This window comes from Duganella sp. HH101 (assembly GCF_001758795.1).
Classification (GTDB): domain Bacteria; phylum Pseudomonadota; class Gammaproteobacteria; order Burkholderiales; family Burkholderiaceae_D; genus Rugamonas; species Rugamonas rivuli.
The window spans coordinates 1-164,899 of sequence record NZ_LRON01000016.1 but is presented as its reverse complement, the minus strand read 5'-3'; the positions used below and the strand labels follow the sequence as shown (position 1 = coordinate 164,899).

The following is a 164,899-nucleotide window of genomic DNA, read 5'->3' as shown; positions in this document are numbered from 1 at the left end:
GCACGATGTCGGCGGTCGAAGCGAGGTCTGTGAATTCCAGCACGTCGGTGGAGTTGTCGGTATAGGCATCGACGATGCGGTCCAGTCCATCGCCGACCGCCAGGCGATAGGTATCCGACCCACGTTCACCGATGAGTACATCATTACCTTTGCCGCCAACGAGAATGTCATTGCCGACCCCGCCATTTAAGGTATCGTTACCGGCGCCGCCAAGCAAAACGTCATTACCGCCAAAACCCGCGAGGGTGTCGTTGCCGTCGCCGCCGTCAAGCATATCGGCTGGATCGCCACCATTTAAGGTATCGTTACCGGCAAGACCGTAGACCTTATAACCGACATCGCCCGGAGAGGTCAGCGTATCGTCCCCCGCAGTACCGGTAATCGACGTAACCACGTGGGCTGCGATTGTCGTCCGGTCCCAGCTGACACCGTCACTGAACATGATCTTTTCAATGCCACCTTCATCCGACCCGCCCAACTGGTAGGCGACAGTCACCTGATCGCCGCTTCCATAATCGATCACCAAATCGCCGCCCTGTCGATGCAACACGATGTCGGCGGTCGAAGCGAGGTCCGTGAATTCCAGCACGTCGGTGGAGTGGTCGGTATAGGCATCGACGATGCGGTCCAGTCCGTCTCCAACCGCCAGACGATAGGTATCCGAGCCGCCTTCGCCCGTGAGCACATCGTTTCCCTTGCCACCAACCAGAATGTCACTGCCGACCCCGCCATTCAAGGTATCGTTGCCGGCGCCGCCGATCAATACGTCGTTGCCGGCCCCGCCCGTCAGAGCATCGTCACCGTCACCGCCATCGAGTGTATCGGTCATATTGCCGCCGGTTAGGCTGTCATTCCCGGCGAAACCATAGATCGTGGTCACACTATTTAGTGCCGCCGTCAACGTATCATCGCCAGCGGTGCCGGCCACGAATGTAACTACATGATCAGCAATTGTTGTCCGATCCCAAATAACACCATCGCTAAAGACCATGCTTTCCAAGCTGTTCTCGGCGCTGCCATACCAATTAACGACAGTTACTTGATCTACCTCCGAACTAATGTCAGATTTAATTTTGACAACAAGGTCTGCACCAACTCGTAACAATTCCACATCGCTGGCGCTGGAGATTCCCGGACCGAAAATAATTTTATCGAACCCGCCGGTATCATGAATACGATCCTGTCCATCGCCCTTATTGAACAAGAATATATTGTCCTCTTTTCCACTGTATATCTCGTCGTTTCCGCGACCTCCCTCCAATATCGATGCGAACCCAACCGATACTAACGTGTCATTGCCACCGTAGCCATGCACTTCCGTTTGTGCATTGGATATCGCCACCAGGAAATCATCGCCGGCCTCGCCTTGGGCAAGCGCTTGCGCAATCAGCTGTCCCGCTTCGGCATGGGCGTCAAGTGTTCGGCCATAATTTTCTAAAGTGACCGACATAGATGCTGGATCGGAGAGAAAACCTGCACTTAAAAAAGATTTAACAGCATCAACGTTCACCTTAACTTTGAGCGTATCGCTATCCAGATCGAAACGGACCAGTTTATTTATAGATTGAATTTCGGGCAAAATATCTATAAATTTAAGTTCGACAGCCTTCCTGAGGCTAACATAAGTATCCAGTATTTTATCGTGTTGATTTGGTCCGATCTGCCCCAACCCAAAAGCCTCTCCAAGCAATTGCTCGACAGCATATTTTTGAATAAACGTTTCTGTCGGCTGCTTGAGTGCTCCCGTCCAATTTAAAAGCAAGGAATCAACCAGGGCACTTAGCTGTGAGCTCGATGCCTTCGTTATCTCCTTCACAATTTTCTTAATTTCCCCGGAATCATCCATGGCCATAGCCTGATGCAGGGTCGGCACGTTGCCGGATCCAGCAAAGTCCGGCAACGCCGCGATTTCATCGCTAACCGCTATCTGGGCCGCCTGCACAGTGATGGCTAAATCCGTTTTGAACCAGACATCAGCTAAAACATGGGTTTGCCCGCCAACCAACGAGTAAGTCCCCTGTTGGCGAATTTCATTTCCGGAATCGTCGATGCCTGAGGTATTAGCATAAGATGTACTCAAGGACTGAATGTGTAACTCATTCAGGGTGTGAAGCTCATCCACTGTCGAACGACCATCGTAGTTCTTGTCAATCCACACGCGCAGGGCATTAAAACCTTTGTCAGCGGCGTCAATTCGATGATCTTGATTGTCATCGAGCGCCTCTAACGCTTCAAATCCGTTCGAAGATTGATTTCCGCCAGCGTCCCTTGTTTGATTTCCAAACAGTTCCCGTCCGCTGTCGATGGTGCCATTGCCGTTTCGATCAAGAACTAGCAGGCCATCTCCGCCACTGACCCATCCGGTCAACTCCGAAAAGTTATTTCCGTCGTGATCGAAATGCACGCCAGCTGCGGCAGAGACGGTCGAGATGCCATTGCCATCCAAGTCAAGCACGAGGGGGGAAACTGTCTTCCGCGCCTTATCAAATATATCCCGGGCGTGCTCGATCTCTCCAGGCCAAAGTCCACGCCCTGGTTGATACGGCGTGCTGGTCAGGTTGTTCGCGTCCGGCGCCATTAACTTAGCCAAGTCGAGGACATTCTTGACCGAGCGTAGCATTTGCCCCCCGTCATAGATCCCCGGAACCTGACCAAGCCATTCCGTTGCCATTTTGCGCATCGCTGGATCAGGCGAGTCTTTCATAACCTCCATGAGGTAAAGTACCTCAGAATTTCGGATGAGCGCGTCAGGCCCAGATCCGCCCGTTTCTCTCAGACCATCCCACATTGCCTCCACGCCGGCATCCCCCCTCAGTTTGCGCATCGCTTGGAAAGGTGCATCCAACGTCCAGTTTTCAATTCCGAGACCGTTATTTTCAAAGACAGTCTTGTGAAAATCCCACGTTTCGCTGGCGTTGACGTCGCGAGACACCGACCCACCGCCTTCAGTTGCGATATTAGTCAATGTATCCAGATAGACTTGCGCCATCTCTTTTTTAATCGCGTTTATTTGATCACTGGAAAGATTTTGAGAAGCTCTACCGCCGGCGCCCATCAACGCGGTGCCTTTCAAGAAATCAGTGGCAGCAATACCCGCAATAGAATTTCCGGATGCGACACCATCTGCCCAACCTGCATATTCATATCCGCTATTTTCCATGCGCTTATAAAAGCCATGTAAATCTCCATTGGAAATGAATTGCTGCAAATTATTTAACTGTGTAAGGGAAAGCGGTTCTGGTTTGTTAGACATATGAAATAAAAAATAAAGAGTTAAACTTAGTTTACGCAAAAATTGGTGAGCGACGCGGCGACACGTTGCTTTATTTCCATCCAAGCTGGCAAAAGTTTTCTGTTGAGGCTAACAGAGACCACAGCAGGCAGCTTCGGTTCCAATGTGAATTGCATTTGACATGATGCCGTTGCAAAAATTGAGTTACTACACGAAATAAACGTGGCAGATTGATCTGATGAAGCGCGATACGTGTAAATATTTTTATTTGCCTGATTATTTGGAGGGCGGACGATATTTCCACCGTCAGCGGCAATCGCCGGTCGATACAAATCCAGACCGAAGACGCGCTCCTTTTCACGTACATAGGTGAACGGAAGGTTTACGACATAATTGTTTACCAAGTTGGTAACGCTTTGCGGTCCATAGTAATTTGAGTTGGCGTTGATTCTCACCCGGAGCTTGGTGCTGACGGAATCAGTCCCATGAAACGCCTCCGACTCGCGATTGTTGAGTCGGGGAAGCATCTGCAAATCAGTGTCGAGGCCAAAGTCTCTGATCGGGCGACGGTAGGACGGCGACGCGGCAACCTTGAGGTTGTCATCGAACTCCATCACAGCCAACGCAGCGCTGCGAAGTGCCATCGGCACTCCACCTATGTGCCCGATAATGGCCCCAGTTGCGCCAACATGCGGCAATCGGCCTAACTCCGAAGCACTGAGGCGAATGCAATGTGTCGGCTCAGCATGGATGGGCCGAAAAGCTAGCATCATGCAAGTAAAAAACAGGAATCGGCGAACGATATTATTCGCACGCCGATGGATGCACCATCCATTACAATCAACATCGATATCTAAATGATCATACATTTTCTTCTCATTTCAAAAAATTACCTCAAGTAACTTATGTTGCATTTTGACACAATTTCACCCATCGGAATCTATCCATTTGTCTCACGTTGACTAAAATGGCTCGTCTCAACGCGGTCGCGCGTCCCCATTCCCCAAGCGTCAGAGCAGCAGGCCAGCCCTACCCCGTTAGGTGCGGCTAGCTACGGACTCAGTGGCTACGGCAGCAGTATTCGGCCCAAGCTTGCATCAGTGCAATACGCTTGTCCAGCAGGTCCCCGCGCCGATAGGCGGCCTCCACCCGGTCAGGTAGGCTGTGAGCCAGCGCATGCTCGCACACCTCACGCGAGAAGGAATTGCCGGCCGCCTCCGCACACCAGTCGCGGAAGGTGGAACGAAAACCATGGACCGTGATATCGGTGCGCTGCATGCGCCGCAGCACGGCCGTCAGGCTCATATCGGACAACGGCTGGTCTTTCGTCCCCGGGAACAGCAGCTCGCACATGCACGGCAAGGCGCCCAAGAGGTCCAAGGCGGCGTCCGAGAGCGGCACCCGGTGCTCCTTTCCCGCCTTCATCCGCTCGGCCGGCACGGTCCATAGGCGCGCTTTCAGATCCACCTCCGCCCAAGTGGCGCCACGCACCTCGCCCGACCGCGCTGCGGTCAGGATGGCGAACTCCATGGCGCGGGCGGACACACCCTCGCGGCGGCGCAATTCCATCATGAAGGCGGCGGTCTCGCGCCACGGCAACGCGGGGTGGTTTTTGACCGGAGCCACCTTGCTCGGGTTGGCCAGCAGGTTGTCGAGGTGCCCGCGCCAGCGCGCCGGGTTTTCGCCCTCCCGGAAACTGCTCACCGTCGCCCAGTCGAGGATGCTCTCGATGCGCCCGCGCAGGCGGGTTGCCGTTTCGTTCTTGGTGTTCCAGATCGGCGCGAGCACCTTGACCACGAGGGCGGTGTCGACATCGGCCACCGGCAGCGCGCCGATCACCGGCGACGCGTAGGTCGCCAGCGTGTTTTTCCATTGCGCCACATGCTTGGGGTTGCGCCACCCGCCCTGGTGGGCCTGGATGTAGCCGGCGGCGCACTGGTCGAAAGTCATGCGCCGGGATTGCTGGGCAGCCTGCATGGCACGCGCCTGCTTGCGCTCGGTGAGCGGATCGCGCCCTTCCAGCAATAACAGGCGGCAGGCCCGCGCCAGTTCCCGCGCACGCGCCAAGCCGACGACCTGGGCCGATCCAAGCCCCATCTCGTGGCGTTTCCCGGCGCGCCGGTAGCGGAATACCCAACTCTGCGTGCCCGTGGCGGACACTTGCAACTGCAGGCCACCGCCGTCGGCATAGTAGCCCGGACGCCTGGCCTGGCGCATGCCGAGCACTGTGAGCCGATTGATCTGGGCCATCCCCTCCTCCAAACGCCGCTACACGCCGATTCTAACGCTGCTACGGCATGCGGCATTGATGCAGGAAGGTACGGTGCCGGTAGCTCTTAGGGGAAGATGCCAGCGAAATAGGCCTTGTCAGGCCTAGCGGCGTTTTAGTCCGTCGAACTATTCCAACCCGCCCGCCTACCCCTCCAGCGAGGCTGGATTAGGGCGGACAACGGCGGACGTCACTGGATAGCAAAAAGGCCGTTTCTCCTATGAGAGCGTACAAATAAAAAAACCCGCCGAAGCGGGTTTTTAAAAATACTGGCGGAGACGGTGAGAATCGAAGTCCAGGTACGTCCACAAACGTCCAAAGTCCGCATAAGCACTGCCTGCACAGCAACTTCAGAGTTGAATTGCGGACAGAAATGAAGTCAACTATGGCGGAGACTTCGGCTTCGAACTTAGCTAATAGGCGCATGAAGTCATCAGAGAAAATCGTGGCGCCAAGGGAGGAGCTCGGCACCTCCAGCGTCAATGCAGGTGTCCACACAAGTCCAACCACATCCGCCGACGTTTTCCGTACTTTTTCCGTACTTTTCAGTAGGGCATGAAAAAAGGGCTTTACGATTTCTCGTAAGCCCTTGATATCAAACGTATTCTTGGTGGGAAGTGCAAGTTTCGAACTTGCGACCCCTGCAGTGTGAATGCAGTGCTCTACCCCTGAGCTAACCTCCCGAAGCGGGGCGAATTATCGCACACATCCTCCCGACTAGGGAAGACCCGCAATGAAAATTATCAGCCGGCGGCCGGCGGCGCCATGGTCGCGGTCCAGATGCACTGCCCCTTGACCGCCTTGTCCAGCCCGGCCAGCGTGGCGGCATGCGCAGCCAGCTCGTCTTCCGAGGCCGGCATGAAGATGATGTCGGCTAGCGGCACCGGCTCCAACAGCTCGGCGCCGGCCACCACTTCTTCTTCCGCATCCATGCCCAGGCTGTTCTGCCCGCGCGTCATCGCCAGGTAGACGTCGGCCAGCAGCTCGGCATCGAGCAACGCGCCGTGCAGCTTGCGGTGCGAGTTCGACACGCCGTAGCGGTCGCACAGCGCATCGAGCGAGTTGCGTTTGCCGGGATGGAGTTCCTTGGCCTGCACCAGCGTGTCGATGACACCGCCGATGTGGCTGCTGAAGTCCGGCAGGTTCAACAGCTTGAACTCGTGATTCAGGAAACCCAGATCGAACGGCGCATTGTGGATGATGACTTCGGCGCCCCGTACGTACTCGCGCAACTGCTCGACGATCTCGCGGAACTTCGGCTTGTCGCTCAAGAACTCGGTGGTCAGGCCGTGGACGTTCAGCGCACCCTCTTCCGATTCGCGCTCCGGATTGATGTAGAAGTGGAGATTATTCCCCGTCAGCATGCGGTTGTGCAGCTCGACGCAGCCGATCTCCAGGATGCGGTTGCCCAGCTTGGGGTTGATACCGGTGGTTTCAGTATCGAGTACGATTTGGCGCATAGTGTTCCGTGATGAATCTGGTCGTCAAGTATAACAGGCCGCGGACGGTCAACGGCTGCGGGCCAGCTCGACGCCGCGGTTGGCCAGCATGTCGGCCCGCTCGTTGCCCGGGTGGCCGTTGTGGCCGCGCACCCAGCGCCATTCGACGGTGTGCATGGCCTGGGCGGCGTCCAGCGCGCGCCATAGGTCTTCGTTCTTGACCGGCTCCTTGGCGGCGGTCTTCCAGCCGCGCGCCTTCCAGCCGTGTATCCACTCGCTGATACCTTTTTGCACATACTGGCTGTCGGTGTGCAGCGTCACCATGCAGGGACGCTTGAGCGCGTTCAACGCTTCGATCACCGCCTGCAATTCCATGCGGTTGTTGGTGGTGTCGCGCGTGCCGCCGCAAATTTCCTTTTCGGCGCCTTCGGCCACCAGGAATGCGCCCCAGCCGCCGAGGCCGGGATTGCCCTTGCATGCGCCATCCGTAAAAATCTCTACCTTATCCATCCTGCTGTTCCCGCCTTTTATTTGTTGCCGGGACGACCGCGGGGGCCGACGCCGTTTTTTTGGTCCAAGCCGGACCGATCAAATGCATGCCTTTCACGCGCTTGATCGCTTGCACGATGTAGACGCCGCCGAAATACGGCCACCAGCGCGAGCCGGCATTATCCATGAATGCGTAGCGATGCAGCCATTTTTCCGTGCGGCAGGCTGGCGCGTAGCAGCCGAAATGACTCTGGCTGGCGCCCATATTCAATAATTTTAACCAGTCTTTCATGCGCGGCATAGAGATCAACTCCTCCGTGCGCGGCAGGAAGGAGGTGCCGCCGACGCGCCGCAGCACATGGCGCGCGCCCCACAGGCTGGCCGGGTTGAAGCCGCAGATGATCAGCTGTCCTTCCGGGATCAGCACCCGCTCGACTTCCCGCAACACCTGGTGCGGATCGGTGGAAAATTCCAGCACGTGCGGCAGCACCACCAGGTCTATCGATTGCGAAGCGAACGGCAGCTCGGTGTAATCGAGCGTCAGCGAGACCGGTCGCAGCCCGGCACCCGGACGCACCTTGCGGTCGGCCAGCAGCTTGTACGGCATGCGGCTGGCCGCCAGTGCATCAATTTGAGGCATGCCGATCTGCACTGCGTTGTATCCGAAGATATCGGCTGTTAAATTATCGAGACAGGTTTGTTCCCACTCACGCAAGTACACACCGGCGGGCGTTTGCAGCCAGCCTTCCAGCGCTATAATGGATTTCTCCGATCCTGCCTTGTCCATGCCCAGCCTTTTGCGATCCAATGACCAATTCTTCTACTCAAGCTCTTAGTGTTCTGACGGTTCCCGCGTTCCACGACAACTATCTGTGGCTGATTCATGACGGCAGCCACGCCGTCGCAGTCGACCCCGGTGACGCCAAACCCATCCTGGCGGCACTCAAGGCGAACGGGCTCAAGCTCACCGCCATTCTACTCACCCATCACCATGCTGACCATATTGGCGGCGTTCCTGAATTATTACAGCATTATCAGGTTCCCGTTTTCGGCCCGCGCAACGAGAGCATCGCCGCCATCACCCTGCCCGTCGGCGAAGGCAAGCAGATCGACGTGCCCGGCCTGCCGTTGCGGCTGTCGGTGCTGGACGTTCCCGGCCACACCATGGGCCACATCGCCTACGTGCGCGAGCCGTCCGGCGACGAGCCGACCTGGCTGTTCTGCGGCGACACGCTGTTCGCCGGCGGTTGCGGACGCCTGTTCGAAGGCACGCCGGCGCAGATGATCAGCTCCCTGGGCAAACTGGCCGCGCTTCCCGATGATACCAAGATCTACTGCGCCCACGAATATACGCTATCCAATCTGCGCTTCGCGCGCGTGGTGGATCCGGATAATCTGGCGCTGCAGGAAAGAGTGAAGACGGAGACCGACAAGCGCGAGCACAATGTGCCGACGGTGCCGAGCACGATAGGCGTGGAAAAGGCGACCAATCCCTTCCTGCGCTACCGGGAGACGGCCATCGCCGAACAATTGGTCAGCGCCGGACGGCTGGACCGCGTCGATACGCCGCTGGCCACCTTCACCGCGCTGCGCTTGTGGAAAAATGACTTCTAATGAAAAACGGCCCTTGCGGGCCGTTGGTTTTTAGATCTCTTCGTACAGCGGCAGGGTCAGGAACTCTGCGAACTCGGTCGAGGTCGACATCTCTTCAAAGATGTGGCCGGCGCGAACGTAGGTCGGACCGTCGCCGCCAGGCGCATCGCGCTGCACCTTGACCAGTTCTTCCTTGATCATTGCGCGCACCATGTCGGCAGTGACTTTGCGGCCGTCTTCCAGCACGCCCTTGTCCGAGCGGATCCACTGCCACACTTGCGAGCGGCTGATTTCCGCCGTCGCCGCATCTTCCATCAGGTTGTGGATAGGCACGCAACCATTACCGGCCAGCCAGCTGCCCAGGTAGTGGATACCGACGTTGATGTTGTAACGCAGGCCGGCTTCGGTGATCGGCGCTTCCGGCTTGAAGTCCAGCAGTTGCGCGGCGCTCACGTCGATGTCCGGACGCTGTTTGTCGATCTGGTTGGGCTTGTCGCCCAACACCTTGGTGAACTCGGTCATCGCCAGTTCCACCAGGCCCGGGTGGGCAACCCAGCCGCCGTCGTAGCCGTCGGTGGCGTCGCGCGCCTTGTCGTTGCGCACGCCGCCCATGGCGACTTCGTTTTTCTCCGGATCGTTCTTGATCGGGATCAGCGCAGCCATGCCGCCGATCGCCGGCGCGTTGCGCTTGTGGCAGGTCTTCAGCAGCAGCAAGGCGTAGGCGCGCATGAACGGCGCGGTCATCGTCACCTTGGCGCGGTCGGCCAGGCAGAAATCCTTGTCCAGCTTGAACTTCTTGATGCACGAGAAGATGTAGTCCCAGCGGCCGGCGTTCAGGCCCGAGCTGTGCTCGCGCAGTTCGTACAGGATTTCATCCATTTCGAAGGCGGCCAGGATGGTCTCGATCAGCACGGTGGCCTTGATCGTGCCTTGTGGCAGGCCCAGTTCGTTTTGCGTCATCACGAAGATGTCGTTCCACAGGCGGGCTTCCAGGTGCGACTCCATCTTCGGCAGGTAGAAGTAAGGGCCGGCGCCGCGCGCCAGTTGCTCTTTGGCGTTGTGGAACATGAACAGCGCGAAGTCGAAGATGCCGCCGGAGATGCGCTTGCCGTCGACCAGCACGTGCTTCTCGTCCAGGTGCCAGCCGCGTGGGCGCACCACCAGCGTCGCGATCTTGTCGTTCAGCTTGTAGGACTTGCCGTTCTGCTCCAGCGAAATGGTGCGGCGCACAGCGTCGAACATATTGATCTGGCCGGTGATCTGGTTGTCCCAGTTCGGCGTGTTCGAATCCTCGAAGTCGGTCATGTAGCTGTCGGCGCCCGAGTTGAAGGCGTTGATGACCATCTTGCGCTCGACCGGGCCGGTGATTTCCACGCGGCGGCATTCCAGCGCCTTCGGAATCGGTGCGATCTTCCAGTCGCCGGCGCGGATGTGCGCGGTTTCAGGCAGGAAGTCGGGACGCTCGCCGGCGTCCAGGCGCTTGGCGCGCTCGACGCGCACAGCCAGCAATTGTTGGCGGCGCGATTCGAATTCGCGCGTCAGCTTGACCACCAGCGACAGTGCCTCGGTGGTCAGGATGTTTGCGTAACCAGGCTTGATCTCGCCCGTGATTTCCATGCCTGCCGGCAGAGTGATGGTGGACTGCGTCATGTGCTATCTCCGAAAGAAAATATTAACTACAAGATCAAATTATAAGCACTGGCCTTCTTGTTGCACGCCGATTCTTTTAGTGTGCAGGCTCAGTTACGCCCCGATATGTTTTACAGTATATTCACTAATAAGTTATGCAAACAAGACTAAAAATCACATCATCTATGCGTTTTTATCACAAGTGACGGGGACAGCAAGCTCATGGGTCAATTCAGGCAGATTTCCACCTTCGTGGAGGTGGTTTCCAAGGGCAGCCTGTCGGCCGCCGCGCGCGCCGAGGGCATCGCCCCGGCCATGATAGGCCGTCGCCTGGATGCGCTGGAAAGCCGTTTGGGTGTCAAACTTTTGCAACGCACAACGCGCAAACTGGCGCTGACCAACGAGGGCGCAGCGTTTCTTGAGGATTGCCAGCGCATCCTGGCCGAGCTGGAGGAAGCCGAAACCGCCGTCGCCGAACGCAGCGCGCACGCCACCGGCCACCTGATGATCTCTGCGCCGGCCGGTTTCGGGCGCCAGCACGTGGCGCCGCTGATCCCGTCCTTCCTGGCCGAGCACCGCGACGTCAGCGTCACCCTGAACATGAGCGACCGCGTGGTCGACATCGTCGGCGAAGGCATCGATGTGGCGATCCGCATCGCCAGCCTGTCCGACTCCAACCTGGTCAGCGTCAAACTGGCCGACAACGAGCGCGTGGTGGTGGCCGCGCCCTCCTACGTCAAGCGCCACGGCGAACCCAAGACGCTGGCCGACCTGGCCAAGCACAACTGCCTGGCGATCAGCAGCGAAGGCAGCCAGCGCGGCTGGACCTTCCGCGACAACGGCAAGAATGTGGTGATGAAAGTCAGCGGCAACATGGGCAGCAACGACGGCCAGGTGCTGCACGACTGGGCGCTGGCCGGCAAAGGCCTGGCGTGGCGTTCGATGTGGGAAGTGGGCAACGAGATCGAAGCGGGCAAGCTGCAGACCGTGCTCAACGAGCATTCGGCGCCAGGCAACGATATCTACGCGGTGTTCGCGCAGCGCCGCCACCTGCCGCTGCGGATACGGGCGTTCGTGGACTTCCTGCGGCACACCTACGCGCAGCCGGACTACTGGCGCAAATCCTGGAAATAGCGGCGGGAAATCATGCAGTTTTAACAGCCCGCACGAAAACGCGGGCGAAAAAAAATCCTCGGGTACCGAGGATTTCTTTATTTCGTTTGATTCAGCGTATTACAGTGGCTGAATGTTCGAAGCTTGCTTGCCCTTAGGACCAGCGGTCACTTCAAAAGAAACGCGTTGGTTCTCTTGCAGCGACTTGAAGCCTGCGGACTGAATCGCCGAGAAGTGAGCGAACAGATCTTCGCCGCCTTCGTCCGGGGTGATAAAGCCGAAGCCCTTCGAATCATTGAACCATTTTACGATACCAGTTGCCATTACAATTCCTATTTCAGTTAAGTTGGGCTTGCGCCCGTGATATCGTTTGAGGCAAGAAAGAAATGACAGACAAACTGCACTACTCTTGAATCTAAACGATCCCGCATTATACCCATTTACGAGAGAAAAGCACGTTTTCGCGAAAATAAATGCAAAGCCAAATATTTTTTGGTAGAAAACACCGTAAACAAAGGCTTTCCGTCGCTCAACTTCCTCGTCCACCAGGGCGTGTGTGTCACTATAGACAATTTAATAGTACCGGACTTGAGCTGGATCAAGCGCACACTTAATCATAAGTTGTTGCTTGCGCGTCACGTTCGGCCCATTTCAGCAGCTGTTCGACCTCTGGAATCACCGCCGGCCAGCCCGTATGCTCGGTCAGAACGCCGCGCACCATGTGTTCGATGCGCCGCGCCTGCTGCCCCAGCATGCCGAAACCGAAGGTGCCGGCCGAGCCGGCAACGCCGTGCAGCAGCTCATGCAACTGGTGCAGATCGGCCTCCGGCGGCAAATCGCCCGGCGCAGCCTTGCACGCGGCGAGCGCCTGGGCGATCTTTTCCATCGTCACCGGCACGGTGACGGCGAATTTTGCATTCAGCACCGCCAGGCGGGCGCGGAAATCGGGATCGACTGGGGTTGCCATCGCGCGGGTCCGTTGAATTACTTGGTGCCGAAGATACGGTCGCCGGCATCGCCCAGGCCAGGCACGATGTAGGCGTGGTCGTTCAGGTGCGAATCAAGCGAGGCGCAGTAGATCTTCACGCCCGGATGCGCTTTCTGGAACACTGCGATGCCTTCCGGTGCGGCGACCAGCGCCAGGAAGATGATCTGGTCGTCGGTGACGCCGCGCTTTTTCAGCACGTCGACCGCGTGCACGGCCGAATTACCCGTCGCCACCATCGGGTCGCACAGGATGAAGGTACGTTCCACGGTGTCCGGCAGGCGCACCAGGTATTCCACCGGCTGGTGGGTTTCCGGGTCGCGGAACACGCCGATGTGGCCGACGCGTGCCGACGGCACCAGGTCCAGCAGCCCGTCGCTCATGCCGATGCCGGCGCGCAGGATGGGAACGATGGCCAGTTTGCGGCCGGCGATGACCGGAGCGTCTATGGTCATCAGAGGGGTTTCGATGGTGCGGGTGGTCAGCGGCAGATCGCGGGTGATTTCGTAACCCATCAACAGCGTGATTTCCTTGAGCAGGTCGCGGAAGGTACGGGTCGACGTATCCTTGGCGCGCATGTGGCTCAGTTTATGTTGAATCAGCGGGTGGTCGGTGATGAACAGGTTGGGAAAGCGCGGATCTTGTTTCATTGTGTGCTCTTTTGTAATCGGTATGTGCTGCTCATTATACTAGGCCTCAGGGCCCAGAAACATCGCAACCGCCTCTTCCGCGATCTGGTCCAGGTCCGATCCCTGCCCCGGTTTGTACCACAGCACGCTGTAGTTGATCGCCCCCATCAGCAGCAAACGGGCGACCGCGCTGTCGCTGCGCAGCAGGCCGGCGGCCGACAATTCGCTCACCACATCCTGCCACAGCTGGTCGTAGCGGTCGCGCAGCACCTGCACACGCTCGCGCAGCTCGGGCGTCAGGCGGCGCCAGTCGTACAGCAACACGGGGATGAAGTCGTGGCCTTCGCCCAGCACGATCTCCAGGTGGGCGCGCACCAGCGCCTGGAACTTGGCGCGCGGCGGCAGCTTGCCTGCGGCGATGTCCTCGGCGGCCGGCAGGCCCGCCACCAGCCCCTCCTCCATCACTGCCGCGAGAATCTCCTGCTTGCTCTTGAAGTGATAGAACGGACTGCCGGAGCGCATGCCGACGGCGTCGGCGATGTCGCGCGTGGTGGTGCCGTCGAAGCCGCGCTCGCGGAACAGCCGCGCGGCCACCCGCACCAGATCGGCGCGGCGATTATCGACAGGAGCTGTATTCGTCATAACTGTTTATCCAATTTACTCAATAAGTGCCCGCGCCAGGATCGCGGCGCAATCGACGCCCGCCGGCAGGCGTCCAAACGCACCGCCCGGCTCGCGCGCCAGCCTTGACGCGACAAACGCCGACGATACATAAGCCGGGGCATGCCGCAGCAACAGGCCCGCCTGCACCGCCAGCACGACGCGCTCGGCCAGCACGCGGGCGCCGAATTCGTCGGACTGCGGCTGCTCAAGATCGCCCAGCAGCGCCTGCGTGTAGCGGACGTAGTCGGCATCGGCCTCGCCGGCAAGCGCCAGCTCCGCCGCCAACGCTGCGCGCGCGGCAGGAGTTTTGCCGAAGGCGCGCAGCAAGTCAAGGCACATCACGTTGCCCGAGCCTTCCCAGATCGAATTGACGGGCAGTTCGCGGTAGAGCCGCGCCAGCGGGCCGTCTTCCACATAGCCGCTGCCGCCGATGACTTCCATCGCCTCGGCGCCGAAGGCCGGGCCGCGCTTGCAGATCCAGTATTTACCGGCCGGCGTGAGGATGCGCGCCAGCAGCGCCTGCGCCGGGTCGTCGCCCTGGTCGAAGCAGCGCGCCAGGCGCATGGCGAAGGCCGTCGCCGCCTCCGATTCCAGCGCCAGGTCGGCCAGCACGTTCTGCATCAGCGGCTGTTCGGACAGTGGACGGCCGAACGCGGCGCGGCCGCGCGCGTGGTGCAACGCGTGCGTCAGCGCCGCGCGCATGGTCCCGGCGCTGCCAAGCACGCAATCGAGGCGCGTGTGGCTGCCCATCTCCAGTATCGTCGGAATGCCGCGCCCCGGCTTGCCGATCAACCAGCCGTAAGCACCGGTGAACTCGACTTCCGACGAGGCGTTGGAGCGGTTGCCCAGCTTGTCCTTCAAGCGCTGCACGCGGATCTGGTTGCGGCTGCCATCAGGCAGATAGCGCGGCAGGAAGAAGCACGACAGCCCTGCGCTGCCCGCGTCGTCGGTCTGCGCCAGGATCAGGTGGGCGTCGCTTTGCGGCGCCGAGAAGAACCACTTGTGGCCGACGATGCGGTACACGTCCTCGCCCTCATCGCCGAACATCGCCCGCGCATCGGCCGGCGGCACCGGCTCCGCGCGGGTGGTGTTGGAGCGCACGTCGGAACCGCCCTGCTTCTCCGTCATGCCCATGCCGATGATGGCGCCGCGCTTCTGCTCCACGGGCAGCGAGCGAGAATCGTACTCCGTCGAGAGGATTTTAGGCAGCCATTTGGCGGCGATCTTCGGCGCCTGCTTCAGCGCGGGCACGGACGCGTAAGTCATCGTCACCGGGCACTGCGAGCCGTTCTCCAATTGGCCGAACAGCATGTAGCGCGCCGCGCGCGCCACCTGTGCACCGGCGCCGCCCAGCCATGGCGACGCGTGCGCGCCGTTCTCGATCAACAGCGCCATCAAGCCATGCCAGGCCGGATGAAACTCCACCTCGTCAATGCGCTTGCCGACGCGGTCGAAGTTGTGCAGCTTGGGCGTGTGCAGATTGGCCAGCCGCGCCAGGTCGAGCACCTCGGCCCGGCCCAGTTGCGCGCCCAGCGCATGCAGCGATTCCGCAGCGGCCGCGCCGCCTTCGCGCAGCAGGGCTTCCTGCAAGGCCGGATCTGCCGCGTACAGGTTGACGTTCTCGAACGGCGCAACCGTGTTGTTTACTTCATGCGTATCGAATGGATTCATTTCCTCTCCTTTTTAGGCAGGATGCCCATCTGCTTGGCGATGATGCCCAACATGACTTCATCCGCGCCGCCCGCGATGGACGTCAGGCGGCCGTCGCGGAACAGGCGCGCCACCCGGTTATCCCAACTGTAGCCCATGCCGCCCCAGAACTGCATGCAGGCGTCCGGCACCATGCGCAGCAGGCGCCCGGCCTTCAGCTTGCACATCGACGCCAGCTCCGTCACATCCTTCCCGCTGATATACAGCTGCCCTGCGCGATAGGTCAGCGCGCGCAGGCTCTCCACTTCCGTCTTCAATTCCGCCAGCTTGAAATAGACATGCTGATTATCCAGCAAGCGGCCGCCGAACATGGCGCGCTCTCGTGCCCACTCCACCGTCAGATCGATACAGTTCTCCAGGCCCTGCACCGCGTTCGCGGCCGCCCACAGGCGCTCCTCCTGGAACTGCAGCATCTGGTAGACGAAACCCTGCCCCTCCTCGCCGATCGCGTGGCGCTGCGGCACGCGCACCTCGTCGAAGTAAATCAGGCCGGTGTCGGAAGCGTTCATGCCGATCTTGCGTATCTTCTTGCCGACCGAGACGCCTGGCGTATCCATCGGCACCATCACCAGCGTCTTGTTCTTGTGCGCCGGGCCGTCGGAGGTGTTGACCAGCACGCACATCCAGTCCGCCTGCAGGCTGTTGGTGATCCACATCTTGCTGCCGTTGATGATGTAGTCGCCGCCGTCCTTGCGGGCGCTGGTGCGGATGGCCGCCACGTCCGAGCCGGCGTGCGCCTCCGACACGCCGACGCAGCCCACCATCTCGCCGCTGATGGCCGGCGCCAGGAACTCGCGGCGCAAGGCGTCCGAGCCGAAGCGCGCCAGCGCCGGCGTGCACATATCGGTCTGCACGCCGATCGCCATCGGGATCGCGCCGCAGTCGACATGGCCCAGCGTCTCGGCCATCGCCATCGAATACGAATAGTCCAGGCCCAGCCCGCCGTATTCGACCGGCTTGGTCAGGCCGAGCAAGCCGAGCTCGCCCATTTTCCTGAACAGGGCGTGCGCGGGGAAGATGCCCGCCTCTTCCCACTCATCGACATGCGGATTGATTTCGCTCTCGATGAAGCGCTTCAGTGTGCGTTGTAATTCCTGATGCTCGTGGCTGTCAAACATGGCCTCTCCCCCGGTGATCAGGCCAGACTAGCGCAAATACCCTCACGAAGCAAGCAGTTGCTTTGTTGTCGTTTGCACTCTATGATAATCGTCCAGACAAGGAGATTCCATGACCGAAGCCTATGTGTACGAGGCCATCCGCACCCCGCGCGGCAAGGGCAAGAAGGACGGCAGCCTGCATAGCGTCAAGCCGATCACGTTGCTGTCGGGCCTGATGCGCGAGCTGCAATCGCGCCACAAGCTCGACACCGCGCTGATCGACGACGTCGTGCTCGGCTGCGTCACGCCGGTGGGCGACCAGGGCGCCGACATCGCCAAGATCGCCGCGCTGGCGGCCGGCTGGGACTGGAAGGTCGCGGGCGTGCAGCTGAACCGCTTCTGCGCCTCGGGCCTGGAGGCGGTCAACCTGGCGGCGCAGAAAGTGCGCTCCGGCTGGGAAGACCTGGTGGTGGCCGGCGGCGTCGAATCGATGTCGCGCGTGGCCATGGGCTCGGACGGCGGCGCCTGGGCGCTGGATCCCGAGACCAGCTTGAACACCGACTTCCTGCCGCAAGGCATAGGCGCCGACCTGATCGCCATGCTGGACGGCTACACCCGCGAACAGGTCGACGCCTACGCCATGCGCTCGCAGCAGAAGGCCGCCGCCGCGCGCGCCGGCGGCCGCTTCCGCTCGGTGGTGCCGGTGTGCGACCAGAACGGCGTGCTGATCCTGGCCGAGGACGAGTTCATCAAACCCAACACCACCATCGCCACGCTGAGCGGGCTCAAGCCCTCGTTCGAGGCGGCCGGCAAGCTGGGCTTCGACAGCGTGGCGCTGCGCAAATACCCGCAGCTGGAGCGCATCGACCACATCCACACGGCCGGCAATTCGTCCGGCATCGTCGACGGCGCCGCGCTCGCGCTGATCGGCAGCAAGGCCGCCGGCAACCGCCTCGGCCTGAAGCCGCGCGCGCGCGTGCTGGCCACCGCCGTCACCGGCACCGATCCGACCATCATGCTGACCGGCCCGGCCCCGGCCGCCCGCAAGGCGCTGGCGAAAGCCGGCCTGGACATCGCCGACATCGACCTGTTCGAAGTGAACGAAGCCTTCGCCTCCGTGGTCATGCGCTTCATGACGGAGCTGGGCGTGCCGGAAGAAAAGGTCAACGTCAACGGCGGAGCCATCGCGCTCGGCCATCCGCTGGGCGCGACCGGCTGCATGCTGCTCGGCACCCTGCTGGACGAACTGGAAGCCCGCGAACTCAAGCGCGGCCTGATTACCCTGTGCGTGGGCGGCGGCATGGGCATTGCCACCATCATCGAACGCGTATGAACGGAGCGAGCATGATCACCACACATCAAAACGGCGGCGCCATCACCGTCATGCTGGCCGCGCGGGCCATCAATCCCCTCAGCCGCCTGTTCCAGCGCGAGCTGGCGGCGCTGATCGACATCCTGGAAGCCAAGCGCACCACACTGCACGGCGTGATCATCGGCTTCCATGCCGAGCCGTCCGACTTCGACCACGAGCTGGAACACCTGATGGCGCTGACCGCCGCCCAGGCCGGCGACTGCATGCACATGCTGGGCGCGTACAACGCCCTGCTGCGCCGGCTGGAAAGCCTGGGCATCCCGGTCATCGCCACGCTGGGCGGCGCCGTCAGCGGCCACGCGCTGGGCCTGGCGCTGGCCTGCCATCGCCGCATCAGCCTGGACGACGCGACCTTCAGCCTGCCGCAAGTGCAACTGGGCGTGGCGCCGGTGGCCGGCGAAATCGCCCGCACCGTGCGCCTGGCCGGCTTGCAGGCCGCCATGCCGCTGCTGCTGGAAGGCGTGACGCTGAGCGCCGAGCAGGCGCTGCACGCAGGCCTGCTGCACGGGATGGCCGACAACGTCGAAGATGCCGCCGAGCTGGTGCGCGACGCCATGGACACCGACGCCATCGCGGCGCAGCCATGGGATATCAAAGGCTATCGCCTGCCCGGCGGCGCGCTCAATTCGGCGCCGCTGCAAACCTTGCTGCAGGTGGCGCCGGCCATGCTGCGCCAGCGTACCGGCGGCCACCTCCCCGCGCCCGAGGCGATATTGTGCGCGATGGTCGAAGGTCTGCAAGTCGATTTCGACAGCGCGCTGCTGATCGAAAGCCGCTATTTCTGCCAGACGGCGATCAACCCGGTGGCGTACAACCTGATGCGCTTGAGCCAGCTGCGCGCCAACCTCGCGGCGCCGGCCGCGCTGGAACTGGCCGCCGCACTGCATACGCGCTACGCCGAAGAGGTGCGCGCCTTGCGCGCGGCGGCGGTGCCGGAAGCCTTGCTGCGCAACGCCGCCCGCGCCGCCGGGCTGCCCGCGCCGCCGAATACCGCCGAGGGCGCCGTCGCCGCAATCGAAAACCAGGACACCCCTCCACTTGCGTTTGCCGGCATCCGCGACCGTCTGCTGTATGCCTTGTCCACCACTGCTCAAGATCAAGTTGAAAGCGGCGCGATCAGCGGCGACGAAGCGGACCTGATTTCCGTGCGTTTGTTCGGTTTTCCAGCGCATACCGGCGGCGCCATCCGCTTTGTCCAGCACATCGGCGCGCAGCGTTATGCCGAGCTTGCTTCCGGGGATCTCGCACACGCTCTCCAACGCAGCTGAGTCCGCCAGCACGGCTGCCCAAAACAGCCGTGCTTTCCCTCTGTAGCCAACGTTTTTTTGGTCTAACTCAATAGAAAACTGTAAAAGTAGCCCGGATGTTGTCATTTTTCATGTAATTTCACTCTCATCAGTGATACATTGCGATTTGGTTTTGCAAGTTTCGCGCAGCCACGTTACATGCATAAAATGAAAGATTAAATCCTCGCGATGTTTTCCAGTATCCCTGCCCCATCCCCGCGTCATGAATTGGATAACCTCATGGAAGAGGCGGGCGATGTTGTCTTCCGCCTCAATCAACTGGGGCAGATACTGTTTGCCAGCAAACGCGCGGTGGCGTTGATTAACAATCAAACGCCGCTGGCCGGCGACACGCTGGCCAGGCTGATGTCGCTCGACGACCAGGCGCCGCTGAACGCCCTGCTCGCCGAAGTCGGCGCATCGACCACCTCCCGCCTGCTGGAAGCGCGCATCAAGACCCCGGACGCCGAGATCTGGCACGAACTGCGCATCTCCTGCTACGCCAACCAGCACGGCCTGAGCGAGCTGCTGGTGGTCGGCCGCGACATGACGGTGCAGCACGCCACCGAAGAACGGCTGCGCCACATGGCCACCCACGACGCGCTGACCGAGCTGCCGAACCGCCTGCTGCTGTCGGACCGCATGCGCATGGTGATCGCCAACGCGCGCCGTTCCGGCCAGGGCTTTTCGGTCGCCACCATCGGCCTGGATGGTTTCAAGAAAGTCAACGATGGCCTCGGCCACCCGATCGGCGACGCCGTGCTGCGCACCGCTGCCGTCCGCCTGCGCAAGACCCTGCGCGACAGCGATACGCTGGCCCGCGTCGGCGGCGACGAATTTGTCGCCGTGCTGCCCGGCACCGCCACCGAGGCCCAGATCAAGCTGGTCACAGGCCGCCTGATCGCCACGCTGCAGTCGCCGTTTGAAATCGACAACCACACGATCTACGTCGGCGCATCGGTCGGCGTGGCGGTCTACCCGCAGCACGCCGAGGACGAAGTGCGGCTGGTCGCGCTGGCCGACGCCGCCATGTCGCGCGCCAAGGAAACCGGCAAGGCCCGCTGCGTGGTCTACAGCCCATCGCAGTCCGGCCCGCCGGAGCACGACATCTCGCTGGAAGCGGCGATGTTCCAGGCGGTGCGCGAGGGCGAGTTCCTGCTGTACTACCAGCCCATCGTCGACGCCCGCACGCGCGAGATCCAGGGCTTCGAAACGCTGATGCGCTGGAAGCACCCGACGCTGGGCATGGTGCCGCCGGCCCGCTTCATCCCCATCGCCGAGACCAACGGCCTCATCAATTTGCTGGGCGCCTGGGCGCTGAAGGCCGCCTGCGTGCAGCTGAAACAGTTCGAGGAGGTCGCCAAGCGCAGCCTGTACATCTCTGTTAATATCAGCCCGCGGCAATTCCGCAACGATAAATTTTTAGATGTGCTGGACGATGCGATCGCCTTCTCCGGCCTACTTGGTGAGCAATTGGTATTAGAAATCACAGAAGGCACGCTGATGATAGACCCGGTGCATGCCGAGTCCATCCTGTCCAAAATGGCCGAGCGCAATGCCCGCATCGCCATTGACGATTTCGGCACCGGCTATTCCTCGCTCGCCTACCTGAAGCGCTTCCCCATCTCCGTGCTGAAGATAGACCGCACCTTCATCCGCGACCTGCCCGGTTCGCAGAAGGACGGCGCCATCTGCAACGCCGTGCTCGACCTGGCCAAGCACCTGGACCTGTCCGTGGTGGCCGAGGGCGTCGAAACCGAAGGCCAGCTGGAATACCTGGAGCAGCGCGGCTGCCAGTACATCCAGGGCTACCTGACCGGCAAGCCGATGGCCGCCAACGTCGCCATGGCCGCGCTCAAGGAAAGCATCCACGTCAAGGTGGTGCCGGCCGAATTCCGCCAGGTGCTGCAATGACCGTGCGCTTCACAGCCGGCACGCCGCTGGGCGAGAGCACGCTGGCGACGCTGTGGGAATGCACGCGCCGCCGCGGCGACATGCCCGGCTTCGCCAAGGCCATCACCGCCATCCTGGGCGCGATGCGCGGCGAGGACGAGCAGGAATTCAATATGACACGCACCGTGCTGTCCGATCCGGTGCTGACGCAAAAGGTGCTGCGGCTGGCCAACAGCGGCATGTACTCGGCCTTCGGCCAGCACGTCAACACCGTCTCCAAGGCGGTGCTGGTGCTGGGCACGGAAGCCATCGGCCACCTGGCGCTGGGCCTGAAGCTGATCGAGGAACTGGCCGCCGGCTCGCCCGACGCCACCGTCGCCCACGTCGAAATGGAAAAGGCCGTGCTGGCCGGGATCGTCGCCCAGCAGATCGCCTACACGGCCGAAAGCCGCCATGGCGAGGAAGCCGTGGTGTGCTCGATGCTGCACACGCTGGGCCGCATGATGATGACCTTCTACATGCCGGAGCGCTGGCACGACCTGCAGCGCGCCGCCGACCAGGCTGGCCGCGACATCGACGATGTCGCGCCGGAGATGCTGGGCCTGAGCATGGAAGCCATCGGCCACGCCGCCGCCCTGCACTGGGGCCTGCCGGCCACGCTGGTCAACGGCATGCGCAAGGTCACGCCGCCGGAGCCCGGTGCGGAAGTCAGCTCCTCGGACTGGATCGCCGGCCTGTCGACCATGTCGGCCATGTGCGCCGAATCGCTGTGGCACGACGATCCCGCCGGCGCCGCCGTGGTCAAGGAATTGACCGAGGCCTACTCCGCCATGCTGGGCGTGGAACCCGCCAACCTGATGCACGCCATCGAGCAGGCCAAGGTGGTGGCCGCCAACGACCTGACCATCGCGCCCTTGTCGCGCCCCGCGGAACGCCGCGCCAAGGCGCTGGCGAAGACGCGCCAGCGCGCGGCCGGCAACAAGATCCTGCTCAGCGGCCTGGCCGACATGCGCGACATGCTGGAGACGGCCAACCCGGGCCAGATGGTGCAGATCGCGCTGGAAACCGTCTACAAGGGACTGGACTTCTCGCGCGCGGTGGCCTTCGTCCGCAACCGCAAGGACAACCAGTACGCCGCCAAGATCAGCTTCGGCGAAGGCAGCAAGGAGCTGCTGCCGGCGCTGACCTTCGACGACGCCTACGAGCCGAATGTATTCCACGCCGCGCTCAATAGCGACCGCGTGATCTTCATCGAAAACGCCCGCGACGCCAAGTTCGCCGCCAAGCTGCCGTTGTGGTGGAAGAGTTCATTGGCCGAAGCGCGCAGCTTCGTGATCCTGCCGCTGTCGGCCAACGGCCAGCCGGCCGGCTTCCTGTACGGCGACTGGGACGATTCCTTCCCGCCGATACAATTGAGCCAGACCGAGTTCTCGCTGCTGAACGACATGCGCGCGCTGGTGGTGCGGGCGGTCGAGCGCCGCCACAAGCTGGAAGCCGTCACCAGCCGCAGCTAGCAAGCTGGCTAGTGGCCGTCGCGCTCCTGCCAGCGGTAGGACAGCACGGCGGCCAGCGAAGAGCACAGCACCAGCCCTGCCGCCACGTAGTACACCGACTGCGGCCCCGCCCTCTCCCACCACTGCGCCAGGAACAGCCCGCCCAGCGAGCCGCCCACGCCATACGAAATGCTCATGTACAGCGCCTGCCCGCGCGCCTGCAACGGCCCGGAGAACCAGCGCTGCAAGGTCATCACGCACGACGAGTGATGCAGCGCGAACGTGGCCGCGTGCATGATCTGCGCCACGACCAGCAGCCACACCACCTGCGGGCCGAAGCCTATCATCAGGAAGCGCACCAGCGCCACGGCCAGCGTCACATACATCATGACCTTGGCGCCCCAGCGCCGGAACAGCGGCGCCTGGTAATAGAACAGCAGCACCTCGGCCAGCACGCCCAGCGACCACATGCCGCCGATCACGGTCTTGCTATAGCCGTTGCGTTCGAGGTAGAGCGAATAGAAGGTGTACAGCGAAGTGTGGGCCGAGACCATCAGCGCGGTCGACGCGAAGAAGGCGATCACCTCGCGCCGGCGCAGCAGCGACATCAACGGCGGCGGCGCCGTCTTGTGCTGGCGGCGCGGCACGTCCTTCAGGCGGAAGGCGGCGGCGATGGTCAGCACCAGCAGCGCGGCGGCCACCCACGGCAGCGAGACGATGCCGTAGTGCTCCAGCGCGTACGCGGCCAGCGTGACGGAAACGATGAAGCCGATCGACCCCCACATGCGGATGCGGCCATAGAAGGTCAGGTCGCCGCGCATCTCGGACAGCATCAGCGCCTCGCAGATCGGCGCCTGGCCGCTGGTGAACAGGTTCAGCACGATCATCGCCAGCATGAAGTGGGTGAAGGTGCTGCCGAACAGGAAGCCTGAGAAGCCAAGCAGCGCGGCAAAGCCGGCCATGCGCAGCACCAGCACGCGGCGGTCGTAGTGGTCGGCGACGTAGCCCCAGACGTTGGGGCCGACGATGCGCAGCACCTGGATCATCGACATCAGCACGCCGATCTGCGCCACCGTCATGCCGTGGTCGGCGAAGAACAGCGTGGCGTAGGTGCTCCAGGTTCCAGCGTGTGCGTAGTAGCAGAAGAGGAATAAAGCGAAGCTGAAGGCTTGTACCGGCACCGCTTAGCGGGCGGCCGGCGGCATGGCCGGCGCGATGTTCGGAGTTGCCACCTGCACGTCGCCGCACTGCGCGCGGTGCATCAGCGCGTGGTCGATCAGCACCAGCGCCAGCATGGCCTCGGCGATCGGCGTGGCGCGGATGCCGACGCAGGGATCGTGGCGGCCGAAGGTTTCGACCATCACCGGCTTGCCGTCCTTGTCGATCGACTGGCGCGGCGTGCGGATCGAAGAAGTCGGCTTGATGGCGATCGACACCGTGATGTCCTGGCCGGTCGAGATGCCGCCCAGCACGCCGCCGGCGTTGTTGCCGATGAAGCCGGTCGGCGTCAGCGAGTCGCCGTGCACGGAACCCTTCTGCTCCACCGACTTGAAGCCGGCGCCGATCTCCACGCCCTTGACGGCGTTGATGCCCATCATCGCGTAGGCGATGTCGGCGTCGAGCTTGTCGTAGATGGGCTGGCCGAGGCCGACCGGAATGTTCTGGGCGATGACGTCGATGCGCGCGCCGATCGAATCGCCGGCCTTGCGCAGCTCGTCCATCGCCTCTTCCATGCGGGCGATCAGGGCGGCGTCGCCGCTGGCGGCGAAGAACGGGTTGTCGTGCACATGCGACCAGTCCTGGAACGGCACGACGATGTCGCCGAGCTGGCTCATGCAGCCCTTGAACACGGTGCCGTACTGCTGGTTCAGCCATTTCTTGGCGATGGCCGCGGCGCCCACCACCGGCGCCGTCAGGCGGGCCGAGGAGCGGCCGCCGCCACGCGGGTCGCGTACGCCATACTTGTGCCAATAGGTATAGTCTGCATGACCTGGACGGAAACTTTCGGTGATGTTGCCGTAGTCCTTGCTGCGCTGGTCCTCATTGCGGATCAGCAGCGCGATCGGCGTGCCTGTCGTCACGCCCTGGTACACGCCGGACAGGATCTCCACCGTATCCGGCTCCTTGCGCTGGGTCACGTGGCGCGAGGTGCCCGGCTTGCGGCGGTCCAGTTCCGGCTGGATATCCGCTTCCGACAAAGGCAATCCCGGTGGGCAGCCATCGATCACACAACCAATCGCGGGACCGTGCGACTCACCGAAGGTAGTAACTGAGAACAACTTGCCAAATGTATTGCCGGACATAGGAAGAGAATCTTTGGAAAAAGGTGGAAAGTCCCTAATTCTACCAGCCAGCCGCGCTTGGCGTCCGGCCGGCATAATAATTTCCACAAAGCAAGTTTCTATTGGTAAAATATCATTCTTCCGTTGTAAGCATGGCAAACTTGCGCGCCGGTATGCAACGTTCTGTGCAAAGCGCTGGAAATCCGCGTTCTTTTTAACAATTCGCTATATACTTGATCTCAAGAACACCGAGAAATCCTGGAGAAGCTACACATGCCCCCACCGATCACACCCCTTGTGCAACCCAAGGATGATCACGACGATCTGGTATTCTTAGAAGAGCATCCAGCGGCGCCTGCGGTACCGGGCGCCCGCAATGTATGGCGGGTCATGATTATCGACGACGACGAAGACGTCCACTCGACCACCACCTTTGCGCTCGGCAACCTCGACATGCAGCAGCGCCCGCTGGAATTCGTGCATGCGTATTCGGCCGGCCAGGCGCGCGAACTGTTAAAGCATGAAACCGAAATCGCCGTCATCCTGCTGGACGTGGTGATGGAGCAGGACGACGCCGGCCTCCATCTGGTGCGCTACATCCGCGAGACGCTGAACCTGGCCGACGTGCGCATCATCCTGCGCACCGGCCAGCCCGGCTATGCGCCGGAGATCGACGCCATCCGCGATTTCGACATCAACGATTACAAGACCAAATCCGAGCTGACCCGCATCAAGCTGTTCACCACGGTGACGGCGGCGATACGCTCCTACGAACAAATCCGCAAGATCAACGACAGCCGCCGCGGCCTGAACCAGATCGTCCACGCCAGCACCCAGCTGATGGCGCTGCACGGCGTTCAGAACTTCGCCTCCGGCGTGCTGACCCAGATCACCGACTTGCTCGGCCAGGACGGCAACGGCGTGCTGTGCGTGCAGGAATGCCCGGACGACGGCTGCCACGAGCTGATGGTGATGGCCACCGCCGGCAGCTACCGCCACCTCGACAACACCACGCTGTGCAATGTCGAGCACAAGCACATCTACGACGCCATGGAGCTGACGCTGGGCCAGCGCCGCAATGTCTACGGGCCGGACTTCATCACGCTGTACTTCGCCGGCAAGGCCAGCCGCGACTTCGTCGCCTACCTGGAGGTGGGCCGCGCGCCGACCGAGATCGACGAACGCCTGCTGGAGGTATTCTGCGCCAACGTGGCCGTCGGCCTGGACAACGTCGAGCTGGTGACGCACCTGCACAACGCCGCCTTCTACGATCAGTTATCCAAGCTGCCCAACCGCACCCGCCTGGTCGAGATCCTCGACGCCACGCTGTCCGGCCCCGCGCGCGACGAAGCCACGCTGTCGCTGGTCGACCTGGACCACTTCGCCGAGACCAACGACGCGCTGGGCCACCAGTTCGGCGACACGCTGCTGGTCGCCGTCGCTGGCCGCCTGCAAACGCAGCTGGGCGGCCAGCTGACGGTGGCGCGCATCGGCGGCGACATCTTCTGCGTGCTGGGCGATTCGTCGCAGGTCAACCCGGCCAACATCCTGGCGCTGTTCCAGCATCCGTTCAGCATCGACGGCCAGGACGTGCAATTGTCCGCCACGCTGGGACTGGTGCGCCTGGGCGAACACGAAGGCAGCGGCGCCGACGCGCTGAAGGATGCCGACATCGCCCTCAAGCGCGCCAAGTCGCAGCAGCGCGCCGGCCACTTCTACTTCTCGCGCTCGATGGGCGTGGAGATCCGCGAACGCGTGCGCATGATGCACGCGCTGCGCACCGCCTTCGGCCAGAACCAGCTGTTCGTGGTGTACCAGCCGCAGATCGACCTGGCCACGCGCCGCCCTGTGGGCGCGGAAGCGCTGCTGCGCTGGCAGACGCCGGACGGCAAGTTCATCTCGCCGGACCGCTTCATCCCCATCGCCGAGTATTCGGGCCTGATCATCGACCTGGGCGAATGGGTCATGCGCACCGCCTGCCGCGAGCTGGTGGACCTGCGCAAGGCCGGCCACCAGAACTTCATGATGTCGATTAACGTCTCGCAGGTGCAGTTCCGCCATCCGCATTTCCTGGAGATGCTGCGCAAGGCGCTTGAAGATACGGGCGCTCCGCCGGAATTCGTCGAACTGGAAATCACCGAATCGATGGCGATGGAAGAGCCGGACCTGCTGATCAAGATGCTGGCGCAGATCAAGCAGACCGGCGTCAGCATCGCGATAGACGATTTCGGCACCGGCTTCTCGTCGCTGTCCTACCTGCAGCGCCTGCAGATCGACCGCCTGAAAATAGACCGTGCTTTCGTCACCGAGATCACCGGCTCCGCACGTGGCAGCAGCATCGCCGAGATGGTGATCCAGCTGGGCCGCAACCTCGGCCTGGCCGTGATCGCGGAAGGCGTGGAAGACGAACGCCAGGCGCAGATACTGCAAGCGCTGGGCTGCCCGCTGGCGCAAGGCTTCCTGTTTGCGCGGCCGATGACGGCGACGGCGCTCAACGGCTGGTTGAGCAACGACGCGCTGGAAGGCGCGGCATAATAAAAAACGCCATCCTCGGATGGCGTTTTATTTTATGGGCGCTGCCCGCAGAGCCTAGTCGGATTGGTCCGCCGTTTCGGCCGGCCAGTCGCGGATGTAAGCCTTGAGCATGCGGTTCTCGAAGCTCTGCGCCTCCAGCACCGCACGCGCCACGTCGTAGAACGAGATCACGCCGAGGATGGTTTTGGCGTTCATCACCGGCAGATAGCGCGCGTGCTTTTCCAGCATGATGCGGCGCACTTCATTGACTTCGGTATCCGGCGTGACGGTGATCGGATGATCGTCCATGTGCTTGCGCACCGTGCCGGCGCCGACGGTGCCGCCGTTTTCGTGCAAGGCACGCAGCACTTCGCGGAAGGTCAGCATGCCGGCCAGGTCGCCGAATTCCATGACCACCAGTGAGCCGATGTCTTTTTCCGCCATCGTGTTGGCGGCGTCCGCCAACGGCTGGTCAGGAGAAATCGTATAAAGAATGCTGCCTTTAACCTGAAGAATTTCGGAGACTTTCATTTTGGGCCGTCCTGTCCGCTGATATGGGCTATGTGAATGGGGTTTCTAGTTATTGTAGCCTTATAGCGAATGTAGCCTATGCCCGGCAAAAAATCCAGCGATCCGGATAAGCAAATCGCAACATTTTTACAGTGCTGTTGCCCAGCCGCGATTCAGGGTAGGATGCCGGGCATTCCTATAACTCCAACGAGACCATATGAGCGGACCCAAATACCCCGGATTTGATACTCTCGCCCTGCACGCCGGCGCCACGCCCGACCCAGCCACCGGCGCACGCGCCACGCCCGTCTACTTCACCTCATCCTTTGCGTTCAAGGACTCCGACCACGCCGCTTCGCTGTTCAACATGGAGCGCGCCGGCCACGTCTACTCGCGCATTTCGAACCCGACCAATGCGGTGCTGGAGGAGCGCATCGCCGCGCTGGAAGGCGGCGTGGCCGGCATCGCCACCGCCAGCGGCCAGGCCGCGATGCATCTGGGCCTGGCCACCATCGCCGGCGCCGGTTCGCACATCGTCGCCTCGCGCGCGCTGTACGGCGGTTCGCACAATATGCTGGCCTACACGCTCAAGCGCTTCGGCATCGAGACCACTTTCGTCGACCCGCGCGACCTCGACGCCTGGCGCGCGGCGATCCGGCCCAACACCAAGGTGCTGTTTGCCGAGACGCTGGGCAATCCAGGCCTGGACGTGCTGGACATCGAAGCCGTCGCCGCCATCGCGCACGAACAGCACCTGCCGCTGATGATGGATTCCACCTTCACCACGCCCTATCTGCTCAAGCCCTTCGAACATGGCGCCGACCTGGTGTTCCACTCCGCGACCAAGTTCCTGTGCGGGCACGGCACCGCCATCGGCGGCCTGCTGGTGGACGGCGGCACCTTCGACTGGCAGGCCGCCTACGACAAGACCGGCCGCTACGCCGAACTGTGCGAGCCGTACGACGGCTTCCACGGCATGGTGTTCGCGGAAGAATCGACCGTGGGCGCCTTCGCGCTGCGCGCGCGGCGCGAAGGCCTGCGCGACTTCGGCGCCGTCATGAGTCCCCACAACGCCTTCGCCGTGCTGCAGGGCGTGGAGACCCTGGGCCTGCGCATGGACCGGCACGTGGCCAACACCCGCAAGGTGGTCGAGTTCCTGCTGTCGAATCCCGCCGTGGAATCGGTGTCCTATCCCGAGCTGGAGTCGCACCCGGACTACGAACTGGCCAAGCGCCTGCTGCCGAAAGGCTGCGGCGCCGTGTTCTCCTTCAACCTGAAGGGCGACCGCGCCGCCGGCCGCCGCTTCGTCGACAGCCTGAAAGTGTTCTCGCACCTGGCCAACGTCGGCGACGCCAAGTCGCTGGCGATCCATCCCGCCTCCACCACGCACTTCCGCGTCCCGGCCGACCAGCTGGCGGCATCGGGCATCACCGAAGGCACGATGCGGCTGTCGGTGGGACTGGAGGATGTGGACGACCTGATCGAAGACCTTGCGCGCGGCCTGAAGCTGTCGCAGAAAGGAGCATGACATGCTGCTGACCGTACAAGGCGTGGACGCCTACTGCTACACCGGCGGCAAGCCGTTCGACGCCGCCCTGCCGACCGTGGTGTTCATCCACGGTGCGCAGAACGACCATTCGGTGTGGGCCTTGCAGACCCGCTACTTCGCCCATCACGGCTACAGCGTGCTGGCTGTGGACCTGCCGGGCCACGGCCGCAGCAAGGGCGCGGCCAAGACCGGCGTGCCGGAACTGGCGGACTGGCTGCTGCAAGTGCTGGACGCGGCCGGCGTGCAAAAGGCCGCGCTGTTCGGCCACAGCATGGGATCGTTGATCGCGCTGGAGGCGTCGCACAAGGCGCCGCAGCGCGTCACGCACCTGGGCATGGTGGGTTCGACCTATCCGATGAAGGTGTCGGACGCGCTGCTGGAAACCTCGCGCACCGATGAGCAGAGCGCCATCGACATGGTCAACATCTGGTCGCATTCGACGATCGCGCAGAAGCCGTCATGCCCCGGGCCGGGCTTCAATACGATGGGTGGCGCGCGCCGGCTGATGCAGCGCATCTCGCAGATCAATCCGCAGCAGGTGTTCTACACCGACTTCACGGCCTGTAACGCCTACGCCAACGGCGAGGCGGCCGCGCAGGCGGTGCGCTGCCCTACCCTGTTCCTGTTCGGCGCGCGCGACATGATGACGCCGCCCAAGTCCACCAAACTGCTGACCTCCACCATCAGCCACGGCAAGGTGGTGACGGTGGACAGCGGCCACTCGCTGATGAGCGAGCAGCCGGATGCGGTGCTGGACGCGCTGTTCAGTTTTGCGGGAACTTGAAGCGGATAATCCGGTTCGCGCCCTGCATCACGATGCCGCGATAGCGGCGGCGGTAGATCACAATGCCGGCGGTGCCGGCCAACACCACCAGGATCAGCGACACCAGGTCGGTGCCGCCGTGGGTGACGACCGGGCGTTGGGCCGAGTGCATGGTCGATGCCTGGAACTTCTTGCCGACGTACCGCGCGCCGATCACCAGTTCCTCGGCGTTGATGTTATTGACGAGGTACAGCCCGAAACCGCCCGGATGCACGCTCATCTTGCCATCGCGGTAGACGAAGGAACGGCGCTCGTCGCCGATGCGAATGCTGCCGACCACGTGGCCGGCGGCGTTGATGGACGTGGCGAAGCTGTCGCCGTAGCCGATCAGCGCACCCAGGTCCACCATTTTTTTGCCGTCATGGACGAAGGCATGCCAGCGGCGCTCCGGCGTTTCCGAGGTACCCACCACCACGCCGGAATCGTTGACAGCGGTGGCTCCGCTTGAGCGGCCACCCAGCGTGCCCAGGTCCTTCATGCCCTCGCCGGGCTTGTAGATAAAGGCGCGGCGATAGCCGTCCGACAGCGCCGCCGTGCCGACGATCACGCCGTCGGTGTTGACGCCGGCCGCGTAGCTGATGTTGCCGCCCAAGGTGCCCAGGTCGACCAGGGGACCGTCGCCATTGCGGCCGGTGGAGAAGGCATGGAAGTAGCCGTCGCTGGTGTCGGCGTATCCGACCGCCTGGCCGGAGCGGCTGATGCCCATGCCGTAGCTGCTGTTGCCGCCCAGCGTGCCCAGGTCGCGCATCGCCAGGCCGGCGCGGAAGACGAAAGCGCGCCAGTGGTTGTCGCTGTCCTGGGCCGAGCCGACGACATCGCCGCCGATGTTGATGCCGCGGGTGAAGCTGTCGCTGCCGCCCAGGGTGCCCAGTTCGACCAGGCGCTTATCCCACAGCACCGCGCGCTGGCGACCATTGTCTTCCTCGATGATGCCGGCCACCTGGCCCGCCGCGTTGATGTCGACCGCGATGCTGGCCTCGTTGCCGCGCTCGCCCAAACCCGGCGGATGCGGCTGCTGGGCTGACGACGCCACACCTGCAACTCCCAACAAGACCACCGCAATCGGCATTCTCAGCATGACGTCTCCTAGTTGATTTTAATGAATGCCGATTCTATAACGACATCCGAACGATGGGCAACTGTAGCGGTAGATCGACTGATACAGCATGGGCCTGTACCCTGGCTCTTGTGCCTTGTGCCCGCCGCGCCGCGCTCCTAGACTGGCAGCACTCCCAAACTGTGAAGGCATCGCATGACCGAACTCCTGCCCTTGATAATCTATTGCTTCGTGATGTCGGCCACGCCCGGGCCGAACAACGTCATGCTCGCCACCACCGGCGCCAATTTCGGCGGCCGTGGCGCGCTGCCGGTCGTGCTGGGCATCCAGGCCGGCATGTTCGTGCAGACCATGCTGATGTGCGTCGGGCTGGGCACCGTCTTCGTCACCTACCCATTGGCGCATCAGGTGCTGCGTATCGCGGGATCGCTATACCTCGTATTCCTGGCCTGGAAGCTCAGCGGCGCATCGATGGGGGCGGCGCAGGCGCCCAAGGCGGTGTCGTTTTTCCAGGCCACGGTATTCCAGGCGCTCAACCCCAAGAGTTGGGTCAAGGCCGTCACCGTGGCCTCGGTGTTCATGCCCGCCGGGCACAATACGGTCGCCGATGCGCTGCTGGTATCGGCGATAGGCACCGCTGTCGGCGCGCCGTGCAATGCCATGTGGGCGCTGTTTGGCGTCTCGATCCGCCACTTGCTGAAAGACCCGCGCAAGCAGCGCATCTTCAATTTGACGATGGGCGCCATCCTGCTCGTACTGGCCGTGATGTTTTTACGCTAGACTCTCGCCATGTTCGCCATCGACCGCACCTCTCCCATCCCCCTGTCCAAGCAGATTGAGGCCCAACTGCGCCACATGGTCGAGAGCCGCGCGCTGCCCGGCGGCGCCAAGCTGATGTCGATACGCCAGTTGGCCACCCAGCTGGCCGTCAGCACGAATACCGTGGTGGTGGCCTATGACCGGCTGGTCGCCGCCGGCGTCATCGATTCGCACGGCACGGCGGGTTTTTTTGTGAGCGCGCCCAACGATGCCGGCAAGTCTATTCCCGATGAAGTCGCGCTGGAAGCGGGTGTGGAACAGGAGCCTGTCTGGCTGGCGCAGCAGGCCAACGATCAGCGCCCCGGCATCCTGCTGGCCAGCAGCGGCGCCCTGCCGCCGACCTGGCTGGAGGACGCCGTGCCGGCCAGCGCCGTGCAAAAGGCCTTGACGCGCAGCGCCGCAGGCATGGCCTCGCGCTGCCCGCCGCAAGGCCTGCCGGAACTGCGCGAGCATATCGCCTTGCTGTTGCGCGGCATCGGCATCGCCGCCGACGCCAGCCACATACTGACGAACCTGGGCGGCACCCACGCGATCGACCTGATTTGCCGTAGTTTTCTGCAACCCGGCGACACCGTGCTGGTGGAAGATCCCGGCTACTTCCTGATGTTCGGCCGCTTGCGCCAGGATGGCATACGCCTGGTGCCCGTCAAGCGCGGCCCCGACGGCCTCGACCTCGATGCATTGGAGGCGGCCTGCCGCGAGCACCGCCCGCGCCTGCTGTTCGTGCAAACGGCCTTGCACAACCCGACCGGCTGGAGCAGCAGCGCCGCCAATTTGCACAAGGTCTTGATACTGGCGCAGCAGCACGGCTTCCTGATCGCCGAGGATGACGTGCACGGCCATTTCCAGCACAGCCACAGCACGCGGCTGGCGTCCCTGGCCGGGCTGGACGGCGTGATCTACTATTCCAGTTTTTGCAAGGCGCTCAGTCCTGCCTTGCGGATGGGCTATCTCGCCGCCGCCCCGGCCCTGCTCAAAGTGCTGATGCGGACCAAGATCCACGCCATCATGACGATGCCGGCGCTGAACGAGTACGTGCTGCTGGAGGTACTCAAAGCCGGCAACCTGCGCAAGCACCTGGACCGCATGCAACGCAAGATCATGGCGGCGCGTAACACCAGCACGCAGCAACTGAGCGCGGCGGGCGTGCTGTTCGAGCAGCCCGGCGATGCGGGCATCTTCTTGTGGGGCACCATGCCGGAAGGCCTGGACGTGGACTTGCTGGTGCAGGACGCCTATCGCAACAACATCCTGCTGATGCGGGGCGCCGCCTTCTCGGCCAACGACACGCCCGACCAGCACATTCGCTTTAACGTCGCGTTCAGCCAGCATCCTCGGCTGAGCACCTACCTGCAAGAGCGGCTGCAAGCCGTGGCGGGAGCCCGCTCAAGCCTGGCGCGCGCCAGCAGCGCGGCCTGACCTAGAGCTTAACGGCAGTCGATCGGCCCGAAATGCTCGGCCAGGGTCTTGCCCAGGCCCGCCTCGACAGCCGCTTCCACCTCGCGCGCCAGCGACGCGGCGGCGCGCGCGGCTTGCAGGTCGCGCTCGTCGTCGCTGTCCGATACCACACCGGCGTTGATCGGCATGCCGGAGAACACGAAGAGGCGATAGACCTCGGCCAGCGTCAACTTCTCGACATTGGCCAGGATGACCCAATGATCGCCGCCGTCGCTGATACGCTTGCCCCACTGGACGCGCTGCGGCGCATCGACCTTGACACGCCCCACCCAGCCTTCGGCCATCATCCTTTCCAGCAGCGCGTCCATCTCGTCGAAGCCCAGCCGCGTGCGCGCGCGGATCGCGCCCGCGCTGACCAGCGCCGTATCGCCGCATTTGCAGGCCACATGCAGCACCCGCAGGATCGCCATCGCATCGACGAATTCGCCGCCCGGCTGCGCCTCATGCCACCAGCGCTCGTACTTCACCACCGGCAGCGCGGCCACCAGCAGCGCGCCGAACAGCGTAATCATCCACGACACATACACCCACAGCAGGAACAGCGGCAGCGCCGCCAGCGCGCCGTAGATCTTCGAATACGTCGGGAACTGTGTGATGAACACCGCGAAACCGCGCTTGGCCACCTCGAACGCCAGGCCGGCCACCAGGCCGCCCCAGGCCGCGTCGTACCAGTCCACGTCGCGGTTCGGCACCGCCACGTACAGCAGCGTGAAGGTTGCCGTGGTCAGCGCCAGCGACAACACCGTGTAGATCAAGGCGCCGATCACCGGCACGTCGCCTATCAGGTCGCTGGTGGCCATGAATACCTGGCCCGACAAGGTCAGCGACACGCCGATCAGCAAAGGTCCGAGCGTGATGATGGCCCAGTAGACCAGGATGCGCTTGGTCCAGCGCCGCTCGGCGCGCACGCGCCAGATGCGGTTGAAAACGCGCTCGATCAAATTCATCATCGCGATCGACGTGAAAATCAGCGCCACCGCGCCCACCGCCGACAGCCGCGTGGCCTTGGAGGCGAACATGGTCAGGTAGTTCAAGATCGTGCTGGAGATCGACTTCGGCATCACGCTTTGCACGAAGTAGGCTTCCAGCGACGTGCGGAAGGTGTTAAACAGCGGGAAGGTGGTGAAGATCGCCAGCGCGATGGTCAGCAACGGCACCAGCGCGAACACCGTGGTGAAAGTGAGACTGCCGGCCACTTGCGGCAGGCTCTCCTCGCGCAGGCGGCGGTGGGCAAACAGGAACAGGTCGCGCACTTCGGGCCAGGACAACGAACGTACTGTGTCTATCCCGCTACGGCAACTGCGGGAAACATACTGTAAAACCGGGTGTATATATTTTTCGTACATGAGCGATAATCGAAATACAAGGTGGCGACGCTGCCACCCTCTAAAGCGCCCTATAATACCGCCGATGAACCAAGCCAATCTGATTATTCTCGTATTGTTTTACTCACGCCATGGCGCCACGCGCAAATTGGCCGAACTGATCGCCCAGGGCGTGGAGAGCGTACCGGGCTGCGACGCGCGCCTGCGCACGGTTCCAGCCGTATCGACCGTGGCCGAAGCCACCGAACCGGACGTGCCGGCCGATGGCGCTCCCTACGTCGAGCTGGAAGACCTGGCCGAATGCGCGGGCCTTGCGGTCGGCTCGCCCACGCGCTTCGGCAACATGGCCTCGGCGATGAAGTATTTTTGGGACGGCACGGCGGCCCAGTGGCTGTCCGGCGCGCTGGCCGGCAAGCCGGCATGCGTGTTCACGTCCACCGGCAGCCTGCACGGCGGCCAGGAATCGACGCTGCTGTCGATGATGATACCGCTGTTCCACCACGGCCTGATGGTGCTCGGCCTGCCCTACACCAACCCGGAACTGATGACTACCTCCAGCGGCGGCACGCCCTACGGCGCCAGCCACTGGTCCGGCCTTGACGGCAAGAAGACCATCACCGAAGATGAAAAACGCCTGGCCATCGCGCTGGGCCGGCGCCTGGCCGAAACGGCCGTCAAACTGCGCGCCGCCGCTTGAACAGGGACGCATGATGGAAAACACGATGCAAAAGTATTGTCACTGGGGCGCCATCGGCAGCCTGGTGACGCTGATTATCTGGTGCGTGTTGTGGGAAATGGTGCTGGCGCCGCTGCATCCGGGCGGCTCGTGGCTGGTGCTGAAGGCCGCGCCGCTGCTGCTGCCGCTGTACGGCGTGTGGAAGCGCGACATCTACACCCTGCAGTGGACCTCGATGATGATACTGCTGTACTTCACCGAAGGCGTGGTGCGCGGCTGGAGCGACAAGGGCACCCTGTCCGCATGGCTGGGCTGGGGCGAGGCGCTGATCGTCTGCGTCTACTTCGTGTGCGCCGTCATGTATCTGCGCCCTTACAAGAAGGCGGCCAAGAAGCTGGCCAAGGAATTGCTGGACAAGGTCAAGGTCAACACCGTCAAATGACAGACTTCCTCACCCACTGCCGCTCCGTGGTGGGCGATGCTTTTGTGCTCGACACGCCAGCGGACATGGCGCCCTTCCTCACCGATTGGCGCGGCCGTTTCACCGGCAAGGCCCTGGCGGTGCTGCGCCCTGCGACGGTGGAACAGGTGGCGGCGCTGGTGCGGGCTTGCGCGCAGTGGCGCGTGGCGCTGGTGCCACAGGGCGGCAACACCGGCCTGGTGTTGGGCAGCGTGCCCGATGCCGGCGGCGGCGCCGTGGTGCTGTCGCTGGCGCGGCTGAACGCCATCCGCCAGGTCGATGCTATCAACCGCACCATGACCGTGGACGCGGGCTGCATCCTCCAGCAAGTGCAGGAAGCCGCCGCCGCCGAGGGCTGCCTGTTCCCGCTGTCGCTGGCGGCCGAAGGCAGCTGCACCATCGGCGGCAACCTGTCCACCAATGCCGGCGGCACGGCGGTTCTCCGCTACGGCAACACGCGCGAACTGTGCCTCGGGCTGGAGGTGGTCACGCCGCAAGGCGAGATCTGGAGCGGCTTGCGCGGCCTGCGCAAGGACAATACCGGCTACGACCTGCGTGATCTGTTCATCGGCGCCGAAGGCACGCTGGGCGTCATCACCGGCGCGGTGCTCAAGCTTTACCCACAGCCCAAGGCCAGCATCACCGCATTGGCCGCGCTGCCGTCGCCCACGCACGCGCTCCAACTCCTGAACCTGATGCAGGACCATTGCGGCTCAAGCCTGACCGGCTTCGAACTGATGTCGCAGTACTGCCTGAACCTGGTGGCGCAGCAGTTCCCGTCGCTACCCAAGCCTTTCGCCGCACCGCATCCGCAGTATGTGCTGATGGAGCTGTCGAGCAGCGAATCGGAGCAGCATGCCGTCGGCCTGCTGGAAAACGCCATCGGCGCGGCGCTGGACCGGGATATCGTCAGCGATGCCGTGGTGGCGGCTTCGGTGGCGCAATCGGCCGGGCTGTGGCAGCTGCGCGAACACATCCCGCTGGCGCAGGCCAAGGCCGGCAAGAACATCAAGCACGATATCTCGCTGCCGGTGTCGCGCATCGCCGACTTCATCGCCGCCACCGGCCCCTTGCTGGAAGCGGCATTCCCGGGCTGCCAGCTGGTGTGCTTCGGCCACCTGGGCGACGGCAACCTGCACTACAACGTCGCGCCGCCGGACGGCATCTCCAATGAGGACTTCCTGCGCAACCAGGAAAAGATCAACCGCGTGGTGCACGACAGCGTGGTGGGCTTCGGCGGCTCGATTTCGGCGGAGCACGGCATCGGCGCGCTGAAGCGGGACGAACTGGCCCACTACAAATCGGCGGTAGAGCTGAACATGATGCGCGCCATCAAAGCGGCGCTGGACCCGCTGGGCATCATGAATCCGGGGAAGGTACTATGAAGGCTATGATGTGCGGGGTCTTGCTCTGCCTTGCCGCGTTGAGCGCGCAGGCGCAAGGCGTCTACAAATGCACGGTGGACGGCAAGGTCAGTTATAGCGACACGCCCTGCCCGTCCGCCGCCGCGTCCGCGACGACGCTGGTGGTCCCAGCCGCGCCGCCGGCCGATCCGGCAGCTGCGGCCGATCTGGCGCGGCAAAAGAAGCAAGCGGCGGCGCTGGAGAAAGCCCGCCACCGGCGCGAAGACCAGGACGACCGCGCCGCCGAAAAGGCCGCGCAAGCCGCAGCCGCACAACGCAAGAAGTGCGGCAAGCTCAAACTGAACAAGCAATGGGCCGACGAAGACGTGCGCAGCGCATCCGTCGCCAAGCTCGATACCGCCAAGCTTCGCGCCAAGCGCGCCGGTGAAACCTTGGCGCTGGAGTGTCCACAGTAATGCCTGAACCGATACAGGAATTCACTCGCAGCGCCGCAATGGGCCGCCTTTCCCGCTGGCTGCTGCTGGGCGAATGGCGCGCGCACCCGCTGCGGGCGCTGGTGGCGATTGCCGCCATCGCCGTCGGCATCTCGCTGGGCTTCGCCATCCACCTGATCAACGCCGCCGCGTTCAACGAATTCTCGTCCGCCATCAAGGGGCTGTCCGGCGTGGCCGATATCCAGGTGCGCGGCACCGAGCCGTTCTTCGACGAAGCCGTCTACCCGATGCTGGCGCAGCGCCAGGGCGTGGCCGTGGCCTCGCCGGTGCTGGAGTTCGACGCCTCCGTACCCGGCGAATCCACAGCGCTGAAAATCCTCGGCATCGACGCCTTCCGCGCCAGCTTCATCTCGTCCGACCTGGTCGGCGCTCCATCCGAAGACCACGTGACCGATACGCTGGCCGACGACGCCCTGTTCCTCTCGCCCGCCGCCCAGCAGTGGCTCAAGCTGGCCGACGGCGGGCAACTGAAGCTGCAAGTGGGCGTCGGCGAACTGAAACTGCGCGTGGCCGGTTCGCTGCAACGCGCCCGTGCCGGGCAGCGCATCGGCGTGATGGACCTCGGCGCCGCACAGTGGCGCTTCGAGAAGCTCGGCCAGTTGTCCCGCATCGATCTCAAGCTGCGCGACGGCGTCAACCGCGATACCTTCAAGGCGGAGCTGGAACAGCAGCTGCAGCACGATTACCCGGGCCGCTTCCGCGTCAACCAGCCCAACGACGAAGAACAGAACAGCCGCAACGAAGGCATGAGCCGCGCCTACCGCGTCAACCTGACCGTACTGGCGCTGGTCGCGCTGTTCACCGGCGCCTTCCTCGTGTTCTCCACGCAGGCGCTGTCGGTGATACGACGGCGCAGCCAGTTCGCGCTGCTGCGCGTGCTGGGCATGGACCGCAAGCACCTGCTGCGCCAGATCATGATCGAAGGCCTGAGCCTGGGCATCGCCGGCTCCGCCATCGGCATCGCCGCCGGCTACGGCATGGCGGCGGCCGCGTTGCACTTCATGGGCGCAGACCTGGGCGCTGGCTTCTTCTCCGGCGTGCGGCCGCAGGTGCAGTTCACACCGGTCGCCGCCATCGTCTACTTTACGCTGGGCGTGGTCGTTGCCCTGCTGGGATGCGCCGCGCCGGCGCTGGATGCGGCGCGCGCCAAGCCTGCGGTCGCGCTCAAATCCGGCACGGAGGAAGCGGCGATGTCGCGGCTGTCCAGGGCCTGGCCGGCGCTGGCCTGCATCGCGCTGGCCGCGTTGCTGTCGCAGGCGCCGCCGGTGTTCGAACTGCCGCTGTTCGGCTACCTGTCGATTGCCCTGCTGCTGGTCGGCGCCATCGCCTTGATGCCGCGCCTGGCCGCCATCGTGTTCCGCCTCGCGCACCAGCGCTGGAGCGCCGCCACCGCCCACAAACCGGGCGCCTCGCCGGTGGTGACGCTGACGCTGTCGCGGCTTGCCAACGCCTCCAGCCAGGCCGGCATCGCACTGGGCGGCGTGCTGTCGAGCTTTAGTTTGATGGTGGCGATGGCGATCATGGTGTCCAGCTTCCGCGTGTCGCTCGACGACTGGCTGCAGCACATCCTGCCCGCAGACATCTACGTCAGCGTCGCCAGCGCCGGCACTACCGCCGGCCTGCGGCCGCAGGAGCAGGCGGCCATCGCCGCCCTTCCCGGCGTCGCCAAGGCCGACTTCCTGCGGGTGCGCGCCGTTTCGCTGACCTCGGCCCGGCCGCCAGTCGCCCTGATGGCGCGCGATCTCGATGTCGCCGATCCCGGCGCAGCGCTGGCCATCGTCGGCGCCACGCAGGCGCCGGGGCCCGGAGCGCCGCCGCCGGTGTGGGTGTCCGAAGCCATGGTCGACTTGTACGGAACGCATGTAGGTCAGCGCATCGAACTGCCGCTCAACGGCAAGCTGCACGCGTTCCAGGTGGCAGGCGTGTGGCGCGACTATGCGCGCCCTACCGGCTCGGTCCAGATACGGCTGGACGACTACCGCGCCATCACCGGCGACATGGAAGCCAGCAACGTCGCGCTGTGGCTCAAGCCCGGCGCCAAGGCCGCCGATACGGACAAGGCCCTGAAGCAGCTGCCATTCGGCGCCGCGCTGACAACCACCGCGCCTACCGAAATCCGCGAGATCAGCATGAAGGTCTTCGACCGCAGCTTCGCCATCACCTATCTGCTGGAGGCGATCGCCATCGTCATCGGCCTGTTCGGCGTGGCCGCGACCTTCTCGGCGCAGACACTGGCGCGGGCCAAGGAGTTCGGCATGCTGCGCCACGTCGGCGTCACGCGCCGCCAGGTGCTGTCGATACTGGCTATCGAAGGCGGCGCGCTGACGGGCCTCGGCATCGTCACCGGCTTCGTGCTGGGCTGGATCATCAGCCTGATACTGGTATTTGTCGTCAATCCGCAGTCCTTCCACTGGTCCATGCAACTGCACCTGCCATGGCCCCTGCTGGCCACCGTGGCGGGACTGCTGCTGGCCGCCGCCGCGCTCACCGCGCTGCTGGCCGGCCGCCAATCGCTGTCGGGCGGGCCGATACGCGCAGTCAGGGAGGACTGGTGATGAAGTTGATACGACGATGTGCAGCGGCGCTGGCGCTGCTGATGACCATGTCCGCGCAGGCGGCCGAGCCGGTGTTCCAGACGGTGACGCCGCTGGCGCCCGGCGCCGCGCTGCGCTTCCCGGCGGACTTCGGCGCCCATCCCGGCTACAAGACCGAATGGTGGTACGTCACCGGCTGGCTGAACACCCCGGACGGAAAGCCGCTGGGCTTCCAGGTGACGTTCTTCCGCACCGCCACGCCGCACGATCCCGCCAATCCCAGCAAGTTCGCGCCCAAGCAGCTGATCATCGGCCATGCGGCCGTCTCCGACCCCGCCAACGGCAAGCTGCTGCACGACCAGCGCAGCGCGCGCGAAGGCTTCGGCCTGTCCTACGCCAAAGTCGGCGACACCGACGTCAAGCTCGAAGACTGGCACATGACACGTGCCGCCGACGGCAGCTACCAGGTGCATCTCGACGCCGCCAGCTTCAAGCTGGAGTTGACACTAAAGCCTACGCAGCCCGTGCTGCCGCAGGGCGACCGTGGCTTTTCGCGCAAAGGTCCGCGGCCTATCGACAGCAGCTACTACTACAGCGAGCCGCAGTTGGCCACCACCGGTACAGTCACCCGCTCCGGCAAGGCGGTCGCCGTCACGGGCGCCAGCTGGCTCGATCACGAATGGTCCACCCAATATGTGGCCGCCGAAGCAGCCGGCTGGGATTGGCTCGGCGCCAACCTGGCCGGCGGCGGCGCGCTGATGGCTTTCCAGATGCGCGGCAAGACAGGTGCTAAACTATGGGCGCACGCGACATGGCGCGATGCATCCGGTAAGATCACGCAGTTCTCGCCGGACCAGGTCAGCTTTACCCCGCAACGACGTTGGCGTTCGCCCCGCACCAATGCCGAGTATCCCGTTGCGACCCAGCTCACCACCGGCAGCACCGTGTGGCAGATCGTCCCTTTGCAGGACGATCAGGAACTGGACTCGCGGCGTTCCACCGGCGCGGTGTACTGGGAAGGCGCGGTAACACTGGAGCGGGATGGAAAACCGGCCGGCCGCGCCTATATGGAGCTGACCGGCTATGTCCAGCCGATCAAGTTTTAGCAGCACCGAACAATTTAGCATCGCCCGAATCGTCAACAAAGAATACTTACAAACCGCAGCCACACGATGACCAACAGCACCACCGCAAGCACCATGTCCGCCGCCGCTCCAAGTACAGCAAGGGAAGCCAAGAAAGGCAGTCTAGCCACCCTGCGCGGACTGACGCCTTTCCTGCTGCCGTATAAACGTCAATTCGCCATGGCCGGCATCGCGCTGGTGGTGGCAGCCTGCGCCACGCTGGCCATCCCCGCCGCCTTCAAGCAGATGATAGACCTGGGCTTCGGCGGCGCCGGCGACAAGAGCATCAAGCACGTCGACCTGGTGTTCCTGGCCCTGTTCGGCGTGGCGACGGTGCTGGCGCTGGCGACGGCGGCGCGCTTCTACACGGTGTCCTGGCTGGGCGAACGCGTCACCGCCGACATCCGCAGCGCGGTCTACAAACACGTGGTCACGCAGAGCCCCGAGTTTTTCGAGACCACGCAGACCGGCGAAGTCCTGTCCCGCATCACCACCGACACCACCTTGATCCAGGCGGTGGTCGGCACCAGCATCTCGATGGCGCTGCGTAATGTGCTGTTGTTCGTCGGCGGCCTGGTCATGCTGTTCGTCACCAGCGCCAAGCTGTCGGCCATCATCATCGGCCTGCTGATCCTGACCGTGCTGCCGATCGTGATGTTCGGCCGCCGCGTGCGCAAGCTCTCGCGCGATTCGCAGGACCGCATCGCCGATGCTTCCGCCATGGCCGGCGAAATCCTCAACGCCATGCCGACGGTGCAGGCCTTCACGCATGAGAAGATCGAATCGAACCGCTTCGGCGCCTCGGTCGAAGGCGCTTTCGCCACCGCGATGCGCCGCATCCGCGCCCGCGCGCTGCTGACCATGATCGCCATCGTGCTGGTGTTCGGCACCATCGTGTTCGTGCTGTGGCTGGGCGCGCACGCGGTGCTCAACGGCGACATGACCGGCGGCGACCTTGGCCAGTTCATCCTGTATGCATCCATCGTGGCCGGCGCCATCGGCGCGCTGTCCGAAGTGATGGGCGAGGCGCAGCGCGCCGCCGGCGCCACCGAGCGCCTGCTGGAACTGATGTCGGTCAAGTCGGCCATCCAGTCGCCGGCGCAGCCGCTGGCGCTGCCGCCGCGCGCCGCCAACGGCGCCGCACTGAGCCTGCAGGATGTGAGCTTCTCCTATCCTTCGCGTCCCGATACGGCGGCGCTGGGCCATGTGACGCTGGATATCAAGCCCGGCGAAACGGTGGCCGTGGTCGGCCCTTCCGGCGCCGGCAAGACCACGCTGTTCCAGCTGTTCCTGCGGTTCTACGATCCGCAGAGCGGCAGCATCAAGCTCGATGGCGTCGACATCACGCGCCTCGACCTGCATACGCTGCGCGGCGCCATCGGCATCGTGCCGCAGGATACGGTGATCTTCTCGGCCGACGCGATGGAGAACATCCGCTACGGCCGCGCCGACGCCACCGACGCGGAAGTGATCCAGGCCGCCAAACTGGCCGCCGCCCACGAATTCATCGAACGCCTGCCGCAGGGCTACCAGTCCTTCCTGGGCGAACGCGGCGTGCGCCTGTCCGGGGGCCAGCGCCAGCGCATCGCGATTGCGCGCGCCTTGCTGAAAAACCCGCCGCTGCTGCTGCTGGACGAAGCCACCAGCGCGCTGGACGCGGAATCCGAACGCCTGGTGCAGAAGGCGCTGGAAGCCGCGATGGTCGGCCGCACCACCGTCATCATCGCGCACCGCCTGGCGACCGTGCAGCGCGCCGACCGCATCATCGTGATGGAGGATGGCCGGATCGTCGAAACCGGCACCCACGCGTCCCTGGTGGCGCTGGGCGGCATTTACGCCAACCTGGCGGCGCTGCAATTCCATAACGTCCACGTCGAACAGCACGCGGGTTAACTAAAAAATAATTTAGCAAATAAGCACAACGGTTCCGGACCGCGCTAATATGGCGTTATTTTAAAATCAAGGAACCGTCATGCCGGAACGTCTGCTGCGCAGCATATGGCACAACATTCTCGGAGGCGCCTGGTCTTACGTGCTGGTGGCCGGTATCTTTACGCTGCTTTGGCTGTGGTGGCACTTCCGGCCGGGCGGCAGGCAACGGCTGCAGGCCAAACGCGTCGGCCTGCCCCAGCTCCGGCGCGAAGTGCTCACCACCGTTGTCAGCCTGACGGTGATCGGCGCCGTGCTGCCTCTGGCCTTTGCGCTGGGCCTGCGCCGCTATTCGCCGATCTACACCGGGCTGGATGACTATAGTCACGGATGGGCATCCACCGCCTGCATCGTGGTGTTGATGATGGTGATACAGGACACCTGGTTCTACTGGACCCACCGGCTGATGCACCACCGCCGGCTGTTCCGCTGGACGCATGTCACCCATCATCGCTCCACCAACACCAACCCCTGGTCCACCTACGCGATCAGCCCTGTGGAGGCCGTGGTCGACAGTGGCGCCATCATCCTCATACTGCTTCTATTGCCAAGAAACTACATGGCGCTATTCATTTTCTCCTGGCTCAACACGGCATACGCCGTCTACACGCACCTGGGCTACGAGATCTTCCCGCAAGCCATGTCGCAGCATTGGCTGGGCCGCTGGATCAACACCTCCACCGCCCACAACACCCACCACGCGCGGGGACGATACAACTACGGCTGGTACTTCCTGTTCTGGGACCGCATGATGGGCACCCTGTCGCCGGAGTACGAAACGCACTACAGCAAAGCGGGCTTTTTGGCCGCCGCCGCAAAAAGCCGGTAACATTCTCCCTTTCAGGAGAACGCCTTGACCGACGCCGAACTGCGGCTCAGCTGCACAACCCACCTTCCCGGCCACCGCCAGCCCTCGCCCGCCCAGCTGTTCGCGGCGATGTCCGCGTGGTGCGAGGCCAACGGCGTCGCACACGACACCTACGGCAGCGGCGCGCTGATACAGGACTTCGAACAAAAAGTCGCGGAGCTGCTGGGCTTCGAATCGGCGCTGTTCTGCATCAGCGGCACCATGGCGCAGGCAACGGCGCTGCGCATCGCCTGCATGGAACGCGGCAGCCGGCTGGTCGCGCTGCATCCGACGTCGCACATCCTGCGCCACGAGCGGGGCAACCATCAGCTGTTCGAGCACTTCCAGGCCCTGCAGATCGGCGACCCGCACCGCCCGTGGACGCTGGAAGAGCTGCGAGGCATACCGGACAAGCTGGGCGCCGCCACGCTGGAGCTGCCGATGCGCGAGATCGGCGGCCAATGCCCTGGCTGGGAAGAGCTGCAAGCCATCAAAGACTACTGCCGCGAACAATCCATCCACCTGCACCTGGATGGCGCCCGCCTGCTGGAGACGGCGGCAGCATACGGCCGCCCCGCCGCCGAGATTGCGGCCGGCTTCGATTCCGTCTACCTGTCGATGTACAAAGGTATAGGCGGCATGGGCGGCGCCATGCTGCTCGGTAGCGCAGCCTTTGTCGCCAAGGCCCAGGAGTGGTTCCGCCGCCAGGGCGGCAATGTCTACCAGCGCACGCCATACGTGGTGGCCGCCGCGATGCAGTTCGACGCCAGGCTGGCTGCCATGCCGACATACTTCCAGCGCACGCTGTGGCTCTATGACGTGCTGCGCGACTACCCGCTGCTGACACCCAACCCCGCCCGTCCGCAGGCCAGCATGCTGCACCTGCACCTGCCGGTGAGCCGCGAGCGCGCCAACGAGATCCGCAACCGCATCGCCGAACAGCACGGCATCTGGCTGTTCAACGCCGCCAGCCACGCCGCGCTGCCCGGCCGCAGCTCGGTGGAGTTGTACATCGGCGACAACCTGGTCAGGCTGCCGGACCAGCGCGTGCGCGAAATCCTCACGCTGTGGTCGGACGCGATGTCCAACTAAATTCTGCACAAGCCGGTACAACCGGCTACACTGCGCCCCTTTTCGCGCATTTTTGACATTACTGAGTACATCATGACCTTCCAAGCCCTCGGCCTGATCGCCCCCATACAGAGCACGCTGGACACGCTGGGCTACAAGCAGCCCACGCCCGTCCAGAAGCAAGCCATTCCCGCCGTGCTGGCGGGCCGCGACCTGATGGCGGCGGCGCAGACCGGCACCGGCAAGACGGCTGGCTTCGCCCTGCCCATCCTGCAGCGCCTGACCATGGACGGCGTGACCGGCCCGAAAGCGGTGCGCTGCCTGGTGCTGGTGCCGACCCGCGAACTGGCCGAGCAGGTCTACGAGAGCTTCCGCAGCTACGGCGGCAACCTGCCGCTGAAATCGGCCGTGGCTTACGGCGGCGTGCCGATCGAGCCGCAGATCACCAAGCTGCGCAAGGGCCTGGACGTGCTGGTGGCGACGCCGGGCCGCCTGATCGACTTGCTCGACCAGGGCGCGATCAGCTTCGCCATGCTGCAAACGCTGGTGCTGGACGAGGCCGACCGCATGCTGGACCTGGGCTTCGAGCGCGATCTGGACATCCTGCTGGCGGCCCTGCCCAAGCAGCGCCAGACCTTGCTGTTCTCAGCCACGTTCTCGGACGAGATCCGCAAGCTGGCCGGCGGCATGCTGCGCGATCCGGTGTCGATCCAGGTCAGCGCCAGCAATACCGCCACCAAAACCGTCAAGCAATGGCTGATCCCAACCGACAAGCGCCGCAAGCCCGAGCTGCTGCTGCATCTGCTGAAGAAGCTGAAGTGGGGCCAGGTGCTGGTGTTCGTCAAGACCCGCAAGGGTGTTGAAACCTTGGTCAAAACGCTACAAGAACAGGGTGTTTCGGCCGACTCCATCCACGGCGACAAGACCCAGCCGGCCCGCCTGCGCGCGCTGGCCCGCTTCAAGAATGCCGAGGTCCAGCTGCTGGTGGCCACCGACGTCGCCGCGCGCGGGCTGGATATCGAGGCGCTGCCGCAAGTGGTCAACTTCGACATGCCGAGCGTCGCCGAAGACTACATCCACCGCATCGGCCGCACCGGCCGCGCCGGCATGGAGGGCGAAGCCGTGTCGCTGGTCTGCGCCGATGAAGTCGAGATCCTGAAAGCCATCGAAACGCTGACCCGACAGGTCATCCTCCGCATCGAGGAGCCGGGCTTCGAAGCCGACCACCGCGTGCCGGAGACCGGCCCGAAAGGCGTGGCCGCCGCGTTGGCCAAGAAGGCCGCAGCCGAAGCGCCGGCCAAGAAGAAACGCCCGTTCACCGGCCCGGCCGGCGGCAAGGCTGCTGCGGCAGCGGGCAAACCAGCTGTTACCGCGCGCCCGGCGGGCGGCGACGCCTCGCTGGGTACGTGGGCGCCGCCTCCGCCGTCGGGCAAGCCGGCGGGCGGCGCGCGCTCCGCAGGCGGCAAGGCCGCGGCGGGCCGCGTCTACGGCGGCGCCAAGCCGGTGGCAGCGGCGCCCAAGGGAGCGGTGGTCGTTACCGGCGGCCGTGGCGCCAAGTCGCTTGCGCGGACTGCTGGCAAGGCCACCGCGAAGCCGGGCGGCCGTAAGACCGGCCCACGCTGAGCGCTTGGGGCGGTCATGTGCGCCGCCTGATAAAATAGCTACCTTTCCGGGCCGTCGCGGCCCGCGCACCACGTTGGAGAATTGAATGCAGCAATACCAGGAACTGATCCAGACCGTCCTCGATACGGGCAGCTGGCAAGACAACCGCACCGGCATCCGCACGCTGAGCGTGCCGGGCGCGATGATGCGTTTCGACCTGCTGAACGGCGGCTTCCCCGCCGTGACGACCAAAAAACTGGCATTCAAATCCGTGGTCGGCGAACTGTGCGCCTTCCTGCGCGCCTCCAGCAGTGCCGCCGACTTCCGCGCGCTGGGCTGCAAAGTCTGGGACCAGAACGCCAATGAGAACAAACAGTGGCTGGACAATCCCTACCGGCTCGGCGAGGACGACCTGGGTCCGGTCTACGGCGTGCAGTGGCGCCAGTGGCCGGGCTTCAAGCTGATCGCCGTCGACCAGCCGGCGCAGATCGCCGACGCGCAGAAGAACGGCTTCCGCCTGATCTCGCAGATCGAAGACGAAGGCGTCACCAAAGTCCTGCTGCACAAGGCCATCGACCAGCTGCGCGAGTGCCTGGACACCATCGTCAACAATCCGGGCAGCCGCCGCATCCTGTTCCACGGCTGGAATCCGGCCGTGCTGGACTCGGTCGCCCTGCCGGCCTGCCACCTGCTGTACCAGTTCATCCCCAACCCGAACACCCGCGAGCTGTCGATGTGCCTCTATGTGCGCTCGAATGACCTGGGCCTGGGTACGCCGTTCAACCTGGCCGAAGGCGCGGCGCTGATGCACCTGGTCGGCCGCCTGACCGGCTACACGCCGCGCTGGTTCACCTACTTCATCGGCGATGCACACATCTACGAGAACCACATGGACATGGTCAAGGAACAGCTGACCCGCGAGCCCTTCCCGGCGCCGCAGTTCCGCATCTCCGACCGCGTGCCGGACTTCGCCAAGACCGGCAAGTACGAGCCGGAATGGCTGGAGAAGGTCGAACCTTCGGACTTCTCGCTGGAAGGCTACCAGCACCACGCGCCGATCACGGCGCCGATGGCGGTATGACGCAACTGGACTTCATCCCGGGCACGCTGTGCGACGAAAGGATGTGGTCCCGCTTGACGCCGCTGCTGGGCGACGGTTTCGAATTCAAACACGTCCCGCTGCACGAGGCCCGCACGCGCGAGCAGATGCACGAGCTGATCGCGGCGCACAGCGCGCCGTCGGCGCATCTGGTGGCGTTCTCGCTGGGCTCCTACCTCGCCATCGAATATGCGCTGCTGCATCCGGAGCGCGTGCAGTCGCTGGTGCTGATCGCGAATTCGGCGCGCGGCCTGAGCGAGACCGAAAAGGAAACCCGCCGCCGCATCATCCCCATGTTGAAGAACAATGCCTACACCGGCATGACGCGCATGCGCCTGCGCGAGCTGCTGCATGAGGCGCACCTCGGCGACCAGTCCATCATCGACACCATCCAGCAGATGGCGGTGGATCTGGGCAAGGAGGTATTGCTGGCCCAATTCACCGCGTCGATGGAGCGCCCGGACCTGATGGAGCGCCTGGCCGAGATCAGCTGCCCGGTGCTGATCGTCGGCGCCGAGGGCGATCAACTGGTCGATCCCGCCGACCTGCGCGAGATGGCTCGCCACCTGCCCGATGCACGCCTGAGCATCCATGAAGGCACCGGCCACATGATCCCGCTGGAAGTCCCCCAGACATTGGCGGACGACATACTGGCCTTTCACGCGGCGGTATGAAGCGCATCGCCCTCGCCGCCATCGCGTTTTATCGACGCCACCTGTCGCGGCTGAAGGGTTTTGCCTGCGCCTTCCGCATCCACACCGGACGTGATAGCTGCTCCGCCTACGGCCAGCGCGTCATCGCCCGACATGGCCTGATCCGTGGCCTGATACTGCTGAACCGCCGCATGAACGCCTGCGGCGAGATCCATCGCCGGCATCGCCCGCCGGCGCCGGCAATGCGCGCCATGAGCGCCCGCCACCGCGCGCAGGCCGGCTTCTGCGACCTGCCCTGCGACCTTCCCGGCCTGCCCTGCGACGTCGGCGAAGCCTGCGACCTCGCCAGCTGCGGCTGCGATCTGGCCAACTGCAGCCCATCCAATTGCAAGAACTGGTGGCGCAAGCGCAGGGGCAAAGACGAGGACCAGTACGTCCGCGTCAATCCCACGCAAGGCATGGAGTAGCTCAAGCCTTGACGATCAGCGTGCCGGACATCTCCTCATGGCCGCTGCCGCAGAAGTTATCGCACAAAAAGCCGAACTGCCCCGCCTCCTCCGGCTTGAGCTTCACCCGCACCGGCTTGCCGACCACCAGATCGGCGCGGATCTTGAAGTCCGGCAGGCTGAAACCGTGCGGGAAGTCCAGCGCCGTCAGCTCCAGCACCACCGCCTCGCCCTTCTTCAACTCGATCACGTTCGGCGCATAACGGAACTTGCGCGCCTCGATCTTGATGACGCGCTCCTTCGCCCCAGCCTGCACGGCGCCAAAGACGGCCAGCGCCAGCGGTGTACACATCAGCATTCTACGTTTGCTCAACATGACGAGTCATCCTTTCATCGCGGGGAATTCGGTGATCTGGTAGGCCACCGGCTTCATCTCCGCCTCCACCTCGCGGAAGCCCAGGCCCTTGCCCGGCGCCGCCGGATCCCACGGCAGCGGCGTGCGCTTGTCCTGCGAGCCCGGCGCCGGCAGCGGAAAAATCAGCGACTTGGCCGCGTGGTGCGCAATGTGCCCGCTCATGTGGTGGTTCTCCTGATGGATGTGGCCATAGAACACCGTCACGTTCGAATACGGCATCAGCAGCGCCATGGCCTGCTCGCCGTCGCGCGTGGCCCAGTCCCACTTGGGCGCGAGGTCGAACAGCGGCCGGTGCGTCAGCACGACAATGCGGGCATCCTGCGCCTGCCTGGCCAGGTCGGCCTTCAGCCACGCCAGCTGCGCCTCGCCGATGCGCGCACCGGGGTCGGACACGTTGTCGACGGCGATGAAATGCACGCCCTTGTGGTCAAAGCTGTAATGCGCGGGCCCAAAGAACTCCTGGAACGCCGCGCCGTTGTCGAGCGAGGCGTCATGCTCGCCAGCCAGGTAGCGCACGTCCTTGACTTTCAGCGCGGCCGTGATCTGCTTGAATTCGGCCATGCGCCTACGGCGTTCGGCCGGGTCGTCGGTGGTGTGGGTCAGGTCGCCGGTGAAGACGATGAAGTCCGGCTGCACCGCCAGCGCGTTGACGCTGTCCACCGCCTGCCGCAACGTGTTCTGCGCTTCCGGATTGGCCGGCCCCTTGTAGCCCCAGTGCGTATCGGACAGCTGCACAAAGTAGAAATCCTCGTAGCCGCCGGCGGCCATGGCCTTGCCGTACAAGCCGGACATGAAGACGGCGCCGCCGCCCACCGCGCCCAGCCTTAAGAATCCTCTGCGATCGATCATGATGTACTCCGTGATGTGGTTGAAAAGACGACGCCGCGGCATGGCATAATCGACGGGCGCCGGTCGTACCGGCTAAAACCCGGATCGCGGCGCTGATATTCCCGATTATTTTTTTATTTCTCAATCGGGAATAAAACCGCACCGAACGGAGTCTTCATCCACTGGACCACTGCAATGGATAAGTACTTGGGCGACGACGACAAAACCGCGCAGTTCGAAGCGATGGCCATGCCGCACCTGGACGCGGCCTACAACCTGGCGCGCTGGCTGACCCGCGACGAGCATGACGCCGACGATCTGGTGCAGAACGCCTATCTGCGCGCCTTCCGCTTTGCCGACGGCTTTCGCGGCGGCGACGTGCGCGCCTGGCTGTTGACCATCGTGCGCCACACCTACTACAGCGCGCTGCGCGACGGCCAGGCGCAACGCGGCGACATCAGCTTCGACGAGGCGCTGCATGGCGACGACCAGAGCACCGACCCGGCCGCCATCGCCGCCACCCGCGACACGGGCCGCACCGTCAATGCCGCGCTGGCCCAGCTGCCGCAGGCGTTTCGCGAGGTGCTGTTGCTGAAGGAGATGGACGATCTGTCGTACAAGCAGATCGCGCAAGTGACTGAAACGCCGATCGGCACGGTGATGTCGCGGCTGGCCCGCGCACGCAAGCTGCTGCTGGCCTACCTGAAGCATGGAGAGCAGGATGGAATCTAAGCATAGCCAGGACAAGTTGTCGGCCTACCTGGATGGAGAACTGAGTGCGGCCGACCGGCGGCAGCTGGAAGCGCATTTGTCCGGCTGCGCCGATTGCACCGCCGCGCTGGCCGAGCTGCAAGCGTTGCGCGGCCGCGTCTCTACCGAGGCTGAGCGCCACACCGCGCCGGAATACCTGAAGCACCGCATCCACGCGGCGCTTCTGGCGGAACCCAAGCCGCAACGCCGCACACCGGCGCGCGCGTGGCCGTGGGCGTGGATCAACCTCGGCCTGGCGGGCGCCGCCACGGCCGCCTTTGCCGTGACGCTGACGCTGTACCTGGAGCAGCCCACAGCCAACGAACGCCTCGAACAGGAACTGGTGTCCAGCCATTTCCGTTCGCTGATGCCCAACCATCTGGCAGACGTGGCCTCGACCGACCAGCATACCGTCAAGCCCTGGTTCGCCGGCAAGCTGGATTTTTCGCCGCCGGTGTACGATCTGGCGCCGCAAGGCTATGCGCTGATCGGCGGCCGGCTCGACTACCTGCAACGGCGCGCCGTAGCGGCCTTGGCCTACCAGCACCGGCAGCACGTCCTGAACCTGTACATCTGGCCGGACGCCAGCGGCCGCAACGACGCGCCGCATGCGGCGATGCGACAAGGCTTCCACCTGCTGCGCTGGTCGCAGGACGGCATGCAGTACTTCGCGGTGTCGGACATCAACCCGCAGGACCTGGCGCGGTTCGCCGGCATGCTGCGCCAGAAAGTGGCACAGGCCGACGCGCAGTAGAGGACGCAGCTTTTTGCCATGCCATGGTATTGTGGATTGTTTATTCGACCACATTACAACATGAACAAAAAATTGATCGTTCCCGCCGCGATGCTGGGCATGCTGGTCTGCCTGGCCGGCTGCCGCGACAAACCTGCGCCGGCGGCGCCCACGCCGCGCGTGACGGCCGCCTCGCAGGAGCCCGTCGGTGTGCACGCGCCGCAGCCTGAAGGCGGCTCCGACGGCGAGGAAGTGGAAGTTACCCATACGCTGAAAGGCAACGACTTCCTGCTGGAAGTGATCTCCAGCGGCAGCAATGGCTATCCGCCGCAAACGCTGCGCGCAACCGTTGAGGAGACCACGCGCGACGCGCAGCCACTCATCGTCTACCGCGTCAAGGCCGGCAAGCTGGCCGAGCGCACCATCGAATTCCGCTGGAACGGCAAGCTGTTCGAAGACACCAGCGGCGAGTACGCCAAGATAACCGCCGCATACAATCCCTGAGCAGGAACGCCATGAAACGTCCAGTCCTGGCCGCAATCACTGCCTATCAACGCTACGTGTCGCCGCTGAAGGGCTACAGCTGCGCCTTCCGCGTCCACACCGGCAGGGACAGCTGCTCCGCCTACGGCAAGCGCGCCATCGCCCGCCATGGGCTGGCAGCCGGCCTGCAGCTGCTGAAGCGCCGCATGGAAGATTGCGGCGCCCTGCAGCGCCACCACATGGCGCGGCCGGTCCTGAGCGCACGCCACCGCCGGCAGGCCGGCTTTTGCAGCATGGCGGATATCTTCGAGTTCGGCTGCGACTTCCTGTCCAGCTGGGCGCGGGACGCGCGCTGCTGCAGTTGGCGCTACAGCACCCTGCCAACAGAACTCGACGACAACTACAACCAAAACCGCCGACGGCGCCGCAAAAGATCCCCGCTGCCGAAAAAGGATAAATTGAACGATAATGTCGGCTCTGCATCTGATAGCATCAAAAAATGAGCACATTGACCATCATCGTCGCCATGGACGCCCAGCGCGGCATCGGCATCAACAACACCCTGCCGTGGAAGCTGCCGGAGGACCTCGCGCATTTCAAGCGCCTGACCACCGGCCACCCTATCGTCATGGGCCGCAAGACCTTCGACTCGATCGGCCGGCCGCTGCCCAACCGCCGCAACATCGTCATCACCCGCAACGCCGAATGGCGCCATGAGGGCGTGGAAGCGGTCGGCTCGGTCGACGCGGCCCTGGCGCTGCTGGACGGCGCGCCCGGCTTCGTCATCGGCGGCGCCGAGATCTACCGGCAGGCGATGCCGCTGGCGGACCAGTTGATCATTACCGAGATCGCCCGCACCTTCCAGTGCGACGCCTTCTTCCCCGAGCTCGACGCCAGCGTATGGCAGGAAACCGCCCGCGAGAAACATGCGTCGGAAACGGCGGATTTGCAGTACGCTTTTGTTACACTGCGCCGCAAGGCCCAGGCTTAATCTTCAACCTCATCAAGGAATCAACAACAAATGTCAGGCGACGGTTTTCACGTACACGGACCTCATGACCACGCGGTCGAACACGCGGCTCACGGCAATGATGGCTTTTCGAACAATATTGCCGTCATGACGGCGATCCTGGCCACCGTCGGCGCCACCTTCGGCTACCTGGGCGGCGCCACGCAGAACGACGCGGCCCTGTTCAAGAACAACGCGGCCATCGACAAGACCCAGGCCGCCAACAGCTGGAACTACTACCAGGCCAAGTCCAGCAAGCAAAACCTGGCCGAACTGGCCATGGTGCTGCCCGGCGTCGATCCGAAGAAGTACGAGGCCGACGTGGCCCGCTACAAATCGGAGAAGGAAGACATCAAGAAGGAAGCCGAAAAGTGGGAGGATTCCTCTAAAGAGTGGAACCACAAATCGGACGAGTCCATGCACGCGCACCACCAGTGGGCGCTGGCCACCACGGCCGAGCAGATCGCCATCTCGCTGGCCGCCATCACCCTGCTGACCCGCAAGAAGTGGATGATGGGCCTGGCCTACGGCGTGGCCGGCGTCGGCATCGCCCTGGGCGTGTTTGCCTGGTTCCACGTCGATCCTGTCGGCCAGATGCTGGCCAAGCTGGGCGGCGGCGCAGTCGGCCACTGAGGCGATGTAATGCCGTGGTAACACTGTTGCTGCAACCTTAACGGGTTTATTGCAATATTTTTTTCCCGCAGCGACCGCATTTCTGCGAGAATCCCGTTCTTATTTTTTTTATGCGACTGCCCAACCAGTAGTCGCGCCCTAGTCCGCCCCTCCACACAAGTCAGGGGCGGCTTGCTTTTTTGGAGACATGCATGAAATTTCGTTTCCCCATCGTCATCATCGACGAGGATTTCCGTTCCGAGAACACGTCCGGCCTGGGCATTCGCGCCCTGGCTGACGCCATGGAAAAAGAAGGCATGGAAGTGGTGGGCGTGACCAGCTACGGCGACCTGTCCCAGTTCGCCCAGCAGCAGTCGCGCGCATCGGCCTTCGTGCTGTCGATCGATGATGAGGAATTCGGCGCCGGTTCGGCCGAGGAAACCGACGTGGCGCTGAAGTCGCTGCGCGCCTTCGTCGAAGAGATCCGCTACAAGAACGCCGACATCCCGATCTACCTGTACGGCGAAACCCGCACCTCGCGCCATATCCCCAACGATATCCTGCGCGAGCTGCACGGCTTCATCCACATGTTCGAAGACACGCCGGAATTCGTCGCGCGCCACATCATCCGCGAAGCCAAGTCCTACCTGGACGGCCTGTCGCCGCCGTTCTTCCGCGCGCTGGTGCACTACGCCAACGACGGTTCGTACTCGTGGCACTGCCCCGGCCACTCGGGCGGCGTGGCCTTCCTGAAGTCGCCGATCGGCCAGATGTTCCACCAGTTCTTCGGCGAGAACATGCTGCGCGCCGACGTCTGCAACGCCGTCGAAGAGCTGGGCCAGCTGCTGGACCACACCGGCCCGGTCGCCGCCTCCGAGCGCAACGCCGCCCGCATCTTCAACGCCGACCATTGCTACTTCGTGACCAACGGCACCTCGACCTCGAACAAGATGGTCTGGCACTCGACCGTGGCGCCGGGCGACATCGTCGTGGTCGACCGCAACTGCCACAAGTCCATCCTGCACTCGATCATCATGTGCGGCGCGATTCCGGTGTTCCTGATGCCGACCCGTAACCACCTGGGCATCATCGGTCCGATTCCCCTGGAAGAGTTCACGATGGAGAGCATCATGCGCAAGATCGAGGCGAATCCGTTCGCCCGCGAAGCCGTGAACAAGAAGCCGCGCATCCTGACCATCACCCAGTCGACCTACGACGGCGTGGTGTACAACGTGGAAACGCTGCGCGAAATGCTGGACGGCCAGATCGACACCCTGCACTTCGACGAAGCCTGGCTGCCGCACGCCACCTTCCACGATTTCTACAAGAACATGCACGCCATCGGCAAGGACCGTCCGCGCGCCAAGGAATCGATGATCTTCTCGACCCAGTCGACCCACAAGCTGCTGGCCGGCCTGTCGCAGGCTTCGCAGGTGCTGGTGCGCGAATCGGAGTCGGTCAAGCTGGACCGCGACGCCTTCAACGAGGCTTACCTGATGCACACCTCGACCTCGCCGCAGTACTCGATCATCGCCTCGTGCGACGTCGCCGCGGCGATGATGGAAGCGCCGGGCGGCACCGCGCTGGTGGAAGAATCGATCCTCGAAGCGCTGGACTTCCGCCGCGCGATGAAGAAGATCGACCAGGAATGGGGCAAGGACTGGTGGTTCCAGGTGTGGGGCCCGCAGGAATTCGCCGAAGAAGGCATCGGCTCGCAGGAAGACTGGATCATCAAGGCGGAAGACGACTGGCACGGCTTCGGCAAGCTGGCGCCGAACTTCAACATGCTGGACCCGATCAAGGCCACCATCGTCAATCCGGGCCTGTCGCTGGACGGCCAGTTTGCCGAATCCGGCATCCCTGCGTCCATCGTCACCAAGTACCTGGCCGAGCACGGCGTGATCATCGAGAAGTGCGGCCTGTACTCGTTCTTCATCATGTTCACCATCGGCATCACCAAGGGCCGCTGGAACACGCTGCTGACCGCTTTGCAGCAGTTCAAGGACGATTACGACAAGAACCAGCCGATGTGGCGCATCCTGCCGGAATTCGCGGCCGCCAACCCGACCTACGAAGGCATGGGCCTGCGCGACCTGTGCCAGCAGATCCACGACTTCTACAAGGCCTACGACGTCGCCCGCCTGACCACCGAGATGTACCTGTCGGACATGATCCCGGCCATGAAGCCGTCGGACGCGTTCGCCAAGATGGCGCACCGCGAAATCGAGCGCGTCGCCATCGACGAGCTGGAAGGCCGCATCACGTCCATCCTGCTGACGCCGTATCCACCGGGCATTCCGCTGCTGATCCCGGGCGAACGCTTCAACAAGACCATCGTCGACTACCTGCGCTTCGCACGCGACTTCAACGAGCGCTTCCCCGGCTTCGAGACCGACGTGCACGGCCTGGTCAAGCGCGAAGTGGACGGTAAGCGCGGCTATTTCGTCGACTGCGTCAAGCAATAAGCACCGGCCGCATGGCCGCCAGCCCGCCGGCATGGAGCGTGAAAACGCTCGGCCGGCGGGTTTTTTTCTCGAAAAAATTAATGCTGCGTTGCGCAAAATTGACGTTTCCTGAAGGATATTGTTATTTGCAACGTAATAAGTTCGCCTAACTTTTGCCGTATATCTGTTAATTTCGGTTAAATTTTTCAGTATTTCCGCACGGAATTGAAATTAGTTTTCTTTTGAAAGTCGGGCTCTTTTACAATCTGCGCTCTTGGAATTCCAAAAGGCAAGAGAATGAAGTTCGCGACCCTGAAAACGATATCTGGGCTAACTTTAGCCCTGGCAATCAGCGCATGTGGCGGTGGCGGCGGCGGCCCCGGCGCCGAAGTCTCCGCCAACCGCACGGCGGCCGGCATCACCACCTCGGGCGCCAGCTCCGGCGTCAGTTCCGGCGGCAATCGCCTGACTGCAGGTCCCAACGCCCCACTAACTCCCTCACAACCGGACACCGCGCCGACACCCAGCGCGCCCCTTCCGGCGACGCTGACTGCGGCGGCCGCCTCGCACTTCCTGGCCCAGGCCACGTTCGGCCCCACCCCGGCAGGCATCACGGCGCTGACCACCAGCAGCAAGGCGGCCTGGATAGCCGACCAATTCCGCAAGCCGCAGACCTCGCACCGCAACACGGTGCAAAGTGTCGCCGCCCAGCTGCCTCCCGGAATATTGTCCGAAAACCAGGTCTTCGAATCGTTCTGGCGCCAGGCCGCCATCGGCGACGACCAGCTGCGCCAGCGCGTGACATTCGCCCTGTCGCAGATCTTCGTGATTTCCATGGCCGACCCCAACCTGGTGTCGCGGCCGGCCGGCGTCGCCAGCTATTACGACACCTTGGGGCAACACGCCTTCGGCAACTTCCGCAACCTGCTGCAAGCGGTGGCGCTGCATCCCATGATGGGCATCTATCTGAGCCATATGCGCAACCAGAAGGAAAACGGCAACCGCGTACCGGACGAAAACTTCGCCCGCGAAGTGATGCAACTGATGAGCATCGGCTTGTACGAGTTGAATCCGGACGGCAGCCTGAAGCAGCAAAACGGCAGGCCGGTCGAGACCTACACCCACGACGACGTGGCCGGCATGGCCAAGGTCTTCACCGGCTGGAGCTGGGCCGGCCCGGACAAGGCGCCGAACCGCTTCAACGGCAACCTCGCCGATCCGAACCGCGACTGGACGCCGATGCAGAACTATCCGGCCTACCATTCGACCTCGGCCAAGAGCTTCCTCGGCACCACCATCGGCGTCGGCGGCACCGGCGAGTCGGACATGGCGGCCGCGCTCGACACCCTGTTCCAGCATCCCAACGTCGGCCCCTTCATCGGCCGCCAGCTGATCCAGCGCCTGGTCAGCAGCAACCCCAGTCCCGCCTATGTGTCGCGGGTGGCGGCGGCCTTTGCCAACAACGGCAGCGGCGTGCGCGGCGACATGCAGGCAGTGATACGCGCGGTGCTGCTCGACCCGGAAGCCGCCGACACCGGCAGCGCGAAAAAGCTGCGCGAACCGGTGCTGCGGATGGCCAACTGGATGCGCGCCTTCAACGTCAAATCGGCTTCCGGCCGCTTCCAGATCCATATCACGGACGATCCGCTGTACGCGCTGGCGCAGTCGCCGCTGCGGGCGCCGTCGGTGTTCAACTTCTTCCGCCCCTCCTACACGCCGCCCAACACCAGCCTGTCGATGCGCGGCCTGGTGGCGCCGGAGATGCAGATCACCGGCGAGCCCTCCGTCACCGGCTACCTGAACTTCATCCAGTACCTGATTCCCTACGGCGCGGGCTCGGCGCGCGACGTGCAACCCGACTACAGCGCCGAGCTGGCGCTGACCGGGCAGCCGGCGCTGCTGGTGGACCGCATCAACCTGCTGTTGCTGAACGGCGGCATGTCGAGCACGCTGCGCAACCAGATCATCAGCGCGGTCAACTCCGTCAACATCCCGCCGCCGAGCGCCGCCTTCCCCAACCGGGTCGACGACGCCCGCCGCAACCGCGTCTACCTGGCCATCGTCCTGGCGATGGCATCGCCCGAATACCTGGCGCAACGATAAGGACTAGCCCATGCATTTCGAATCCCCCTCCCGCCGCCGCTTCGTCGGCAAGATGCTGGCCCTGGCCGGCGGCAGCGCCGTCCCCTTCACGCTGAACCTGGCCGCGATGGGCAATGCCGCGGCCGAAGGCGCCAGCGACTACAAGGCCATCGTCTGCCTTTTCCTCACCGGCGGCAACGACCATTTCAACACCGTGCTGGCCACCGACAGCGCGTCGTGGAACGAATACAAGCGCCTGCGCACCACGCCCGACAGCGGCTCCATCGCCCTGCCCGGCGTCGGCGCGGCCGGCGGCGTACTGCCCATCGTGCCGAACAACCCGCAGGCCGGCCGCACCTTCGCCCTGCATCCCTCCTTGCGGCCGCTGAAAGAGTTGTTCGACGCCGGCCGTGTCGCCGTGCTGGCCAACGTCGGCACGCTGGTCCAGCCGCTGACGCTGGCCCAGTACAAGGCGGGCGGCGCGGCCCTGCCGCCACGGCTGTTCTCCCACAACGACCAGCAGGCGATGTGGCAATCGTCGCAGACCGAATTGACCGGCGGCGCCGGCTGGGGCGGACGCCTGGGCGACCTCATGGCCAGCGCCAACGGCAACGCCACCTTCACCTGCATTTCCAACGCCGGCAACGCGCTGTACCTGAGCGGCCGCACGGTGCGCCAGTACCAGCTGGGCGGCACCAGCGCGATGCCGATCAACCACCTCAGCGATACCCTGTTCGGCGCACCGGCGGCCGCCAACCCGCTACGCCAGATCATTTCAGCCGACCAAAGCGACCTGTTCCAGAAAGAACATGCGGCCGTCACCGCCCGCGCCATCAGCTCCCAGGCGGCGCTGGCCGGCGCCATGCTGGCCGCCGGCGCGGCCGGCGTGCCCGCTCCGCCGCCGTTTATCAGTCCGCGCACCGGCGCGGCGACGGTCAACCCGCTGGCTGTACAGTTGCAGACCATCGCCCGCATCATTGGCGGCCGCAACGCGCTCGGCGTCAAACGCCAGGTGTTCTACGTCAGCCTGGGCGGCTTCGACAGCCACGACTTTCAGGCACTCAACCAGCCAGAGCTGCTGGCCAAGGTAGCCCACGCCATGGCCTATTTCGACAGCGCGCTGGCCAACCTGCAAGGCAATGACATGCGCAAGCAGGTGACGCTGTTCACCGCCTCCGACTTCGGCCGCACCTTCGCCAGCAACGGCGACGGCACCGACCACGGCTGGGGTTCGCACCACTTCATCATGGGCGGCGCGGTCAAGGGCAAGAACATCTACGGCAGCATGCCCGTCACCGGCGTCGGCCACGATCTCGATGTCGGCTCGGGCTCGCTGCTGCCGACCACCTCGGTCGACCAGTACGGCGCCACGCTGGCCAGCTGGTTCGGCCTGTCCGCCACGCAGATTGCCGATGTGTTCCCGAATATCGGCAACTTCAGTATCCGCAACCTGGGCTTTATGGGATGATGCTGATCTTTCAACCTGCGCCCGGCCCATGGACAAGCAACTGGTTTTCATCTGCTTTCTAACCTTCGTTATCCATCTCATCGGCACCCTCGCCTACTCGGTGAGGATAGCCGGTGTGCGCACCCGGCGCATCGCCGTCTCGCTGGCCCTGTTCAGCATCCTGGTGCTGGTGTCGCGCACCTCGAATTCCTTCCTGGGCCCCTTCCTCGCCAAGCGCATCGAGTCCTGCCTCGGCCAGCCGCTGGCCGCCGGCCTGGTGCTGGCCGACCTGCGCTGGCTGCTGCTGTCGGCCGCGCTGGCGACGATCGCCGGCGCCATCCTGATCCCGACCTTCCAGCGCGTGTTCTGCCGCGCGGTCGAACACTTCCAGGTGCACCGCTCGGTGCCCAAGCTGCTGCTGCACGGATTCTTCAAGGGCGGGCTGTCCTATGTGCGCGACGTGGCCGCCATGCCGTCGTCCGGCAATGTGCGCGGCCTGCGCGACAGCGGCAGCGTGTCGGCGTCGGTCACGCTGCTCAATGTCGGCGCGGTGGCCTTGTGGACCGTCGGCGTGTTCGCCTCGCTGTACGCGGGCGTGCTCGATCCCGAGGTGCGGGTCACGTCCAGCACGCTGTCGTCCATCATCAACGGCGGCGCGACGGTGATGATGGCGGTGTTCATCGATCCCCACATGTCGGGCATGACCGACGACGTCGTCGAGGGCCGCGTCAGCGATACGCAGTTCCGCCGCGCCGTGGTGTGGCTGGTCGGCAGCCGCCTGGCCGGCACGCTGCTGGCGCAAGTGCTGCTGGTGCCTTCGGCGACGCTGATCGTCTGGGTCGCCAAGGTGCTGTAAGCAGCCTCCCTTCAGGCGGCCACGCCGACCGTCAGCGTCACCACGTAACCGTCACTGGCGTTGCCGGTGACGGCGGCCATTTGCAGCGAGTAACCGTCGCTGAAGATGTTATCGCTGGCGTAGCTGATCTGCGCCAGGTTGCGCACGCTGGTGCCGTAGCCGCTGGTGGCATAGACCTCGTTGAGCGTCGCCATCGGGAAGGTGAACTGCGAAGTCTTGATGCGGTTGGCCGCGCTGGCGCTCTTGGCCAGCGTTGGATACACCTCGAAATGCACATGCGGCATGCGGCCCGCATAACATCCCGGGAAGATGGTCTGGAACGCCAGGTTGCCGCTGCTGTCGCTGACCTGCACGCCGCGCAGATAGTTCTGCGCCGTGACGCCGCTTGAATACAGCGAGTAGTTGCCGTCGCGGTCGCAGTGCCAGAGATAGACGGCGTAGGCGGACAGCGCCGCGCAACTGCCGTTGGCGTTGACGATCTGCAGCTTGATGGTCAGCGGCACGCCGGCCGCCACGCCGGTCGGGCCGTTGAAGCTGCTGCGGATGTCGCTGCGCACCACGCCCGACTGCGTCAGTACGTTGACCACGCCACTGCTGTTGCTGTTGGTGCCGTCGCCCGGATATGGGCCGCCGGTCTCCTCGGGGATCACGGCGCAGCTGCCGGCGGCGGGCGTGGTGGTGCTGGTGCCAGGCGTGGTCGTGGACGGGGCGGTGGTGGTGGCCGAACTGGTGCTGTCTCCAGCCGATGAGCCGCCTCCGCCGCAGCCAAGCACCGGCAGCGTCGAAGCGCCGGCCAGCAGCCAGCGCAAGCTCTGGCGACGGTCGCTGGCCAGGTTCAGCATCGCGCCCAGGTCGGCCGCCAGGCTGTGTTCGTGGGTGTCATCATGTGTCTGCATCATCGCTCCTTGCTTAGACCGTTGTGTTGACCAGGTTGCCGCTGGCGCCGCTGTCGCCTGCCTTGGTCGACAGCGCCTGCAGGGAGGCGGCCAGCTTGGTGTTGGCGTCGCTCGCGCCGCTGCTGTCCGTGGTATCGGCTCCATCCGTGCCGGAGACCGCACCGACCGCGCTGGTGCCACCAGTGTTGCTGGTGCTGCTATCGCCTATGCTGGTGATGCCGATGGCTTTCAGCGCGTCGGCGATGGCCGAGGCGAAGCCGCCGCCTTCGGGCGGGCGTGGCGGCGGTGCGCCGCGTGTCGCCTCGGCGCTGCTGCTGGCGTTGGTGCTGCTTAAACGGCTCAGGAAGCTGAGCTGGCTGGCATTGCTGGAACTCAGGGCGCTAATCGACATAAGGTTCTCCGTTCAGGGTGAGTGTCAAATCAGGGACGCGGCGCGTGGCGGGCAATGCCCTCGGCCTGCTTGGTGCGCTGCTCCGGGGTCAGTACGGCCAGCAGCTTCTGCTCTGTGCGCACGTGCTGCAGCGCGATGTTCGCCATCGCCGTCGCTGCCTCTTTCGCCAGCGCTGCGGCCTTGGCGTCGTCGTATTTGTCGGCGCGGCCCAGCGCGCGCAAGGCTTCGTGCGCCTTGGCGGCGGCCTTGCCCTGCTCGCGCAAATACGGCTGCTCCGCATGCAGGATGGCGAACACCTGGTCTTGTTGCGCCTCGCTCAGCTCGACGCCGTGCAGGAAAGGCGGACGTCCGCCCATGCCCGGGCCGCCGCGAAAGCCCGGGCCGGCATCGCCATGTTCCGGGCCTTGGCGGCCGGGGCCGTGTTGACCGTCACGATCAGGCGCCGCGTGCGTCATCGCTGGATGTCCGGCGTCGCCGCCCATGTCATCGGCGCCGGCCGAGGCGATCAGCGGCCAGGCCATGGCGGCCGCCAGCAAGATATTGTGTACGCGGGTTCTTGGATTTTTCATGCAAACCATCCTTGGTTGGTAGGGAGTCGCCATTTTCTTGCCGCCCCGTGTAAAGCGCCGTTAGCGGCCGGTAAATCGAGGTAAAGATGGCTGTTTTGGCATGCAATTGGCGTCGGGCAATGCGTTGTAAAACGGGGTAAAAGGCCGCCGGATGCGGCTTGGAGGCTGTTATGATCGCCACATCCACATAGAAAGAACCACGCGGCATGAAGAGCAAAGTACTGCTGATAGACGACGACATCGAACTGGTAGGCATGTTCAAGGAGTACCTGGAGCAGGAAGGCTTCGACGTCAAAATGGTGCACGACGGCGAGGCCGGCACCGCCGAAGCCTTCACCGGCCTGTATTCGATCGCCATCCTGGACGTGATGATGCCGCGCATGAACGGACTGGAAACGCTGCGCCGCATCCGCACCAACAGCCAGCTGCCCATCCTGATGCTCACCGGCCGCGGCGACGACACCGACCGCATCGTCGGCCTGGAGCTGGGCGCGGACGACTACGTGGCCAAGCCCTGCACGCCGCGCGAGCTGACGGCCCGCATTCGCGCCATCCTGCGCCGCGCGCAAAGCGTGCCGGCCGACAGCGGCGCGGCGGCCGCGATCACCGTCGGCCAGCTGACCATGTGGCCGGAGCAGCGCCGCGCCGCCTGGGCCGGCAACAAGCTGGAACTGACCAGCACCGAATTCAACCTGCTCGAAGTCCTGGCCCGCAACGCCGGCCGCCCGGTCAGCAAGAACGCCTTGTCCGAACAGGGCCTGGGACGTCCGCTGGCGCGCTTCGACCGCAACATCGACGTCCACCTGAGCAGCCTGCGCCACAAGCTCGGCACCATAGCCGACGGGCGCTCCTGCCTGCAGACCGTGTACCGCCTGGGCTATCAGCTGATCAAGGAGTAGCCTGTGGGCCGTCTGTTCTGGAAGTTTTTCGTGTGCATACTGCTGGCACAGCTGACGGCCACCGTCGGCATCGGCGGCGCCGTGCTGCTCAAGAACAGCCAGCAGGCCGGGCTGACCACTGATCTCGATACCAGCCCGCCGGCCGAGTTTGCGATCAATTCAGCCGCCGCCACGCTGGAATTCGGCGGCGTCCAAGCACTGCGCCGCTTGCTGGAAGGTATGGAGCGGCACCGCGTGTTCGCCGTCGACGAGCAAGGCCATGAGCTGCTGGGCCGCCCGGTCAGCGCCGCCATGCTGCGCGAATCGCACGCGCTGCTCAAGCAGGAAGGCAAGCGCCGCGTGGTGCGCCAGGTCGGCGATCAGCAAGGAAAACGATATATATTGTTTCTGCCATCGCGCGGACTCAATCTCGACCGGCCGCTGATGGCGGGACTGGGCGGTGCGCAGATGGCACTGCAAGGCGCACCGGCGATGCCGCGTGGCGCGCAACCGGGCCCACCGGCCGAGGCAGGCGCTACACGTGGATCAGGACCGGGTCTCGGCGCCGGCCCCGGCGCAACGGGTGCTCCGGGCGGGCCGGGCGGTCCCAATGGTGGCAGCGGCCCGGGCGGCCCAGGTGGCCCGGGCGGTCCCGGCGACATGCGCGGCCCGCGCTTCCAGCCCCTCACGCCCTGGGTGCCGATCGTCGCAGCCGTGCTGGCCAGCCTGCTGTTCTCGGTACTGCTGGCGTGGTACTTCTCCCGTCCGATCCGCGCGCTGCGGCAGGCTTTCGACGCCGCCGCCGGCGGCGACCTGTCGCCGCGCTTCGGCGCCGGCAAAGGCAGCTCCGAACTGAACGACCTGGGCCGCGACTTCGACCGCATGACCGCCCGCCTGCGCAGCCTGATCGACGGCCAAACCCGCCTGCTGCACGACGTCTCGCACGAACTGCGCTCGCCATTGGCGCGCTTGCAGGCGGCGATCGGCCTCGCCCATCAGCAGCCGGAGAAACTGGCGGCGTCGCTGGAACGTATCGAACGCGAAAGCGTGCGCATGGACAAACTGGTGGGGGAACTGCTGACACTGGCGCGCCTGGAAGCCGGCGCCATCAAGGCCAATCAGGAAGAGATCAACATGGCCGAGCTGCTGGACCAGATCGCCGACGACGCCAGCTACGAAGCATCCAGCCAGCAGCGCAGCGTGGTGCAGGAAGGCGAAGCGGACGTGCTGGTGGCCGGCCAGGCCGACCTGCTGGGGCGCGCCATCGAGAACGTGGTGCGCAACGCCATCAAGCACAGCCCCGAAGGCGGCGTGGTGCAGCTGCAAACCCTGGTGCTGCCGGACGCCCGCCAGTTGCGCATCCGCGTGCTCGACCGCGGGCCCGGCGTCGCGCCGGTCGACCTGGCAACCATCTTCCAGCCCTTCTTCCGCTCCAGCAGCGCCAGCGTGGAAGGCCACGGGCTCGGGCTGGCGATCGCCCAGCATGTGATCGAAGCGTATGGCGGAAATATCAAAGCCACCAACCGTGCGGATGGTGGCTTGTGCGTGGAGATGCTACTGCCGGTAAAACGCTGAGCGCTACTTACGCTTTCGGCAAGGTGACGCCGCGCTGGCCCTGGTACTTGCCGTTGCGGTCCTTGTACGACACGTCGCACACTTCGTCGCTCTCGAAGAACAGCACTTGCGCGCAGCCTTCGCCGGCGTAGATCTTGGCCGGCAGCGGCGTGGTGTTGGAGAACTCCAGCGTCACATAGCCTTCCCATTCAGGCTCGAACGGCGTCACGTTGACGATGATGCCGCAACGCGCATAGGTCGACTTGCCCAGGCATACCGTCAGCACGCTGCGCGGAATGCGGAAGTATTCCATGGTGCGCGCCAGCGCGAAGGAGTTCGGCGGGATGATGCAGACATCGCTCTTGATGTCGACGAAGGAGTTCGAATCGAAATTCTTCGGGTCGACGATGGTGCTGTTGATGTTGGTGAACACCTTGAACTCGTCGGCGCAACGGATGTCGTAGCCGTACGACGAGGTGCCGTAGGAGATCACCTTGCGGCCCTCTTCCTGGCGCACCTGATCCGGGAAGAACGGTTCGATCATTCCGTGTTGCTCCGCCATCCGGCGTATCCATTTGTCGCTTTTAATCGTCATCGAAGGCATTCCTAAAGTTCAGGGGGGCGGCGCATGGCACCGAATGCCCGAGATTTTACGCGATCATCCGGTTTTTAAGAACATTTTTACACCGGTAATAGCCGTTGCACCGGCTAACACGGTGATAGCGATTCAGAAAATTAATTTGCATAATGACAAAAGAATTGTAAGATGGACTAGCAGTCGAATACCTGAAATCCATAAAACCTTTCTGTCAAATAAACTCAAAATGGATAGCCAAATGAAAAAGTTTCTAATAACGGCAGTAATTGCGATGGGGATCGCATCAGGGGCTCAAGCACAGATCATCAGCTCGGCAACGGCCATACCGGACGCTAATGTCTTGATTAATCTAAACAATTCGGGGCTGGATTGGGTCTACGCAGGCCCGATCGGACCGGACGAATGGGGGCCGGGCAACATCCAGCCCGCCACCTACCGCGCGGCAGAAGGCTGGCGCGTGGCGACCGCGAACGAATGGGCCATGCGCCCACTATGGACCGATTTCATCGTCGCCGGCAATCCTGGCGGCATCGGCAGCCCTCCCGCCGGTTACAGCAACCACGCCGGCTACATCTTCGCTTCCGAGTACTGGGGCAACTTCTACCACGTCGACATCAATGACTACGCCAATGGCTACGTCACCGATGGCGTCAACGGCGGCCCTATCGGCGGTGTGCCGGAGACCATCTACGTGCGCAACACACTGGTGGTACCGGAACCTGAAACCTATGGCATGCTGATTGCAGGCCTGGGCATAATGGCATTCCTGGCACGTCGTCGCAAAGCCTGACCCGGCTGGTTTAGCTAGGCAACAGCCCGCTCCACGCGGGCTTTTACCGTTAACAAGCCGGCGATCATTTCGCGTGTCGCCTGCGCCGCCAGCGCCGGCGACTCCATCGGGAACAAGTGCCCGCCCGGCACGATGCGGAAATGCTTGCCGACCAGCGCTTGCGTGTGCTCCAGGCCGGATTGGCTGGTCTCCCACGAGTCGGTGCCGCCGATGAAGCCGATCGGCGCCGGGAAGCGGCCCCGCACCAGCTTGGGCAGATGATGCGGCAGGCTGGCGTAGATGCTGGTCTCCACTTCGCGGGTAAAGCGCAGCTGCACGCCTTCCGGGTGCGGCTTCAGGCCGCTCTCCATGTAGTCGGCCAGCACGCCCGGCGCCGCCGCGAACAAGTCCATTGTCTGGCGAAATGACTGGTGGGCCGTCTGCACATCCGGCCACACATTGCGGCGACGGATGGAGAATTTTGCCGGCGGCACGCGGTTGGCGCTGCCGCTCAATTTGATCAGGCGCCAGGCCAGCGCGCGCCACCCCGCCACCACCGGCGCGTCGAGCATGACGACACAGCGCACCAGATCCGGCCGCGCATGCGCCACCATCAGGCTGAGCATGCCACCCAGCGAGTGGCCGACCAGGATGACCGGTTCCTTGTAGCGGGTGGTGAGCTCGTTGATGTACTCGTCGACCAGGTGCGGCCAGCCGTCGCTGACCGGGTAGCGCGGACTGTGGCCGTGCATGTCCAGCGCCTGGATGTCGAAATCGTCGGCCAGCAGCTCGAAGTACTGGCGGTACACGCCCGCCGGGTAGCTGTTGGCGTGGGCAAAATGCAGCTTGGGCTTGCTCACAAGCGGTCTCCGTATGATGGTTCGTATGATTGTTCTCGGGCCATTGTAATGGCACTTACCCTGCCCGGCTTGGATGAAAGGCTCTAATTTAGCGGCCGTACCAATAGCGCGCATGGGCCTGGCGCCAGGCGCTGATGGCAATGCTGTCGCCGAATTCCAGCGTCAGCGCGCCCGTCTGGTCGGTGCGCAGGCGCTCGATGTGCAGCTGGCCGTAGCGCTCATAGACGTCCTGCCGGGGATGGTGGTAGCGATTGCGGTAGCCCAGCTGGAAGACGGCGGTCTGCGGGCGCACCGCAGACAGGAATGCCGGTGTGGACGAGGTGCCGCTGCCGTGGTGCGGAACCAGCAGCACGTCCGCCTGCAGGCTGGCGCGGGCGCGTTGCAGCAGCGCGGCTTCCTGCGGGGCTTCGATGTCGGCGGCCAGCAGCATCGACTTGCCGCCCGCCGTGACTTTCAATGTGCAGCCGCGCGCGTTGGGCTTGAGCGCGTCGTCGGCGTAGCTGTTTGCCAGCGGGTGCAGCAGCTCGAAGTGGACGCCGTCCCAGTCCCAGTGCTGGCCGGCCGCGCAATGCAGGTGACGGTGCGCGGCCCTGGCGATCGGATGCAGCGGCGGCAGCGAGGACAGTACCCAGTCCACACGCACGCCGTCGAGCACAGACAAGGCGCCGCCCGAGTGGTCGGCGTCGCTGTGGGTGACGATCACGCCGTCCAATGCGGCGATGCCGCGTGCCTTCAGATACGGCAGGATGACGCGGTTGCCCGCGTTGGATGTGGCCGCGTAGACCGGGCCGGTGTCGTACAGCAGCCGGTGCCGGCTGGTTTCGATCAGCAGCGCCGTGCCCTGTCCTACATCGAAGGCGGTGACGGTCATACGGCCCGGCGCCGGATGCAACGGTGCTGCAGCCAGCAGCGGGATCCAGGTCGCAAGGCCCAGCCAGCGCACAGGCCACCCACGTGGCGCCAGCAGCCAGATGGCGCCCAGCATGGCCCAGCAGAACAGCCAGGCCGGCGGCGTCGGCGCGCTCCAGACGGCGTAGCGCATGCCGCTGAACCATTGCAGGCAGACGGCCAGCCATTCCACCAGAAGATGCGCGAGGCCGAGCACCGGCGCGGCCAACGCTGCTGGCAGCATGCTGCCCGCCAGCGCGAACGGCGTCACGACAAGGCTGACCAGGGGGATCGCCACGGCGTTCGCCAGTGGGCTGATCACCGATACCTGCGCAAACAGCAGCATCGTCAACGGCACCAGGCCAAACGTCACCGCGTACTGCGTGTGGGCGCCGACGCTCAGCGCCAGCCAAAGCCGCTCGCGGCGCGATGTTGGGGGCGCATCGTGCGCGGGCCGCTGCGCGGTGCGGCCTACCGTGGCATACAAGATCGTCGCGACCGCGCCGAACGACAGCCAGAAGCCCGGCCACAGCACGGCCCACGGGTCGATCGCCACCACCACGCCCAGCGCGCAGCACAGCACCTGCGTCACGCTGGCGATGCGGTTCAGCCACAGCGCGGCGGCCACCACCATCAGCATGTACAGGGTGCGTTGCGTTATACGGAAGCAAAATTATCACTAGATCTGTAAATGTTGGACTACTATGGAGCCATTCGATATGGAGCCACCATGAACTATGGTTTTCGAGTCGTCTATTCAACCCCTGGCGTTCTGGAATCAAAGGGATTCGGCAGAGTCGCCCACCTTCCTTTCATCATGGACGACCGTCCCGGATATCATCGTCTCGCAAACCAGTTCCTGATTGATCGCGGGCTTGGCATATGGGAACCGAAGCAACGTGGCAAAGAGGAATCTGCTCTCCCGCCCAGCTCGGTAACGATGAAAGATTACGCCCATTGGCTGGCGAACTTTCTTGAGTGGTGCCATGTGCGCGCGAAGGATCCTCTAAAAGCGAATTATAAGATTGACCTGATTCAGCACTATCAGGTCGAAATGCAAACCGGCATCTGGTCGCGCGACAACGTTGGACTGAAACCTAGAACCATTAACGTCCGCGTGTCAATAGCTGCCGAATTTCTGACTTGGGCTGCAGATAAAGGACTGCGAGAGCCATTCCACATTCCTAAAATAATTAAGACCTACTCCTCTTACAGTCCCTCGAGTTTTAGTGGGCGTGAAACAAAATCAGTCGAAACTCGAAAGGGGAAAGTTCGAGAAGAGAAACGACGGTTAGGCTTCCCTCAGGAAGTAGAGATTTTTGATTGGCTTCAACGACTAAATTTACGATGTACAACTGAAGCTCTTATAGCTGAGACTATTCTCGAGATGGCAATTCGACGAGCCGAGGCGGCTGCCTGGCGCGTTGATACGTTGCCAATAGATCCGAGGGAATGGCGAATCGTGAATCCTGAAAAGCCTATTGAGCATCAGGCAGTGCTTATTGACCTACGATTTAATACAAAAGGTCCTGAATATGGCCGAGATCACGGAGACAAGATCGGGCCTCACGGAATCATTCGCATTCCAATGCCTCTAGCCCAGAAACTCCATGTATACCGAGAGCGAGTACGCCCGAAGGCGCTAGTGCTCGCTACACGCAAAGCAAAGTCACGCAGCGAAGCCGAGAGGATAAGACACAATGCTGTGCACTTATTTCTCAATCCAAGGAACGGGAATCGGTACACCGGGGATAATATTTATGATTTTTGGCGAAGCGTGGACCGGCCAAGAGGATGGTCGCCGCATCTCGCTCGAGACTTCTGGGCTTGTTCCGTTTTGTGGAAGCATATCCAACAATACTGGAGTATCGTCGATCGCGCGTTGAACATGAAGGTCGATGAGTCAGTGTTTAAGATCTTACAACTACAGGCAGAGACTTGCATCCAATTGACAATTCAACCTCAACTAAGGCACGTGAGCCAGGAAACGACGATAGTTTACCTACAATGGCTTTCTGACCGCCTCGGGATTAACATGAATTTCCACCAGAACTGGGTTGAGCAGCTGAGTCAAGACGATTTGGAAGATGGAATATGAGTATTCGTCACTACAAGAAGGACCACCTTAAGCAACACACAGGGCTTACGCCAGCCCCAGTGCAATTGCCCGGTGCGCCAGAATCGAATGACCCGTTGATCTTCTGGACGCGCCACGAATTGGAGCCTAAGGAGGTTAACCTTCACACACTTGCTACTGGGCAGACAGAAGTGGAAGGAGGAAGAAATAGCGCAAAGTTTGTTCCTTTTACTGGTCGTCATAAATTAATCCATCAACTGGCTCCCTCAATTAAAGACAGCCTGCTCCCCGCTCGTCCTGGGACGGTAGACGCTTACATTCAGTCGCTGCGCGCTTGGTGGCGCCTCTTTGACGCAGTAGAGGCTGCATCAGAACAGACAGGAGAAAGTACTGCCCGGATCGAGGATGTACGAATGCTTGAGATGATTCATTGTTACTTCGCGTACAAAATCCAAATGGACCGATCATCCTTTACTATCTTCAGGTCCATTGCTGATGCTACCCGTATGGCTCTCGGCGCACGCCCGCTATACTGGCAAACGCCAAAGAGCGGAGACCCAACACGTCACCAACCGCCAGAGGAGCAGATCAAGGTGCTACGTTTGGCGCTTAAGCGAGAATGTCGGACTGTTCTAGAGAAGTGGGAGCTAGCAGATCGGCTCAACGAATCCGACACCGCACCTGAAGGACAGCAGGATGCCGACTTATATCATCATATTCAACACATGCGCGCAGTGCAGAAAAAATATGATAAAGAAGTCCCGACATCTGCCGAACTGAGGGACGGCATCGATCAATCACATTTTAAAAAAAAGTCTGGCTTCAGTATAAGTCGCTTACATGAAACCATATTCCCTACCAAATGGGACGCCGATGCTATTTTCCATCTATGCCTTTGCAACAGTGGCTGGAATCCTTCGACGCTTCAAGCCCTTGACGTAACTCAGAATTTTTTATTTTCACACCCGAAAGATAATTTTAGCGGCCTCCATAAGCGATTTGTGCTCACTCCTGAAACTTACCTATTGAATGGGAATAAGGCAAGAGCCAAGAATAAAGAGCAAACGATAATTGGACTTTGGAAAACGGTATCTGGCCCTGGCCATTTGATAAAAACGTATATGGAACGCGTTTCATCGCTTCGCACCGTTCTTCAGGTTCGTCTTGAAGATGAAAAGCGCCGCTATATTGATTTTATTCGCGACGGCGCGGAATATAAAGAGCAGTCTAGGCAGTATGGTCTTTTGCAACGGCTTGAGCAAGGTTGCCGTAGCGTTTGGCTTTACGTGGACAAACGCGGAAACATTGGCTGGCTTGGTACGAGATACCTGGAAGGAAAGACAAGCAAAGAGGGTAGAAAAATTTCGTATCTCGAAATAATATTGGAACGAATAAACGCCCAACGAACAGAACGGAATGAGTCTAGGATTCCGCATGTTACTCCAAGCGATTTTCGTGACTTCTTTGCCACATTTGTCTTCAGAAGCAGCGGCGGTAACATTCTCGCGGTGAAACGGGCTTTGGGGCATGCTCATCTTCGCACCAGCTCCGATTACATTAATAATAATGTTTTGAACAAAGAAGCCGATGACTCAGTTCGTCGCTTCCTCGAAATCCTGATGAGCGAGCTAGGAAAGGGCCGTGTGGATCTTACGATCCTTGCGCATCTACACCGCCATGGAGTAGTGACGCAGGAGATGGAACAGCGCCTGACAGAACATCGAGCACTTTCGCGCAGTCGCCTCAACATAGGTTGTAAAGATCCATACAATCCTTCGCTCCAAATCCGAAGCTCCGGCCAAGGTCCATGCAATGATAATCGTTGCCTGCTGTGCCCACAAAACGCGGTGCTTTTACCCGAGAGTTACGATGGCATTTCTATGCGTGTCGAGGAGTTACTTGCGCTGCAAGTGAACCTGCCGATTGAAGCATGGATTTCTGCGAGTTATTCAATGGAACTCACAAACAACCTCGCGGCACTGCGACTCTTTGAGCTCAATTTGGTGATAGATTCACGAAGGAAATGGGCTGATGCGATTAAAAATGGAAAACATTATGTTCCTGGAGTGCCACTATCCTTCGATGAATAGGCCGCCTTATGAGTACATCAGCCCCGACGCCCCCTCGCTCGTTAGAAAATCCCGTTGATCAATGCAACAGCCACGTCAACTTGATTGGAACATTTCCTTTGGTTGGTCTTCAACAACTGCCCTCCGAAGGCGCAAGACAGTGCCAGGCTATCCTCGGACATGGCGAAACTCTTGGTTTCTGGGAAACGCCTCAATCTATGATTGAACATTTTGGCTCACAATTACGCTGCATCAATCTTCGCCAGAGGCTCTTAAGCGCGCTCCCTGCCAAGCTTACCGCGTCGTCGCAACTCGATGCTTTGTTGGACGAGGGAGTGATTTGGCTCACCCGGCTAGGTTTGTTAATGCGGATGGGGCCGTCGAGCCTTGGCAAAAACCGTCACAAATCACTTGATGCTAGCACGATCGCTTCGGCTTTATATACGAAGTTTAATACGATTGTTGCACGAGGCATCCTAAACAGATTATCCACACCGACTTACACGAGCTTTGAGTTCGCTATCACTCTAACGGCTGAAGATTTGCGCGAACTGCGCTCCTCTCGTCATACCCGGGACCACTTAAGGCGACTTACAGAGCTCCGGAATCGCGGGCTTTGGGGCGATGCGCCACCGGCCATCGAGTTCGCTGGAAATACCACCTCACCCCGAGGCGAAGTCGCCGCGCGGAGTCCTGAGAAAGAATCCACACCATATCAACCAATCCCTGACGAATTCTTAGCCCAAATGGGGCCACGGGTACTATGGATAGTGCAGGTTTTGGGCCCCAATCTCATTCATCTATTAGATTCCCTCCCTGAGCTAATTGCCAACATAAATTTTGCTTCGAAGACTGAAAGCAATTCGATGAAGATGACGCGATCTATCGCGAGCTACTTTGATGCAAACCCTTGGCGAGATAGCGCTGGAGATACAATACTAGCGCCGCCGTTTCCAATTTGCCATGGCTCTTATCGAGGCGCTCGCCGAGCAATTGAAGAGATCGACCCTTTCGAGTGGCCGATCCGTAAATGGGCGAGTGTCGCAACCTTGGCATTGACCCTACAAAGCGCCCACCTGTGGATCACCCTACTGGTAATGGCTGGACGAATCGGTGAGATCATGACACTGCCACGAGAATCCATTGAATGGGCCCGGGACGGTCAACCGTATGCAAACGGAAAAACTTACAAACTGGCCTTCGCGATCAATGGTGAAGAACGCCAATGGCCAGCGCCGGAAATTCTAGTCGACGTTCTTGCACAACAGGTAAAGCTCATAGAAGCCTGTGAGAAGCTCGCCAAAATAAGAAAGGGAATAAAAGATGAAGAATACCCTGTCGGCGTGCCAGAGCACCTTTGGGCATCGTTGGGCTCCTCACCGAGGGCAGATGCGGAAGAACGATTGGCCGTTGCCAATGCATCCTTAACGCGATTGGCAATGCGAATAGGTATGACAGCTACCCCGGGAGGGAGAAATTTACATACGCACCGTTTCCGCAAGACTCTTTCACGCCTGGCAGGCTTGGCTATTGATGGTAGTCCAAAAGTGCTGATGCGGCTCCTAGGTCACAAGGATATCACGATGACCCTGGGTTATATGCTCACCGATAACTCCTTTGCTAAGGAGATTGATGACATCACCCGCGAACTTCGGGTCATGCGGGCGCAGCATCTAATTGAAGACATGTATGAAGCTGTGCACAAGCCAACTGTCCTGCCATACGCAGGGCATGGCGGTCTGGGCGCTCCTGTTCTTAGTTCGACTGTAAGCAGCTATGAAAGCGAACTCCACCGAACGGGTAAAATTTGGGAAGTAGAAACTTCACATGAACTCGCAGTACTGCTCACCAATAATGGACAATGCATGCGTCTTGTGAATGCACACGTCGTATGTACGAAGACAGATGGCGAGATTGGGTTGTGCAGTACAAAGAAAGGTATTCCGAATATCGCAAACTGTCAAAGCGAATGTATCAATCGCATTGAGGAGAGGACTGGGCGCCGCGATACACAGAGAATTATCCCAATCATTCTGATGAATGCGCAACAGGCAATTAAGGACAACGATCTCTTAACTGTAGCAAGTTATGCCCGGCAATTATCCATCGAGCTGAATCGCTTTGATGACATAAAAGAGAACTGGCGTGACAATCCAGAAGTCATTACCATTATGAAGGCTGGAGCATGAACGACCGAAAAAAAGATGCGGCAAAGCGTCGTGGAGAGGCGCGCACAGCTCAAGTAGAAATCAGGGTGCGTGAGGCGATGAGGGAAATAGAAAAGGAAATGGGGGAAAACGGTAGTATATATCCCCAAAATGGCGGGGCAATTTCTATGAACGAAGTGGCTCGACGCGCAAAGATCAGCTTAACCACTCTATTCTCACCGAAGCAGCAGGCACTTGGCCGGCAAGTGAAGACCTGGATTGATCAGCTCAAAGAAAATAAAATCACTGGGCGGACCAGAGTGCGGCGCTCATTTCACGAGCGTGCCGATGATTGGCGCAAGAAATTTCTCGATTTGCAGGACGTGCACCGAGCTACGGAGCTAGAACTCCAGGACTCATTGGCAGAATTGGAGAAGTGTAAAAGAGACGCCGACGATCTTCGAACAAAGAATCAGCTTCTCTTAGAACAATGTCGGCTCTTAGGCACGTCGATGATAACCCGCATTCCAAAGAAGCACTAGCCTATTGCATGTCCCGCACGGACATCGGCGGTCGCAACTACTTGTTTGCCGGTGCCGACCGCGGCGGTGAGCGCGCTGCGGGCATAACGATGCAGTGATGCTGGTCACCGTAGTGATAAACCCGGCACGCTATGGGGCAACGAACCAGACAAGCTTGCCCGTCGCGCCAACTGCCTAGACATTGGAGTCCTGAATAATCACTAAGATCGTTACACCTTTGGTTTCTTGCAGTATTGCCTTTTGAAAAAACTGCAGAGCAGAGTCCGGCATACGTTTTGACTGACACACCGTACGTCCGCCCCGCAGGCCGATGTCATGCTAATTTTTATATCTTGAAATCATCAAACGCAACCTTGCGCACGCCGAAGTCTGCCAACATTTTGCGTGTAGCGGCAAGCATCTGCGGCGGCCCGCAGACGTAAAAGTCACAATCCCGCAGATGCGGATGCTTTGCAAGCAGCTCACGCTGCACCACCTCGTGCACCATGCCGTGTCCCGCTTCGCCGCTTTCTGACAGCACCACACGCCAATCGAAATTCGAGTATTGCGCCGCCAGCGTCCGCATCTCCTCTTCATAAGGAACGTCACGGCCGCTACGAGCCCCATACCAGAAATGAATCGTCTCCGATGCCGCGCCATCAAGCAAGGAAAGGATCATGGCACGCAGCGGCGCCATGCCTGCCCCCCCACCGATAAAGATTTTCTCGGTCTTGCCGGGGCGTAGAGCGAACTCGCCGAACGGGCCATTGAACGAAACGGTGTCGCCGGACTTCAGCGAGTAGATGTACGAAGAGCCTCGCCCGGGCGCATGGCCGGCATCTGTGCTACCTGGTGAAAAGCGTACCAACAAATGAAGTCTCCCATCTGCGCGTACCACAGGCATAGATAGCGAATAAGAACGGCGAACCGGCTGCGAGGAGCGCAAAACGGAAGGCAGGCGCAGGCCATGCCATTCAGCGCGGTGATGCTCTGGAAGGTGCAAGTGCTCGCGCGCAAGCTTATAGCGCGGAATGCGCAGCTGGATGTACGATCCTGGCCGGAACTCTGCGCCTGCCCTAGACTCAGGCACAAGGACGATTTCGCGCAAGTACGGCGTCACGGCGGTCACGCTCTCCACCGTGGCGCAGGAAGCGCCAACAATCGCCGCACCATTAGCAACCGCCACCCGTAGATTGCCGTTCACTTCGAGGCTGCAGGCAAGGCGGTGGCCATCTCGTAGGCGCGCTGGAGCAATGTGCTCGCGATCTGCGCTGGTCGGCGCTGGCGGATTACGACCGATCCTTACCTCGCACAGCCCACAGCTCTCACCACCACCGCAGTTCGATGGCAAATTCATCCCGGCGCGAGCAAGGGCTAGGTAGACTGTGTCACCTTCGAAAGAAGGCGCGGTGGCCAGGGCTCTGCCCGCGCCGTCGACGACTTCCACGTCCCGCACCGGCAGCCATCGGCGCGGAATGAATTCGCGCAGGCGGAAACTCGTTGCAAGCAGCCAGATGCCGGACAGTGCCATCCAGACACCTCCAACTGCGGCCATTACCACCAGCGAATTATTGAAGTCCTCGCGCCCGCTGTAATCCATGATGTGCAGCATCCACGCCAGGTCGAACCAACGCCACAGATCGTTGCGCCGTTCAAGCACTTTGGCATCCACGCTGGACAGATACAAGGTGGTGCCTTCGGCATCGGCGAAATCAACGCGCCAGACCGGGCCTGCGTGCCGGCGAGCTTCCAGGCCGGGTGAGTCGAGCAATTTTGGAGTGCCTGGAGGGGCTGTTCCTCGGTAGTCTGCCTTGGCGGCGGCAAGCACGTCCGCGACGGCTACTTGCACTGGCTTACCGGTCGCCGCGTCCACCAGCCAACCATTCCCTTCGTGGCTTAACTTGTAGACCGGCCGCGCGCCCAACCAGCCGGTTTCAAGCAAGGCGGCCGGGCGACCCGCAGCGGCGAGCACGCCAGAAGGTGCCTGCAGGCCATTTAACGGCCAAAGGCGTTCCGCAGGCGCCGGTGCCCGGCGTGCCTCGCCCATCACGGCGTGATGGTCGAACAGGCTCATCACAAGGCCGCTGGCCAGCCACAGCAGAAACTGGACTCCGACCACCAAGCCTACCCATTTGTGTAACTTGCGGAGCATCGGTGTCATGCGGTGGCCCTCCGACGGAAGCTGAACCACAATAGCCAGATGCCGCTGAAGGCGAACAGCGTGCCCGCAGTGGCGGCTACCCGCAGCAGGTTGTTGTTGATATTGTCTCTGGTGTCGTAATCCATGATATGCAGCATCCACAGAAAATCAAAAATGCGCCACAGCGTGTGCCGCTTGGCGACCAGTTCTCCGGTCGAGGGGGAGATATACAGCGTGGTTCCGTTGCCATCGCTGAACTCCGCGCGCCACAGCGGCCCTTTGCGCTTGGCGACCTCACCCGGTAGTTCGGTCAGCAACTGGAGCCGCTCCAGTTCACCTTCCCCCTGGTAATACGACAAGGCGAGCGCGCGTACAGCTTTCTCGTCCAAAGGCTCCAAGCGCTGGCCGGTCCGAGCGTTCACCAGTGCCACGCCGTCCGCATGGCGAACTTGGTAAAGCTCGCTGCCTTGCGACTGCTTTAGACGAAAGCCGGTTACCCCGGCATACTGGCTTGTGACTTGGGCCGGCGAAGCGACCAACTGGGCAGAGCGCAGTTCGCCCTCTTCCAGGTGCGCCAAATGGTCACCATGGATAATCTCAATCGAGATGGCTGTCATATACAGACCGCTCGCCATCCAAAACAGCGCCTGTATCCCAACCAGCAAGCCAAGCCACTTATGCAGGCGACGCGACCAAAATGCAGGTTTCATAGTTATCCTCTTGTTGCGTTAATATGCGGACCGCACTGCTGCGTGCGGCCCGCATTGGCTTACATGCGATATATCAGCTTGGCGTACCAGCGTCTGCCCAGCAGGTCGTAAGTCATCGTATCGGTGTTCGCGTCTGTCCAGCTCTGGATAAACGGCGGCTTCTTGTCCCACAGATTGTCGATGCCGAAGGACACGCTGGTGTTCTTGCTCAGCGCGTATTTAAGCTGAGCGTTGTGATACGTGACCGCAGGTGCGTGGTCTCCGATGTCGCCTGGCGAAGCGTTGATGTCACGCGCCTTGCCGGTGTACTGCAAGCTGTACGAACCCGACCAGACTCCGTTGACGACTGTCAGCGTGTCGAACGAGCGCCACTTCGTAAAGCTTCCGCGCCCGCCAGTGATTTTGCCAGCGTACGAGAGCACTTCACCGCCTGGGAATGGCGTGACGTCGAAGTTGCGCAAGTATGTTGCCTCGCCATTGAACGTGACGCGCGTGGAACCCACCCGCATCGTGTACAGCGCTCCCAGATCAATGCCCGACATGCTTTCACTGGCTGCGTTGGAAGGCTGTGCCGACAGGAAGTCTACCTCGCCGGTCAGCCGATTTCGGGTTTGATGGGCACTACTGCAAAACGGGTGGCTAAGGCCAACGGACTCGTAGCAGGCACGCAGTTTGGTCGAACCATCCACCGTGGAGATGGAGTTCTCGATGCGGAAGCGGAAGTAGTCCAGCGTGAGCACCAGGTCGCGCGCAAACTGCGGCGTCCAGACCACCCCCGCCGTGAGCGTTTTCGCTTTCTCGGGCTGCAAGCGGCTGTTCCCGCCGGTGGTGGTCAGGATGGTGTTGCCCAGCTGAGTGTAGCCGGCCGGCACGCCAGCGGCACGGCAGTTCTGGCTCAGTACCGACGACGCGGGCAAGGCGCTCCAGCCGCTGCAAGGATCTGTCGTGGTCAAGTTGCCCTCGGCGTTGCCGCCATATAGTTCCGGGATATTCGGAATGCGGAACGCCGTGGAGTAGTTGGTGCGCAGCTTGAACGAGGGCGCTACCTGCCAGTCCAGACCGACTTTGTAGCTCGTGTTCGAACCGAACATTTGGTACTTGGAGTAGCGCACCGCCGTGTTGAAGTCCAACGACTGTGCCAGCCAGTGGTTTGCCAGCAGGGGAATGCCCGCCTCCGCGAACACTTCCTTGGCGTCGTACTCACCGGCAATCGGCGTTTGCTGGTTGGTGTTGCTGATGCCCAGCACAGTCAACTGATCGGGGTCCAGCCAGCCCTTGTCCTTGCGGATCTCGACGCCGGTGGCGAAGCCGACGGTCCCGGCCGGCATTTGCCACAGCTTGCCGTGCAGGTTGGCGCTCGCGCTCTTTTGTTCATTGCCACCATGGTCGCGGATCGGCCCCATGATATAGCTCAGCACCTGTGGCGTGAGATCGCCGTAGCCGAGGTAGTCGCCGCAGGGAATGGCGGCACCGGCCGCCTTGCTGCAAACGGCGGTGTTCAGGGTCTGGTCGACACGGTCTAGGTTAGCGACGTTGGAGGTAGCCCCCACTCCTGTATTGCGCCCATAGTTGACGGCGGCATTCCAGTCCCAATGCTCGCCCAGGCGCCCTTCCAACCCGAGTACCAGACGTGCCGTGTTGACTTCTTGGCTGAAAACGCGCGGTCCAGCCTCCAGCAACCGGCGACGCTGCAGCAGCAGGCTTTGTCCGGTCGGGTTGGTGGGATGGTTCGCCGCAATGTTTATTGGACGGTACACACCCAGCGCGCCGGGCGTGGCCAACTGCTCCGACTGGCGGTTGGTGTACAGGACTTCGGTAAACAAACGCAATTCGTCATTGATCGCCAGATTGCCGAAAGTGCTGAAGCTGATGCGCTTGATCGGGTTGACCGCGTTCAGGTAAGGGTTGCTGTTGAAGTTGTGTTTGGCGCCGTTGTAGCGTTCGTAGAAATTGCCATTGCCGCCGGGTGTCTGGTTGAAGTTCACGCGGGTCCCGTCGGCCAGCACTGCGCGGCCACCGATAGTCGATGAGCTCCCGACGCATTCGAGCTTGCCGTTGGCTTCGCCCAACCCGCACGGGGCGCGGCTGGCCATGTTGACGGTACCGCTTTGCGAGTAGTCCAGCGCCGTCATCAAATAGCCGCGCTCGCCGCTGATGCCCCAGGCGACATTGGCCGCCTTCTCGCGGCTGTCGCTCCGGCTGGTCTGGCCATAACGTGTCTGCAATTCGAGCCCGTTGAAGTCCTTGCGTGTAATCAGGTTGACGACACCGGCCACGGCGTCGGCGCCGTAGATGGCCGACGCGCCGTCCTTGAGCACTTCCATGCGCTGGATCATGGCGACCGGGATCATGTTCAGATCCACAGAGCTGTTTGCGCCCGTGCCGCCGCTGACGACGCGACGGCCATTAATCAGCACAAGAGTACGGTTCGCTCCAAGCCCCCGCAGGTTTACTTGCGTCGTACCATAACCGTTCTCGGCCCAATAGGCATTGGTCTGGTTGCCGGCGAAGCCCGCCGATGACGACATGCGTTGCAACAGCGTCTCCACTGAAGTGGCGCCGGAGCGCTCGATTGCGTCCTTATCAATTACTGTGACCGCACCGATGCCGGTCATCATTGATCGGTTGGTGCTGATGTGGCTACCGGTCACGACCACGGTGGTCGTCTGCTTGCTATCCGGGTTGGCAGGGGTGCCGTCAGCACTCTGCGCCAAGGCATGCAGGCTGGTGGTGGCGGACAAAATTGCACTGATTGCCAGTGCCATAGGCTTGCGTTTCAAATACATCGGAAATCCTTTCAGGTGCTGGGACCGTAGCGAAATACGCCGCCCGAATTGGTGGACCAAGACGAAGCGGACGTCGCAGGCACGACAGCATCGCCAACAAATTGGCGCTGCGCTGACGTACGTGCGGACTTAACCGAAGATATTGCGAGGGGGGCGCTCTATGCCGTCAGGTATGAAACCAGAGACAAGGGAGAGATTAGCGGACAGGTGAACTTCAGTGCGATCGTGCGGAGTGCCCGACACAAGAACCGGCGGTACGATGGCACCGCCAAGGCAGCAGTCTACGCAGGTGCCGCAAGCCGAGTCTCCTTGCTGCGCAGCCTTTTCGGCCGCCACGGCATTGCCGATGCCGGCATGTTTCTTCGCCACGCGCACCTTCACGCGGTGCTGAGATGTCTTGCCATGGCGCGTTTCCCCTGCTGCCTGTCGCGCATGGCCGGGTGGACATGTCTTTTGCACGACGGACGCCAGCGCTTGCACAGGCAAGGCGGCGATCATCAGATACAGCAACAGTAGCTTTAGTAATCGAACCATGGGCCGAGTCTAGCATGAGCTATCCGGCAATTAGGGCCAGCAAGCGGTGATGGCAGTCTGACGAAGTGGTTGAAACGCGCAAATTGTCGTTTATTTCCCACACATCAGTCCAAGCGCAGCCCCTCGCAGACCTGCGCTGGAGGATCGGGTGAACGGGGGGCTGGCGGTCTCGGCAAGAACACTCAGGTGGTACACCCAAACGCAATGCGCGCCGCAAATATGAGCGTTAGGGTAACTTACATCAGCAACCATTTCGTTGCATCACATGTAAGAAAGGGATGAATCGTGAAAAATCACATACTGGCAATCTCATTGGGATGTTTAGTTTGTTCGACGGCCGTTTGGGCGCAGGACAAAGCAGAGATGAAGCCCAACGCGCCTATAGCTATGAGTTCGGCCAGTACGCACATGGACGACTCGAGCATGATGAGTTCAAAAGACGCATCAAAGGCACCGTACGACCTGCAGTTTTTGGACACCATGGAGATGCATCACCAGCGTGCGGTGGAGATGGCTAAGCTAGCCGAAGACCGTTCTGAACACGCTGAACTGAAGGCCATGTCGAAGAAGATAATTTCTGACCAGCAGGGTGAGATATCGCAAATGAAGTCGTGGCGGGAACAGTGGTATCCGGGTAAGAGCCAGGCAATGAACATGGACATGCCCGGCATGATGGATTCCATGAAGGGAATGTCGATGCCCAAGCTAGCCGCCAGCAAGGGCAAAGAATTTGACTCGATGTTCTTAGATATGATGATTAAGCACCATTCCGGCGCGGTCAAAATGGCAAAATCAGCGGAAGCGAAAGCACAGCACCCGGAAATAAAGGACTTATCCAAAAAAATGGTTTCGGCCCAGCAGGATGAAATCGCGCAGATGAAAAAATGGAAGGTGCAGTGGAAGCTTGCTGGTAGCTGACCGTCCATTTCTGACACGAATGTAATCTTGGCGTTAGGCTGGCGTCATTTTTCCAATGTAGACTGACCCCAGGGCGCTGGTGGCATTTTGCCATCTGGGTGGAATGGGCCCGGTCTCTTGCAGCGGGAAAGTGATATGAGATTATTGGTAGTGGAAGACGAGCAGAAGGCCGGTGAGTACATTCAGAAGGGGCTCACGGAGTCAGGCTTCGTCGTTGACTGGGCAAAGACTGGCCCCGAAGGACTTCATGCGGCCACCACAGCTCACTATGACCTCATAGTGCTTGATGTCATGCTCCCAGGCTTGGACGGTTGGCAAATCGTGACCGAGCTCCGCAAGACAGTAGAAACACCGGTTCTTTTTTTAACTGCGCGAGACGCGCTCGACGACCGAATCAAGGGTCTCGAACTGGGGGCCGATGACTACTTGGTCAAGCCTTTCGCGTTCGCAGAACTCCTTATACGCATTCGAACGCTCTTACGTCGGGGCCCTATCAAGGAAGCTGAAGTACTTCAAATCGGCGACTTGGAGATTGATGTCCCCAAACGTAGAGTGACGCGTGCCGGCATTCGAATTGATTTGACGGCTAAGGAGTTTACACTTCTTCACCTCATGTCGAAACGAGTTGGACAGGTTCTGTCACGACCGCTCATTGCATCTCAAGTGTGGGACATGAACTTCGATAGTGACACCAATGTCGTCGACGTTGCAGTTCGAAGACTGCGCGCAAAGATTGATGACCCATTTCCGGCAAAGCTGATTCACACAATCCGGAGCATGGGCTATGTTCTGGAAGACAGAGGATGAGTAGGTCCGGCCGTTCTCTTACCATGCAGCTTGGCGCTCTGTTCGCATGTGTGGCTGTCATGGTATTTTCAGCAGTCGGATTTTACTTGTACCAAGCACTTGCCACACAGCTGCAAGAACGCGACGACACAGACTTGGTTGGAAGGGTCCTACAAATCAGGCACCTATTGGAGGAGACTTCAAGCCTAGAGTCCATTCGCAACGAGCCTCACCGTTTTCTCGATGCTGTGGACACTCGCCGAGGGCTGCTCATCGTGATGCAAACCCAAGATGGGCGTCTGCTGATGCAAAACACCGAAGAGCGGTCTTTTGTTCCAAACGGTAGTCAACTGCCGGCTGACGCAGAGCCATCACCGGCTGATACGAAGCCTGTAGAACTAGCCAATGGTATCCGGCTTCGCGTCATTGTCGCGCAAGGTATGGTTGGTTCCACCGGTAAGATAGTTAGTATCGCAATCGCTCGGACCGCAGACGACCGCGCCACCCTACTTTCTGCCTATCGTAAAAAAGTAATGACTGCAATTTTTGCTGGGGCCGCCTTGACAGCGTTATTGGGATTCTTGCTAGTCCGTCAGAGCCTGCATAAAGTGAGGGCTTTGGCTGCGCAAGCTCAACAAGTGACGGCTCACAATTTGGAAATGCGCTTGAATGTAAATTCGGCGCCACTGGAGCTCAGAGTACTGGCTAATTCGTTTAACGAGGTACTCGACCGATTGCAGAGCAGCTTCAACAACCTGTCTCAATTTGCTGACGACCTTGCACATGATTTACGCACCCCGTTGAACAACCTGATGGTACAAACTGAAGTGGCCTTCTCGCAGCCTCGGGAGTCAGAGGAATACCAAAACCTTCTGTCATCCAATTATGAGGAGTTTGGCAGACTCGCGAGAATGGTGGAGAGCATGTTGTTCTTGGCTCGCGCTGACCATGACCAAATTGCGCTGACGACTGAACGGTTAGATGCGGCGACTGAGTTGGCGCGGATTGCGGAGTATTTTGAAGGACCAGCATCGGAGGCGGGTATTTCTTTCGATATCGTTGCGACGGGGGCGGTGCTCGCCGATGCTCACCTTTTGAGACGGGCCGTGAGCAATTTGGTTGCTAACGCAGTTCGATACACACCTCGCGGCGGAGTCATCTCGATGATGGCCATTCAGAGGGACGATGGAGCAATGATATCCGTGTCCAATCCCGGGCCGGGTATTGAGGCGGAGCATTTGCCCCGATTGTTTGACAGGTTCTACCGCTCTGACAGGTCCAGGTCTTCGCAGTCATCGTCTGCCGGATTAGGGCTTGCTATCGTGAAGTCCATTATGAGCCTGCATGGAGGGCGCGCAAATGTTGCGAGCGAGCGCGGCGGACTGACACAGTTCTCGTTGTTGTTCCCTGGGCCGGGAGGCGGGCTTCACTAGCGGCGAGATCCGTTCAGCTGTTCAGGGATTTTGAGATGGCGAGGATTGCTTTTTCTCCATTTCCAAATCGCGCAATGGCGTCCCGATTCTTCGATAGCTCACCATATCCGATATACCGCACATTCAGCTCTTTGACGCGTGAGAACGCGGGTCGCGCAAACTGCGCTCGTACGTCAGCTTCACGCGCATCAGGTGCCACCAGGAAGAACGTTGAGCCTTCATGTTCAGGAACACCGAGCGCCAAGTCGAGCATGCGCACGATTCCAGAGTAGATACTGGTGCTGTGCTCGACTTCGAAGGCCATTGTTATTTTCCCAGTGGCCGGGTCTAGCCAAAGCACGTCAATGAGAGCGATGGTGTCGTGAGCGCTGCTGGCACGTATAGCCGCCGGCAGCTCGGTCAAACACCCGTGGCCAAGGCGCCCTTCTCCATACGATCGACCCTTATCGTTGCTTGCAATCCAAACCTGAAAGCCCAAGGACGTTCCCAAATCTCTCAGCCACCCTTGAATCTGTGTATGGCTTTGGTCATTCTCGGAAGCGGCCACGCGGGCTTTATGAGCAGCCGCACTCTCTTCATGAACTTTGGCGAGGTCGGCCTCCCAATCAACTGAAACTGCATTGGTGGCACCAATCGAGTACCGCCCAGAGCCGATATCGAAGAGGAATCCTGCTACAGCGCCCAAGTCGTTCGACAACCACTTTCTGTGCATCGTATTAAATTCAATGACGCGCTCTCGCATTGCCAGGTATTCATTCCAACGCCCCAGTTTCACATTGGCGCCAAAAAATGCATTGAAACCTTTCACGATAGCGGTATTGTTGGGCGGGACCACGGTGGGGTGCAAGAAATAAAGCAGGTTGGCGCAAGCGGGGCCCAGACCCTTTATTTGGTGCGAGTCGAGTTTTCGAACCGCCTCCACAACCTCGACGTCGGTACTGCAGCACAAGCAGGTATCGAGAAACTGTGCGAACGCCATCTGATTGCTGCGGTCCTCGTATATGTCGGGAATACGAAGTTTCGGCTTCCATAGAAAAGCGTGGTCGGCACCCTTGAAAATTTGGCGTTGCTCTGCGATGGAGTGTACGACCGTCTCTAATGAGGAACCCCGATAGGCACTGCCAAACGTGTCGTCACGAATCTCTTTCACGACGGCGTGAAGTCCACGCCGAATTGAGCGGAAATTTTTCAGACGCTCCTCCCAAAGGAACCAGCTGCGGTAGGTGGCGGCGGAATCAGCTTTCCATTGTTCGATGAGGAGCTGCTGTTCTTTTAGCGTAGGCGCTGAGACGTCGAGGTTCAAATGGACTCCAGAAAAAACTAAAAAAGAAGAGGTGCTTGCCTGGCATTCTAGCCCAGTACACGGCGCCAATGGCTGAGTGCTTTGCCGCTGGAGGTCAGCGAATATTTGGCAAGAAAGGCTGTAATGTAAATGTAATGTTCGGGTCATTCGGGTGTGCGGGTTGGCTCCGTAGAATAGCTTCATCGATTCCACAAACGCAGCAACCCGCCCCCAAGAAAAGGACCGAATCATGCAATCCATCAAAAACAAAATCGCAGCAATTTTCGTCGTAGCTTCGCTGGCCCCGTTCGCTGCAATGGCTCACCAAGGCGAGATGCACACCAACCCGGCATTCGGTAGTGCTGCCCCAGCCCCAGCTGCTACGCGCACCATGGTGATTTCGGCGGCGACCAAAGCCGTCAATGTAGACAAGGGGGATGTCGTGACGTTCGAGCTGGAGGGGAAGACCTTCACTTGGCAGTTCGACACGCTGCGTGACAGCGACCGCTTCGAGCTCTCCGCCATTGCACCCGAAGGTGTGAACACCCACGGTGTACGCGTGTACGTAGCACCGAATCCTCTCTACCGTAACTAAGTTTCGCTCCGCTGGCGGTATGCCGCCAGCGTTGCAAATCACTTCGACTTGCGGGACGACCAATGGATGTGAACGATGACCCATTTTTCGCCCTGCTTTTCAAGAAGTGCGGTCTCTGTGCCGAATAGATGAACACTGTTGCCCTTGTATTTCCCGGTCGTTTCTGTCTCTTGCATGACTACCGCGAGTTTGCCATCGATGCGTTCGCTTTGCTTAAGCACTTTATTTTTTGTCGCCTTCGCGAACTCGATATCGGCCTTGAGATGGTGGCCTGTATATTCTTCGCGGGAGCGTTCGACGTAGCCGGATTCGTAAATTTGAATCTCGGGACTGAGTAGTGCCCCCATTTGCTCAGATTTTCCAGTCGAAAGCGCCTCATGGAATTCTGCTACGGTTTCCGTAGGAGTGGCCGCGAAAAGAGGTGCGCTGATGGCGGATAAAATGAACAGGGAAATTGGCAGGCGCATGATGTCTCCAGAAATAGTTATTGAATTGTTGAAACTGTGCAATTTAATCAGTAGCAACCCATTGTTGCAAGGCTGATGCAAAGAATGTTGTGGCCTAGTGGAATTCGCTTGACCTTCCTCTAGTAGGAAGGTGTAGCCTATCAAACTTGGCATTCTACGAACGTCTGAGGTACCATTTCAAGTCTTATGCGCATATTCGTCCGTTACCTGCTCTGGCTTCTGATAGCAGCCCTCCCGTTGCAAGGGGGAGCCGTTGCTTTGATGTCGTGCAATCCAGGTTCCGAACAAACTCACTCGTCGTCGCATCAAGGAGACGAGAGCGCCATTGAGGCTCACGCCGACTCGCATCACGGACATTGTGACGAGGGTGGATCCGACCACGCAGGAGCCCAACATGGCAAATGTAGCCATTGCGCAAGCTGCTGCGTGGGTGCAGCAGCTCCCCCGGCCATCCCGTCTGAGGTATTGCCGGCCACGTTCTCCACTTTCGCCACTGTCGCAGTCGAGCCTGCGATGACTGCTTACATCCCCGCCACTCTCGAGCGCCCGCCTCGTCGTCACTCCTAAAAATCGCTGAAGTTGCGGACTAACATCCGCCTCGCCAGGGGGCAATGTCTCCAGGTGCCAGTACATTTTTGAGGACAATCATGAAACGCTTTCGCCTACTGCTTCTTGCAGTGGTCAGCGCGCCTATGGCTATCTACGCGGAGCCCGTTCGAGTATCGACGGCTGTGACAGATGCCAACGCCGCAGTATCACCGCCGCAATATCAATCTGCCTTCACCAATTACAAACCAGCTGTGGAACCTACGGCGTCACCGGACAAGTTGTGGATTAAGGCTAATAAGGACGTGTCCGACCAGGCTGAACATGGTTCGCACGATGGCTCGTCAATGCAGATGGCGCCAACACCAAAGGATTCCGCCAAGCCTGCCGAGGCTCCCGTTCCAGACCCGCACAAGGGTCACCACATGAATAAGAAGGGGTAACGACATGTTGCGACTACATACGCCACTGCTCAGCCGCACCGCTGTAGGACTGGGCGCGGTTTTCCTTGCAGGGTGCGCAAGCCTGTCGTCCGACGGCGGACTAAACGACGTTTCCTCGCTTACCAAAAACAGGGTTGGCCAGACCGTGCAATTTAAAAAGGACGCCAGCAGCAATGATCCGAAGGTGCAAGAGCTTTTAAGTCAACCATTGACCGTTAAATCAGCTGTTCAGATTGCGCTGCTTAATAGCTCGGCTTTGAAGGCTTCTTTTGCAGAGCTGGGGGTGGCGGAAGCCGACTTCGTTCAGGCTGGTCGCATGCGTAATCCTGGCTTCAGCTTTAGCCGAGTGCGCGGTGGCGGCGACGCGGAAATCAATCGTAGTGTCACGTTTGACATCGCGGGATTGTTGACGCTGCCAATGCGGACAAGAATTGAAAAAGGCCGCTTTGAGCAAGCGAAATTGCTTGCCGCTGCGCAGGCTGTGCAACTGGCAGCAGACACGCGTCGTGCATACTTCACAGCAGTGGCCGCCGCACAATCTGCAGCGTTTGCGGAGCAAGTTCGTGGCGCTGCAGAGGCCTCGTCAGACCTGGCTGAAAGCATGAGCAAGGTAGGCAATTGGAGCAAGCTTGACCAGGCCCGTGAGCATGCTTTCTATCAGGATGCCGTGACTCAGCTTGCAAGAACTCGCCATGAAGCCATTGCCAGCAGGGAGCAGCTCATTCGCCTGTTGGGCCTCTGGGGAAAACAACAAGAATTCGTTTTACCCGACCGCTTGCCCGAACTGCCAGCTCAACCGCAGGAAATAAACAATGCTGAAGCTCAGGCATTGTCGCAACGTTTGGACGTTCTCGCCGCTCGACGGGAAACTGAGGCTACGGCGTCAGCGCTTGGACTGACCAAAGCGACCGCCTTTGTCAATGTCTTCGACGCTGGCTATACAAACAAAAGCTCGACTGGTCTCCCGCGCGAGAACGGTTACGAGGTCTCGTTGGAACTTCCGATTTTCGATTGGGGTGGCGCAAAAGTGGCCCGCGCTGAATCGCTCTACATGCAGTCTGTACACCGAACCACTGACACGGCAGTTCGAGCACGGTCGGAAGTACGGGAAGCCTATTCGGCGTACCGCACCACCTACGACATCGCGCGTCACTACCGAGACGATGTCGTGCCTCTTCGAAAGAAAATTTCGGACGAAGTTCTGCTGCGCTACAACGGCATGCTGGCCAGTGTATTTGAACTGCTTGCCGACTCACGCGAGCAATTGAACAGTGTGAACACGGCTATCGAAACCCAGCGCGATTTTTGGATAGCTGAGACCAAGCTGCAATCCGCCATCAACGGCGGGAGCAATACCGACACAAGGAATATTCCATGATTTCACGTAGAGACTTCTTCAGGGGCGCTGGCGCGGTAGCAGTGAGTACCGCAGCAGTAAGCAAAGTTGGCGCGGCATCACTTCCCGAAGCGATGTCAATGAACAACGCGAATACCCAAGTTCCTCCGCCACCACCGAACGGTCGCCCATTTAATCCTGTCGTGACGCTGAATGGCTGGTCTCTGCCTTGGCGCATGAATAGCGGGGTAAAAGAGTTCCACTTGGTTGCGGAGCCGGTGGTGCGCGAACTCGCGCCCGGGATGAAAGCGAACCTGTGGGGCTACAACGGACAATCTCCAGGGCCGACCATCGAAGTGGTGGAAGGCGACCGTGTACGCATATTCGTGACCAACAAACTGCCAGAGCACACAAGCGTGCATTGGCATGGTCAGCGACTGCCGAACGGCATGGATGGGGTCACGGGGCTTACTCAGCCAGGTATCGCGCCAGGTAAAACCTTTGTCTACGAGTTCGTTGCGAAGCGTCCGGGTACGTTTATGTATCACCCGCATGCCGACGAAATGGCGCAGATGGCGATGGGTATGATGGGCTTTTGGGTCACTCACCCGAAAGACCCGTCGCTGCACGCAGTGGACCGCGACTTCGTCTTCCTGCTGAACGCCTATGACGTAGAGCCGGGAAGCTATACGCCGAAAATCAACACGATGCTGGACTTCAATCTGTGGACTTTCAATAGCCGGGTCTTCCCAGGTATCGACTCGATGCCTGTGCGTCAAGGCGACAAGGTGCGCATCCGAGTTGGCAACCTAACGATGACGAATCACCCAATCCATTTGCATGGGCACGAGTTCTTCGTCACCGGCACCGATGGGGGGTGGACACCGCCAGCATCGCGCTGGCCCGAGGTCACTACCGACGTCGCGGTGGGGCAGATGCGCGCAGTTGAATTTGTCGCCACCGATTTGGGCGACTGGGCCTTCCACTGTCACAAGTCCCATCACACCATGAACGCAATGGGGCACAACGTCCCGACGATGATTGGTGTCGACCATCGCGGTGTGGCCGAGAAGATTAACAAGATTGTGCCCGACTACATGGTCATGGGCGACAAAGGGGGATCGATGGGCGGAATGGAGATGCCGATTCCGGAGAACACCCTGCCGATGATGATGGGCGAAGGGCCATTCGGCGGCGTTGAGATGGGCGGCATGTTTACCGTGTTGAAGGTTCGCAAGGACCAGAAACGCGGCGATTACACGGACCCCGCGTGGTACAAGCATCCCGCTGGGACCGTGGCGTACGAGTGGACCGGCGCGCTGCCGGAGCCTGAGCGGAGCACGAACGCAGGTGGCCAGTCTATGCCGGCAATGAATAAACCGAATGTCGAGATGACGGTTCGAAAACCGTCGGGACATGGCGGACACTAATTTTTTATTAAACCTGAAAGGAAACATCATGAATCATCTGAATAAAGTAGTCCTCGCAGCCGTTATTGGCTTCTCGTTTGCATCGGTAGGTTCGGTCGCCTATGCACAGCAGGCAGCCGCGTCGGCCACCCAGGCGGCAATGAGCGATGGCGAAATCAAGAAAGTAGACAGGGAAGCCGGAAAACTCACCATCAAACACGGCGAACTGAAAAACCTGGGTATGCCGGGAATGACGATGGTGTTCAAGGTACAAGACCCGGCAATGCTCGATAAGGTGAAGCAGGGAGATAAAGTCCGTTTCGTCGCGGACAAAGTTGGTGGCGCCCTCACGGTCACTGCAATCGAAGCAGCAAAGTAATTTCAACAAGGAGAACTGAAGATGAAAGCATTGCGCACATTGATAGTTGCCGCCGCCATGGCAGCGGCAACTTTGGCTAGTCCGTTTGCCTCGGCACACGCCACCCTAAAGGTCTCCAATCCGGAAGCTGGCGCCACGCTGGCGGCAGCGCCAAAGGACATCACGCTGACCTTCAATGAGAAAATTGAAGAGTCCTTTAGTACCATAACCATAGCCGATGGCCAGGGTAAAGAAGTCACTGCTGGAAAAGCAAAGGTTGACACGACCAATCCTGCAATCCTGCGCTTGGACGTCCCTGCGCTCGCCGCCGGATCCTATACCGTGACCTGGGCCGTTGCCGGTCACGACGGTCACCGCCGTAAAGGTGATTTTAAATTTACGGTGAAATAAATGGATGCGGTCTCGTTGCTACAGATAGGTTCGGCATTTGCGCTTAACGTCGGCTTTGCCTGGCTTGTTGGGTCGTGGTTTGCGCGCTATTGGATACAGTCCAACGGCACTAGCCGTGACGATTCTGAGGCGGCGCTTCGCAAGCTTGACTTACTAGCTTCGGGACTAAGTGCGGTCGGTAGCGCGGTTGCGCTGCTGGCCGCAACTGCGGTGATGGGCGGTGTTGGCCTACGCGAGGCCTGCCCCATGTTTTGGATGATGGTCTCCAGCACCGACTATGGGCATGCGGGCTCCATCTCGACCTTGGCCATGATTGTCCTGTTTAGTATTCGGTGGGCTGGCAGTGCTAGTCTGGCCAGCGACATTGTCGTGGCACTGACCTTAACTATATTCGCGGTGACTCGTGCATCGATGGGACATGCCGGTGAAGAAGGTTTTTGGACCGCGGCTCTAGCAGCGGAGGCCATACACTTTTCCTCGATCGGATTGTGGACCGGCGCAGTTCTGGTCTCTGCCTGGTTCGCACTCAGTGAAACGCGAATTGTCGCTTTTGAAATTGGCGCCGCTGACCGATACCTGGACCTGATGTCTCAAGCGGCGATGGTCGCCGTGATTGGAATCGTCATCACTGGCACTTTTAGTGCATGGCACAGAGTAGGAACTTCGGAGCATCTATTGCATACCTTCTACGGCATGACGCTGTTGGTAAAGATAGCTCTAGTATTGGCGGCGATCGCGCTGGGAGGCTATAACAAATTTATTGGTCTGCCTGCCGCAAGTCGGTCACATAGCGGCGTCCGATTGGTTCAAGTGACACTTCAGATAGAAAGCATTCTGTTGATTGGTGCACTGTTTTCTGCCGCAGTTCTTACGTCGCAACCACCACCAACTGCAATGTAGAGATGCTGCAGTTTCAAATATCGGAGACTCAAATGAAAAATTTTAAGACAACCACCATCACCGCATTTTTGCTTGTTGCAGTGTCCTCTCTGGCGGGAGCCGCTATGCAAGACGGCAAGACGCCTGTTCACGGTGAGCATCAACACGGCGGCCATGAGGCAGAAAGTTCGCTGATTGGCAAAGCCGGCGACACAGCCAAAGTGACGCGCACGGTGACAGTAGATATGAACGACACCATGCGTTTTACTCCCGCGTCAATATCGGTAAAAGAAGGCGATGTTATTCGCTTCGCAGTCAAAAATTCAGGCAAGCTCAAGCACGAAATGGTAATTGGTTCAGCCAGTGAACTTAAAGAGCATGCGCAGCTGATGGCGAAGTTCCCGGATATGGAGCATGCGGAACCTAACCAAGTAACGTTATTGCCAGGGAAAACCGGAAATATCGTCTGGCAGTTCGGAAAGACGGGGAAAGTAGATTTCGCCTGCCTGCAGCCCGGACACTTTGAGGCAGGTATGAAAGGGCAAGTTGTGGTTTCCGCGAAGTAAGTGGTGTTCTCCGGCAGGTTGTGCAATTCCTGCCGCTCCTTGGTGGCACTCACAAAGGGAAATATCATGGAACTTTCAACACTTCCTGTTGGGCCGTTGAACAAGGAAGGCGGCTCTTTACAACAACCGCTAAGCACTCTCAACACCGCAAAATTTTCCGAGATGCTATCCCAGGTGCAATTCAAAAATTCGATGAGTAGTCAGCTGCCGCTACGCGTGAGCGAAGCACCGTCGTCAACCTCAACTGCTTCGTCAGCGACAAATGGCCTATTGGCGCAGCTTGGTTCGCCTCGCGCTCATTTTCAACTACGGGATGCTCAAGCCCCCGATGCAGACGACAAAATTAACGAACGTGCGCTCGCCTTGCGCGAGTATCGCCTGGTGCTGCTCGCATCAAATATCGCCAATGCAGATACCCCTGGATATCGGGCCCGAGACATTGACGTTCAAGACGCTCTTCGAACGGGAAAAACTGTGAAGACGGTGGAGGTGAAATATTCCATCCCAAGTCAGGGAGCAATTGATGGCAATACAGTGGAGATGGACACTGAACGAGCAAAGTTCGCAGAGAACGCCATACTGTACGAATTTCACGTGAATCAGGTGCGAGGACACTACAAAGATATGGAAGATCTACTTAAAAATACGCCGTACTAGTGTTTGCTGGCGATAGAAAACAGCCAGTCCGTGGGCTTATATATTTCGCCTTATCAGCCATTCGAGATGTTGAAAATAGTCAATCTTATAGGAGCCTGAATCATGTCGAAAATTGCGATTTTGGTGCTGTTTTCCACGATATTTATCACGGGCTGCGCATCGGATTCGGAACGAGCTGCCGCCGCCGAGCGGGATGTTCGGCGGCGTGTTGACGTGTATGGACCTGCATGCGAACAAATGGGTTTTAAGAAGGACACAGATGCTTGGCGCTTCTGCGTTGTTACTTACAGTCCGACTGGGCATCATCATTGAGGCCTATCGTCTGACAATTCAACAACGAAAAATGGGGAGTCAATTTGGCACGCCTCCAGCAGGGATACTTCGAATCAGAAATAAAAAGGGATCCCGTGGGTTTGCAAAATAGACAAATGGGCTCTGCCAATAGATATTGACGAAGGGGAGATTCATGAACAGAAACGAAGTTGAAAACCACGAACACGCGCCAGACCATGCGCATCGCCATTCGCCAATCCGAGGTGAGCCCGGCTCAGTTAAACCGTTCATTGACCCGGTCTGTGGGATGAAGGTAGGTCCGGATAGGGAACGAGAGATTTCGTACAAACAGGTGGTCTATCATTTTTGCAGTGCGAAGTGCATGGCAAGGTTCAACACCACTCCTGAGGCGTTTCTTAACAAAAAAAAGGCCGAAGTGCTGCCTGCGGCACCAGCTCAAGAGGGATCCATATACACGTGTCCGATGCATCCCGATATTCAGCAGGCCACACCGGGTAGCTGTCCGATTTGCGGTATGGCGCTCGAACCTGTCATGCCGACTCTAGATGATGAAGAGAACCCAGAGTTGGTCGATTTTCGCCATCGGTTTTGGTGGACCCTTCCGTTCACGGCCGTAGTGTTCGCGCTGGCGATGTTTGGCCATATGATTTTTCAAGGAGCATTGCCCGGGCAAAATTGGATTGAGTTGGCGCTGAGTACTCCCGTTGTGATTTGGGCGGGCTGGCCCTTCTTCGAGCGCTGGGCGCAGTCACTTGCCCGCATGAGCCCCAATATGTGGACGCTAATTGGTACCGGCGTTATCGCCGCTTATGGCTACAGTGTACTCGCGACGCTTACGCCGCAGCTGTTCCCACCGACGTTCGCTGCTCACGGCAGCATCGCAGTCTACTTTGAGGCCGCAGCGGTCATCGTATCGCTCACCCTCTTGGGCCAGATACTGGAGTTGCGGGCACGTTCCCAAACATCGGCCGCCATCAAGTCGTTGCTGGGTTTAGCACCCAAGACCGCGCGCCGGATTCGCGAGGATGGCACTGAGGAAGATATTCCGCTCACGCACGTGCATGTTGGCGATGCTCTACGTGTCCGTCCTGGTGAAAAGGTTCCAGTCGACGGTGTTGTTGCCGAAGGCGAGAGTTCGCTGGACGAATCGATGCTGACGGGTGAGCCTCTACCTGCTACCAAGCGCGCCGGCGACCGCTTGATTGGCGCGACCATCAACACGAGCGGCAGTCTTATTATGCGTGCCGAGAAAATCGGTAGCGACACGATGCTGTCCCAAATCGTGCAAATGGTCGCCCAGGCACAGCGCTCGCGTGCTCCGATGCAGCGCCTGGCTGACAGCGTCGCCGGCTACTTTGTGGTTGTGGTAGTGGCTATAGCGATGCTTACGTTTGTTGTTTGGGGAATGTATGGTCCCGAGCCGAGCTGGGTGTTTGGTTTCGTGAATGCTGTTGCTGTCCTCATCATTGCTTGCCCATGTGCGCTGGGCTTGGCCACCCCAATGTCGATCATGGCCGCTACTGGACGGGCGGCCACCATGGGCGTCTTGTTCCGCGATGCTGCGGCCATCGAAGAGCTCAAAAAAGTCGATACGCTTATTGTCGATAAGACGGGAACGCTCACCGAAGGCAAGCCATCCTTTAACAGCGTGGTGGCCTCCGCCGGGTTCAAGGAAGAAGACGTCTTGCAGATTGCCGCCAGCATTGACCAAGGCAGTGAGCACCCGTTGGCACATGCCATCGTCAGCGAAGCGAACAAGAGGAAGTTGGTATTGACCAAACCCGATGCCTTTGAGTCAGCCAGCGGGATCGGTGTTCGCGGAGTTTTGGGTAGGGATAAAATCGCTCTTGGAAATACCGCTCTTATGGACGCTGAAGGCGTTGATTGGAAGCCGCTTGCGGATGCGGCCGAGCGCCTGCGGGTCGAGGGGGCGAGTGTCATGTACCTCGCCTCTCAGAACCGTTTGGTGGGTCTGATAGCGGTGTCTGACCCCATCAAGGCAAGCACCCAAGAAGCCTTGCAGGGTCTGCGAGTTGACGGCCTGAATGTCATTATGGCTACTGGCGATGGCGTGACGACCGCGAAGGCCATTGCCGCCAGGTTGGGTATCGAGGAGTACTATGGAGAGGTCAAGCCTCAGGATAAGCTTGCCTTGGTCGAGAAGCTGCAGAAGCAGGGTAAGATTGTCGCAATGGCCGGAGACGGTATCAACGACGCCCCTGCTCTGGCAAAGGCCAACGTGGGCATTGCAATGGGCACTGGAACGGACGTTGCAATCAATAGTGCGCATCTGACCTTGGTCAAGGGTGACCTTCGTGGGATAGCACAAGCGCGTTTGATTTCGGTTGATACGGTGCGCAATATGTGGCAAAACCTAGGCTTTGCGTTTGTTTATAACGCGCTTGGGATTCCCCTGGCCGCCGGTGTGCTGTATCCGTTCACCGGCCAGCTCCTGTCGCCGATGATAGCTGCATTGGCCATGAGCTTAAGCTCTGTATCCGTGATTACAAACGCGCTTCGTCTACGAAAGCCTAATACCAATAGGGAACTAAGGAGCGCCATCCCCCCCTTATGACCAGGCATTCATCATCACCTTCCGTTTTCCGTTCAGTGTCACCAAGATGCTGGTCGCAGTTGCTTATTCATACTCAACTGTAAGTACCATGTGGCTGGAGGGGTCATGTCATCACAAAATCATCTGCTGTATCAGGGTTTTTTGCTGAACTGCGAACCGTTACAGCTTCCAAGTGGACGCTTTGCAGCCCATCTCGTTATTTCCTTGAAAGATCAAAAATGTATTTTTGCCGGGCGTCTTTCGCCGGTCAGGGACTTTAGCAATATGGAAGATGCGGTCACATATTCCGCGAGCTGGGGAAAAGCTTGGATTGACGATAATGAGTAGCAGCCTCCCGCGCATCGATTTTCTCTATATGATCGGTCTGCAATGAATCAGGAAATTCGCGGCCACTACGCAGGATATACGAAGCTGCATACCGACGATACCCCGATTCCAGTGGTGGCGCCGGGCAATGGCAAAACCAAGACGGCGCGCTTGTGGACAAATGTGCGCGACGACAGGCCTTCCGGCGATACCTCGCCGCCAGCGCTCTGGTTTGCCTATACGCCCGACCGCAAGGGCATCCATCCGCAAACACACCTGGCCAAGTTAAAAGGCGTGCTGCAAGCCGATGCCTACGCCAGCCTCAACGCCTTGTTCGAAGACGGCACGATTCGAGAAGCGGCTTGCAGGGCGCACGCGCGGCGAAAATTCCACGATCTGCATGCGGCGCGGGCGACGCCGCTGACCACCGAGGCGCTGCGCCGGATCGCCGAGCTCTATGTGATCGAGATCGAGATCCAGGGCAAGCCGCCGGATGAACCAAGGCAGCTTCGGCAAGCCCGCTCGCGCCCACTGCTCGTTGACCTGGAGCTGGTTGCGGACTACGCTTGACACGCTCTCGCGCAAGTCTGAGACGGCGGTGGCGATCTTGTATGCGCTCAAACTACGGCCGGCGCTGCTGTGCTACTGCGAAGACGGCGCGGTCGAGATTGATAACTCAGCGGCCGAGCGCGCTTTGCGTGGCGTGGCCATTGGGCTCCGCGACTATCTGTTTGCCGTCGCCGACTGCGGCGGTGAACGCGCCACCGCGATCTACTCGCTGATCGGCACAGCGAAGTTGAACGGTGTCGCCCCCGAAGTCTGGTTGCACCACGTGCTGATGCATATCGCCGATCAGCCCGTCAACCGGGTTGATGAATTCTTGCCTTGGAAGTAAGCGTCTTCCCAGCGCCGTCTGGACTGCCTGAGCAGCGTCATCCATGATCGAATTTTGGCACAGCATTTGTGCCCACAATTTTCGATTATGGACACAAATTTTCAACCGATCATTTCCACGAATGAACGTGGCCACTATCGCCAGCATCCATTGGAGTTCAAGCGCGCCCTGGTGGCGTTGTCTCTGGAGCCTGGCGCCTCGGTCGCGCGCATAGCGCGTGAGCACGGCGTCAATGCCAACCAGGTCTTCAGCTGGCGCCGGCTGTATCAACAAGGCCGCCTTGGCGTACCTGCACTGATGCGTGACGATGGCCTGTTGCCGGTGATGCTAGCGCCAACGGCGCCTGCACCGAACAATACCAGCTCCGATGCTGGCGGCATTATCGTGCTTGAGTTGGGCGAGGTTCGCGTTCGGATCGACGGGCAGCCCAATGCGGCCATATTGGCGCAGGTGTTGGACCGGGTGCTGCGATGATCGGCCTGCCCACCGGCACCAAGGTCTGGCTCGCCGCTGGCATCACCGACATGCGCTCCGGCTTCAATGGCCTGGCTGCAAAAGTGCAGACGGCGCTGGAGGAAGATCCGTTCAGCGGCCACGTGTTTGTGTTCCGAGGGCGACGCGGCGACCTCATCAAGTTACTGTGGTGGACCGGCGATGGCCTGTGTCTGTTGGCCAAGCGGCTTGAGCGCGGGCGCTTCATCTGGCCGCAAGCGACCAACGGCTCGGTGGCGCTGACGCAGGCGCAGCTGTCGATGCTGCTCGAAGGCATAGACTGGCGACGGCCAGAACGCACCTGGAAGCCGACGTCGGCCTTGTAAACGTTACAAGGCTCGCGTAAACTTGACGCATGCTCAGCCCAGCCGACCTGCCCAACGATATCGACGCCTTGAAGGCATTGCTGTTAGCCAGCGAGCGCCTGCTGCAAGAGCGTGACGAGCAATTGGCCGGCATGGCCGAACAACTGAACACGCGCGCCGTCGAGATCGAGCACCTCAAGCTGCAGATCGCCAAATTGCGGCGCATGCAGTTCGGCCGCAAGTCGGAAAAGCTGGACCATCAAATCGAGCAGCTCGAGCTGCAACTGGAAGACCTGCAGGCCGACGAGGCCGAGGCGGCGCGCGAGATGCCGGCCGCTGACCAGGCGCCACGCAAGAAATCGGTGCGCAGGCCATTGCCCGAGCATCTGCCGCGTGACGAGAAGGTGTATGCGCCGACCGCCGATACTTGTCCGGCCTGTGGTGGCGGCCTGCGGCCGCTGGGCGAGGACGTGGCGGAGCAACTGGAGTTCGTGCCGGCCAGCTTCCGCGTGATCCGCCATGTCCGCCCCAAGCTGGCATGCTCTTGCTGCGACGCCATCGTCCAGGCGCCGGCGCCGAGCCGGCCAATCGAGCGCGGTATCGCCGGCCCCGGTCTGCTGGCGCACATTCTGGTGGCGAAGTTCGCCGATCATCTGCCGCTGTACCGCCAGGCCGTCATCTACGCCCGCGAAGGCGTCGACCTGGATCGTGCCCTGCTGGCGAGCTGGGTCGGTGCCGCCAGCGCGTTGCTGCGCCCACTGGTTGACGCCATTCGGCGCCATGTACTGGCGGCGTCGAAGCTGCACGCCGACGATACCCCGATTCCGGTGCTGGCGCCCGGCAACGGCAAGACCAAGACTGCGCGCCTGTGGACCTATGTGCGCGACGACCGGCCAGCCGGCGACGCGACACCACCAGCGGTATGGTTTGCCTACACGCCCGACCGCAAGGGCATCCATCCGCAAACGCACTTGGCCGAATTCGAGGGCGTGCTGCAAGCCGATGCTTACGCCGGCTTCAACGCCTTGTTCGAGGATGGCACGATCCGTGAAGCGGCCTGCTGGGCGCATGCACGCCGCAAGTTCTATGACTTGCACGCGGCGCGACCGACGGCGCTGACCACCGAGGCGCTGCGCCGCATCGCCGAACTTTATGTGATCGAGGCCGAGATCCGGGGCAAACCTCCCGACGAACGAAGAGAAGTTCGACGAGCCCGCTCGCGCCCGCTGCTCGATGACTTGGAGCGCTGGTTGCGGACCGCGCTCGATACGTTGTCTCGCAAGTCCGACACGGCGGCGGCGATCCTGTACGCGCTCAAACTCTGGCCGGCACTGCTGCGCTACTGCGACGACGGCGCCATCGAGATCGATAACTCGGCTGCCGAGCGCGCCTTGCGTGGCGTCGCCATCGGCCGCCGCAACTACCTCTTCGCCGGCGCCGACAGTGGTGGTGAACGCGCCGCCGCGATCTATTCGTTGATCGGCACGGCCAAGCTGAACGGTGTCGACCCCGAAGCCTGGTTGCGTCACGTGCTGACGCATATCGCCGATCATCCCGTGAACCGGGTTGATGATTTCTTGCCTTGGAACTGCAACCTACCAGCAGCCCTTTGAGATGACGCCGCTTCCCAGCGGGGTGATGCCATCATCGATTAATTTTCTACAGCACTCAAGACGGCGCTCAGCGGACGCTTACCCTTGGAACTGCAACTTACCAACAGCTCGTTGAGATTACGCCGCTTCCCAGCGGTGTGACGCCATCATCGATCAAATACCCAACCACTCAAGACGTCACTGGGCAGACGCTTACGAGCGAAAGTATGACGGTAGCAATACAGCTAGGCGTTGCGGTATTCGCTAGGAAGGTCAATGAAAGCAGGGAGATCGATTAGCACGTCAACGCTTTTTAGAGTGATTCGACGCCAGCCGGTACCATGCGTTGCGTCGAACAGGCTCAAAGCGCTGCGTTTACTTGATACTATATTCCCGGTGGCGGCGCACAAGGTTGTGGTGGCTTTCATCGTGACGTTCGTGCTGCGGATGTGCTTTGGTAGGAGTGCCTATAGCGCGATGAGGCAAGTGGCTATGTTAAGATAAAGTCGTTTTCTACCGGTCCAGCGAAACGATTCAGGAATCGGAACTATGGCATGACGGGGCGCGAAATTGCGTAGATATCGAACATAACCATAGTAAGCCACAGCCCCTGATTGCTGCGACGTGATGTTGCGGCAATCCAGACTGGCTTCAGGAAAGTCAGCTGTCGAACTACCAACATAGAGTATTTCCGCAATTCGCCAGCCTTCGTCATAGTCGTACTTACCGTCATAGATTGTAGCGCAGCCACTAAAAGTAGCAGAGAGTAATACTAGGATACTTGTTTTCATCGTACTTCCTTTCGATGCCAATTAGTACATTCCATGATGAGTCTACTAGTTAAAAAAGATACCCTGGGATGCCTCGGTAGCCACCGCCATCTGCGCTCGCGGTAGCAAGTATCGTCGGCATCGCGAGTAAGCAATATGCATTTCTCTTACGCAACTTTGACGCGACATTCCGCTAGCGCTTCAGGTTCGACATCAACTGAATAGACGCAGGTAATCGTGCCCGTCTTTACGCCCAAGTCATAGGAATGGCTTGTACTGCAGCCGGCGGCAGTGATCAACACGAACGCAGAGACCAACGTGACGTTAAGTTTCATAAAAGACCCCTGCGGCCGAAATTTATCCGACCATGTTCTTAAATAAGGCCCCGATCTCTTTGTATTCATCCGAGGCCTTCTGCAATAAAAATTCATGCCGAATAGCCTGATCAGAAAATGCAGCCCGCTCGGTATCCATTTCGACGGTATTGCCATCGATGGCGCCCTGCGTCGGAATTCGGTACATCAGCGTGGCAACGAACGGACGATCCTTCGATAGCGAGCTGGTGACCTCAGCCTTGGGATGCGCTGCAGAGCTTGCCGCGATCGCCTGTTGCAAAGATGCGCGAAAGTCGATATCGCGGGCCTTGTAGTTCGGCGTATCGGCGTTGGCAATATTTGATGCGAGGACCGACAACCGCTGCTCTGAAATCCTCAGGGCGTTCTCCCAGAATTCGTCCTTGGTCAAACCCGCAATGGCTACCGCCCTGCCTTTTGCACTGTCCATTTCACTCTCCCGCAAAGGGTTGGAAGTAATCGAAACCTCAGTCCCTCAATAGGTAGCCAAGGCGCGGCTTAAATGGCGTGTTTAGCCGCTGTTTTCGGCGTAGCCACCATGGATAAGCCCACCACAAACTCACGATCAATGCTGTAACCAACGCGGCGACCGCGCCGCCAACTGGATGCCCAAGTACTTCGGCAGTTACCAGGTAGGCGCACAGAGCTGACGCCAATGAAAGGAACACAGCACCGGCAAGCATCTGCCTACTCGCTACGTTCTTGAATCCGATCCGGTCCTCCAGCGGGCGTAATACCCTGTGCTGTACTGCCGGCGCGGTAAACAGAATCAGGCTGGAGAGCGAGCAAAAGAATGTCGCCATGAAGATCCATTTTTCTACCTCGACGATCTTCTGAAAACCGGAGTTGAATGGCAACGTGATCAGAAACCCATTTAGCAACTGAGCACCAGGCAGCAGGATGCGCAGCTCATTGAGCATCTCGGTCATGTCCGTTTCGTCGTGGCCTGTCTTATCGGAAGGCTGGTCCGTCATGGGAGACTCCTTACGCTTAAGACCGCAGCGGGGCCGATGGATTTGAAACGCAGTAGCTGCGAAAATGCAGAGTGCAAATGGAAGGGCAGAAGCTGGGGTTTCCGAAATGGAATTCGGGACTTGGAGACCACCTTTCGCACGTGATCTTGAACCGGAATGTTGGCGCTGGGCTTTATCATTTAGCCCCCCCCAGTGTCGGAGATCGCGCGCCGTAGCCATGTACGCCGGCGTCCTCACAAGGTTCGATTTCAAGCTGCATGGTGCAGTGATGGATATCGAATTTTTCGGCAATAGTTTCGCGTATCTTCTTGAGTAGAACTTGCTGGCCTGGTAAAGCTAACTCGGTGACCACGTGGGCTGTGAGGCTCGCTTTACCGCTGCTGATTGCCCACACATGCAGATCGTGGACACTCACCACGCAAGCAATTTCCTTTATGGTTGCTTCGACTTCGAGGATGTTGAGCCCTTCCGGTACGCCCTCAAGCAAAACATTCAGGCTTTCCTTGAGCAGAGTCCAGGTCCGTGGAAGTACCCACAAGCCAATGAGAACCGCGATTGCTGAGTCCACCCAAGTCCAGGCCGTGAAACGAATAATGATTGCGCCGGCGATGACGCCAATTGACCCTAGCATGTCGCTCCAGACCTCTAGATACGCGCCCTTAACGTTCAGGCTCTTGTCCTTGTCGTCCGCAAGCAAACGCATGCTGATGAGGTTGATAACAAGTCCAAGTGTGGCCACCACCAGCATGGCGCCAGACTGGATTTGCGGAGGATTATTGATACGTTGATAGGCCTCGTACAAAATGTACATGGCGACTAGGAACAGCAGCACCGCGTTAAAGGCCGCGGCCAGGATCTCGAATCGGTAATACCCAAAAGTGCGCAGATTATCGGCTGCTCGTCTACCAATTCGGATAGCGACCAGAGATACCGCCAACGCTGCAGCATCGGTAAACATGTGAGCGGCGTCGGAAATCAGTGCCAAACTATTGGTCAGAATACCCCCAGTGACTTCCGCAATCAGGAATGCCGTTGTCAGTACTAACGCGATCCAAAGAGGTTTTTCACTCTTGCTTTCGTTGACTGAATGTATGTGATTCGAGCTCACAATTTCTCCTTATTTTTTGTGCCGTTTGTGGCGACGATGGCCATGCTGTTTGGGTGACGGACTGACGAGTTCCAAATGGTTTTTTTGATTTTTCTTGTTACGTTTTTTATAACTGTAGTTCAGCCACCAGATGAAACCGCCCATGACCAGCACCATCACAATGGAACCATAGACGAGGTAAGTTGTAAGTTCAGCGTGTGCGGCAGATTCGCTTGAATTCATGGTTATCACCTTTTTTAATGCCATTCTTAGGCGTAAACGGCCTCTTCCGGCTCACTTCTCTGTGAGTCGGAAGAGGCGGCCGGCATTGCCGGCCGCAATTTACAAAGGATTATTTTGAATTAGTGAACGGGTTTGGGGTCATCAGGGACAATCTCCTTTTCCTCAGGATCGTTACGATGCACTAAGCGGTACAGCAAAGGCAGTACTAACAACGTCAGCGCCGTCGACGACAGGATGCCGCCGATGACTACGGTTGCCAGCGGACGTTGCACTTCGGCGCCCGTACCGGTTGCCAGCGCCATAGGTACGAAACCCAGCGAAGCGACCAGTGCGGTCATCAGCACGGGACGCAGACGGGTCAAGGCACCAATAACAACCGCCGTGTCCAGGCTCATGCCTTCCTCACGCAAGGACCGGATATAGGAGATCATCACCAGTCCATTGAGAACCGCCACGCCTGACAGCGCGATGAAGCCCACCGCTGCGGAGATCGACATTGGAATGCCGCGCATCGACAGTGCGATAATACCGCCGGTCAGCGCAAACGGAATGCCGGTAAACACCAGCAGGCCATCCTTGACGTTGTTGAACATAACGAACAACAGCGTAAAGACCAGAAACAGCGCCAACGGAACGACAATTTGCAGGCGATGGGTGGCCGACTGAAGCTGTTCAAACGTGCCGCCCCAAGTCGTCCAATAGCCGGATGGAATCTTGACATTCTTTGCGATCGCTTGTTCAGCCTCCGGTACGAAGCTGCCGATGTCGCGTCCGGTCACATTGGCGCTGACCACGATACGGCGCTTACCATTCTCACGGCTGATCTGGTTCGGACCAGGCGCAAATTCCAGTGCAGCCACTTCGCCCAGAGGGATGAACGAGGTCGCAGCGCCTGCTTGAGAAGGCAGTGAAATAGGCAGTCGGCGTAGCGCATCCAGGTCGCTACGCAGCGTTTCCGGTAGACGTACCATTATGTCGAAACGACGGTCGCCTTCAAACATGATGCCCGCCTCACGGCCTCCGGTCGCAATCGCCAGCGCATCTTGCACGTCGCCGATATTTAGACCGTAGCGCGAAGTCTTCTCGCGATCAATCTGCACGGTCAGCATAGGCAAGCCGCCGGTTTGCTCCACCTTCACTTCGGTTGCCCCAGGAATGCGCTGTAGCACATCGGCAATCTTCTTGCCGGTATCGGCCAGAACCTCCATATCGTCGCCGTAGACTTTGACAGCAACATCACTACGCACGCCGGAAATCAGTTCGTTGAAACGCAGTTGAATCGGCTGGGAGAACTCATAGGCGTTGCCGACATATTTTTCGGCTTCCTCTTTGATTTCTGCGATCAATTCATCACGGGTCTTTTTCGGCCTAGGCCATTCCGACTCCGGTTTGAACATGATGTAGCCATCCGAGATATTCGGTGGCATGGGGTCCGATGCAATTTCCGCAGTACCGGTACGGGCAAAGATGCGGTCAATTTCCGGAAACTTGGCTTTCAAGCCTGCTTCCAGCTTCTTCTGCATCTCCAGCGACTGGCTCAGGCTGGTTCCCGGAATGCGCAGCGCCTGGATCGAGATATCGCCTTCGTTCAGGTTCGGCACGAATTCGCTCCCCATACGCGTGGCCAACAGGCCGCACAGCACAATCAACACCACGGCGCCCGTGATCACCGGCGTCCCGTTGTTCATCACCTTTTCCAGGAGCGGCTCGTAGGCATTCTTGGCCATTGTCATCAGGCGGTTTTCCTTCTCCGCGACACGCTTACCGATGAACAGGGCTACGGCCGCAGGGATGAAGGTCATGGACAAGATCATGGCGCCCAGCAAAGCTGTGACCACGGCAAAGGCCATCGGATGGAACATCTTGCCCTCAACGCCCGCGAGAGCAAAGATAGGCAGGTACACGACCATGATGATCAACTGACCGAAGAGCAACGGGCGACGCGCTTCCTTGGCAGCGGCGAACACCTCATGGAACCGTTCTCGCAAAGTCAGCTCTCGCTTATGGTGCTCTTGCGCATGCGACAGGCGGCGAACACAGTTCTCAACAATCACCACGGCGCCATCGATAATGATGCCGAAGTCCAGCGCCCCCAAACTCATCAGGTTGGCGCTGACCTTGTACGTCACCATGCCAGTGAAAGTGAACAGCATCGCCAGTGGAATGACCATCGCTGTGATAAGCGCCGCGCGGATGTTACCCAGGAAAATGAACAGGATCACGATGACCAGAATTGCCCCTTCGAGCAAGTTCTTCTTCACGGTAGCGATGGCCTTGTCGACCAGTATCGTGCGGTCATACACCGGTACAGCTTTTACACCAGCTGGCAGCGAACGGTTCACGGCCTCCATGCGCTTGGCAACCGCCTGCGATACCACGCGGCTATTTTCGCCGATCAACATGAAGACTGTGCCCAACACCACCTCACGGCCGTTTTCGGTCGCGGCACCGGTGCGCAGCTCGCGGCCGATAGCTACTTCGGCTACATCACGCACGCGAATCGGCACACCCTGGACGTTGTTCAGGATGGTATTGCGGACGTCCTCCAGCGTGCGTACCTGGCCAGGCGCGCGGATCAGGAACTGCTCACCGTTGCGCTCGATATAGCCGGCGCCCACGTTATTGTTGTTGCGATCAATGGCACTCACAACATCTTTGAGAGTGAGTCCATAGGAGCTCAACTTCACAGGGTCTGGTGTGATGTGATATTCCTTCGCGTAACCGCCAATCGAGTTGATCTCGGTGACGCCTTCCACCTGGCGCAGCTGCGGTTTGATAATCCAGTCCTGTATCTCGCGCAGGTCGGTCGGCGTGTATGGCGTGCCGTCAGGTTTCTTGGCGTTGGGTTCACTTTCGACCGTCCACAGGTAGATCTCACCCAGCCCGGTCGAAATTGGTCCCATCATCGGTACGACTCCGCGCGGCAGGTTTTCCTTCGCCTCCTGGATGCGCTGGTTAACCAGCTGGCGCGCGAAGTAGACATCGGTGCCATCCTTGAAGATCACTGTCACCTGTGACAGGCCATAGCGGGACAACGAGCGCGTCTGCTCCAGATTGGGCAAACCGGCCATCACTGTCTCGATTGGGAAGGTGACACGCTGCTCCACTTCCAGCGGCGAATAGCCATTGGCGCTGGTATTGATCTGTACCTGCACGTTAGTAATGTCAGGCACTGCGTCAATCGGCAGCTTCTGATAGTTGTAGACGCCAATGGCGGCCATGGCGATCACGGCGAGCATGACAAGCCATCGGTGGCCGATGGCAGATTGAATTATTCGTTCAAACATGGTGGATTCCTTAATCAGTCTTCGTGTCCGGCACTGCCTTTGCCTTGCTCGGCCTTCACTACAAAGCTACCGGCTGCGGCGTACTGAGTACCCACAGACAGACCTTCAACGATTTCAACGCGTTTGCCGTCATTGCTGCCGGTCTTGACTGGCTGGACCTTAAAACCCTTTTCGACTTTGACGAACACCACGGTTTTGCCATCGATCGTCTGCACTGCATCGGCAACGACTGTGACAGGAACGTTCTTTTCACCGCGCGTCATGGCTGCATTGACGAACAGGCCAGGACGCCATGCCATATTAGGATTAGAGATCACGACGCGCGCCTTTGCCGTACGAGTTTGCTCACCGAGCAGATTACCTACGTAGCTGACCTTGCCGGTGGCGGAGGTGTCGTTGGCAGCAGAAGTGATCTTGACGGTTTCACCGACGCGGACTAATTCCAGATCCTTCGGCGTCACAACAACTTCTACCCAGACGCTAGCCAGATCCGAGAGCAGGAACACGTTGGCATCTTCCTTGACTGCTTCGCCCTGGGCTATATGCTTTTCCACAATCACGCCATTGAAGGGTGCACGCAGGACGTAGCGGTTGAGCGCTCCCTCCGCCTCGCCGGCACCCAGCGCAGACAATTTGGAGCGAGCGGTCTGCGATTCAATTTCGGCTTCGCGCAACGCGCTCTGGGCTTGCAGATAGTCTTGCTCGGCCGATATTTTGTCTTCCCATAACTTCTTCTCGCGCTGGAAAGTGACCTGTGCAAGACTCAGGCGCTTTTGTGCTGCCAATGAGGCACTACGCAGATCTGCTAACGCGGGGCTGGAGATCACAGCTAAATCTTGACCTTTCTTCACATTTTGGCCGAGGTCGGCGGAGACCGAGTCGGCCACTCCCGGCGTGCGGGGAACAATGTGCGCGGTCAGGTCTTCATTAAAACGAACCTCACCTGGCAACTGAATCACGTTCCCCATGATCGCTGGTTCAGCTTTGGCGGTAATGATGCCCGCAGTCTGAATTTGCTTGGCGTTCATCAAGATGACACCTTCCTCGCCGACATGGGCGCCGCCTTTGCCGCCTTCCTTGGCACCCTGTTCCGCGTGCGCAGCTTCACTTGCAGGACCTGCGCCATCTTTTTTCCAGAACAGGATAGCGGAGCCCAGTACGGCGCCGATCAGCACAATAATCAGTGCGGATTTTTGAGATTTTTTGTCAATATTCAACATCATTTTGTATTCCTGTCAGTCGGTAAATTGCCAACGTTGTTTTCTACGGCGATAAAGCGCTCCAGATCAGCAAGGGAGCGAAAGCGTGCAGACAGTGCGCTCAGGTATTGAGCGCGGCTTTGAAACAGTGTGCGTTGCGCATCGAGCACATCGATGAAACCGAATTTTCCCAGTTCGAAGCCAGTGACCGCCGCATCGAAGGCGCTTTGGGCCGCCGGCAGAATTTCCTTGCGCATGCTTTCGATCTGTTCCTGCGAGACAGTAGCGCGTTGGTGGGCATCAGCCAGGGCTTGTATCGCATTGAGGTACTCGATCTCGGCATCTGTTCGAGCCTTGTCGACACGGCGCAGTGCGGAAAGGAGGTTACCTTGGTTGCGATTAAACAGCGGCAGCGGGATAGCCACACCAACAATGGTCTGGGAAACGTTGGTCAGGCTGTCTTTTTTTCTCCCCAGCGTAACGGTCAGGTCTGGCACGCGGTCGGCTTTGGCCAGATTGAGCCGGGCCTCCTCACGTGCGATCTGTATGCGCGCACGTTGCATTTGTGGCGAAGCCTCCAGACGTGTTTGCAACTCGGGTAGAGCGGGAATGGCAGCGAGGTTGATTTCAGGTGCCACCAGCGGTCGCGCCTCCGGCTGAGTACTCCCCCAGAAGGCCGCCAGGCGGCGTTTGGCCAGTGCCGCATCGGCCAGCGCTTGCGACAGCTCCAGACGGGCGCCGGCTTCGGCAACGCTTGAGCGCGTCTGCTCCAATGGAGATATCTTGCCCGCAGCAACGCGGCGGCCGGCAGCGTTGGTGGCTTTACTTGCTAGGGTTAGGGACTCCTTGGCTAGCGCAACGTGCTCTCGGGCCGTCAGCGCCTCAAAATAGGCCGCAATGACGTTGGCGCGAAGTTCGGCTGCAGCGACGTTGGTGTCGCCACGCGCAAAGGCTTGATCTTGCTCGGCGAATTTTATGCGTGCGCCACGCTTATCGCCTAGTTCAAGCAGCTGGCTGAGTTGATAGGTGTCGGTACGGCCGGTGGTCGAAGACATGCCTTCGCGTAGCAGCGACAGCTCTGGATTTGGCCGCATACCGGCTTGAACACGCGCGCCTTCTGCGATGGCCACGCTCTGCGCGGCGGAACGTAATTGAGGACTGGTCGACAGGGCCTGCGTGATGGCCTGCTCCAGCGTCAAAGGGGCAGTGCTTGGGTCTATTGAACGTGCCGACTCGCCAATGGTAAAGGACGCGCCTTGCTGCTCAGCAGCTTGGGTACTAAAGGAGATAAGCTGCGCCAATAGGACAGCCGCTCCCATAACAAAATATCGGGATTGCATGGATAACTCCGTAAATGAGTGACGAAGAAATCCGGCGGCGTGCAGCAACCTCCATCATTTTCAGACGTAGGTCACGTTCCTATAAAGACGAACAAATACAACCGCCGGAGTTAAATGGCGGCTACCCACTGAGGGCGCTCAGGAGGGGCGGTGGGGTAAGAAGAAAGAGTGATTTCAGTGGACACAGGAGCAGCTTCAGCGAACTGCGGATGAGAGATGCTTTCGAAACTATAAATCGACAACGCGCCGTGCGCGCATGACGCACAGTGCGAGTGCGCCGAAGTCTTTTTGGCGTCAGAAGGTTTTTCCTTCAACAACGACACGACCTCATCCGAAGCTTTGGCGTCCGGATGATGGCCCCAGTGATTTGCTGCGCGCCCCGTCTCGTGCGTGCAATAGGCAGCCACCACGCTCCAGCTAAACTGTAGCGCGAGTAGTGCAATCAGCAGGTAGAGAGTTCGACGGGGCATAATGAGCGCTAGTATATCACGATGAACGTGTACGAATAGCACCGCGAGAATGGCTAAGTACCTGAGACGATATGAACAGGTCATGCGCTGCGGACTTGGTCGCCGCGCGCCGCGGCCTTCTGTATAATCTGTCGATATGAAACGCCTGCTTATTATGCTCTTAGTGTTGCTGTTGCCACTCCAGACGACTTGGGCGGCGATGTCGGGCGTACGAGACGTCATCTCGCGAACGTCAGGACAGAGCGCCACTGAGAGCGGCGTTCAAGCCCCAAGCGCACATAGCCAGGCTGCCGAAACCGACAAAAAAAGTGTGATCGGATGTTGCGCCGGCTGTCATGTCTTTTGCAATTTCTCTGTGCCTGTCTCCCCCTCCATTCAACTTTCTCTCCCAGTCGTTATGTCCGTCTCGGCGGAGATTGCAAGTTACCCCACGTATCAATCGCCCATTCCGGAGGAACCCCTTCGGCCCAAATGGACCTTCCTCGGGAACATCGCCATCTAGGCAGACGTCTGCTCTTCATCAACTGTATTTTGGTGCCTCAGCCATTCCTCGGGGGTTGTTGTCGAGCCATCTATTGAGCGGCGCGCTCCGATCATTTCGGTTCAGCATCCTCACTGATAGCCTTCATGGCCGCAAACTCGCTGGCAATCAAAACTTGCAGCGTTCCGTTCTAATCAGCATCCGGGCAGCTGCCAGCAGCAACTTATTCCGTTCCTTCGCAGAGCGAAAAAAGTGATGTCGGATGAACTTCATCGCTTGCGCGTTGCGCTGGTATCGTGCGCACTTAATCGAAAAGAGAAATTATGAAACAGCCTTTAAGATACATTGGGTTTGTCGTTGGATTGGCAATTGTCGGATGCAGCACTCCTGAACCTAGACTGGGAGAGAACAGCAGGAGCGGCTACGTCAGCAAGATATATACAGCAGAGGCTCTTATGAGGAAGCCCCCAACTTGCTTAACTTCCCTAACGCCTCAGCAGTTAGCAACAAACCGATTCGTAGAAGTAAAGATTCCTCATGGCCGGCTGCACGAATACATAACGGTATCGGCGCCACGATCGATTTCGCTGGAAATCCACGACAAAGTAGAATTCTCGCCGCGAGATTGCCATGAGGGCATAGTCCCCGAGATACTACAGAATCTGACGCGTCCCGCACGACCGGAGCAATAGTCGCGGTCATGGCCTAGAAGCATGCTGGGAGCCGCTTGACGCGGCTCCCAACTATGTGATCCCGAACGCGGCCGGACATTGTATTGCCGTCACGCTAAATGAGCATGTCCAAAGTGAACAAACCGATGAAGCCGAGGAAAAACATCGCCGTCTGGATCGGTGTCTCCGATTCCTCATGTGCTTCAACGAGCAGTTCTTCGGTCACTAGATATAACAATGCCGCTACGCCGAAGGCCAGCAATCCATCAACATAGACTGGCCAGACGCGGCTGAGTAAGACCGCACCGGCACCCGCACCGGCGAGTAGCGCCACAGCGAGCCCAATGCACGCCAGTCCGATCGCCCGCTTGGTTTTCCCTCTGTTGCCAAGCGACGTGGCGCAAGAGACACCGAGAAAAAAAAGCTCCAAGACAAGCGCGATGGTGAGCAACAAGCCTTGTCTTTCGCCTGCGGCGAACGAAAGGCCAATGAGCATGCCATCCAGAGCAACATCGACACCCATTGCTGACAGTAGTCCGCGACTGCTTCGTGCTGATTCGCCTTTCTCGCCTTGATCTCCGGCCCATTTGACGGCAAGCATTACCGCGACCCCAATCGAAAACCCCATGAGGGTAACCCATGGCATATGACGATGGACTAAGTCGGGTAGTAACTCGGTGGCCAGGACGCAGAAGATGACCCCGGCGGCCAAGTGCTGCACCGCGCTGCGTAGCTTCGCGCTGGGAGTACGCACGAGCGTCACTAAGGCGCCCAGAACGACGGAGATAGCCGGGAAAGCCGCAAACATCAGAACACTACTTAAAGACGTATTCACGTTGTAGGCGCCTTCATGACATCGACTTTCGCGGTCTCTACAGATGCCGGAGGCTGGGTCGTATTCGCTATGCTGCCCCTGTCATCATCCTGAAACGCCAGTAGCCGTAGCGCATTGATCACGACCAGCACGGTCGATCCTTCGTGAAAGAGCACGGCCGTTCCGATGTTCAAGCCAAATATTGTCGCTGGAATGAGGACAGCGACGACGCCCAGGCTGACCCATAAATTCTGTTTGATGATGCGGCTAGTTTGCCGCGACAAGCCAACCACGAAGGGGAGCTGCCCCAAGTCGTCGCCCATGAGGGCAACATCCGCCGCTTCAAGCGCGACGTCCGAGCCCGCTGCCCCCATCGCAATACCGACCGTTGCGTTGGCCATCGCCGGCGCATCGTTGACGCCATCACCAACCATGGCGACCTTTCCGTGCTGCTCGCGCAATTGCTTGATAGCGTCAACTTTCTGCTCGGGCATCAGGTCTCCCCTGGCTTCGGTCAAGCCGACCGATTTAGCCACAGAATCGGCCACTTGCTGGTTGTCCCCCGAAATCATAATCAGGCGTTCGATGCCTAGCGCGCGCAGTCGGGTCATCACCGAAGCCGCAACTTCGCGCGGAGTGTCCATCACGCCGATGGTACCCAGATACCGTTCGCCCTTGCGAACAATCATCGTGGTGCGGCCATCCTTGATCAACTGATCGTTGGTCTTGATGAGTGCATCGGGCAAGCCGGTACCACCCAGCTCGGAAAACAGTATTGGCTTAGCGATGTACACGGTCTCGCCACCGACACTCGCCTGGATGCCGCGTCCTGTGATGCTTTTGACGTTGTCTGCAGTCGACACCGCCTTTCCATTCGAAAGACTCGCTTTCGCCCCTTCGACCAATGCGGAAGCCAGCGGATGATCGCTGTGTGACTCGACTGCAAGGACAATTGTCAGCAGTTCTTCCTCGCTCACGCCGTCCGCTGGTACGACATCGGTCAGTTTCGGGCGCCCCTCGGTCAGGGTGCCGGTCTTGTCAAAAGCGATGGACGTCAAACTGCCAAGATTCTCCAGTGGCCCACCGCCCTTAACCAGGACGCCCCCCCGGCCGGCGCGCGCGACCCCGGACAGCACGGCGCTCGGAACGGAAATGGCCAGAGCGCATGGACTGGCTGCAACCAGAACGGCCATCGCGCGATAGAAGCTGTCCGCGAACGATTCGTCGATGACCAGGAACGCGAGCATCAATAAGCCCACCAGCGCAAGCACCACGGGAACGAACATGCGTTCGAATTTGTCAGTGAATTGCTGCGTCGGTGAACGTTGGGCTTCCGCGTCTGCCACCATCTGAACCACGCGCGCCATCGTCGATTGGGCGGCCAGTCGCGCGACCATGACTTCGATCGCGCCTGAACCGTTGATGGTACCGGCAAAAACCCGACTATTGGCGCTAACCCGTTCGAACGTGGTGATCGCGGCGGTACCGTCCTCGACTGGCTCCTTGTCAACGGGAACACTTTCACCTGTGACCGGCGCCTGGTTCACGCTGGTGTTGCCCTTAACGACAACACCGTCCGCCGGCAGTCGCTCATTCGGCTTTACCAGCACGATATCGCCAGGCTTGAGGGTTTCCACAGGCACTTCAGCGGTCGACTCACCACGTTTGATGAGTGCGGTTTCTGGTGCCAGCTTTGCCAATGCCTCGATCGCCCGCCGTGCGCGGCCCATGGCGAAGTGCTCAAGTGAATGGCCAAGGCTGAACAAGAACAACAGCAAGCCGCCTTCGGCCCATTTGCCCAGGGCGGCGGCGCCGGCGGCCGCTACCAGCATCAGTGTGTCGATCTCGAAGCGACGCGCCAAGATGTTCTCGATCGCCTCTTTGGTCGTAAAGTAACCGCCGAAGAGGTAGGCGCCGCAATAGAGCAAGACCGGCAGCCATTCGCCCCCCCATCCGGCACGTTCGACGAGCCATCCTGCCAGCACGCATACACCCGCAAGAACGGCGGAAATTAGCTCGGACCTCTCGCCGAATATACCGCCATGGGCGTGGTCGTGACCTGCATGCGCTTCGGCCTTGTCGTCGTGGGCGTGAGCGTGCTGCGCTTCTGTCTCGTGCTCATGCTCATGCTCATGCTCACGCACATGCCCAGCATCATGACCATGTGCAGTGGCATCGACCGCTGCCGTTGTTGCAGACGCGTGTTTGCGCTCATGTGGGGACGTGGTCCCCGACTTGGCTATCCGGGCGCCCATAATAGCAACAATGTTCTGATCTGCAAGTTGGCCGGTACCTGGCGCATCGTCATGCCCGCGCCCGCTCGCGCCTTCCATTGTTCCCCCAATTGCGGCGATGCGTTGCGCCAGCTCGGCTTGCGACAGCAGGTCGCGTTCGTATTCGACGCGAACCGCGCCCGATGCCGATACCTCCGCCTCCAGCACGCCAGGCATACCGCGTAGCCTGTTCGATAATAACCGGGCACTGCGCGCATGCAGTGGAAGGTTGATTCGGGTAGTGTAATGCCCGTATTTTTCCGTCAAGTCCGCACCCACCGAATGGACTAACTCTCGCAGCCGCGCCACTGTGATCAGCGCGGGATCGTAATGCAGACACAAGAGCGGTTCGTTAGATTCGCCCTGTTTCAGATGGACTCGCTCCAGGCCGGGACGGCCCGATAGCGACTGGATCAACCTGTCAATGCACTGGTCCAGCGGATGCGTTACATCGGGCAGGACCAGTGGTAGTACGAGTCTAATTTTCTCGGCATGTTTCATATACCACCCTGTTGAAATTGTTGTTGGATTGTTAGCCAGGCTGACGCCCGCGTCTGTGCAGTAGCAAACTGAGCACGGCCAGGAACAAGAACGCTCCCGCCAGTATCCAATCACCCGCGCTCATAATCATGTGCTCGACGGACCAAAACCAAATCGACGTTTCTAGCAAAACAAGCGTGGCGTACGCAATGAAGAAGCGATGCTCGTCCATCCGATGGTGCGCCAGTAGCGTCGTTGCCAGACAAAGTGCCATCACATAGGCGAGCCACCATAGTCTGCTATGCTCGGTCGAGATGCACAGCAGACCACAAGCAACCGTAAGCAGTATCGCCAACGCGGTTCCGGCCACAAGCGCGAAGCGGACGTTGTGTCCCTTCCTTTCAGAGGACATGCCTTCGCCCGCATGAACTCTGAGGCGTCGAGGGCGTAGTCTCATACCCGCGACTCTAAGCGCCCGCTATTTCGGCAACCGCATCGATGGTTGTCGTAAATACCCAGCCCTTGCTGGGCTTGCCGGCCTGGACGATCAATGACACCAGTTGCGGTGCCAAGTCATCCTCGCAAATCAATTCCAACTTCGCTTCCGCGACCACCGGCTCGGCCAAGTCGAGCGAATAGTGCTGTTGCCCCTGATCATTGCCCGAATAAAGGCGTTGAACGGTGGAAACGGTGAGGTTGTAGCAACCGACCCCGTTGCTGATGTCGCACAATCCTGAGTTGCGCAGCGCTTCCGTGACGAAGCGCACGCGGTGCGGGTGGATGAATGCTTTGAGCTGTTTCATATAGACCTCCTGGTCTGGAAAGGTAGAGCCGCCGATGTCGTCGGCGCCGAACGTCACACTGTCGCCGTCGTTGTCTGTGGCATGGACGCCGCGAGCGCCTTACGTTCTCGACGGTTCTCGACCCATTCGTACAGCAGCGGTAGCAACAGCAAGGTCAAGGCGGTGGAAGTGAAGAGGCCGCCCACGACGACCGTGGCCAACGGTCGTTGAGTTTCCGCCCCAACACCGGAAGACAGCAGCATTGGCACCAAGCCAAAGATGGCGATCGACGCGGTCATCAATACTGGGCGCAGGCGTAGCGCCGCTCCTTGGCGCACGGCTTCGCGCACACTCAGTCCTTGCTCCAGTTGCTCATTGAGGAAGGTCACGAGCACGATCCCGTTGAGCATGGCAACGCCGAATACGGCAATGAAGCCAATTGCAGAGGGTACCGACAGATACTGACCAGTAACGAACAGCCCGACAACACCGCCAATGGTCGCGAAAGGCACATTGGCGATGATAAGTGTGGCGTACGTGAGCGAATTGAAGGCGGTGTACAAGAGGATGAAGATCAATCCTATCGTCAGAGGAACGATGATGGCCAGCTTGGTCATTGCACGCTTCTGGTTTTCAAACGCGCCGCCCCATTCCATCACATACCCAGTCGGGATCTTCACTTGTGCGGCGATTCTTTGCTGTGCCTCCTGCACAAAGCTGTTCACGTCACGCCCTTGCACGTCCATCTGGATGACGGCATATCGCTGTAACTGCTCGCGCCGCACGAATGAATAGCCCTCGTCCACTTCAAGCGCGGCGACGCGCCCCAGCGGCACGAGCGCGCCATTTTCGCTACGAATCGGAATCGAGGATATCGCCTCCACGCTGTTCCGGAATTCACCACCCAGCCATACCTGGATGTCAAAGCGCTTCGATCCATCGATAAGCGTAGAGACAGCCTTTCCGCCAATGCCCGCCTGTACGACATTGAGAATGTCATCGGCATTGATACCGTAACGGGACGCCGCTTCACGGTCGACCTTGATGATGAGCTGGGGTTTGCCCTTGTTGGCCTCCAACGATAGGTCGGCGGCACCAGGCACTTTTTCCAATACTTCCTTCATCTGACTTGTCAGGCGATCGAGCGTATTTAAGTCCTCACCATAGATTTTTAAGGCTAGCGTCGCCCGCACACCCGAAATCAGTTCTTCGATACGCATCTGGATCGGCTGCGTTGCGGCGATTACTGCAGTCGGCGCTTTTCGTTCAAGCGCAACTTGCATCTCCTTGGCCAAGTCCGGGACAGCCTTCTTCTTGGGCCAGTCACTCTGCGGCTTGAGGTTGACAAGCAGTTCCATGTAGTTCACATCCGCTGTTTCTCCCTTCTCGGCCCGGCCAATCATCGCCAACGAGGATGCCGTCTCGGGAAACTCCTTCAGACTCGCTTCGAGTTGTTTGGATATACGGATCGATTCGTCCAGAGATGTGGACGGGATGCTAGTGACTCGGAACATAATGCCGCCCTCCTGCAAGGAGGGCATGAATTCTTTGCCTAGGAAGGGGATAAGCGCGAGCGAGGCCACTAGCAAGCCAACCGCACCGCTGACCACGATCTTCTTGTTGTCGAGAGCGCGGTCGAGCAACGGCAGGTAAAGGCGCTTGGCCGCAGCGACGACGAAGGTATCCTTCTCTTTTTTTGCTTTAAGAATCAACGCGGAAAGCACTGGAACGAGTGTCATTGTCAGGATCAACGACCCGACCATGGCGAATGTGATGGTCAGCGCCATCGGCTTGAACATCTTGCCCTCCAGGCCGGTGAGGGAAAATAGCGGCAGGAAGACCACGATGATAATGAGGATCGCGAACGCAACCGGATTGATCACCTCGCGGGCGGCCTGCAAGATGATATGCGTCTTGTTAATCGGACGGCCCGATTCAGCATGATGAGATAGCAGCCGGAATCCATTTTCGACCATCACCACGGCGCCGTCGACCATCATCCCGATACCTACCGCAAGGCCCGCCAGTGACATCAGATTGGCTGACAAGCCCCATTGCTGCATCATGATAAAACTAATCAGCATGGCCAGTGGTAGCGCGACGATCACAACCACCGCCGAGCGAATCTCGCCAAGGAACAGATATAGGATTACAGCCACCAGGATGGATCCTTCCACCAGCGCGCTTTCCGCCGTTTTGACCGCCTTGTCCACCAGGTCGGTACGATCGTAGACCGGATTGATGGTTACGCCTTTCGGCAACGCCTGCTGCGTCGACTTCAACTTCTGCTTGACCTCGGCGACAACATTTTTGGCGTTCTCACCGAGCCGCTGTAGCGCCATGCCGAGGACCACCTCTTTCCCGTCTTTCGTCACGGCTCCCGAGCGCAAAGATGCACCTTCCTTCACCTGAGCGACATCGCGCACATAAATGGGCGTGCCTTGATGTGTCGCCAGTACCACGTTCCCGATATCGCTTGCGTTTGCTACCAGGCCCAGACCGCGCACCAGATATTGTTCCTGTCCTACGTTCAGATACTGGCCGCCCACTTGGCGATTGTTCGCCGTCAGCGTTTCCATGACACTTTTCAAACTCAAGCCATACTTAATCAGCTTGTTCGGGTCGATCAGCACTTGGTACTGCTTCTCGTCGCCGCCCCAAGAACTCACGTCATCCACACCAGGAGCGGTGCGAAGCTTCAGGCGGATATCCCAGTCGTGCAGCGTGCGCAGATCCATCGTCGTCATGTTCTGGTCGACCGACTCCACCGTGTACCAGAACACCTGGCCCAGCCCAGAACTGTTCGGCCCCATAGTTGGCTCGCCGTAGCCGTCCGGTATGCGCTGCTTGGCTTCCAGGAGCTTTTCGCCCACCAGCCGGCGCGCAAAATAGATATCGACGTTGTCTTTAAAATTGACGCTGACGTACGACAGGCCGAACAGCGACACTGAGCGAATCGCTTCCACCCCGGCCAATCCCGCCATCGATGTCTCCACCGGCGTTGTCAGCAACTTCTCGACATCTTCGGCCGCAAGGCCCGGCGACTCCGTATAAATGTTCACCTGGATGGGTGTCACGTCCGGAAACGCATCGACCGGCAAGTCGCGCCAGGCCAGCGCGCCCATCATAACGACAATCAGAAAGCCGACGATGACGAGCACCTTATAGCGCAGTGAGAGGTCAACAATAGAATTGAGCATGTCGTCCCCTTAATCCGCGCTGATCTGCGACTTGAGCAGCTTGGCCTTAAGCGCATAGGCGCCCTGGGTCACCACCGTTTCACCGGTCTTGACGCCGCCCTTGATTTCAACCAGGCCCTGGCGCTTGTCGCCAAGCTCCACTGCTCGCGTGTCGAAACCTTCGCCGCGCTTGACGAACACCGTTGGTTGCCCTTGGACGAGCACCACCGCTTCATTCGGCAACATCAGGGCTTTTTGGCTCCCCTCCGTCGAAATGGCCGCGCTGGCGAACATGCCGAGCTTAAGCTTACCTTCTGGATTGGGTACTTCAACGCGGGCCTTCACCGTTCGGGTCTCCTTGTCCATCACACTGCTGATGTAGGTGACTTTCCCACGGAACGCTTCGCTGCCATACGCAGCGACAGTGACGACCGCTTGTGCGCCTGGCTTGACTCTTGCCAAATCTTTTTCGAACAGATTGGTTTCAATCCAGACGTGTGACATGTCCGCGATCGCAAAGAGTGGCTTGTCGGGCTGCGCCAGCTCGCCGAGTACGGCCTTCTTGTCGACGACGGTACCTGCGAACGGCGCCGTTACCGGAAAAATCGATGGTGTCTTGCTCGTTTCACCGTCGCGGCCGTTCAGGCCTAGCGCGTGGCGACGATCACCAGCCGCGCGGGCGATCGCTTTCGCTTTTTCGAGGTCGGCCTGGGCGCGCAGAACATCCTTCTGCGGGATGATCTGATCAGCTTGCAGTCGTTCCGCGCGCTCGGCGGCCGACCTTGCCACGGATAATTCCGTCACGGCTTGGGCATACGCCGATTGCGCCTCGCCCGCCTCGATGCTGTCGACCAGGGCGAGCGATTGCCCCGCGCGGACTTGCTCCCCAAGGCCGACCATCACCCTGTTCACTTTTCCGGATATGCGCGGCGCGATGCTCGCGTAGCGGTCCTGCGCAGGCTCGATGGTCGCCGTCACCGTAAGCTGATCGGCAAAAATTTGCTGTTCCAGCACGGCTGTGTGCACCCCGGAAGTAGCGCCTTCGTCGGCGCTAAGCGTGACGACCTTGTCGCCGCCAGCCTCCGCCTTCTCCGCAATTGGCGCTTTGTCAGGAGGGGCCGACGGTTTATCTTTGCTGCAGCCTGCGAAAATGGCCGAGATTAGAACAAGCTGCAGAGAGAGCCGATATTTGTGTTTGTTTGGCATGGTGATGGGGTTTCCATTTTTGTTCTGAGCGTTGGACAAGAAGTTCATGGTCGTGATAGCAGGCCTGCGGCGGTTCGCAGCGCGATGTCGGTCACGCGCAATTCCCGTTCGGCGTCGATCAGGTCCTTTCGGCCGTCGAGCAGCTGGCGGTTAACCAACAGAAGCTGCACAATGCTGATTTCTCCAGCCTGCAGCGATTTTTTTGACAACTCCTGGTTTTGTTCCAGTGTGGGCAAGATCGATGAGCGCAACGCCCTGACGCGTTCCGTGAGGCTTTGCATCCGTTGCCATAGCGCCGCGACAGCGGCTTGGCTGTCGCGTACTGCGGTCTCACGCTCAATCGTGATTTGCTTCAGTTCCGTCGATGCCCGGCCAATTGCGCCAGCGTTCTGATGGAACAATGGGAGTGGGATCGACATGCTCACGCCCGTCAGACGCTCCTGCGCGCCGACCGGTCCCTCGCGCGAGGTAGATACAGCGACCGTCACGTCCGGATAACGTGTGGCCCGTTCCAGCGATAACCTGTTGCGAGCAGCGTCCTGCTTGTTGTCCAGCGCGCGCAGCAGCGGACGCTGACTAGCGCGCGACAGCAGATCGGCCAACGTGTACTGTTTGGCCTGGCCGACATCGAGTGTGCCATCCGCGATGGGTAGTGCTCCCGCCGGCAATTGTAATAATTCGGCAAGGCGCTGGCGCGCTTCGATCAATTGCTCTTGAAGTACACCAATCTGGTTACGGGCGCGCACCGCCTCGACTTGGGCGAGATTGCCATCGAGGCGGCTATCTTCACCCGCCACCACGCGCTTCTCCACCGACTGTGCCGTGTTTTGAATCAGGCCCAACGAGGCGTTCTCGGTCTGGACCCGCTCCTGCAGGGCGAGTACTTCGACGAAAGAAGTCTCCACTTCGGCCAACACAGCACGACGCGTTTCGTCCAGCGTTGCGCCATGCGCCGCCAGTTGCGCTTGCGCAGCGCGGCGGCGATACCCTTGCTGGCCCGCGATTTCGAACGTCTGCTCGAATGAGGCGCTCCATTCACGTTGGCGCGTGGTAGACAGACCTTGCGCGGGCACCTCGCGGCGGACTCTTTCCGCGTTCAGCTTTGGATTGTTCCATAGCAGATGTGAGGCGTCCGACAAGTCACCCGATAAAGCATCGCGATTGGAGGCCGTCTGACGAATATCAACGCTGACGCGATCGGCTAGTTCGAGCGCTTGGTCAAGGTTCAGCACCGTAGGTTGCACAGAGGTGACAGGCGATTGCGCCCCATCGTGGACGAGCGGCAACGCTAGAACTTGCGCCAATACGATCACCGGCTGGCCAGCGACAGCCGCCGCTAAGCCAAGCGGCAGTAATAGTTTGTACATCGAATTCTCCAAGGACCATGGGAAAAGAATTCGACGAGACACCAGCTCGCAGGTAGCGAACTAATAAAGCAATAAGGAATGTCCCGTCGGCTTAAGCGACGGGAGAGCGGTCAGGCCTACGCGGGCCGTCCGGGATATGGGAGGTGTACAGCAGAACACGCGGTTCGGCTGCGGTTTTATCGAGCGGGACGGTGACGGGTTCGACGTGCGTTAAGAACAATGCACAGCCAACACCGTGGCACGAGGGGCAGTCGAGATCGATCTTGCCCAGCTTGGCTTTGGCGTTCGATGTATCGGCTTTGCCCTGATGTTGGTGGGCATGATGACCAAAATGCACGCTGGTCGCCCCCGTTTCGTGTTGGCAATACAATCCCGCCGTTGCCCAGGCAAACTGGAACGGTACAAGTACCAACAACAGAATAAGGAGAAATCGTTTCACGGGAAAATCATAACATATCAAGGAAAGGCCGAAGTGGCGTTAGCGTCTCTGTGCTGTGTGTTAAATCGATCCAGGCTACGCAACATACGCAAAGCGTTGAACACAACCAGCAAGCTGGCCCCCATATCCGCAAATACCGCCATCCACAACGTCGCTTGACCCGCTAAGGCCAACACTAGGAAAACGGCCTTGATCAACAGTGCGAAACCGATGTTTTGCCGCAGTACTTTACGTGTGCGTGAGCTTAGATGCAAAAACGCGACCAGCTTGCTGAGATCATCGTCCATCAATGCAACGTCGGCAGTTTCAAGTGCCGTGTCAGACCCCGCCGCGCCCATGGCGAAGCCGATGTCAGCACTGGCCAGCGCAGGGGCGTCGTTGATGCCGTCGCCCACCATGCCTATGTAACCGTACTGTGTACGCAGTTCGTGGATGGCGGCGAGTTTATCATCAGGAAGCAGATTCCCACGCACGTCACCGATTCCGGCCTGACTCCCCATCGCTGCAGCAGCGTAAGCGTTGTCACCGCTCAGCATTACCACATGCAGGCCCAAGCCACGCATTGCCGCAATCGCGGCCTCACTGGTATCGCGCATGGTGTCGGCCACCGCCAGAACGAGCAACGGTGTAGTGGTCGAGCTCAGCACGACGACACTCTTTCCGCCCCGCTCGTATTCTCCAAGCACCGTGTCCAGCATGCCGCCGCCGATGCCTTGCTCCTGCATCAGCCGCTGATTGCCGAAGTAATAGAATTCGCCGTTGATCGCCCCATTGACTCCGCGCCCGGGCAGCGCCATGAAGTCGACCACATCGAGCAAGGTGTCGCCTGGATTGGCGGCGGTCCAATCATCAACCACTGCCGCCGATACCGGATGATTAGAACGCATGGCAAGGCTTGCGGCAAGGCGGAGTAAAGCAGCCTTGTCGCCAGAATCCAGCACACGCGTATCGGTCACAGAGGGCCGTCCAAGAGTGATGGTGCCGGTCTTATCGAGCGCGATAGCCTTGAGCTTATGTCCTTGCTCTAGATATGCACCACCCTTGATTAATATTCCGTGCCGGGCCGCTGCCGCAAGTGCGCTGACAACCGTCACCGGCGTGGAGATGACCAAGGCGCATGGACAGGCGATCACCAACAGGACGAGCGCCTTATAGAGCCACGGCTGAAAGGGAGCGCTCAGCAAGAGCGGCACAATGAGTGCCACCACAACAGCGAGCGCCACCACTGCCGGAATATAGTACCGGGCAAATTCATCGACGAACCGCTGCGTCGGTGCGCGATCGCCTTGAGCCTGTTCAACGCTGCGCACGATACGGGCCAGTGTTGAATCACTCTGGACAGCGCTAACTCGATACTCGATCTCGCCGTGCTCATTAACCGTCCCTGCGAATACCGGGTCACCAGCGTGTTTCGTTACCGGCATACTTTCGCCCGTAATGGGAGCCTGGTTGATCGTTGTTTGGCCGCGCGTGACGACACCATCAAGCGCGAGACGTTGACCGGGCTGGACGCGTACCTGCGCCGCGACCTTGACTTGTGAGGCTGGCGTCTCGATCCATGTTCCGTCCTGCCCCTGGACCGTGGCGGTGTCGGGTGTCATCGCCATCAATTGCTTAATCGCATTGCGCGCACGGTCAAGCGATAATGCCTCAATCATCTCGGCCACCGCGAACAGGAAGATGACTGTGGCCGCCTCGGGCCATTGGCCAATGACGGCCGCGCCGATGACGGCCAGCGACATCAGAAAATTCATGTTGAGTGAAAAGTGGCGTAGCGCGATCCACCCCTTGCGCAGCGTATCGGCGCCACCGGCGGCGATGGCGAGCAACGCCAGCGTGATGACCGGCCAAGAACCGTCGGTCCCACTGGTCCATGCCAGTACTTCGGATCCAATCGCGGCCGCGCCAGAAAGGCCCATCAGAATCCATTGCAACAAAGGGACCCGGGGACCGGCGACCGCACGGTCCGATTGAAGCGCCACAGCGTCTACGTCTAACGAATCCGACTTGAGCACCGGGTCAAGGCCGAGTCCAGTCAACCCTTCGAGCAGCGTCTGCGTCGATTGCAACCGGTGCCGAACCGTCAATTCACGCTGCATGAGATTGAACTGCATGCTGTCGACGCCGGCCATCGTTTTGAACCTGTCACGAATGAGCTTCTCCTCCGTCGGGCAATCCATCTTTTGAATCAAGAAAACAGCTTCCTCGGCTCCCGCCGTATCCGTTCCTTCCTCGACCGCCTCCAACGTCGGGCCGCACGTGTTTTTGCTATCACAACAATGCATATGATCCATTCCATTCGTGTCAGCCAATTCAATTGGCGATATACTGAGATTAGAAACCCTATAGTAACTATAAGGTCAAGCAAACTTAGCATCCAGTTCAATCAAGGTGAATCCGATGTCCCACCCCGCAAGTCTTAAAATCAGCCAGCTCGCCACCGCGACCGGCGCATCGGCAGAGACAATACGCTACTACGAGCAGGAGGGTTTACTGCCCCAGCCCGCTCGCTCTGCGGGAAATTATCGACTGTATGGCGACGAGCACATCAAGCGCCTGCAATTCATCCGGCATTGCCGCTCTCTGGACATCGCGCTGGATGAGATCCGGATACTGCTGTCATTGCGCGATGCACCTGAGGCCAATTGCGATGAGGTCAATATGCTGCTCGACAGGCATATTGGTCAGGTCGCGACCCGCATCCGGGAACTGAAAAGTTTGCAATCGCAGCTCGAACAGCTACGAGCGCAATGCGGAGACGCGCGTCCGGCCCGCCAGTGTGGCATCCTCCTGGAGCTGGACAAGTCCGAGTAACGGACCTGGCGTGCCGGCGCGCAACTACGCCGTGCGTTTCTGCGACCGAACGTTATACGCAACGCTCGCCACAATGACTGCCACGATTAGCAATTGCGCCAGCAAGGTTTGAACCGACGGATAGAGTCCCAGCAGGTCAATGCGTGGAATACCAATCGGAGTGCTGGCGAATACGCCCACTTTTTGCAGAGCGGCGACGCCTTTACCCATCAAGACGGTGGCAAGGATGGCCACCAGCGCCGAGCTGAAGGCAAAGAATTGGCTGATCGGCAAGCGAGCCGACGAGCGCAGCAGCACGATGGCCACTACAGCCAGAATTGCGATGCCTGAACCCAACCCTGCAAGCATATAGGTGCCATTTCCCTCGGTCCACAGCGCCGCGTAAAACAGCACCGTTTCAAACACTTCGCGATACACCGTGACGAAAGCCAGGGTAAACAACATGAGCGCTGAGCTCTTGTTGAGCGCCGACGATAGTTTGTCGCGCACATACGCCTGCCAACGGCCAGCCATGCTCTTCTGGTGCATCCAGATACCCACGCTTAGCAGCACAACGGCTGCAAATATGGCTGAAAATCCTTCGGTCATTTCGCGACTGGCACCCGATAAATCAACAAGATAGGTAGCTACTCCCCAAGTGGCGCCACCGGCGACTAACGCCGTGATCCATCCCGCATGCACGTAGGGAAGTACATCGCGACGGTCGGCTTTCTTGAGGAAAGCGATCATTGCAACGACGACAAGCAGCGCTTCTAGTCCTTCCCGCAACAAGATGGTGAGCGCCCCCATGAAAGCCGAGAGCGGATCGTTGGCGCCGGCGAGCGCCGCCTGTGCGTCGGTCAACAAATTTTGCAATCGCGCTTCGATTTTTTTTGCCTTTGGAATGTCGCCGGCCACAACTGCATTGCGGAAACTGCCCATCGTAATCTCGGTCTCTTCGAAGAGCGTCTTATTCTTGGCCGCCAGCGCCGGCTCCACCGGCTCAAAGCCATCGAGATAAGCCGACAATGCTAGCCGTGATGCCGTCGCCGCTTCGCCGCGAGTCAAAGCGGCCAGGCTCTCCTTCAGTTTTTCCTTGGCTAATGGCAGCGTATCCGTCGACAATCCGGCGGCCTTAGCTGGCGCGCTGCGCAAGTACGCCAGTAAGGCGGCCGCATTCGGTTCTCCGACTTCGGCAGCAAGCTGTGTTTCAGTCAGCTCGCTGAGCTTGGCCAAGCTTGGCACACTCGCCCGCAATTCCGGGGACGAAGACCACAGGCTGGCGCCGGCCTGGCGTTCCTTGTCGGTGTACGACAGGGAAGACGCGAAATAGGCGATCGCCCATCGGTCCTCCTCGCTCAACTGCGCAAAGCTCGGCATCGCTGTTCCGTCCACGCCATGCGAAATGATCTGCTGAAGGGCGAAAACGCTGCGTTCGCGCGCGCGGCCATGGTCGGCCAGGACGATTGGCGGCGGATTGAGCTTTGCTGCCAACGGGCCATCGGAGTGTCCGGTGGTACCATGGCATGCAGCGCATTGCGCCAAGAATAGCGTTTCGCCGCGCTTGATATCAGGGACGCGTTTCGGTGCCATCGGCACAGGATATGCTGCCACCAGCCCGGAAGCCAAGGCGCGGGCGCGAACTGCGACAGCTGCAGCAGCGGCCTTTTGATCGATTGTTACGCGAAGATCATCGGCCTGCTTCATGAGCATCGGCGTTGAGGCGTTCGATGGCAGTTCTTTTAACTGCACTTGCGCAGCCCTGGCGAACTCCTGCATTTCAGCGTATTCGCTGGCGCTCCTGACGCTGCCGTCTTGCACCGCTTTACCATAATCCACGGCCAAGTAGTCGAGGAGTTGCCAGATCTGCTTTGCCTTGTTTTCCGCCTCTGCACCCTCGGCATGCGCGGCCATAGGCGAAAAAAGGATGAGGAAGCTCAATACAATGAAATAACGGAAAATGGACATAAAACCCTTGTTAAATGGCAAAGAGGAAGCGAACCTTAAGTATCAGGCAGCACCGCAAATAATTCTCATTACGCATTTAACACCTTCTAGCCACTAGAAGGTCAAGTAAATTCTGTCCTACCAATTCGCCGCTGCATCTGGAATGCAATGGCCAAAGAATCGATCCTGAACGCTAGTACGGCGGCGGCCCCTTCATCGTAAAACACCCGCCTGAACGGATACGATCAGAAAAATTCCCAGTGCTGCCCGATAAATGACAAACGGCCAAGCGGAAAATCGTTCCAGGAATCGCATAAGACCCCAGATCGCAACGAATGCCGAGATACTCGCCACGAGCAGGCCGAACCCGAGCAAGGCCCACGCTTCCACAGGAATGTGGGCGTGGTAGAGTACCCACAGTTCCTTCAGCCCAGCCAATGCGATCGCGGGCAGTCCAAGAAGAAACGACAGGCGGGCCGCCTCTTCACGCCGGAAGTTGAGAAACAGCGCTGCGGTTAGGGTCGATCCCGAGCGCGAGATGCCGGGAATCAGCGCACCAATCTGGGCAACACCGACAATAAGCGCATCACGTAAGCGCAGCTGGTCAAAATTGCGCCGATGGCGGCAAACAACTTCTGCAATGGCGAGCAAGACTGCCATCGCCACCGACGAGACACCAATGACCATTAAACTTCGCAAAGGCGACTCGCATGAATTCAACACGGAAGACAGTGCCAACCCCGCCAGCCCGATCGGGATTGTCGCCAGGCAGATCGCTACCGCAAGGCGAAACCATGGGCTGTTGAAGTCCCGGCGGCGAATAGCAGAGGCGCTGCCGGTGCTCACAGCCGCAACATCGCGCCAAAAGTAACTCACAACGGCGGCCAATGCGGCCAATTGCATCGCGGCCGAAAACGCGGAACCCGGATCACGCCAGCCGAGTAGCGCCGGCACTATGCGCATGTGGGCGGTTGAGGAAATGGGTAACAATTCAGTGATTCCCTGAATGACACCCAAAATACCGACTTGAATATAGCTGAGCGAGGCGAAGCCGATATCCAGAGCACCGCCGCAAGCATTGGCCAAATTGTTCTCCCGAAATTGCATCAACGCCAGTGGAAATACGCACTGGACGCGAAATGGTTAATTAATAGACCATATTATCTAAGGACAAAAGTATAGCCTAGGACGCAGCATCTCCGCGACCGCTGTCCTCGATGGACGGTGCTTTTGCGCGTGGTACACCCTTCCTGCGCCTCCTTACTTTCGCCGAGCCTTAATCTTCTTGCGGCACACCCCAGCGGTATTCTTGTCTTGGTTCGAGCGCGGCGAGCGCATCTGACGTCGCAGCCAGAGAAGCAGGACAATGACCAGTATTACCTCAATCGCCCAGAGCAGTACGAGGTGATTGGCGACCTCGATGGGGATCCAACGTCCGCCCATATTCATACATGCCTCGCCCGTTGTCGCAAAAGGTGAATTCCGCGCTCGCCGCTGCTATCACTTACTTCACGGCAGTGACGACGTAGTTCTCACCGTCCTTCATGAACTCAACATGCACCTTTTTGCCAACCGCAAGCTGGTCGTACAACGACTTGTTTTTGACGCCGAACTTCATCGTCATGGCGGGCCAGTTCAACGTCTTGACGGCTTCGTGGGCGAGCATAACTCGCCCATTGGATGGATCGACCGCTCTCACGACGGCCTCGGCTTCGTAGGTCACTGCCTTGGCATCCTTGTCGTACCGCATGCCGCCTTTATCATCCATCATTGCTTTACATTTCTGCATGTCCATATCCTTCATGTTCATGCCCTTCATGTCGCTGTCTTTCATGCCCTTCATATCCATACATTTCTGCATGTCCATGTCCTTCTCCGCGCCCTTCATATTGCCGGGCTGCTGTGCATTAGCGAAGCCGGATGTGGCCAACGCCAAGATCAGGGAAAACGTTGCTGTGCGATTCATAGCGCTTCCTTTCAGTGGTGAAAAAATTGAATTCCGTTGATTGAGTGGGAATCAGTTGTGCACATTCGATCAAAAAATCAACGTGGCTCCTATACCGTACGTAAGTTGTGATCGTCCGCTGCGAAACCGATTCCCATTGGTGAAGAAATCTGCATTTGAACGGTCGTAACGCACTTCGGGCCTCAGCATGATCAATGTCGTTGGCGCGACCGCCACCTTGGTATTCCATGTGAGTGTGTATCCCCGTATGGTCTGAGCGAGCCCCGTTGTGAAGCCATCGGGGTCTCGATAGTCTTCGATCCGTACGGTCGGTTCGAAGGTGTCGTTGATCTTGTACTTGGCATATAGCGTCGTTCCGGACCAGCGCGCGTCGCTGCTGTTGGTCGGCGGAACACGTGCCTCCTTCGCCCGGTCATAGTTCAGCATGAAGGTGAGCCGGTCAAAAAATGGGCCGACGGTCAGCTGTGTGTCGAACAACTTCCTTCGGTTGGAGGTGTTGTCGTTCTGCTCCGGTCCCTCCAAATAGTTGGCAACGATGGACAACCAGGGCGCCGGAGTCCAACCGACGCTCGGGCCCCAGGTTTTTCCCGAGTTGTTGTCGCGCGTAACGTTCCAGCCTTGCACCACATAGAGTTCCGTATATAGCGTGTCACTCCACGCATAATTCAGACGCACGCCAGTGTCCTGAAACGGAATCGCGTAGGTATAGAAAAACGCGTGAGAATAATTCCAGTTCTTCGCCGTCTCGATCGTTTCAGCGCCGATATGCGTCACTAGCTTGCCGGCATCAATACGCAAACCGCTACCGATCGGCGCAAGATAACTGATGGAAGCGTGCTGGATGTTTTTCCCAGGGCCGACGATGGTGCTTTGCGAGGCAGTTGGACCAATCGCTCCACGTATCGCGTTCGCGATCGTGCTCTGAGCCTCTCCAGTAGCCAGATCGAGCTTGAAACCGAATCCGCCAAGGGCGGGAATCTTCTCGATCTCGATTTCCGCAAGCGATAACGAGGGGCGGTTGCGTTGAATGTCGAACGTCCGTCCTTCAATGCTGACGTTCGATCCCTTCACCGCCGACGCACCCTGATTCATATCCACGGTGGCGCGGTCAGGGCGGTTGCGGTTGTTGACGTAATACCCATCAACCCAGCCGCGTACCTTCACTCCCGACAGCCAGCTTTCTCCCGTCAGCGCACCGGCGTCCTTCGCATCGGGGGGCATCCAGATGCCCGATACGGGCCAGGCTGGCGCCGCCGGGGCGGATTCAGGTTTAGCCGAATCGGCACTAGGCGTTTGCGCTGACGCCGCGCCCATGGATATCATCAACAAGGGAATGGACGTCAGTTTCGTCGTTTTGTTCATAGCCGTTCTCCAGGATTGAATGGGATGGATCTTGCATGCGACTCTGTTCGCGACTTGCACACAAAAATTCCCAAGGGAGGGCCCCTTGGGAAAATCCAGCTGCAATTATTTATTCGGGTCTTGCGACGATTTCCCGGCATTCTCCTTGGCTTTCGCTTCCTGTTCGGCACGCAGAATGCGTTGCTTGTTTTCCCATGGCGTTGTTTGCGCGCGCGGGCCGTGATCGAGTGGCAGCACAAGACGTTTCGGGCCTGCCGTACTGGCGCAAGCTGTCAGGATCATGGCGGCGCCAATCGTGGTCAATGTGGTGAAGAGCTTGTTCATGATGAACTCCTATCTAGGTTGGTTAGTGCTCAGGGCCTTTGTTGGGCACTGGCGGCAATAAGTGGTGATACGTTTAGCCATCTGTCGGCGGCCCGCGCCGCCGGCAAATGGCAATCTTCATTTCTCCGCCTGCGTGGATGGGCATGGCGTCTCCGATTTCGCTACCTGTGGCGTAGCAATGGGAGCCATCGTCGCCCCCTTGTACTGCTGATGGCGCAAGTGGTGTGGATTGCTCAAAGGTGAAACATCGGTCGCGCATGCGGAGAGCGCAAACGCGACAGTGAGCATCGATAAAGCTGGTCTTAGCATGTTCATGGCGACACCTCATATCAAATTGGATCGGTGCAGTGCGATTGCTATCTAGTTTCGCCAACAGCAATACATCACACGCAGCGCCACCGTAGGCGAAGACTCCATTCGCAGCGCCACGGCAAAGGTATCTCTGTCGGCATCAAGCAGATACTCTGCTATGACTTTCTCGGGCTCCAATCGCTCTGAACTACCGGATACCCGTACCGGGACCGGCGGCGCCAGGCAGCAGAAGGCGAACGACCGGCAACCCATTCCCGGCATATTCCGCGACACCGCGTCTGCCGGGCGTATGCTCCGCAATTCCATCTGGCCTGGCACACCCTGCGCGGCGCTGGTCAACGGCGCTCCGGCCAATAGGAACAGGCACTGCAGACAAAACACGATGTATCTTGCGGTGCGCGACGCGACGATTCGCTTCATGGCTGATCGCTCCTTGTCGTCGCTGCGACCGCAGCGCGAATAGTCCTGCGTCGGATCAGCAAATAGACGGCCGGCACCACGAACATCGACAGCAAGGGCGCGGTGATCATGCCGCCCACCATCGGCGCCGCGATACGCTGCATGACTTCGGACCCGGTGCCCGTTCCGATCATCACCGGAACCAGGCCGGCGATGATCACGGCGACCGTCATTGCTTTCGGTCGAACACGCAGCACGGCGCCTTCGCGTATAGCGTCCAGCAGATCAGCCTCGTCTGGTGAGCCTTTCGTCAGCCGGGCCTCCCACGCATGCTTTAGATAAAGCAGCATGATTACGCCGAATTCTGCGGATACGCCCGCCAGGGCGATGAAGCCAACGCCGCTTGCGACCGACAAATTGTGTCCAAGCGCCCATAGCAGCCAGATGCCGCCGGCCAGCGCGAACGGTAAGGTCGCCATGATCAACGCCGCTTCGTCGACGCGCTTAAAGGTCAAGTACAACAGAACGAAGATGATGAGCAAAGTCATGGGGACGACAACTTTGAGCTTCGCTGTAGCGCGCTCAAGATATTCGAACTGACCAGACCAGGACACAGAATAGCCGGCCGGAAGTTTCACCTGTTTGGCAACGACCTCCTGCATTTCGTGAACGGCAGAGCTGAGGTCCCGCCCCCGGATGTCCACGTAGACCCAGCCCGACAGGCGCGCATTCTCGCTCTTAAGCATCGGAGGACCGTCATTGATGCGTATCGTGGCCACATCGCCCAGTCGTATTTGCGCGCCGCGCTCGGTCAGTACCGGCAGTTCGCGCAACTTCTCGACCGAGTCGCGCACCTCGCGCGGGTAGCGTACATTGATCGGAAAGCGTTGCAGGCCTTCGACCGTCTCGCCGATGTTATCGCCGCCGATGGCGCTCGACACGATGCTCTGCACGTCGGCGATATTCAGGCCATAGCGTGCCGCCGCGTCGCGGTCGATATGGATATCGACGTATCGTCCGCCGTTGAGCCGTTCGGCGAGCGCCGAGGACACGCCTGGCACGCCTTTGACGACCCGTTCAATCTCCCCGGTGATGCGGTCGATCTCCTGCAGGTTCACGCCGGCCACCTTCACGCCCACCGGGCTCTTGATGCCAGTGGCCAGCATGTCAATGCGATTGCGGATCGGCGGTACCCAGATGTTGGACAGGCCCGGTACTTTGACGATGCGGTCAAGTTCTTCGACCAGTTTGTCAGTGGTCATGCCGGGCCGCCATTGGTCACGCGGCTTGAACTGGATCGTCGTCTCGAACATCTCCAGCGGCGCCGGATCGGTGGCAGACTCGGCCCGGCCGGCCTTGCCGAACACGGTTTGGACTTCCGGCACGGTCTTGATCAGCCGGTCGGTCTGCTGCAGCAGCTGCGCCACCTTGCCAGCGCCGATGCCCGGCAAGGCGGATGGCATGTACAACAGGTCGCCCTCATCCAACGGCGGCATGAATTCACCGCCCAGGCGCGACATCGGCCAGATCGTCAGGAGCGCAATCGTACCGGCCGCCACCAGCGTGGCTTTGGGACGTCGCAGCACGATTTCCAGCAAGGGACGGTAAAGCGCGATCAACCACCGGTTCAGCGGGTTTTTCTGTTCGTCCGGGATGCGCCCACGAATCAGGTAGCCCATCAACACCGGGATCAGCGTCACCGCCAAGCCGGCCGCCGCCGCCATCGCATAGGTTTTCGTGAAGGCCAGCGGAGCGAACAGACGACCCTCCTGCGCCTCCAGCGTAAACACCGGAATGAAGGACAGCACAATGATCAGCAGCGAGAAGAACAGCGCCGGGCCGACTTCGGCCGCCGCATCGCCAATCACCGTCCATTGGGCATCCCCGGCCAGCTTCTGGCCTGGATGGGCGTGATTCCACGCCTCGATATGCTTGTGGGCGTTCTCGATCATCACGACTGCCGCATCGACCATGGCGCCGATGGCAATCGCAATGCCGCCCAACGACATGATGTTGGCATTCACCCCTTGGTAGGACATCACGATGTAGGCGATCAGTATCCCCAGCGGCAGCGATACGATAGCCACCAGCGCCGAGCGGATATGGAACAGGAAGATGGCGCAGACCACCGCGACGACGATGAATTCCTCGATCAGTTTGTGCTCCAGATTGTCGACCGCGCGTTTGATCAGGTTGGAGCGGTCATACACAGGTACGATCTCCACGCCGGCCGGTAGGCTCGATTTAAGCTTAGCCAGTTTGGCCTTGACAGCCTCGATGGTTTCTAATGCGTTCTTCCCGGAGCGCATGACAATCACGCCACCAGCGACTTCGCCTTCGCCGTTGAAGTCAGCGATACCACGGCGCATTTCCGGTCCCAGCTGGACGCGTGCCACGTCACCCAAGCGCACCGACACTCCTGCTTCCGTGGTCATCAGCGGAATCTTCCGGAAGTCGTCGAGCGACTGCAAATAGCCGGACGCGCGCACCATGTACTCAGCCTCGCCGAGCTCCATTACGGAGCCACCGGTTTCCTGATTGGCGCGCTGCACTGCCTCAATCACCTTGCCGTGCGGGATGGAATAGGCGCGCAGTTTGTCGGGATCGAGCACAATCTGATACTGGCGTACCATGCCGCCTACGCTGGCCACCTCGGAGACATTCGGGACCGCCTTGAGCTCGAACTTCAGGAACCAGTCCTGGAAGGCGCGCAGCTGCGACAGGTCGAGTTTGCCGCTGCGGTCGACCAACGCATATTCGTAAATCCAGCCCACGCCGGTAGCATCAGGACCGAGCGCGGTCTTCGCCTGCGCCGGCAGACGGGATTGCACCTGGTTCAGGTATTCAAGCACGCGCGACCTGGCCCAATAAGGATCGGTGCCGTCCTCGAACAGGATATAGACGAAGGAATCGCCGAAGAAGGAATAACCGCGCACAGTTTTCGCCCCTGGCACCGACAGCATGGTGGTGGTCAGCGGATAGGTCACCTGGTTCTCGACGATCTGCGGCGCCTGTCCCGGATAGGTCGTACGGATAATGACCTGCACATCGGACAGGTCTGGGATAGCGTCGAGCGGTGTGCGCGCCAGCGACCATACTCCCCAAGCGGCGATAAACACGGTCGCAAGCAAGACCAGAAAGCGGTTTGTGATCGACCAGCGAATCAGTTTCGCGATCATTTCTTCGCTCCCTCTGGCGCCTTGGGCTTTGTCATACTGCCCAAGCCTTTGTCGTTGGCGGCAGGAGCGTCCGCGATTGGCGAAATGGCGACGATCTCAAAAACACCGTCCTGGCGCGACTTGATGTCGAACGCGACCCGGTCGCCCAATCCGACATTGCGCGGCAGGCCTGCCGCCGACACCTTGAACCCCATCGTCATCGCGCCCCATTGCAGCGTGGCTATCGGGCCATGGGAAATGGTGATCTCGTCCTTGTCGATACGCTCCACTTTGCCTTCGCCGTGATGGAGTGGCACCTCTGGGTTTGAACCGGGAGGCTGGGCATCCCCCATCCGGGTCGTCGTTCCCTTCAGGCTGGCCTCTGAATCGAGAAGGAACTGGCCTGACAAAACGACTTTTTGCCCGGCGGTCAGACCCTTGCGAACCTCGTAAAAGCCGCTACTTTCACCACCAAGTTCTACGTCTACCGACTGGAATTTCCCACCCTCCTTGGCCAGGACCACAACGCTGCGCGTGCCGGTCTGGATCACCGCCTCCGATGGCACCAGCGAGACGTCGGCGCCTCGGTTGGACGCGAAGATGATCGTAGCGAACATGCCGGGAATCAGTTGCCCACCGGGGTTCGTCAGTTCGATACGTGCTTTAAGCGTGCGCGTTGCGGTGCTCACTTCTGGCAATATCGCGCCGACCTTGCCCTTGAAGATACTTCCCGGCAGCGCCGCCGCGCGCGCCTCGACTGTGTCACCAGGCCGCACTTGGGCCGCTAGGCTCTCGGGCACGTCCGCATTCACCCAGACGGTGGAAAGGCCGTTGATGCGGAACAGCTGCGCCCCAGACGCCACGGTCATGCCTTCGCGGGCGCCGAGCTCCGCGATGACGCCGCTGACGGGCGCTGAAATAGTGGTGCGGGGATGTACCTTGCCGCTCGATTCAACCAAGCGGATCTGTGCGTCGGTCATACCGGCCAGCCGCATGCGCTGGCGGGCGCCGTCGACCAGAGATGCGGTGTCGCCGCCTTGCATACGCCTGGCCGCCAGGTACTCCTCCTGCGCTGCAATCCAGTCGGGTACGTACAATTCCGCCAGCGGCTGTCCCTGCTTGACTGGATCAAGCTGAGCGCGCACGTACAAGCGCTCGATAAACCCGTTGCTGCGAGCCTGGACCAGCGCCACGTCGCGCTCGTTGTACGCGACGCTGCCGACCGCCACCACACCTGATGACAGCCTACCGGTAGTGACAATCGCCGTCCGCACGCCCAGATTCTGCTGGACCCGAGGGCTGATGGTGACACTGCCGTCGTCACCATCGGTACCGCCATAGACTGGCACCAGTTGCATATCCATGAAAGGCGATTTCCCGGGCTTGTCGAACTTCTGGCCAGGGACCATCGGATCATGCCAGTAGAGTGGCTTCTTGCCGATCCCGCCAGGAGCGGCTGCTGTCGCTGCGTCATTGGCCGGCATGGCTTTCATCCCCTGTTGTACGCCGAATCGGTAGGAGGCGTATCCGCCGGTGGCGACGGCTATAGCGATCAACAACACGAGTATTTTTTTGTTGTTCTTCATTTGGATTCCTGTCGATTGTTCATGGCGGCATGCTGTGCGGTTCCGCCTTCTGGAAAGAGGAAGTTCAGTTGTGCCCACAGCCGCGCAGTATCGAGCTCGAGCTGTAGCACCTGCATACGTGCCTCCGTCTCGCTGCGTCTTGCTGCCAGCACCTCGGCCAACGTCGCCTTTCCGCCCCGGTAGGCGGCTAACACCACTTGGCTGCGTTCGCCTGCCAGCGGCAACACTTCACGTTTGTATCGGGAAACCCGCTCCTTGCCGCTCTGCCACTCAGCGACCAGGGCGCGGGTCCCCGCAACATGGTCGCGCAGCATCTCATCGCGCTCGGCCTTGGTTTGTTCGACCATCGCGAGCTTGGCGGCCAGTTCGCGGTCCTGCCGATTCTTCCTGTCCCACTGCAGTGGCACCGAAATGCCGATCGATACCATGTTCGAATAGGCCGAGCCACGTTGTTGGAACGCGACCTCCACGCTCCAGTCTGTTCGCCGATTCGCCTGGGCCAGATTGACTTCCGCTTGCGCGATGTCTTCCTGCCTGTTCAACACCGCGATCTGCGGGTGGTGGGACAGGTCGCTGTCGAGCGAAGCCAGATCCAGACGGATGCTGTCGATGTCGGGCGCTCCAACCACGGTAACCGCGCCGCCGGTCCACCGGGCTAGCATGGTTTGAGCAACGCGAAGCCGCCGTCCAATTTCGCTTCCTCGGTCATCAAGCGTGAGCAAGGCGGAGCGGGCCGCTAGGATGTCAGCCTGGCTGCCGCGCCCGCCCCGGTAGATGGCCTCGGCAGCCTCGATTTCCTGACGCGACAGGGCTGCTTGCTTGGCGACAGCGTCAGCCATCTGTTCGGTGTAGTACACATCTAACCAAGAGATCGCGGTATCGCGTTGGATCGCCGCCAAGGCGACGTCCTTTTGTGCCTGCGCCTTGTCTGCTTCACGTTCAAGACGCGTGGAGCGCCAATGCAGTTTGTCGGCACGCGTCAATTCCTGCGAAATGCCGACACGGCGCATGGTCATGAAATCACTACCTAGACTGAGACGGTCGGAGCCGCTGACGGGCAGATTGTCGATGCCAACCTTGAGGACGGGGTCGGGTAGTTGGCCCGCCGCGACCGCCATTTCGTGTGCGGCGGTGGTTGCTTGATCTTGCGCACTTAGCTGGAGCGAACGGGCGACAGCTTGCCGCTGTGCCTCACCCAGCGTGAGTGGTAGCGGCGCCGCCAGCGCAAGATGGACGGCGGTGAGTAACGAGAGCGCGAGCGCGGTCGTCGACAACATGTGAAGACGGGGCGCGCGCGCATTGAAATGCACGAATAACGGGGATGACATGGTACCTCCAGAATGCGACGGACAGCATCGCGCTCGCCAGTTTTGGCGATGCGATGACGAACTAGGCAGTCTGAGGAATTAAATGCGGAAACAGCAATTTCGGATTGCGATAGGCGGGGCGGTCGTTCGCGTCAAAGCGACCTGTAGGTAAGGTTTGGCATCAGAAACTGATGCTACGTCGAAGAACTGCAAGTCCAATACCAGCGCGACCGGCACGAACGGTGGCACGTCAGACACTGGGGGTTTATCGAGCGACTGCTTAGAGGGCTCGCCATGTCCGTATAGATGGCAGAGCGCCGGCTGCGCCGCATCCATGCCTTGGCAATTCGACATGTCGGCCACCTTAGCGTGAGCCGATGTCGCGGTAATTTGACCTCCTCCTGGCATCCCTGGGCACGCATACGCCGCCACGGCAAGCTGCATATACAGCATGCTGAGGATAGCGACGATGGCCGTCAGAAAGCGCCCGAGGCGAGAAGTCTTCATAAAGGAAATGCTATTTATCGTTCAATTAGCGTATATCGGATCAAATGGACTGTCGGATTTTGCAGGAGCGAATTAGTCCCATTGTATCGCATCGGTCGGACCAGAGCACCAATCCTTACACGCAATATAATGCTTCCAACAGTGGGAAGGTCAACCCTCGCTAACATCTTGTTCTAGTGATCCGCTTGGATTTGCTGGAGACTTTAGGGGCGCTAATCTAGTCGGCTAATGGCCTGTTTTGAGCGGTTTCAGGGCCTTATAATACAGTTTGTCATCAATAGTGAGAGTAATTCTCATGCCACTCTCGACCTCACTGAGGTCATCATTACGATTGCCTCGACTCCTGCGCTACATAGTCGCGCGCGGGAATACGATGTAGTGTTTTCCAATACGTAAGCAGTCACGACAACACATGAAAAATCCATCTATAAGTGCGCGTCAGCTAGCGGATCAATTGCTGTTTCCAGGAGCAGTCGATGGCGGATTGGCTTCCGGCGTGTTCGTTCAGGTGAGTTCCAACGAAGAGTCCGCTCAATTTTTTTGGGACCTAGCTTCAATGTTGGAGGCCGGCGGGATGCTCGTGGCAGTGATCGATGCGGCGAATATCATGGTTGAAAATGGGCTACCGCACCTCGCTCAGCTGCTTCGCGCACGATGCGGGGGCGAATGTGATCCGGCCAGCGGGATGGGCGAATTGACGGTGGCAGACACCCTAGCGGACGTCATGTACAACCAATCTCATACCCTAGTCTTGCTCCTTGGCGGTGCACAACGACTGCCTAGCGAGCCCGGCGAGCGCGCTATGAAAGCCATCAAGGCGGCGAGAGATCGCATAAATCTCGCGCCAGCTTCAACAGGAAGATTGTTGGTGGTGGCAACTTGGGTTCTTCCGTCAAACCCGAGCAATTACGTTGAGAATTCCAGCAGCGCATTTTATGGCGCAACAGCCGTAACTTTAGCGCAAAGTAGGTGAGCAGCTGGGCGCATAGGCGTCCTTGCGTATTCACTCGCATTCCAACCTGCCTGGTCGTTTCGGAAGACGTATATTGCCGGCCCAAAAACAAAACCTCAACCTCGCCCTCCTTGCCCCCTAGAGCCCTTTGGCAATCGCATACGGAGGTGTACTCACGAGTACGTGATAGCTTTCTCAGTTCGCGGGCAAGTCTACTGCTGGAAAAGAATCGAACAGCTTGGGCAAAACGTTGTTGATCTGCCACAGCAAACTTTCATCTAGCGACAGCACACTAGATGGATAAGTATCCCAACAATATCTTCGGCTTCCTTTATAAATCAAGTGTTGCGCAACGTATAAGTCCCGCCGGCACGCCAAAGCCGGCCAGCAGCACGTACAACAACGCCACCGACGCCCCCACCAGCGCCGCCACCTTCTGCGCTGGCAGCAGCAAGGGCAATTGCGCGCGCGTGAAGAACGAGTGCCGCCACAGATTGAACGCGGCCAGCGCGAACAGGCCCGCCACCATCGTGATATGCAACCCGGAGATGGAGATGAGGTGCCCCACGCCTGTGCGGTTGAAGACATTCCAGTCCGATTGATCGATGCTGCGCTGGTCGCCCACCACCAGCGCGACGATCACGCCGGCATATGGCTTGTCCGGCAGCGCCGCCAGGATGCGCGCACGCAGCAGCGCGCGGGTGTGCTCGATCACATTGCCCGTGCTGAAAACGAAACTGTCCAGCCGCCGGTTGTGCGGCGCGGGCCGCACATAGCCGGTCGCGCGCAGGCCTTGTTCCAGCAGCCACGCTTCGTAATCGAAACCGTAGGGATTCGCGTTGCCATGTGGGCGTTGCAAGCGCACGGTGAGCTGCCAGCGCTCGCCCGGCTGCACGTCACCGACCTCCGTCAGCTGGTTGCGCAAGCCCGCATACCAGGCCAGCGAAATATGCGGCGGCACGGTCCCCGGGGCCGCGCCTGGAACACGTTCGACTGCGAAATTGAAACGTACGCCTTGGTCGAAACGGTATGGCAGGTTGTCGATGGTGCCGATCAATGTGAAGTCGCGGCCTTCGTCGGCGGCCAACAGTTGCGGCGCCAGCACGCGGTGGGCCAGCCACGCGGCCCAGAAAAATCCGATCACAGCGCCCGTCAACAGCGATGTCGCACACCGCAGCGCCATGCCGGAACGGGCGCCGAGGCGGAACGTCTGCCGCCGCCACCGCCGCCATGCCAAGCGCGCCAACAGCCAAGCCGCCAGCACAAGGCCCGCTGCCAAGCCGGCCGACGCGGACGGCAACGCCGCCTGCGTTTGCAGCCACGCCGCCCCAGCGACAAAGCCTGTCGTCACCGCCCTCATCGCGCTGTCCGGCCGAGCGGCCGCTCCTCAAGTATCGCAACAGTCCGATACTACGCAGCCGACCTTATCGCCGCTTGATGCGGATCATGCGGAGAACTGCAACTGGCTCTTCATCAGATGGAAATACACGCCGTCGCGCTGCTCGATCAGCTGCGCATGCGGGCCGCTCTGCACGACCGCCCCGTGCTCCAGCACCAGCACACGGTCGGCCTTGACGATGGTCGAGTAGCGGTGGGCGATGACGATGGTGGTGCGCCCCGCCATCAGCGTGTCCAGCGCCTGCTGCACCTGTTGTTCGCTGGCCGCATCGAGCGCGCTGGTGGCTTCGTCCAGGATCAGGATTTTCGGATCGCGCAGCACGGCCCGCGCGATGGCGATGCGCTGTTTCTGTCCGCCGGACAGCTGCACGCCACGTTCGCCGACCACGGTGTCGTAGCCATGCGGGAAGCCTTCGATAAAGTCGTGGGCATTGGCCAGCCGTGCGGCATCGGCCACCTCCGCGCGCGCGACCTCGCGGTCCGGCAACGCGAAGGCGATGTTCTCGAAGATACTGCCCGAGAACAGCGACGGCTCCTGCTCGACGATGGCGATGTGGGCGCGCACGCCGGCAAGGTCGAGCTGTTCGGCCGGCACGCCGTCGAAGGCGATGCTGCCGCTGTCCGGCCGGTAGAAGCCGAGGATCATGCTGGCGATGGTGGACTTGCCCGCACCCGATGCGCCCACCAGCGCGACGTTCTCGCCCGCCGCAATGGAGAAGCTGACATGGTCGAGCGCCAGTTTTTCCGGCCGCTCCGGATAGACAAAGCCGACATCGCGGAATGCCAGTTCGCCGCGCAGCACAACCGCGTCGGCGGGCTGCTGCGATGCCTGCGGCTGCGGCTCGCTGCCGATGATCTCGAACACCCGCTCGGTGGCGCCGATGGTGCGCATCCAGTCGCTCCAGAAATCGCTGACCGCGCCGGACGAACTTGTCACCATGCCCGCATAGATGACAAAGCTGGTCAGCTCACCGACCGTCAGGCTGCCCTGCCCGATCAGCCTCGCGCCCAGCCACAGCGTCGCCAGCAGCGCCACGTACATGAGGAACGACGACACGCCGCGAAACGACGCCAGCAAGCGCGTATTGGCGATGGCGGCGGCCAGCGCATGGGCGGTGGCGGCGCCATACCTGGCGCCGGCGCCGCGCTGCTGGTTGAAGGCGTGCACCAGCCGGATATTCGAAAAATATTCATGCGCCACGCTGCCGCAATCGGCCTGGCGCTGCCGGATCTCGCGCGACTGGCGGCGCACATGCTTGCCCAGCCAGTCGCCCATGAACAGCGTCAGCGGCACATACACCAGCAGTATCAGGCTCAGTACCGGAGAAATCAGCAGCAGCATGACCACGCAGCCGGCCAGCACGCACAGGGAGCGCAGCGAAATCGCCAACCCCATGGTCAGCGTGTCGTGCAGGATTTCGACGTCGCCCGACAAACGGCTGGTCAGCTCGCCGACGTTGTGTTTGTCGTAGAAGCCGACCGGCTGCTGTATCAATGCGCCGTACAGCAGGCGCCGGATACGCGCGACGATCAGGTGGCCGGTCGATTCGAACAGGTAGTAGCGCATCGTGGTCGCCACCGCCTGCAGCGCCAGCACCGCCGTCACCGTCGCGGCGAAGGGGCCGAACCAGCTGCCGTCGCTTTTCAGGCCGATGTGATCGATGAAGTAGGCCAGCGCCCTCGGATAGCTCAATTCGACCAGCACCGTCAGCGCCATGAACATCAGGCCCAGCGCCAGGCGCGGCGCGAAGGCACGCAGCAGCGCCAGCCTTTGCAGATGCGGATTCGTCATGCGAGCTCCACTTCTTCCAGTTGGGCGCGCAGGCTGAGCCAGTCGTCGTCGCCGATCAAGCCGGCCGCCTGCAGATCGCCGGAGGGGCCGATAAACATGTAGTACGGCGCCTGCATCGCCGGATTCAGGCGCGCATATCGGCGTCCGCCGACCCGCACGGTGATGGCGCGCAGCGCATCGCCAACCAGGAAGCGCCGCAGCCGCCACGCGGGTTCGGCGCTGACCAGGCGGATTTTCAGTCCGGCTTCCTCTGCGGGCGCCAGCAGGCCGGCAATCTCCGGCAGCTTGCTGCGGCAACTTGGGCAGCGGCTGGACAGGAACAGCAGCGCCACGGCCTGCTCGACGCCGGGCAGCATCTCCGGCAGGCCGTTGTCCAGCATGCGCCCCATCACGGCCGCGACATGCTCGCCCAGCGCCGGCGTCCGCGGCGCGCGCGCGATGCGGAATCGGACAATCGTTTCGTGCAGCCGGCTCAGGCCCACGGCCAGCGCCAGCGCGGCGGCCGAGGCCAGCGCCAGCTGCGCCGGTGTCGATTGCGCCGGCGCCGGCCCGGCTGGCCAATACAGCCAGCAGGCAATGGCGCCGATCAGCAATCCGTTGCGCAGCAGGTCGTAGACCGACAGCGGCCGGTCGGCCTCGCCGAAACAGCTGCAACGCACGCTGTCGGCGGTCACATATTTGTAGCCGACAAAGCAGCTGAAACCTATGAGCAGCAGCAGCGCGGCAGGCATGGCGAAGGTCCTGGCCTGCATATCGCCAAGCAGCATGAGGGCCAGCGCTGCCTCGGCCAGGATCACGGCGGGCGTCAGTACCGCTCCCAGCGCAGGCGGCACACCCATCGACCCGGTCAGATTGGCGCGAAAGCGCGCCGGCGCCCGCAGCTTGCCCGCCACGGCGAGCAGGAAGACCATGCCGACCAGAAGGCGCACAACCAGCGCCGCTGCGGGCCAGGCGTTCATGCGGCGCCGGACGTGCCGCTCATGCCGGCAGCGCCGGACCAGCGCGGCAGCAGGCCGTCCTGCCGGCGGTAGCGCACCGACAGCCCGTCGCGCGTGGCCAGCAAGGCATCCTGCACCGGCGCCTCGACCGACGGCCGGGCGCCGCCGCCGATATGCGCTTGCAGCATCAGCGAGATATCCCAGGCCAGGTCCTCGACCCTGGGTTCGCGCCCCACGCGCAGGCCCAGCGCCGCCATCTCTTCGCCGGTGATGGCATAGTCGTGCGAGTGGTAGCCGGACATCAGCTGTTCGACGATGTTCGCGCGCGCCCCGGCGGCGAGCTGCGGCAGCTGGTAGCGCAGCAGCTCCTCGCCGATCTGGCGCAGCTCCAGCGTGGTGCGGTAGAAGGCCGTCAACGTCGGCGGGAATACGCTGGCGCTCAACAGCGACAAGGCCTCCGTCCGCGCCTGCTCCGCCTCCGCGCCGAACCAGGCGGCGCACATCTCGCCGAACAGCTTGATGTCCTGCGACGACACGGCGGTCGAAGCGCCGCCCTCGGCATCGCCTTGCAGATGCGGATCGATGGGCGAAAACATCGCCAGCTCGCCGGCGATGATGTCGTCCGCCGCCAGCGTCAGCAACGTGGCCGACGACTGGCAGTAATGCGGCACGATGAAGCACAGCTGCCGGCTGTACTGCCGCAGCAGCAGCGCGATGCGGCGCGCGGCGTTGACCATGCCGCCACGGCACTGCAGCACCACGTCCAGTCGCTCGCTGCGGCCGATGGCGCGCAGCTGCTGGTACAGCGCGGGCAGCATCTCCATATCAAGCCGCGAGGCCGCCAGCACCAGCACGCGGTTGCCGCGCAGCGCTTCGACCTGCTTGATTTTTTCCGGCAGATGCTCGTTCAACGGGTGCTGCATGCGGCCTCCTGCAACAGCTGGTCGGCCAGCGTTTCAAGCAGATTGAATTCGGGGATCAGCTGTTCGATGAACAGGAACTGCCCGGCGGGGTTATTTTCAAGGAAGACGTATTCGTTGTCCGGCGTGACGATCAGGTCCAGCGCGCTGTAGTTCAGGCCATAGCTGGCCACCAGCTCCAGGCAGCGCCGCTCGATCTGCGGCGGCAGCAGCGTTGGCGTGTAGCGGATCGGGGCCGACATGTCGCGGCAATCGACCGCGGTGCGGCTGTCGTCCTGGCTGTGTATCCTGGCGGCGAACACGCGGCGGCCGATGACCGTCACGCGCAGCTCGTACTGCTTGGCGACGTATTGCTGGAACTGGCAAGGCAACTCGGCCACGGCGTCGATGGACTCCATCATGTCGTCGTCGATCAGGGTGGTGGTCAGGCCTTCGGCCACGCAATCGGCGGCGGCCACCTCTTCCGCGGCCAGCGTCGGCGTCGACATCGCTTTGAAGATCATCTGCTCCGGCAGCTGCGCGCGGAACTGCCGCACCTGCGCGGCCGAATTGGTGATGAGTGTGGTGGGAATGCGAAAACCCAGCCGCTGCGCCCGTTGCAGCTGTTCGCCCTTCCACATGGCGCTGCGCATCGCCAGCGGATGGCTGACCCAGTGGCAGTCCAAGCCGTACAACAGGCCGAACAGCGCCTGTTCGCTTTCCATTTTGGCGTAGGCCAGTTCCTGCGGGCCGAGGTCTGCGCTGCGGTAGGCAAACTCGCCCGGCTTGCGGGCCCAGACCGCGCCGATCCCGGCCACATCGATGCTGGCGCCCGATGGCAGGTGGCGGATCTCGCCCCGGCAGCCGTCGGGCTGGAAGGATTGGATCAGTTCGTAATCGCGGGGAAAGGTATCGAGGTCGATGCGGAACCAGGCGCCGCCTTTGGCTGCCAGGATGGGGGTAAGTAAATCCGCGTGGAGGTCGCCGCTGTGGGTGACGATCAGGATTTTTTGGGTCATGGAGAAGACTGTCGGCCGGGCGGATGGCTACATCCGGCGGATGCCGGACGCAGCCATCGCCGCGCTCAAGTGCTTAGCACCAGATGCCGTTGTCTCGTCCGCCGTTGCGGCCGGCACGGGCGTCAGGGCCGGAGCAGCCGGCCAGTGCCACGCCTTCGCGGGCTTTCCATTGTGGATCGGCTTTGACTACGACTTTTTTCTCGGCCAGCTTGAATGCGAACAGCTTTGTCTCATTTTGCTTTTTCATTATTAGAACCTTTTTAGATAGTTTAAAGTTCAAACGATTACCACGGGTAGTGGTGCAACAACGATATCATTGCCAATAATTGATGTCAATAAAGCTATCATATCAATAGCTTCACATTGCCAATCGCTTATTTATTTCACCGAAACGTCGGTGGCCTTGACCGCCACGTGTTCGGTGATGTTCTTCGACGCGATGGTCTCGGCCAGGAAGGAAGTCGACTTGACCAGCAGGTCGCGCGCCACCTCTTCCAGCGGCGAGCCGCTGATGCTGGCGTGGCTGCCGCCCAGGCCGACGCCGCCGCCCCAGCCCAGCGCCGAGACGCCGAAACCGTTTTTCTCGTTATTCGCCTGGAAGGTTTTGGAAGCGATGATCTTGGCGCGCTTGACGTCCACCACGCGGATGTCCATGTTCATGTGCACTTTGGATTTCTTGAAGTCGACCGAGCCGGCCAGCAAGCCCAGCGGGCCTTTGAGGAAGCCCAGGCCGCCCAGGCCGGTGGAGCTTTGTTCGAAGCCCAGCGAGGTGATCGATCCGGTGATCATGTAGTCGGCCGCTTCGGCTTCGACCTTCTTGCCGATCAGGGCCAGCTCCTTGTTGATCTCTTCCATCTCGGCGCGTTCCTGCACGTCGAAGCAGCCGGTCTGGGTCAGCGCGGTGGCCAGCATCTCGGTCATGCCGGTGCCGACGCCGGTGTAGCTCGGCTGCGACACATTGCCCTGGCGCTCCCACCAGCGGTACTGGCGCGGATCCTGCTGGCCGGAGCCCGAAGAACAATCCGCCGACTTGCACTTGAACTCGGTGAACACGACCTTGGCGGCCGGCCGGGCGCACTTCGGTACGTCGATTTCGCGCTCGGACACCTGGCTGGTCTCTGCGAAACCGGCAACAGGAATGGACACCAGCGCTGCAAGGCAAGTACTGCGGACTATGTTTTTCATACGGGCTTTCGATGGATAGTGTGAATTGTGCAAAAATTAAAGTGTTAAATTATGCACTATTGACCACAGGTCAAATCTATCGAAATCTAACCGTGCGCCCCCATGCGCGGGAGCGCGGCGCGCGCATTGGCGCTGGTGGCGGCCGCCACCTCCTGCTGCGGCATGCCGCGCAATTCGGCCAGCACCGCGCCGATGCGGGGGATCTGGTCGGGGCTGTTGCGGCCCGGGTGTATCCAGCTGGGGGAGATATCCGGCGCATCGGTTTCCAGCACGATGCCGTCGAGCGGCAGCTCGGCCGCCAGGCGGCGGATTTGCAGTGCGCGCGTGAACGTCATGGCGCCGCCGAAGCCCAGCTTGAAGCCCAGGTCCAGATAGCCCTGCGCCTGCTGGAAGCTGCCGTTGAACGCATGCGCGATGCCACCGGCCGGCCGGATCTGGCGCACGTGCTTGAGCACCACGTCCTGCGAGCGGCGCACATGCATCAGCACCGGCAGCGCGAAATCGCGGGCGATCCTGAGCTGCTCGCGGAAAAAGAAGATCTGCTTCTCGCGCATGGCCGGTTCGGTCAACATGGGTATAAAAAAGTCCAGGCCGATCTCGCCCAGCGCGACGAAGCGGCGGTCGGCCATGGCGGCGGCGACCTGCTCGCGCAGCACGCGCAAGTCGTCCTCCTCCGCATGCGGCACGTAGATGGGATGGATGCCCAGCGCGTAGCAGCCGTTGTCCACGCTGGCGGCCAGCTGCGCCACCACCGGGAAGTTGGCCGTCTCCACCGCCGGGATCACGATCATCGATACGCCCTGCTGCCGCGCCAGCGCCGCCTGCGCGGCGGACTCGCCGCCGAATTCGTGGGCGTCGAGATGGCAGTGGGTGTCGATCCACATGGCGTCAGTCCTGGTAGGGCTGCAAGCCTTCGTCGGTCAGGCGCAGCACGCGGTCGCAGCGGCGGGCCAGTTCGATATCGTGGGTGACGATGACGAAGGCCGTGCCCAGGGTGCGCGACAGCTCCAGCATCAGTTCGAAGATCTGCTGCGCGGTGGCGTGATCGAGGTTGCCGGTCGGCTCGTCGGCCAGCACGCAGGCCGGCTGCGTGACCAGCGCGCGCGCCAATGCCACGCGTTGACGCTCGCCGCCGGACAGCTCGCCCGGCACGTGCGTGACGCGCTTGGCCAGGTTGACGCGGGCCAGGATCTGCTGCGCCGCGCTGCTGGCGTCGGCGCGCTTGACGCGGCGTATCATCAGCGGCATCGCCACGTTGTCCAGCGCGCTGAATTCCGGCAGCAGGTGGTGGAACTGGTAGACAAAGCCCAGCGACGCGTTGCGCAGGTCGCCGCGCGCGGTTTCGCTCAGGCTGGCGAAGTCCTTGCCCAGCAGGGTGACGCTGCCACGGCTCGGCGTATCGAGGCCGCCCAGCAGGTGCAGCAAGGTCGATTTGCCGGAGCCGGAAGCGCCGACGATGGCCACGCGTTCGCCGCGCCGCACGTCGATGTCGATGCCGTTCAACACCTGCACCGAGTAGGAGCCTTGGGTGAAGGTTTTGCCGAGGCCGCGGCAGGACAGGACCACAGGTTCCAGATTACTCATAGCGCAGCGCCTCCGCAGGTTTCACGCGGGCGGCCCACCAGCTTGGATACAGGGTCGCCACGAAGGCCAGCACCACGGCCACGCCGCCGATCTTGAACACATCCGGCCAGCGCAGGTCGGACGGCACGCTGCTGATGTAGTAGATATCCTTCGACAAGAACTGCACTCCCAATAAATGTTCGATAAACGGCACGATGACGTCGATGTTGAGCGCCACCAGCACGCCGCCGGCCACGCCCAGCGCGGTGCCGAGGATGCCGACCAGCGCGCCCTGGATCATGAAGATCTTCATGATGGAGCGCGGCGAGGCGCCCAGCGTGCGCAGGATGGCGATGTCGGCCTGCTTGTCGGTCACGGTCATCACCAGCGTCGACACCAGGTTGAAGGCGGCCACCGCGATGATCAGCGTCAGGATGATGAACATCATGCGCTTTTCGGTCTGGACGGCGGCGAACCAGTTGGCGTTGAGCTTGGACCAGTCGCGCATGATCAGGTCGCCCGACATCGAATTCTTCAAGTCCTGCGCCACTTGCGGCGCGCGGTGCATGTCGGACAGGCGCAGGCGCAGGCCGGCCGGCGCATCCATGCGCAGCAGTTTTTCAGCGTCGGTCAGGTGGACGAAGGCCAGCGCCGAGTCGAACTCGTTGTGGCCCGCCTCGAAGATGCCGACCACGGTGAACGAGCGCAGGCGCGGCAGCACGCCGGCCGGCGTCGGCTGGCCCTGGGCCAGCGCCAGCGTCACCTTCTCGCCGAGGTTGACGCGCAGCGCGCGCGCCAGCTCGATGCCCAGCACGATGTTGTAGCTGCCCGGCTGCAGCGCGTTGAAGCTGCCGCGGCGGGTCTGTTTGGCGACGTCGGAGACGTTGGGCTCCTGCTCCGGCAGCACGCCGCGGATGATGGCCGGACGCAGCACGTCGTCGCGCACCAGCATGCCCTGGGTTTCGGCGAACGGCGCGGCGCCGATCACTTCGGGGTTCTTGCGCGCTTCGGCGGCGGCGGCGCGCCAGTCGGGCATGGAGCCACGGGCGTCGAACACTTCGACGTGGGCCAGCACCGACAGCATGCGGTCCGTCACTTCCTTCTGGAAGCCGTTCATTACGGACAGCACGACGATCAGCGCCGCCACGCCCAGGCCGATGCCGGCCATGGAAATCAGCGAGATAAACGATATAAAACTATTGCGCCCGCTGCGCTTGCCGGCCCGCGTGTAACGCAGGCCGACCAGCCACTCAAAGGGCAGGTTCTGGATAATGCTCATGGGCTCCGGAGGGATTCAACATTGTGAGCCCGCAGTGTGCCATACAAATAGGATTTCATGGGTGAAACACCGCACCCTGCCCCGTTGAAGTCGGGCGGATGCGAAAAATAATGAAAAAAATGAAATATAAATATCTTTCCACTAAACTTTTCGCGAAAAGCGTGGATACCTTGTCTGAACGGCGCCGGAAACCGGCCCAACAGACTAACTTCATGCGGGAAAAGAAAAATGGTTGCGATTGTCAGCGGTAATGGTTTCGGCCTGTCGACGGGTTCAGCATCCACCTTGGGCCAGGCGGGCGTATTCGGCAACCCCAACCTGGGCAACAGCAAGGAAGGCGCGTATGTCAACGTCGCCAACGGCAATCTGGTGCTTCAACACCAGGACGATTTCCTGGCAACCCCCGGTATCGACCTGTCGCTGACACGCACCTACAATTCGCAAGGCAATGTCAACAACAGCAACGGCCTCAACTGGCGTATGGGCATGCTCAAGCAGATCGTCGACCTGACCGGCACTGTCAATACTGCAGGCAGCACCGTCACCCGCATCAACAGCGATGGCAGTCGCGAGCTGTACCGCTACGATACTGCGCGCGGGCACTATATTAGCGGCGACGGCGGTGGCGCCTACAATCATCTGGTTTGGAGCAACCTCATAGAATGGCAATGGACCAGCGACCATTACGAGAGTGCAGGACTGAACGAATCGTACGGCAGCATCGCAAGCGGTGGAAAAATTAAAAGCCTCACTGATGCAAACAACAACACAATGTTTTATCAGTACGATGTCAATAATCGCTTGTCAAGCACAACAAACTTTGCCGACATGACGAATTTTTACTATGACGGCGTCGGCAACCTGACCCAAATTGGCGTCATCGATCTGAACGACGTCACCAGCATGCGCGTGCACTACACCTACGATGCACTGAATCGCCTGTCCCAGGTAATCACCGACCTTTCGCCGAACGACAGCAGCATCACCGACGGCAATGTCTACACCACCACCTACACATACATCGACGCCACCAGCCAGGTGGCCAGCGTAACCCAGAGCGACGGCACCAATCTGAAATTCGGCTATGTGCAGGTAGGCGGCGCATGGAAAATCGAGACCGTCACCGATGGCCTGGGCCAGGTAACCCGCTTTGCCTACGGCCCCCAGCAAACAACCGTCACCGACCCGCTTGGCAACAATACGGTTTACACATATGACGCCGCTGGTCAATTGCTGTCCGCCTCAGCCCCGCCTACGCTGCTCAACGGCGCTACCGTGCCTGCTCAGGTGACGACCTTCGCCTACGACGCCAACGGTAATGTGCTCAGTATCACCGATCCGCGCGGCAAGAAGACCGCCTACGACTACGACGCAAACGGCAATCGCATCCGCGAAACCAACGCTGCCGGCGACATCACGACACGCACCTACGATCCGGCCACCAACAACCTGCTGCAGGAATCAACCTATCCCTACGGTTCCACGAAACCTGCGCTTTCCACGCTGTATGTCTACGATATCAAAAACCACTTGCGGTTTATCGTCAGTCCGGAACGTCGGGTAACCGAGTACAAGTATGACTATGATGGGACCAGCGATTTTCGTCTTTGCTCAAGCATGATCGAATACAGCGGCGCGGTGCTGCCATCAACGACATCCCTCACCGAACTCGGGCTGCTGGACTGGAGTCTCTCCTTACCGCCGGAAAATTCATTCGTCAGACGTACAGACTACAGCCATGACGTGCGCGGCCTGGTCAACAAAACCAGTACCTACGCCACCACCCGTTACGCCATGGCGCCGGTGGTGATGCCCGCAGCCCTTCCCGCCGGCATTGCCCTCAACGGCAGCACGGGCGGCTATACGTTCACGTCCACAAAACAGGCCACCACCAACGTTTCGACGGCGACCAGCACGGTGGACTCGCCACTCGGCAACGGCTTCCATTTCGACTTCACGACCCCGGCACAATTGGCAGGAAGCGCGTTGACGATTGGACTGACCAACCAGGCCGTGCCCGCATGGAAATTTGCACTCAACCTCTCCGGCACCACATTTAAAATGCTACGGCAGAATGGCGCTAATCCGATTCTCCAACTACCTGCACAGCTAAGGAATCTGAAGGCGAACACGACTTATATCGTTGACTTCACAACGGATACAAGAGGCAATGCCACTGTAACAATGTATGAGAAGAGCGCGCCAAACTCTCCCGTATTGAATGAAAGCTTCTTTTTCACTTTTGCGCCAGGCAGCAACCTGCGTCTGTTTGCCGAGACCACCAGTGGACCCAACCTAGGCGGCAGCACAACCGGCTCCAGCAATTCGATCGCGGTCGGCAATTTGATGACAACGCCAGTGCTCCAAGCCGCCTCCGAGGTCACAACCCTGCAGTATGTCTACGACCAGCATGGCCAGCTGCTGCAAACCATCGATGCCAAGGCCAAGACCCGCGCCCTGTTCGCCTACGACGGCCTGGGCCGCTTGATCTCGGCCGCCGACGCCGACAACAATTCCACGACCACGGTCTACGACGATGCCGGCGGCAGCCGCAGCGTCACGCTGTCCAACGGCCTGGTCACCAAGACCACCTTTGACCGCAACGGCCGCGCCACCAGCGTCGCGCAGCTGGACAAGGACGGCCATGTGCTCAGCATCGCCACCAACAGCTACGACAGCACCGGCCAGCTGCGCCGCACATCCGCGCAAAATGGCGCCGCCAGCTACTTCCTGTACGACGAAGCCGGCCGCCAGACAGCAAAGATCGACGCCAACGGCGACCTGACCGCCTACTTCTACAACGCCGACAACCAGGTCACGCGCACCATCGCCTACGCCAAGCCGCTGACGCCGGCCCAGTTGAGCTTGTTTGTCCCAGCTAACGGCGTCTGGCCGCGCATGGGCTTGGCCGACCTGCGCCTGGTCGACTCCGATGCGGACAACCGCAACAGCTGGAACCTGTACGACGATGCCGGCCGCCTGTCGAAAGCAGTGGACGCCGGTGGCGCGCTGACCGTCTATGTCTACGACCAGGCCTCGCGCGTGACCCAGGTGATACGCCGCGCCTACGATATCAGCAAGCTGGCCAATGTATATGCCGCCACCGCGCTCGACGACACGGCCACCGCGGACGACCAGATCAGCCGCAACTACTACACCGCCGACGGCAAGCTGCAGCTGGAAATCGACCCCGCCGGTTATGTCACCGAGCACCGCTACAACAATTTGGGCCAGCGGATCGAAACACTGAATTACAGCATCCAGCAGACCGCCACCTACCTGAACCAGGCGCCGGCAGCCAACGCCGTCATCACCAGCGCCGGCGCCGTCGGTTCCCACGAGCGCTACTTCTACAACACCAAGGGGCAGTTGACCGGCACGCTGGACAACGGCAACTTCCTGACCGAGCTGAAGTACGACCTCAACGGCAACGTCCTCAGCCGCCGCCACTACGCGGTCGCCGTCACTGCGCCAGGCGCCGCCCGGATGTCCGACCTCGGCTATGCCGTCAACGACGCCGACCTGTTCTCCAGCTACACCTACACCGTTCGCAATCAAGTTGAGACCGAAACCGCGCCCGGCGGCATCGTCACCCGCTATACCTACGACAAGCTGGGCAAACTGATCGAGACCCGCGTCGGCACCGGCGCCACCCGCGCGCAAGCCGAACGCTACGACCTGCAGGGCCGCCTCATCGCCGATCTGAACGCCGAAGGCGTTGCCGCGCTGGCCACCGCCAAGCCGGAAGACGTCGACGGCATCTGGCTGCGTTACGGCAGCCGCTATACCTACAACGAAAACGGCCTGCGCCTGACCGCCACCGATCAGCTGGGTAACCAGAGCCGCTACTACTACGACGGCCAGGGCAACCTGACTTACACGATCAACGCCGCCGGCGAAGTGACCGGCCTGGCCTACAACGGTTTTAATCAGCTCAAGAGCAAGACCAACTACGGCACCCGCCTCGACGCCGCCACGCTGGCGACGCTGGGCGGCGGACAGAACGACGCCAACATCGGCACCGTCGTCGGCAAGCTGACGGCGGCCGCGGTCGACAGCGTGACCCGCTACGAATACGACACCAGCGGCCACCAGACCGCCGTCACCGATGCGCTGGGCAACCGCAGCACCGTGCACTACGACGCCTTCGGCCGCGTCGACGCCACCGAGCAGCGGAACAATCCGAGCATCTCGGCCCCGGCCGCCAACCCAGGCGGCCGCAATTTCTACGACATCAACGGCCGCCTGAAAGCTTCGCTGACTTCCGGCGGCAAGCTGACCGGCTATACCTACAACGCGCTGGACCAGCTGACCGACCGCATCACCTACGCCAAGCCGGTCGACTTCGCGATCACCGCCGCCAACCTCGACAAGCTGCTGGCCGCCCCCGCCGCGCAACTGGACAATCTGCACGACAGCCACCAGCGCTACTACTACGACGCGCGCGGCCTCACGGTCGCCATCATGACAGCGGAAGACGGCGCCGCCTCACCGATCAAATGGGCTGTCGTGAAGAATGCCTACGACGGCAACGGCAACTTGATTTCGCGAACCGCCTACGCCAGCCCGCTGGCCGATGCGGGAACCTCGCTCACGCCGACATATCCAGCCAACAGTGGAACCGACAGCATCGCCGTCTACGCCTATGACAGCGCCAATCGCCTGACCGCCACGGCGACCGCGCAATCCATGGTGCCGGGCAGATTGCCGCTCCAATACAACTGGTCCGTCGTGCGCAATACCTACGACGCGCTCGGCAACCTGTCCGCCAGGACTGTCTATGCCACGTCGCTGGTCGGCCAGGCACCGAGCAGCGCACAGTTGCTGGCATACGCGCCCGCCTCCGCCGCCGATGCCGCCACCTACTACACCTACGACAGCGCCAACCGCATCAAAACGGTAGCGACCGCGCAAAATGCCATCAGCGGCCAGGCGCAATGGGCCGTCACCAGCCGCAGCTATGACGCCGCCGGCAACCTGACCTCGACCACGCAGTACGCCACGCCGCAAGTCACCGCGTCGCCCGCAGCCTTCCCGACGATGGCGCCGGTGGCCGATCCGAAGAACGACCGCACCACCAGCTACCGCTACGACGCGCTCCATCGCGTGCAGGTGTCGATCGACGCCGCCGGCACAGTCACCCGCCTCGACTACGACGCACGCGGCAATGCCACCCAGCGCACCGTCTATGACCAGCTCGTCGCCACGCCGAACGCCGTCACCGCCGCCTACAATCCCGCGCCGCAAGCGGCCGACCGCATCACCCGCACCGTCTACGACCTGGACAATCGCCCGGTCTACAGCATCGACGCGCTGGGCCAGGTCACCGAGCAGCGCTACGACGCCTACGGCAATGTCTCCGCCACCGTGCAATACGCCGCCGCGCTGAAAGCGTCGCAACTCGCCACGCTGACGCCGCTCACCGCCGACATCAAGACGCTGCTGACGGCAACGCCGGGCGTGGACCGCCTGACCCGCTACAGCTACGACCAGCAAGGCCGCCCGCGCTACACGGTCGATGCCGCCGGCTACCTGAAGGAAACCGTCTACAACACGCTGGGCCAGGTCAGCGCCACCAGGGAATACCTGGCGCCCCCGGCAACCGCGTTCGCGGACCCGCTGCTACTATCCGCTCTGGCCACGGAAGCCGACCGGCAAACCGCGGCCAAATCCGTCGTCGTCAACATCTACGACTACGATGCGATGGGCAATCTGGTGAGTTCGACCGACACGCTGTCGAATACCGAGCGATACACCTACGACGGCCAAGGCCGCAAGATCAGTTTCACCAACAAAGCCGGCAGCACCTGGACCTACGAATACGACGCGGCCGGTCACATGATCAAAGAGACCAGCCCGCAGGTCGCCAGCTATGTCGCCGACTTCAATGCCGCCATGGGCGCCTGGGGCGCCGGGCAGCAACAGGCACTGGTCACCGCGCTGGAATACGACATGCTGGGCAACCTCAAGTCGCGTACCGAAGCATCCAGCACCAGCCTGGCGCGCACGACCACCTACCGTTACGACCTGGTCGGCCGGCAGACGCAAACCATTCTGGCCCCGGCCAACATCTACGACGACGCCGCCGATCCCAAGAGCATCACCGGGGCGGCGGCAAGCTTTGAAAAGAGTTCCGGTGACCGCATCACCACGGTGCGCTACAACGCATTCGGCAACGCGGTGTACAACCAGGACGCGGCCGGCAACATCAGCTACAAGGTCTACGACCTGCAGGGCCAGGTCCGCTACGACGTCGACGCCATGGGCTACGTCACCGGCTACGCCCGCAACGCCTTCGGCGAAGTCACCCAGCTGACCCGCTACAACAAGCCCGCGCTGGGCGGTTCGCCAACGCCAGACCTGCTGGGCGCAAAAGACTACGCCGGCCGCATCCAGGCCGACGCCGACAATGACCGCACACTGCGCACCGCCTACGACCTGCTGGGCCGCGTCGTCAAGTCGAGCGAACCGCTCACCGATGTCTACGATCAGCTCGGCAAGACCGGGCCGTACATCCGCGCCGCCAAGACCACCGATACCGCCTACGACCGCTTCGGCCAGGTGCGCGCGCAATCGGTCTACGGCGCCGATGCCCTCGGCAACCGCACCACGCTCGGCAGCGAGACCCGCAGCTTCTACGACCTGCGCGGCAACCTGAAGGCGCAAGTGTCGGCGCTGTCGGCCAGCGCCGACGGCCACACCGGCAAAGGCTACTTCACCACCTACGCCTACGAATGGAATGGCAGCAACCGCACCGTCACCCAGACCGAATACAGCCAGGCCGCCGACTGGAACGACACCCTCGTCAACGGCGGCACGCCGCCCGGCGCGCCGGTCGACACCAACCGCACCACCAAATCGGTCTACGACCTGGCCAACCGCCTGCTGAGCCAAGCCAAGGTCGGCGCGAAGTTCTTCCGCGACGGCGCCGAGGTCACTGGCGACATCGCCACCACCTATGCCTATGACAAGCTGGGCAACCAGGTGCTCGCGGCCGACGCGCTGGGCGGCCAGGTCTACACTTACTACGACAAGCTGGGCCGCGTGACCGCCATCGCCAGGGCACAGGCGCCGGGCGTGGCGGAGGTTACGGCGGCAGCGCCGTCGCTGACCGAGTTCAAACTCGACCTGCTCGGCAACACCGCCGTGCGCATCGACTACGCGAATATCTACGGCGGTGCCCCGACGATCGACAACCGGCCCACGGGCGACGCCGCCAATTTCGACAACCGCGTCACGATGACCCACTACAACCTCGATGGCCGCGCCATCGAGGTGCTCGATCCCGAACAGTTCAATCCGACCAATCCGCGCCCGGCCGGCGTGCCGGCCTCGATTGCCCGCACCTCCTACGACGTGCTGGGCCGTGCGGCCAAGCAGTGGCGCACCGTCAGCGTCCGCGATACCGCCAGCAACACCTACACGGTCCAGACCACGTTCCAGATCGCCCACTACGATGCATTGGGCCGTCTCAAGGATACCGTCACGCCCGCCATCGTCGACCTGATCGATAACGCCGCCCGTCCGAACGTGGTCAAGAGCAATGACTACAATGCCTTCGGCGAAGTCATCGCGACCTATATCACCGAGGCCGGCGGCGCGCTCAAGCAACTGAGCACCACCAAGTACGATCAGGCCGGCCGCGCCTGGTTCAGCAATGCCGCCGATGGCATCGACACCGTCACGCTGTTCAGCGCCCAGGGCCAGGCCACCGCGCAGATCCGCAGCACCAATACCGATCCATCCAAGCTGCACGAATTATCGGCGCTGGGCAACGCCATGGCCGCGCGCGACCTGGCGCAGCAACTGCGCACCGACACCCAGTACGATTTACGGGGCAATGTGATCGATTCCAGCCGGGTCAGCGAATTGAACACCGTGCTGGTATGGTTCAACGGCGCCTGGACCCAGGTGCCGAGCACCTACGGCCGCGCCGCGATCGACAGCCTGATCGTCATCGGCCAACGCGAAGACGCCGGCAAGACCATCGAAGTGCAGTATCGCCTCAAACCGGACGGCGCCTGGCTCGCGGCCGGAGCCGACCGCGTGCAATGGCTGGACGGCACGCCGGTCTTCAGTACCGGCGGCCTGGCCAGCGGCGACTACGAGTATCAGGTCAAGCTGACGCCGGCCGGCGGCAGCAGCTATCAAAGCCGCATGGGCGGCATGCACATCGCCGAGGTCGATACCACCGCCAAGAATACCCAGCTGGTCGCCCTGTACCTGATGCTGATGGGCCGCGCGCCCGATCCAGCCACGCTGAACCTGTGGGTAGGCAAATACAATCTCGGCGCCACGCTGACCCAGCTGGCCGGCGAGCTGTACGCCACCGCAGAAGCAGTCACCCTCCGCGGCAACGACAACGGTACCGCCGTCAAGCAAATGCTGGCCGCCATTGGCCGGCCGTTGCCGTCCGATCCCGGCTACCAGGCCAAACTGGACCTGTGGACCGGCAAGCTCAATCAGGCCGTCACCCCGGCCGCGCGCGGCCAGGTGGTACGCGCCCTGTTCGACGACGCCGGCACCGCGCTCGACCTGCGCGCCAAGGCGGTCACCAACTATCTGGTGCAGGGCGGCAGCGACCCCGACGCCGCCGCGCGCCTGCTGACGCTGGCCGGCAGCGCGCCGGATGGCTCCATCGCCGAAGGCAGCCGCCTGGCCAAGGCGGAAACCCAGCGCGTGCAACTGACGCGCCTGTACCTGGCCTTGCTCGGCCGCGCGCCGGACAAAGGCGGCTTCGACTACTGGATCAACGACCTCAGCAACGGTAAGACGCTGGAATCGATCGCGCTGAGCATGTTGCAAGACAAGGAGTCGCTGACGCTCGGCCTGCTGCCGACGCTGACGCCGGCAACATATAATGAAAGATTGGTCCAGCTCGTCTACCTGAATCTGCTGGGGCGCATGCCCAGCCCGGCGGAACTTTCCATCGAGACCGCCGCGCTGGGGCAGGCCGCGCCGCCGACCGCCGCGCACAGCAGCTTCATCGTCAGTCTGTGCAATCGCGTGGCCAGCGACAGCAGCAGCGATCCCGCCACGCAGGCGGCCCGTACCATGCTGTTCAACAAGGTCACGGTCGGCCTGGCTTACGCGGCCACGCCATCGCCGGGGCTGACCACCGAGCAAATCGTTGCCGCCAACAAGGCCGCGATCGACGCCATGTACAGCGCCGGCACGGCGGCCGACGCTGCGCACAAGGCCATGCTGAAACTGCAGGCGCTGGCACTGTCCGCGCAAGCGAGTGCGGACGCCACCAGGTCGGCGGCCGCCGCCACCCCGCTGGAAATGCTGCGCCTGCAACTGGCGCGCGTCTATGCCGTGGTGGCAGGCCGGGCGCCGGACGCCGGCGGCTATGCTTACTGGGTCAATGTGCTCAAGAGTGGCCGTCCAGGTATCCTGCTCGACATCGTGAACGACCTGCTCAAGAAAGAAGGCAACACCAACCCCGCGCTCTACCCCGCCGACCTGAGCGACCAGCAGTTCGTCACGCGCGTGTTCACCGTGGGTATGGGACTGCAGCCCGGCAGCGCCGCGCTGGCCAGCGCGGTGGCCACCTGGGTGCCTGCGGCGGCAAACACCACACGCGGTCAGTTGATGCTGAACATCATCAACGCGGTGGCCTCCAGCACCAGGCCCGACGAACAAGCCATGCGCGGCTTGCTCAACAACAAGGCAGCGGTGGGCATCACCTACGCGCTCAATTTCGGCGCCAACGACCTGGCCCAGGGCGGCGCCATCCTGTCCAGGGTCACCGCCACCGACATCTCCGCCGCCATCGACTTCGGCAACTCGATCAGCGTGCAGGCGCTAATCGACGCGGCGCTGGCGGCATCGACCGCCGCCGGCACGGCGGCCGCGCAAGCGGCCGCCGCCGCCGATAGCCTGGCCAAGGTCAACGCCGCGCAAACAGGCCTGAACACGCTGCAGGCCGCCGCCAACGGCAACTCCCTGGCCGCGCCGCTGGTGCGCGCCACGCAGTTGTACGTCGTCGTGCTCTCGCGCGGCGCGCCCGGGCAGCCTGGACTCGATCTGGGCGGCATCACCGCCATGTCGTTGCAGATGCGGGACGGCATGACCGACGTCCAGGCGGTACAGTCGCTGATGGACAAGACTCCGCCCACCGGCTATGACGCCGGCAAGTTTGTCAAACAGCTGTATGCCCAGGCGTTGGGCCTGGACCCGGCCAAAGACCCGGACGGCGTGGCCAAGTGGACCGCGGCAGCCGCGCTGCCGGAGAACCGCGCGCAGGTCATTGCCGGCCTGCTCAAATCCTTCCTGGAAGATCCGATTGCCGATACCTACGCCGGCAAGCGCGACATCCAGCTGGCCCAGGCAAAATTCCACAACAACATCAGCACGGTGCTGGAAGGACTGAGCACGCAAATTGCGCAGGCCGAATCCGCCTACGCCATCGCCCAGGATGCCGGCGTCAAGGCCAGCGCCGCCGCCGCCGCCGTCAAGGCATTGAACGATGCCACCGCCAGCAACACCGACCCCAAAGCCCAGGCGGCGCTGGAGCTGTCGCGCTTCTACGTCGGCATCCAAAACCGTGGGGCGCCGGGCGTCGATATCGACATCGGCGGGCTCAATTTCTGGACCCGCGCCTACATCCAGGGCACCGACCCGGTCGATATCGCCCGGCAAATGCTGGAGGCCACTACGCTCCCGAACGACAAGGTGGCGTTCGTGCGGCAAATGTACCTGCAGGTCTGGGGGCGCGAACCGGGCGCCGACAGCAACCGCTGGGTTTCCAAACTGATCAGCAATAGCTCCCCGATGGGCTACGCCAGCGTCGCCGTCGGCATCATCCGGGAACTGGCCACCAAGCCAGTCAGCACGGAAGCCGATTATCGCGCCAAAGCCTGGTTCGACACCCGTGTTCAAAAAACCATGCAGGCGGCCGCACTGAACGCCGCCAGCGAGGCCGCCGTCGCCGCGACGGACCTCAGCAAAAAAGGGGGGCTGCTGAAGACGGCCAATAGCACGCTTGAAAGCGCCGGCATACAACTCAATAATCTGAACGCGGTGAACATCGATGAAGACTCGCGGGTCATTGCCGCCGCGTCGTTGGCCGCGACCGGTTACCGGCTCAAGAATGCAAGCGAGCTGCAGCCAGTGGTGGAATTGATGGTCATCCTGGGCATGCCGACTGATTTCAACTCGGTCTACCCGGCGTTCCTGGGTACCCATACCGGAGACGCCATCCAAAAGGACGTACTCGCGTATGCCGGACTGTTGTCGGTCAAAACTGATGCGGATCGCGCCGCCTTCTTCAGGGACCTGTATAAGAGAATGCTGTTGCGGGAACCGGACGTCTCCCCAGGAAAAAAGTGGCCTGATGACAACTATTGGTATGTTATCACATCGGTTGGTCCCAACAATTCCTTCGATTCTGTTGACAAGGCCTGGCAATTCCTGGCGGGGGCGCGGATCGAACTCTACAATCCGACCGATGCGACCCATCGCGGGATTGCCCAGCGAGTGAACTTTCCGGCGGAGTTTACTGCCGCCTACACCCCGTTGATGACCGAAATCAATCGACGGATAGATAACTATGCTGTGGTCCGCAAGAACGTTGCGGATAGCACCGCGTTGCAACTGGAATGGGCCAAGACAGCCTACGCCAAAGCCCAAGAAGCGGCAAGAGAGGCAACTGACAACTATAACTATGCCTGGTCCTACAACGAAGTGGCCAAGGTTGCCGATACCACGCTCAGCCGCGCCATCGTGGTGCAGAAGGCCGCTGCGACGGCCGACGTCACTGCCGCCGATTCCATCGCGGCCCAGGCCAGCATGCGAGAGGCTGCGCTGTCGGTCGGCCTGTCCGGCGGCGCCACGCTGATCGACTTCAAAACAGTGGCGGACGCCGCGACCACACTGAGAGGCGCCATCGGCCTGGTCAAGTCGCTGGAGACCGGTCGCGCAGCACTGGCCGACGCCAACGTCGTCCGTACCGATGCAATCCAGGCCGCAGCCGGCGCCAGCGCCTGGTCCAAGCAGGTCCGCGCCATCGCCGAGATCTACACCGCGCTGTTCAACGAAAATCCAAGCTTCCTGGAACTCAACCTGGCGCTGGGCATGCTCAGCACCGGGAAGAGCCTGAGCGAGATCGCCGACACCGCCGTCGCCAATCGCCGGAATGTCAATTCGCCCGCCCCCGGAACCAACGATGCATTCGTCAGCACCATCTACAAGAATGCCACGGGACACGCACCGGACAATGCCACGCTGCGGGCGTTGAGCGACCCCCTGGCCACCCGCTCGCGCGGTACGGCCGTGATGGCGATGATCAACAACCTGACGACGGCCAGCGCCGGCGCCGACACCCAGGAATTCACCACCAGGCTGGCCAGCAATCTCAGGCTGCTGGCCGCTCAAGCGCAGAAAACCACCAACCGGGATGAAGCCGTGGCCAGCCTGGCGCAATTCATCCAGGCCAACAACAAGGCCGCACGCGACGACGCCGTCGGCTACGATGCCGCCGCCCAGGCGGCGCAGACGGCGTCGGCCGTGTATGCGAAGCAAATCACCCAGCTCTACCTGGTGCTGCTAGGTCGCTCACCGGAACCGGCCGCCCTGGCCGCCAGGATCGGCCAGCGTGCCGGCGGCACGACGCTGCAGACGATCGCCAAGGACATTCTCGAATCCGCCGAAAGTCGTTTCCCGTCCAGCCTGAGCAACTACGCCTTTGCCGAAAAGCTGTACGCGCTCGGCTTCGGCCGGCCCGGCGTGCAAAGCGAGATCAACCTGAGCTTCGCCAAGCTCAACACCATGATGCCCCGCGAACAGCTGGTGGTCGAACTGATCAACGAGCTCAGCACTTACAGCGACAACGATGTCGCCAAAATTGCCGCCAGCACCGCCCTCAATCTCAACGTCGCCGCCAGCCTGGAGCGCTCTGTCGGCGAGACGGCGTCCTTCGTCAGCGTCTCGCAACTGGCTGCGCAACGCAGCGTCGGCATCGAAAGCTCGGCTCTGCTCGCCCGCATGACGGACGGCGTGGTGCTGGGCCGCGACAGCGTCGGCGACAGCCTGGCCATGCGCAACACGGCGTCGATCACGCGCGACCGCTGGGGCAATGTGCTCAGCGTCAGCGACGCGCGCGACCGCAACTACAAGGTCAACTACCGCTACAACATCGACAACCAGCAGATCAGCCAGTCCCTGAACGCGCGCGACACCGACGCCAATGTCGCGGTGCGCTCCACCGGCTACGACGCGCTGGGCCGCCAGGTGCGCTCAAGCGACTTCGTCGGCACTGCCAGCGGCAGCTACAACCGCCTCAGCTACGACAGCAACGGCAACGTGGTGCGGGAAACCCACGCCGACGGCGGCGTCGTCGGCTACACCTACGACCTGTTCGGCAACCGCAAGTCCGTCACCACCGAACGCGGCGCCGACCAGCTCGGCATCAACCTCGGCAGCGTGCGCACCAACTACGCCTACGACCACCTGGGCCATCTGGTGCGCAGCTGGAGCGAGGCGGCCGTGGTCAGCTACCTGCCCGCCTACCAGGGCCAGCCCATCCAGACCTCCACCGCCCAGGCCGCGGCACAGCTGGTGGAAACCTATCTGTATGACGAACTGGGACGCAACATCCTGCACGTCGACGCCGCCGGCGCCGGCGCCAGCCTGCGCTACGACTTCGACGGCAACATCATCCAGACCGTCGATGGCAACGGCAACGCCACGCGCAGCACCTACGACGCCTTCCACCACAAGACCGCCACGCTGGACGCCGAGAACTTCCGCCTGAACTGGGTGGTCGACAACTACGGCCGCGTGACGCAGCAGTCCAACGCCAGCGTGGACAGCCCCGGCAACATGGCCGGCACCACGCTGCAGGCGCTCGCCACCACCTACCAGTTCGACGCCGCCGGACGCAAGCTGCACCAGGGTTCCAGCGGCGGCCAGAGCATCGACTTCAGCTACACCAACGGCCTGCTGACCCGCATCACCGACAACGTCACCGGCCTGATCACCAATTACCGCTACGACCAGGTCGGCAACCGGCTGAGCGAGGTGCAGAGCTACGGCGGCGGCACGGCCGGCACGCCGGCCAACATGCAGCGCAACGCACTGGTCTACGACATGCAGAACCGCGTGACCGAGATCGCCGACACCGCCTACAAACTCAACTACGAGTACGACGACAACGGCAACCGCACCCGCGTCACCACCGACTACGGCCAGGGCAAGCTCGACAGCTACAACAGCTACGACGCCATGAACCGCCAGCAGATCGTCAACGGCGACAAGGTCGGCGGCAAGGTGAGCTACGGCGCCAACGGCCACCTGATCCGCTACGACTGGGCCGGCAACCGGGTGCAGGACACCTTCCTCGGCAAGGGCATCATCCTGGCCGGCGGCAGCTACCAGATCGCCACCAGCGTCGTCACCAGCGAAACCTACCGCTACGACGCCGTGGGCCGCCTGACCACCGTGTTGCGCGACAACGTCAGCGTCAACACCCGCCGCTACGACCGCGCCGGCCGCGTCGCCGAATCGGGCTTGATCGCCGGCGAGGAAAGCCGCAACATCGGCAACCTCGACACCGTCGCCAACGCCGTCGGTGCCTCGTCCGAGAAGCACATCTACGCCTACGACGCGGCCGGCCACCTGATGGCGCAACGCGACGAAAAGTACGTGCAGAACAGCGCCACCGGCGAACTGCTGCGCACCGTGCTGTTCGGCGTCGGCTACGACAAAGCCGGCAACCTGCACAGCTACACCGTGGCCCCGGCCGGCGGCGAGGCCTATACCTACGTCATCACCTACAGCTACACCGACGGCTACCGCGAAGCGAACAACACCCAGACCACGTCCAACACCAGCAACACCAGTCGGTACGACGTCAACGGCAACCGCACCAGCGTGACCGACCGCGACGGCAAGGAAACCACGCGCCTGTGGTACGACGCCGAGGGCCATGTGCAGTTCAAGCACGACGCCGGCGGCGACCACTTCTCGCTGATCGTCAACGGCAGCGTGCTGGGCGAGGAAGACAAGGTGGCCACCAACGTGCTGGGTTCGACCTATGTGGGCGTGACCTCGCCGGTGGTGACGGCGGCGCCGAGCTCGTACAGCGTGCAGGGCACGGGCGAAACGCTGCAAACCATCGCCCAGGCGGTGTGGGGCGACAGCAAGCTGTGGTACCTGATCGCCGAGGCCAACGGCATCGACGGCACCACCAAGCTCGACTCCGGCAGAATCCTGCGCATCCCGACGCGGGTGAACACGCTGCACAACGACTACGCCACCTTCAAGCCGTATGACGCGGCCGAGGCCATGGGCAGCACCACGCCGGCCCCTCCTCCGCCGAGTCATGGCGGCGGTTGCGGCGGCATGGGCACGCTGATCATGGTGGTGGTGGCCGTCGCAGTCACCTACATCACCGCTGGTGCCGCAGCCAACGCCATCTTCGCCGCCTATAGTGGCGCGGCGGCGGCTGGCGGTGCGGCCGCTGCGGCGGCGGCAGGTTCGCTCAGTGCGTCGTTGTCGTTGGTTGCCGGTGGCGCAATCGGAGCCGCCGCTGGTTCGATCGCCAGCCAAGCGGTGGGTATTGGCATCGGCGCCCAAGATGGCTTTAACTGGAAAGGCGTGGCGCAGGCGGCAATCGCCGGCGGCATTACCGCCGGGATCGGCGCATACGGCCAGGCAGCGGGCACCGACTCCATCTTGAACGGCAACGGCTGGCAAGCGGCCGCGGCGCGCGCCACCTTGTCCAACGCGATCTCGCAAGGCGTGGGCGTCGTGACGGGCCTGCAGCCGAGCTTTAGTTGGAGCAACGTCGCCGCTTCCGCAGTCGGCTCCATGGCAGGATCGGCGGCGGGCTATGGTGCGGCATCGGTCTTCGGCGCTGGCCTTGCAACGGCGACGACCAGTGGCTTCGCCGCCGGCGTGGTAGCATCGGCTCTGCGCGGTGGTAAAATCAATGCGGCGCAGATTGCTACAGACGCGTTTGGCAATGCGCTGGGTAGCAGCTTGGCGGCCGAGTTCTCGCGTCCTTCGCTGCCCGACTCCATGGGCAACCTGCCGTCCGATCAGCGTCGTCACATTCAAGACTTGGCGATGCGGACTGGTGCCGATCTCAGCGATCCAAACATGGCTGATCGCATTCAGAAAATCTCTGAACTGAAGTTCGCAGCCGGCCAAGACCTTTCGCGTGATGACGTACTGGACCGGACTAGCGACTTCCTGCGTCTACGCAACGCCACGGATGACCAGATTAGCCAAGTCCGTGACATCTACGCAAACAACAAGGTTCTTCCTCTGGTTGGGAACGTGGAGGCGCTCTGGAATGTCGGTAAAACCGCTAACGACGCCACAACCAGACAAAGAACGTTCGTAGGCAAATACATCGATAACGCCATGGTCGGGACGGGGAATGTTCTATCGACGTTCGGCGAATATGTCGAGAGTAACCCGGTAGCCAAATACGCCTTGGAAGGGCTGGATATTGTGACCGGCCCTGCTGCTTACGCGCTTCGCAATTTCACACCGGTAGGCGACCTCATTAATGCCGCCCAATCCAAGGTGACAGGCTACATCTCAGGTGGTCTGCAAGATGTTGGCAGGACAGATATCGATGCGCAAAACGGTGGCATTGGTGGGACGGCGATGCTATCGGTGGGTGCAGGTGGTTTCGCAGGAATGATGAAAGGTGTTGGAAGCACGCT

The 164,899-nt window shown here is 60.8% G+C and carries 127 protein-coding genes, 1 tRNA gene and 2 pseudogenes; 63 read left to right on the top strand and 67 right to left on the bottom strand.

What is annotated here, in order from left to right; translation table 11 throughout:
• From DUGA2_RS23180 to DUGA2_RS23155, 7 genes are all read right to left on the bottom strand, one after another.
• The coding region (locus DUGA2_RS23180; RefSeq protein WP_286162318.1) for a calcium-binding protein at positions 1-3,337 on the bottom strand (3,337 nt) is incomplete at its 3' end.
• A complete protein-coding gene (locus DUGA2_RS33725) occupies positions 3,280-4,101 on the bottom strand; it encodes a hypothetical protein (RefSeq protein ID WP_141753356.1) in 822 nt (273 codons plus the stop codon). The genes DUGA2_RS23180 and DUGA2_RS33725, both read right to left, overlap by 58 nt.
• A 190-nt stretch (positions 4,102-4,291) precedes the next feature.
• Positions 4,292-5,482: a site-specific integrase gene (locus DUGA2_RS23175; RefSeq protein WP_070271773.1), complete on the bottom strand. Its 1,191-nt coding sequence runs from the start codon at positions 5,480-5,482 to the stop codon at positions 4,292-4,294.
• Between the two features lie 627 nt (positions 5,483-6,109).
• Positions 6,110-6,184 (bottom strand) — tRNA-Val (locus DUGA2_RS23170).
• Between the two features lie 60 nt (positions 6,185-6,244).
• Entirely contained in the window at positions 6,245-6,961 is a 717-nt protein-coding gene (gene dnaQ / locus DUGA2_RS23165; RefSeq protein WP_070271772.1) for a DNA polymerase III subunit epsilon, read from the bottom strand.
• Positions 6,962-7,009: 48 nt separating this feature from the next.
• A complete protein-coding gene (rnhA, locus tag DUGA2_RS23160; protein WP_008448176.1) occupies positions 7,010-7,450 on the bottom strand; it encodes a ribonuclease HI in 441 nt (146 codons plus the stop codon).
• Positions 7,443-8,216: a class I SAM-dependent methyltransferase gene (locus DUGA2_RS23155; RefSeq protein WP_070271771.1), complete on the bottom strand. Its 774-nt coding sequence runs from the start codon at positions 8,214-8,216 to the stop codon at positions 7,443-7,445. Before DUGA2_RS23155 ends, rnhA begins: the two co-directional genes overlap by 8 nt.
• Positions 8,217-8,236: 20 nt before the next feature.
• Here DUGA2_RS23155 and gloB point away from each other — a divergent pair, with 20 nt between their 5' ends.
• Entirely contained in the window at positions 8,237-9,043 is an 807-nt protein-coding gene (gloB, locus tag DUGA2_RS23150; protein ID WP_070271770.1) for a hydroxyacylglutathione hydrolase, read from the top strand.
• Positions 9,044-9,073: 30 nt separating this feature from the next.
• Here gloB and aceB read toward each other — a convergent pair whose 3' ends face one another.
• A complete protein-coding gene (gene aceB, locus DUGA2_RS23145) occupies positions 9,074-10,672 on the bottom strand; it encodes a malate synthase A (protein WP_070271769.1) in 1,599 nt (532 codons plus the stop codon).
• 201 nt (positions 10,673-10,873) lie between these two features.
• On the opposite strand from aceB, the gene DUGA2_RS23140 reads away from it, so the two are divergent.
• Positions 10,874-11,785, top strand: a complete 912-nt coding sequence (locus tag DUGA2_RS23140) for a LysR family transcriptional regulator (RefSeq protein WP_070271768.1) — start codon at positions 10,874-10,876, stop codon at positions 11,783-11,785.
• 99 nt (positions 11,786-11,884) lie between these two features.
• On the opposite strand, the gene DUGA2_RS23135 is transcribed toward DUGA2_RS23140, so the two are convergent.
• The 6 genes from DUGA2_RS23135 to DUGA2_RS23110 form a co-directional block, all read right to left on the bottom strand.
• Positions 11,885-12,088, bottom strand: a complete 204-nt coding sequence (locus DUGA2_RS23135; RefSeq protein WP_008448165.1) for a cold-shock protein — start codon at positions 12,086-12,088, stop codon at positions 11,885-11,887.
• 286 nt (positions 12,089-12,374) lie between these two features.
• Positions 12,375-12,731 carry an Hpt domain-containing protein gene (locus DUGA2_RS23130; protein WP_070271767.1) on the bottom strand — a complete coding sequence of 119 codons (357 nt, stop codon included), beginning with the start codon at positions 12,729-12,731 and terminating at the stop codon, positions 12,375-12,377.
• A 17-nt stretch (positions 12,732-12,748) separates the two neighbouring features.
• Positions 12,749-13,399, bottom strand: coding sequence for a uracil phosphoribosyltransferase (gene upp / locus DUGA2_RS23125; RefSeq protein ID WP_008448161.1), 651 nt, complete (start codon positions 13,397-13,399; stop codon positions 12,749-12,751).
• Positions 13,400-13,438: 39 nt separating this feature from the next.
• On the bottom strand, positions 13,439-14,020 hold the full coding sequence (locus DUGA2_RS23120) for a TetR/AcrR family transcriptional regulator (RefSeq protein WP_008448159.1): 582 nt from the start codon (positions 14,018-14,020) through the stop codon (positions 13,439-13,441).
• Between the two features lie 15 nt (positions 14,021-14,035).
• Complete coding sequence (locus DUGA2_RS23115) at positions 14,036-15,712, bottom strand: isovaleryl-CoA dehydrogenase (protein ID WP_070271766.1); 1,677 nt, start codon at positions 15,710-15,712, stop codon at positions 14,036-14,038.
• Positions 15,709-16,869: an acyl-CoA dehydrogenase family protein gene (locus tag DUGA2_RS23110; protein ID WP_070271765.1), complete on the bottom strand. Its 1,161-nt coding sequence runs from the start codon at positions 16,867-16,869 to the stop codon at positions 15,709-15,711. Before DUGA2_RS23110 ends, DUGA2_RS23115 begins: the two co-directional genes overlap by 4 nt.
• A 109-nt stretch (positions 16,870-16,978) precedes the next feature.
• On the opposite strand from DUGA2_RS23110, the gene DUGA2_RS23105 reads away from it, so the two are divergent.
• From DUGA2_RS23105 to DUGA2_RS23090, 4 genes are all read left to right on the top strand, one after another.
• Entirely contained in the window at positions 16,979-18,181 is a 1,203-nt protein-coding gene (locus DUGA2_RS23105; protein ID WP_070271764.1) for an acetyl-CoA C-acetyltransferase, read from the top strand.
• An 11-nt stretch (positions 18,182-18,192) separates the two neighbouring features.
• Entirely contained in the window at positions 18,193-19,488 is a 1,296-nt protein-coding gene (locus tag DUGA2_RS23100; RefSeq protein ID WP_070271763.1) for an enoyl-CoA hydratase-related protein, read from the top strand.
• 258 nt (positions 19,489-19,746) lie between these two features.
• On the top strand, positions 19,747-21,420 hold the full coding sequence (locus DUGA2_RS23095) for a bifunctional diguanylate cyclase/phosphodiesterase (protein WP_070271762.1): 1,674 nt from the start codon (positions 19,747-19,749) through the stop codon (positions 21,418-21,420).
• Positions 21,417-22,913, top strand: a complete 1,497-nt coding sequence (locus DUGA2_RS23090; protein ID WP_070271761.1) for an HDOD domain-containing protein — start codon at positions 21,417-21,419, stop codon at positions 22,911-22,913. Before DUGA2_RS23095 ends, DUGA2_RS23090 begins: the two co-directional genes overlap by 4 nt.
• An 8-nt stretch (positions 22,914-22,921) precedes the next feature.
• Here the strand turns inward: DUGA2_RS23090 and DUGA2_RS23085 are convergent, their stop codons facing one another.
• Both DUGA2_RS23085 and aroC read right to left on the bottom strand, forming a co-directional pair.
• Positions 22,922-24,073 (bottom strand): MFS transporter, encoded by a 1,152-nt coding sequence (locus DUGA2_RS23085; RefSeq protein WP_070271760.1) that lies wholly within the window; start codon positions 24,071-24,073, stop codon positions 22,922-22,924.
• A gap of 3 nt (positions 24,074-24,076) precedes the next feature.
• Positions 24,077-25,195, bottom strand: a complete 1,119-nt coding sequence (aroC, locus tag DUGA2_RS23080; RefSeq protein ID WP_070271759.1) for a chorismate synthase — start codon at positions 25,193-25,195, stop codon at positions 24,077-24,079.
• 252 nt (positions 25,196-25,447) lie between these two features.
• On the opposite strand from aroC, the gene DUGA2_RS23075 reads away from it, so the two are divergent.
• On the top strand, positions 25,448-27,709 hold the full coding sequence (locus DUGA2_RS23075; protein WP_070271758.1) for a bifunctional diguanylate cyclase/phosphodiesterase: 2,262 nt from the start codon (positions 25,448-25,450) through the stop codon (positions 27,707-27,709).
• A gap of 54 nt (positions 27,710-27,763) precedes the next feature.
• Here DUGA2_RS23075 and DUGA2_RS23070 read toward each other — a convergent pair whose 3' ends face one another.
• Positions 27,764-28,219: a CBS domain-containing protein gene (locus DUGA2_RS23070; RefSeq protein WP_008448140.1), complete on the bottom strand. Its 456-nt coding sequence runs from the start codon at positions 28,217-28,219 to the stop codon at positions 27,764-27,766.
• Positions 28,220-28,415: 196 nt separating this feature from the next.
• On the opposite strand from DUGA2_RS23070, the gene DUGA2_RS23065 reads away from it, so the two are divergent.
• Both DUGA2_RS23065 and DUGA2_RS23060 read left to right on the top strand, forming a co-directional pair.
• Complete coding sequence (locus DUGA2_RS23065; RefSeq protein WP_070271757.1) at positions 28,416-29,726, top strand: O-acetylhomoserine aminocarboxypropyltransferase; 1,311 nt, start codon at positions 28,416-28,418, stop codon at positions 29,724-29,726.
• Position 29,727: 1 nt separating this feature from the next.
• Complete coding sequence (locus DUGA2_RS23060) at positions 29,728-30,531, top strand: alpha/beta fold hydrolase (RefSeq protein WP_070271756.1); 804 nt, start codon at positions 29,728-29,730, stop codon at positions 30,529-30,531.
• On the opposite strand, the gene DUGA2_RS23055 is transcribed toward DUGA2_RS23060, so the two are convergent.
• Positions 30,512-31,648 carry an HAF repeat-containing protein gene (locus tag DUGA2_RS23055; protein WP_070271755.1) on the bottom strand — a complete coding sequence of 379 codons (1,137 nt, stop codon included), beginning with the start codon at positions 31,646-31,648 and terminating at the stop codon, positions 30,512-30,514. The two genes, DUGA2_RS23060 and DUGA2_RS23055, sit on opposite strands and share 20 nt — an antisense overlap.
• Before the next feature lie 174 nt (positions 31,649-31,822).
• Between DUGA2_RS23055 and DUGA2_RS23050 the strand changes: the two genes are divergently transcribed.
• Positions 31,823-32,407 carry a LysE family translocator gene (locus DUGA2_RS23050; RefSeq protein ID WP_070271754.1) on the top strand — a complete coding sequence of 195 codons (585 nt, stop codon included), beginning with the start codon at positions 31,823-31,825 and terminating at the stop codon, positions 32,405-32,407.
• A 9-nt stretch (positions 32,408-32,416) separates the two neighbouring features.
• Positions 32,417-33,865, top strand: coding sequence for a PLP-dependent aminotransferase family protein (locus DUGA2_RS23045; protein ID WP_070271753.1), 1,449 nt, complete (start codon positions 32,417-32,419; stop codon positions 33,863-33,865).
• Positions 33,866-33,873: 8 nt separating this feature from the next.
• Here the strand turns inward: DUGA2_RS23045 and DUGA2_RS23040 are convergent, their stop codons facing one another.
• Positions 33,874-35,250, bottom strand: coding sequence for a YihY family inner membrane protein (locus DUGA2_RS23040; protein ID WP_070271752.1), 1,377 nt, complete (start codon positions 35,248-35,250; stop codon positions 33,874-33,876).
• A 64-nt stretch (positions 35,251-35,314) separates the two neighbouring features.
• Here DUGA2_RS23040 and wrbA point away from each other — a divergent pair, with 64 nt between their 5' ends.
• The 13 genes from wrbA to yidD (DUGA2_RS22975) all read left to right on the top strand — a co-directional run bounded on the left by wrbA (position 35,315) and on the right by yidD (DUGA2_RS22975) (position 49,549).
• Complete coding sequence (gene wrbA / locus DUGA2_RS23035) at positions 35,315-35,926, top strand: NAD(P)H:quinone oxidoreductase (protein ID WP_008448125.1); 612 nt, start codon at positions 35,315-35,317, stop codon at positions 35,924-35,926.
• Positions 35,927-35,939: 13 nt separating this feature from the next.
• The gene (locus DUGA2_RS23030) at positions 35,940-36,347 is read left to right on the top strand and encodes a DUF2069 domain-containing protein (protein ID WP_008448122.1); all 408 of its coding nucleotides are present in this window, start codon (positions 35,940-35,942) and stop codon (positions 36,345-36,347) included.
• The gene (locus DUGA2_RS23025; RefSeq protein ID WP_070271751.1) at positions 36,344-37,750 is read left to right on the top strand and encodes an FAD-binding oxidoreductase; all 1,407 of its coding nucleotides are present in this window, start codon (positions 36,344-36,346) and stop codon (positions 37,748-37,750) included. Before DUGA2_RS23030 ends, DUGA2_RS23025 begins: the two co-directional genes overlap by 4 nt.
• Positions 37,747-38,184, top strand: a complete 438-nt coding sequence (locus tag DUGA2_RS23020) for a DUF4124 domain-containing protein (RefSeq protein ID WP_070271750.1) — start codon at positions 37,747-37,749, stop codon at positions 38,182-38,184. The genes DUGA2_RS23025 and DUGA2_RS23020 overlap by 4 nt, the downstream gene beginning before the upstream one ends.
• Positions 38,185-38,222: 38 nt before the next feature.
• Entirely contained in the window at positions 38,223-40,778 is a 2,556-nt protein-coding gene (locus DUGA2_RS23015) for an FtsX-like permease family protein (RefSeq protein ID WP_229214756.1), read from the top strand.
• Positions 40,778-41,863 (top strand): lipocalin-like domain-containing protein, encoded by a 1,086-nt coding sequence (locus DUGA2_RS23010; RefSeq protein WP_070271748.1) that lies wholly within the window; start codon positions 40,778-40,780, stop codon positions 41,861-41,863. Before DUGA2_RS23015 ends, DUGA2_RS23010 begins: the two co-directional genes overlap by 1 nt.
• Positions 41,864-41,929: 66 nt before the next feature.
• The gene (locus DUGA2_RS23005) at positions 41,930-43,774 is read left to right on the top strand and encodes an ABC transporter transmembrane domain-containing protein (RefSeq protein ID WP_070271747.1); all 1,845 of its coding nucleotides are present in this window, start codon (positions 41,930-41,932) and stop codon (positions 43,772-43,774) included.
• 79 nt (positions 43,775-43,853) lie between these two features.
• Entirely contained in the window at positions 43,854-44,639 is a 786-nt protein-coding gene (locus DUGA2_RS23000) for a sterol desaturase family protein (protein WP_070271746.1), read from the top strand.
• Between the two features lie 24 nt (positions 44,640-44,663).
• Positions 44,664-45,749 (top strand): low specificity L-threonine aldolase, encoded by a 1,086-nt coding sequence (locus tag DUGA2_RS22995; protein ID WP_070271745.1) that lies wholly within the window; start codon positions 44,664-44,666, stop codon positions 45,747-45,749.
• Between the two features lie 72 nt (positions 45,750-45,821).
• Positions 45,822-47,351, top strand: a complete 1,530-nt coding sequence (locus DUGA2_RS22990) for a DEAD/DEAH box helicase (protein ID WP_070271744.1) — start codon at positions 45,822-45,824, stop codon at positions 47,349-47,351.
• An 85-nt stretch (positions 47,352-47,436) separates the two neighbouring features.
• Positions 47,437-48,411, top strand: a complete 975-nt coding sequence (locus DUGA2_RS22985) for a thymidylate synthase (RefSeq protein ID WP_070271743.1) — start codon at positions 47,437-47,439, stop codon at positions 48,409-48,411.
• Complete coding sequence (locus DUGA2_RS22980; protein WP_070271742.1) at positions 48,408-49,103, top strand: alpha/beta fold hydrolase; 696 nt, start codon at positions 48,408-48,410, stop codon at positions 49,101-49,103. Before DUGA2_RS22985 ends, DUGA2_RS22980 begins: the two co-directional genes overlap by 4 nt.
• Entirely contained in the window at positions 49,100-49,549 is a 450-nt protein-coding gene (yidD, locus tag DUGA2_RS22975) for a membrane protein insertion efficiency factor YidD (RefSeq protein WP_070271741.1), read from the top strand. Before DUGA2_RS22980 ends, yidD (DUGA2_RS22975) begins: the two co-directional genes overlap by 4 nt.
• Before the next feature lies 1 nt (position 49,550).
• Here the strand turns inward: yidD (DUGA2_RS22975) and DUGA2_RS22970 are convergent, their stop codons facing one another.
• Together DUGA2_RS22970 and DUGA2_RS22965 are read right to left on the bottom strand one after the other, a co-directional pair.
• The gene (locus DUGA2_RS22970) at positions 49,551-49,886 is read right to left on the bottom strand and encodes a cupredoxin domain-containing protein (RefSeq protein WP_229214755.1); all 336 of its coding nucleotides are present in this window, start codon (positions 49,884-49,886) and stop codon (positions 49,551-49,553) included.
• 24 nt (positions 49,887-49,910) lie between these two features.
• The gene (locus tag DUGA2_RS22965; RefSeq protein ID WP_071658966.1) at positions 49,911-50,792 is read right to left on the bottom strand and encodes a metallophosphoesterase; all 882 of its coding nucleotides are present in this window, start codon (positions 50,790-50,792) and stop codon (positions 49,911-49,913) included.
• 174 nt (positions 50,793-50,966) lie between these two features.
• On the opposite strand from DUGA2_RS22965, the gene DUGA2_RS22960 reads away from it, so the two are divergent.
• From DUGA2_RS22960 to DUGA2_RS22915, 10 genes are all read left to right on the top strand, one after another.
• Positions 50,967-51,503 (top strand): sigma-70 family RNA polymerase sigma factor, encoded by a 537-nt coding sequence (locus DUGA2_RS22960; protein ID WP_070271738.1) that lies wholly within the window; start codon positions 50,967-50,969, stop codon positions 51,501-51,503.
• The gene (locus tag DUGA2_RS34840) at positions 51,493-52,275 is read left to right on the top strand and encodes an anti-sigma factor (RefSeq protein ID WP_070271737.1); all 783 of its coding nucleotides are present in this window, start codon (positions 51,493-51,495) and stop codon (positions 52,273-52,275) included. The genes DUGA2_RS22960 and DUGA2_RS34840 overlap by 11 nt, the downstream gene beginning before the upstream one ends.
• A 60-nt stretch (positions 52,276-52,335) precedes the next feature.
• Positions 52,336-52,758, top strand: a complete 423-nt coding sequence (locus DUGA2_RS22950) for a hypothetical protein (RefSeq protein ID WP_070271736.1) — start codon at positions 52,336-52,338, stop codon at positions 52,756-52,758.
• 11 nt (positions 52,759-52,769) lie between these two features.
• On the top strand, positions 52,770-53,240 hold the full coding sequence (gene yidD, locus DUGA2_RS22945) for a membrane protein insertion efficiency factor YidD (protein WP_070271735.1): 471 nt from the start codon (positions 52,770-52,772) through the stop codon (positions 53,238-53,240).
• Positions 53,237-53,728, top strand: coding sequence for a dihydrofolate reductase (locus tag DUGA2_RS22940; protein WP_070271734.1), 492 nt, complete (start codon positions 53,237-53,239; stop codon positions 53,726-53,728). Before yidD (DUGA2_RS22945) ends, DUGA2_RS22940 begins: the two co-directional genes overlap by 4 nt.
• 30 nt (positions 53,729-53,758) lie before the next feature.
• Positions 53,759-54,379, top strand: a complete 621-nt coding sequence (locus DUGA2_RS22935; protein WP_070271733.1) for a DUF4337 domain-containing protein — start codon at positions 53,759-53,761, stop codon at positions 54,377-54,379.
• 191 nt (positions 54,380-54,570) lie between these two features.
• On the top strand, positions 54,571-56,823 hold the full coding sequence (locus tag DUGA2_RS22930; protein ID WP_008448094.1) for an arginine/lysine/ornithine decarboxylase: 2,253 nt from the start codon (positions 54,571-54,573) through the stop codon (positions 56,821-56,823).
• A gap of 276 nt (positions 56,824-57,099) precedes the next feature.
• The gene (locus tag DUGA2_RS22925) at positions 57,100-58,905 is read left to right on the top strand and encodes a DUF1800 family protein (RefSeq protein WP_070271732.1); all 1,806 of its coding nucleotides are present in this window, start codon (positions 57,100-57,102) and stop codon (positions 58,903-58,905) included.
• Between the two features lie 10 nt (positions 58,906-58,915).
• The gene (locus tag DUGA2_RS22920; RefSeq protein ID WP_070271731.1) at positions 58,916-60,352 is read left to right on the top strand and encodes a DUF1501 domain-containing protein; all 1,437 of its coding nucleotides are present in this window, start codon (positions 58,916-58,918) and stop codon (positions 60,350-60,352) included.
• Positions 60,353-60,380: 28 nt separating this feature from the next.
• On the top strand, positions 60,381-61,187 hold the full coding sequence (locus DUGA2_RS22915) for a lipid II flippase Amj family protein (protein WP_070271730.1): 807 nt from the start codon (positions 60,381-60,383) through the stop codon (positions 61,185-61,187).
• 11 nt (positions 61,188-61,198) lie between these two features.
• On the opposite strand, the gene DUGA2_RS22910 is transcribed toward DUGA2_RS22915, so the two are convergent.
• From DUGA2_RS22910 to DUGA2_RS22900, 3 genes are read right to left on the bottom strand one after another with little or no spacing between them, the layout of a single operon-like run.
• Complete coding sequence (locus DUGA2_RS22910; protein ID WP_083296429.1) at positions 61,199-62,083, bottom strand: intradiol ring-cleavage dioxygenase; 885 nt, start codon at positions 62,081-62,083, stop codon at positions 61,199-61,201.
• Positions 62,084-62,096: 13 nt separating this feature from the next.
• A complete protein-coding gene (locus tag DUGA2_RS22905) occupies positions 62,097-62,474 on the bottom strand; it encodes a hypothetical protein (protein WP_070271728.1) in 378 nt (125 codons plus the stop codon).
• A 29-nt stretch (positions 62,475-62,503) separates the two neighbouring features.
• The gene (locus tag DUGA2_RS22900; RefSeq protein WP_070271727.1) at positions 62,504-63,043 is read right to left on the bottom strand and encodes a Spy/CpxP family protein refolding chaperone; all 540 of its coding nucleotides are present in this window, start codon (positions 63,041-63,043) and stop codon (positions 62,504-62,506) included.
• 206 nt (positions 63,044-63,249) lie between these two features.
• On the opposite strand from DUGA2_RS22900, the gene DUGA2_RS22895 reads away from it, so the two are divergent.
• Both DUGA2_RS22895 and DUGA2_RS22890 read left to right on the top strand, forming a co-directional pair.
• On the top strand, positions 63,250-63,942 hold the full coding sequence (locus DUGA2_RS22895; RefSeq protein WP_070271726.1) for a response regulator transcription factor: 693 nt from the start codon (positions 63,250-63,252) through the stop codon (positions 63,940-63,942).
• A gap of 3 nt (positions 63,943-63,945) precedes the next feature.
• On the top strand, positions 63,946-65,496 hold the full coding sequence (locus DUGA2_RS22890; RefSeq protein WP_070271725.1) for a cell wall metabolism sensor histidine kinase WalK: 1,551 nt from the start codon (positions 63,946-63,948) through the stop codon (positions 65,494-65,496).
• Positions 65,497-65,503: 7 nt separating this feature from the next.
• Here DUGA2_RS22890 and dcd read toward each other — a convergent pair whose 3' ends face one another.
• Positions 65,504-66,070 carry a dCTP deaminase gene (gene dcd, locus DUGA2_RS22885; protein WP_008448083.1) on the bottom strand — a complete coding sequence of 189 codons (567 nt, stop codon included), beginning with the start codon at positions 66,068-66,070 and terminating at the stop codon, positions 65,504-65,506.
• A gap of 241 nt (positions 66,071-66,311) precedes the next feature.
• On the opposite strand from dcd, the gene DUGA2_RS22880 reads away from it, so the two are divergent.
• Positions 66,312-66,863, top strand: a complete 552-nt coding sequence (locus DUGA2_RS22880; protein ID WP_070271780.1) for a PEP-CTERM sorting domain-containing protein — start codon at positions 66,312-66,314, stop codon at positions 66,861-66,863.
• A gap of 14 nt (positions 66,864-66,877) precedes the next feature.
• On the opposite strand, the gene DUGA2_RS22875 is transcribed toward DUGA2_RS22880, so the two are convergent.
• Both DUGA2_RS22875 and DUGA2_RS22870 read right to left on the bottom strand, forming a co-directional pair.
• A complete protein-coding gene (locus tag DUGA2_RS22875) occupies positions 66,878-67,702 on the bottom strand; it encodes an alpha/beta fold hydrolase (RefSeq protein ID WP_070271724.1) in 825 nt (274 codons plus the stop codon).
• An 88-nt stretch (positions 67,703-67,790) separates the two neighbouring features.
• Entirely contained in the window at positions 67,791-69,236 is a 1,446-nt protein-coding gene (locus DUGA2_RS22870) for a DNA internalization-related competence protein ComEC/Rec2 (RefSeq protein WP_286162319.1), read from the bottom strand.
• An 84-nt stretch (positions 69,237-69,320) separates the two neighbouring features.
• Here DUGA2_RS22870 and DUGA2_RS22865 point away from each other — a divergent pair, with 84 nt between their 5' ends.
• The 4 genes from DUGA2_RS22865 to DUGA2_RS22855 are packed head-to-tail and all read left to right on the top strand — an operon-like array spanning position 69,321 to position 75,425.
• A complete protein-coding gene (locus DUGA2_RS22865; RefSeq protein ID WP_070271779.1) occupies positions 69,321-70,688 on the top strand; it encodes a hypothetical protein in 1,368 nt (455 codons plus the stop codon).
• Positions 70,685-72,757, top strand: a complete 2,073-nt coding sequence (locus tag DUGA2_RS33720) for a site-specific integrase (RefSeq protein WP_141753354.1) — start codon at positions 70,685-70,687, stop codon at positions 72,755-72,757. The genes DUGA2_RS22865 and DUGA2_RS33720 overlap by 4 nt, the downstream gene beginning before the upstream one ends.
• Positions 72,758-72,765: 8 nt before the next feature.
• Positions 72,766-74,925: a site-specific integrase gene (locus tag DUGA2_RS33715; RefSeq protein ID WP_008448076.1), complete on the top strand. Its 2,160-nt coding sequence runs from the start codon at positions 72,766-72,768 to the stop codon at positions 74,923-74,925.
• Entirely contained in the window at positions 74,922-75,425 is a 504-nt protein-coding gene (locus tag DUGA2_RS22855) for a hypothetical protein (RefSeq protein WP_141753353.1), read from the top strand. Before DUGA2_RS33715 ends, DUGA2_RS22855 begins: the two co-directional genes overlap by 4 nt.
• Before the next feature lie 325 nt (positions 75,426-75,750).
• Here the strand turns inward: DUGA2_RS22855 and DUGA2_RS22850 are convergent, their stop codons facing one another.
• From DUGA2_RS22850 to DUGA2_RS33710, 4 genes are all read right to left on the bottom strand, one after another.
• Complete coding sequence (locus DUGA2_RS22850; protein WP_070271722.1) at positions 75,751-77,565, bottom strand: 2Fe-2S iron-sulfur cluster-binding protein; 1,815 nt, start codon at positions 77,563-77,565, stop codon at positions 75,751-75,753.
• Positions 77,562-78,254: a PepSY domain-containing protein gene (locus DUGA2_RS22845; RefSeq protein WP_008448074.1), complete on the bottom strand. Its 693-nt coding sequence runs from the start codon at positions 78,252-78,254 to the stop codon at positions 77,562-77,564. The genes DUGA2_RS22850 and DUGA2_RS22845 overlap by 4 nt, the downstream gene beginning before the upstream one ends.
• 59 nt (positions 78,255-78,313) lie before the next feature.
• On the bottom strand, positions 78,314-81,040 hold the full coding sequence (locus DUGA2_RS22840) for a TonB-dependent receptor domain-containing protein (RefSeq protein ID WP_070271721.1): 2,727 nt from the start codon (positions 81,038-81,040) through the stop codon (positions 78,314-78,316).
• 129 nt (positions 81,041-81,169) lie between these two features.
• Positions 81,170-81,574, bottom strand: coding sequence for a hypothetical protein (locus DUGA2_RS33710; protein ID WP_141753352.1), 405 nt, complete (start codon positions 81,572-81,574; stop codon positions 81,170-81,172).
• Between the two features lie 285 nt (positions 81,575-81,859).
• Here DUGA2_RS33710 and DUGA2_RS22830 point away from each other — a divergent pair, with 285 nt between their 5' ends.
• The 3 genes from DUGA2_RS22830 to DUGA2_RS22820 all read left to right on the top strand — a co-directional run bounded on the left by DUGA2_RS22830 (position 81,860) and on the right by DUGA2_RS22820 (position 84,711).
• Entirely contained in the window at positions 81,860-82,492 is a 633-nt protein-coding gene (locus DUGA2_RS22830) for a DUF305 domain-containing protein (RefSeq protein WP_141753351.1), read from the top strand.
• A gap of 135 nt (positions 82,493-82,627) precedes the next feature.
• Positions 82,628-83,299 (top strand): heavy metal response regulator transcription factor, encoded by a 672-nt coding sequence (locus DUGA2_RS22825; protein WP_008448071.1) that lies wholly within the window; start codon positions 82,628-82,630, stop codon positions 83,297-83,299.
• Positions 83,296-84,711 (top strand): heavy metal sensor histidine kinase, encoded by a 1,416-nt coding sequence (locus tag DUGA2_RS22820; RefSeq protein WP_008448070.1) that lies wholly within the window; start codon positions 83,296-83,298, stop codon positions 84,709-84,711. Before DUGA2_RS22825 ends, DUGA2_RS22820 begins: the two co-directional genes overlap by 4 nt.
• 13 nt (positions 84,712-84,724) lie before the next feature.
• Here DUGA2_RS22820 and DUGA2_RS22815 read toward each other — a convergent pair whose 3' ends face one another.
• The gene (locus tag DUGA2_RS22815) at positions 84,725-86,014 is read right to left on the bottom strand and encodes a hypothetical protein (RefSeq protein ID WP_008448069.1); all 1,290 of its coding nucleotides are present in this window, start codon (positions 86,012-86,014) and stop codon (positions 84,725-84,727) included.
• Positions 86,015-86,243: 229 nt separating this feature from the next.
• Between DUGA2_RS22815 and DUGA2_RS22810 the strand changes: the two genes are divergently transcribed.
• Positions 86,244-86,588, top strand: a complete 345-nt coding sequence (locus DUGA2_RS22810; protein WP_008448067.1) for a CzcE family metal-binding protein — start codon at positions 86,244-86,246, stop codon at positions 86,586-86,588.
• A 38-nt stretch (positions 86,589-86,626) separates the two neighbouring features.
• On the opposite strand, the gene DUGA2_RS22805 is transcribed toward DUGA2_RS22810, so the two are convergent.
• The gene (locus DUGA2_RS22805; protein WP_008448065.1) at positions 86,627-87,055 is read right to left on the bottom strand and encodes a DUF4440 domain-containing protein; all 429 of its coding nucleotides are present in this window, start codon (positions 87,053-87,055) and stop codon (positions 86,627-86,629) included.
• A 647-nt stretch (positions 87,056-87,702) separates the two neighbouring features.
• Between DUGA2_RS22805 and DUGA2_RS33705 the strand changes: the two genes are divergently transcribed.
• The 14 genes and pseudogenes from DUGA2_RS33705 to DUGA2_RS22740 all read left to right on the top strand — a co-directional run bounded on the left by DUGA2_RS33705 (position 87,703) and on the right by DUGA2_RS22740 (position 100,140).
• On the top strand, positions 87,703-88,044 hold the full coding sequence (locus DUGA2_RS33705; RefSeq protein WP_141753350.1) for a hypothetical protein: 342 nt from the start codon (positions 87,703-87,705) through the stop codon (positions 88,042-88,044).
• A gap of 4 nt (positions 88,045-88,048) precedes the next feature.
• The gene (locus tag DUGA2_RS22800) at positions 88,049-89,422 is read left to right on the top strand and encodes a TolC family protein (RefSeq protein ID WP_008448063.1); all 1,374 of its coding nucleotides are present in this window, start codon (positions 88,049-88,051) and stop codon (positions 89,420-89,422) included.
• On the top strand, positions 89,419-90,810 hold the full coding sequence (locus DUGA2_RS22795; protein ID WP_070271720.1) for a multicopper oxidase family protein: 1,392 nt from the start codon (positions 89,419-89,421) through the stop codon (positions 90,808-90,810). The genes DUGA2_RS22800 and DUGA2_RS22795 overlap by 4 nt, the downstream gene beginning before the upstream one ends.
• A 28-nt stretch (positions 90,811-90,838) precedes the next feature.
• Positions 90,839-91,168, top strand: coding sequence for a copper-binding protein (locus DUGA2_RS22790; protein ID WP_008448059.1), 330 nt, complete (start codon positions 90,839-90,841; stop codon positions 91,166-91,168).
• Between the two features lie 21 nt (positions 91,169-91,189).
• Positions 91,190-91,558, top strand: coding sequence for a copper resistance protein CopC (locus DUGA2_RS22785; RefSeq protein WP_008448058.1), 369 nt, complete (start codon positions 91,190-91,192; stop codon positions 91,556-91,558).
• Complete coding sequence (locus DUGA2_RS22780; RefSeq protein WP_008448057.1) at positions 91,559-92,458, top strand: copper resistance D family protein; 900 nt, start codon at positions 91,559-91,561, stop codon at positions 92,456-92,458.
• Positions 92,459-92,490: 32 nt separating this feature from the next.
• Positions 92,491-93,003: a plastocyanin/azurin family copper-binding protein gene (locus DUGA2_RS22775; protein WP_008448054.1), complete on the top strand. Its 513-nt coding sequence runs from the start codon at positions 92,491-92,493 to the stop codon at positions 93,001-93,003.
• A 66-nt stretch (positions 93,004-93,069) separates the two neighbouring features.
• Entirely contained in the window at positions 93,070-93,660 is a 591-nt protein-coding gene (locus DUGA2_RS22770) for a flagellar basal body protein (protein WP_229212444.1), read from the top strand.
• A 466-nt stretch (positions 93,661-94,126) separates the two neighbouring features.
• Positions 94,127-96,529 carry a heavy metal translocating P-type ATPase gene (locus DUGA2_RS22765; protein ID WP_141753349.1) on the top strand — a complete coding sequence of 801 codons (2,403 nt, stop codon included), beginning with the start codon at positions 94,127-94,129 and terminating at the stop codon, positions 96,527-96,529.
• Positions 96,530-96,634: 105 nt separating this feature from the next.
• A complete protein-coding gene (locus DUGA2_RS33700; protein WP_141753348.1) occupies positions 96,635-96,856 on the top strand; it encodes a hypothetical protein in 222 nt (73 codons plus the stop codon).
• 81 nt (positions 96,857-96,937) lie between these two features.
• A pseudogene (locus DUGA2_RS33695) lies at positions 96,938-97,730 on the top strand (IS66 family transposase); the annotation flags it as partial.
• A gap of 108 nt (positions 97,731-97,838) precedes the next feature.
• Positions 97,839-98,012 (top strand): annotated as a pseudogene (locus DUGA2_RS34570) (transposase); the annotation flags it as partial.
• 188 nt (positions 98,013-98,200) lie between these two features.
• Positions 98,201-98,548: an IS66 family insertion sequence element accessory protein TnpB gene (gene tnpB, locus DUGA2_RS22745; protein ID WP_070271719.1), complete on the top strand. Its 348-nt coding sequence runs from the start codon at positions 98,201-98,203 to the stop codon at positions 98,546-98,548.
• A 29-nt stretch (positions 98,549-98,577) separates the two neighbouring features.
• Entirely contained in the window at positions 98,578-100,140 is a 1,563-nt protein-coding gene (locus DUGA2_RS22740; RefSeq protein ID WP_070271718.1) for an IS66 family transposase, read from the top strand.
• A gap of 1,106 nt (positions 100,141-101,246) precedes the next feature.
• Here the strand turns inward: DUGA2_RS22740 and flgB are convergent.
• The 16 genes from flgB to DUGA2_RS22670 all read right to left on the bottom strand — a co-directional run bounded on the left by flgB (position 101,247) and on the right by DUGA2_RS22670 (position 123,819).
• Positions 101,247-101,672 carry a flagellar basal body rod protein FlgB gene (gene flgB / locus DUGA2_RS22735; protein ID WP_008448047.1) on the bottom strand — a complete coding sequence of 142 codons (426 nt, stop codon included), beginning with the start codon at positions 101,670-101,672 and terminating at the stop codon, positions 101,247-101,249.
• Between the two features lie 37 nt (positions 101,673-101,709).
• Positions 101,710-102,216: a DUF6328 family protein gene (locus DUGA2_RS22730; protein ID WP_051077255.1), complete on the bottom strand. Its 507-nt coding sequence runs from the start codon at positions 102,214-102,216 to the stop codon at positions 101,710-101,712.
• 175 nt (positions 102,217-102,391) lie between these two features.
• Positions 102,392-103,324 (bottom strand): cation diffusion facilitator family transporter, encoded by a 933-nt coding sequence (locus tag DUGA2_RS22725; protein WP_008448042.1) that lies wholly within the window; start codon positions 103,322-103,324, stop codon positions 102,392-102,394.
• Between the two features lie 9 nt (positions 103,325-103,333).
• Positions 103,334-103,546: a hypothetical protein gene (locus tag DUGA2_RS33690; protein ID WP_008448040.1), complete on the bottom strand. Its 213-nt coding sequence runs from the start codon at positions 103,544-103,546 to the stop codon at positions 103,334-103,336.
• Positions 103,547-103,665: 119 nt separating this feature from the next.
• Positions 103,666-106,833, bottom strand: coding sequence for a CusA/CzcA family heavy metal efflux RND transporter (locus tag DUGA2_RS22720; protein WP_008448039.1), 3,168 nt, complete (start codon positions 106,831-106,833; stop codon positions 103,666-103,668).
• Between the two features lie 14 nt (positions 106,834-106,847).
• Positions 106,848-108,056 (bottom strand): efflux RND transporter periplasmic adaptor subunit, encoded by a 1,209-nt coding sequence (locus DUGA2_RS22715; RefSeq protein ID WP_070271717.1) that lies wholly within the window; start codon positions 108,054-108,056, stop codon positions 106,848-106,850.
• Entirely contained in the window at positions 108,053-109,372 is a 1,320-nt protein-coding gene (locus tag DUGA2_RS22710; RefSeq protein WP_070271716.1) for a TolC family protein, read from the bottom strand. Before DUGA2_RS22710 ends, DUGA2_RS22715 begins: the two co-directional genes overlap by 4 nt.
• A 1,737-nt stretch (positions 109,373-111,109) precedes the next feature.
• Positions 111,110-111,829, bottom strand: a complete 720-nt coding sequence (locus DUGA2_RS22705; protein WP_008448032.1) for a ZIP family metal transporter — start codon at positions 111,827-111,829, stop codon at positions 111,110-111,112.
• Positions 111,826-114,582 (bottom strand): heavy metal translocating P-type ATPase, encoded by a 2,757-nt coding sequence (locus tag DUGA2_RS22700; RefSeq protein WP_070271715.1) that lies wholly within the window; start codon positions 114,580-114,582, stop codon positions 111,826-111,828. The genes DUGA2_RS22705 and DUGA2_RS22700 overlap by 4 nt, the downstream gene beginning before the upstream one ends.
• Before the next feature lie 31 nt (positions 114,583-114,613).
• Positions 114,614-114,916, bottom strand: coding sequence for a hypothetical protein (locus DUGA2_RS22695; RefSeq protein WP_141753347.1), 303 nt, complete (start codon positions 114,914-114,916; stop codon positions 114,614-114,616).
• A 112-nt stretch (positions 114,917-115,028) separates the two neighbouring features.
• The gene (locus DUGA2_RS22690) at positions 115,029-115,421 is read right to left on the bottom strand and encodes a P-II family nitrogen regulator (protein WP_210402592.1); all 393 of its coding nucleotides are present in this window, start codon (positions 115,419-115,421) and stop codon (positions 115,029-115,031) included.
• Positions 115,418-118,543, bottom strand: a complete 3,126-nt coding sequence (locus tag DUGA2_RS22685) for an efflux RND transporter permease subunit (protein WP_008448027.1) — start codon at positions 118,541-118,543, stop codon at positions 115,418-115,420. The genes DUGA2_RS22690 and DUGA2_RS22685 overlap by 4 nt, the downstream gene beginning before the upstream one ends.
• 9 nt (positions 118,544-118,552) lie before the next feature.
• Positions 118,553-119,776, bottom strand: a complete 1,224-nt coding sequence (locus DUGA2_RS22680) for an efflux RND transporter periplasmic adaptor subunit (RefSeq protein ID WP_070271713.1) — start codon at positions 119,774-119,776, stop codon at positions 118,553-118,555.
• The gene (locus DUGA2_RS22675) at positions 119,773-121,095 is read right to left on the bottom strand and encodes a TolC family protein (protein WP_083296424.1); all 1,323 of its coding nucleotides are present in this window, start codon (positions 121,093-121,095) and stop codon (positions 119,773-119,775) included. The genes DUGA2_RS22680 and DUGA2_RS22675 overlap by 4 nt, the downstream gene beginning before the upstream one ends.
• 91 nt (positions 121,096-121,186) lie before the next feature.
• Complete coding sequence (gene czcI, locus DUGA2_RS32875) at positions 121,187-121,534, bottom strand: cation efflux protein, CzcI family (RefSeq protein ID WP_071658964.1); 348 nt, start codon at positions 121,532-121,534, stop codon at positions 121,187-121,189.
• A 17-nt stretch (positions 121,535-121,551) separates the two neighbouring features.
• Positions 121,552-123,819, bottom strand: coding sequence for a heavy metal translocating P-type ATPase (locus DUGA2_RS22670; protein ID WP_070271774.1), 2,268 nt, complete (start codon positions 123,817-123,819; stop codon positions 121,552-121,554).
• A gap of 115 nt (positions 123,820-123,934) precedes the next feature.
• On the opposite strand from DUGA2_RS22670, the gene cadR reads away from it, so the two are divergent.
• A complete protein-coding gene (gene cadR / locus DUGA2_RS22665) occupies positions 123,935-124,348 on the top strand; it encodes a Cd(II)/Pb(II)-responsive transcriptional regulator (RefSeq protein WP_008448020.1) in 414 nt (137 codons plus the stop codon).
• Between the two features lie 24 nt (positions 124,349-124,372).
• Here cadR and DUGA2_RS22660 read toward each other — a convergent pair whose 3' ends face one another.
• The 9 genes from DUGA2_RS22660 to DUGA2_RS22620 form a co-directional block, all read right to left on the bottom strand.
• Positions 124,373-126,295, bottom strand: a complete 1,923-nt coding sequence (locus tag DUGA2_RS22660; protein WP_008448018.1) for a cytochrome c/FTR1 family iron permease — start codon at positions 126,293-126,295, stop codon at positions 124,373-124,375.
• A 192-nt stretch (positions 126,296-126,487) separates the two neighbouring features.
• Entirely contained in the window at positions 126,488-127,360 is an 873-nt protein-coding gene (uppP, locus tag DUGA2_RS22655) for an undecaprenyl-diphosphatase UppP (protein WP_043480800.1), read from the bottom strand.
• A gap of 418 nt (positions 127,361-127,778) precedes the next feature.
• Positions 127,779-128,240, bottom strand: coding sequence for a copper-binding protein (locus tag DUGA2_RS22645; protein ID WP_008448015.1), 462 nt, complete (start codon positions 128,238-128,240; stop codon positions 127,779-127,781).
• 69 nt (positions 128,241-128,309) lie between these two features.
• Positions 128,310-129,602, bottom strand: coding sequence for an outer membrane beta-barrel protein (locus DUGA2_RS22640; protein ID WP_070359617.1), 1,293 nt, complete (start codon positions 129,600-129,602; stop codon positions 128,310-128,312).
• A 105-nt stretch (positions 129,603-129,707) separates the two neighbouring features.
• Complete coding sequence (locus DUGA2_RS33685; RefSeq protein WP_008448012.1) at positions 129,708-129,926, bottom strand: hypothetical protein; 219 nt, start codon at positions 129,924-129,926, stop codon at positions 129,708-129,710.
• Positions 129,927-130,654: 728 nt separating this feature from the next.
• Positions 130,655-133,816 carry an efflux RND transporter permease subunit gene (locus DUGA2_RS22635; RefSeq protein WP_008448009.1) on the bottom strand — a complete coding sequence of 1,054 codons (3,162 nt, stop codon included), beginning with the start codon at positions 133,814-133,816 and terminating at the stop codon, positions 130,655-130,657.
• Complete coding sequence (locus DUGA2_RS22630; RefSeq protein WP_070271711.1) at positions 133,813-135,381, bottom strand: efflux RND transporter periplasmic adaptor subunit; 1,569 nt, start codon at positions 135,379-135,381, stop codon at positions 133,813-133,815. The genes DUGA2_RS22635 and DUGA2_RS22630 overlap by 4 nt, the downstream gene beginning before the upstream one ends.
• The gene (locus DUGA2_RS22625) at positions 135,378-136,709 is read right to left on the bottom strand and encodes a TolC family protein (RefSeq protein ID WP_229214753.1); all 1,332 of its coding nucleotides are present in this window, start codon (positions 136,707-136,709) and stop codon (positions 135,378-135,380) included. The genes DUGA2_RS22630 and DUGA2_RS22625 overlap by 4 nt, the downstream gene beginning before the upstream one ends.
• 78 nt (positions 136,710-136,787) lie before the next feature.
• Positions 136,788-137,195 (bottom strand): hypothetical protein, encoded by a 408-nt coding sequence (locus DUGA2_RS22620; protein WP_070271709.1) that lies wholly within the window; start codon positions 137,193-137,195, stop codon positions 136,788-136,790.
• 412 nt (positions 137,196-137,607) lie between these two features.
• Here DUGA2_RS22620 and DUGA2_RS33680 point away from each other — a divergent pair, with 412 nt between their 5' ends.
• Complete coding sequence (locus DUGA2_RS33680) at positions 137,608-138,168, top strand: hypothetical protein (protein WP_141753346.1); 561 nt, start codon at positions 137,608-137,610, stop codon at positions 138,166-138,168.
• A gap of 310 nt (positions 138,169-138,478) precedes the next feature.
• Here DUGA2_RS33680 and DUGA2_RS22615 read toward each other — a convergent pair whose 3' ends face one another.
• From DUGA2_RS22615 to DUGA2_RS22595, 5 genes are all read right to left on the bottom strand, one after another.
• Positions 138,479-139,507, bottom strand: coding sequence for a ComEC/Rec2 family competence protein (locus DUGA2_RS22615; RefSeq protein WP_083296423.1), 1,029 nt, complete (start codon positions 139,505-139,507; stop codon positions 138,479-138,481).
• Positions 139,508-139,591: 84 nt separating this feature from the next.
• Entirely contained in the window at positions 139,592-141,337 is a 1,746-nt protein-coding gene (locus DUGA2_RS22610; RefSeq protein WP_070271708.1) for an ABC transporter ATP-binding protein, read from the bottom strand.
• Positions 141,334-142,296 carry a MauE/DoxX family redox-associated membrane protein gene (locus DUGA2_RS22605; RefSeq protein ID WP_070271707.1) on the bottom strand — a complete coding sequence of 321 codons (963 nt, stop codon included), beginning with the start codon at positions 142,294-142,296 and terminating at the stop codon, positions 141,334-141,336. The genes DUGA2_RS22610 and DUGA2_RS22605 overlap by 4 nt, the downstream gene beginning before the upstream one ends.
• Complete coding sequence (locus tag DUGA2_RS22600) at positions 142,293-143,198, bottom strand: hypothetical protein (protein WP_070271706.1); 906 nt, start codon at positions 143,196-143,198, stop codon at positions 142,293-142,295. The genes DUGA2_RS22605 and DUGA2_RS22600 overlap by 4 nt, the downstream gene beginning before the upstream one ends.
• The gene (locus tag DUGA2_RS22595; protein ID WP_070271705.1) at positions 143,183-144,193 is read right to left on the bottom strand and encodes a RimK family alpha-L-glutamate ligase; all 1,011 of its coding nucleotides are present in this window, start codon (positions 144,191-144,193) and stop codon (positions 143,183-143,185) included. Before DUGA2_RS22595 ends, DUGA2_RS22600 begins: the two co-directional genes overlap by 16 nt.
• Here DUGA2_RS22595 and DUGA2_RS34080 point away from each other — a divergent pair.
• Positions 144,192-144,446, top strand: a complete 255-nt coding sequence (locus DUGA2_RS34080; RefSeq protein WP_070271704.1) for a hypothetical protein — start codon at positions 144,192-144,194, stop codon at positions 144,444-144,446. The two genes, DUGA2_RS22595 and DUGA2_RS34080, sit on opposite strands and share 2 nt — an antisense overlap.
• Positions 144,447-144,571: 125 nt before the next feature.
• On the opposite strand, the gene DUGA2_RS22585 is transcribed toward DUGA2_RS34080, so the two are convergent.
• The 4 genes from DUGA2_RS22585 to DUGA2_RS22570 all read right to left on the bottom strand — a co-directional run bounded on the left by DUGA2_RS22585 (position 144,572) and on the right by DUGA2_RS22570 (position 148,220).
• Entirely contained in the window at positions 144,572-145,378 is an 807-nt protein-coding gene (locus DUGA2_RS22585) for a CsgG/HfaB family protein (protein ID WP_070271703.1), read from the bottom strand.
• Positions 145,379-145,464: 86 nt separating this feature from the next.
• Positions 145,465-146,262 (bottom strand): TatD family hydrolase, encoded by a 798-nt coding sequence (locus DUGA2_RS22580; protein WP_070271702.1) that lies wholly within the window; start codon positions 146,260-146,262, stop codon positions 145,465-145,467.
• A gap of 4 nt (positions 146,263-146,266) precedes the next feature.
• Positions 146,267-146,962: a lipoprotein-releasing ABC transporter ATP-binding protein LolD gene (gene lolD / locus DUGA2_RS22575; RefSeq protein WP_008447988.1), complete on the bottom strand. Its 696-nt coding sequence runs from the start codon at positions 146,960-146,962 to the stop codon at positions 146,267-146,269.
• Complete coding sequence (locus tag DUGA2_RS22570) at positions 146,955-148,220, bottom strand: lipoprotein-releasing ABC transporter permease subunit (protein ID WP_070271701.1); 1,266 nt, start codon at positions 148,218-148,220, stop codon at positions 146,955-146,957. Before DUGA2_RS22570 ends, lolD begins: the two co-directional genes overlap by 8 nt.
• A gap of 228 nt (positions 148,221-148,448) precedes the next feature.
• On the opposite strand from DUGA2_RS22570, the gene DUGA2_RS22565 reads away from it, so the two are divergent.
• The coding region (locus tag DUGA2_RS22565) for a DUF4214 domain-containing protein (RefSeq protein WP_141753345.1) at positions 148,449-164,899 on the top strand (16,451 nt) is incomplete at its 3' end.

Coding starts and splice junctions, on each gene's coding strand:
- DUGA2_RS23050 (WP_070271754.1), top strand. CDS start 31,823: ATGACCGAACTCCTGCCCTTGATAATCTATTGCTTCGTGATGTCGGCC.
- DUGA2_RS33705 (WP_141753350.1), top strand. CDS start 87,703: ATGAAACGCTTTCGCCTACTGCTTCTTGCAGTGGTCAGCGCGCCTATG.
- DUGA2_RS23100 (WP_070271763.1), top strand. CDS start 18,193: ATGATCACCACACATCAAAACGGCGGCGCCATCACCGTCATGCTGGCC.
- DUGA2_RS33710 (WP_141753352.1), bottom strand. CDS start 81,574: ATGGTTCGATTACTAAAGCTACTGTTGCTGTATCTGATGATCGCCGCC.
- upp (WP_008448161.1), bottom strand. CDS start 13,399: ATGAAACAAGATCCGCGCTTTCCCAACCTGTTCATCACCGACCACCCG.
- DUGA2_RS33700 (WP_141753348.1), top strand. CDS start 96,635: ATGTCATCACAAAATCATCTGCTGTATCAGGGTTTTTTGCTGAACTGC.
- DUGA2_RS22820 (WP_008448070.1), top strand. CDS start 83,296: ATGAGTAGGTCCGGCCGTTCTCTTACCATGCAGCTTGGCGCTCTGTTC.
- DUGA2_RS22825 (WP_008448071.1), top strand. CDS start 82,628: ATGAGATTATTGGTAGTGGAAGACGAGCAGAAGGCCGGTGAGTACATT.
- DUGA2_RS22880 (WP_070271780.1), top strand. CDS start 66,312: ATGAAAAAGTTTCTAATAACGGCAGTAATTGCGATGGGGATCGCATCA.
- DUGA2_RS22970 (WP_229214755.1), bottom strand. CDS start 49,886: ATGCTGATGTGTACACCGCTGGCGCTGGCCGTCTTTGGCGCCGTGCAG.
- DUGA2_RS22675 (WP_083296424.1), bottom strand. CDS start 121,095: ATGTACAAACTATTACTGCCGCTTGGCTTAGCGGCGGCTGTCGCTGGC.
- DUGA2_RS22615 (WP_083296423.1), bottom strand. CDS start 139,507: ATGAGGGCGGTGACGACAGGCTTTGTCGCTGGGGCGGCGTGGCTGCAA.
- DUGA2_RS23070 (WP_008448140.1), bottom strand. CDS start 28,219: ATGAAAGTCTCCGAAATTCTTCAGGTTAAAGGCAGCATTCTTTATACG.
- DUGA2_RS23090 (WP_070271761.1), top strand. CDS start 21,417: ATGACCGTGCGCTTCACAGCCGGCACGCCGCTGGGCGAGAGCACGCTG.
- DUGA2_RS22935 (WP_070271733.1), top strand. CDS start 53,759: ATGTCAGGCGACGGTTTTCACGTACACGGACCTCATGACCACGCGGTC.
- DUGA2_RS22610 (WP_070271708.1), bottom strand. CDS start 141,337: ATGACGAATCCGCATCTGCAAAGGCTGGCGCTGCTGCGTGCCTTCGCG.
- DUGA2_RS22630 (WP_070271711.1), bottom strand. CDS start 135,381: ATGAAGAACAACAAAAAAATACTCGTGTTGTTGATCGCTATAGCCGTC.
- DUGA2_RS23000 (WP_070271746.1), top strand. CDS start 43,854: ATGCCGGAACGTCTGCTGCGCAGCATATGGCACAACATTCTCGGAGGC.
- DUGA2_RS22910 (WP_083296429.1), bottom strand. CDS start 62,083: ATGCAGACACATGATGACACCCACGAACACAGCCTGGCGGCCGACCTG.
- aceB (WP_070271769.1), bottom strand. CDS start 10,672: ATGACGCAGTCCACCATCACTCTGCCGGCAGGCATGGAAATCACGGGC.
- DUGA2_RS22965 (WP_071658966.1), bottom strand. CDS start 50,792: ATGATCGATCGCAGAGGATTCTTAAGGCTGGGCGCGGTGGGCGGCGGC.
- DUGA2_RS23095 (WP_070271762.1), top strand. CDS start 19,747: ATGGAAGAGGCGGGCGATGTTGTCTTCCGCCTCAATCAACTGGGGCAG.
- DUGA2_RS23055 (WP_070271755.1), bottom strand. CDS start 31,648: ATGCTGAGAATGCCGATTGCGGTGGTCTTGTTGGGAGTTGCAGGTGTG.
- wrbA (WP_008448125.1), top strand. CDS start 35,315: ATGAACCAAGCCAATCTGATTATTCTCGTATTGTTTTACTCACGCCAT.
- DUGA2_RS22930 (WP_008448094.1), top strand. CDS start 54,571: ATGAAATTTCGTTTCCCCATCGTCATCATCGACGAGGATTTCCGTTCC.
- DUGA2_RS22940 (WP_070271734.1), top strand. CDS start 53,237: ATGAGCACATTGACCATCATCGTCGCCATGGACGCCCAGCGCGGCATC.
- DUGA2_RS23115 (WP_070271766.1), bottom strand. CDS start 15,712: ATGAATCCATTCGATACGCATGAAGTAAACAACACGGTTGCGCCGTTC.
- DUGA2_RS22680 (WP_070271713.1), bottom strand. CDS start 119,776: ATGAACTTCTTGTCCAACGCTCAGAACAAAAATGGAAACCCCATCACC.
- DUGA2_RS22985 (WP_070271743.1), top strand. CDS start 47,437: ATGCAGCAATACCAGGAACTGATCCAGACCGTCCTCGATACGGGCAGC.
- DUGA2_RS22660 (WP_008448018.1), bottom strand. CDS start 126,295: ATGTCCATTTTCCGTTATTTCATTGTATTGAGCTTCCTCATCCTTTTT.
- DUGA2_RS22990 (WP_070271744.1), top strand. CDS start 45,822: ATGACCTTCCAAGCCCTCGGCCTGATCGCCCCCATACAGAGCACGCTG.
- DUGA2_RS23015 (WP_229214756.1), top strand. CDS start 38,223: ATGGGCCGCCTTTCCCGCTGGCTGCTGCTGGGCGAATGGCGCGCGCAC.
- DUGA2_RS22605 (WP_070271707.1), bottom strand. CDS start 142,296: ATGAACGCCTGGCCCGCAGCGGCGCTGGTTGTGCGCCTTCTGGTCGGC.
- DUGA2_RS22800 (WP_008448063.1), top strand. CDS start 88,049: ATGTTGCGACTACATACGCCACTGCTCAGCCGCACCGCTGTAGGACTG.
- DUGA2_RS22850 (WP_070271722.1), bottom strand. CDS start 77,565: ATGACACCGATGCTCCGCAAGTTACACAAATGGGTAGGCTTGGTGGTC.
- DUGA2_RS22950 (WP_070271736.1), top strand. CDS start 52,336: ATGAACAAAAAATTGATCGTTCCCGCCGCGATGCTGGGCATGCTGGTC.
- DUGA2_RS22920 (WP_070271731.1), top strand. CDS start 58,916: ATGCATTTCGAATCCCCCTCCCGCCGCCGCTTCGTCGGCAAGATGCTG.
- DUGA2_RS33690 (WP_008448040.1), bottom strand. CDS start 103,546: ATGAATTCAAGCGAATCTGCCGCACACGCTGAACTTACAACTTACCTC.
- DUGA2_RS22645 (WP_008448015.1), bottom strand. CDS start 128,240: ATGAATCGCACAGCAACGTTTTCCCTGATCTTGGCGTTGGCCACATCC.
- yidD (WP_070271741.1), top strand. CDS start 49,100: ATGAAGCGCATCGCCCTCGCCGCCATCGCGTTTTATCGACGCCACCTG.
- DUGA2_RS22765 (WP_141753349.1), top strand. CDS start 94,127: ATGAACAGAAACGAAGTTGAAAACCACGAACACGCGCCAGACCATGCG.
- DUGA2_RS22795 (WP_070271720.1), top strand. CDS start 89,419: ATGATTTCACGTAGAGACTTCTTCAGGGGCGCTGGCGCGGTAGCAGTG.
- DUGA2_RS22900 (WP_070271727.1), bottom strand. CDS start 63,043: ATGAAAAATCCAAGAACCCGCGTACACAATATCTTGCTGGCGGCCGCC.
- DUGA2_RS22770 (WP_229212444.1), top strand. CDS start 93,070: ATGGAACTTTCAACACTTCCTGTTGGGCCGTTGAACAAGGAAGGCGGC.
- cadR (WP_008448020.1), top strand. CDS start 123,935: ATGTCCCACCCCGCAAGTCTTAAAATCAGCCAGCTCGCCACCGCGACC.
- DUGA2_RS23075 (WP_070271758.1), top strand. CDS start 25,448: ATGCCCCCACCGATCACACCCCTTGTGCAACCCAAGGATGATCACGAC.
- DUGA2_RS22595 (WP_070271705.1), bottom strand. CDS start 144,193: ATGACCCAAAAAATCCTGATCGTCACCCACAGCGGCGACCTCCACGCG.
- DUGA2_RS22720 (WP_008448039.1), bottom strand. CDS start 106,833: ATGTTTGAACGAATAATTCAATCTGCCATCGGCCACCGATGGCTTGTC.
- DUGA2_RS22685 (WP_008448027.1), bottom strand. CDS start 118,543: ATGCTCAATTCTATTGTTGACCTCTCACTGCGCTATAAGGTGCTCGTC.
- DUGA2_RS22570 (WP_070271701.1), bottom strand. CDS start 148,220: ATGAGCATTATCCAGAACCTGCCCTTTGAGTGGCTGGTCGGCCTGCGT.
- DUGA2_RS23175 (WP_070271773.1), bottom strand. CDS start 5,482: ATGGCCCAGATCAATCGGCTCACAGTGCTCGGCATGCGCCAGGCCAGG.
- DUGA2_RS22845 (WP_008448074.1), bottom strand. CDS start 78,254: ATGAAACCTGCATTTTGGTCGCGTCGCCTGCATAAGTGGCTTGGCTTG.
- DUGA2_RS22895 (WP_070271726.1), top strand. CDS start 63,250: ATGAAGAGCAAAGTACTGCTGATAGACGACGACATCGAACTGGTAGGC.
- DUGA2_RS22635 (WP_008448009.1), bottom strand. CDS start 133,816: ATGATCGCGAAACTGATTCGCTGGTCGATCACAAACCGCTTTCTGGTC.
- DUGA2_RS23155 (WP_070271771.1), bottom strand. CDS start 8,216: ATGGACAAGGCAGGATCGGAGAAATCCATTATAGCGCTGGAAGGCTGG.
- DUGA2_RS22580 (WP_070271702.1), bottom strand. CDS start 146,262: ATGTGGATCGACACCCACTGCCATCTCGACGCCCACGAATTCGGCGGC.
- rnhA (WP_008448176.1), bottom strand. CDS start 7,450: ATGGATAAGGTAGAGATTTTTACGGATGGCGCATGCAAGGGCAATCCC.
- DUGA2_RS22915 (WP_070271730.1), top strand. CDS start 60,381: ATGGACAAGCAACTGGTTTTCATCTGCTTTCTAACCTTCGTTATCCAT.
- DUGA2_RS22600 (WP_070271706.1), bottom strand. CDS start 143,198: ATGCAGCACCCGTTGAACGAGCATCTGCCGGAAAAAATCAAGCAGGTC.
- DUGA2_RS22700 (WP_070271715.1), bottom strand. CDS start 114,582: ATGAAACATGCCGAGAAAATTAGACTCGTACTACCACTGGTCCTGCCC.
- DUGA2_RS23040 (WP_070271752.1), bottom strand. CDS start 35,250: ATGTACGAAAAATATATACACCCGGTTTTACAGTATGTTTCCCGCAGT.
- DUGA2_RS23005 (WP_070271747.1), top strand. CDS start 41,930: ATGACCAACAGCACCACCGCAAGCACCATGTCCGCCGCCGCTCCAAGT.
- DUGA2_RS23120 (WP_008448159.1), bottom strand. CDS start 14,020: ATGACGAATACAGCTCCTGTCGATAATCGCCGCGCCGATCTGGTGCGG.
- DUGA2_RS33725 (WP_141753356.1), bottom strand. CDS start 4,101: ATGTATGATCATTTAGATATCGATGTTGATTGTAATGGATGGTGCATC.
- DUGA2_RS23060 (WP_070271756.1), top strand. CDS start 29,728: ATGCTGCTGACCGTACAAGGCGTGGACGCCTACTGCTACACCGGCGGC.
- DUGA2_RS22785 (WP_008448058.1), top strand. CDS start 91,190: ATGAAAGCATTGCGCACATTGATAGTTGCCGCCGCCATGGCAGCGGCA.
- tnpB (WP_070271719.1), top strand. CDS start 98,201: ATGATCGGCCTGCCCACCGGCACCAAGGTCTGGCTCGCCGCTGGCATC.
- DUGA2_RS22620 (WP_070271709.1), bottom strand. CDS start 137,195: ATGAAGACTTCTCGCCTCGGGCGCTTTCTGACGGCCATCGTCGCTATC.
- DUGA2_RS22840 (WP_070271721.1), bottom strand. CDS start 81,040: ATGTATTTGAAACGCAAGCCTATGGCACTGGCAATCAGTGCAATTTTG.
- DUGA2_RS22810 (WP_008448067.1), top strand. CDS start 86,244: ATGCAATCCATCAAAAACAAAATCGCAGCAATTTTCGTCGTAGCTTCG.
- DUGA2_RS23030 (WP_008448122.1), top strand. CDS start 35,940: ATGGAAAACACGATGCAAAAGTATTGTCACTGGGGCGCCATCGGCAGC.
- aroC (WP_070271759.1), bottom strand. CDS start 25,195: ATGTCCGGCAATACATTTGGCAAGTTGTTCTCAGTTACTACCTTCGGT.
- DUGA2_RS22865 (WP_070271779.1), top strand. CDS start 69,321: ATGAACTATGGTTTTCGAGTCGTCTATTCAACCCCTGGCGTTCTGGAA.
- DUGA2_RS33715 (WP_008448076.1), top strand. CDS start 72,766: ATGAGTACATCAGCCCCGACGCCCCCTCGCTCGTTAGAAAATCCCGTT.
- DUGA2_RS23045 (WP_070271753.1), top strand. CDS start 32,417: ATGTTCGCCATCGACCGCACCTCTCCCATCCCCCTGTCCAAGCAGATT.
- DUGA2_RS22790 (WP_008448059.1), top strand. CDS start 90,839: ATGAATCATCTGAATAAAGTAGTCCTCGCAGCCGTTATTGGCTTCTCG.
- DUGA2_RS23010 (WP_070271748.1), top strand. CDS start 40,778: ATGAAGTTGATACGACGATGTGCAGCGGCGCTGGCGCTGCTGATGACC.
- DUGA2_RS22980 (WP_070271742.1), top strand. CDS start 48,408: ATGACGCAACTGGACTTCATCCCGGGCACGCTGTGCGACGAAAGGATG.
- gloB (WP_070271770.1), top strand. CDS start 8,237: ATGACCAATTCTTCTACTCAAGCTCTTAGTGTTCTGACGGTTCCCGCG.
- DUGA2_RS23020 (WP_070271750.1), top strand. CDS start 37,747: ATGAAGGCTATGATGTGCGGGGTCTTGCTCTGCCTTGCCGCGTTGAGC.
- DUGA2_RS23025 (WP_070271751.1), top strand. CDS start 36,344: ATGACAGACTTCCTCACCCACTGCCGCTCCGTGGTGGGCGATGCTTTT.
- DUGA2_RS33720 (WP_141753354.1), top strand. CDS start 70,685: ATGAGTATTCGTCACTACAAGAAGGACCACCTTAAGCAACACACAGGG.
- DUGA2_RS23130 (WP_070271767.1), bottom strand. CDS start 12,731: ATGGCAACCCCAGTCGATCCCGATTTCCGCGCCCGCCTGGCGGTGCTG.
- DUGA2_RS22640 (WP_070359617.1), bottom strand. CDS start 129,602: ATGAACAAAACGACGAAACTGACGTCCATTCCCTTGTTGATGATATCC.
- DUGA2_RS23105 (WP_070271764.1), top strand. CDS start 16,979: ATGACCGAAGCCTATGTGTACGAGGCCATCCGCACCCCGCGCGGCAAG.
- DUGA2_RS22730 (WP_051077255.1), bottom strand. CDS start 102,216: ATGACGGACCAGCCTTCCGATAAGACAGGCCACGACGAAACGGACATG.
- DUGA2_RS23135 (WP_008448165.1), bottom strand. CDS start 12,088: ATGGCAACTGGTATCGTAAAATGGTTCAATGATTCGAAGGGCTTCGGC.
- lolD (WP_008447988.1), bottom strand. CDS start 146,962: ATGAGTAATCTGGAACCTGTGGTCCTGTCCTGCCGCGGCCTCGGCAAA.
- DUGA2_RS22960 (WP_070271738.1), top strand. CDS start 50,967: ATGGATAAGTACTTGGGCGACGACGACAAAACCGCGCAGTTCGAAGCG.
- DUGA2_RS22585 (WP_070271703.1), bottom strand. CDS start 145,378: ATGAAAAACATAGTCCGCAGTACTTGCCTTGCAGCGCTGGTGTCCATT.
- dnaQ (WP_070271772.1), bottom strand. CDS start 6,961: ATGCGCCAAATCGTACTCGATACTGAAACCACCGGTATCAACCCCAAG.
- DUGA2_RS23065 (WP_070271757.1), top strand. CDS start 28,416: ATGAGCGGACCCAAATACCCCGGATTTGATACTCTCGCCCTGCACGCC.
- DUGA2_RS33685 (WP_008448012.1), bottom strand. CDS start 129,926: ATGAACAAGCTCTTCACCACATTGACCACGATTGGCGCCGCCATGATC.
- DUGA2_RS34080 (WP_070271704.1), top strand. CDS start 144,192: ATGGAGAAGACTGTCGGCCGGGCGGATGGCTACATCCGGCGGATGCCG.
- DUGA2_RS22740 (WP_070271718.1), top strand. CDS start 98,578: ATGCTCAGCCCAGCCGACCTGCCCAACGATATCGACGCCTTGAAGGCA.
- DUGA2_RS22855 (WP_141753353.1), top strand. CDS start 74,922: ATGAACGACCGAAAAAAAGATGCGGCAAAGCGTCGTGGAGAGGCGCGC.
- DUGA2_RS22780 (WP_008448057.1), top strand. CDS start 91,559: ATGGATGCGGTCTCGTTGCTACAGATAGGTTCGGCATTTGCGCTTAAC.
- DUGA2_RS22805 (WP_008448065.1), bottom strand. CDS start 87,055: ATGCGCCTGCCAATTTCCCTGTTCATTTTATCCGCCATCAGCGCACCT.
- DUGA2_RS22710 (WP_070271716.1), bottom strand. CDS start 109,372: ATGCAATCCCGATATTTTGTTATGGGAGCGGCTGTCCTATTGGCGCAG.
- DUGA2_RS23140 (WP_070271768.1), top strand. CDS start 10,874: ATGGGTCAATTCAGGCAGATTTCCACCTTCGTGGAGGTGGTTTCCAAG.
- dcd (WP_008448083.1), bottom strand. CDS start 66,070: ATGACGATTAAAAGCGACAAATGGATACGCCGGATGGCGGAGCAACAC.
- DUGA2_RS22625 (WP_229214753.1), bottom strand. CDS start 136,709: ATGTCATCCCCGTTATTCGTGCATTTCAATGCGCGCGCGCCCCGTCTT.
- DUGA2_RS22905 (WP_070271728.1), bottom strand. CDS start 62,474: ATGTCGATTAGCGCCCTGAGTTCCAGCAATGCCAGCCAGCTCAGCTTC.
- yidD (WP_070271735.1), top strand. CDS start 52,770: ATGAAACGTCCAGTCCTGGCCGCAATCACTGCCTATCAACGCTACGTG.
- DUGA2_RS22670 (WP_070271774.1), bottom strand. CDS start 123,819: ATGCATTGTTGTGATAGCAAAAACACGTGCGGCCCGACGTTGGAGGCG.
- DUGA2_RS22925 (WP_070271732.1), top strand. CDS start 57,100: ATGAAGTTCGCGACCCTGAAAACGATATCTGGGCTAACTTTAGCCCTG.
- DUGA2_RS34840 (WP_070271737.1), top strand. CDS start 51,493: ATGGAATCTAAGCATAGCCAGGACAAGTTGTCGGCCTACCTGGATGGA.
- DUGA2_RS23110 (WP_070271765.1), bottom strand. CDS start 16,869: ATGTTTGACAGCCACGAGCATCAGGAATTACAACGCACACTGAAGCGC.
- DUGA2_RS33680 (WP_141753346.1), top strand. CDS start 137,608: ATGAAAAATCCATCTATAAGTGCGCGTCAGCTAGCGGATCAATTGCTG.
- DUGA2_RS22715 (WP_070271717.1), bottom strand. CDS start 108,056: ATGATGTTGAATATTGACAAAAAATCTCAAAAATCCGCACTGATTATT.
- flgB (WP_008448047.1), bottom strand. CDS start 101,672: ATGGACAGTGCAAAAGGCAGGGCGGTAGCCATTGCGGGTTTGACCAAG.
- DUGA2_RS22775 (WP_008448054.1), top strand. CDS start 92,491: ATGAAAAATTTTAAGACAACCACCATCACCGCATTTTTGCTTGTTGCA.